Raw genomic sequence first — 230,686 nt, forward strand, 5'->3', positions numbered from 1 at the left:
GGACGCCCTGATGGAACACCGCAGGGCCGAAGGGCTGCCCGGCGTGTCACTCGCCTGGGGCCCCTGGGAGCAGACAGGAGGCATGACCGGAAGCGTCACCGAGGCCGACATGGAACGGCTGGCGCGCTCGGGCATGCCGCCACTCTCCGCCGGCCAGGGCGTGGCGCTGTTCGACGCCGCGGTCACCGGCGCGCGGGCGCTGGCGGTACCAGTACGGCTGGATCTGGCGGCCCTGCGCGCGCAGGGCGCCGTCCCGGCCCTGCTCCGGGGTCTTGTCCGTACCCCGTCCCGGCGGGCCGCGACAGCCGCTCCGCAGACGGCCGCGGGGCTCACCCGGCGGCTGACCGGACTGCCTGACGAGGAGCGCCGCGAAATTCTGCTCAAGCTGGTACGGGACCAGGCCGCCGTGGTGCTCGGTCACGCGGACGGTACGGCGATCGGCGCCACGCGCCAGTTCCAGGACCTGGGCTTCGACTCGCTGACGGCGGTGGACTTCCGGAACCGGCTGAACACCGCGACCGGACTGCGGCTGCCGGCCACCCTGCTGTTCGACTACCCCACGGCGGCCGATGTCGTCGGCCATCTCCACTCGCAGCTCGTCACGGAGGAGGTCACCGGCGCGGGCTCCGTACTCGCCACGCTCGACCAGTTGGAGAAGGCGATCGCCGAAATGACCGTCGACGCACAGGAGTTCAAGCATGTGGCCGGACGGATCGAGGTACTGAGGACCAAGTGGGCGGCGCTGCGGCAGGATTCGGCCAACGGCACCGGTGAGTTCGATCTGGACACCGCCTCCGACGACGATGTGTTCGCTCTCCTCGACGACGAACTGGGCCTGTCCTGAAAGTGATACGGGTACCTGGCCGGATCGCGGTCCGGCCGGTACCCGTGTCCGGCACGGGACGGTGTCTGGCACTGTGGAGCGCGAAGAGACTAGGGAATCACCCACTGTCCGCCCTAGTGGAATGGGGTGGCCGTGCACGGGAGCGTGGTGGCCGTCGGCCGGAGTGCGCATGCCCGGCCACCGCTGCCGTACGAGTCCGCATGTCGATGGCAGGCACCGCCGGCCGGTCCGGATCGCCTGCCCAGGTCTAGGAGGATGCGACACGATGACGACGTCCACGGAGGAGAGCCTGTGGTCACGGTGCTTTCATCCGGCACCCGAGAGCCCCAGACAGCTCTTCTGCTTCCCCCACGCGGGTGGTTCGGCGTCTTTCTACTTCCCGGTCTCCGCTCAACTGTCGTCCGTGGCCGAGGTGTTCTCGGTGCAGTACCCGGGACGGCAGGACCGGCGCAAGGAGACCAGCCCCGACGACATCGGCACCATGGCCGACCAGGTCTACGCGGCGCTGCGCGAGCAGTTCCACGCGCGGCCGACCACCTTCTTCGGGCACAGCATGGGCGCCACGATCGCCTTCGAGGTCGCGCGGCGGTTCGAGGCCGACGGCGGTGAGCTGTCGCATCTCTTCGCCTCGGGGCGGCGCGCGCCGTCGCGCTTCCGCGACGAGAACGTGCACCGGCGCAGCGACGACGGGATCGTCCAGGAGCTGAAGCTCCTCTCCGGTACGAACACGGCGCTCCTCGGCGACGAGGAGATCCTGCGCATGATCCTGCCGGCGATCCGCAGCGACTACCGGGCCATCGAGACCTACCGGTGCGAGCCCGGTACGGCCGTCCGCGCCCCCATCTCCGCGCTCACCGGCGACAGCGACCCGAAGACCACGCTGGACGAGGCCGGGGACTGGCGCGGGCACACCACGGGGGCGTTCGACCTGAAGGTCTTCCCCGGCGGGCATTTCTTCCTGGGCAGCCAGGCGCCCGCTGTGATCGCGCTGCTGCGGGGGCACCTCTCGTCCTCCGGCTGACCGGGCCCCGGGAACCACAACTCCTCCTCCCCCACCAACCGACATCCACCGCCCACCGGGACTCGGGACACCCCGGCACCGGAGACCAGAGGACACGACAGACAGACACCGGACCACAGCGCCGGACGCGCCGGACTGCCGTACACCGGAAGGGAGTTGCTCTTCCGGCGCGGTGTCCTGCCCCGAAAGCGGCGGTGTTCACCGAAAGGTGTGCTGTCGTCTCCTGAACGACTTCTGGCGTCTGGGAGACGGTGGTGAGTGATCCAGTCCGCGCGGGGTAGTCCCCAGGCATCGATCGGTCGATGACCTGCTCAGCGCGCCCGGAGCCACCGGCGCCGGGGCTCCGGAGGCTCAAGGGGCAAGCGGGATCCTGAGATCACGTACCCTCGCGTCCGGTCGATTGTTGTTCCTGTTGTGCGGGATGTCATCGACGAGTCATCGCGTCTGTTGTGTCCCCCGAGCTGCGAGGAGACCGTGATGCTGGACCGGGCCGATCTCAGGGGTTTGTCCAGCGCTCTGCTCGGCCGCGCCGAGGAGCTGCGGGTGCTGGCCCGCCACGCCGAGGCGGCGCGCGCCCGGCGGGCGGGACTGGTGCACCTGTCGGGGCCGGCCGGCATCGGCAAGACCAGCCTGCTCCGGGCCTTCCTGAAGAGCGACGCCTGCCGGAACATGGCGGTGCTGTACGGATCGTGCCGCCAGGTCGTCGGAGGCGCCGGATACGGCGGGGTGCGCGAGCTGTTCGGCTCCCTCGGCCTCAGTGGCGAGGACGCCAGGAACTCCCCCCTGCTGCGCGGACTCGCCCGGCGCGCGCTGCCCGCGCTCACCTCGGGACCGGCCGACGAGGGGACACCCGGCGGGCCCGGCGTCTACCCCGTCCTGCACGGGCTCTACTGGCTCGTGGCGAACCTGATGGCGGACCGCCCGCTCGTTCTCGTCCTCGACGACGTCCAGTGGTGCGACGAACGTTCGCTCTGCTGGGTCGACTTCCTGCTCCGCCGCGCCGAGGGCCTGCCCCTGCTGGTCGTCCTCGCGCAGCGTGGCGAGGCCAAGCCCGTCGCACCCGTCGCCCTCGCCGACATTGTTGCCCAGCGCGGCCCCACCCTGCTCCGGCTGGCGCCGCTGGCCACGCGGGACGTGGCCGAGATGGCCCGCCGGGTATTTCCCGGGCCCGTCGAACCGTGCTTCGTCGAGCGGGCCGCCACCGTCTCCGGCGGCAACCCCTTCACTCTCAGCCGGCTGCTGACCGAGCTGCGCGCCGAAGGCGTCCAGCCGGACGAGAGGGGCGCGCGCAGACTCGCCGAGGTGGGCGGCCAGGTGGTCAGCCTGACCGTCGGCGCGCTGCTGGACCGGCAGCCGCCGTGGGTCCGCTGTGTCGCCAGAGCCATCGCCGTCCTCGGCGAGGAGTCCCCGGAGCTGATCGCCACCCTGGCGGACGTGCCCCCCTCGCTCGTGGCCGACGCCGTGCTCGTCCTGCGGCGCGCCGAGCTGATGGCGCCCGACCGGCCCGATCTGGTGCACGACATGGTCCGCTCCGCCGTCCTCGGACCCGCGGGTGCCACGGCGTCGGCCGAGCTGCGGACCAGAGCGGCCCTGCTGCTGAGCGACGCGGGCCGGCCCGCCGAGGATGTCGCGGGACAGCTCATGCTGCTGCCCGCGGTGAGCCAGCCCTGGATGCCGGGCGTGCTCCGCGAGGCCGCCGCCCAGGCCGAGGGCCGGGGCGCGCCCGAAGCCGCGGTGCGCTATCTGTACCGGGTGCTCGAAGTCGAGCCGCACAGTGTGCCCGTCCGCGTCCGGATGGCCACCCTGCTCGCGGAGATCAACCCGGCCGAGGCCCTCCGGCTGCTGGAGGAGGCGCTCGACAGGGTCGGCGACATCCGTACCAGGGCGACGGTCGCCGTCCGGTACGGGATGACCTGCATCGCCGTACAGCAGTCGCCGGCCGGGGCCCGGGTTCTGGAGGAGGTCCTGGCGGCGCTGGAGGCCGGTCTCGGCCCCGAGCCCGACCCCGCCGACCGCGAGCTGCGCACCCTGGTCGAATCGGTCCTGCTGACCATCGGCGCCGACGAGAAGTCCACCATCTCCGCGGCCAGGGACCGGGCCGCGCGGCTCCCCGTACCGCCCGGCGACACCCCCGCCCAGCGGCAGATGCTCGCGACGATGGCCGTACTGAACGCGATGGAGGGCCGCTCCGCCGGCCGGACGGCCGAACAGGCCCGGCGCGCGCTGCGCTTCCCCGGCACCGAGTTGGAGAGCTGGGCGGTGATCTCCTCCTCGTTCGCGCTGAGTCTCGCCGACGAGGTGGGCGATGCGCTGGACGCGCTGGACGGACTGCTCCAGCACAGCCAGGCGACCGCCGCGGTCTGGACCTACGTGCTCGGGCTCTCCGCCCGTGCGTTGATCCTGCACGGCGCGGGCGCCGTCCCCGACGCACTGGCCGACGCGCAGACGGCCATCGAGATCATCGGCGAGGAGCGCTGGGGCGACGGTGCCGTGATGCCGCAGGCCGCGCTCGCCACCGTCCTCGTCGACCGCGGCGAACCCCAGCGCGCCGAGGACCTGCTGCTCGGGATCAAACGGCCGGACCTGGACCGGTTCGTGCTCCAGTACCACTGGTATCTGATGGCCCGCGCCCGGGCCCGCCGGGCGCTCGGCGACCGCGAGGCGGCGCTCGCGCTGTTCCTCGAATGCGGTGACTCGCTGGAGAAGTCCCGGTTCACCAACCCGTTGTTCCTCCCCTGGTGGGCGGAGGCGGTCCGGCTGCTCGTGAAGATGAACCGCGCCGACGAGGCGCGGGAGATCGTCGAGTACGGAAGCGAACTGGCCGGCCGCTGGGGCACCCCCCGCGCGCTCGGCCTCGCCGCGCTCTCCCGGGGACTGGTCACCCCCGGCGGGGCGGGTGTCGAGCTGCTCACCGAATCGGTACGCCTCCTGGCGGAGTCGCCCGCCCGGGCCATGCACGCCGACGCCGAATACCTGCTCGGCCGGGCGCTGCTGAAGACCGGCGACCAGCGCGGCGCCCGTGAGCGGCTGCGCGCCGCCACCGACCTCGCCCAGCGCTGCGGCGCGCTCGCCCTCGCCGGGGCCTCTCGCAAACTGCTGGTCACGGCAGGCGGCAGGATGCGGAAGATGAGCGCCTCGCCACTGGACATGCTGACCGGAATGGAGCGCAGAGTGGCCGGCCTCGCCGCCGCGGGGGAGAGCAACCGATCCATCGCGGAATCGCTCTTCGTGACCGTGAGAACCATCGAGACCCATCTCACGAGCGTCTACCGGAAACTGGGCGTCAGCCGCCGGACCGAACTGGGCGCGGTACTGCACACTCCGGACATCCCCGATGGACAACCGCCCGGCTGGGTACTCGAATCACGCTGGCGACGCTGAAGCGATCGGAGCGAGGCGGTGCGCGGGACTGGCCGGAACGACGAATGTCTGAGCACGCGGTCCACCGAGTGGACGCGCGCTCCGGGCGACCACAGCGAAGAACTCCCCCTGCTCGAAAGGGCGTCCGAGCAGAAGACGCTCCAGTCGATGCTCGCCGAGCTGTGCGGCGGGCGCGGGGCGGTCGTGACCCTCGGGGGCAAACCGGGCCATGGGCAGAACGCCCTGCTGGGCTGGGCCGCCCGGCTCGCCCACGAGACCGGGCTGCGGGTGCTGCGCGCACAAGCCACCCCGGCGGAGCGGGAGTTGCCGTACGGAGCGATCCTCCAGCTCATGACGGCGCTGTACGGATCGGCGCCCGCGGGCGGCCTCGCGGCGCTGGACGGGCCGGCTCCGGGGGACGAAGCGGCTCCCCCCGACGCGGACGCCCCACCGGGCGGACGGACTCCGGAGAACGGCTGTGCTCCGCCGGGCGCGGAGTCCCCGCCCGGCGGACCGACTCCACAGGGCCCGGAGACACCGCCGGGCGGGCACCCTTCGGCAGGCCCACGGCCGGCCCCAGGGCTCGACGGCCTCCTGCGCGCCGCGCGCACCGTACCGACACTGGTGGTCGTCGAGGACACACAGTGGCTCGACCGCGCGTCCCTCAACTGGCTTGAGACACTTGTCCGGCGGCTCACCCCGGACACCCCTCTCGCACTGATGGCGAGCGGCAGCGGCCTCGCCGTCCGGGGCCACGACTGGCTGCACAACCTCCCCCCGGCCCGTGTGCCCGCCAAGAACCTCGTCGTCCACGGCCTCAGCGAGGGCGGTGTCGCCGCGGCGGTCAAGCTGGTCTGCGGCACCTCCGGCGATCCGCGCTTCACCCGCGCCGCCCGCATCGGCACCGCGGGCAATCCGGTTGTGCTGTACGAAGTGCTGCGGCGGTTCAGCAGCCACGGCCACGAACCGGTCGCGACACGGCTGGCCGAGCTGAGGAGCATCACCGGCGCGGTCGCGGGCGACCTCATCGCCCGTACCCTGAGCGGACTGCCCGCCGAACTGACCACGTTCCTGGGCGTCCTCGCCGTCTGCGGCGATCTGCTGCCCTTCTCGCTCGTCCCCACCCTGGCCGGGCTGGAGCCCGACTCCGGCCGCGACCTGCGCGCGACGCTGGAGTCCACCGGCCTTGTCAGCTCCGTGGGCATGAAGGTCCTGCTCTGCCCGATGGTGAAGGCCCGGCTGCTGGAGGACCTGCCTCCCGGCGAACGTGCCTCTCTGCGCTCCCGCGCCGCCGAACTGGCCCACCGGGCGTCCGTCGAGGACGACGACCTCACCCGCCTCCTGCTCATGGCCCCGCCGCTGGGACTCCCCTGGGTCGTCCCCGCACTGCGCCGGGGCTTCGCCGCCGCGCTGCGCGCGGACCACCCCGAGCACGCCGCAGCCTGTCTGACCCGGGCACTGCGCGAACCGCTGGAGGCGGACGAGCGCGCCCGGCTGACCCTGGAACTCGCCGCCGTCGAAGCCGTCTCCCGGCCCGAGGCCGCGGACCGCAGACTCGGCGAACTCGTCAGAGCAGGCGGACTCCCCGCCGGACTGACCGCCCGCGCCGCCGACCTGGCCCTCGCCCGCGGCAACAGCGACGGAGTGCGCCGAGAGGCGGCGGCGGCCCTGCACGGTGTCGGCGACGACGAACGCGAGGACCTGATCGCGCTGTTCTGGCTGGCCGACGAAGCCAGGGACGAGTCCGAGCCGATGGTGCCCGAGGTGCCCCCGCTGCGAGACCGTCCCGTACAGCCCGCGCAGGCGGCGGTGCGGGCCTGGTGGCTCGCCGCGAGGGGCGAAGACCCGGAAACGGTACGGGAGTTGGCCCGCGCGGCCGTCGCCCGCAGCGGACCCGGGGCCGCCCAGGTCCTGCCCCGGCTGGCCGCCTGCAAGGCGCTGATCCTCACCGACGAGTGGGCGGAGGCGGGTATCGAACTGGACGCCCTGCTCACCGCCGCCCGGCGCGATCACCTCCGGGCCGCGACCGCGCGGGTGCTCACCGTACGGGCAGGACTGCATCTGAACGCCGGCCGGCTCGACGCGGCCGCCCGGGACGCCGAGGCCGCTGAACGCGCGCTGCCGACATCGAGCCTTCACCCGCTGGTCGCACCCGAGCTGGTGTCCCTGCGGATCGTCATCGCCCTGGAGTCCGGGCACCGTCAACGGGCGAGGTCGCTGGCCGAACTGCCCCTGCCCGCCGGGGCCGAGGACGGTGTGGCGTGGTCCGGGCTGCTGCTCGCCAGGGCGCGGCTGGCCGCTGCGGACGAGCGCTGGACCGAAGTCCTGGAACTCTCCAGGGAGAGCGGTCGGCTGCTGCTGCGCCGGGGGTGGCACAACCCCGCGCTGCTGCCCTGGCGCGCGTCGGCCGCCGAGGCCTGCCAGTTCCTCGGTGATCACGAGGAGGCGACCAGGCTGAGCTTCTCGGAACTGGCGGCGGCCCGCCGATGGGGTACGGCGAGCGCGCTCGGCCTGGCCGAGCTGTGGGCCGGGCCGCTGACGGACACGGGCGCCGGCCCGATGGCCGGAGCCCGCTCGGCGGTCCTCCTGCTGCGGGACTCACCGGCCCGGCTGGCCCATCTCTGGGCGCTCGCCCGGCTCGCCGGCGCCGAACTGGACGAAGGCGACCGGCAGGCAGCCGCCCGTACCGCCGCCGAACTGTCGGCCTTCACAGCAGCCCACCCGTCGAGCCGGCTCGCCATGTCCCTGAGCCGGTTCGTCGAGCGGCTGGAGAAGCCGGTACGGCCGTCGCAGCCCGCACCGCCCCGGGGCTGGACGACACTCACGACCGCCGAGCAGCGCACGGCGACCCTCGCCGGGCGCGGGCACGGCAACCGCGAGATCGCCGAACTGCTGTCGGTGAGTAGGCGCACGGTGGAGCTGCGGCTGAGCAACACGTACCGCAAGCTGCGTATCACCGGCCGTGAGGAACTGTGCGAGTTGGTGACGACCATGGAAGGACGGCCGGCGGATGCTTCTTGAGCGGGAGACCGAACTCGCGCGCGTGAGCGCCGCCCTGAGAGCCGCCCGCGACGGCACGTCGGCGTCGATACTGCTGTCGGGACCGCTCGGTATCGGACGGTCCGCGCTGCTGCGGCGGCTGCCCGCCCTGTGCGAGGGCGAGGACGTACGGGTCCTGCGCGCCCACGCGGCGCCGATGGAGGAGGACTTCGCGTTCGGGGTGGTACGGCAGCTCTTCGACAGCGCGGCGGCGGGTGCCCCGGACGGGGACGGTACGTACTGGGCGCGGGAAGCCGCCTGCCTCAGCGGGATGTTCACCGCCGACGGCTCCGTCGACGATCCCGGCACGGGCACCGGTGAGGGAGATACCGACGGCGCCGCGCGTGGTGACGGCGGGCCCGCCGCGTCCGAGGCGATCCTGCACGGCCCCCGGTCACTGACGGCCGGGCTCGGCGAGAACGCCCGGCTGCTCATCCTCGTCGACGATCTGCAATGGGTCGACACGCCCTCGCTGCGCTGGCTCGCCCACCTCGTCAAACGGCTGCACGGCCTGCGCGCCGTCCTCGTCTGCGCGCTCCGCGACGGAGAGCCGAGGACCCGCCACCCCCTGGTCCGCGAGATCGCCCTCGCCGCCACCCGCGTACTGCGCCCCGAACCGCTGTCCCTCGACGCCACCAGAACCCTCGTCCGCGCACGCCACGGCCGCCCGGCCCACGAGGAGTACGCGCGCGCCTGCCACGAAGCCTCCGGTGGCAACCCGCTGTTCCTGATGTCGGTGTTACGCGGCACGGTGGCCCGGGGGCTCACGCCGACCGCGGACCACTCCGGCCAGGTGCGCGCCCTGCGGCCCGCGGAGCTGCGGGAGCGGCTGGCCAGCCATCTGCGTACCCAGGCACCGGCCGTACGGAAGCTCGCGGCGGCGATCGCGGCCTTCGGCGACCACGCCGATCCCGCGCTCGTCGCCCAGCTCGCCGGACTCGACGAGACCGGCTTCGGCGCCGCGCGCCGCGCGCTCCACGAGACCGGACTGCTCACCGGCGCCCGCGGGCCGCGCTTCACCCACCGCGTCGTACGGGACGCCGTCGAATCCTCCATGACCCCGGCCGAGCGTGAGCGCACGCACGCCGCCGCGGCCGATCTCCTCTACCGCAGCGGCCGTCCGGCCGAACAGGTCGCAGCCCATCTGCTGGCCGCCACCGGCCCGGGACGCCCCTGGACGGTGCCGATGCTGCGGTCCGCGGCCGACACCGCGCTGCGCCGGGGCGCGCCCGAGACCGCGGCCCGCTATCTGCGCCGCGCGCTGCTCGCCCACCGCACCCAGGACGCGGGCCGGGCCCGGCTGCTGATCGATCTGGCCACCGTGGAGCGGGGGTTCGACCCCGGAGCGTGCGAACGCCACATCGTCCAGGCGGCGCCGCTGCTGACCACCCCCAGGGACCGGGCCGCCGCCGCACTGCGGATCCCGCCGACCCTGCTGGGCGCCGTGCCCCCCGCGACCGACGCGCTGCTGCGCGCTGCCGCCGCCGAACTCGGCGCGCCCGCCGCCCTGGACGAACCGACCCGCGAGCTGGCCCTGCTGCTGGAGGCCCGGCTGCGCCACCACGGCCACGAGAACCCCGGCGAACTGGCCTCCGCCGCCGAACGCCTGAGGGAACTGGGCGACGAGCCGCCCCTCGGCTCGGCCGCCGAACGCGAACTCGTCGGCACGCTGCTCTGCGCGGGCACCCTCACCGGCCGCCTCACCGCCGACTGGGCGGCCCGTACGGCCAACCGCGTCCTGGAGCGCGAACCCGCCACCTCCGCCGGCGCGTACACCGGAGTGCCACTGGTCGTGATCACCCTCTTCGCCGCTGAATCGATTCGGGGCGTCACCTCCTGGCTGTCCAGCGAACAGCAGACCCGCCGCCAGAACACCACCGGCGCCGACGGTGTACTCCTCTTCGCCGAACGGGCGATGGCCGTGGCCATACAGGGCAGGCCCGCCCAGGCGCGCGAATACGCCGAGCGCGCCCTGGGGCTGGACGGCGCCCAATGGCGTGAGCCCGCCATCCTCGTCCTCAGCGCGGTCGCCCTCGAACTGCGCGACCCGGCGTTCAGCGAACGGATCCTGGACCGGGCCCACGACCGCAGGCCCGCGGGCCTCGCCCTGACCGCGGCGCTCCAGATCCTCCAGGCGTCCGTGGACGCCCAGCGCGGCCACCGGGCCAAGGCCCTGGAGAGCGTGCTGGCCTGCGGCCGGCGACTGGAAGCCTCGGGGTGGCGGAACTCGGCGCTCTTCCCGTGGCGCCCCCAGGCGATCGGCCTCCACCACCGGCTCGGCGACTCGGCCTCCGCGCTGCGACTGGCCGAGGAGGAGCACACCTGGGCCGCGGCCTGGGGAGCGCCGACCGGATTAGGCCGCGCCCTGCGGCTCAAGGGCTGGCTCCACGGCAGCGAGGGTGTCCCGCTGCTGCGCGAGGCCGTCGGCGTACTGCGCGGCTCCACGCACAGCCTCGAACTCGCAAGAACCCTGGTGCTGTTGGGCCGCAGGCTCGGCAGCGGCCCGGAGGCGGAGTCCGCGCTGCGCGAGGCGGGCGCCCTCGCCGCGGCCTCCGGCGCCCCCTGGCTGGTGGAGCAGGCCGAGCACGGCCTCGGCACGCCCCCTCCGCCGCCCAGGACCGCCGTGCTCACCCGCAGTGAGCGGCGGGTCGTCTCCCTCGTCGGCCGAGGCCTCACCAATCAGGAAATTGCGGGTGAACTGGGTGTGAGTTCACGGGCAGTCGAGAAACATCTTACGAATTCCTATCGGAAACTTGGCATCTCGGGACGGCATGAGCTGGCGGACGCGCTCCCGGCGTAGCGTGCGAACACATTTGTGTTAACGGCGTGCTACGGACGGTGTGACCTCTGCGACGACTGCGCCCGCTGGTTCGGCCCGCCCGCGCCGGACAAACCTCAGGAGAACCTCAAAGGAGGCTCAATTGAGGGATCCACGCCCTGTCTGCCCCGCCCGGCATGCCGGGATTTTCCCGTCCCGCGTCGCCGTCATTGCGGACCGAACCTCCCCGGCGTTCGACCACAGCTTTAGCCCGATGAGCAGGGGAGCTTGTTGACGGGCGAGCGCGAAGTTATCTAGTCTCAATTCGGTAAATCGATAACCGGTCAATCAGTACGCGTAGGGCCGGATGTCGCTTTATTCGACGCATAGCGTCACTGTCAATTTCCAGAGAACCGGGGGACCCGAAAGGATGGCGGTCTCGTGGCGATTGCTGCACTTGCAGACTCGGCGCAGCTCCACTCCAGCGAACTACCCGACCAGGACGGGCACGGAGGTGCCCAGCAGTTCGACCAGCCGGGGCTCTGTATGGCCTCGCTCGACCCGGCTCTGACCATCCAGCAGGCGAACCAGGAGTTTTTCCGCCGGTTCGGCGACTCCTCGTCCGACCTGTGCGGACGCAGCTTCCGTGAGCTGGTCCACCCCAGTGTGCAGCAGCCGCTGATGAGACAGTTCTCCCGGCTGGTCGAAGGCAAACGGCAGCGGTTCGCCTCACATGTGGTGGCCCTGGGTCCGGAGGACTCCGCGTTCGCAGGCACCCTCACGGCCGCGGCCGTGAGCGGGGAGAGCCCCGACGTGGCAGCGATCCTGGTGCTGATGCGCTCCTCGCAGGATTCGGCCGACGCGGGTGTGCTGACCAGCCAGAAGAAGATCCTCACCGAGATCGACGCCCGGATCCTCGAAGGCATAGCGGCGGGTCTGTCGACCATTCCGCTGGCCTCACGGCTCTATCTCAGCCGGCAGGGTGTCGAATACCACGTCACCGGTCTGCTCCGGAAGCTTCGGGTTCCGAACCGGGCCGCCCTGGTCTCCCGCGCGTACTCGATGGGCGTTCTCAACGTGGGCACCTGGCCGCCCAAGGTTGTCGAGGACTTCATCAAGTGATACGGCCGGTCCGCCGGCACGTAGGGACTGGCCCGGCGCGAAAGGCTCCGCCCGCACAGAACTGTGGACCCCCACCGGGGCGCCGCTGCTCTGTGCGGGCTTCCGCGTTTTCGGCGGGACCCGGCGGGCGGGACCGCGGGCTTATTGGCGCAGACCTGTCCGTACGCCTGCCCGTTTTTGACCACTCGTTGCCTGTTCGCGTGATCATGGAGCCCACCGCAATTGTGCTCCGAACGCCGGGTTTCCGGTTATGAATTCGAACAAATTGACCGCCGTGTGGTTTTACTCACCTGGCCGTGTGGTTTTAATGCCCGATTCGACCGGCGATTTCTGATAGGGCGCCGACGGGCCGGTTCCGCGGGCCGGGAACCATGATCCGGTGTGCGACGCACGCGGATATGTTTCCTTGACACGGCGCACGACCGGCCTTTCCCGTACATTGCCCGGTATTCCGGCCGGTGACAGCAGAATCCGGACGGACGGTAACCGCCGCCTCCGGGGCCGGGCGGCCCCGGACGGCTCCACGGTCAGTCCTGGACGGCCTGGTAGAGACCGCGGCCGGCGCGATGGGCCCGCGACGAGCCGACAAGGCGGTCGAGGGTGCTCCGTACGGCGTTGATACTGCCCGGACTGTCGTCCCGGCCCAGCACCTGCGCCACATCGCGGGCCCGTACCGGGGTGCTGCCCGCGTCGGCCAGCACCGTGAGGATCTGCTCGGTCAGACCCCCGGCGGGCTGGTCCGCCTCACCGGCGTCCGCGACCGCCTTCTTCGCCGTGCGCCGCTTCCGCTCCTTCGGCGCGTCCTCGGGCGCGGCGTCCTCCGCCGCCTTCCGCCCCGCGCGGGCCCGTGGAATTCTGGGCCGCACGGGCGCTTCCTCGGCGTCCGCGCCGGCCGTGTCCGTACCGGCTTCCGAGTCCGCCTCCCCGGCGGGCGCCTCGGCCGACGGCTCCGCGGACTCCGTGTCCGGGGTGTCGCTCTCCGCCGGTGCCACGGCCTCGGCCGCCTCGGACACGGCACCTTCCGCCACCTGCGGAGCGAGTGACAACGCCTGCAAGGCGCTCAGCGCGGCACGCACCGAGTCCAGGCGTTCGGTGACGGTCGCGAGTTCCGTCTGAAGTGTCTGCTGTTGTGCTTCCAGCTTGGGGAGTTCGCTCAGGAGGAGAGCTGTGGTCGCCTCGATGCTGCCCGGCGCGCCGGATACGGATGTCATGGTGTCGCCCTTTCGTTCCGGGTCACCACTTGACCCGTCGGTGACCGCTGTACAGCAGCCTAGGGCGTGTCGTGTTGGGTCGGTCAACACGCGGCCCACTGTCGTTGTCGCCGGGTCAAGGCGAAATGCGGACATCCCCGGTGGCTCAGCGGCACCACGGACGGAAAACGCTGCTGATAGGGCATGACACCGGACCCTGGTCCGATGACACCGAAGATCCGAACCCGGTGTTTTCGCTAGTGTTTTCGCACTGTCCCAAGTCGCCGTCAGGCGCGCTCAGTTCGGCCTTGAGCCGGGCCGTGTTCAGCAGTTCGTGGGACCGTCCGGCGGCCGGGTGCCGCCTGCCCCCCGGCCGCCGCCACCGTACCGAGGTGCTCAGGAGGTCACTCCTCCTCCGAGCCCTCGTCCTCCTCCTCGCCCTCGACGGCATCACCGATCTCGTCGACGATCTCGGCGGCGACCATGCCGCCCACCACACCGGCCGCCACACCCACGGCGGCACCGGCGACCACCGCGCCCGTGCCGGGGCCCGAACGGTGGTGGGAGTCGTGGTGCGTGTCGTGATGCCCGTACGATCCGTGGCCGGAGTGGTGTGCGGAGTGCGCGCCACGGCTCTCGACGAGCTGCCTGATCCAGCGGTCGACTTCGGCGTTCCAGTCCATGTGCGGGACGTTGTGGTGCGAGACGGTGAACCGGTTGAGCGCGTCGTGCCCGTCGGAGAAGAGCCCGCCGCGCTTGTCGGCCTCGATGACGACCTCCATCCCCTCCGGCGTGGCCAGGAACGTCACCTCGATCTCGTTCAGCGCGTGCGCGTACCCGGACGGCGGGGTCAGCTCCAATTCCTGGTAGAAGGGGAGCCGCTGACCGGTGCCGCCGATGTGTCCGAGCTCCAGATCGGCGGCCCTGAACCCCCAGCCGAGCTGCCCGAACGCCTCCAGGACGGCTTCCTGGACCGGCAGCGGGGAGACGGACAGCGGATCGAGATCGCCCTTGTCCCGCGCGCCCGCCACGGCGAGTTCGGTCCGTACCCCCAGCACCACACCGAGGGGCTGGCCGTACAGCTCGGTCAGCGGTGTCTCCCACGGGACCGTCAGCGCGAACGGGACGGTGAACTCCGCGCCCTCCGTCAGCCGGAAACCGCCCCCGATCGTGACACGGTCGAAGACGACCGTGCCCTCGGTCTCCTCGTCGTGCCCCTCCGCCTCGACTCTCGCCACCAGATCCAGGGTGATCTGCTCGATATCGGCGTCCGCCTGGCCGCCGAGCAGATTGACCCGGCCGGTGAGCATGCCGCCCGGTACGACGGGCCCGGCGTCCAGCACGGTGTCGACCGAGGGGCCGCCGACCCCCAGTGATCCGAGCAGCTTTTTGAACACCATCGTGGCGTTCACTCCTTCATATGATGCGTACAGAGTGCGTTGGTCGTGCCCTGTGGGGGAGTGCCCGAGGGCGTGGGCCGCCATCAGAACTACCGTGCAGGGCGCGGCAGTTCCCCATTCTCGGCCATGCCCGGCGGGAAGTGGCGGTTATCCGGCGCCGGAAGGTGGGGTCTGTGCCGGGACGGCCAGGGCGAGGTCTCTCCTCTGCGCGCCGCTGGTGTGCAGTTCGGGCGGCGGGTTATGGCGACGCTCTGCCGTGTCGCGTAGTTGTTCGAAAAGTTCGTCCACGCGAAGCACTTCCACGCCATCGGCGGTCGTGCTCAGTGAGTTGATGAGAGTCTCGGTGAAGGCTGTGTGCGACTGCCCCGAGCGGGCGGCCAGCGCCGAGGCCGTGCTTCCCGACGCGGTCAGGAACCAGTTCGTCTGCAGGCTTGAGCCCGACCGCCTCTCCGCAACCATGTCCTGGAGCGCCAGTCCCGCGTAGGAGCAGTCGAGAATGAAGACACACCGACGGGCCCGGCTTTGCTGGGCGGCGCGGTGGATCTGTTCGAAGGAGATGGCTGTCGACCGCCATAGCATCGGATCGGTGGACGAGACACAGAGCCCAAGGCCCTCGTTGTCCCGTGTGGAGTGGCCGGAGTAGTAGACCAGCAGCACATCCTCCGCCTCTGCGGCGGCGCGCTCGATGGCCTCCAGGACATCGCCGGGGGTGCGGGGATCCCGTACGTGCGTCACATGGCGGGGGTCGAAACTCCCCTGTCCCTCGCCGGGAGCCAGGACATGCGTGAGGCCGGCGAGGTTGGCGCGCACCTCCGGCAGATCGCTCAGCCCCGGGTCCTCGTACGAGGCGACGCCGATGAGCACGGCCCGGGAGCGCGCCGGATCGGGGAGGAGCGGGTGACGGGTGTCGGCGGCGCCATCGGGGTTGGTCTGGTCGAACCCTACGACCGGAGTGGCCCAGAGCTGTCCGGGTCCGCCGCGCGAGGTCACCAGTCCCGCAATCGCTCCGGAGGCGTCGAGGACCACCGATCCCGACATTCTGATGGGCAGGGAGGACCGGGGCGGCGACGACGAGCCCAGCACCTCCAGCATCATGTCGGAGGGAGCATGGGGCGACATGCCCGAGAACCGTCCGACGAACTGCTTCGGATCGCTCTGGTCCGGGTCGGCGGAGAGCGTCAACGGAAACCCGATGATCTGGACACGGTCCCCTGGTTCGGGGAGCTGCTCGGCGAGGACGGGCGGTTCCTCACTCCTCGACAGACTGGTGGGACTCGTCACATGCAGCAGCGCGAGGTCCCGCGCCTCGTTGAACCAGGCGACGGCGGCCCGGGACTGGAAGCCGGTCGGCCAGGGGGTGACCATGACCGACTCCCGCATCGAGCCCGAAGGGTCGAGCAGTTGATGGGCGGTGGTGAGAATGCGCCGGCCGCCCACCACCACTCCGGTACTGGTGCTCTCTTCGGTGCTGATCCTCACCAGATGCGGTTCGGTGGTCGGCCATGGGTCGGGTTGTGAACCGTCGCGATAGGGGCGCAGTGCGTCGAAAGCGAGAGCAGGCATCACGTAATGCGGTCGATCGTGCGTACCCTCGACGCGTATGAGCCCCGGCGTCCCGGGTCCGGGCGCAGTGGTGTACACGAGTGCTCGCTCGAACCAGTCGGCCGGCTCCTCCTTCGACACGTCGAACAGCAGCGTGGCCCGCTCGCGCAGTCTGTCCGCCGAAATGGTGACGGGCCGGGACGAACCCCGTTCGCTCATGATCGCCTTGATCACGGCGCGGGCTCCGGCCGGAGCGTTCAGATAACGCTGGACCAGCCATGTCACCCCGCTCAGGGCCCGAGGGACAAAGCCCGACGGTTCTTCCGCGAGCGCGAGCGCGAGGCGCGGATCTGCCTTCTCCTTCGTCCGCAGTACCGCGATTTCGTGGGCCGCGAAGCGGTCGGGGATGTCGATCTGGCGCACTGCCGAGCGTCGTTTGTTCGCGGCCCACTGCCAGTTGGCGCCGAGCACCACGACGGGCCCTCGCGTCCGATCCCGTACCAGTGCCCGCAGCTCGTCCGCCAGCCCGTCGTACGGCCAGTGGTGGTCCAGCCACATCACTGTCCGCGGACGCACCCGAGCCAGTCCTGCTCTCACCTCGGTCGGGTTTCGGGGTTGCCACAGCCGCCAGCGCGGCGGCAGCCTCCGTACCGCCTCCCAGACCGAACGAGAGGTGCCCGACGCACTATTGCCCACCAGCAGGAGAAACAGGCTCTCGCCCGCAGCCGCGCGAGCCATCAGCCCGGCCAACTCCCGGTCGTGCTCCCGCTCCACGAACGCCGGCAGCACCGGCAGCCCCTCGACCCCCTCCACCTCGATCGCCGGATGCACCCCGAACTCCAGCGGATCCGTCACCTCCTCCAGCGGGCGGCCGATGCCCTCGTCCTCTCGCACCGCGGCAGGCCGAACCGCGAACGGGATCTCGCCCTCTTCCACGAGCTGGCCGCCGGACCCCGAGCCTCCGTCCGCACCCGGCGAGCCGCTCTCCGCCACCACCCGCGTCGCCGGGAACTCGCCCCCGCCCGTCGGTGGCCGGTCCACGTACGCCGCGATCTCGCGCCGTACCACTTCCTGAACCGTCGTGATCTCGTGCCGCAGTTGGGACCCGAGCAGCGCCTCCCGTACCCCCGGCCGGAACTCGAAGCGGAACCGGTCCGTGTCGATCTCCCGGTGACCGCCCCGCCAGGGTTCGAAGAGGCCCCCGAGGGCGACCTCCGCGAGATGGCCGTGCTCCGACTCCCTGAGCATGACCCGGCGTACGAGCGTCATGATCGGCAGGGTCAGCGGTACGGCGGACAGATAGCCCGCCAACTCCTGTGCCACCGGCGACGCGTCGGCCTGGAAGCGGCGCACGGCCTGATCCGGGCCCGGCTCATCGAACCCGGGAGCGGGCCCGGCCACCGGCTCCGGTACGCCCTCCCGCGCCGCCCGGTCGATCAGCAGGCACGACATCCTGTTCCACCGCCCGCCCCCCGCCACCAGATCGGCCAGCGCCGCGAACCCCGCCGGGCTCACCTCCACCACCGGCACCGCGATCCGGCCCGTCAGTGATCCGCGCGTCCGCGCTCTGCTGCGGCTCAGCCGCCATGTGGCGTTGGGCGCCGCCGGTCTCGCCGCTCGTACCAGCAGCCCGGACGGATGGCCCGCGCCCCGGCTCCAGAGCCGCCGGGGCAGCACATTCAGCACCGCCGTCGGCCCGTGTGCCGCCCACTGGCGCAGCATCGCCTCGACACCGGGCCCGCTCCATCCGTCCGCGACCGTGTCCGTCAGCACCAGCACCAGGCGGCGGCCCGAGGGATCGGAGATCTCCCGGGGGCGGCGCGGATCCCCGCCCGTCGGGCTGGTCACCGTGGGTGTGCCGTCGGCCTCCGTATCGCTCAGGTACCAGATCCGTACATCGCGGAAGATGCCGGTCTGGGTGATCGTGCGGCACAGCTCGGTCACCAGGTCGTGCCAGAGCAGCATCGAGTGGTGTGTGTCCACCACCACGGCCAGCTCCAGCCACCGCCCCCGCACGGGCTTGAGCACCGGTAGCACCATGCGCTGTTCGATACTGCTCCGGACGCTCAGTTCCTCGTCCAGCTCCGTCCTGCCGCCCTCCGCCGTCCGGCGGCCGAACGGACGCAGCGCCCGCATCAGCCCCAGCGGGTCGTCGAGCGCCGTCGCCCGCCGTACCAGCACGGGTTCGCCGCGCCGCGCGGGCCCGTCGCCCGGCGCGGCCCCCTCGGCCGAGGCCGGGCCGTACAGCTCGTCGCCCGGCCCGGGGGCGTCCGCGTCCTGGAACACCGGCTCCCCGCCGGGCGGCGGTACGGGCACCCCGCCCTCCGCGGGCCCGTCGTCGCCGGGCACGGACGGGCCACGGCCCGTACCGCCGACACGTTCGGCGAGCCACAGGATGTCGGCCAGCTCCTCCGGCCCGGCGTCCGCGCCCGACTCCTCCAGGAGGCGCAGCAGGTGCTCCATCATCCCGCGCGGCCCTACGCGGACGGCGTGCCGGTGAGCTGCCGCAGGACCGTCCCCAGGAACCGTTCGCGCTCCTCCGGGTCCGGCCACGCCCCTCTCAGCCGGAGCTGTACGGCGTTGAGCAACTGGTCCGTGGCGAGGTCACCGTCCATCCTGCGCTTGAGGAACGCCTCGACCAGATCGCCGTACCGGTCGTCGGCGGCCGGGTCCAGGCCGAGCCGCTGCCGTACGATCCGGATCAGCTTCTCCCTGCCCGGCGGCGCCATGTGCAGCCGGATGCAGCGCCGCAGGAACGGCGGGGGAAAGTCGCGTTCGCCGTTGCTGGTGAGCACGACCACCGGGAACGCCAGGCACTTGACCTGCCCTTCCTTCACCCACACCCGCGGGTTCGGATCGTCGTGCGTCCCGATCCGCACCCTCGGCTCCTGACCGGCGACCCGCGCCAGTTCGGGGATCTCGAAGGAGCCCTCCTCGAAGACGGTGAGCAGATCACCGGGCAGATCGATGTCGCTCTTGTCGATCTCGTCGACCAGCAGCACCCGGGGCTTCCCCTGCGGGAGCAGCGCGGTGCCCAGCGGGCCGAGGCGCAGATACGGGGCGATCGACTGGTCGGGGACCGGGGCGTCGGTCGCCCTGGAAGCGTGCAGATGGCCGAGGTTGGCGTCGTGCAGCCGGCCGATCGCGTCGTACTGGTACAGACCGTCGCGCAGAGTGCTCCGGCTGGTGACCGGCCAGTGCAGTACGGGGCCCAGCTCCAGATCGGCCGCGATGCTGTACGCGAGCGTCGACTTGCCGACACCGGGCTTGCCCGTCACGAGCAGCGGACGGCGGAGATACAGCGCGGTGTTGACCGCGTCCTTCTCCTCCGTGTCCGGTACGTACCCCGAACCGCGCCGGTCCGTCTCCGGCCACGCCGGGTCCGTGCTGTCCGGCGGTACGTACTCCGGGTCCTGCTCACCCGTGAACTTCCGCCAGGGCGGGAGCTGTTCGGCGAGGCGCTCGCACTTGCGCTCGGGATCTCCGGGGCCCTGGTAGATCCACCAGTCCTTCGTACCGGCGGGTTCCGCGTCCGGGCCGGTCGCCGCCGCACTCACACTCGTACTCCCGTTCATGCCCTCACCACTCATGACAACGACCGCCTTTCGGGTACGCGCTCGGGGTCGTCCCACATCAGCGCGAGGGGACGCGGGGACGGACGCGCCCGCTGCGGGCCGGGGATCCGTAGGGTCCGCAGGACGTCGGGCAGCCGGCGTACGTCGATGCCGGTACCGGCCGCGACCGCCAGCTCCGTGGACAGCTCGATGTCCTCCGTCCGGCCGCCGCGCCGCCAGACCGCGATGGGCACCCCGGCGTCCAGCACCGCGTCCAGTGCGTCCATCAGCCGGTGCTCCGACACCTCGGCGAGGACGCACACCGGTGGCTCGGCCGCCTGGAGCACGACACCGAGGTTCGGGGAGACATCGTCGTCACGCACCTGGTGCACGGCCTTCAGGTCCTCCCCGCCGTGTGTCTTGAACCAGTCCCACTTCCGTCTCCAGTGGGAGTGCGCGATCCCGGTCCGCTCGTCGGGGCAGCGCACCACCACCTCGTAGTGGGAGCCCAGTTCGATCGTCTTGCAGGCTCTGCCGATCGGCAGACCCCAGCACTCGAACTCCTCCCCGAGCAGTTCGTACGGCACATGGAACTCGATCCGGGTGAGCCGGTCGGCGGAGCGGGCCAGGAGCTGTGCGCCCAGCTCGTCCCGGACAGCAGCCATGGACAGCGGGCGCTCGGACTCCCACACCGTCTCGAACACGGAGTTGCGGTACAGCCACATCCGCACCCAGTGCACCCCGTCCGCCTCGGCCTCCTCCGCCGTCAGCCGCACATGGAGCGCGGTGCCCTCGCGCGCGGGTTCCGGGGGCGCGGGTACGGGCGCGGCGCCCAGCCGTTCACGGGTGGAGTCCACCCAGGTGTCGGCGCCGCGCGCCCAGGCCGGATCGTCGGAGCGGTCCGCGAGATGCCGTACGAAGGGCAGTGCCAGCGGCATGTCGCGCTGCCTGCCCTGCCGGTTGTCGAGATCGCGGGTGATCTCGGTGAGCCCGCCCGGGGGCAGACCGCGGCGGGCCGGGGGAGCGCAGCCGGTCACCTCGAAGGCCCAGAGATAGGCGTCACAGGCGAAGGGCGGGACATCGCGGTCGCGCAGCAGCGTGCCCAGCTCCGTCCAGGCGGTCTGGTCGAGACGGGGCGCGCCGGGGCCGCCACCGCCGGGGCCCGGATCCGTCCAGGCATCGCCCAGGACCGCCGAGCCGCTCCAGTCGCGCTCGATGACGAACTGCGGTTCCTGCCAGGCGAGTCCACGGCTGCGCAGCACATGGAAGTCGGCTTGTACGGAACGGGCGATGTCCACCAGACCGTGCACGGTCTCGTCCAGGGTCCTGCCGTCGAGCCGGCGCAGCAGTGTGTCCGTGAACTGGCCCGCGCCCTTGTCGGTGAGATTCTGTGCGACCTCGCCCTGGTGGGAGGCGTAGAGCGTGAACTGGCGCCTTTCGGGGGCCGTGCCGCCGACGCCGTACGCCGAGGAACCGAAGGCGAGTTTGGCCGCGCGGCCGGTGTCGACCCGGCAGGCGTCCCCGATCGCTATCTGCCGGTGGAAGCGTCCGGGCGGCAGCCGGCTGCTCTTCCACCAGCGCAGCGCCTCCTCCAGATTGAGATGGGAGGTGAAATCCCTGGTGGCGTCCGCGTAGGGGAGCAGCATCCGGTGGGACTGGTCGAGATAGCCGTGACCGGCCCAGTAGAGCCAGAGCAGATCGCCGTCGCAGGCGGGCAGTTCCTTGAACAGGATCCGCTCGATGTTCTCCTTGGTAGGGAGCTGACGGTTCGTCAAGTCCTGCTCGGGGCCGGTCCGTTCGAGGGGCGACACGAGGAGCCGCACATTGCCGGCGGGCACCCCGGCCTGGCCGGTGAGCCAGTCGGCGAACCGCTCCGCGTCGCGGGCCGCACCCGCCAGATTCCAGCGGTGGCTCACCTCGTACGACTCGATGCCCACGACAAGGGCGAAGACCCGGGCGGGATCGATCGGGGCCGTGACGCCCGTACCCGCCGACGCTCCCAAGGCGGCCCCGGCGGTGACTTCGGAGGCGTCCACCACGGTCATCGCGACGCCTCGATCTCCTCCGCGATCCGGTCGTACACCGCGTCGAGCTTCCAGTACGCGTTGTGGCTGACCGGGAACGGCTGGCGACTGGACACCTCGTGATCGACGACCCGTGGATCGTCGGCGAAGACCGGCTCCGCCCGGAACGCCAGGAGGTCCTTGCGGTCGTAGATGTTGAGCCAGCGCGGGAAACCGGGCGGCAGGGCGGTCGCCGTCGGCGGAAGGCCGGTGAGCGCGCCGAGTTCATGCAGGAACGGAGCCTGCGAGCCGACCGTCACCAGCAGCTCCGGCTTCGGCAGCGGGGACTGCTCCATCGCCGCCAGGGCATAGAGGTCGACCAGGGCGATCCCGCCCAGACTGTGCCCGATCACAACGGTCGGTTCGGCGGGACCGGCGGGACCCGCTGGATCCGTGCCCGCGGTGATCAGTTCGGCGAGATGGTCCCGCAGGGGGCCGCCGCGTGCCTGGTAGCGCAGGATGTCGCCGAGCTTGGGCACGTTCTTCCGGGTGATCGGGCCGCGCCACAGGTCGAGTACGGGCTGGGTGGTCATCCGCAGGGCGAGGGCGCCCAGTACGGCCGCGGCCCGGCCGCCCGGCACCCGGCCCGTACCGCCCAGCCGGCCGGCGATCAGATCGACCAGCCGGTCCCGTTCATCGCCCGTGCACAGCGCGTCCTCGCCCGCGGCGGCCAGCGCGGCGGCGACCACCGCGCGGCTCGCGGCCGTCGCGACCTCCCGGCTCGCCGGAATGTCCAGCGCGGCGGCGCACGCCTCGCCGAACTCGGCGGAACCGGCGACTTCCGCAAGCGCGGGACCGAAGTGTGTGTCGAGCCCGGTGGCGCGCAGCAGTACGAACAGCTCGTCGGAGGGCGGGAGTTCGGCCGTGAGTGGTTCGGCAGCGGGCGGTCCGGCGGAGGGGAGCTCGGCCGAGAGCGCCGTCAGCAGTCCGGCGACCATCTCCCCGGCGCTCCGCACACCGGGCATCCCCAGACCGTCGTCCTCGTCCTCCGGAAGCTCGGCGAGCACCCGCAGCTCGCACAGCGGATCGGTCAGCAGGAGCAGCCACTCGGCCGCCTCCTGGTCCGGTGGCCCGGCCACCGGACCACCGTCGGCCGCGCGTGTTCCGTCGACTCCGGGGATGGACCTGCCTCCGGCGCCGAGAGTGGCGCCATGCGTGCCGCCCCAGTAGCAGGGGACGAAGGAGGCGTCCGGGAAGCGTTTGGCGAGTGCCGTCGTGATCAGCGCGGACAACTGGTCGTAGCGCTTGCGGCGCACACCGGTCCCGTGGACGAAAATGAAACGCACGCCGACAAGCCCCCCGATCTTTACTGCCAGTCAGAAAATGAGGATAGTCCGTGAACGCCCCACGGGCAGACGCTTGCGCTTTTGCCCGTACGGTACGAGTCCCGTACCCCGGGGCCCAGTTGCGTCAACAGGTGCCGGGTCGCGCGTACACCGTGATCCGGGCCTGTGTCACCGTACGGTCCGCGCACTCCTCGAAGTGGTCGCGCAATGTCTCGCGCTTGACGGCCTCCCGCTCGGCCTCCTCCAGCGGCTGCCCCGGCAGATCGTGCACGGCGACGATCCGGCGGGCGGCCAGGATGCGGGACCTGATCCGGCCGGGGGTGAACTCCGTGCCGTGCAGGGTGTCCGAGGCGACCGGGGAACGCTTCAGCGCGAGATCCGACAGTCCCCGGAACTCCTCGGGCCGCGCCAGCGTCCACACCCGCCGCCGGGCCGGCATGAAGAGCAGACCGTCCCCGGGCCGCCCTGTCTCCCGTACCGCCCGTGCCACCGCGACGGCATCGTTCAGGCGGCTCTGCGGAGTCCGCAGATACGCGCCCACCGGGAACAGCGCGGCCAGCGCCGCCCCCGCCGCCGCCACGGTCGCCGCCGCGCGCAGCGCCCGGGGGCGGTCGGCCTCGCGCCAGATCCGGTCGAGCGCCGCGCCGACGAGCAGAGCGAGGCCGATGGTGTACGAGAGGACATAGCGGTCCACATACAGCGGCCGCACCGGGATCAGCAGGATGAGCAGCGCGGTCGGCAGGACCAGCAGGGAGAGCGCGAGCGTCCGCAGCGCGACCGTCGGCCGCCCCGCGTCGGACAGCACCCCATAGGACGCCACCTCGCCGGACCGCGCCTCGCCGGCCCGCACGGCGCCGGAGGACCGCCCCGCGCCCGAGGATCCCGCGGGCCCCAGAACCCGCGCGCACAGCAGTCCCAGCAGCGCCGCGATCACCCACTGCACTGTCTGCCAGAGGTCGGGAAATCCGATCCAGTCGACCTGCCCGGACTGTGTGGCACTGAAGGCCGCGAGCGGAAGCACCCCGGCGATCACACACCCCGCGGCGATGCCCCAGCCGCGGATCACCGCGCGCGGCAGCCCGGACCGGAACACCGCCGCCCCGTGCGCCGGCAAGGTCAGGACCGCCAGCTCATGGAGCAGACAGGCGGTCAGCAGAAGGGCGGCGTACGCGGTCCAGCGGAGCTTTCCCGGCCGGGCCGACGCGGCGGGCAGCAGACAGGTCGCCCAGGCGATCAGTATGCAGACCAGTGCGTACGAACGCCCCTCCTGCGCATACCGCTGCACCGCAGGGATCAGCGGAAAGACCAGACCGGCCAGCACCCCGGCGCGCGGTCCGGCGAGATTCCGCCCGAGCAGGGTGACCGCGACCGCCGCCACGGCCACCGCGACGACGGACGGCAGCCGCAGGACCGCCTCCCCGCCGTCCCGGAGCGCGAACACCCCGTGCATCAGCAGGTAGTAGAGACCGTGCACGGCGTCGGCGTTCCCCAGCGTGCGCAGGATCTGCGGAATGTCGCGGTGCGCCATCTCGTAGGTGACCGCCTCGTCCGCCCAGAGCGTCCCCCGGCGCCGGATCCCCCACAGCCCGAGGACCAGCGCCAGGGTGAACGGCGCGACGGCGAGGGCGAGCGCGGCCCGCGACGGCTCGCTGCGCGGCAGCGCGCCGGGCACCGCCTCCCGGCCCGGTTCCACTGGTAGGGACACAGGTCGACCATGCGTGCCGCGCCCGGTGTCCGCGAGCAGGGGACGGCCAAAGGGTGGCGCGGCTCCCGCCCGGAGAACCACCGGAGCTCCGAACTGCCCCTGCCGGAAACCCTGTTCGGCGGACCTCGGCCGGACCTCGGTCGGCCGCCGGTCGTCGCCCCGCCGAACGGGTCCGTCCGTACGTGAAGAACCCCGGCATCTCTTGTCGTGGACATGGCGGAATCGCTACCGTGTGCCGGGCCGTGCCACCCCGGCGCGGCCCGTTCACCAGACCCTGCGCCGGCCGCCCCCACGCGTGCGCCACGGGAACCCCCTGCGTGCGTCACCGGGAAGGCGTTCGCCCGGCCCGGAACGCGAGAGGTACCCGATGCGCCGGAGACATCAGCTCCACCGGTCACTGACCGGAGCCCTGTCCGCACTCGTCTGCCTGGGACTGGCGGTGACCGCGCCACCGGCCGGGGCCGCCGACACCCAAAAATCCACGCGCGTAGCGTCCGACGCCACGCCGGCCCCCGTCACCTGGAACGCGGGTCTCTCCCGCGTCGACGCCGACGACGTCAACGTTCGCTACACGCAGGGCGCGCTCCGCGTGGAGCAGCGCGGCTTCCGCCCCGCCGCCGAGGGCGGCGACGCGGGATACGGCTCGCAGGTGCTCGCGCCCAGGACGCTCGACCGCCCCGTCAACCGGGTCGAGGCACGGCTCTCCGCCGACGTCCCCTCCGGAGCGCGCGTGGCCGTCGACGTCCGGGGGCGTGCCGAGGACGGCTCCTGGACCGAGTGGCGCGAAACCGCCGCCGACGGGGCCGCGGTGACCCTGCCCCGTACCGTCACCGCCGTCCAGGCCCGGATCACCCTCTGGGACACCGATGGACAGATACGCGTCCGTGGCCTGCGGCTGACCGCCGACCGGGGCCCCGCGCCGCGCGCGCCCCGCGCCGCCGCCGCGTTCAGCGCCCGGGTCTTCGCCACCCGCGAGGGGCTGGTCGGCAGGACCACCGCCAACGGCCATGTCATCCAGCCGAACGACCACTTCGTGGCGCTGCCCTCGCGCCGCGGCCTCTCGCCCAACGGCAGCGGCCAGTACTCCGTCCAGGTCTGCGGCCCCGCCCGCTGCGAGACCGCGCCCGTCTGGGACGTCGGCCCGTGGAACACCCGGGACGACTACTGGAACCCCTCCTCGGTCCGGGAGAGCTTCAAGGACCTGCCGCAGGGCAAGCCCGAGGCGCAGGCCGCGTACGAGAACGGCTACAACGGCGGACTCGACGGCTCGGGACGGCGGGTGCTCAACCCGGCCGGCATCGACCTCGCCGACGGCACCTTCGCCAATGTCGGCCTGCGGGACAACGGATGGGTGACCGTCACCTACCTCTGGACCGGCCCGCAGACCGGCAAGTCCTTCCCCACCTGGGGCACCGACGTACGCATCAGGCAGCAGGCCACGACGGCGTCCCCCGAGGTGGCACGGCTCGCCGGGCCCACCCAGGTCAACGTCAGGTGCCAGGTCCACGGCCAGCGGATCACGGTCGACGGCATCACCAATGACGCCTGGTCCTATCTGCCGGACTACGGCGGCTACATCACCAACATCTACATCGATGTCCCCGAGCAGTGGCTGCCGGGCGTCCCCCAGTGCTGACCCGGCCGACAGCGCTGACCCGGCCGAGCAGCCCGTACAACGCCGCGCACCGGCGCGCCCCCGCACACCGCCACGGCAAAGGAGCACTCCCCATGCGTACGCGTTCCCGACGGCTGCTGACCGTTCTCGCCGCCGTGCTCCTGGCGCTCGTCGGCCTCACCGCCGCCCCCGCCCAGGCGCGCCCCGGGTCCGGCGCGGACACCGCGCTCGCCGCCCCGAACTTCAAGGCGCCCTATCCGTGCGGGCAGCGGTGGACCCTCAGCCACCACTCCGCCGAGGTGCGCCGGGCCCTGGACTTCGTACGCGCCGACGGCGGCGCGACCGCCGGAACCCCGGTCCTGGCCTCCGCGGCCGGCACCGCGACCCGGATGTCCCAGCCCAGCGGCGCCGGAAACTACATCGTCATCGACCACGGCGGCGGCTGGACCACCTACTACTTCCACCTGGCGTCCTACTCGGTGCCCAGCGGCGCCGTCGTCGCCCAGGGCCAGCAGATCGGTGTCACCGGCTCCACCGGCAACTCCACCGGGGCACACATCCACTACGAGCAGCTCCTCAACGGCGTGGGCCAGAACATCGTCGTCAACGGGACGGGCCTGCCGTACCCCTCGCAGTACAACCAGTCGTACCTGACCAGCGACAACGGCTGCGGCGGGGGCGGCGGAAGCAACTTCCGCACCTGGGGTACGGACATCAGGGTCAGGGCCGACGCCTATCTGACCTCGCCGGTCGTCACCGTCCTCGCGGGACCGACCAATGTCGTGGTGCTCTGCCAGAAGCAGGGCAGCACCGTCACCGCCGAGGGCTACACCAACAACTGGTGGAGCAAGCTCCGTGACCAGGGCGGCTTCATCTCCAACATCTACATCGACCACCCGGCCGCCCAGTTGCCGGGCGTGCCCGTCTGCTGACGGCTTCCGGGCGGTACCCGTACGACAGGGCCCCCGCCCCGAGGGGACACTCCGGGGCGGGGGCAGTCGTACGCCGACTGCGCGGCGCGGGACTTCTACGCGGGGAACCCGGCGCTCCGCCAGGTCTCGCCGTCCGCCGTGACGGCCAGCAGCTCGTACCCGTCCTGGGACGCGATCCACGACCGCGCCAGATCACCCATCGCGAAGGCGGCCGTGGCGAAAGCGTCCGCCTGGGCGAGACCGGCGCCCGCCACCGTGGCCGACAGCAGCTCGGACGCCGGCAGGCCCGTACGGGGATCGATGATGTGGCCGCTCCGCTCTGCGGAACCCGAGGTCGCCACCGCCAGATCCTGGCCATGGACCACCGCGATGAGCTGGTCCCGGTACACCGGGTGGGCGATACCGACCCGCCAGGCCACGCCCGGCGCTGTCTCGCCCCGGAGCTGGAGATCTCCTCCGGCGTCGATGTACGTGTTGCGCGCCCCGGCCTCGTACAGCATCCGCGAGGCGTGTTCCACCGCCCACCCCCTGACCACACCCGACGGATCGAGCCGGCCGGACGCGGTGGCGGTGAAGAACCCGTCCGTGTCCCGCGTCGCCACATCGCAGAGCGCGAGGACCTCCGCCACCATGTCCGGACACTCCTCCAGCGTCGTCTCACCGTGCGCGAGCCGGTTGATGGTGCTGTCGGCGCGGTGAGTGGAGAACACCGCGTCCACTTCGTGCAGCCAGAGCACCGCGTCCGTGAGCGCCCGGCCCACCTGCTGGGTGACCGGGTCATGGATGTCGAAGGAGAACACCGTCCCCATGGCGTGCTCGAAGTGGCGCAGACCCGGATGAGGACTCTGCTTGCTCTGCGGGTCCTGTTGGGTGATCACCGCGTTTCCCTCTTTCGGAGAGGCATGGCGCCGTTTAGTGGCGTAAGTCACACAGTCGCAAGCCGACCTCTGAGGAACCTCTGAAGAACGCCGGGAGCGGGACCCGGGCCCGGTCCGCGCGCCGCCACGCCGGTGACGCGGGGGCCTGCCTGCCGGTGTCGGTGATCAGGGCGAGGGAAGCTGGAACCACCATGCACAGTGACGCCTCTGACGCGAGCCCCGCCGCCTCTCCCGCCCTGAGCAGGCCCGACGGCACCCCGGTGCGGGTCCTGGTCGTCGACGACGAGCCCGACCTGACCGAGGTCCTCGGCGCGGCGCTGCGCTACGAACAGTGGGAGGTACGGAGCGCGGGCGACGGCGCCTCGGCGGTCCGTATCGCCGGTACGTTCCGCCCCGACGCGGTCGTGCTCGACTGGATGCTGCCCGACATGAACGGCCTGCGGGTCCTGCGTGAGCTGCGGTCCGTCCTGCCGGACGTCTGTGTGCTCTTCCTGACCGCCCGCGACACCGTGGAGGAGCGGATCAGGGGCATCACCGCGGGCGGCGACGACTATGTGACCAAGCCCTTCAGCCTGGAGGAGGTGCTGGCCCGGCTGCGCGGACTGCTGCGCAGGGCGGGTATGGCCCGGGAGCCGGGCGGCGACCGGCTGGAGGTGGCGGATCTGGTGATGGACGAGGACGCGCGGGAGGTCAGCAGGGCCGGCGTTCCGGTGGAACTGTCCCGTACCGAGTTCGAACTGCTGCGCTTCCTGATGCGCAACCCGCGCCGGGTGCTGTCCAAGGACCAGATCCTGGACCGGGTCTGGTCGTACGACTTCGGCGGCCAGGCGCATGTCGTCGAGCTGTACATCAGCTACCTGCGCAAGAAGATCGACGCGGGCCGCACCCCGCTGATCCACACGGTGCGCGGCGTCGGTTACGTACTGAAGCCGGACGCGTGAGCGGCGTGGACCCCGTCGGACCCACGAGCCCTCCGGGCAGCGTGAGCCGCGCGGCCCGGGCAGGCCGCGCGACGCGTGCCCTGCTGGACCGGCTGCCGCTGCCGCGCACCCTCAAGGCCCGGCTGACCATCGGGCTGCTGGCGCTGCTCGCCCTCGCCTGCCTCGCCGTGGGGCTGATCACCGTCACGGCGCTCGAAAGGTTCCTGCTCAACAAACTGGACCGCCAACTGGTCGCGGCCGACGGCCGGTTCGCGGAGAGCCTGGAGCACGAGGCGCACCCGGACACGCAGTACGTCGCCGACACCCGGGGCCAGGCGGAGGGCACCTTCGGCGCCCGGCTGCTGTTCGGCGTCGTGACCCAGGCGTCCATGGTGCACGGCGAGACGCATGTGCCCGTACCGATCACCTCCGCCGACCGGGCCGCGCTCGCCGCCGTACCCCACGACGGCAGGGGCCACACCGTCCGTCTCTCCGCCCTCGGCGACTACCGCATGGTCTCCGAGGAGGGTGACGAGGGCGACACACTCCTCACCGGGCTGCCGTACGCCCGCGTCATGGACACCGTGCACCGGCTGGAAGCCGTGGAGACGGCGGTCTTCGCCGCCGCGCTGCTGATCACCGGGGTGCTGGGGGCACTGCTGGTACGGCTGTCCCTGCGGCCCCTCAGCCGGGTCGCCGCGACCGCCACCGAGGTGACCCGGCTGCCCCTGGCCAGCGGCGAGGTCGCCATGCCGCCCCCGGTGCCGGACACCGACACCCGTACCGAGGTCGGCAGGGTCGGTGCCGCGCTCAACCGGATGCTCGGCCATGTCGGCGACGCCCTCTCCCGCCGCCACGCCAGCGAGGAGCGGCTGCGCCACTTCGCCGCCGACGCCAGCCACGAACTGCGCACGCCCGTCGCCACCGTGCGCGCCCACGCGGAACTCGCCCTGCGCCATCCCGGGGCCGTGCCCGAGGACGTCCTGCACGCCCTGGAGCGCATCCACTACGAGAGCGAACGGATGAGCGGCCTGGTCGACGACCTCCTGCTGCTGGCCCGCCTCGACGCGGGACGCCCGCTGGAGCGCGGCACCGTCGACCTCACCCGGCTCGCCCTCGACGCCGTCGGCGACGCGCGCGCCGCCTCGCCGGACCACCGCTGGCTGCTGGAACTGCCCCGGGAACCGGTGACCGTCCCGGGCGACGAGCACCGCCTCTACCAGGTCGTGGCGAACCTCCTGGGCAACGCGGGGACGCACACCCCGCCGGACACCACCGTGACCCTGGGCATCGCCGCCACCGGGGGCTTCGCCGAACTCACCGTGACGGACAACGGACCCGGCATCCCGGAGGAGTTCCAGTCCGAGGTCTTCCAGCGGTTCAGCCGCGCCGACCAGGCGAGGCAGCGGACCGCCGGAGGCACCGGCCTCGGCCTGGCGATCGTCGCCGCGGTGGTCGACGCCCACGGCGGCACGGTGGAGGTGACCAGCCGCCCCGGACGCACCGCATTCGTGGTACGGCTGCCGCTCCCCGGGCCGGATGCGGAGACCGGGGCCGCCGGCCCGTAATGTTGCACGCTGTGCCGGACGAGTGACGGCACAGTGGACGACCATGCCTCCGCGGGGGAGGCCGAAGCGAAGGTGGTACGGGGCATGATGCCGGTCAAGAAGGCGGTCGCGGCGTGCGGTTGACGATTCTCGGCGGCGGCGGCTTCCGGGTCCCGCTGGTGTACGGAGCGCTCCTCACCGACCGTGGAGAGGGCCGCGTCACCCGGGTCACCCTCCACGACCTCGACCCCGCCCGGCTCTCGGCCGTCGCCCGGGTCCTGGCCGAACAGGCCGCGGGCATCCCCGACGCCCCCGAGGTCACCGCCACCACCGATCTCGACGAGGCGCTGCGCGGCGCCGACTTCGTCTTCTCGGCGATCCGCGTCGGAGGGCTCGAAGGGCGCGCGGCCGACGAGCGGGTCGCCCTGGAACTGGGCGTCCTGGGCCAGGAGACGGTCGGCGCGGGCGGCATCGCGTACGGACTGCGGACCGTGCCCGTCGCCGTGGACATCGCGCGGCGCGTGGCCCGGCTCGCCCCCGACGCCTGGGTCATCAATTTCACCAACCCGGCCGGTCTGGTCACCGAGGCCATGTCCCAGCACCTCGGCGACCGTGTCATCGGCATCTGCGACTCGCCCGTGGGACTCGCCCGCCGTGTCGCCCGGATCCTCGGAGCCGACCCGGACCGGGCTTCGGCGGACTATGTGGGCCTCAACCACCTGGGCTGGCTCCGCGGACTGCGGGTCGACGGGCGCGACGAACTCCCGCGTCTGCTCGCGGACACCGAGGCTCTCGGCTCCTTCGAGGAGGGCAGGCTCTTGGGCCCGGAGTGGCTCATGTCCCTCGGCGCGATCCCCAACGAGTATCTGCACTACTACTACTTCAACCGGGAGACGGTCCGCGCCTACCAGGAGGCCGAGCAGACCCGCGGCGCGTTCCTCCGCGACCAGCAGGCCCGCTTCTACGACGAGATGGCTCTGCCGGACACCCCCGCCCTGGCGGCCTGGGACCGTACCCGTGCCGAACGGGAAGCGACCTACATGGCCGAGAACCGGGACGCGGCGGGCGTCGGCGAGCGGGACGCCGACGACCTGGAGTCCGGCGGCTACGAGAAGGTCGCCCTCGCCCTGATGCGGGCCATCGCCCGCGACGAACGCACCACGCTGATCCTCAATGTCCGCAACCGCACCACCCTGCGGGTGCTCGACGAGGAAGCGGTCATCGAGGTGCCCTGCCTGGTGGACGCCAACGGCGCCCACCCGCTCTCCGTCGCGCCCCTGCCCGGCCATGCCACCGGACTGGTGTGTGCCGTCAAGGCCGTCGAACGCGAGGTCCTCGCGGCCGCCGGGAGCGGCTCCCGCGCCACCGCCGCGAAGGCGTTCGCGCTGCACCCGCTGGTGGACTCGGTGACCGTGGCACACCGCCTGGTCGAGGGCTATACGAGCGTCCACCCCGGCCTCGCGTATTTGAACCGGCCATAGGCGCCCGCAGGACCAGGACGGCGCCCGCAGGGCCGGAAGGCGGAGATGCGGGCGGTGGCGGCCCGCGGGGAGAATGGGAGAGCGGCGGACCCGGGGGAGTCCGGCGAGCGCATGGGAGGAGTACGCCATGAACCGCGCCAGCGAAATCCCCGGCCACGCATCGCATCTTCCGCCCGGGGAACACAGGGACCACCTCGATCACCGGGAACATCTCTCGCCCCGCGAGCGCGCCGACCGCGGCAGGGCCGCCCGTAAACAGGTGCCCCGGTCCGGCCACGCCGGATTCGCCCCGGACATGGGCCGCCCCGACCCCCTCAAGGTCATCGAGGAGCAGTCCGCCACCCGTGTCCCCGAACTCGTCCCCATCCGCTACGGCCGGATGGCGGAGTCACCGTTCCGGTTCTACCGGGGAGCCGCCGCGATCATGGCCGGCGACCTGGCCACCACCCCCTCCTCCGGCCTCACCGCACAGCTCTGCGGAGACGCGCACCTGCTGAACTTCCGGCTGCTCGCCTCCCCGGAGCGGCGCCTCGTCTTCGACATCAACGACTTCGACGAAACACTTCCGGGCCCCTGGGAGTGGGACGTCAAACGCCTCGCCACCAGCCTGGTGATCGCCGGGCGGGAGAACGGCTTCCCGGAACGGGACCGGGCGGACATCGTCTGCGCCGCCGTACGGTCGTACCGCACGCACATGCGGACCTACGCCGGCATGGGCAACCTCGACGTCTGGTACGCCCGCGGCGATGTCGAGGAACTGCGGGCGGTGACGGACACCCAGCTCGGCAAGCGGGGCCGCGGCCAGTTCACCAGGGCCGTGACCAAGGCCCGCGGCAGGGACAACCTCAAGGCCTTCGCGAAGCTCACCTGCCTGGTCGACGGCGAGCGCAGGTTCGCCCCCGATCCGCCGCTGGTCGTACGGCTCGACGACATGCTCCCGGGCTCCGGACGGGACATCGTCGCCGGCGAGCTGCGCGACCTCGTCAACCGGTACGGGCGGAGCCTGTCCTCGGACCGCAGACATCTGCTGCACGGGTACCGCGTGGCCGACATGGCCCGCAAGGTCGTCGGCGTGGGCAGCGTCGGAACGCGCTGCTGGATCCTGCTGCTCCTCGGCAAGGACGACGAGGACCCGCTGATCCTCCAGGCCAAGGAGGCCGACCGGTCGGTGCTCGCCGAGCACGTCGCCCCGAGCGCGTACGACAACCAGGGACACCGCGTGGTCGCGGGACAGCGCCTGATGCAGGCCGTCGGCGACATCTTCCTGGGCTGGGACCGGGTGTCCGGGCTCGACGACCGGCGCAGGGACTTCTATGTGCGCCAGTTGCACGACTGGAAGGGCATCGCCGAGCCGCAGGGCATGATGCCCCGGGGGATGCGCGTGTTCGGCGGACTCTGCGGTGCCACCCTCGCCCGCGCCCATGCCCGCTCCGGGGACCGCATCGCCATCGCCGCCTATCTCGGCGCCGGTGACGCCTTCGACCGCGCGCTCGCGGCGTTCGCGGAGAGCTACGCCGATCTGAACGAGGCCGACCACCGCGTGCTGACGGACGCGGTGAAGTCCGGCCGGCTGCCCGCACAGGCCGCGTGAGCGCCTCGGCCGCCCGGGTGTGAGGCCCGGCAGTGGCGGTGACCGTTTGCCTCGTACACCTACCCGCCGCACGCTGGACATATGGCTTCTCCCGCGTCCACCGCCCGCACCGCTCCGGTCCCGGACACCCTCGGTGCCTGGGCCGTCGAGACGCCGGGGCCGATCGCCACAGGCCCGCTGGTCCATCTCCGCCGCAGAACACCCGTTCCCGGCCCGGGCGACCTGCTCGTACGGATCGAGGCCTGCGGTGTGTGCCGTACGGACCTGCATCTCGCCGAGGGCGATCTGACCCCGCACCACCCCTCCACCGTCCCCGGCCACGAGATCGTCGGCCGGGTGATCGCCGCCGGCGACGCCGTCACCTCGTACCGCACCGGCGACCGGGTCGGCGGGGCCTGGCTGCGCGGCACCTGCGGGACCTGCCGCTACTGCCGTACGGGCCGCGAGAACCTCTGTCCCTGGTCCGTCTACACCGGCTGGGACGCCGACGGCGGCTTCGCCGATCTGACCCTGATCCCCGAGGCCTTCGCCTACCGGCTGCCGGAGTCCCGGGACCCCGTCCTTCTCGCGCCCCTCCTCTGCGCCGGGATCATCGGCTACCGGTCGCTGCGCCGCAGCGCGCTGCCCGAGGGAGGCCGTCTCGGACTGTACGGATTCGGCGCCTCCGCCCATCTCGCCGCCCAGGTGGCCATCGCCGAGGGCGCCACCGTCCATGTGCTGACCCGGTCGCCCCAGGCCCGTGAACTCGCTCTGGAACTGGGCGCCGCCTCGGCCGGCGACGCCTACGACCGGCCTCCCGAGCCGCTGGACTCGGCGATCCTGTTCGCCCCGGTCGGCGATCTCGTACCGGTGGCGATGGAGGCCCTGGACCGCTCCGGCACCCTCGCCATCGCCGGAATCCATCTCACCGACATCCCCGGGCTGAACTACGAGCGCCATCTCTTCCAGGAGCGGAACCTGCGCAGCGTCACCTCCAACACCCGCCAGGACGGCCACGACTTCCTGGCGCTGGCCGATCGCATCGGCATCCGGGTCACCACGACCCCGTACCCGCTGAGCCGTGCCGACCGGGCACTCGCGGACCTGGCGGCCGACCGTGTCCGGGGCGCCGCCGTCCTCGTACCCGGCTGACCCACGGGGGCTGACCGACGGGACGGAGCGCCCGCCTCATCCCCCTGGCAGGTCCAGCCAGCGGGTCGTGCCCGGCGCGACCGTCGACACCCGGCCGCCCAGCACCACCCGTACCGGCTCCCCGTCCGGCGCCGGCACCCCGACCCGTACCCGCTCCGTGCGGATCCGCAGGTCCACGTCCCAGTGGTTCCGGTACCGGATGCCCACCCGGAACTTGGAGAGCTGCGGCAGCGGCGCCGGGTCCAGCCACAGCGCGTTCTCCCGGGTCTCCAGACCGGTCAGCCCGCGCTGCACGAAATCCAGGGTCCCCGCCATCGCGCCCAGATGGATGCCCTCAGCCGTGGTGCCGCCCTGCACGTCCGCGACATCCCCGGTCAGCGCCTCCCTGGCGTACGTCCACGCCTCGTCCCGGTGGATCCGGGCCAGCACCCACGCGTGCACCAGCGCGCTCAGCGTGGAGCCATGGCTCGTACGGCGCTCGTAGTACTCGACGGTGGTGCGCCAGAAGTCGTCGTCGAGCCGGTGGCCCAGCCGCCGGAAGAGACCGGACAGCTCGCCCGGCGAGAACAGATAGCCCAGCATCAGCACATCGGCCTGCTTGGACACCTGGTAGCGGTTGACCGTGTCGCCCTCGGCCTCCAGGATCCGGTCCAGCCGCCGGATGTCGCCGTACCGCCTCCGGTACGCCGCCCAGTCCAGCTCGGCCAGCCGCCCGTACCCCGCGAACTGGCTGATGACACCGCCGTGGAACGGCACATGGAGCCTGCGTGAGATGTCCTCCCAGCGGTCCGTCTCGTGCCGGTCGAGCCGGAGCCGTTCGAAGAGCCGGCGGCGGCGCGAGGCGGGCAGCGCCCGGCACAGCTCACGGGCCCGCGCCAGCACCCAGGCCGCGGTGACATTCGTGTAGGCGTTGTCGTCGAGACCCGGCGCGGTCGCCTCCGGATAGGCGTCGTGGTACTCGTCGGGGCCCATGACACCGCGGATCCGGTACCGCTCCAGCGCCGGGTCCCACTCGGCGACCGCCGCCCAGAACCGGGCGATCTGGAGCAGTGTCTCCGCGCCCTTCGTGTGCAGGAACTCCAGATCGCCACTGGCCTGGCAGTACTGCCACACGTTGTACGCCACCGCCGAGCCGACATGGTGCTGGAGCCGTGAATGGTCGGCCACCCAGCGGCCGGAGCGCGGGTTGAGATGCAGCTCCTGGGACTCCTCGCGCCCGTCGCTGCCGCTCTGCCACGGGAACATCGCCCCCACCCGGCCCGCGTCCCGAGCCGCGCGGCAGGCCGCGGGCAGCCGCCGGTACCGGTAGCCCAGCAGCGCCCGGGAGACCTCCGGGAAGTGCAGATTCAGATACGGCAGGACGAACAGCTCGTCCCAGAAGACATGCCCGCGGTACGCCTCGCCGTGCAGTCCCCGCGCGGGCACCCCCACATCCAGATCGGCCGTGTGCGGGGAGAGCGTCTGGAGGACATGGAAGAGATGCAGCCGCAGGATCCGGCCCGCCTCGCCCGGCACGTCCAGCGTCGACCTGCGCCAGATGTCCTCCCAGGCGCGCTCGTGCGAGGCGAGCAGCCGTGAGAAGCCGGGCGCCCACAGCGCCCCCTCGACGGCGGCGGTCAGCGGATCGCTGATCGCCGGGTCGCGCGAGGTGTACAGCGCGACCGTCTTGTCGACGGTCACCGTCTCGCCCGGTGCCACCGGGACCGTCAGCCTCTGGAAGGCCCGCCGGGCCGTCAGCCGGGTACGGGCCGGGCCCGCCGCGACGCTCCCGTGCGAGGCCCGGGTGCGCGCGGCGAGCGCCACCCCGACGTCGGAGTTGATGGTCCGGCAGTGCAGCCAGAGGGTGTCACCGTGCTCGGAGCCGGTGCGCCAGCGGGTGAGATGGCGGTTCGCGAGATCGCCGTAGCGCTCCACCCCCGCGTTGCGCACATCGCCGTCGAGCCCCGACTCCACCTCCACGCTCCCCGCCCACCCTCCGGCGGTGAACGCGGTGCGCTGCGCGGCGAGATGCGGCTCCCCCATGTGCACCAGCCGGCACTGCTCCACCGCCAGCCGCCGCCCGGAGCCGTCCTCGTACACCGAACCGCGGACGAGGGTGCCCTGCCGCAGATCCAGGGTCCGCCGGTGCTCGACCAGCCCGGCGCCGTCGGGCGACAGCCACGGTCCCGGCTCCTCGCCCTCGGGGATCACCCGATACCGCAGCGGCAGCCAGTCGGGCAGATTGACCAGGTCCTCGCTCTCGATCCGACGTCCGGCCACCGTGGACACCAGCCGGTTGTAGCAGCCCGCCACATAGGTGCCCGGGTAGTGCGCGGGCCCCGAGGAGGTCTCGGAGGCCGCGCCCCGGGTGGCGAAATAGCCGTTGCCCAGCGTGCACAGCGCCTCGCGCAGCCGCTCCGACTCCGGGTCGTACCCCTCGTACGTCCAGGTCCAGGCACGCATGGTCAGTCCCCGCCGGCGGTCAGCAGCTCGCCGGGATCCCCGACCACCGCGTCGGCGCCGTGCCGCCGCAGATCGGCCGCGCTCGTCGGACCCGCCGTACGGTCCACTCCGATCACCAGGCCGAAGCCGCCGCGCCTGCCCGCCTCCACCCCGGCCAGCGCGTCCTCCACGACCGCGGTGTCCCGCGCCGCCACCCCGAGACGGAGCGCGGCTTCCAGGAAGAGCGCCGGATCCGGCTTGCCGGGCAGGCGGAGCCGCGCGGCCTCCCGGCCGTCCACCACCACCCGCAGCAGACCGAGTACACCGGCCGTGTCGAGCAGCTCGGTCGCGTGCCGGGACGCCGACACGGCCGCGCAGGGCACGGCAGCGTCACGCAGCGCCTCCAGCAGACGTACGGTCCCGGGCCAGACAGCCACCCCCTCGGTCCGCAGCCGCGCGGTGAACAGCTCCTCCTTGCGGGCCGCGACCGCCCGTACCGTACCCGTGCCCGGCGGGTCGTCCGGTGCGCCCAGAGGCAAGGACAGCCCGCGCGCGGCCAGGAACGCCGCCGCCCCGTCCTCGCGCGAGCGGCCGTCGACATGGCGCCGGTACTCCTCCACCGCGTCGAACGGCGGGCCCGCCCCCGCGGCGGCCAGAGCGGCGTCGAACGCGCCCTTCCAGGCCGCCGCGTGGAGCCGGGCGGTATCGGTGATCACCCCGTCGGTGTCGAGGACCACGGCCCGCACGGAGCGCAGCAGCGGTGCCGGGAACGGCGCACCGGCCATGGTCCGTCCCTTCGTGAAAGTGCCAGGCGTCGCGAGCCGGACACCCCCTGGTCTGGTCCCATGGCACCACGACTTCCCGTCACAGGCGCGTCGTGGGATAGATCTCGCTGTCCACCGGCAGCGGCTGCCAGGTCCAGTCGGTCACCTCGGGCAGATCCGTACCGTGCTCCCGGATCCAGGCCTGGTGCCGGAACCGGGCGTCCTCCATCGCCTGCCGCGCGTGGGTGGCACGCACCGCCAGCCCCGGGACCCGGTCGATGACATCCATGACCAGCCGGTAGCGGTCCAGGTTGTTGCGGACCACCATGTCGAACGGTGTTGTGGTGGTGCCCGACTCCTCGTAGCCGCGCACATGCAGATTCCCGTGGCCGGTGTGGCGGTAGGCGAGACGGTGGATCAGCCAGGGATAGCCGTGGTACGCGAAGATCACCGGCTTGTCGCGGGTGAACAGCGCGTCGTACTGGCTGTCGGACAGACCGTGCGGATGCCGGGTCTCCGGCAGCAGCCGGGCCAGATCCACCACATTGACCACCCGGACCGCGAGCCGCGGCAGATGGCGCCGGATCAGCAGCGCGGCGGCCAGCACCTCCTGGGTCGGCACATCGCCCGCGCAGGCCAGCACCACGTCCGGCTCCTCGCCCTCGCGCTCGGTGCCCGCCCAGGACCAGACCCCCGCGCCCCGAGCGCAGTGGGCGCGCGCCTCGTCCAGGGTGAGCCAGTCGTAGCAGGGCTGCTTCCCCGCGACGACGACATTGACGTAGTCGCGGCTGCGCAGTACGTGGTCGGCCACGCAGAGCAGGGAGTTGGTGTCCGGCGGCAGATAGACCCGCACGACCTCGGGCGCCTTGTTCAGCACATGGTCGATGAAACCGGGGTCCTGGTGGGAGAAACCGTTGTGGTCCTGGCGCCACACGTGCGAGGTGAGCAGATAGTTGAGCGAGGCGATCGGGCGCCGCCAGGGCAGCCCGCGGGACACTTTCAGCCACTTGATGTGCTGGTTGACCATCGAGTCGACGATATGGACGAAGGCCTCGTAGCAGGAGAACAGCCCGTGCCTGCCGGTGAGGAGATAGCCCTCCAGCCAGCCCTGGCAGGTGTGTTCGGAGAGGATCTCCATGACCCGGCCGTGCCGGTCGAGATGCTCGTCGACACTCAGCGTTCCCGCCTGCCACGCCTTGCCCGACGCCTTGTAGAGGCCCTGGAGCCGGTTGGACGCCGTCTCGTCCGGGCCGACCACCCGGAAGTCGCGGCGCCCGCTGGTCGCCTCCATGACAGCTTCCAGCACATCGCCCAGCACCCGCGTCGGTTCGTGCAGGGTGACACCGGGCCGGTCGACCTTCACCGCGTACGGTTCCAGCTCCGGCACGGGCAGATCGCGCAGCAGCAGACCGCCGTTGGCGTACGGAGTGGCACCGAGCCGCAGTGTGCCCTCGGGGACACAGGCGAGGACCCGGGGGCGGGGCCGTCCATGGCCGTCGAAGAGTTCCTCCGGCCGGTACGAGCGCAGCCACGCCTCCAGTTGCCGCAGATGCTCCGGGTTCTCGCGGACACCCGCGAGCGGCACCTGGTGGGCGCGCCAGGTCCCCTCGACCGGCAGTCCGTCCACGGTGGCGGGCCCGGTCCATCCCTTCGGCGTCCGCAGGACGATCACCGGCCAGCGGGCCCGCCCGGTGGCGCCCTCCTCCCTGGCCGTGCGCTGGATCAGCGCGATCCGGTCCAGCGCGGTGTCCATCGCGCGGGCCATGGCCCGGTGGACCGTGTCCGGATCGTCGCCGCCGACATGCAGCACCTCGTGGCCGTAGCCGCGCAGCAGTTCGTCCAGCTCCGCCTCGGGGACACGGGCGAGCACGGCCGGATTGGCGATCTTGTAGCCGTTGAGATGGAGAATCGGCAGCACCGCGCCGTCGTGCACCGGGTCGAGGAACTTGTTCGAGTGCCAGGACGCGGCCAGCGGTCCGGTCTCCGCCTCGCCGTCGCCGATCACACACGCCACCAGCAGATCCGGATGGTCGAACGCGGCGCCGTAGGCATGGGAGAGGGAGTAGCCCAGCTCGCCGCCCTCATGGATCGAGCCGGGCGTCTCGGGCGCGACATGGCTGGGCACCCCGCCGGGGAAGGAGAACTGGCGGAAGAGCCGGGCCATGCCCTCCCCGTCCCTGCTGACGTCCGGGTAGACCTCCGAGTAGCTGCCCTCCAGCCAGGAGTTGGCCAGCACCGCCGGGCCGCCGTGGCCCGGCCCCCAGACACAGACGGTGTCCCCGCGCCGGGCCTTGATGACCCGGTTGAGATGGGTGTGGACGAGATTCAGCCCGGGGGCGGTGCCCCAGTGGCCGAGCAGCCGGGGTTTGATGTGTTCGGGGCGCAGCGGCTCGGTCAGCAGCGGATTGCCCATGAGATAGATCTGGCCGGCCGCCAGATAGTTGGCGGCACGCCAGTGGGCCACCAGGGCGGCCAGTTCCTCGTCGGTGACGGCGGCCGCCGCGCCGTCCGTGGGCATGGTCGTTGGGGTGGCCGTGGTCCGTTCCGACGTGCTCGCCTCGCGCATGGCTCTCCTCCGCGGCTGGTCGATGTCCCGGCCAGCCTTGTTGCGGGCGAGCGGCGCCCGCTAGGGCCGTTCGGGCAACGGGCCAGGACCGAACGGGTGATGCCGGGCGGGGTCAGGGACAGCGGTAGGTGATGTGGGTGACCGCCGTGTGCCGGGAGGGTTCGGTGATCCGCAGCTCGGCCGTGGCGCGGTACTCGCCCCGGCCCCGGAAGGTCCACAGCAGATGCAGCCGCGTTTCACTTTGCCCCTGTGTCAGCTTCTCGCGCAGCGTGCCGGAGGAGGTGCCGTCGCTGCGAATCCAGCGGTAAGTGAGGGTACCGGGGCGGCCATTGGTCCGTACGGTGGCGACGATGTCCGACGTGCCGTCGCACTCCGCTCCGTGTGCGGCAGCCCGTACGGTCACGTCCCGCACGGCGAGGGCGGGCCCGTACCGCTGCCAGGTGAGATACAGCAGTACGGCGAGAAGGACCGCGGCGGCGAGCGCGTACCGGCGCGGGCCTCCGGCGCGGCGTTCGGGAGCGCGCCGCGGTTCTTCGGGCTGTCCGGGCAGGGGGCCGTGCCAGAGGGCCGCGGTGGAGTTCTCGTAGTGACGGTTCCGTACGGCGGCGGTCACCCCCGGCCCGAAGCGGAGGACCTCCCCCTCGATCCGGTCGGGCGCGGGTGCGGTCGGCGGCGCCGGCACTGGATCCGGGGCCGGTTCGGGGGCGGCGTCGGAGTCGGAGTCCGGGCCTTGGAACCAGTGGCTGCCGAGCACGGTCGCGCTGTACGTATCGGCTGCGGAGCCCGATCCGGCCCCGGTCCCGGCTGTCGGCTCGGGGCGGGCGTCCTCCGGCGGTCCGTCCGGGTGCCCGGGCTTCCCGCCGTCGTGGCCGTAGGGGATGCGTGGATCGCTCATGAGATCGTGCACCGCCGGGTCAGGATCTGCTGCGAGGCGGCGCCGTTCGCGGCGGCCGGGTCCGTGGTCGCCTGCATGCCCCAGTAGCAGCCCTGCTGCTGGAAGGTGTGGTCGAGCGGGATCGAGTACTGCGTGGCGCCCTCGCGCCGGACGGTCTGCGAGCCGTCCTGGGTACCGAGTTGACCGTATGCGTCACCGATGAACCAGGTGACGACGACGGTGATGGGACCGGTCCCGTCCGTGACGATCTCGACCGTGCCCGTGGCGCTCGCCGTACCCGTCTGCCGCAGACCCGTGACAGAAATGGCCTTCACCTGTACGGGCTGTGCTGTCGGAGCGGTGGTGCCGGGCTTGACCGAGGGGGTCGGCGTGGACGGGGCGGCTGTCGAGGGCGGGGGCGGTGGTGCCACGGGAGGTGTGCTGGCTCCGGCGGTCGCGCTGTCCGACGCGGAGGGGGAACCGCTGGTGGGTGCGCCGGCGGTCGGCGAGGGACTCGCGGAGCCCGACGGGCCGGCGGATGCGGCGCCGGGAGTGGCTCCGGGGGTGGCCGCGGGGGCTTCGACCGGGCCCGCCGTGGTGACCGCCCGGGCCGTCGCCTGTCCTCCCGGACCGTCCCCGACCGCCCCTGCCGCGACGGCGGCCACCGCGGCGATGATCAGTGCGACGGCGGTGGCCAGCGCTCCTCTCGGCCCGGGGTTCCAGCTCCGGGCATGCCTCCTGCCCCGCCCGCTGTCCGGTCCGCCGTTGCCCAAAGTGGTCGTGGCGAGCGCGGTGGTGCCCGCCGCCCGAGCCCCGCCGGAAGGGAACAGCAGCGGCAGAAGCGCGGCGAGGGCCGCGAGCCTGCGCTGACCGCGCTCCTCCCAGTCCGGCCCGTACGCCGCCCCGGCGATCTCCTCCAGCTCCGCGACGAACACGTCCGCGTCACGGGGTCGTTCCCGAGGCTCCTTGGCCAGACCTCGCCGGATCAGTGGCCGTACCGGCTCCGGGGCCTGCTCCTCGGGAACGGGCGCGCCGATGTGCTGGAGCGCCAGCTCCGCGAAGTTCTCGCCGGAGAAGGGCTTGCGGCCGGTGAGGCATTCGTAGAACGTCGCGGTCGCCGCGTAGACATCGGCCGCGGGCGAGGCGGGCTCGCCGTTCCACTGCTCCGGCGCCATGTACGCGGGGGTTCCCGCCACGCCGGGAGTGCTGCCCCGGCCCGTGGCGATACCGAAGTCGACCAGCTTGGACGAGCCGTCCAGGGCGACCAGCACGTTCTCCGGCTTGTAGTCGCGGTGGACGACACCCGCCCGGTGCGCGGCGGCCAGCCCCAGGAGCGAGCCCTTGAGCACCACGAGCGCCGCTTCAGGACCGGTGGGACCCTCCTGCCGCAGCAGCGCGCGCAGGGCGATCCCGTCGACCAGTTCCATCACGATGGCCGCGCCCCCGGGGGCCTCGACATATTCGTACAGCCCGACCACATACGGTGAATCGAGGTCACTGAGCAGGCGTGCCTCGGCCCGGAACCCCTGGAGGAAGCCGGAGTCGGCCCGCAGCCTCTCGCTGAGGTACTTGACGGCGACGGGTACGCCGGTGGCGTCATGGACGGCGAGGACGACGCGCCCGCTGCCCCCCGAGCCCAGCTCACGGGACTCGGTGTATCCGGGGACGGACCAGGCGTTCATCTCGTTCCCCCGGCACCGGTCCGGTCCGAGACGGACGGCCCCGCCGCGGCGGCCGGGCGCACCGCCGTCCCGCGGATATCCGTGCTGATCATCGCGTTCCCCCCACGCGGTAGCCCCACACCCTGTCCCCAGGGCAGACACATTTCCGCCACGTCCGGTTCCCGCCCCGAGGCGGACGGCCCTTTGCCCGCCGGGGCCCTTGAGGGCTCTGAGAGCACAGATGAAGAGGGGTAAAATCGCATATATGGGACCACTGTCCGGGTCCCGGACGAGGGGCCCGGAGCGAACCCACGACCACTAAGGGGTTCCCATGGCCGACACCGACTTCTACTCACGAGACCGGCCGCCACACCCTCGGCTTCCCGAGGACCGGCCACGCGGAGGGGGACCGAAGGTGTACGAGCACCACAAGATGCGGCGGACGACGATGTTCCTCATCGCCTTCGTCATCCTGGTGCTCGTGGGGATCCTGCTGTTCCCCTGACAACGCCCGAGAACGGACCGTACACACTCGGCCAACCGGACCCCCGCCGACCGGGGGTCCGGTGCTGCTCGGTCAATAGTCCTTCGGAATCGCCGAGTTGAGCGCGGCACGCCGTTCCGAGAGGTTCTCGACGGTGAGGTCCGCGGTCAGCTCCGGGGCGTAATGGGCGGCGATCTCACGGAAGCCGTCCAGCGTACGCTCGTCCATCACCGGAGCGCCAGGCGAGGAGACGGGGACCGTCAAGTAGCTGCGGACGCGCCCGAGATCGTGGGCGTGCCGGCTCATGTCGACGGCGTAGTGGTTCACGAGGAGCCGCATCTCCGGGTCCTCGTGGGAGATCTCGTTGGCGAGCGTCTCGAAGCCGAGGTTCAGGAACTGGTCGGGCTCGTCGAGCAGCCGCTGATGGGCCGGGGAGCCCTTCCAGCCCGTACGGTTCCAGTTGGCGTTGCCGGGGATCTCGTTCTTCGCGGGGAAGCCGCGGTACTCGGAGGACGGGAAGGTCTCCAGCAGCAGCCCGCACAGCGCACGCGTCTCCGCCAAGGTCTCCGGGGTCTCCTCGGGGATGCCGAACACATAGAGGATCTCCGGTGTCAGACCGTTCTCCTCCATGTGCTGGAACGCGGTGACCAGATCGGAGCGCAGGGTGTCGGCATGCTTGCGCATCGCCCGGAGCACCTCGACGGAGGCCGCGCCGTCGGCACCGAATCCGAAGCGGTTGAAGCCCGCGTTCAGCACCAGATCGCGCACATGGTCCGAACTCATCGCGGCGTTGTACGAGTCGGCGCGGGTCAGCGCGTGCAGATCGATGTGCAGCCCGGGGTACCGCTCCTTCAGCTCGACGATGGACTCCAGTTGCCCGGTGAGCAGGTCCAGATCGCCGCCCGGAAGGGCCTGTTGGAAGAAGTCCAGTGAGCTGCAGTACAGATTCAGGGACGAGAGCCCGAAGCGCTCCGCGAGCTGACAGGCCGTGTCGAGATGGGCCCGTACGTTGAAGAACGTCTCGCGCTTCCGCGTCTGCGCCCCGCAGAAGCTGCACCCGAACATGCATCCCTGGCTGAACGGCAGTGTCATCTCGTGGGTGAGATAGACACGCAGATCGGACTCGGGGATCCGGTCGAGCTGGCGCCGCAGATCGATGTCCATGGCCCCGGGCAGCGCGGACAGCGCCTGCCGGTCGGTCTTCTGCGAGCCGGGGAAGATCCGGCCGAACTCCTCTTGGGAGAGTTTCTCTATCCCCTGACCGCCGATGTGCAGACGCTCGGCGGGTATCGCGCGGTCGACGGTGAGATAGCGGTGCACATGGGCGGCCGGGGCGATGTTCTGGGCGCCCATGACCGCGATCCCGTACGAGTCGTACCCCTCCAGGTCCGCGGCCTCGCGCAGATCGTGGAGCTGGCAGTCGAACAGCGTCGGTTCTGCGATCCCGTGACGCTCCATCAACTCGGCCGCGTACAGGGGCGCGACGGGCAGGAACGGCAGCCGGTCGGGTGCGAAGGGGATGTCCCGGGCGAGGTAGTTGTCGTGCACGTAGGGCGGATGGATCATCAGAGTCCGTCCGCTCGGCAGTCCCGCACCGCCGCGCCGGACCGGGGTGGGTAAGAGGATGTTGAGGGGCGAAGAGGCCATGTCCGCCTTCCAGGGGGTGGGCCGGTGCTTCGGGATGAGGTCTCGCAGCAGCGGCATCGAGCCCTGACCGGCCTCAGTGCCGTGGTGCCCGTTTAACGATGGTCCGTGCGGACGGCGGGGCCGTACAGGACCCTTTCGGCCATCGGGAGGCCGGGCCCGGCGGCCGGCCCGGCAACGGGGCCAGGTTCCGTGTCCGCCCGTACTGACCGATGATGACGTGCAGGGGTGCCGTCACCGGCGCCGCATCGGCTGTCCCATGCCCCATGTCAGGAAAGGCCCCTGTGAGCGAAGCAAAAAGCGAAACAGAAGAAACAAGGGAAACAGTGCCGGACAGCCGTACCCCGGGGGAAGAAGCCGATGTGATCGTGGTCGGCGCCGGGCCCGCCGGCTCGTCCGCCGCCTTCCACCTGGCCAGGGCCGGCGTCGACGTCCTGCTGCTGGAGAAGTCCCACTTCCCCCGGGAGAAGGTGTGCGGAGACGGCCTGACCCCACGGGCCGTGCACCAGCTCATCCGGATGGGCATCGACATCAACGCCCCGGGCTGGACGCGCTCCCGCGGTATGCGGTGGGTGAAGGGAGAGCGTCAGGTCCACATCGACTGGCCGGGCCTGGGCCGGTATCCGGATTTCGGGCTCTCGCGCAGCCGGCACGACTTCGACGACATCCTGGCCCGCCACGCGGTCGCCGCCGGAGCACGGTTGCGCACCGGAGTGAAGGTGACCCATCCGGTACTGGACCGCGCGGGCCGGGTCACCGGCGTCGGCGCGCGGTCCGCGGCACAGGAGCCGGCGGAGTACCGCGCTCCGATCGTGATCGCCGCCGACGGCGCCTCCGCTCGGCTCGCCCTCGCGATGGGCCTCCAGCGCGACAGGAACAGGCAGATCGCGACGGCCGCCCGCCGCTACTACCGCAGCCCCGAGCGTTCCCAGGACGAGTATCTGGAACTGTGGGCCGACCTCCGCTTCCCGGGGACCGACCGCTATCTGCCCGGGTACGGCTGGATCTTCCCGATGGGCGACGGCCGGGTCAACGTGGGCCTCGGCGCACTGCCCCACCGGCGGTACGGAAACGCCGGCCTGCGCACTGCGCTGGACGAGTGGCTGGCCCGTACACCGTACGCATGGGGACTGCGCGAGGAGAACGCCGAGGGCCCGGTCCGCAGCGCGGCCCTGCCCCTTGGCTTCAACCGCCATCCGCTCTACACCCGGGGGCTTCTGCTGGTCGGCGACTCGGGAGGCATGATCAGCCCCTGGAACGGTGAGGGCATCGGCCAGGCCATGGAAGCCGGCGAGGTCGCGGCCGAGAGCGTGACACTCGCGCTGGCCCTCCCGCGAGGACCGAGGCGCGAACGGGCGCTTCACCACTACCCCGTCGAGATGAACCGCCGCTGGGGGCGCTACTACCGACTCGGCAACGCGGCCGCCGACCTCGTCTTCAGCCGTTCGGGCTTCCAGCCGGTCCTGAACCGCTCCGTGATGGGCTCGCCGTTCCTGCTCAACACGCTGGCCCGGCTGCTCGCCAACCTCACCGACAATCCCTCGCGCGACACGATCGACCACCTGCTCAACACGGTCGTACGCCTCGTCCCGGCACCCGCGGTACGCCGCCGCTGAACCTCCGGCGACCCCTCGGCCGGCACGCGGTTCCGGGACCGGCGGGGGGCCGACTCGATTGGGTCAGCCGGGCGTGCCACGCGACCGCCCCAGCCCCAAGCTGATCGCCAAGGCCCACTCCTTCAGGAAAGGACGTGCCATGGCTTCATCCATACCCAAGGGTTCCCGACACAGGGCCCGCTACGGCCTGGTCGCGACGGTCACCGCCGCGGCCGCCACGCTCAGCGCCTGCGCCGGACCCGCGGCCGGCCCGGCGGGAACCGTCGTCGGCCGTCCCGGTGCCGCCGCCGACCGGGCCGCGTTTCCGTACGCCCCCTGCGGCAACCCGCCGGTGAAGCTGGAGCCCCAGGCCCAGGAGTTCCTGAACGAACTCGCCGCCGCCGACGGGACACCGCTGTACGACCTGTCGTACACGGCGGCACGCGAGGTGCTCAACAAGCTCCAGGCGGGCCCCGTCGACAAGCTGCCCGCCGAGATCACCGAACGGACCGTCCCCGGCGGCCCGACAGGACCCGTGTCCATCCGGATCGTCCGCCCGCCCGGAGTGAAGGGCCCGCTGCCCGGCATCATCTACATCCACGGCGGCGGCTGGGTCCTCGGCAACGCGCAGACCCACGACCGGCTGGTACGCCAGATCGCCAACGGCGCCCGCGCGGCGGTGATCTTCGTCAACTACACGCCGTCCCCCGAGGCGCAGTTCCCCGTACCGGTTCAGCAGTCCTACACCGTCGCCGACTGGGTCTCGCGCCACGGCGCCGAGATCAATGTCGACTCCTCACGGCTCGCCATCGCCGGTGACTCGGTCGGCGGCAACATGACCGCGGCCGTCACCCTGATGGCCAAGGAGCGCGGCGGGCCCGAGTTCCGCCAGCAGGTGCTGCTCTACCCCGTCGTCGACGCGCGCTTCGACACGGCGTCGTACGACCGGTTCGCCGAGGGCTGCTGGCTCACCCGGCCCGCGATGGAGTGGTTCTGGAACGCGTACGCCCCGGACATCGGATCCCGCAGCCAGCCGCTGGCCTCGCCGCTCAACGCCACCGTCGAGCAGCTCCGGGGCCTGCCGAAGGCACTGGTGATCACCGACTCCGACGTGCTGCTCGACGGCGCCAACGCCTATGCGGCGAAGCTGCGTTCCGCCGGGGTTGCCGTCACCAACACCCACTACGGGGCGATCACCCACGACTTCATGATGCTCAACGCGCTGGCGGACACCAAGTCCGCCAAGGCCGCCGTCGCGGAGACCGCCAAGACACTGCGGGCCGCTCTGTACGGCAAGCGCGCCGCGTCCGAGGTGAAGTAGCGCCGCGCGCCAGCGCCGCCGCGCGCCCCGGCCCCTCGCCGTCCTTCCGTGACGTGCGAGGGGCCGGGAGACGCCGTCAGGGGCGGCCGTCAGCAGTGGATCTCGATGCTCCGCCAGCCGAACGACGCGTTCCGCTCCGAGTCGCCCCGGAACTTGTAGTGCCCGTGCCCTCTCGGGCAGTCGCGGTCGTTGTACATCGTGGCGTCCTGGCCGCGGTGGTCGAAGTAGTAGGAGGCACGGTTGCCCTCGGCCAGATTGCTGCAGCCGCAGGCCCGGATGTGCTGGGGCTTCCCCTTCTGATTGGACAACGGATAGCCGTACCAGTCGCTCGCCAGCGCGGCTCCGGAGCCCAGGGCCAGTACGGCGGACGTCACGGCAGAGATGACAGTGGTGCGCAGGGTGTGACGGTTACGCATGACAACTCCTCTGGTTGACCGGAAGCGATCGGCTGCTGTGCGCTCCCATGTGAACACGAGGTGTCATCGGTGTGCGAACGGAACAGGGCTCAGGGGAATCCGCCTGCCATGGTGACGCGCTGGGCGACCAGGGCCGCGAGATCGTCCATGTGGGTGCCCGAGACATACGTGAGGATGTCCTGGTGGAGGTCGTCCAGGAGCTGGCGGGGCGGGGCGAAGGCCCACTGCCGGACGCGCTGCGTGAGCGGGTAGAAGCTCCCGGCGCGGTTGCGGGTCTCGCTCACCCCGTCGGTGTACAGCAGCAGGCGGTCGCCGACGGCGAACGGGATGATGTCGACCTGGTAGTGATCGCCGAGCAGCGCGGCCATGTTCATCGGTGCCGACGGCCGGCTCGGCTCCACCTCGCGCACCTCACCGCGGTGCAGCAGCAGCGGCGGGGGATGCCCGCAGTTCACCACACGTGCGATGGGCGCGCCGGCCGGAATCTCGACCAGCACGATGGTCACGAACCGCTCCAGCACATCATCGCTGGGCACATGGTCGCAGTACCGGTTGATGCTGGTCTCCAGCCGCCGGGCCAGCGCCGGCAGGTCCGGCGCGTCCTGCACGAACACCCGGAACGAGCTGAGGATGACCGACGCGGCCTCGACCGCGGGAAGCCCCTTGCCGCGTACGTCGCCGACGATCAGCCGCACCCCGTACGGGGTCTTGCGCGCCTCGTAGAAATCGCCGCCGATCCGGGCGTGCGCGGCGGCGGCCTGGTAGAGCACCTCGATGCCGATCTGGCCGAGGCGCGCGGGGACCGGGCGCAGCAGCACCTGCTGCGCGGTCTCGGCCACGGCGCGGACCTCGGCGAGGGTGCGCTCGCGGTTCTGCCGTACGCGACTGGCGTACGCGGCGGCCAGGGTGATGGCCGCGATCGCGAGCAGGGTGAAGTAGCCCGGAGTCTGGTTCAGGTTGTGCTCGGTGGCCAGGCCGAGGGCGGTGTCGGCCACTATGGCCAGCAGCCCGACGGCCAGCGTGCCGCCCACCGGGAACATGGCCGCGGCCAGCGCCGGCGCCACCCCCAGCAGGCGGTTGAACTGCAGATGGGGGGTGAGGACGGCCGCCACCGTGATCACCAGGATCGCCAGCAGCGGCGTGAGGAGCGCCGGCTCGAACGGCCGGCCCTCTGCTCGCATCCGTCGCGAAAGCCGCTTCGGAGCGATCAGGAGCCTGAACGAGCGGGCTGCATGAATGGGAGATTCCTCTCTTTCCGATGTATTTCAGATAACTGATACTTTTCGGTGCGCGAGTCCAATAGTCAAGGCCTGGCCTCAGAGGCCCAGGTCGCTCAGTCCCGGGTGGTCGTCCGGGCGCCGCCCCAGCGGCCAGTGGTATTTCCGCTCGGATTCCTTGATCGGAAGATCATTGATGCACGCGTAACGGTGATGCATCAGACCGTTCTCGTCGAAGTGCCAGTTCTCGTTGCCGTACGAGCGGTACCAGTTCCCGGAATCGTCATGGCACTCATAGGCGAAGCGCACGGCGATACGGTCACCGTCGAAGGCCCAGAGTTCCTTGATCAGCCGGTAGTCCAGCTCGCGCCTCCATTTGCGGGTGAGGAACGCGATGATCTCGTCGCGGCCGTTCGGGAACTCGGACCGGTTGCGCCAGTACGAATCGACGGTGTAGCCGAGCGCGACTGTCTCGGCGTCGCGCGTGTTCCAGGCGTCTTCCGCCCCGCGGACCTTCTGGATGGCGGTTTCCCGGGTGAAGGGGGGCAGGGGAGGGCGCTGTTCGGAGTTCATTCTGTCTCCAGGTGTCGGAGTCGCGAGTCTGCGTCGCGCTGACGGGTTGGCCCGGTGGGCCGGCCCCGGAGGGGGCCGCATGCCCCGGCCGCGGGCCGGGCGGCACGGTGTCTTCATTGGCCCATATGCCACGAACCGGCTCTCCGCGCCGCGCGCGACGGGTAACCCGTACGGCATGCGGGCGAGGGGAGCCGGGGTGCGTTGTCAGACCCTCGCGCTACGTTTCGACCATGGCTGAATACGTATTGGTGGCAGGCGCGTGGCTCGGATCCTGGGCGTGGGACGAGGTGGTGCCCGGGCTGCGCGCGGCCGGGCACGGCACCCACCCCGTGACACTGTCCGGCCTCGGCGACAGACAGGGTGTGCCCGCCGTGCAGCGGACCCATGTCCAGGACATCGTCGAGGAGGTGGAGCGGCACGATCTGCGCGAGGTCGTGCTCGTGGGGCACAGCTACTCGGGCATCCCGGTCGGCCAGGCCGCGGAACGGATCGGCGACCGGCTGGCCCGTATAGTCCTCGTCGACTCCGTGGTTCCGGTCGACGGCGAGTCGTTCGCCTCGGGCTGGTGGCAGGGCCGGGCGGCATTCGAGGCCGCCCTCGCGGAGAACGGCGGCTTCTGGGCACCCCTGACCGCCGCCGAATACGCGGGCCAGGGCCTGACCGACGAGCAGATCGCCCGGATCGTCGGCGGCTCGACACCGCACCCCGGCGCCACCCTGACCGAACCGGCCGTCCTGGCACGCCCCCTCGGTGAGCTTCCGGCGACCTACATCAAATGCCTGCTCGACGGCCCCGAGCCGGACGAGGAAGTGGCCCGGCTGCTGACCAGCGACCGGTGGCGGCTGGTGCGGATGAACACCGGGCACTGGCCGATGTTCTCCCAGCCGCACGAGCTGGCACGGATCCTGCTCCGGGAGGCCACCGAATCCTGAGGGGGCGTTCTCCGTTCCTCGCGCTCGTCCTCCCGGGCTTCCCCCCTCGTAACCCTGGTAGTGGCAGGGACAGGGACATCGCCCGGGTCGCGCCTACGGTGAGTGCCAGGCAAACCGCCGATGAGCTGGGCCTTAGGCCCAGGGCAGCGGTTTGCCCACCGGCGACACCGAACGGACAAGACCCCGAGGACGACATGAACGACGAGACGATACTGGTGACCGGCGGATCCGGCTTCCTGGCCACCCGCTGCATCGCGCAGGCACTGGAGGCCGGATACCGCGTCCGTACTTCCGTGCGCACGCTGGAGCGGGAGGCCGCGGTACGACAAGACCTCAAGGCCGCGGGCATCGAGGCCGGAGACGCGCTGGGCTTCGCCGCCGCGGATCTGACCTCGGACGACGGCTGGCCCGCGGCGGTCGCCGGCTGCGACTACGTCCTGCATGTCGCTTCGCCCTTCTACCCGGTCCTGCCGGAGAACGAGGACGAACTGATCGTGCCCGCGCGGGAGGGAACGCTACGGGTGCTGCGCGCGGCGCGGGACGCGGGGGTGCGCCGTACGGTCGTCACCTCGTCCTTCGCGGCCGTCGGGTACGGCCACCCGGACACGGACCGGCCGTTCACCGAGGAGGACTGGACGGACGTCGAGGGCGGCATCGCCCCGTACATCAAGTCCAAGGCGCTGGCCGAACGGGCGGCCTGGGACTTCATGGCCCGCGAAGGCGGAGCGATGGAACTGTCGGTCGTCAATCCGGTGGGTGTCTTCGGGCCGGTGCTGGGTCCTGACTTCTCCGGATCCATCGGCCTGATCAAGGCGCTGATGGACGGCGACATGCCCGGCACCCCGCGCATGTACTTCGCGGTCGTCGATGTACGCGACACCGCCGATCTCCATCTGCGGGCGATGACCAGCCCGGACGCGGCCGGCCAGCGCTTTCTGGCCGCCGCGGGCGAGCCCGTTTCCCTGCACGACATCGCTCTCGTCCTGCGGGAGCGGCTGGGCGAGCGGGCCCACCGGGTGCCGACCGGGATCCTTCCCGACGAGATGGTCCGCCGGGCCGCCGAGCACAACCCCGCGATGCGCGAGGCCGCCGGCAATCTGGGCAGGATCCGTCGTGTGAGCAGCGAGAAGGCCCGCCGGGTCCTCGGATGGAACCCGCGCTCCAGCGAGGACACGGTGACGGCCACCGCGGAGAGCCTGATCGCTCTGGGCCTGCTCAAGGACGGCCGGCAGCACTGAGCCGGTGCGCGGTGCCGGTGGTCGGTGGTTGCCTGTCAAAGCATCGGGCGTCGGGGGCCGAGGCCGCCGTCCGGCCATTCCGCTCGATGGCGGGTCGGCCCGCGCAGGGGATCTCACCGTCGGGTAGCTTCGCCCGCGTAGCGCCCGATGTCCCCTCCTCGCGCGAAAGGCCACGACATGAAGATCCTCATCGCGGGGGCGGGTGCCGTCGGAGGCATGGTCGGTGCCTGTCTCACCGAGAACGGCCGCGACGTCACCTTCCTTGTCCGGCCCGCCCGCGCGGAGCAGCTCCGGGAGCACGGTCTCCGTATCACCGACGGCCGGAGCACCCGGACGGTACGGCCGGACGTGGCCACCGCCGACCAGCTCACCACGCCGTACGACCTGGTCCTGCTCGCGGTGAAGGCCGACGCCCTGCCCCAGGTGATGGACGACATCGCACCGGCCGTCGGAGCCGACACGGTCGTCATGCCGTTCCTCAACGGCATGCGGCATGTCGACGCACTCACCGAACGGTTCGGGACCGCGGTGATCGGCGGTGTCATCAAGGTCGCCGTCCAGCTCGACGACCACGGCACGATCGTGCGACTGGCCCCGGCCATCGAGATCGAGACGGGCGAACTGGACGGTTCGGGCAGCGCCCGGCTCGACCGGGTCGTCGAGGCGTTCGCCGTCCCCGGCATCGAGGTGCGCGGACGGAACGACATCGTCGACGCGATGTGGACCAAGTGGGTCTTCATCGCCGCCATCGGCGCGGTGACCTCGCTGATGCGCGCCCCGGTGGGGGACATCGTCGCGGTGCCGGGCGGGACGGCCTTCGCGGAGGGGGGTCCTGACCGAAGCGGCCGCTGTCGCCAGGGCGGCGGGCCACCCGGTGGGGGAGAAGGACCTGGCGGCCACCCGGGCCACCCTGACGGCCACCGGATCGCCGATGACGTCTTCCATGTCGCGGGACCTCGCCGAAGGCAGGCACACGGAGGTGGACAGTGTGCTCGGCGACCTGTGCGACCGTGCGCGGGGACTCGGCGTCACCACGCCCCTCACCGATCTCGCCGTACTCGCGCTGCGCATCCACAACCGCCGCGTCGCGCACGCGGTTCCCGGAGAAGGTGCCGGACACACCGACGGCTCGTAACGTGATGAAGGGCGCTCTCGAAGAGATCGGCCGACATCATGACCATCACCGCACCACACGCCACACAACACACCATGACCCGCCTCGACATCCCGACCGGGATGGGCTTCGAGGAGTTCCGGCGAAGCTTCGAACAGGCGGCCCCGGTCTTCGACGCCGCCGCGACGCTCCGTATCACCGAGACCGGCGGCACGTGGGACGACGTGCGGGCGGCCATGGACGCCCGGGCACCGTACGGCCTGCTGGTCTTCGCCTCCGTCGACGGCACCTCGCTGATGGCACCCGCGGGGCACCACACCAAGGCCGTCGAGTATCTGCTCGGCAACCATGTGATCGCGGAGAGGATGTTCCGCCACAGCCCCATGGTCCTGCTGTACGCGCCACTGCGGATCCTGGTCCACGGCGACGCCTCCGACATGGCGGTCTTCACTCTCGACCAGCCCAGCACGGTCTTCGGGGGCATCGGCATTCCGCAGGTCAGCGAGGTGGGCGTGGAGCTGGACCGCAAGGTGGCGGGTCTGCTCCGGGGAATCGGAGTCGAGCCGCCCCGGGCACTCACCGACTCCACGGCGACCTAGGCCCTGTCCGGCGGATCTTCGCGGGCCCGGAACGCCTGGCACGGCACCTCGCTGCGTTGTCGGAGTCGTCCAAGTACGTCCAGTACGAGGACGATCCTCCGCCTTGCGATGCACCGCACCAGCCGCCCTGGGCCGGGACCCACCGGGGCCACCCCCGCTGAGTGGCGGCGCCCGGCCGACTGGCGTCGAATGGACGTGGAGCGTCCGGCCCTCGCCCCAGGGCCGGACGGCCATTGGGGTGAGCCATCGGGGTGAGCCCGAGCCCGGGAGTCCGACGTGTCCGTCGTACCGCTGACCGACATCCTGTCCGACGCCTTCAAAGAGCGTTACGGCGTGCCGGCCATCAATATCGTCAACGACCTCACCCTGGAGGCGGTCCTCGCGGCCGCGGTGGAGAAGTCGTCACCCCTGATCGTGCAGACATCCGTCAAGACGGTCAGATCGATCGGCAGCGATGTCCTGTACGCCATGTGGACGTCCATGACGGCGGGTATCGAGGTGCCGGTCACCCTGCATCTCGACCACTGTCCGGAGCGCGAGGTCATCACCGAGTGCCTGCGACGGGGCTGGAATTCCGTACTCTTCGACGCCTCCCGTCTGCCGGTGAAGGAGAACATGCGGCAGACGGTCGAGGTCGTCGCCGAGGCCCGCTCGTACGGCGCCCATGTCGAGGGCGAGATCGAATCCATCACGGGTGTCGAGGACGACATCGGCAGCGACAAGGCGGCCGCTCAGCAGGATCTGGACGTGGCGCTGGAATTCCTCGCGACCACCCATGTGGATGTCTTCGCACCCGCCATCGGAAACGCCCACGGCACCTACAAGCGCGCGCCGGTCCTGGACTTCCAGCGGGTCTCCGACATCGTCGCGGCACACCCGCTGCCGATCGCGCTCCATGGCGGCAGCGGACTGTCCGACGAGCAGTTCCACGACCTCATCGCCCGTGGCTGCGCGAAGGTCAATATCTCCACCGCCCTCAAAGAGACATTCATGAAGTCGAGTCTGGCTTTCCTCGAATCGGCCGCGGAGAAGCAGAAATGGGATCCGCCCTCCCTGTTCCGTTCCGTCCGCCAGGATGTGATCGGAATGGCGGGCTCGCTCATGACGCTGTTCGGCAGCGCCGGACGGGCCGGGTGACACCATGCCGGCCCTTGTCTTCGACTGCGACGGCGTACTCGCCGACACCGAGCGCTACGGGCATCTGCCCGCGTTCAACCAGACCTTCCGGGAATTCGGCCTGCCCGTGCGCTGGAGCGACGGCGAATACGCCGAGAAAGTGAAGGTCGGTGGGGGAAAGGAGCGGATGAAGACGCTCCTCACCCCTCGGTTCATCGCCGCGGCCGGACTGCCCAGTGACACTGACGCGCTCGACCAGCAGATCGCGCGATGGCACCGGCGCAAGACCGAGGTGTACACGGGGATCATCGAGAGCGGCACCATTCCGCCCCGGCCCGGGGTACGGCGGATCGCCGCCGAGGCCGATGCCGCCGGATGGACCCTGGCCGTCGCCTCCACCTCGGCGGAGCCCGCTGTGCGGAGTGTGCTGGAACTCGCCATGGGGCCCGAACTCGCCGCGCGCTTCGCCGTGTTCGCCGGGGACATCGTCCCGCGCAAGAAGCCGGCCCCGGACATCTATCTGTACGCGCTGGACCAACTCGGCCTCGGTCCCCCGGGCGTGGTCGTGATCGAGGACAGCCGGAACGGAATGCTGTCGGCGCTGGATGCCGGTCTCGGGTGCGTTGTCACGCCCAGCGCCTACACCGGTGACGAGGACTTCACCGGCGCGCTGCTGGTCGTATCGTCCCTCGGCGACCCCGCGCCCGAGGAGACCACGACGGACGTGCTGAGCGACCCGCTCGGCGCGGACCCGCGTCCCTTCGTCCGGCTCGCCGATCTCGAATTCCTGCTCTCCGCCGCCCCCGGCGCGAAGTGACACGGGGCCGGACAGGCCAGTCGGAACAGGCCGCACAGGCCGGACAGGAGCGACATGTCAGCGACATCACCGACAGCGGGCAGTGAATCGACGGCGAACAGCGATCTGGAGTTCGTCGTCAGGACCATCGCGCAGACGGCGGTGGACAACGAACGCGAATTCGGCGAACTCGACGCGGTCGTGGGCGACGGTGACTTCGGATACTCGCTCGCGCGCGGCTTCGAGATCGTACTCGCCGACTGGGACACCTTCGACCGCAGCTCCCCGTCGGCCTTTCTGAAGAAAGTGGCCCTGGTGATCTCCAAACGCGTCGGCGGGACGTCGGGGCCGTTGTGGGGCACCGCGTTCCTCCGGGCGGCCGGAGCCATCGGTGACCGGGCCGGACTGGGCGGTACGGACGCGGTCGCCATGCTGCGCGCCGCCGCCGAGGGCATCAAGGTACGGGGCAGATCCGATCTCGGCGACAAGACACTGCTGGACGCGCTGATCCCGATGACCGACGCACTGGAGGAGGAGATCCGGGCCGTACGGACCGGCGGGGGCGCGGTGGCGGACTCCGCTCGTCTCGCGCGGGTCGCGGCCTCGGCCGCGCGTACCGCCGCCGACGCGACCACCCCGATGCTGGCGAGACGCGGCCGGCCCAGCTACACGGGCGAGCGCAGCATCGGCTCGCCCGACGCGGGGGCCGTGGCCATCGCGGTCATCGCGGAGCGCATCGCCGACGAATGGGCGCGGCGTACCTGACCCGTTCCGCGATCCACCCCGCACCTCTTCCGTGCCGTACCACCTCCCCAGCGCCTCAACACCCCTCCCGTGCCTCAGCGTCGAGACCTTGGAGCGACTCCGATGAAGAAGTTCGTCAACGACCCGAAGAACTATGTGCCCGAGATGCTGCAAGGGCTGGCCCTGGCCAATCCCGACAGTCTGCGATACGTCCCCGAGTACAACCTGATCATGCGTGCCGACGCGCCGCGCGCCGACAAGGTCTCCGTCGTCCAGGGCTCCGGATCGGGACACGAACCGGCCCATGTCATGAGCGTGGGCAGGGGAATGCTCGACGCCGCGTGCCCCGGGGACGTCTTCGCCGCGCCGCCCACCGACTACGTGTACGAGACGGTCAAGCTGGTCGCGTCCCCGAAGGGCGTGCTGCTGCTGGTCAACAACTACACAGGTGACCGTATGGCGTTCGAGATGGCCGAGGAGCTCGCCGAGGCCGACGGAATCACCGTCCGTACGCTGGCCATCGACGACGACGTGTCCGTGCAGGACTCGACGTACACGGTCGGCCGGCGGGGAGTGGCCGGCAACTTCTTTGTGATGAAGGCCGTCGGGGCGGCGGCCGAGCGCGGAGCCGACCTCGGCGAGGTGTACCGGATCGGTGCGAAGGTCAACTCCGTCACCCGCACCATGGGGATGGCGCTCACGGCCTGCACCCCGCCGGCCAAGGGGTCCCCGCTGTTCGAACTGCCCGATGACGAGATCGAGATGGGCGTGGGGATCCATGGCGAGCCGGGGCGGCGGCGTGAGAAGCTGCGGCCCGCGGACGAGATGGTGCGGGAACTGGTCACGGCGGTCGTCGACGACCTCCCGTACACCTCGGGCGACGGTGTGGCCCTGATGGTCAACGGCCTGGGCGGCACTCCCATCGGCGAGTTGTATCTCGTGTACGGGCTGGCGCACCGGCAACTCGCCGAGCGCGGTATCGAGATCCGCCGGAGCTATGTCGGCGAGTACTGCACCTCACTGGACATGGCGGGCGCCTCGATCACCCTGGTCCGTCTGGACGACGAGATCGAGGATCTGCTGGCGGCTCCGGCGGAGATCCCGGTCCGGGTGTTCTGAAGCGCTCCCACTGCTCGCACCGTTCCCAACCGCTCCCGTTGGTTCTCCTGGCAGAAATCTGCCGTACCTCTTGACAGGCCGTTCAGGGCGCAGCACGATCTGACATCGTTGTCATTCGGTTGCTGGTTCACCATTCTGTGGCAGCGTGCCTGATCGGAGCTTCTGTTGATGTCTGTCCCGCCCTCACCGCCGTCCCGTCGCACCGTTCTTGGCGCAGGCTCCACTCTGCTGGCCGGATTTGGTCTGGGAATGGTGCTTCCCGCCCAGAGCCATGCCGCGACCGAGGGCCTCCCGGCCGCCGCCCGGACCAAGGGCGAGCTGGCCGCGTACCGCCCCGTGACCGTCTCCTCCACCGACTACGCGCCGACGCCCGGGCGGTTCGTGGTGGACCGTCTCGACTCCGCCGGGGTGCGCGGGTCCGGATGGCGGGCGGCGGACGGGGATCCGCAGTGGATCTCCGTCGACCTCCAGGGCGTGTGCGACGTCGAGTCGGTGCGGCTCGTCTTCGAGGCGACCGCCGACGACCCGCCGTACACCGACGCCCCCGGCGGCAATCCGCGCGACCGCACCACGGGCCAGGAGATCCTGTCCAGTTGCGCCGTCGTGTTCGAGATCGAGGTCTCGCGGGACAACCGGTCCTGGACGCAGGTGCACCGCACGGACTCCGGGCGGGGCGGGGTCGTGGAGATCGCGCTGCCGAAGCCGGTCACCGCCCGCTGGGTGCGGATGACCGTACACAAGCGGTCCAACGCCAACCCGCTGGGCCTCAACGGCTTCCAGGTGTACGGCGTGAGCCGCGGAGCCCGCCCGGAGAGCACCGGATGGACGGACTGGGGGACCCGCCGGCGCGAGGTCGAGCCCCTGAAGGTCGCCGCGGACGGGACCGTACCGCTGGAGTCCGGCTGGGATCTGACCATGGACGACTGGGCGGGCGGCGACGGCGCCGCGCTGTCGAGAACCGCGGTGGATACGAGTGCCTGGCTGCCCGCGACCGTACCGGGCACCGTGGTCACCTCGCTCGTCGACCAGGGCCACCTGCCCGATCCCGTCGCCGGGCTGAACAACCTCCAGATCCCCGAGGCGCTCTCCCGCCACGCCTGGTGGTACCGGCGCCGCTTCCGGCTCCCGCGCGGCTTCGACAGCGGCCGTGGCCGACGGGTCTGGCTGGAGTTCGACGGCATCAACCACGAGGCCGAGATCTGGCTGAACGGCACCAGGGCGGCCACTCAGACCTTCCCGTTCGCCCGCGGTTCGTACGATGTGACCGAGCTGCTGGCCGGAGCCGACGAGCACGCCCTCGCGGTACGGATCAGCCCGATGCCGTTCCCGGGCAGCCCGGCCGACAAGGGGCCCGAGGGCCTGGCCTGGGTGGACGCGGGCGCGACCACGATGAACCGCAATTCGCCCACGTATCTGGCCTCTTCCGGCTGGGACTGGATGCCGGCCGTACGCGACAGGGCCGCCGGGATCTGGAATCACGTACGGCTGCGCTCCACCGGCGACGCCGTGATCGGTGATCCGCGTGTGGACACCACGCTGCCGGATCTGCCGGACACCCGTACCGCTGAGCTGACCGTCGTGGTTCCGGTCCGTAACGCCGCGACCGCCGACCGGCGTGTCACGGTCGCGGCGTCCTTCGGCCGGGTCAAGGTCTCGCAGTCCGTCACGGTGCCCGCCGGCGGCTCGGCCGATGTCACGTTCACTCCCGTGACCCATCCGGAGCTGCGGCTTCGTGATCCGGAGCTGTGGTGGCCCAATGGGTACGGCGAGGCGAGTCTCCATGATCTGACGCTGGTGGCGTCGGTCGACGGACGCGAGAGTGACCGGCGTGCGACCCGTTTCGGCATACGGCAGTTCGGTTACGAGTACGACATTCCGCTGACGTTCCAGTCCGCGTCCGACTCGTATGCGGAGACCGTGGATTTCGCCCCGCAGACCGCCCGTTACCTGCGGGTGCTGTGCCGGACGCGTGCCACCGACTGGGGTTCGTCGATGTGGAGCCTCGCGGTGATGGACAGCTCCCGGGCGGACGCCGATCTGGCGCTCGGCAAGCAGGCCCTCGCGTCCACCGTGGACGATCCCGGTAACGCCGCGGGCAATGTGACGGACGGGAATCCGCGGACGCGCTGGTCGTCGTCGTTCGAGGACGATCAGTGGGTACGGGTGGACCTCGGCTCCGCCGTGCGGTTCGACCGCGCGGTGATCACATGGGAGCGGGCGTACGCGAAGACCTTCGCGATCGAGGTGTCCGCCGACGGCGACTCGTGGACCGAGGTGAAGGCGGTCGACCACTCCGCCGTACCACTGCCGTTCACGGGGGGCAGCGCGAGCCTCCAGACCACCGAGTTCGCGGCTCAGACGGCCAGCCATGTGCGGGTGCTGTGCACCAAGAGGGCCACGAGCTGGGGCTGTTCGATGTGGAGCCTGTCCGTGGTGGACAGCGGCCGTCCGGGTACGGACCTGGCGCTGCGCAAGAACGCGACCGCCTCGTCCTCGGAGAGCGGCAGCGGGGCGGGCAACGCGGTGGACGGGAACGGCTCGACGCGTTGGTCCTCGGAGTACCGGGACGGCGAGTGGATCCAGGTCGATCTCGGTGAGCGGGTTTCCTTCGACCGGGTCGCGATCGTCTGGGAGTCCGCTTACGCCGCCGCGTACACCATCCAGGTCTCCGACGACGGCGAGTCGTGGCGCGATGTGACCTCCGCCGACAACGCGACCGTGCCGTTGAAGATCAGTGTCAACGGGGTGCGGGTGTTCTGCCGGGGCGGCAACTGGGGCTGGGACGAACTGGCGCGGCGCATGCCCGCGGCGCGCATGGACGCGGCGGTCCGGATGCACCGGGACATGAACTTCACGATGATCCGCAACTGGGTGGCGAGCAGCAACCGCGAGGAGTTCTACGCCAGTTGCGACGAGCACGGGCTCCTCGTCTGGAACGACTTCCCCAACGCCTGGGCCATGGACCCGCCGGACCACGACGCGTTCAACGGCCTCGCCCGGGACACCGTACGGCGCTACCGGATCCACCCCAGCGTTGTGGTGTGGTGCGGTGCCAACGAGGGCAATCCGCCGGAGGCGATCGACACCGGGATGCGGGAGGCGGTCACGGCGGAGGCGCCCGGACTGCTGTACCAGAACAACTCGGCGGGCGGGATCGTGTCGGGCGGCGGCCCGTACGGCTGGGTGGAGCCGAAGGCGTACTTCTCGTCCTCGACGTACGGCGGCGGGGTGTACGGCTTCCACACCGAGATCGGCATGCCCACGGTGTCCACGGCGGAGACCATGCGCAATCTCGTGGGCGACGGACCGGAGTGGCCGATCGGCGGTGCGTGGTTCTACCACGACTGGAGCACCCGCGGGAATCAGGCGCCGCAGAACTACCAGGCGGCGATCGAGGCGCGGCTCGGCACGGCGGAGGGTCTCGACGACTTCTGCCGGAAGGCGCAGTTCGTCAACTACGAGAACACCCGGGCCATGTTCGAGGCGTGGAACGCGCGGCTGTGGGACGACGCGAGCGGTCTGATGCTGTGGATGTCGCATCCTGCCTGGTACAGCACGGTGTGGCAGACGTACGATTACGACTTCGACGTCAACGGCACGTACTACGGCGCCCGGACGGCGTGCGAGACCCTGCATGTGCAGGCGGACCCGAACGACTGGCGTGTGATGGCGGTCAATCACACTCCGCGTGACATCCCGGGTGCCGTGGTGACGGCGCGGTGTTACGGGCTCGACGGCCGCCGGATCGGTGCGGAGAAGCGGCAGAAGACGGACTTGAGGGCATCGGCGACCACCCGGGTGTTCACGGCCGACGTGACCGGGGACCTGCCGGCGTTCCATCTGCTGCGGCTGACCCTCACGGACGCGCGCGGGCGTGTGCTGTCGGAGAACACCTACTGGCGTTACCGCGAGCCGGGGGACATGCGGGCCCTCAACTCGGTCCGTACGGCGAAGGTGTCCGTGGATCCGGGCCGGGTCAGTAGGTCGGGCGAGCGCCGGGAGCTGACCGCACGGGTGCACAACCGGGGGTCGTCCGTCGCCGCGATGGTCAGGCTGTCGCTGCGGGACGCGCGGACCGGTGACCGGGTGCTGCCGGCCCTGTACGGCGACAACTACCTGTGGCTGCTGCCCGACGAGACCCGGACGATCACGGTGTCCTGGCCGGCCGAAGCGCTTGCCTCGGGGCAGCCGCGGCTGTCGCTCGACGGATACAACGTGCCGGCGGTCTCCGTGAACGCCTGATCCGCGGCTGCCGCATCACCGGTTGCCGTGATCACCGACTGCCGTGTTCCTCAGATCCCGCACCTGTTCTGAGCAGTAATTTCGCTGAACTTGTCGGATCCTGACGTCGGTCGGTCGATAAATTTCGGTTCTTCGTCTTGCTCATGGCCTTCCGTGTCCCTACGTTGAGTGGCGTTCGCACCACGCGCGCCGGGACGTAGGGACACGGACCGGACCGAGCCGATTGCGAGGAATCCCATGGCCGTTTCCCGACGGACCGTCATCGCGTCCGCACTGGCAGGTGCCGGTGCGGCTGTGGGCCTGGGGGCCCAGGCCCAGAGCGCACAGGCGGCGGCCTCCCCGCCGGGAGATGTCGTCGGCAAGATCACCGTCGGCTACCAGGGCTGGTTCGCCTGCTCCGGTGACGGCGCGCCGATCAACGGCTGGTGGCACTGGTCGCAGAACTGGGGCCAGTCGCCCTCCCCGACCAACACCGCGATCGTGAGCTGGCCCGACGTCCGCGACTACACCAACACCTACCGGACGGCCTATCCGGCGCTCGGCAGCGGTCAGCCGGCCACGCTGTTCTCCTCGTACGACCAGCAGACCGTCGACACCCACTTCTCGTGGATGCAGCAGTACGGCATGGACACCGCCGCCCTCCAGCGCTTCAACCCGAACGGTGGTGAGGGCGCGACCCGGGACGCGATGGCGGCGAAGGTGCGCAGCGCCGCCGAGAAGTACGGGCGGAAGTTCTACATCATGTACGACGCCACCGGCTGGACGAACATGCAGCCGGAGATGAAGGCGGACTGGCTCGCCAAAATGCAGGCGTACACCGCCTCGCCCGCCTACGCACGGCAGAACGGCAAGCCGGTGGTGGGCATCTGGGGATTCGGTTTCAACGAGCCCAACAAGACCTGGTCGGCGCCGGTGTGCCTGGACGTCGTCAACTGGTTCAAGGCGCAGGGCTGTTATGTGATGGGCGGGGTGCCCACCCACTGGCGGAGCGGCAACGAGGACTCACGGCCCGGGTACCTGGACGTGTACCACGCCTTCGACATGCTCTCGCCGTGGATGGTCGGCCGGATCGGGAACGTCGCGGGCGCGGACAACTTCTACGCCAACGTCAACTCGCCCGACCAGGCGCACTGCGACGCCTACGGCATCGACTACCAGCCCTGCGTCCTTCCCGGCGATCTCCAGTCGGGGCACCGTTCGCACGGCGACTTCATGTGGCGGCAGTTCTACAACATGTGCCGGCTCGGAGTCGCGGGGATCTACATCTCGATGTTCGACGAGTTCAACGAGGGCAACCAGATCGCGAAGACCGCCGAGAACTCCTCCCAGATTCCGGTGGGTTCGGGAATCCGGGCGCTGGACGAGGACGGTACGGCCTGCTCGTCGGACTACTATCTGCGGCTCACCGGGGACGGCGGGCGGATGCTGAAGGGCGAACTGGCCCTGACCCCGGTCCGCCCCACCCAGCCGGGCGGCACCACCCCGCCGCCGACCGGGGACCTCGCGCTGCGCCGCCCGGTGAGCGCGAGCAGCCAGACGCAGAACTACGCCCCGGGCAACGCCGTCGACGGTGACAGCAACAGCTACTGGGAGAGCGCCAACAACGCGTTCCCGCAGTGGATCCAGGTCGACCTGGGCACGGCCCGCCCGGTGAAGCGCGTCGTCCTGTCCCTGCCCCCGAACCCCGCCTGGTCGACCCGTACCCAGACCCTCTCGGTCCTCGGCTCGACGGCCCCCGACGGCGGCGCCATGTCCCCGCTGAGCGCCTCGGCCGGGTACGTCTTCAACCCCTCGACCGGCAACACGGTGACCATCCCGCTCGCGGCGGGCTCGTCGGCCCGGTACGTACGGGTGCAGTTCACCGCCAACACCGGCTGGCCGGCGGGGCAGCTCTCGGGGCTGAGCGTGTACGCGGACTGAGGCAGGGCCGGACACGGCCTGGGGTGTGTTTCGGAAGGTGTCGTCCGCCGGCGAGGCGGACGGGACTTCCGAAACACGCCTCAGCGGCGTCAACACGCCGGCACTTGTGAACGTCGTAGCGGACCCGTGTGCGAGGGGAAACCCCGCGCCCCGGGGCGACACCGGCCGCACGGCCCCGGGCTCAGCGGCGCAGGGTGGTCTCCTGCCGCATGCGTGACAGCTTCTCGGGGTTGCGTACGGCGTAGAGCCCGGTGATCAGGCCGTTGTCGATACGTACGGCCACGACGGTGTCGATCGTGCCGTTGAGCCGGAGAACCAGCGCAGGGTGGGCGTTGACGTGTGCCGGCCGCAGGGACGCCGCGCTGATTCTGCCCAGCCCGGCGGCCAGCAGGCGGGCCACCTTGCCGGCTCCCACAACGGGCTGCTGGACGGCCTGTGCGACCCCGCCGCCGTCCCCGAGGAGGACGACCTCCGGCGAGAGGATGTCGAGCAGGCCCTGCAAGTCGCCCGTTTCTGCCGCCCGTTGGAACGCGTCGAGCGCGTCCCGGGTCTCGTTCGCGGACACGGTCCCGCGGGGCCGGCGTGCCGCGACGTGCGCCCGTGCCCGGTGGGCGATCTGGCGGACCGCGGCCGGGTTCTTGCCGACGGCTTCGGCGATCTCGTCGTACCCGAGGCCGAACACGTCGCGCAGCACGAACACCGCCCGCTCGGTCGGTGTGAGTGTCTCCATCACCAGCAGCATCGCCATGGAGAGACTGTCGGCCAGTTCGATGTCCTCCGCCACGTCGGGCGCGGTGAGCAGTGGCTCGGGCAGCCAGGGGCCGATGTAGGACTCCTTGCGGCGGCCGAGCGTACGCAGTCGGCTCAGCGCCTGGCGTGTGGTGATCCGGACCAGGTACGCACGCCGGTCCCGCACCGCGCCGAGATCGACTCCCGCCCACCGCAGCCAGGTCTCCTGCACGACGTCCTCCGCGTCGGCGGCCGAGCCGAGCATCTCGTAGGCGACGGTGAACAGCAGGCTCCGATGGGCGACGAACACCTCGGTGGCGGGGTCCGCGCGTCCGTCGTCGGCCAGGTGCCCGGACATGGCCTGTGCGCGTTCGCCGTGCTCGCTTCTCACCGGCTGCTCCTGCCTGTTCGCTCTCGACGGTGCCGTACCGCCGTACGCACAAGACGTCGGCGCCCTGCGGCTTTGTGACACCGATGAGCGGTGGCGCACGTCACATGGCCGTCCCGTCACAGGGAGCGGGCCGCCGGCATCTGGTGTTCGTCAGCGCAACAACCGTGAGTGAGGACGAAGTCATGGACGCCCGATTCGACATGTTCGGCAACGAGACCGCCGCCAAGTTCGGCAAGCGGTTCGCCAACGCCGGCCTGGTGATCCACCAGTCGCCGCTGCCGAGGTCCACGCAGGAACTGGTGTCGCTGCGCGCCAGCCAGATCAACGGCTGCGGCTGGTGCATCGACTTGCACACCAAGGAGGCCGCGGCCGCCGGTGAGACCGCGGTCCGGCTCAACCTGGTCGCCGCCTGGCGCGAGTCCACCGTGTACACCGAGGCCGAGCGGGCCGCGCTGGCGCTCGCCGAGGAGGGCACCCGGCTCGCCGACGCCCATCAGGGCGTGTCCGACGAGACCTGGGCCCAGGTGCGCGAGCACTACGACGACGACCAGATCGCCGCGCTCGTCGCCTTGGTCGCCCTGATCAACGCGGCCAACCGGCTCGCCGTGATCGTGCACCAGCGGGGCGGTTCCTACGAGCCCGGCATGTTCGCCGCCGCGTTCAACTGACCGGCGGACGAATCCGGACCGGGCCGGGATCACCCGGCCCGGTCCGGGCCGGACCGGGCCCGCGTATGCGTCGGTGTCAGCTCGTGTGACGCCCGTTCGCCTCGACGAACTGCGCGAGGTTGGCCAGTGCCATGCGTGTGCCGGTCTCGTTGTCGGCGGCGGGCACGGCGTCGGGGATCCCGTCGTGCACGATGAGGACCTCGGTGCCGCCGTCCGTATCGGTGAGCGTGGTCGTCATCGTCATCGTGCCGTGAAGCCCCGGATCCGCGCTCTCGAACTCGAACACTTCGACCACCTGCTCGTCCGGCACGAGCTTCACGAAGTGGCCGTGGTACGTGTCGGTGTGCGAGGCCGACTTGCCCGTGCCCGTCGGCGCGTCGTAGGTGAGGGAGACGCGGAACCGTCCACCCTCGCGGGCATCGAATTCGTGCACGTGGCTGCTCATGCCGGCCGGCACCCGCCATGCCGCGATCGCGTCCGCGTCCAGAAGCGCCCGGTAGACGGCCGGACGCGGGGCACGCACATGCCGGGAGACCTGCGTCGAGTACATGGGAGCCAACATAGCGCTCGGTCACTCCCGCCGTCCGACGTCCCTGGGGACCCCCGCTCCATCGCCCGGCCGTGCCCGTGGTCACTTCCGGTGGTGCGAACCGGCGCGGTCCACGGTGCACACCGAAACTGAACCGGCAAGTCCAGAAAATGGCGGTCGCCGAAACAGAAAATGGCGGTCACGGAACGAGGGGCGGACCCGGTGGCACCCCCGCCCGCCGCCGGGTCCTCCCTGGGCGGCGACTCGCCTCGTGGAGACGCTGTACCCTCCTGGTTATGCCGCCTGCCCCGTCCTCGCAGTCGCGCCGGGCCGCTACCAGTGCCCGGAGCGGGCTTCTCACCGAGCGCATCGCGCGCCAACTGGAGCACGACATCCGGTCCGGAGTGATCGCCGTCGGCGCCAAGCTGCCGTCGGAGCGCGAACTCGCCGTGACATTCGGCTCCAGCCGGAATGTGGTGCGGGAGGCTCTTCAGCGGCTGGAGGCGCAGCGGCTGATCGAGGTGGCGCCGGGCCGGGGCTCCTTCGTACGGGACCAGTCGTCCGGGCATGTCCGCGGGTACGACGCCCTCTACAGGACGGGCCGGCCCACCGTGCGCCAGCTCATCGAGGCGCGGCTGCCGCTGGAGGTGGAGACGATCCGGCTGGCGACGCAGCGGGCGAGCGAGGACGACATCGAGGCGATGCGTGTGGCGCAGGCCACACTGGAGTCGGCGACCGATGTGGTCACCAAGGCGCGCGCGGATGTCGCCTTTCATGACGCGATCGCTGTCGCCAGCGGCAACCCGGTCCTGCGGATCATGCTGTCGTCGATCAGCGGCATGATGTTCGAGATGATGCTCCGCTCCAACTCGGACCCCTCCATCGAGGAGCCGGGGGTGCCGCACCATCCGGAGATCTTCGAGGCGATCGTCGCGCGCGACGAGAAGCTGGCGTGCGCGCACATGCGGGAGCACCTCCTGCTCGGTACGCGCACCTACGGCGCCGATCTCGACGTCCAGGTGGATGTCATGGCGCGGCGGCACATCGAGCTGCTGCTGGCCGAATCCGATCACCAGGCCGGATAAGGACCCGGAAAACCGGCGGCTGAACGGCCCCCTTTTGCCCGCACGCCCGCGACCATGTGGGCGTTATGCCGTTTATGCCCGCATTTGATGTGTGGCAAGTCGCTCCGTCGCCGGTCGGTCCAAGGTCTGGTCAGCACTCGCATGGCCTGTTAACGTCCCTCCACGAACCAACTGGTCCTACCAGTTGGACCAGTGGTCGGATGCACGGGACGCATCACCAGCAGAGAGACGAGGACGAGGATGTCCACGAGCAGCCAGTTCCTCAGCCGCCGCGGCTTCGGCAGACTGGCCGCCGGCGCAGCGGCGGCCGTCGGTGCCGGAGCGCTCGGCGCCTGTTCGCGCGGGGGCGGCAAACCGTCGGCGGACACGCCGCTGCGGATCATGGCGATCAATCACGTCTGGTCGCAGGCCGTCCGCCCCCGGTTGAAGGAGTTCGAGGAGCGCATCGGTCGGCGGGTCTCCATGACCCTGCTCACCGCCGATCAGCTCGCCAGCAGCTACAACGTGAAGCTCAACGCCTCCGGCACCGATGTGGACGTGATGATGGTCCGCGCCCTCCAGGAGCAGCCGGTCTTCGCGCACAACGGCTGGCTCGCCGATCTCACCGACCGGGTCCACGGCGAGGCGGAGTTCGACTGGCAGGACTTCCAGAAGGCCCCCCGAGGTGCCTCGGAGACCAAGGGACGGGTGCTCAGTGTCCCGGTGGTCACCGAACGCCCGGCGCTGTACTACCGCAAGGATCTGGCCGATCCTCCCGGCACGCTCGACGAGTTGATGGACGCCTCCGTGCGGCTCACCGACCCGGGCAAGGGCTTCTTCGGGTACGTGGGCCGCGGGCAGCGCAGCGGCGCCGTCTCCCAGTGGTCGAGCTATCTCTACTCGTACGGCGGCGACTTCGTCGTGAACGGCAGGTCCGGCATCGGCAGCCGCGCCGCGACCGCCGCGTACGAGTACTACGGCAAACTGCTCCACGAGGCGGGTCCGCCCGGTGCCACCAATATGAGCCTGGAACAGGCCATGCCGATCTTCGCCCAGGGCAAGGCCGCGTTCTACATCGACGCCGACGCGATCTACAGCAGCTTCCTGGATCCCGGCATTTCCTCGGTGGGCAAGGCCGTCGGCTTCGCGCCGTTCCCCGCGGGGCCCGCGGGCGCCCGCCCGCACAACATCCCGTCCTGGAGCCTCGGTATCAACACCTTCTCCCGACTGCGGGACGAGGCATGGGAGTTCATCCGCTGGGCCGCCGGCCCGGACATGGCCGGCGAGCTCCAGTCCGCGGGAATACCGTGCGCCCGGCAGTCCGTGTGGTCCGATCCCAGCACGCTCGCGTCCTTCCCGCCCGACCTCGCCGAGGCGATGCGGATCAACGCCGAGCGCGGCATCGGGCACGACCGCCCCCAGGTGCTCCAGGTCGGCCGGGCCCGGGACATCGTCGGGCGCCCGCTGGTGGCCGGGATCCTCGGCAAGCCGGTGAAGCCGGTGATCCGCGACGCCGACGCCGAGTTCGCCGATTTCCTCGTCCGCGACAACCGCCACAAGGAGTCCTGATGTCCACCACCGAGGTCCGTGTGAGCGCGACGGCGCGGGACTCCGCCCGTCCGCCCCGCGGCCGGGCTCCGCGCACCGTAGAACAGGCCAACCGGCGGCTGAAGTGGTTGATGCTCACCCCGGCACTGGCCTTCGTCGGACTGATGATCGTCTTCCCGCTGGCCTTCACCATCGACCTGAGCCTCACCGACGCCTTCGGCGCGGTGAACGCCCAGAAGCAGCATGTGGGACTGCGGAACTTCGTGGACGCGCTCAGCGACGCCCGCCGGTTCTGGCCCGCCGTGCAGCGGACCGTGATCTTCACCATCGGAGCCGTGGCGCTGGAAACGGTGCTGGGCCTGGCGCTCGCCATGCTCATGCGCAAACCGTTCCGTGGAATGCGCTGGGTACGGACGGTCCTGATCATCCCGCTCCTGACGACGCCCGTCGCGATCGGCATCCTCTGGCTGCTCATCCTCGACCCCACCAACGGCATCGCCAACCATCTGCTCGCCTCGATGGGACTTCCCCGGATGGAATTCCTCGGCTCGGTGAGCCAGTCGCTTCCGACACTGATGCTCATCGACGTGTGGCAGTGGACACCGATGATGACGCTGCTCCTGCTGGCCGGGCTCACCACCCTGCCCGAGGAGCCCGAAGAGGCCGCGCTCGTCGACGGGGCCAACGCCTGGCAGCGCTTCCGCCATGTCGTCCTGCCCATGCTCGGCCCGGCGATCGGCACGGCCCTCGTACTGCGCGCCGTCGACGCGCTCAAGACGTTCGACATCCTCTACGCCACCAAAGGCCCGGGCGGCGGCTCGGACTTCGAGGCGGAGACCCTCAACGTGTACGCCTACGGGCTCACCTTCGACTACCAGGAGTACGGTCTCGCCGCGGCCGTGCTGGTGCTGTTCACGCTCTTCATCGTCGGCGTGGTCGTGGTGCTGCGCCGCCGTTCCGGAAGGAAGGACGCCGCATGACCGCCTCCCACGCCATCACCGCGCCTGGTGGGCGCACACGCCGCCGCCGTGGTCTGGGCTGGCTGCGCGGCGTCGCCATCACCGTGGTGACACTGATCTTCGTGCTGCCCGTCGTGTGGATGTTCGCGGCGGCCTTCAAGACGAACGTTCAGGTGACCGACCCCCGGGTCGGACTGTGGTTCTCGCCCACGCTGGAGAACTTCCGCAACATCGTGGAGGCCGGCCAGATCCTGCGCTCGATGGGGAACTCCCTGCTGGTCGGGGTGGTCTCCACCGTGCTCTCCGCCGTCATCGCCGTACCGGCGGCCTGGGCGGTGGGCCGGTTCCGGATGCACCGCACCGGCTCCCTCATCCTGGTCGCCCGTATCGTGCCCGCGATTTCGCTGCTCGTTCCCTGGTACTACCTCTTCGCGCAGATCGGGCTTGTCGGCTCGTACACCGTCCTGATCCTCAGCCAGATGTTCGTGTCGGTGCCGCTGATCATGTGGATCGTGATCAGTTTCTTCGCGGGACTGCCGGTGGAACTGGAGGAGGCCGGCCGTACCGACGGGCTCACCGCGTTCGGCGCCTTCTGGCGGATCACCCTGCCCCTGGCGGCCCCCGGAACGGCGACCGCCTCGCTCCTGGCGTTCGTGTTCAGTTGGAACAACTTCATGTTCGCGCTCGTCTTCGCCGACGACCGTACGCAGACCGTGCCGGTGGCGCTGTTCAACTTCATCTCGTACGCGAGTACCGACTGGGGCGGCCTGATGGCGGCCGCCACCCTCATCACGGTGCCGGTCGTGGTGGCCGCGGTCGTCGGCCAGAAGTACCTCGTGGCCGGTCTGACCTCGGGAGCCTCCAAGAGCTGACCGGTCGTTCCTCCTCTCACCTCCCTGACGCAGCCGGGACAGCACCGGCTCGGAAAGAGCAGACACATGAAGATCGTCGACGCGAAAGTCGTCGTCACCAGTCCCGGACGCAACTTCGTCACCCTGAAGGTGACGACCGACGAGGGCCTCACGGGCCTGGGGGACGCCACGCTCAACGGCCGTGAACTCGCCGTGGTGAGCTACCTGGAGGACCATGTCGTACCGCTGCTCATAGGGCTGGACGCCCACCGGATCGAGGACACCTGGCAGTCGCTGTACCGGGGCGCGTACTGGCGGCGAGGCCCGGTTACGATGGCAGCGATCGCCGCCGTGGACGTGGCCCTGTGGGACATCAAGGCGAAGGCGGCCGGACTGCCGCTGTACCAGCTTCTCGGCGGGGCGAGCCGTGACCGTATCCGTACGTATGGCCATGCGGAGGGCCGGGATCTTCCGGAACTCCTTGACTCGGTGCGCGCCCGGCTGAGCGAGGGCTACCCGGCGATCCGGATCCAGACCGGCATCCCCGGCCTCAAGTCGGTGTACGGGGTGCACACCACGGACACCGACGACAAGCCCGTACCGCATCAGGGCGCGAAGCCTCTTGTGGAGGACTGGGACACGGAGGCGTATCTGCGCCACATTCCACGGGTCTTCGAGGCGGTACGCGCCGAGTTCGGGCCGGATCTGGCGCTGCTCCATGACGCGCACCACCGGCTGACGCCCATTCAGGCAGCGCGGCTCGGGCAGGAGTTGGAGCCGTACCGTCCGTTCTGGCTGGAGGACTGCACGCCCGCCGAGAACCAGGAGGCACTGCGGCTGGTGCGGCGGCACACCACTGTTCCGCTTGCCATCGGCGAGGTCTTCAACACCGTCCACGACTATCAGACGCTCATCACCGAGCAGTTGATCGACTATGTGCGCTCCGCCGTCACCCACTTCGGCGGTGTCACACCACTGCGCAAGCTCTTCGACTTCGCGGCCCAGTACCAGATCAAGAGCGGTATCCACGGGCCGGAGGACATATCGCCCGTCGGTATGGCGGCAGCCGTCCATCTCAACCTTGCGGTCCACAACTTCGGCATCCAGGAGTACTCGGGGCACAACACACTGACGCAGGAGGTCTTCCGCCACGCCTACACCTTCACCGACGGCTACATGCATCCGGGTGAGGCGGCCGGTATCGGGGTGGAACTGGACGAGGACCTGGCCGCGGCTCACCCGTACCGGCAGGCGTATCTGCCGGTGAACCGCCTCCAGGACGGTACGGTCCACGACTGGTGACCTGCCGCGGATGACGGGGGCGCCGACGGGTCCGCGCGGCGTGTGGCGGTGTGTGCGTCGGCGGACGGCTGCGAGCCGTCCGGGCCTGGGTGATCGGCGGCTCGTCATGGATCGCGGGGGCCTGAGTACTCGTACTCGGGCCCCCGTTCCTGCTTCCGTGGAACGGACGGCATCGGCGCCGGCCGGCGGACGGTACGTGGGACCGGATCCCGCGCGCCGGTCAACGAACCGCCTCAGTACCCAGTTCGGCCCGCAAGCGATCGGGCCAGTTCTCGTGAGCCAACTCGGCCGCGACCAGGAGGTCGCGCCAGTCCACCAAGGCGAGCCGGACGGCCTCATGAAACCGGTGGATGCTGCCCTCGGCGAGCAGCACGATCGCTGCTTGCAGGCGCTCACCCGCGAAGTGTTCCGCGTCATGGCTCGCCGTGCTCGGGAGTTCATCAAGCATCCGCGTGATCTCTGCCGCCGCGCCGGGTTCGGGGAAGTCACGCCGGATCCGCCGTTCAAGTCTCACGCTGATCGGCACCGCACAACTCCTCTCGATGGGTGTGGACATCATGCGCTGTCCCGGCCGATCGTCCCCGACCTGCTGTCGATGGGGGCGGTGTTCTCAGATCGTGCGCAGGCCCTGGTCGGTGAAGGTGATCAGCCACTCGAAGCTTTCGTCGATGTCGGTGCTCCACTGGAAGCCGTTGGCCGCCTGGAGTGTGGCGAAGCCGTGGCAGAGGCTGCGGAGCATGCGCAGGGCGTGGTCCACGTCGGGTTCTTTGATGTCGTAGCCGCGCAGGACCGTGGTGAACGCGTCGAGCAGTCGCCGGCCCGCGGTGGCGAGTGGGTCGTGCGGGCCGGATGGTTCCATGCCGAGCGTCGCCGCGTACCGGCCGGGGTGTTCCAGGACGAAGGCGCGGAAGGCACGTGCTGCGGCTGCCAGGGCGTCGCGGCCCGCGTATCCCTGGACCGCGCCGCCGACGGCGTCGGCGGCCTCGCCCAGTGCCAGGGCCGCGATGCGCCGGTTGAGGTCTTCCTGGCCGCCTACGTGTTTGTAGAGGGACGGGGTACGCACGCCCAACCGCGTGGCCAGCAGGCCCATGGTCAGGTTGGCGAGACCCACTTCGTCGGCGAGGGCGGCGCCGGCCGCGACCACGGCCGCCGGGTCCAGTCCGGCCCTAGGCACAGGCGGCGTCCGCTCGGAGGAAGGAGAGGACGAGCGAGACCACCTGGTCGGGGAACTGGTGGTGCGGGTAGTGCCCGGCGCCTTCGATCATCGTGAGGCGGCCGAGGCTGGAGGGCAGGGCATCGACGATCGCCGAGCCTTCGGCGTGCGGGTCGGCCCAGTCGGGGTCGAGTGTGCCCATCACGACCAGGACCGGGCAGCGGACGTTGCCGAGCTGCGCGCCGGCGTCGGTGGGGGCGCTGCGGCCCATGCTCTGCATGGCCTTCATCCGGCCCGGCTCGCGCAGCAGGGAGTCGATGCGGCCGAGCCGCTCGGTCCAGTCGGCCGGTTTCGCGCCGGGGTAGGCCACGTCGAGGTACGAGCGCCAGAGCGGCACACTTCCGAACGCGCCCGTGCCGAGCAGCCGCAGCATGCTCTGCCGGAAGCGCTTCACCCGCAGGTCGCCGAGGCGGATCGACTGCTTGCGGGTGAACGGTGCCAGTTCGACGGCCGCGGTGATCAGCGAGGGTTCCTGCGCGGCGGCGATGGTGGCGGCACCGCCGGAGATCGAATGGCCGACGAGCACGGCCGGTCCGCCCAGGTGGCGGACAAGGGCGAGCAGGTCGCCGGCGATGGCGGTGCGGCTCCAGGCCGGCCAGTCGACGCTGGACTCGCCGCAGCCGCGCAGATCGACCGCGGCGACCCGGTAGCCCGCTGCCGCCAGTTGCGGGATGACGGCACGGTAGGCGGCGCGGCTGTCGCCCATGCCGTGTGCGAGCACGATCAGCGGGCCGGACCCCGCCACCTCGTAAGCGATCCTGCCGCCGTCGACGGCCAGGTACTCGGTCATGACTTCCTCCATGTCTGGCTAACTGCGTTAGCTGAAAGCTAATGTGATTAACCGAGCCTGTCAACGACGAAATCCCCGGCACCGGCACGGCCGGGAGGGGCGACGAAGCGCTGTGGAGGGGATCAGACCTGGCGTTCAGGGTCGGGGCCCGCGCGGAGGTCGGTGTTGCTGCGACATGGAGGGCGATGTTCCGGGTCCGGTCGGAGGCGTCGTGCGGCGGTGCGGAGTGCTTCGGTGACGTCGCTCGGCGGGGTGAGTGTGCCCGCGTACCAAAGCCGCCCCGGAGCGCGGTCTGCGCTCCGGGGCGGTCATTTCCGCTCGGGGTTCCGTGCCGTGTGTCAGTCCACGATCATGACGTTGAGCGGTACCGCTGCGGGCGTCCGCGCGAGTGCGCCGCCGAAGTTGCCTTCGACCTCGGACTTCTCGGCGGCGTTCGGGTAGGCGTTCGTGCACGAGGTTCCGGCGCTGGAACCGGACATCAGGCTTGAGCACGGCCCGGGCTTGCGGTCCGGCAGGCCCAGGATGTGGCCCAGTTCGTGAGAGGAGATACGGATGGTGTTGTGCCCCTCGGTCACCGCCTGCCGTCCGATGTAGACGGTCCCGTTGCCCAGGGAGGTGGTGATGGCGCGGGGCCAGCCGTTGTCCGCCAGGACCCGTATGTTGGCGCGCTGCCCGGAGGCGACCGGCCGCAGCTCGACGGCGTCGACGCTCTCGTTCCAGATCGCCGCGCCCCGGTCGACCGCGGACCTGAACTCCGCGGAGCCGCTGGCGTCATAGGTGACTATACGCGCGGCTGCCGCTCTGTCCGTGTCCACCGAGGGGGCGGCGACGGCCTGGCCACCCATCAGGGAAAGGGTCACGGCCAGGGCGGCGGTGAGTCCGCTGGTCAACGTACGGACGTGCATGGTCGGCCTCCATACGGAACGGTAGTCGTGCACATGACATGACTTCTGCTCACTGCCCAGCGGGGACCGACACCAATCCGTCAATCTGAGGCACGCGGCCACAGGCTGTTCACGTTCACAGCGGGCGCGGCACTCCGGGGCCGTCGTCACCGCCGCCACGGTCGGTCGCGGGCTCGATCCGGAGGACGTGCTCGCACATAGACTGCTGCACGCCGATGAGCTGGTCCCACCCGAGCCTCACCGACATCGCCCACCGCCCGAGGTCCTCGCCTTGGTGTACGACGTCGCTCGCAGTGGTGGGCGGTATCCCGCCGCAGCCTAGATGCGTCCGTACCAGGGCCTGTTGCGAAAGTGGTGGTCCCCGTTCGGCGGCGCAATGAACCGACCGGGGCAGGCGCCTGGGCCGATGAGCCAGATCGAGAATTCGACAGCCGACCTGCCGCTGCGACGATGGACGAGGCCTCGCCACCGGCGAGTCTTACACCCGACTCACACGCCACAACGGGGGCACCAAAATCCGGAGTATCAACTGAACGGCCAGGTCCGGACCCTATGGGCGAACGGCAACGGTGTCGATGCCCGACGCCCGCAGCTTGCGGGCCAGGAGCTCCATCTCAGGCATCGTGCCCGAGTGTGCTCCCGCCAAGAGCTCCCCCAGCAAGGACTTGACTTCCGCCAGGCCGATGCCGAGTTCTGACCGCAGAACTCGCATGATCGCCGCGCTCCTCGCTGATGGGCTCACCTGAATACGGGCTGATCCACGCCCTTCGAGCAGTCTGTTCCGTAGTTCGGCAGGCAGTTCGCCACCGCATATGGCCACGGTGAACCCGCAGGCTGGGCAACTGGCTTCAGTATCCCAGCGCAAGGAGTCGTTCACCAAAGCTTGGACGCCACAGCACTCCAGCTCCGCACCGCAATCCTGGCACTTCGCCGAGTACCTGATGGACTCGAAGACCATCTGATCCATTCCCGCCCCTTCAAGGAGACCAGGTTAAACGACAAGCTGTGGGCGGGCTTTGGCTCGAGGCGCTGTGGCGCCGGACTCTTCACCAGTTGTGTTGATCAACGGTGCGGAGGTCCGGGGCTGCGGGTCGAGTTTTGACAGATGAGCAGGTGGCGCGGGAACCCGTGTCAGTTCCCCTCGTTGCTCTGGATGATGAAGAAAGCGGTTGACCGCGGGTCTGCGGGCAGCGCTATCGCCCGTTCGAACAGGGCAGAGCCGGCCCAGTCGTCGGGCAGGGGTTGTGGCTGCCTGCTCGCCGTCAGGGTGCGCCACAGCAGCCGGTCGCTGAAGCCGAGCAGGGTGGCGGCGGAGCCCCAGGTGAGGATGCGGGGGTCCTTCTGCCGGTCGATCAGCGGGGCCATCTCGCGGACGACGCTCAGCAGGTCCGGCGCGGTCGGGCCGTCCCAGTGCTTCCAGTCGAGCGCCGGGCGCCAGTGCACGCAGTGGGCGACGAAGACCACGGTCGGTACGTCCCACCCGTTCACGACCTGCTCGGGCACGGCTGCCGCGCCGCCGCCCTGGTTCAGGGCCTGCCATTCCGCTGCCATCCAGTCCCGGCGCATCTTCGGGTCGCCGGCCGTCTCAAGGAACGCGTCGATAAGGCCCTTGTCCCGTGACAAGACGTCCAGCGCGGCCTTGCCGGACTTCACGGCCTGCTCGTCGGGGTCGACGACGTACCAGTTGTTGTCCCGGAAGACCACCCCGGCGTTACGCAGCGGTTCCAGGACACCGGATCCCGCCTTGGCGAGATTCCTCATCACCGCGTCGAGCCCGCCGCGGGCCGCGAACCCGGGGCCGAAGGTGAACTTGGCGGAGTCGTAGGTGTTGACCGACGCCTGCGTGCCCTCGCCGACGCCGAGTTCGCGCCAGATGGCGGCGTTGACTGCCTTGCGTTTCTCCCCGCCCTGGTCGAGGCCCTCGGGCTTGTCGCCCTTGTGCGAGGGGCCGACGTACACGTAACCGCTGCCCCTGTTCCGCAGCGCGAACTCGCGCGCCATCGCCCTGTTGCGCCGGATGGCGTTGTAGAGCTCCGGGAGGTAGCGCGGGTCGCGGCGGACGATGTCCGGTGAGGAGTCGGAATTGGGCAGCGACATCGGCGGGTCCGCCTGCCAGGGGTGCGCCGCCTGCGAACCGATGATGTCCGGCCAGCTCGGTGCGTCCTGCATGGCCGCCAGCACCACGGCCTGGTCCTGGAAGAGACCGGTCGTACGCAGCGGACGGTCCAGGACGACGTCGAGCGCCCCCGACAGCCGCGGGTCCGCGGCGAATTGGGGCGCGCCGGTGACTGTGCCGAAGGCGGCGGGGTCGACCCTCAGCATCCGCAGCGTGTCCACGATGCTGCCGATCCACAGCATGCGCAGCGATGCCAGGACGGGCTCGACGCCCTGCTCGCCGACGAGGTTCCGCAGGGTGTTTGCCATGGTCAGGGGGTCACCGGTCCACGGGACGAAGCCGGTGGACATCTCCTGCCGCTGCACCACGACCCCGCTGGACGGTCCCGTTCCGGCCGGGCGGGCGCCCTCCCGGGTGGGGATGACGCCGCGGGTGACGGCCTGGTTCCCTACGGCCCGCTGAAGCCGCAGCACATCCGCGAGGGGCATCCGCCACACCGGGAGCCGCACGTCAGGGTTCGCACCGTCCCGCACGGCGCGCGTGGCGGCGCGCGTGCGCTGCGCATCCGCTGGGACGGTGTCACCGGCACGCTGGCGGGCTGAGAGCATATGCCACTGTATGACGGTGATACAAACCGGGACAAGCACGGACGACGGTCCTCCGTATCGTGCCCCGGACCGCCCGGACCGCCCGGACCGCCCGGACCGCCCGGACCGCCCGGACCGCCCGGACCGCCCGGAGGCCGAGCCGGGTCCCACGGTCAGGACCACGCAGGGTCAGCGGCCGCCGGGCCGGCCTGACCGCTGTCCTTAAAGCTGCCCCAGCCGTGCTGTGGCTCCTGGCATGTCCAGGAGCAGGCCGTGGAAGGGAGGAGCGGGCGACAGCCACCGTTCCGCGTACAGCGACAGTTACCGCTCCCCGGTAGGCAGGAAGCGGGCTTTGAGGTTTGCGGGGGCCAGGCGGTCGACGAACTGCGGTGTCACCGACTCGGCGTTCGGTGATTCGATGGTGAAGCGGTGCGCCAGCCGGGACGTGGTCAGCGTCAACTGCCGCATGGTCAGCGCCGCGCCCAGGCACACCCGTGGTCCGGCACCGAACGGGAGGTAGGCCGGGCCGGGGGACGATCGGCCGTCCAGCCACCGGGTGGGGTCGAACTCGTCCGGGCGGGGCCACCACCGGGGGTCCCGGTGGATCAGGTAGGGATTGAGCAGTACGTCGTCACCGGGGCTGAGCGACCAGTCGCCCAGGGTGGTCTCCGTACTGGCGGTACGGGTCATCAGCCACGCGGGCGGATACAGCCGCAGTGTCTCCCGGACCACGGCCTCGGCCAGCGGAGTGCCGCCGCCGTCCGCAGGGCCGTTCGCCTCGTCGCGGAGGTCGTCCACGAGCCGGGGGCGGCGGGCGAGTTCCCACACGACGGAGGTGAGGGCGGCGGCGGGGACGCCGTGGCCGCCCATGAGGACGCTGTGCAGCGTCGACACCACGGTGTCGACGGGCGGAGTCGGCTCGGCGGCGAGGAGAAAGCCGAGCAGGTCGTGCCGGGGCGCGTCGGACTTCGACGCGTACGCGCGCCGCTCCCTGACCAGGCCGGTCAGCGTTTCGGTCAGGCGCTGGTAGGTGCGGAAGAAACGGCGGTGGCGGGGGAGCGGAAGCCACGCAGGGAACTCACGGGACGACTCCGCGAAGGGCTGGGTGGCGCGTACGGTCTCGTGCAGCAGATCGGGGACGTCGGCGGAGTCCGCGCCGAAGCAGTATTCGGCGATCGTCCGGGCGGTGAGCGTCCGCATCATGGTGAGTACGTCGACATCACGGCCGGCCGCGTCGGCGATGACCGTGTCGAGGATCGCGACCGTCAGGTCGTCGGTCGTGGCAGCCGCCGTCCGGTTGAGCCCCGGCCACGCGGCCCGGCGTTCGGACATCCAGGACGTGCCGTGTGCGGTGGCCTGGTCGAGATCCCGCCGCATGTCGAAAGGCGCCAGCTCGGTCACAAAGGCGTCGCCGGTGCGGGCGAGCGCCTCGTGGGTGAGTTCCGGGTCGATCACGAACAGCGTGTGCTCGTCGTAGGAGAAGACGTCACCGTACTCCCGGTGGCAGCGGCGCAGGAAGCCGATCCGGTCGGCCTCGTACTCGCGGGTGTTGCCCCTCAGCCAGTGCCCGCGCGGGCCCGGCGGCCATCTGAGCTTCTCGCTGTGCGCCACGCGCCCTCCCTGGTGAATCGCAGGATCCCTCGTGAGGGATCCTGCGATCGGCGTTCTCCGCTGAACGGTCGGGCTACCGAGTGAACGGGTCGGGCTATCGAGCGTGGTAGGGCCAGTAGATGTAGCGTCCGCTGACCCGCTTCCGGCCCACCAGGTGAGCCACCAGGCGTCGTGTCCGTTTCATGAACACCTCACTGCCATCAGGGCGAATAGTTTTTCGATCGTGCCACGGTCTTTTGCCCCGGGCAATATCGCGTCCTGAGCTTTCGCCGGATGCTGTGACATCAGGTGATGTTGCGTCAGGTGGTGACGCTGTGCAGTTAGATGATGTTGGGTCAGGTGGGAAATCGGGAGTGCGGTGCGCGTGCAGCGGAGTCGGTGATCCCGTGCCCGCGTGCGGCCCGGACATCGTGGACGGCTCCGGCCACGACCGGTGCGGCCCAGCGCTCAGCGTGCCGCGCCCGCGTCGTACACCACGAGGGCGATCTGTACGCGGTTGTTGAGGTTCAGCTTGGCCAGGATGCGCGAGACATGCGTCTTGGCGGTCGGTACCGACATGTAGAGCTCTGCCGCAATTTCCGCGTTGGTCCTGCCCTGCCCCACCGCGACCGCCACTTCCCGCTCCCGGTCGCCGAGCAGCGCCAGTTGTGCCCGGGCCTGCTCGGCCCGGGTCTCGCGCCCGCCCGTACCCCTTCCCTCCGATACCTGTACCTGTGCGATCAGTTGCTGCGTCACCGCAGGCGAGAGCACCGGCTCGCCCGCCACCACCCTTCGTACCGCCGCCACGATCTCCTGGGGCGGGGTGTCCTTCAACACGAAGCCGGCCGCGCCCGCGCGCAAGGCTCGCAGCACGTGCTCGTCGGTGTTGAACGTGGTCAGCACCAGCACCTCGGGGGGATGGCGCATCTCCGGTACGGGGCTTCCCGGAGAGGCCGGGGAAGGGCGGGCGCGCAACGCCTCGGTGGCGGCGAGGCCGTCCATGCCAGGCATCCGGATGTCCATGAGCACGATGTCGGGGGAGTGTTCGGCCACCAGCGCCGCCACTTCAGCCCCGTCCGTGGCTTCGGCGACCACCTTCATGTCCGGCGCGCCTCCGAGCATCAGCCGCAACCCGGAACGCACCAGCGGGTCGTCGTCGACCAGGAGTACTCGGATCATGACGGTCACGTTAGCGGCCCACCGCCTTGGTGCCGCCCCAGGGCAGCCAGGCGCGCAGCACGAACGAGTCGCCCCGAGGGCCGTGCTCCAGCCGCCCGCCGGCCAGTTGGGCGCGTTCGCCGAGCCCGATCAGGCCCTGCCCCGCACCCGGGATCGTTGTTCCCGGGCTGCCCGGCAGCGGGTTCGTCACGGCCACCGTCAGCCCTTCCCCGGGCCGGCCCGACAGGGCGACCGTTATCCCGCTGCCGGGCGCGTGCTTACGGGCGTTTGTCAGGCCCTCCTGGACGATGCGGTATGCGGTTCGGCCGGTGGCGGCGGGGAGTGTGTCCGCGTCCTCGGCCTCCTGTTGGTACGTGACGCCCATCCCGGCCTCGCGGGACTCCGCCACCAGCCGCCCCACGTCCGCCAGCGTCGGCTGCGGCCACTCTTCGGCCCCGTCCGGGCCGGGCGTCGGCGCCCGTAGAACACCGATCACCTCGCGCAGGTCCTGGAGCGCCTGGTGCGCGCTGTCGCGGATCACCTCGGCCGCGTGCCGGATGTCCGCCGCGGAGGCGCTCGGGTTGAACTCCAGCGCTCCCGCATGCACGCTCAGCAGCGACAGCCGGTGGGCGAGGACGTCGTGCATCTCCCGGGCGATCTCCTCTCGTGCCTGCCGTCGGGCCTCGTCGGCGGCCCGGGCCGCGCGTTCCTCCAGCGACGCGACCAGCGCCCGCCGGGAGCGTACGTACAGCCCCCACCCGATGGCGCCCGCCACCAGCGCGAAATAGGTGAAGGCCGAACTGGCCGCCTCGGACGCCGTATCCGGCCCCCGCGCCATAAACACGACGAACTGCACCAGCGCGACCGCCGCCACCCAGGAGGTGACCCGCCGTCGCCGATGCACCGCAACTGTGAACAGCGCCACCAGCGTTGCTCCGGTCAGATGGTGGAAATATGTCCCGGCCAGCATCAGCACCACGGCGAGCTGCACCGGACACTGCCGCCGGAGGAACACCAACGCGCAGGCCAGCCCGCCGGCCACCTGGTCGGCGATCTGCTCGCCGCCGGACATGCTCTCGTCCAGGTGCACCGAGTCCGCCGTGACCACGGAGAAGACCACGGCGAAGAGGAAGAAGGTGATGTCGACGAACCAGTCGCGGCGATTGCGCATAGCGCCGAATCTACGTCCGCGGCGCAGCCGCCGGGTCCCGCGTACAGCCGGGGCGATACTTTCGGACTACAAGCCCGCCACCCCCGTATACCAATGACCGATACCGGCCCTGAACAGGGGTTTCTACTGTTCATGGCATGAAGGGCATACTCGGTTTCATCAGCTTCACGTTCATCGTCGGCGGCCTGCAGGGCATCGTTCACGAGGCCTTCGGCACGTGGATCCCGCTCATGGGCTTCATGAGGCACCTGTACGTCGACGGCTACGAGATCTACATCAGCATCGCGCTCATCGTCCTGGGCGTCGCCGTGGGTACCGCCGTGCAGAGGGCCCCGAAGGAGTAACAGTCGGCCAGGTGGGGCGAACTCCCTTCTAATACTCCAGCAGCGGTTCGTGTCCTGAGCTGGTGATTGTCGTTGTCCTGGTATGAAGGGGATGGCTGAAGTCGCTTGGTGGGCCGATGAGTTGGAGTCGGTGTTCGGGCGGGTTGCGGGCGGGTTCGGGCGGGCGGATCTGCGGTGGCGGATGCGGGACTATGTCCGGGGCCTGCTGGGACAGGCGGCACGCAAGAACGGCTGGCAGCTCGCGGAGTGGGCAGGTCACCGCACTCCCGACGGCTTCCAGCGGCTTTTGAACAGCAGTGTCTGGGACGCGGACGCCCTGCGCGACGACGTCCGTGCATACGTCGCTGAACGACTCGGACCGGACGGCGTACTGATCATCGACGACACCGGGTTCATCAAGAAGGGCACCACGTCGGCGGGGGTCGGTCGGCAGTACACCGGCACCTCGGGAAAGATCGACAACTGCCAGATCGGAGTGTTCGCCGCCTACGCCACCCGCTCGGGCCGGGCCCTGGTCGACCGCGAACTCTACCTGCCCAAGGCATGGACATCCGACCGGGACCGCTGCCGGGGCGCGAAGATCCCTGACGAGCGAGGGTTTGCCACCAAGGGTGAACTGGCCCGGGACATTGTCCGCCGCTGCATCGCCGCCGGCCTGCCCGCCGCCTGGGTCACCGCGGATGAGGCTTACGGACAGGACTGGCACTTCCGTCGCCTGCTCGAACAACTCGACGTCGGATACGTGGTGGCGGTGCCCAAATCCCAGCAGATCAAGTCCCTGGCCGGCATCTGGCGCATCGACCAGCTCATCAAAGAAGCGCCTGTTGATGCCTGGCAACGGCTGCCCTGCGGCCACGGGGCGAAGGGCCCGCGCGTCTACGACTGGGCCGCGGCCAGGCTGCCCGCCAACCTCGTCTTCGATGCCGATCCGCCCACCCGTCACCGCTGGGTGATGGCCCGCCGCAGCCTGTCCGACCCCGGCCGGATCGCCTACTACCTCGCCTACTCACCCGTCGGGATCGAGATCGCCGAGCTGGTCAGGATTGCCGGCTCCCGCTGGGCTGTCGAGGAGTGCTTCCAGGCTGCGAAGAACGAGTGCGGCCTCGACCAGTACGAAGTCCGCCGTTACATCGGCTGGTACCGGCACATCACCCTGGCCATGCTCGCCCACGCCGTCCTGGCCGCACTCGCAGCCCAGGCCACCACCGACGCCGCAAAGGGGGCTGCAGAAACGGATCGGCCCTCGTCCCGCTCACCGTGGCAGAGATCCGGCGGCTCCTGGACGCTCTCCTGCCCCACCCACGAGCCGACCGTGATCCCGTCACCCACACACTGAAATGGTCGGCCTGGAGAAGACACCGCCAGGCCGTCGCCCGCCACTGCCACTACCGAAAACGCAGCTCAGGACACGAACCGCTGCTGGAGTACTAAGCCCTTGTAGTTACCGGGCGGCAGTGAAGGAGAACGGTGCCATCCGCAAGAGACCGAAGCGCCGCACCGACCGGGCGGTCCGTGGCGGAACCGTTTCACCGGGCGCCGTGTCCTCCTTCACGGAAGGTGGTCCCACGCTGCGGAACCACCTGTGAAGGGGGATGACCATGGGGCACGTACGCGAGGGGGCACGGTTAGGGGCTTGGGCTGTCTACGGGGTCGTCGGCCTGGCGGTGTTGTACGTGATCGGGGTGTTCGCCTTCGGCAGCGCGGGGTGGATCAGCGCCCCGTTCCGCGGTGAGGCGGACGAGCGCGAGAACACCGTCGGTTCGGGCGAGTTCCGGCAGACCACGTACGAGGAGTTCTTCGATCTGTGCGCGGCCGTGCAGAACGCCGAAGGGACGATCCAAGCGCTCCAGGAGGAGCGGAAGGCCGCTTCGGAGACGCGCACGACGCAGATCGACCAGTCGATCACCGCGCTGAAGGCCACCCGGATCGAGTCCGTCAACGCCTACAACTCGAAGGCCGCCCAGGAGCACCGCGCGCCCTTCCGTGACAAGGATCTGCCGTACCGGCTGGACACCACCGCCGAGCACACGACGTGCACCAACTGATCCCATCTCACCCCGGGAAGAGGGCGGCACCGCATGAAGAAGTTCGTACGCATGGCCCTGGCCACCGTCGTCGCGCTCGTTGTGGGCCTGGCCCTGACGTCCTGCACCGACTCCAGCCAGGACAAGGAGAACAAGGCAAAGCAGGAGAACTACGACCGCCTCGTGGCCGAGCAGCCGGCGGGCCGCATGGAGTACTCGCCGACCCGCGAAGCGATCAACCAGTGGCTCAAGACGTGGGGGAAGCGGGGCAAACTCTCGTACGTCTACATCCAGAACGCCAACGGCGAGTACGGGTACTTCATCATGAAGGGCCTGCCGGTGCCGCGCTGCAAGATGCTCACTCCGACGGAGCGGGTGGAGTCCTCCTCCAACGGCATCGCGGTCCTCGCGCAGCCCGGCATGGACGGTACGTACTCCTCGGGTTCAACCTGCAACGCCTACTACGGTTTCGACGCCACGACGGGCGCGTACATGGAGTTCACGGTCGGCACGAACCAGTCGTTCTTCCTGTTCGACAAGCCCATGACGATGCCGGAGTACGCCAGCGCCAAGCAATTGGGGCCGACATCGGTGAAGGACGTCGAGAAGCAACCTTGAGCGGCCGGGGGCCGGTTGGAGGAGTTCCGGACCGGCTATCGCGGCGGCGGTGGGCAAGGGCCGGCGTCGGCTGTCGTACGCGGTCTGCGCAAGTACGGGTTGGAGCGGGGCGAATCCGACGACACTGATGACAGGAGAAGCTGCGGGGCCGGAGGGTCGGGGGGGATCATTACCGATGGGGACCATATTCCAGCGGCGGGCCACGGCGGACACGCCGACACTGGACCGGTACGACATCGCCCATCTCGCGGGCGGGGCAAGGCGTGTGGCGGAGACGGCGCTTGTGGGACTGCGCGGGCGGGGCGTCATCACGGTCGTCGGGCCTCGGGTGCGCGCGGCGGAGAGCCCGGACGGGCCGGCCGGGGGAGGGGCGGAACATCCCGTGGAGCAGGCCCTCCTCGCGCTCTGCCCGGAGAGCAGGAGCGTCGCCTGGGTGCTCGCCGAGGTGGCGCGCGGCGCCGAGACGGCAGCGATCGAGCGCTGGCTCGTCGCGTACGGTCTACGTACGCGCTACCGGCGCCGCCTCACCCAGGCGGGCCGGCGGAGCCTGGAGGCCGCCGTACGGGAGGCGGTCCTTCCCGCGTACGTCTTCGAGGGCCCCGCGGCCGTCCCGGACCGGCGGCTGAGCCGCGTGATCAGCGGAGCCGAACTTCCCTCCGGGCTGGGCAAGTCCCTGATCCGGCTGGGCAAAGCGCTCGATTCCGACCGCGACTCCCACCACGATTCCCACCACGGCTCCGACACGGACAGCGGCTCCGGTCACTCCGGTGGCGGTGGCGGTGGCGGTGGCGGCGGGGACTGAACCCGTACGGATCCATCCAGCTCAAACGCGCCCTGACCGGGCCCACGGCGAACAGCCGCTTCACGCCGGCCTCGCCAAGCCGGCCTCGTAAAGCTGACCCCGTCAAGCCGTACGAAATCGACAGCGCGTCCCGGCCCACCGGGCGCGGTCGGACCAGTACCCGCACCTGGGTCCCGCGGTCGATGAACGTACGGGGCTGCCGGCGGGGGAGGCCGGTGACGATGTCCGTGTCCGGCAACAGGGGGACGACGGGCCCTCGACGCTCACGGGCAGACCCTCGCCGGGGACACCGAGGCCTGCGCAGACTCGGGTTGACGTCACCGTCACCCGCCGGGGGGCTCGGCGGGATCATCCGATGTGGGGGTATCCATGTACACACGTACGCGTTCCACCCTGGCCGTCGCCACCGCCGTCACCGGCGCCCTGGCCCTGTCCGTACTCACCGTGCCCGCCGCCCAGGCCGACATCGTCTACGGCGACACCCGGATCTCCAGCGTGGTGGTCAACGGGGGCAAGCCCATCGTGCTCGGCGTCTCCGGGAGAACGCCGGTGACGGTCAAGATGACCGTCTCCGACCCGAAGGGCATCAGCGACGCCGGCGGAATCCTCTACCACGGCACGAATATCAGCCGTAACGACTGGGGTGTGATCCTTCCCATCTGCGGCAAGCACGCCGTCCCGGTCTATACGTGCACCCTGAACGACACCTTCGACGCCATCAAGAACGCGCACGCCGGAACCTGGAAGATGTGGGCCTACGCCAACGGCATGGACGGCCACTACATACAGAAGGACCCCGCCCTCACCTTCAAGGTGCTGCGCGCCACCAAGCTGACGGTCAACGCAGCGCCGGAGCCGGTGAAGAAGGGCAAGCCCATCACCGTCACCGGCTCACTGACCGTGGCCAACTGGGAGACGCACAAGGCCGTCGGATACGGAAGCCAGAAGGTGGTGCTCCAGTTCCGTAAGGCCGGAACGACCAAGTACGTCAATGTCAAGACCATCACGTCCAGCAGCAAGGGCGCGCTGAAGACCACGGTCGGCGCCTCCGCCGACGGGTACTGGCGCCTTGCCTACGCCGGTACGACGTCCACCGCCGCGGCTACGGCCGCCGCCGACTACGTCGACGTCCGGTAGCCCGAAGAAGCACGCACGCCGCAGGAACTGAGCGGTACCACCGGATCTCGCGGTGGTACCGCTTTCCGCGGACCTGGGCCGTGTACAAGGTCCACGCCGGGGCGTGGACAAGGCCCACGCCAGGCTGTTGACAAGGTCACACGCGTCCCTTCGGTCACTGGACGTCCGGCCGCATGGCGGGTGCGTTGCGCTGGGGGGCGGTCCAACTGCTGAGGAGCTGAAGGGCCTCGGCGGTGGGCGATCCGGGTTCGACGTTGTAGACGCACATGGTCTGGTCGGTGTCACCGGGTGCCTGGAAAGACTCGTAGGCGAAGTGCAGGTCGCCGACGAGGGGGTGGTGGTAGTGCTTGGTGCCGTGGGTGCGGCGCAGCACGCGGTGGTCGTTCCACCAGGTGCTGAACTCCGCCGAGTGCAGGGTGAGTTCGCCGACGAGATCGGCGAGTTGCCGGTCGTGGGGGTAACGGCCGGCTTCGAGGCGCAGCATGGCGACGGTCTCGGCGGCGATCCGTTCCCAGTCGCCGACCCGCTCGCGGGCCGCGGGGTCCAGCAGGAAGTAGCGAGCGAGGTTGCGGCGGGTTGCGGGGAGAGCGTCGAAGTCGGTCAGGATCGCGCGGGCGAGGCGGTTGGAGGCCAGGACGTCGGTGCGTCGCCCGAGGATGAAGGCGGGCACGTGGTCGAGGGTGTGGAGCATGAGGTGCAGGCCGGGGCGGACCCGCTGCGGGCTGCTGGGGGCGCGCCGTGCCGGGGTGGGGCGTGCCAGGAGGTTGACGAGGTGTTCGCGTTCCGCCGTATCGAGCCTGAGCGCTTGAGCGAGGGCTTCGAGAACCTGGGGGGACGGGTTTCCTCCACGGCCCTGTTCGAGGCGGGTGTAGTACTCGGTGCTGACTCCGGCCAGCCGGGCGACCTCGTCACGGCGCAGCCCCGGCACCCGGCGCGCACGCCCGTCGGCGGGCAGTCCTGCCATGTCCGGTGTGATTCCGGCACGGCGTGTGCGCAGGAAGTCGGCCAGTTCGCTGCTGCGGTCCATACCCCCAGTCTGAGCGTGCCGCCGGTGCCGTGCCCAGCGCTGGGTGGCCCTGTCGGTACCTGTTTCCCGAGTACCTGCCCGTGCCGGGCCCGTTTCCGGAGTACCTGCCCGTGCAGGGCCCGCTGGGAGCGGAAAAACGGGGGTGTGGCGGTGGTGTGCTGGATGCGGGGCCGGTGACAACCGGTTCCGCACTCGCTCCGTTCTCCCTCTGGAAGAGGTACACCATGCTGACGGAATCTTCTGCCACGTCTCTGACCGGCCGGGTCGCTGTGGTCACCGGCGCATCGAGCGGTATCGGTGAGGCGTCCGCCGAGCACCTGGCGGAGCTGGGCGCCACCGTGGTGGTGCTGGCACGGCGCGCGGACCGGCTGGATGATCTGGTCGCCCGGATCGAGAAGGCCGGTGGCATCGCGGTGGCCATCGCAGTGGACGTGACGGACGCTGCCGCGGTGCAGGCGGCGGCCGACCGTGTGATGGCCGACCTGGGTGGCGCGGACCTGCTGTTCAACAACGCGGGTGTCATGCTGCCCGCCCCGGTTGAGGAATGGCCGGCGGACCAGTGGCAGCACCAGATCGACCTCAATGTCACCGGGCTGATGAACGCCATCGGCGCGTTCACACCCCAGCTCGTGAAGGCCGCTGCCGAGCGCGGGGTGGCCGACCTGATCAACACCTCGTCGATCGCGGCCCAGAACATCTTCCCCAACTTCGCCGTCTACTCCGGCACCAAGGCCTACGTCACCCATCTCTCCCGCCACCTGCGCGTCGAGTTGGGTGCGAAGAACGTACGTGTGTCCGCGATCGAGCCGGGCATCGTCGGCACCGAGCTCCAGAAGCATGTCACCGACGACGGCGCGCTTCAGTGGCTGGAAGGCTCAAAGGAAACGATGGAGTGGCTCACGCCTCAGGACATCGCGCGGACCATCGGGTTCATCGCCGGCCTGCCGCCGCGGGTGAACTTTCAGCAGGTCACGATCATGCCCACCCGTCAGCTTAGCTGACCGCTGCCGTCGGGCCCCGGCCTGCCTTCCGGGCGGGCCGGCCGGGGTGTGTCTCGTACCGCGTGACGAAAACGCACGGCGTGGCGGCGGGGCCGACATGTGACGGGGCTCCCGCGCGGTGAGCCGCGGGTGCATCCGCCGCCGGGGTAGGTACCGTCGCCGGCCGGGTCTTTCCCAGCTCGCCGAAGCGGCGTCCGCAGCCGACGGCGGACGCGGGAGCTGAAGGGGGAGTCCATTCCCTTCCGCCGTTGCCCGCCGTCCGCGCCGCGTCCGGGTCGCGCAGCGGACGGCGGGCCCCTCTCCGGCCGAGTCCCCTGGGGTCGTCATAGGGTGCGGTGGTGTGGGTGTCCGGGCGACGGTGCTGAGGCACCGTGTCCGCGTGTCCGCTAACGGGAGGCTTCCTGACGATGGCTACGTACGTGTTGATTCCCGGTGCCGCGTCCAGCCCGTGGTACTGGCATCTCCTGGAGGCCGAGCTGCATGGGCTGGGCCATGATGTGGTGGCGGTGGACCTGCCGTGTGACGACGACTCGGCCGGGCTGGCCGAGTACGCCGACACCGTGGTCGACGCCATCGGTGATCGTACCGACCTGATCCTGGTGGCCCACTCCTTCGGCGGGTTCACGGCCCCACTGGTGTGCGACCGTGTGCCGGTGGACCTGCTGGTGATGCTGCAGGCGCAGATCCCGGCACCGGGTGAGACCCCGGGCCAGTGGTGGGCCAACACCGGCTACGAACAGGCCAGGCGCGAACAGGACGAACGCGATGGCAGGGACCCCGACGACGACATCGCCCTGTTCCACCATGACACCCCGCCGGAACTGGTAGCCGAGGCCGGCAAGCACACGCGTACGCAGTCGGCCACCCCGTTCATGAAGCCATGGCCGCTGGCCGCATGGCCGGACGTGCCGACAAAGTTCCTGCTGGCCCGGGACGACCGCTTCTTCCCTGCGGGGTACATGCGGCGGATCGTGCGGGAACGCCTGGGCATCACACCCGACGAAATGCCCGGCGACCACTGCCCCATGCTCGGCCACCCCACGGAACTGGCCGCCCGCCTGGAGGCCTACCGGACCGGGGCGTAACGAGTTGGCGCGTGGCAGCGACTGACCACCGGGGATGTCGTCGCTGACGGGCGGCACGATCAGGCTGCGACGATCACGGTCAGCAGATCAACGACGGACGCGCTGAACCGGCGAGTGCGCTGCACCGGATGACATGGCCTTCGCGGAGTCCCCGCCGTACGTCCGTTCCGTTGTCCGACGGCGAGAGAGCTGGGCCGGTGCTTGATGAGCCGCCGGGGTCGGTTCGGTGTCAGGTGGTCGCGGGCAGCGCGGCGTCGACGGCGGCCTGGACGGCCTTGGTCATGGCTGCCCGGTGCCGGACGAGCCGTGCGGTCTCGTCGGCACCAGTCGGGTTGCGGATCTCCGGCGCCGTGGTGGCCCAGGCCTGGGCGGCTACGACGACGAGCATCAGGATGTCCATTCCGGCCTCGGCGTTGACGCCGTGGGCTTCGGCGATCTCGGCGGCCTTGGTGACGTGCGCTTCCCGCTCCAGGTGTGAGGCGCCGGGGCGTTCCAGTGCCTTCCACTGGGTGAGGCGCAGCAGCCCGGGGTCGGCGGTCAGCGCGTCGAGCAGGGCCCCGGTGTAGCCGGGCAGGTCGGCGGGGGTGAAGGGCACCATGTCCGCGAGGACCGTCAACCGGTCGGCGAGTACGGCGTCGAACAGCGCGTCCTTGGAGCCGTAGTAGGCGTAAATGGCCTGCTTGTTCGCGGACGCGGCGGCGGCGATGCGGTCCACGCGCGCTCCGGCGAGCCCGACGCGTACGAACTCGTCGAAGGCGGCGTCGAGCAGCCGGGCGCGGGTGGCGGCGGAGTCGTATCCCATCCCGCAAGAGTAAACCAACCAGGCAGTTGCATTCTTAAGCGGGAGCCACGATAAATCCAACTGGATGGTTTGACGATGGCGAGGCGGCGGCGTACGGTCGCATCGCAACCAACTAGTTGGATTAAGGAGTGGTCGTGGCAGCACAGACGTGGTTTGTCACCGGCGCGTCGGCCGGCATCGGGCGGACGGTCGTCGAGCAACTGCTGGAGGCGGGGCACCGTGTCGCCGCCACAGCGCGCAAGCCCGAGGTCCTGGACGACCTGCGGAAGCAGTACCCGGAGCTGCTGTGGACGGCAGCTCTGGACGTCACCGACACCGCCGCGCTCCGTGAGGTCGTCGGGCGCGCGTTCACGGAGCTGGGCCGGGTGAACGTGGTGTTTTCCAACGCCGGACGCGGCGCGGTCGGCGCGGCCGAGGAACTGTCGGACGAGGCGATCGACGAGCAGATCGCGCTGAACATGACCGCGCCGATCCAGCTCTTCCGTGCGGTCGTCCTGCATCTGCGCGCCCAGGGCGGCGGACGGTTCATCCAGACCTCCACCATGGGCGCCCATATCTCCGGCCCGGGCGCCAGCATGTACCACGCCTCGAAGTGGGGTGTGGAGGGCTTCCTGGAGTCCGTCGTCGACGAGGTGGCCCCGTTCGGCATCGGCGTCACCATGATCGAGCCGGGCGTGATCCGCACCGGATTCGGCGCTTCCTTGAGCGTCGCCGAGCCGCTGCCGGTCTACGCGGACACCCCGGTCGGACAGGTGCACCAGGCCGTCCGGGCCGTCGGCAACCTTACCGCTCAGGCTCCCGGCGACCCGGTCAAGGTGGCGGCTGCCATCATCGACTCCGCCACCACCGAGCCCGCGCCGCGCCGCGTCGCCCTGGGCAGCGACGCCCACGCGGCCATCCGGGCGGCGCTCACCGGGCGTCTCGAAGAGGTCGACGCCGGCGAGGCGCTTGCCCGGTCCATCGACTTTCCCGCGTAGTCCCTGTTCGGCGGATCTGCCCGGGCCCGCGACGCCGCAGTGACACCAGCCGCCGCCGCGGCAGGCGGCACCTCGCCGCGCTGTCGGGGTGGTCCGCGTACGACCGAGCCATGCACAACGCCGGTCCTCCGCCTTACGACTCGCCCCCGTGGCCTGAACGGCACAGGAGGGGCTCCCTCCGTCGGACGCCGCTGTCTGATCCACGAAGATCCGCCGGATAGGACCTGAACGAGCCACGGGCCCGCCGAACCTGATCGGCGTGGTACGGGCATGCCCCGCCGATCCGTCCCCCGCCGATCCGTCACCGGCCGGGAGGCTCGCGCCGTACCGGGAGGCTCGCGACAGATCGGCCCCTCTCCGTCGGCCACCGGTCGACGACTTCCGTGGCTGACGACTCCCGTAGCACGGTCCCCAAACACAGTGAGGAAACACCCATGTCCCAGGTTGTCGCCATCTTCGGCGCCGGCAGCGGTCTCGGTACCGCACTCGGCCGCCGCTTCGGCAAGGAAGGCTTTCGTGTCGCGCTGATCGCCCGCCGAGCCGAGCGGCTCCAGGCCATCGTCGAAGCGCTCGCCGCGGAAGGCGTCGAGGCAGCTGCCTTCCCGGCCGACCTGTCCGACCCGGCCAACGCCCGCCCGGTCGTCGATGCCATCCGCGAGCGTTTCGGCCGCATCGACGTCGTCTCGTACCAGCCACTGCCCGGCGGTACCGCCTTCATCCCCGCCGCCGAGCTGGACGCCGCCCGCTTGGCGCCGCTGGTCAACCTGTTCCTGCTCACCCCCGTAGAGATCGCCCACGCCGTTCTGCCGGAGATGACCGAACGCGGCAACGGCGGCTTCATCGTCACCGGCGGATTCACCGCCGCCGACCCGCGGCCGCACATCAGCGGCATCGGCCCGGCCATGTCGGCCATCCGCAACTTCGTCCACTCCCTGCACGGCGAGGTCGCCGACGTCGGCGTCTACGCGGGCGTCTCCACCCTGGCCGCACTGATCAAGAACAGCGAGTCCTACGCGGCGATGTCACCCGAGGACCTGGCCGCAGTCACGGGTGGCGTCACCGGCCTGCACGTCCTCGACGCCGACGAGCTCGCCGAGACGTACTGGCAGCTTTACACCAAGCGCGACCGGACCGAGTACCGCTTCCCCGAGATCAACGCCTGACCGCCCCGCCCGTCCGCAGCAACCATCACACTTCCGTGGGAGCAATCATGACGAACACCCGTAACGACCTGGTGGCGGTGGTGACCGGCGCCGGCCGCGGCATCGGCCAGGACCTCGCCCTGCGCCTCGCCGTCGACGGCGCTTCCGTCGCCGTCAACGACCGCACTGACGTCGGCGAGACCGTCGACCTGATCGAGAAGGCCGGAGGCAGGGCCATCGGCGTCGTGGCCGACGTGTCCACCGAGGACGGCGTGGAACTGCTGCGCGCCAAGTCGACCGAGGCATTCGGTACGGTCAACGTCGTCGTCAACAACGCCGGCCTCATGCCGGGCGCAGGCATCCTGGACGTCACCGTCGAGGAGTGGGACCGCGTCCAGGCGACCAATGTCCGCGGCAGCTTCCTGGTCAGCCGCGCCTTCGTGCCCGGCATGAAGGAACAGGGCTGGGGCCGCATCGTGGAGATCAGCTCCACCTCCTTCTTCATGCCCATGGCCGGCATGCTCGCGTACATCACCTCCAAGGGCGCCATGATCGCCTTCGGCCGCGCACTGTCCGCCGAGGCCGGTGACTGGGGCATCACCGTCAACACGATCGCCTCCGGTGCCGTGGTCACGCCCGGCACGCAGGAAGAGGGCTGGGCCGACCGCTTCCCCGGCATAGCCGCCAGCGCCCAGGCCCTCAAGCGCGTAGGCCGCGGCAGCGACGTCGCCGGCGCCCTGGCCTTCCTCGTCTCCGACGACGCGTCCCACATGACCGGCCAGACCCTCGTCGTCGACGGCGGCATGGCCCACGTGTGACCACCCTGCTCATGCCCGGCCCTGAGGCCGCATGGCCAGCGGCCCCGGGCCGGGCATGAGCATGAGAGGGACCAACTTTCACGAGGGCACGGCGGCCGCCTGAACCCGCTGCGGGCAGTTGAGGCAGCCCGTCCCGTGTACACCTCTTTGACCACTGGCTGGAGCACGACCTGGAAAGAGATCGCCGTTGGCCCACGCCAATGCTCATGTCGGTCCTGTTGCCGACGACAGGGTGGCCCTTCCGGTCCGTGACGCTCTGGGGGCCTTGCCGAACCAGGATGAGAGCCCGCGACGGCTACGGAGATTTTGGATGCGCCGAGCGAAGGCCACTGTGTACAGGCCGATGGCGAAGACGGCCGGTCACAGGAGCCGGGGCTGCTGCGGTGCCGTGCTCAGGTGGTGTGCTGGCCGCCTGGGGCGAAGCCGTACAGGTACAGGCCTCGGTCTCCCGCCACCGCCAAGCCTCGCCCGTCAGGCATCCATGCGAGCAGTCGCATACGCCCCTCGGCCCGCATGACGGTCACCTGGTCTCCTGACAGAGGGTCCCAGATCCGTACCGTACGGTCGTCGCTGGTGGTGGCGAGCCGGGTGCCGTCCGGGGAATGGACCGCTGACGTCACGCTTTCGGTGTGGCCGGTGAGGGCGGAAGCGCGCCGCCCGGTGACCGGATCCCAGACCCCCACGGTGCCGTTATGGCTGCCGACGGCGATCCAGGCGCCGTCCGGGGAGACCGCTACGGCCGTCACCGTGCCGGAAACGTCGGTGAGAGTGGAGACCTGTTGCCCGGTGGCCGTATCCCAGATCCGCACGGTGCCGTGGGTATCGGTGGCGACCCAGGCTCCGTCCGGGGAGACCGCCAAGGCGTTCGCCCAACTGGTGTGGCCGGTGAGCGTGGAGATTCGCTGCCAGGTCGCCGCATCCCAGATCCGCACGGTTCTGTCGTCGTTGCGGGCGGCGATCCAGGCGCCGTCCGGCGAAACAGCCACCCCGGTCACTGTGCCGGAATGGCCGGCGGGAGTGGAGGTCTGCTGCCAGGTGACCGTGTCCCAGATCTCCACCAAGCCGTCGTAGCTGCCGGCGGCGATCCAGGTGCCGTCCGGCGTGACAGCCACAGCGTTCACGTGATTGGTGCGGCTGGTGAAGGTGGAGATCTGCTGTCGTGTGGCCGTATCCCAGATCCGTACGGTGCCGTCGTTGCCGCAAGCGGCGATCCAGGTGCCGTCCGGCGAGACACCTACGGCAACCACCCCCGTGGTGTGGCCGGTGGCCTCGTCCGCATGACTGTCCCCAGCCGGGTTCCAGATCCGCACGGTGCCGTCGTGGCTGCCGGCGGCGAGCCAGGCGCCGTCCGGGGAGACCGCTACGGCAGTCACTGAGCTGGAATGGCCGATGAGGGTGGTGGTCTGCTGCCAGGTGGCCGTGTCCCAGATCTCCACCGAGCCGTCGTAGCTGCCGGTGGCGATCCAGACTCCGTCCGGGGAGACGCCCACCGCTTGTACCGTACCGGTGTGCCCGGTGAGGGTGGCGGTCTGACGTCCCGTTGCCCGGTCCCAGATTTGCACGGTGTCTTCGGGGAAGCAGTTTGTGGCGAGCCAGGTGCCGTCCGGTGCGACCGCCAAAACGTTCACCCAACTGGTGTGGCCGGTGAGGGCGGAGGTCTGCTGCCCGGTTGCCCGGTCCCAGATTCCCACGGTCCCGTCGTAGCTGCCGGTGGCGATCCAGGTCCCGTCAGGTGAGACCGCCGCCCGCACTACTCTGGAACGGCCTGTGGAGAAAGAGGCCTTCCTCCTGGTGGCCGGGCTCCAGATCTGCATGGCCCCATCGCCGCTGACGGTGGCGAGCCAGGCCCCGTCCGGCGCGACGGCCAGTGCGCTCACCCCGCGGGTGTGGCCGGTGAGGGTGGTGGTCTGCCGCCAGGTGGCCGTATCCCAGATCCGCACCGACCCGTCACGGCTGCCGCCGGTGGCGATCCAGGCGCCGTCGGGCGCGATGGCCAGTGCGGCCACCGCGTGGGTGTGGCCGGTGAGGGTGGTGGTCTGGCGCCAGGTGGCCGTATCCCAGATTCCCACCGAGCCGTCGTCGTAGCCCGTGGCGAGCCAGGTGCCATCGGGGGAGACCGCCACCGCCTTTACGTCGCCGGCGGGGCCGGTCAGGGCGCGGATCTGTGCAGGGTGCGGCAGATCGGGCAGTGGCCACCAGTTGTAAAGCACGGGGTGGGCGGAGCGCCAGGCGGCCACCTGACCACGCCAGGCATCGGATCCGGCCAGGCGGCTGCGGAGGATCGCCCTGAGGGCGTGGGCAGGGGTGGTCGGTTCGAGCAGGTGCGACGCCCGCGCGAGGTCGATGGCCGCCTGACGGGCCGCCGGGGTGGGGACGCGTGCGAGATCGGCCAGGGGGAGCGCTCGCTCCGCTGTGGTCCAGGCGCTGTTCGATCCAGCGCAGGTCGAGCGCCAGCGCTTCGGCCTCCCGCGCGTGCCCGGCGTCCAGCAGGTGGGTGATGAAGTGGTCCGCGACGTAGCGGTCGGGGTGTTGCCACCAGGCGCGCGCTGGTCCGCCACCGCCGCCCGGCTGCGGTCCGGCCGGCGGCACATCGGAGGCGGCGGCATCGACCAGCGCGCGGTTCACCTCGCGCAGGCGCTCCTCGTCCAGTCCGGAGCGCAGAAAACCGCGGATGACGTCGTGCAGTCGTACGCGTCCCCCGGCTGCCGGATCCAGCGCGAGCAGGGACAAGCCGCCCAGCGCCGCGCACAGTTCCCTGGACTGTTCCTGGTCCAGAGAACTGGTGGCCTGCCACAACGCGGCGATGAGGCCGACCGGGATGGATTCGTCCTCGACGAAGACACCGAGTTCGGTGAAGCGGTCGAACGCGTCCATCGGCAGCAGCTCGGCGCCCGCCTCGACCGCGGCGCGCACCGCGGTCTGCCGGGCCTGGGGATCCTTCAGGTCGACGGGCGTTCCGGGATCCAGGCCGGCCGGCCCCCGGGTCCGTAACCGCTCCAGAATCGCTGCCCCCGCGTCGGCGGCCGTGACGCCGGTCATCATGCGCCGGTGAATGTGACGGTTGGCGATGCGCAGCAGCAGCGGCCAACGTCCGGTCGCTCTCAGCAGACCGCGCACGGTTGCTTCTGGCAGCTTGCCGGGCAGATCGAAGGTGAGGACCTGCCGGGCCTGGGCCGTGGACATCTGGTCCACCCTGACCTGGTGCGTGCTGGCCGGCAGCAGTTCCGGCAGGCGTGTGGTGATCAGCGTGCGGCAGTTGGCGCCGCCGGTCAGGAACGGTGCGAGCTGCTCGGGCGTCCACACGTCGTCCAGAATCAGCAGGGTCTCGGCGCGTGCGTCCAGAAGCCGACCCAGGTGTGCGCCCGCGAGGTCCGGATCGTCGAAAACAGTGGTGTCCCCGGTGATGAACCGTGTGGCCTCGGCCACCTTTGTGGCGATCTCCGCCCGTCTTCGTACGTCGAGACCGAGGGTGACCCGGTAGATCCGTCCGTTGAATCGCCGCTGGACCCGGCGGTCGGCCCACACCATGTCCGCCAGCGTGGTCTTCCCGAAGCCTCCCGCCCCGTGCAGCGCGGCTGTGGAGGTGATACCCACCGAACGCCGCCCCCTGCGGCGGCACAACTCACCAGCCACCTGCGCCGCTTGCGCCCGGTCCACCACCCACCGCGGTATCCGCGGCGGCACCGGCGGTGGCGGATCGCCGGCGATCTCCGGCGGATCGCCGCCACCGCGCAGCGCATACAGGGCCAGCAGCAGTGCGACCGCCAATCCGGCTCCCAGGACGATCCACGCGTGCTGCCTGATCGCATCGAGCGGGCCCGGCCACCGGTCCTGGCCCGTCGCCGCGTTCTCCGCCAGCGACGTCACCGCGCTCACCACCGCGGTGACCACAACCGACGCGGCCAACCCCGGCCACGGACTCCTCGCCACAAGCGCCCCCACACCTGACTCCCCGTCACGCGAGGCTACCTCTTCCGGTGGCGTGGTTGATTTCGGTCTCGCTCTCGGCTCAGCGCCGGCGGTGCCGCCCGCTGACGGTGCTCGGCGGCGCAACGTTCAATGCGCGAGGAGTCGGATGACGGTGAAGGTGACGCTGACGGTGACGGTGACGGCAAGGATTCCGGCTGAGATGACGATGTAACGGACGATCGCGCGGGGACGGCCGTGTCCCTCGCCCCCCTCGCGGCCGGAGTAAGCCGCTCCGTGGCCACCAACTGGTTCAGACTGGCTCAGATGTCCGCCTGGTCCGCTTCTTCTTGCGGGCTGTTGTGCTCCAGGCCCGCGAGCCACCGGGTGACGACGGTTTCGATGAACGCCTCGGTGATTTCGCGTCGGTCGAAGTAGAGCCGCGCCACGACGGGCGCGTAGAGCAGGGTGTACTCGTCTTCCGTGAGCTGCCGGCCGGAGGGTTCCAGGAGCTGGTTGAGGGCCGCGCGGCGGTCGGTGCCGATGTCGGCGAGGGCCTGGTCGCTGTCCGGGTCGTTGTCCGCCTCCGCGACCACGGCCGGTACCGCGATGCGGGCCGCGGGGACGTTCAGGCCCGCGGCCAGGCTGGTGAGCCATGCGGTCGCGACGGTGCGCAGGTCGGCGCCCGGCTCGGGGTAGCCGACGTCGGGGCCTTCGAGGATGAGGTCGAAGAGCAGGGCCGCGCGGGTGGGCCAGTGCCGGTAAAGGGTCTGGCGGGTGATGTCGGCGCGTTCGGCCAGCAGGGAGTACGTCAGTCCGGTGGGGCCGACCTCGGGCAGGAGGCCGCGGGCGACGGCCAGCGCGTGGGCGCGGGTGCGCTGGACGCGGGGGTTGCCGGCTTCCGGGCGGCGGCGGTGGACAGACGTCATCCCCCGCATCGTACACCACGACTCATACGAGGTGTGTGATTGGCTTCGCGCCAACAATCACACAACATGTGTGATATACCTGTGAGTAGATCATACGGCCTGTGTGATTCATGGCTGTGCCTGTCCCTACCCCGTCCCGGAGCTCTCATGTCCACACGCGTTCTGCCCGAGCCGACGTTCGCCCGCACGCGGCTCGGCTCCGGCCCCGCACTGGTTGTCGCCCACGGCGCCAGCAGCAGCTTCGAAGGCACCTGGGGCCCGATCCTCAAGGGCCTCACCGCTCACCACACCGTCGTCGGCATCGACTACCCCGGCAGCGGCGACACTCCTCGCTCCCCGACCCCGCTGTCCCTGGACGACCTCGCCGACCAGATGGTCGCCGCGGCAGTCGCCGAGGGTCTGGACACCTTCGCCCTCGCCGGCTTCTCCCTCGGCGGTCCCGTCGCGATACGCGCCGCCACCCGCCACCCCGAGCGCGTCAGCGCTCTCGTCCTGACCGCGGCCTTCGCCCGCCCGGACAACAACCTGACCCTGATCGGCTCCGTCTGGGAGCAGTTGGCCGCATCGGGCGACCGCGAACTGCTGGCCGAGTTCCTGCTCCCCGTCGCGCTCAGCCCGCGGGCGCTGGAGGCGCTTTCGGCCGATCAACTACGGGCGACCCTCGGTTACACGGCCGCTTCGAGTGCGGACGGCACCCCGGAGCAAGCCGCCCTGGTGACACGCGTCGACGTCCGGGACGACCTCGCCGGGCTCAACGTCCCCACCCTGGTGATCTCCGCCACGGCCGACCGTACGGTTGCCCCCGCGCTGCACCGCGAACTCGCCGAGCAGATCACCGGTGCGCAGTTCGCCGAGATCGACACCGGCCACGTTGTCGCTCTCGAACGCCCCGAGGAGTGGCTGCGGCTCATCACTGACTTCCTTGCCGGCCAGCACCACGGCGCCTGATCACCCGCCACCTGTGCAGCCCGGGGCCGGGACCGTCCCCGGTGTGCCGTGGGTGCTGCCGCCCTCCGTCCCCCCCGTACGTCGGCCGCCCCGCAGCGGACCACACACCAGAGAAAGCGTCAGGAACCATGACTATCGCCCATCCCTTCCTCGTCAGAGCTGACGAAGGACAGTACGTCTGGCGCCTGGGCGCCATGATGCGGCTCCTCGCCGGCGGAGAGCAGACCGGGGGCCAGTTCTGGCTCTCGGAGCTGACTGCTCCGCAGGGCAGTGGCGCCGGCACGCACCTGCACACCCGCGAGGACGAGACGTTCATGGTGGCCGAAGGGGAACTCACCGTGCGGGTGGGCGACCAGACTCTGGAACTGGGGCCGGGGGACGTCGCGTACGGGCCACGGAACCTCTCCCACAGCTACCGCGTGGAGTCGCCGACGGCCCGCTTCCACGTTCTCGGCACCCCGGCCGGCTTCGAGAACTGGTTCTTCGAGACGGGCACCAGGGTGGACGACCCCTCGTCCTTTCCCCCTCCCGGCTTCGTGGAGGAGTTCCCGGACCCCGCCACGCTGGTGGCCTCACTCGTCAAGTACGGCGCCAAGGTGCTGTAGCCGCCGGACGGCCGCGGCGCGGAGCCCCCGGCAGCCGCAGTCCCCGGCGGCCGGGCCGGCGCACGGTGGGCAGCCCCGGCGCACGGTGTGCGGCCCGGCGGTCGTGGACACCTCGCCGGCATCAGAGCAGGCACGACCTCACGGCCGGAGTCCGACGACATGCCCTGGCCATCGACCATCCAGACCATCCGACCACTTTCGTGAAGGAACAGCATGAGGAAGATCACCGCCAGCCTCTTCATCTCGCTCGACGGCGTCGTGGAAGCACCCGACCAGTGGCACTTCCCCTACTTCAACGAGGAGATGGGCCAGGCCGTGGCCGGAGTCCTCGGCGCTGCCGACACCCTCCTGTTCGGCCGGACGACCTACGAGGCGTTCGCCGAAGCCTGGCCCGCACGGGAAGCGACGGGCGGCCCAGAGGCGGACTTCGCCAGGAAGCTCGGTGACGTCCGCAAGATCGTCGCCTCCCGGAGCGAGCCGACGTTCACCTGGCGGAACTCCGAACGGCTCAAAGGCGACCTGATTGATGCCGTGACCGCCCTGAAGGGCAAGCCCGGCGGGGAGATCACCGTCGGCGGCTCGGTCTCGGTCGTCCGCCAACTGCTCGCGCACGGGCTGCTGGACGAACTGCACCTGCTGGTCCACCCGATCGCGGTACGCGCCGGCATGAGGCTGTTCGACGAGGGCGACCAGCCGATCCCGCTGCGACTGGCGGCGTCCACGACGTTCCGCACCGGCGTCCTCCACTTGGTCTACGCACCGGCCAAGGCGGTCGGCGACCCCACCGAGGACGGCGTTCGGAGCTGAGGCGGGGGGAGGCGGCGGTCCGGGAGGTCGCCGTCCGGCGGGCCCGACCCGGGCCCGCCGTCAGCCCGATCGGGCTTGCACGGCAGCGGCCGGACGGACCACGAGCGGACCACGAGGCAGATCGCGACGGCGCCTTGTCCCTGTGTGCTCGTCCACCTCTTGGCTCGTGTCCGCTGCCAGGGCACGCCGTTTGGTGCCCGTGACGTTATGACCGCCGCAACGGCTGGGCCCGTCGCTCGCCGGTGCCCTATCGGGCATTTCCGCGTGTACGGCGGTCCGCCCTGCCGGGATGCGGCCCCGGGGAAGCGGTCCGGACACTGGGAGACCGGGAGCCGCCGAGGCAGCGAGGTGAGGACGCGTGGGGCGAGGGGCGTACGAGCGTACGGAGCGGCGGCCCGCCGCCCCGTCCGCCGCCGCGCCTGCCCGGCCCGCTGTCCCGCCGGGTCACCGGCCCGAAGGGCTGCTGCGGTTGCAGCAGACAGCGGGCAACGCGTCAGTGCAGCGGCTCCTGAACCGTGGCGGGGAGCCGACGGCAGCCGCGGGGCCGGGGAACGGGCACGCGGCCGGTGCGTTCTTGGTGCAGGATGCGTTCTCGGTGCAGCGAGAGCCGCCGAAGGGCGGCGCCGGGGATACGTCCACGGAGACGCTCGGCGCGCGGGTGGCGGCCGGGAAGTTCAAGGAGGTTCTGGAATACCTCAACGGCCGTTCGATGGACGGCATGGTGGACGAGATCGAGAAGCTCGGTTTCGCACACGCCAGTTATCTGCTGGGGAACCTCGGCGCGGCGGCCTGGCTCGGGCCGTACGCCCTGGCCCGGCTGGAAGCGGGCCTGCGGACGGTGGGGTTGCGGCAGACCGGGACGACGGGGGAGTTGCTGACGCCGCTGCTGGACGCGCTGATCCGTTCGGGGGTGCGGCAGCGTCCGGACCAGTTCGAGGTGGTCCGCCGCAAGGTGCCGCCGCCGGCCGGCGGATGGGACGGGCTGGTCCGCGGGCATCTGGCGGTGGCCGACTTCGGTGAGTTCTTCACGCTCACGGCGGCCGACAACGCCTTCCGGGTACTGGATTTTGCTCCTGACGCGGACCTCGGGGGAGCGTTGGACGGCCTGACGGAACGGCAGTTGCGGTTGCTGATCGTCAGCAACCGGATGGCGGACCGGTACGACGGCGAGCGGATCCGGCGGGCGCTGGACGCCGCGTGGCGGGCGCGGTTCCCGCAGGCCGAGCCGCCGTGGCCGGTGGCAGGGACGGCTTCCGGGATGAACGTGGCTGCCATGTCCGTGATGGACAAACTGGCCGAGGCGATACGGCGGGCGGAGAAGTACGGCGGCGAGGAGGTCAGGGGAAAGATCGCGGAGCTGCTGACGCCGCAGGCGCTGGCGCTGATGGCCGGCACGACGATCCTGTTCGCCGTTCTGGAGGGCAGTACGGCGGGTGCGGCCGGAGTCGCCCTGATCGCGTTGTCGGCCGCGCTGGTCGGCCCCGAGGTGTACCAGATCGCCGGGGACATCAACGGCTTCATCAGCACGGCGGTCGGGGCGCAGGACGAGGCCGCGCTCGACCTGGCCGGACAGTACTTCGCCAAGGCGGCGGTCGCGATCAGCATCGACATTCTCGTCGCGGTGCTGCTCCACAAACCGACCAGGGCGGCCACACCGAAGATCCAGGCGGCGGCACGCGCCACGGGCGAGTTCCTGAAGAGCCGGATGCCCGCGCCCGGGCGGCCCGCGGGTGAGCTGATTCCGGCGCTCGCCATGGCCGGCGACGGCCCGCGCTTCGTACAGGCGCCTGCGGAACGGCTGGCTCCTCTGGAGACCCGGGGCGGCGGCCCGGCGTCCGGTGGTGAGCCCGGCCCGTCGTACGACGCGATGCCCCGGGACCGACTGCGCAAGCTGGCCAAGGCGGACACGGACGCTGCCAACGCCCTGGTCGACCGCTACCGCGTGATGTCGGACGCCGAACTGCGGAAACTGGCCTCCGCCAAGGACAAGACCGCCAGAGCCGTCCTCGACCAGCGCACGTCCCCCAACGACGCCGAACTCGCCCGCGTCCTGGGCAGTGACTACCGGCCGCCGCACTCGGCCACCGTCACCGTCAAGCGCGCCGGCGCCCAGATCTACCGCGCCGAACTGACCAGCGGCAACATGTCGGCGTCCGAAGCCGCCCTCGGCTACCCCCGCAACTCGCTGGCCACCCACACCGAGGCCCGCGCCGTCCGCAACCCCGACCTCCGGCCGGGCGACGTCATGACGATCACGGGCCAGTACGAGCCCTGCGCCGCATGCACCCGCGCCATGTTCACGGCCTCCCGCTGGCTGGGTATCAGGATCAACTACGTCTGGCTGGGCGGCTCCGTCTCCTTCCCCTGACGGCGGCCCCCTGCCCAACACACACCTCCGGACGACCGGGGCCGCACACCTCACTCCAGGACTTGTGACGGTGCACCCGCCTGGCTGACCGCCGGTCATGTCGTTGGATCGAGGTAAGACGCACCTTCGAACTCGGCGTGGTCGACAAGGAAACGGAGGATCGCAGTCGAGCGCTGAACCGGTACTGCCTACCTACCCCTACCGTCGGCCCGGGGCCGACTGGCCAGCCAATGATCGACCATGGCGGGCTGTTGCTCACCAGGCGAGCAGGCGCCGCGCCGCCTTTCAGCCGCGGCCGGGCCGTAGGCAGACCGGCTGTCCGGGTTCGTTGCCCAGCACGTCAGAGCTTCGTCGCGGCAGGCCATGCACCTGGCACGCACAACCTGGCTCAGACGGGTGCCATCTGGAGCTCACCGATGACCTGCAGACCGACTTGCGCTGCCAGCCAGGTGGACCGTTGAGCTTCGATCTGCTTCACGTGGACATATACCGTATGGTCCGTCGCGAGATCCTCAAGGTAAACGTCGCGGGCATTCACACATACCGTCACATAGGCGCCTCTGGTGCCCCCGCAACCGAGGCCGATCTCTGGAGCCGCCGGCCAGCCGCTGAAGTCCCAGCGCACCATGGCCGGGACGTTTCTCGCGGCAGCCAAGAACGCCTCCACAGAGTCCGGGCCCAGGCACCATCTGCTCATGAAGATCGGCAGGCACTCAGACGGAGAGTCGCCGCTGCGCGAGGAGCCGCGCCGGGCGGTACCATAGGACCACCAGTCGGCATCCGGCAAAACTTCGCTCAACCGCTCCAGGTCGTGGGGCGTGGAGACCCCCGCTTCGAAGTCGACTTCGAGTTCCCTGGTGTCAGCGAGATTGAGTAGCAGCCCAGCGACTCGCACTGCCTCCGCAACATCCGTGGTCCTCAGTATTGCCTGCGCGTACGAGTTGCTCATGACGAGCAGCCTGCCAAGTCATCCGCCGGTCTGCGACTTGATATATGAGCAACCTCCTGGTCGTTGTGAGCCCCCGTTCTCGCAGGTAGGTCCGCTTGCGGCTCTCCCCGCTCATGCGTCGTTACATCCTCGGCCCTGGTGGCCTCTGGCGCACCGACCGGGCCTGCAATAGTGGGGTAGGTGCTGGTCGGCCTGCCCATGCCGCAGCCGCCGACGGCCGCTTGGTCCTCGCGGTTGACGTCAGCGACTGGGTTCACTTCGACGCTTCCACCAACGTTGGTCGCCTGTTCAACCCTGAAGTCCTGTCAGGAGGTAGGCGACGTCCAGGCCCGTGGTCAGGTAGTCCTGGAAGATCTGGTTGTTCAGGGCCCATGGAGACCGCTTGAGCTGGATGAGCTGGATCGCTGCTGTGGTTTCGTGGCCGAGTTGGACGAGAGCCTGCGCCACGACGAGGCCTGAGCGGTTGTAGCCGGAGTGGCAGCGGACGAGGGTGGTGCGGCCGGTTTCGACGGCCTCTGCGGTGGCGTGTGCTACCCGCTGCACGGCCTCGATCTGGTTGGCAGTGAGGGGGCCGTCGGGGATCTCGGCGACGAGGTGCTCGATGCCCGGCTGCGGCCCGTGACCGGAGCGGGTGAACAGGCTGACGACCATGTCGAATTCGCTGGCGACGACGACCGGTTGAAGTTCGCCGGCGGGATCGGTCCAGTAGTGGCCGCCCATCCACAGTCCCGGCACGATCTCGTCCCAGGGCGTCTGCGGTCCCGGCGCGTCACGGTCGCGCTGACGCGTGTTCTTCACACACTCACCTCCCCTGGACGACCAACGCGGCGCCTGCGGGAGCCGAGCCGCGCCACCCGCATGGGTGGTACCTCCAGAATCGCACGCAGGGAAGCGCGCCAGCCCCCGGTCCCCCCCCCGTGAGCGGATGTGCTTTTCCTCTGACACAAACCCGCGTTGGCCAACGCCGCAGTCATGCTCTCCCCGGAGGATCACCAACGGACACTGGTCCTGCATTTCCGGCCATTCATCCGGCACCGGCTCCACTGGCGGGCGATGCAGGACCACAAGGTCGTCTTTGACCACATCGACCGACACAGATGATCCTGAAAACGGCCACGCCCTCCTCGAAGGCGCCCCACACCCGCTCGTTGGATCTCCATGCATCCGGCACCGGACCAGCGTTCGAACGCCACAAGGCAGGGCTGGGCCAACCGATGGCCAACCAGATCCAGGGACGGGCCACAGCGTCCAGGGTGGCCGAAGGCCGGCAAACCGAAGGCCGCCCGGCGCTGCGCGGTGTCGGCGCCGGGCGGTGGTGTTCTGCGGTTCAGCGCCGGCCGGTGATGGCCTGGGTCTCCCGCTCGATCATCTCTATCAGCGGGAAGTCGTCGTAGTTGCTGAGAATGACGCCGACCCAGCCCGTGTACGGGTAGATGTTCCAGTTGGCGCCGCTACCGGGGCCACCGCCCGCCCGCGAGTGCACCCACTGGCCATTGACGATGCTCACGGGCATTTGGTAAGCGCCGAAGCTCGTCGGCCCATGAGGGACCTTGGCCGCGGTGAACACATCGGCCCAGGGCCGGTCCAGTACCGTTCCGTCGCTCAGCCCGTGCGCGAAGCGGACCAGATCCGGCGCGGTGGCGAAGCCGGCGTCCCCGGGGGCGGCGATGAAGAGGCGGCCCGGGTTCTTGCCCAGTTCGTACGGGTGTGCGCTGCCCTTGTCCAGGTTGCGGACGGCGTCCACCCGGCTGCCGTCCTCCACCGTCATGTACGGGTGCGCGATGTGCTCGTCGGTGAGCCACTGCTGCCGGGTGTAGAACGCCGTGCCGATCATGCCGCAGCGCCCGAAGATGTGCTCCTGAACGTAGTCCCAGTACGTCATGCCGGTCACGGCCTCCACGATCATCGCGGGGATGCCGATCTCGGCGCCGGCGTGGTCGGTGGGAGTGCCGACGGGGGCCACCAGCTTCGACTGCCGGGCCCACCGCTCGTAGTACTCGTGGACCTCCTCCCGGCTCTGGAAGACGCGTTGCAGATCCTCGTCCGGAGTGTCCAGCCCGGAGATACCGGCGAGCATGTGATGGATGGTCACCTGCTCGGCGATTTCTTTGGCGAAGCCCGTCAGATAGGTGCCCACCGTGTCCGCCAGCTTCAACTTGCCCTGCTGTGCGAGCTGCAAGATGGCCACCGCGCCGAACGGCTTGCCCGCCGAGGTGAGGTTGAACGCGACGCCCTCGTGGTTGGGGACCCCCTTCTCCTTGTCGGCCATGCCGTAACTGCGCGACAGCACGGTCCGGCCGCGGTATGACAGCAGCACCACACCAGAGAACTTGTCCTCGGCCGCCAGCTCCGCCACGTACCGGTCGTAGGCACCGCCGGGCAGGCAGTCCGGCGGGATATCGGGGTCGGCCGGGGTCGGTTCGGCGTGGGCGGGTCGGGCGCCGGCCGGCTGCGCGCCGGCCCCCACCATGCCGGCAGCGGCTAATCCGCCCCACCCGAGCAGGCTCCGCCTGTCGACACCACGTACGGAATTCGGGTCCATGACCACGGCCTTTCCTCATCGGCGAACCGACCCATGCGGCGCCCACATCTCGACGCGCTGCGGTCCAAGCCCCCATCGAATACGCAAGACGGTTACGGCGGTGTATGCGGTTTTCGATACGCCCGCGATACACCCCGGCCCTCCGCGGCGACAGCACCGCTGACGTACCGGGCCCGGCGGTCCACATACTTGAGCCGGTCGGTGGTGGTGGCAGAGCTGACGCCGAGGACAGCCACCCGACGACAGCTCCGACGGGACTTCTTCGGCATGATGTCCGTCTCCGCCACCCTGCACCACGAGTTCGTGCTTGCCGCCACCAACGACGGCTTGGCCGCTGCCCGCGCCTGCGGCAAGACCGGCGGACGGCCCCCACGACTTGCCATCGAGCAGATTGAACAAGCACAACGGCTCTGCGAATTCGGCATCCCCGTCCGGAAGATCGCTCGCACCTTCAAAGCCGCACCCGCCGCGATCTACCGCTACATCGCGCTCAAAACCGTGAAATGAAGCTCTCGTCGAATGCTTCCTCTGCTTCCTCTGCTTCCTCGCGCCTGGCTCACCCTCAGACGGCCCATCGAGCGGGCAGCGGGGCCACGCCAAGCCGCGATGAATCTTTGCAGAGTCTTCTCTGCAGAGACTGCTGTGCAGAGAAGACTCTGCAACCTACGCTGTTGGCATGTCCGACAAACCCGAACGCACACCACAGCCGGCCAAGCCCGCCCGGCGCCTCGATGCGCGCAGTCTGCGGGGGCTGGCCCATCCGCTGCGGATGAACATCTTTGAACTGCTCAGTCTGGACGGCCCTGCCACCGCCACCAGGCTCGCCGAACGCCTCGGGGAGAACACCGGCACCATCAGTTGGCACTTGCGCCACCTCGCCGAGCACGGCTTCATCGAGGAGGAAACCGGACGGGGCACGAAACGCGAGCGCTGGTGGAGAAGCGTCGACGTCACGAATGAGCTGAACACTGCCGATTTCCGGGACGATCCCGACACCCGGGGCGCGCTCTCGGTCTACCTGCACGAACTTGTGCAGCAGTACTTCAGCCGGGTCGTGAACTACATCAGCGAGGACTGGGACGACACGTGGCGGAGCGCCGGCACCGTCTCGGACTGGAGCGACCTGCGGTTGACCCCGACTCAGCTGGAGGCGCTCAACACCGAGCTGATGGCTGTCATCGCCCGCCATACCCCTGTCCCGGACGCCGAGCCCGCCCCGGACGCGCTCCCTGTCGTCGTGCAACTCCAGTCCTTTCCCCGCAAGGAGCGCGGCACCGCATGAGCCACGGCATACGCGGTGGCCTCCTGCGACGCCACCACGATTTTCGGCTGCTGTGGTGCGGCGAGACCGCAGGAAAGTTCGGGGCGTCCGTCACCGGGGTGGCGATGCCGCTGGTTGCCGTCTCCACCTTGCACGCCAGCACGTTCGAAGTCGGCCTGCTGAGCGCCGCCACCTGGGCCCCTTGGTTGATCATCGGTCTCCCGGTCGGTGTCTGGGTGGACCGGCTGCGGCGCAGACCGATCATGCTGGCCGCCGCCGCAGTCTCCCTTTTACTCTTCGCCGGCATCCCGGTCGCCGCATGGTCCGGCTGGTTGAGTATCGGACTCCTGCTAGGCATCGCCCTGCTGACGGGCACGGCAGCCGTGTTCTTCCAGACCGCCTACAGCGCCTACCTCCCCAGCATTCTGGAGCCCGACGACCAGCCCGAGGGCAATGCCAAACTGCACGGCAGTGCGTCCGCCGCGCAGATTGCCGGGCTCGGCTCCGGCGGCCTGATCGCACAGCTGGCAGGTGCGGTGAACGGGATGTTCGCCAACGCGGCGACATTCCTCCTTTCTCTCTTGTGCCTCGCAGGCATCCGGCACCGCGAGGCACCTGTCACCAGGACCGAACATCGCCCCACTTCACTGGTCAGTGAAGTGCGCGAAGGGCTGCGGCTGATCGCCGTCGACCCTTGGTTCCGCACGCTCACGCTCTTCGGAGCCGCCTCCAACCTGGCCCTTATGGGATACCAGTCGATCCAGGTGGTCTTCCTGGTCCAGAGCGTCGGCCTGAACCCGGGGACGGTCGGCGCACTCATCGCAACTACCAGTGCGGGAGGCGTGGTCGGGGCATTCGCCGCACGCCGGGTCGCCCAGCGGATCGGCACGGCCCGCGCGACACTGCTGTTCGAACTGGGGCTTCCCATGCTCGCTCCGCTCATCCCGCTGACCGTCGGCGGAGCCGGGATCCTGCTCTTTGTGGCAGGGGGCTTCAGCGTCTCCGCAGGCGTCGTGGCCGGCAACATCATCAAGGCGAGCTTCCAGCAACGCTACTGCCCGCCGGATCTCCTCGGTCGCCTCACCGCAAGCACAGCATTCCTCAACTACGGAACGATCCCCATCGGAGCACTGCTCGGCGGAGTGCTCGGAACCGCACTCGACCTCCGCATGGCCATGACCATCATGACAGCGGGGGTCCCGCTCGCCGCACTGATCCTGCTCTTCTCCCCGATCCGGCGATCCCGAGACCTGCCGACGTCCCGCCAGCCAACGACTCAGTCCAAACTCACGCAGGATTCTGATGGCGAGCCGGTCCTACCTCGTCATTGACCGCGAGGGCAATCGCCGTCGGAGCCAGAGCACCAGAACCTCCCGTCGGATCCCACGGGGAGACTCCATCCCCGTGGTCACGATGAACTGAGACACAGTCGTCCACTCCCAGTTGGCGAACATGAAGAGATGAGGCGCCGGCCTCGGACCGCCTCACCACGCGCTGCACCGCGCCTGCCAAGAGCACCGGCCGAGAGCTGGATCCAATGAGACGGGACATTTGACGCCGCTTTTAGTTAACCGCTATCTATTGAGCATCACAGAGGAGGGGGAGGGCAGTCCGTGCAGGACGTGGTGCTGGCGCTTCTGGTCAAGGGGCCGTCGCACGGGTACGACCTGCGCGGACGGTTGCTCGCCGCGCTCGGGCCGCTCGGCGAGACGCTCAACGCCGGGCAGGTGTACGTCACGCTCACCCGGCTTGAGAAGGCGGGTCTGGTCGTACGGGAACGCGAGGACGCGTCCGCGCGCGGTCCGCGGCGCAAGGTGCACGCGCTGACCGGAGCCGGAAGGGAGCGGGTGGCCGGGTGGCTGGCCGAGCCCGCCGGGCCCCGGGCGGACGTGACGGAGTTCCATCTGAAGCTGGTGGCCGCCGCGGAGACGGGCATGGCAGAGCCGCTCGCGCTCGTCGAGGCGCGCCGACGTGAACTGAGGCGCAGCCTCGCCGAGGCCCAGCACGCCGTCCTCACTCACGGAACGGACTCGGAGGCCGGGCTCCTCCTGGAGGGCATAGCACTCCGGTTGCAGGCCGATCTGCGCTGGTTGGAGGTGTGCGAGCGGACCTGGTCCGCCCGCGCCCCGTACGGGAAAGGCGGAGGGAACGGATGACGACACGAGGCGGCCGACGGGGCAGGGCGGTGTCCCGGCGCGGCGACTCCGGGGACGTGACGGCAGGTCCGGTACTGCGGGCCGTCGGCCTGTCGCGGGTCTACGGGCAGGGCGAGAGCACAGTTGTGGCCGTCGACGGGATCGACCTCGATGTACCCGCCGGGCAGACGGTGGCCGTGGCCGGTCCCAGTGGCTGCGGCAAGTCGACGCTGCTGCATCTGCTGAGCGGCCTCGACCGGCCCGACGAGGGGGAGGTGTGGCTCGGTGGGCGGCGCATCGACCTGCTCGGCGAACGCGCGCTCGCTCGGCTGCGGCGCCGCGCCGTCGGCTTCGTGCACCAGGACTTCCACCTGATGGACGAACTGACCGCGGCCGAGAACGTCGAGCTGCCCGCGCTGCTCGCCGGTGACTCGCCACGCACCGCCCGCCGTCGCGCCGCTGCCCTTCTCAACCGTGTCGGGCTCGCGGACCGGGACCGGCACCTGCCGTCCGAGCTGTCCGGCGGGCAGCGGCAGCGGGTCGCCATCGCCCGCGCCCTGGTCAACGAGCCGCTCGTGGTCTTCGCCGACGAGCCCACCGGAAACCTCGACACCGCCGCGACCCACGACGTTCTCCGCCTCTTCGCCGACCTGCGGGCCACCGGACAGACCCTCGTACTCGTCACCCATGACGAACGCGTCGCCGCCACCGCGGACCGGGTCGTCTCCCTCCGCGACGGTGCGTCGGCCGAGGACACACCTCTGGCCGTGGGCAGCTCGCAGCTCGGCACGCTCCTCGGCTGGGAGGACTGACCATGGGCCGTCTGCTGCTGATCTGGCGGCTCATCGCACGGGACCTGCGGCGCCGGCCCGGCGAGGCCGTCATGTTCCTTCTCGCGGTCACCGCCGCCACCGCGTCGCTGGCCCTGGGAATGGCCACCGACAACGCCGTGTTCAGCGGGTACATGAAGACCCGTGAGGCCACCGCGGGACCCGACATCACGGCCATCACCACCGCCAGGGACCCCTCCGCCCTGGCCGGGCGCATCGCGGACGCCCCCGGCGTGGACACGCTCGCCGACCCGGTGCCCGGGTTCTCCACCACGGTCCGCGCCCACGGGCGGACGGAGAACACCGCGGTCGAGGGGCGCGAGCACACGGCGTCCGCCGTCGACCGCCCGCTGGTGACCTCCGGCACGTGGGTACGCAGGGGCGGCGCGGTCATCGAACGCGGCTTCGCCCAGGCACTCGGCGTGCATGTCGGAGACCGTGTCACCATCGGCGGGCGCCCGTACCCGGTTGTCGGTACGGCCATCAGCGCGGCCACCGCCGTCTATCCGTGGGGCAATTGGGCCGGGGGCCCGGGGCCGTCCGACGGTGGCGGCCGGATCTGGCTCACCACCGACGACGCCCGCGCGGCAGCCGGCGACGAGCCCCTCCTGTATCTGCTGAGCATCAAGCTGTCCGACCCCGACGCGACGCGCGACTGGGCGGACACCGTCCTCACCGACGACCTCCGGGGTCAGGACTGGGTCAACACCCATACCTGGCAGACCTTCGTCGACGGGGACACACGGCTGCTGAGTTTCGCCCGCCCCACCCTGGTCGTCGGCGGCGGTCTCCTCGCCGCGGCCTCGCTGGTCACCCTCGCGTCGCTCGCCGCCGTGCGCGCCCCGCGGGACCACCGGCGCGCGGGCCTGTTCAAGGCGGCCGGCGCCACGCCCCGTACCGTGGCCGCGATGCTGCTCGCGCAGTACCTGCTCCTCACGGTGGTGGCCGCCGCCGTCGGGGTCACTGTGGGATGTCTGACCGCGCCCGCGCTGGCCGACCCCAGTGCCGGGCTGCTCAACACAGCCGGCCCGCCGACGACCGGAATCGTCGCGGCCGCGACCGTGCTCGCCCTGCTGGTGACCCTGATCGGCACGCTCGGCCCCGTCCTGCGCACCGTGCGCTCCAGCACCGTCGACACCCTCGCCGACCCCGCGCACCTGGCGGCGTACCGTCCTCGCCTCACGGCCATGACGGCCCATCTGCCCACACCGCTCCTGATCGGCGTACGGCTGATCGCACGCCGTCCCAGTCGTGCGGCTTTGAGCGCCGTCGGCACCGCCGCGACCACCGTCATGGTGACCGCAGTACTCACCTTCCAGGTGTCGCTCGAAGCGGACACCGCCCAGGGAACGTCCACCGTCCAGGAGATCCGCAACGCCGTGACACGCCAGGTCATGCTCGGTGTCACGGTCGCCCTCGTGGCGCTGTCCGTGCTCAACACCGTATTCGTGAGCTGGAGCGCCGCAGTGCAGGCCCGGCGTGCCCTGGCCGTGACCCGCACCCTCGGCGCCACCCCCGGCCAGGTCATCGCGGCGCTCTGCATCGCGCAACTGCTGCCCGCCGTGGGCGCGATCGCGGTGGGGATCCCGATCGGGATCGGCCTGTTCGCGCTGTTCAGCGCGGTCGTGGTGATACCCCCGGGAAGCTGGCTCGCGACCGCGGCCCCGGCCGTACTCCTTGCCGTAGCGGCACTGACCGCCCTGCCCGCCTGGCTCCACACCCGCAGCCCCGCCGGACGCGTCCTCAACGCCGGACCCGCCTGACGTGCCTTCCCTGTCAGGGGCGTCGATCAAGCGGCTGTTTGCCGACAGTCGGCGAGGGGCGCTCTCAAGCACGCTTCAGGCGGGGAAGCTCGCGCCGTGCCACGCCCGCCGACCGTCCCCCGTCCCACCGCGGTGACCGGCCGCGCCATGGCCGTGGACACTCGCTCGGCGGCAGTGGGTCCGTCCGCCCGGCTCCGGCAGGGAGTTCAGGTGCACCTCGGGGCGAACCGGGGAAAGGATTGTCGTGAACATGTAATGCCACGGTGTGATCGTGTGAACTGAGGAGGCGCATATGAGGAACAGGTGTGCCACCCGCGTCAGATCGGCAGCGGTCGCGGGGGCACTCACAGCACTGGCCGCCGGCATACTGGCGCCCGGCCCGGCGAACGGCCAGACCGCGGCCCGTACGTTCAGCGTCGCGGAGCTGAACACCGTACGGGGCGCCGTGCTGGAGGCGGACGTCGCGGGCACGGCGTGGAGCGCGGACCCGGCGACCGGCAAGGTGCTGGTGTCGGTGGACGAGACGGTCTCCGACCAGGAGATCGGACACATCCGGCGCACCGCGGGCGAGCTGGCCGGCGCGCTGAAGTTCGAGCGGATCCCCGGAGAGCTGGCCACAGCCGCCGAACTGCGGAAGCCCGCCGGTGAGATGACGCCGTTCGTGAAGGGCGGCGAGTACATCTACGGGTTCGACACGAGGGCCTCGCTCGGCTTCAACACGGTCTACAACGGCCGGGACTACTTCGTCACCGCCGGACACTGCACCAAGGACGTGAGCCACTGGTACCTGGACTCGTCGCTCACCACCTCCATCGGCCCCACGGTCGGCTCCAGCTACCCGGGCAACGACTACGGGGTCGTCCGGTACGACAACTCCACGATCCCCCGGCCCGGCACCGTCCGGTGCGGGCAGACCGAGGTCGACATCACCGGGTCCACCGAGCCCCGGGTCGGGATGCCGTTCAATATCGCCGGTTACAACTGCCGGCCCGCCACCGTGCAGGCTCTCAACGTGTCCGTCAACTACGCCGACGGCGCCGTCCACGGGCTGTTCCGCGCGAACGGCTGCGCCGCCCCGGGCGACAGCGGAGCGGCCTCCTTCTCCGGAAGCCTGGCGCTCGGCCTGCTGTCCGGTGGCACCACGTCCTGCACCACGTCGGGCATCACCTACTGGCAGCCGGTCAACGAGGTACTGACCGCATACGGCCTGACGCTCACCTGACCCGGTCGGCACGGGAGCGGCGTCCGCGCCCGGCAGACGCCGCGCCTGCTCGCCTCACCCCGGGCACCGCGGGGCCTGGCGGGCGCGCGCGAAGGCGGATCGCCGGGTGGACGGGCGGGCCCACACCGGCTCCGGATCGTAGCTCCCAGCGCTCCCGCTCCACATCTGCGCTCATCCACCCACTCCCACGTCTGATCGGCCCGGATCTGTGTCCGTTGTTTCGGTCGCATACACAAGACCAGGGGCCAAGGTGCCAACTCAGCTGTACAAGTGCCAACTGGAGCACTCAGCCACACTCATTCTGAAATGATCAGTTACCCGTCACACGGCCCGTCGCCGATCGAGCCCTGCGGCTGGCGGTAACCCGTAAACGGAAACGGGCAGTCCGGCAGCACCGCGTTCGAGCGTTCGCTGCCACGCCGTTCGAAAAGCGGTGCTGCGGTTTTGCGGGGGTGGAGCCGGGCTCCTGGGAGTTCGAGGCTGGGCCTGGGGTTTGCGCGGAATGCGGAACTGGCCTCCGGCTGGTGCCGGGAGGCCAGTTCGCTGTAGTTCGTCGGCGGAGGTGCCGGGTACGGGGCAGCTCAGCCGATGGCGTTCAGCATCGCTTCTTCAACGTGGTCCGCGGCGTTGCGGTGACCGAGCGCGTTGGGGTGTACGAAGGACAGTTGGTCAGGGGCGGTGATGAAGCCTTCCATCCACTTGCCGGCGTCGCAGACGCTGTGGTTCCGGGAGGAGTCGTACAAGTCGACGAAGCTGGCGGCTTCCTGTGTGCCGGTCGACTTCTCGATGGTCTTGTTGAGGGGTTCCAGGATGTCCTGGCGCAGCCAGTCCAGGTCGCCCTGGGTGACCGAGCCGAACTGCGTCAGGTCGCTGTAGCGGCACTTGGACGCGTCCTGGGGGACGATGGTGGGGTAGCCGACGGCCAGGATCTTCGCGTGCGGGGCGCGCTCGTGGAGCACGGTGAGCATCCGGTCGTATTCCTGGCTCACCTTGTTCAGCCGGGCTGGGATACCGGCGGCCAGCGCGTCCTTGCACGGCGTGCCCACGCCGCCGCTTTCCTGGCCCAGCTCCAGGCACTTGCGGAGGACGTCGGCGAAGCCGAGGGTGTTTCCGCCCACGCCGACGCTGATCACATCGGTGCCGGGGCCCACCGCCGCGGACTGAGGCGGCACCGCGGGGAAGGGGTAGTCCGGGTCCTCGGAGATGGGCGGCAGGTGACGGCCGATCGGCTCCTGGGCTTCGTCGGTGACGTTCTCGATGGTGGCGGCGCCGCAGCTCACGTTGGTCAGGTCGAAGAGCGAGCCGAGATCGCGGTCGATGACCTGGGGGTAGGACCGGTCGGTGCGCTCGCAGCCGTCGCGCGGGACTTCGAAGGTGTCGCCCGCGGCCGGGATGACCCCGGCGGTGTACGAATCACCCAGCGCAACCCACTGGCGGTCCGCGGCGGCGGCGGGTTGGGCCCCGGCGAACTGCGCGGGAACGGCGGCGCCGGCGGTGAGAGCTGCGGCCGAGCCGAGCAGGGCCAGACGAGTGTGGAAGCGTGCCACGAATCCTCCATGGATGCGGTGTTGGTGTTGCTTTGACCATAAGAGGAATGTCGCTAAGCGCACTAGATCCAATACAGACAGTCATGATCGACTGCAGGCTGCGTCTCTGCAGGTGACGGGGGTTCAGCGTGTCGACCGCTTGCCTCCTGCGAGCGACCGTTCTGGTGCTGTACTTGCGCAGCGTGGGGTAGGTTCTTGATCGACTGCGGGATCCCGGCCGGGCACATGTCCTCTCTGCGACTGTCTTGTTCTTGATCATCGACAAGCTCGAGTTCGACCTCCGGCCGCCAACGGCCTTGGGAAACATGGTCCCTGGGACTGGTAGGCCCGCATGCGGTGGCGTATCCGCTCCATGTTCCTCCGGCTTCGGTGACCAGGCGGGTGGCTGGTGTCTGTCTTGTCGGGGCAGCCGAGCGCCTTCGCGATGACGGGAGCCGGGGCCCGGAGAACGAGTTGGTGAATGGCGGAGGTCCTGCCGCGCTGCGGCGGGACTCCGATCTTCCGCAGGTGGACGTGGACTTGGAAGCTGACCGGATTCATTGGCTGTCCGGGCTGACGGCCAGGAAAAAGCCACTCTGAGCTTCTGCTAATGGCATAGGGCAGGTGCTGGGGGACCGGATACGGACCCGCATCAGGTCGGCGACAGGCTTTGGCAGCGGGAACGGCAGGGTTTTCCGGCGCGGTCGACGTTACCGTTCAGTTCGGGAGCGGGGGAGGGGCGGATGAACCGGATCAAGACGCTGAAGCGGCCGATATTCGGCCGGGCCGACGCGGACCTCCTGCACAAGCGCAGCCTCCCCGCCCGCTGACCCGTCGTGCCGGATACGTCCCCGGCGGTGACCACCCGTCAGTCCCGCGCTAGGAGTGATCCAGAACCACGATTCACCCGTCGCCGACAGGCCGGGGCCGCGAGAGTGCACAACCTTCCGGGCGCCCCCCTTGTCTGACGCGGGTGAAGTGATCATTCGGTTCCATCGAGCGTGAGGAAACAACAGCATGCGCAGACGCGCCATCGCCTTCGGTGCCGTCCTGGCCGTGACCGCTCTCACCGCACCGGCCGCCGGGGCCGCCCAAGACGACTCGGGCACGCAGTTCTGGAACATCGATGTCAACCACAACCGCGACTACACCGTCGGCGTCGAGGCCGCGGTGAAGAGGACGTTCACGGTCGGCGCGACGGTCACCGACCCGTCCGGCGTCCGGAGCGTGTCGTACGAGCTGCGGAACGGGGACGACGGAGCGAAGGTCCGCGGGCTCATGGTCGGGTCCAGCCACTGTGTGCGGCTCAACGAGACCACCTCCTTCTGCGAGGCCCTCGTGACCGCCGACCCGAGCGTCAACCTCCGCAGCAACGCTCTCGCCGGTGTCTGGGTCATCACCCCCGTGGCCGTCGACGGCGACGGCAACGTCACCCGTGGGAACGGGGCGTACCTGGCCCGCATCAAGCGCAACACGTACATGTCCCAGACCATTGCCACACCGCAGCAGGTGCAGAAGGGCAAGAACCTCACGGTCAAGGCCCAGATGACTGTCGCAAGCTGGGAGAACCGCAAGAACGTGCCCCTCATCGGGCACCAGGTCGTGCTCCAGTACCGCAAAGGCACGAGCGGCCCCTTCGTCACGCTGAAGAAGATCAACACCGACCGCAACGGCTGGGTCTCGGCCACCGTGAAGGCGACGGCGGACGGCACGTACCGCTACAACTTCGCGGGCACGAGCCTCACCGTGGCCACGGTCGGCTCGGCCGACTTCGTCGATGTCAAGTGAGCCCGGACCGGTGAAGTGACCGTCCGCCGCGACCGGTACCGCGGCGGACGGTCATAGGGCCGGCAGACCACCCCCGGCCGAGCCGCCCCAAGGGCGAAGACCTGCCCGTCTGGAAGGAAGCCCACAACACGTCCCACAGGCAGGTCCGTGCCCGCGTCGAGCACCACGTCTTCGCCCGCATGAGTACCTGGAAGATCCTCCGCGACTGCCGCCTTGAAGGCGACGGAGTCCGGCATCGCCCCACTCCATACTCCCGCCCTCACCGGATGAACGAGCGTGCCGGACCTCGACTGACCACGTTCACACCGACTCGAAGATCGATTACGGGCCAACGCTCAGTGTCCTGATCCCGGACCTTCTCGCCGTGCGGACCGGTCCGGGGAACGTGTCCGCCCGGGTCGGTCCGTACCTGTGCTGTACGCCTTGCTGTACAGTCGGTGGTATGTCGAAGCCAGTGACGATCCGGGTCGATGACGAGCTGTACGCGCTGCTCAAGGAGCGTGCCGAGGCCGAGGGCACTACGGTGACCGCGCTGATCACGCAAGCCGCGCACGACGCGGTTCGGGACCCCCGCCTCGAAGGCGCCGCCGCAGTCTTCCGCGACTTCGTAGACGGCGCTGCGGACGCGTTCGACGCCGCCTTCCCCGAGGACACACCAGCCCGTCTCGACGCGCCGGGACGGGCCGCCTGACCATGGACCTTTACATCGACATCCGCTGGCTCCTCGAACGCCAGGCGGAAGTCCTCCCGAAGCACCCCACGGTCCATGACTTCTCCAACCTCGTCGCCGCCGTCGGCCGCCACCGCGTCAACACCCCCAGGATAGGCGCCACCGTCGACAACGCCTGGCGCGCCGCAGCCCTCATGCACGCCATCATCCGGCTCCGCCCCCTCCCCGCCCGCAACGCGCTCTTCGGTGCGGGCATCGCCGTCGCGTACATGAACGCCGCGGGCGAAGGCATCGACGCCCCCTACGGCGCACTCATCGACCTCGCCCGCGACATCGACACAGGGCGCACCGACGCCTACGACGCGGCCGACCGTATCCGCACCTGGCGCATCTGAACAGCCGCGCCACGTGGTGCAGAGAGAACCGAGCGGCGAAGGCAACGGCTCTCGCTGCACGGTTCCCGCGCCGCTTCTCTGCCGATCACGGCGCTGGGCCAGCCGGGCGAGAATTACCTCATGCCCCACACACGACGTCCCCTCGGGCCGGGTCCCGTCATCGCCGTCCCGGAGCGCGACCCGCGCACCTTCCCAGCCGCCGAACGCCCCGCCGCGGGCGAATGGGCGGAGACCCCAGAACGTCCCGCGGCAGCACCACGAACTGGGCGCCGACCTCTCGGCAGCCGAGGCGTGTAACGCTTCGTGCGGGAGGGGCCCGCGCCGAACTCGCGGGGATGGAAGCGCGCGTGGGACCTGCGGGCCGTCGGCTGCGGGCCCCGCGCGAGCAGCGCGGCGCCACGTCACCGGCGTCAGCCGTGCGACTGGCATCTCGCCGAGCACGCTGTCGAGGATCGAGACCGGCCGGCGGAAGCCGAACCTGGAGGCGCGCCCGTTCAGCCAGACCAACTACTGCTTCTGACCACGTCGACGACATTCCTCGGGAAGGGCATGATGAAGCTTCTCCTCACCGACTCCGGTGTCAAGAACGCGAGCATCCAGAAGGCGCTGGTCGACCTCCTGGGCAGGCCGATCGCTGAGTCCAGCGCCCTCTGCATCCCCACCGCGGGGTACGGAGCCCCCGACGCCGATCCGGGCGGGCCATGGCGGTTCATCAGCGGACGATCCCCCAGCCCCATGACCGAGCTGGGGTGGAAGTCGGTGGGCGTGCTGGAACTCACCGCGCTGCCCAGCATCGACGAAGCGCGCTGGGTCTCCTGGGTCCGGGAGGCCGACGTCCTGCTGGTCAATGGTGGTGACGCGCTGTACCTGGGCCACTGGATGCGGGAATCCGGGCTGGCTGAACTCCTGCCGTCGCTGTCCGACACGGTCTACGTGGGACTCAGCGCCGGGAGCTTGGTGATGACCCCCCGCATCGGGGAGAACTTCGTGGGATGGAAGCCGCCCACCGGCGGCGACAGCACGCTGGGCGTGGTTGATTTTTCGATCTTCCCGCACCTGGATCATCCGGCGTGTCCGGAAAACACCATGGCCGAGGCAGAACGATGGGCGGCCGGGATCGCGGGGCCGGCGTATGCGATTGACGAGCAGACCGCCATCAAGGTGGCCGACGGCGCCGTCGAAGTGGTCTCCGAGGGCCACTGGAAGCTGTTCAACCCGACCTCGTGAGGCGTTCTTGCGGAACTCGCCCGCCGTGGAGGAACCACAGCAGTCCATCAGTGACGGTCCAGCCGATCAGCCAACCAAGCGGCATGCTGACGGATTCGGGACAGATCGTCGGGAAAACAGCTCTCCCAGCCCTCGTCCAACCTCTTCCAAGCCACCGGCTGCCCGGCCTCCGAGACAAACGAGACCGCTGCATCAACGACAGCGGTATACGACAACCCGAGAGTGACCGGCCAGTCCGGGTGATAGGAGCGAACCGCAACCGCTGCCGGCTGGGGCAGCAGTTCCACCCGAAGGCCCGTCTCCTCGAAAAGCTCTCGGGTCGCACCATCGCGCGGTGTCTCCCCAGACTCGACCTTCCCGCCCGGAGGAACCCAACCCCGCCAACGGTGCTTCACCAACACCACCTGGGTAAGACCCTTGTCGAACACCCAGACCTCTGCCGCGAGGGGCTCCATCAATCCCTGCCGGGCAGTGGCCAGCCACCGGCAAGCCCCATCGAACTCGGCTATCGCCTGTTCGGCATCGTCGACCGCCTCCTCGACGGCCCGCTCGTCGACCGCTTTCTGAATCATCGGGCCAACGTACGTGGCTGCACTGACATCGCAGCCACGTCACACCCATCCCATAGGCATCCCACCCAGCGACGACATGACGGAGTCCGCCCCGGCCTCAGCACCTGGCCCCTCAGACAACGATGCGCTACGCCGAGCGCGCTGGAGCGGGGTGCCTCGCCCGGGATCGACGACAAGAGCCGTCCCGGTTCCCGGCTCCCATGCCTTTACCGGCACCATGCGGCCGCTCTCGGTTTCGCCGTAGCTCGCGGCACGGGCCGACGACCAGAAGGAGACACCACGACCGGCGATCGCCGGTGAATCGCACGGGATTCGTGCCGCAGCAAGGCAATCGATAGGGTGACGGGTCACGACCGCACCCGGTTCGAATGACGGGCAGGTCAGGGCTCTGCCGCAGTTCGTGGCACCTCCACCGCTGCCGAGCAGGCATCTGCCTGCACGGGTCTTGGGACACGGCGCGGTCTTCACGGCCGGACAGTCGGGCTCCGGCCGACGGGTCAGGAGGAACGAGTGGCACAGATCATCGCCGAGGTCTCAAGGACGTTCAACGAGTTTCTGCTTTTGCCGAACCGGACCCAGACCAACTGCTCGCCCGCGACAGTCGACTTGCGTACGCCCCTGGTGCGGCACGTCGTGGGCGAGCAGTCGGCGATCGAACTCGGCTCCCCGTTCACATCGGCGATCATGCAGGCTGTCAGCACACCGGAGCTCGCGATCGCGCTCGCGCGCAACGGCGGTCTGAGCTTCCTGCACCACAACCAGTCGATCCAGGACCAGGCCGCAGCCGTGCGTCAGGTGAAGAACTTCAAGGCCGGATTCGTCACCAGCGACACCAACGTCTGCCCCGAGGACAGCCTGAGCCACCTGGTCGCCGTCATGCGACGTACCGGTCACAGCACCGCCGCGGTCACCCACGACGGCAGCGCGACCGGCCGCCTGCTCGGCCTGGTGACCTCCCGCGACTTCCATCCCCAGCGCCATGACCTCGACGGACCAGTGGGCAGTCGGATGACTGCCATCGCCGACCTGCCCCACGCCGGAGCCGACATCACGCTCTCCGAGGCCAACACGCTGCTGTGGGATCAGAGGCTGGACTGCCTCCCGGTGCTCGATACCGAGGGCCACCTGCAGTATCTGGTCTTCCGGTCCGACTACGCGGACACCAAGCGCTTCCCGAACCAGACCGTGGACACCGCCAAGCGTCTGCGCGTGGGCGCGGGCGTCAACACCCACGACTACCAAGAGCGCGTCCCCGCCCTGCTGGAGGCGGGTGCGGATGCACTGTGCTTCGACTCCTCCGACGGCTACAGCGACTGGCAGGCGCAAGCCCTGACCTGGGTGAAGAAGCACTACCCGGAGATCCCGATCGGCGGCGGCAACGTAGTCGACGGTGAGGCTTTCACCTTCCTCGCCGAGGCCGGTGCGGACTTCGTCAAGGTCGGCGTGGGCGGCGGCTCCATCTGCATCACCCGCGATCAGAAGGGCATCGGCCGTGGCCAGGCCAGCGCGGTACTGGACGTCGCCGCGGCCCGGGACGCCTTCCGTAAGCGCACGGGCGAGTACGTTCCGATCTGCTCCGACGGCGGGCTGGTGCACGACTACCACGTGGCCCTGGCGCTGGCGATGGGAGCGGACTTCGTCATGATGGGGCGCTACTTCGCACGCTTCGACCAGGCGGCCGGCGCGAAGCTGCCCACCCGTGACGGCTTCGTGAAGGAGTACTGGGGCGAGGGCTCGAACCGTGCCCGCAACTGGCAGCGCTACGGCCAGGGCGGCGAGGGCCTGGTCTTCGAGGAAGGCGTCGACGGCTACGTCCCCTACGCCGGCGACCTCAACGAGGGGCTCGCCGTGACCATTGCCAAGCTCAAGAACACGATGGTGTCTTGCGGCTCCGCCACTCTTCCGGAGTTCCAGTCCACAGCCCGGCTGACCCTGGTCTCCGACCAGAGCTTCCAGGAGAGCCATGCCAACGTCACCCTGCGTGACGCCTCTGCGACCGTCGCTTGAGAGGCTGACAGGGGCCACGGACTGCGGACGGGAGGGGGAATAGTGCGTGGCCGGAATACCCCCTCCTCTGGACGAGCCGGGTGTTCTTCCGATCGCCGTACGTCTTCAGCGCCGATGCGTTCGCGATGCCGAGCTGCTCGGTGGGATAGTCGGCCACCTTCGCCGACACAGATCCCGGAGCCCGGTCCGTACGTGTCTCCGACCCGGCCGACACCTCCCGGCCCGTGCCCACCGGGCCGGTTCGTATCCGGAAGACCGCCCCGCGCGGCTATTGCCGCGCCTGAGCGACAGACCCGCGCGATGCGTGTGGGCGCGGCAAATGCTGTCGCGGAGTCCTTGATCATTCTGATACGACACGGGGATGGCTACTGAAGCACTGGATCCCACAGACCGTCTGTTTGCTGAGCGAGCTTGTGAACGTCTCATCGTCGAGTTTGTCCACAAGCTCGACCTCGGTGACCCGGGTGACGTGGCCGATCTGTTAACGGATGTCGGGTTCTGGGAGTGGGCGGAAGGTGACCGCCGGATTCAGGGGCGTGACGCACTTCGATCGTATTTCGCTGGTCGGCCCGCCGACCGGCTCTCGCGACGGATATGCGCGAACATCCTGGTCACCGTCACATCCGAGGCAACAGCCATCGCGACCACCTACTTCACGACCTACCGTGTCGACGGACATACCGGCAGTTTCGCGCCCCCGCGGCCACCTACGCAGGTCGGCCACTACGAGGACACGTTCCTCAAGGCCGAAGGTCGTTGGCTTCTCAGTTCCCGTTCCCTGTATCTGGCCTTTGCTGGACCGACCGAGCGCCTCGAAGCAGCAGCAGCGGAGCAAGCCAGCTCCGACATACGGCACGGATGAGTGAAACAGGCGGGGAGACGCATGCCGTTGCCACCGGGCGGATCAGGATCAGCTCATGCTTGGCAGGAAGCCGCCGCGGGCGGCGCCCGAGCCCAACAGGCGGTCCCAGTCGAGCACTTCGGGAAACTGGTCGAGGGACAGGACGATCGCGCCCCTGGCATGTTCGGCGTCCGCGCACCAGTCGGCCATGTTGCCCGGCTCGCTGCTGCCGTCTGCGCTGTCTATCACTGGCGCGGCGAGGGCGGGGACGACGAGCCCGGCTTCGCCGGGTCCGTCCACAACACACAGCGTGAGCTTGGGGACGATGCTCCATCCCTCGCACCGGGGCACCGCCCCGTCGGGCGCGGTCAGGACCGGAAGGGCGCCATGCACGGGCGCGTCGGCCAGCAGGAGTACGGGTATGGCGCCCCGGATGAACAGGGATTTCTCAGGATTCAGAAGCACTGGACCATTCTCGCTGGCTGGAGCACCTCGACCGGCTTGGCGAACACGGTCGCCATCGGATGGAAGCCGCAGCCGAGGTCGGGCTGGTAGGAACGAGCTACCGGTGTGAGGACCTGTCGAAAACAGCAAGCGTCGAGGGTAGGGCGCGTACACGGGGGATCGGCCTGCGATGGTGCACGGTCCGTCGGCCGATCTCCCAATGGTGCGGGTGCTTGTCAGCAGACGGCCGTGCCGGCGTATGCGCCCTCGTAGAAGAACGGCGATGCGGTGTGGCGCCGCCCGGCTTCGCCAGCGCCGGAGTGGCCTTCGCCTTGGCCGGCCTTGCCCGTACCGTCGCTCAGGAACGCCGAGCGCGCCTTTCCGCTGCTTCCCGGCCGCGTACTTGCTGTCGATCGAGCGCGACCCCAACCCGCAGGGCCTTCTTCAACGCCTACGAGTGTGACACCTCGGACCGGTACGAGCCGGTGCGCCTCGGAACGGCGATCGGCGCGCTGGTCGCCGAGTGCACGGCGGTCGCGCCCGCCGGTCCGGTGCGCACCCGGGAGATCGCCGCGGACGGCAACCGCCGGGCGCTCGCCGCGTACCAGGAGGTCGCCCCGCCCCGCCGGATGGACCCGGCCGTACGCGGAGCAGCCGCGATGCGGGAGGGGGTCCCCGGCGCTACCGCAGCCCCGGCCAGGGCCTGCGTCCATTCCTGGACCCGGACGCCGTCGAGGACGCCGAGGACGAAGAGGCTGATACGGCTGGTCCTCGCTCTTGTTGGTCTGATCGGGGTGCGCCGACGCATCCATCAGAAAATAGTAGCCATGGACATAGTGTCCATGTACTCTATTCGGCATGGGCAAGGTTTCATCGGGCCCCACGCCCGGCTTCCTGGTATGGCGGCTCGCCAACAAGTGGCGCGTCGCGGTCGATCGCGCGGTGGCTCCGCTGGGTCTCACCCACGCGCAGTACGTACTGGTCGCGTCGCTGTACGGCATACAGCGCACCGGCGAGCGGCCCAGTCAGCGCCGACTCGCGGACCACACCGGCCTGGAGGCGCTGTACGTCTCGAAGCTGGCGCGCGCCCTGGAGTCGGCCGGTCAGATCGAGCGCACCCGGGACCCCCGCGATCCGCGCGCCGTACAACTCGCCCTCACCGAGCAGGGCCAGGCCGTCGCCCGGCAGGCCATCGCAGTGGTCCAGCAACTGCTTCAGCAGTTGCTGGAGCCGCTCGGCGGCCTCGACGCCCCGCGGACGCGCGCGTTCGCCGACGAGCTGACGACCCTGCTCGACGTACCTCTCACTCCATCCGTGCCGAACGACGAGAACACTCAGGGGACAACACCATGACCACCACCGCATCCACCACCAACGAACCCGTCGCCGACGCCCGCGCACTCGCGCTGGCCCACTACGCCGCCCGGGGCATCCTGGAACACGTCCTGGCCCGGCACGGCATCACGTTCCAGCAGCAGATCGCCCTGCGGGCCGCCCTTAACGCCGACACCCCGCCAACGCCCGACGAACTCGTCACCCAGGTCCGCGGCTACCTCAAGGCCGATCCGGACGACATCCGCACCACTGTCGACGAGCTGCTGGCCAAGCAGCTACTCGTCGCGGACGGCGCGTACCTTCGCCCCACCGACGCAGGGCGCGAGCTGACGGCCGCCGTCGGTGCCGAGACCGCCCCCCTCAGCGCCCGCGTCTGGGGCGGGATACCCGCCGAGGACCTGGCCGCCGCCGGCCGCGTCCTCGCCCTGGTCACCGAGCGCGCCAACGCGGAGCTTGCGGCACTGACCACCTGACCACCTGACCACCTGACCACCTGACCGCCGACCGAGCCGAGCAGTACAAAGGCGCCCGGCTGCCCACGCCTTAATGCGGGAACGCGGGAACGTGGGCTGACGGTCACCGAGGTGATCACCGACGCGTACGGCTAGCCCGATCCGGACCGCTGCCAAGGGTGGCAGCGGATCCGGGAGCGGGCCGAGTCCGGCGCCGTCGCCGCGGTACTCGTACGCCGGCCCGCCGCCATCGCCCCGAGCCGCTCGGCACGCCGCGGCGATTGGCTTCGTCGCGGACTCGGGCCGGCTCGCGTGTGCCCGGAGTCATCGGCCTGGGCATCGCGTCCGCGACCACACGGGCGGCCCACGCGGGCCGGACGTCGGTCGCGGACGCCTTCGACATACGGGAGCAGCGGATGCAGGATTCACCGCACTCCCCGAGGACGGTTGGAGTTTTGAGCGACCGCCCGGCGGCCACGCGAAATCCGGCTACGCCGGGGAGTCGAGGGCCTGGCGGCGGTAGTCCCGGGGCGGGAGGTCGTAGGCGGCGCGGAAGGCACGGGTGAAGGTGGTGTGGTCCGGGAAGCCCCAGCGGGCCGCGATCCGGTGGACGGCTACGGTCCGGAGCGTACGGTCGGTGAGGTCACGGCGAGCGCGTTCGAGGCGCTGGCCGCGGATCCAGGCCGCGACGGTGTCGTCGCGCGCGCGGAAGAGACGGTGCAGGTAGCTGACGGAGATGTGGTGGGCGGCGGCGATGGAGCCCGGTGACAGCTCGGGGTCGTGCAAATGCTGCTGTACGAACGCCTCGATGCGCAGGAGCAGGGCGCGCTGCCGGGAGCCGTCCGGCACGCGCGCGTCGGCGTCGAGGTGGTGGGCGAGTACCGCGGTCAGCAGGTCGAGGGCGACCGTACCCAGCCGGGGGGCGTCGGCCGGCAGGTAGGCGGCGGAGTCGGTGGTCAGGCTGGTGAGGAACTGAGTGAGGAGCGACCCCACGCCCTCGCGACCCGGGAGCGGCACCGCGATCAGCCCCGCGCTCCGGTCCGCGGGCAGGGGCAGCAGCGCGCGCGGTACGAGGGCGTGTACGAGCGTGGCCGTCCCGCGGTCGGCGGCGATCCTCATGTCGAAGGGGCGCGAACTGTCGTGCAGCGCGAAGTCGAACGGTCCCAACTCCACCTCTTGGCCGTCCCGGACGACACCGAGCCCGCCACGCAGGGCGAAGATGACCGAGTACAGCTCGGGGTCGCACCGCCGGATCAGCCGCGGTGTGCGCTGTACGTCCGAGGGCGAGCAGGTCAGCTCTATGACGTTCACGGTCGCGAGGTCCAGCGCACGCGCCGTGGCGCTGAACCGTGCCCGGTCGCTGCTCTCCATCCGTATCGGGTACAGACTGTCGCCCTGAAACGCGTCGAAGCGGGCCAGCCGCTCGGCCGGCGGAAGGTCTTCGCTGTGAAAGACCGTCTCCATCATGCTGCTCCCTCCCCAGGCGTCACCGTATCGGCTCCGGACGGTGCGCGGGCGCGACGAAGGATCACTCCCGGCCCGCCGAGCCTCATGCCTCGGGTCCCACAAGCTTCCGGCTGGTGGGTCGCCCCTTGACCTGAGCAGCCGCCGGGCCTGGTCGGGGCGGTCGCCATGGCGGTCCGGTCCAGGCGCAGTTGACGAATCGTTCCGCGACGGAAGGTCCCGCGCGCCGGGCGGGCCGGTACGAGCGGGGCCAAGGCCGACAGCCTCGCCCCCAGAACGCGGTCCGTACCGCCCGTACCGCGACCGCTCCGAACGCGACCTCGACGCCGTCGTTGTCGGCCCCTCACTTCCGTGGAACTCCGGTGTCGTGGAGTGGAGGGGGCCACGCCAATCGGATCAAGATGCTCAAGCGGCAGATGTTCGGCCGCGCTGGATTCGAACTCTGCCGCAAGCGGGTTCTCCTCGCTCCGTAATTCGATTGCCGGACCTGGCCCGGACCCTACGATCGAGGAGTGACGATCGAGTACAAGTGGCGCGACGACTTCGACAACGCCGCCCTTAACGCGCTGCATGCTGACGGCTTCGGCCACCCGGTCGCCCAGACCGACTGGAGACAACGACTTGAGCGCCATAGCCTTGGCTGGGTCTGCGCCCGGGATGGCGGCTCCCTGGTCGGCTTCGTCAACGTGGTCTGGGACGGCGGCGTTCACGCCTTCATCCTGGACACGGTGGTCGCACAGCATCACCAGGGGCAAGGTGTTGGTGGCGCGCTGATCGCAGCAGCGGCTCGCGAAGCTCGCGCCGCGAAGTGCGAATGGCTCCACGTTGACTTCGAGGAGCATCTGCGTGCGTTCTATTTCAATGCCTGCGGCTTCAAGGAGTCGACAGCCGGTCTGATCGCCCTATAACACCGTGGGATGACGGCATGTGGATCAGAAACGGCGATGCCGCGTAGGCGCCCGAAGGCCGTCCGTGCTGAGCGGTGGCGGCCTCGCAAACATGTTGTGGTTCGGCGGATCCGGGGCGTTTCAGCGAGGACTCGTGCGGCTGCCCGCCGCGTCGAGGATGAGCGGATGTGGTCTGGCGCAGTTGCCGACGCGCTCGCCCGTTGCGAGTGGGTGTTCAGGCAACCTCGCCAGTTCTTGAGGCCGGCCGAAGACGCGCTCGACAGCCGTGCTCGACCCGTGCGCATCCGATGGTGAGGACGTGACCAGCTTTCTTGATGCGGAGCCGTTCCGGGCGTGGCTGAAGTGTGGTCTCTCCGTCAAGGACAGTGGACGCTGTGTCAAGGTCTCCGCGGCGGCTCCCTAGAAGGATTTGGTTCGCGCCGGGGCGATGGATCCCCGGCCGCTACCACAAGGGGAGTAACACCATGCTGAAACCGCACATCTCACGCGTCCGCTTCACCGCCGCAGTAGTCGCTGCCCTGGTCGCGGTCTCTGCCCCGGTCATCGCCGCCGGGCCGGTCTCGGCCGCGCCCGCGCCCGCGTCTGCCGTCGGCGCGGCAGCGGAGCCCGAGCGGTTCTGGATCTATGACGGGGCCAACTTCACGGGATTGGAGAAGTCGTTCACCGGATCGGACCCCGACTTCTCGAACAACACCTGGAACGGCAGCTCTGCGAGCGTCGACAACGACACCAGCTCCGCCTACAACGACACCAGCTACACCGTCTACCTCTACGCCACCCCGCACCCGAGCGACCCTGCGAAGTGCACCAACCTGATATCCGTCTTGTCGCCCCAGGAGAAGAAGCCTTCGCTCGGCACCGGCGACAACGCGGCGAGTTGCGTTCTCTGGGTCAAGTAACGGCTGACACTCGACTGAGCTGTCCTCGCGGCCATGCCGCACCGGGTGCTGCCACCCGGAGCCTCCGGCCGTGAGGGCGGCTCCCGCGGGCGTCCACGGCCGCACATGGCCCGGGGGCGGGCGATGCTCAGCCTCATTTCGATGCATGTGGCGTTGGGGGCGCTGGCCGATGAGGGCTGCGGGTGCCGACAACGCGAGTCCTGCTGTGCGAGGCAGGGGGCTCAGGCGATGGGCGGGCCGCAGGGAGTGCTTCCTCCAGGCCGACCTGGACGGTGCGGCTTCCGCACGTCGCGTACGGTGCGAGCCCGGAGCCGAACTACCCACACTTGCCCGGTCCCGTCCCCTACGCTGAGGGCAGGGACAGGCGGCCCGCGGGGGCGCTGCCGGGGGAGGACGACATGCTGGAATGGGTGGCCGCGCTGGCACTTGCGGGGGCTACGACCTTCACGGAGTCGATGGCCGAGCAGGCGTGGCAAAGCACGAGGGACACACTGGCCCGGATCCTCGGGCGCGGCAGCGCAGAGCGCGAGCAGCGTGCGCTGGCGCGGCTGGACGAGTCCGCTGCCGAGGTCGTACGGGTCTCCGAGGCAGACGAGGCCGACGAGGCGGCCGTGCTCGCGCGGGTGGCCGGGCGGTGGGAGACGCGTCTTCAGGACTTCCTGGACGAACACCCGGAAGCCCGCGGTGAGTTGGAGGCGCTGGTCTCGCAGGCTCGGGCCGCGCTGCCGGAGGAGCGGGCGACCCGGGTGACTCAGACCCTCTCCCACAACAAGATCACGGGCGACGCGATCGTGATCGGTTCGGCCGGCCGTGACATCACCATCGGCCGCAAGTCCTGAGGCGGAGGGCGCAGGCCCGGGTACAGAGGAGGTCATGCCTGAGCCTGCGCTCACCCACGCTCTCCGCGACATCTACCAGGACACCTCCCACAATCTGGTCTCGGGCGACCTCATCACCGTCGGCAACGTCGGCCGTGACTTCGTCCTGCAGGTCCCGGAGCGAATCACCCCCGCCCTGGAAGGACTCCCGGCCCCCACACGGTTGTTCAGCGGCCGGAGCACATATCTCGACGACCTCGCACAGGCGTTGGACCCGGACCAGGCGGACGACTGCGTCGCCCACGTCGTCACCGGCATGCCCGGCGTCGGCAAGACCGAACTCGTCCTTCAGGTCGCCGCCCGCGCGCTGCGCCGCGAGGGCTGGTTTCCCGGCGGCGTCCTCTTCGTGGACCTCTTCGGCTACGACCCCGAGCGCCGCCTGCCGCCCGAGCAGGCACTGGCCGGCTTCCTGCGCGCACTCGGCGTGCCGGCCGAGCATGTACCCGCCGAGGCGCAGGAACGCGCCAGGCTGTACGCAACGATCCTGCGCACGTACGCCGATGCCGGTCGCCGACTGCTGGTGGTCCTCGACAACGCGGCCGCCGCCGAGGACGTACGGCTCTTGCTGCCGTCCGACGGTGCCACCGCCGTGCTGATCACCTCCCGGCACGCCCTCGGCGTTCCCGGCACGCGGACGCATCGGTTGACGGAACTGCAACCAGCCGAGGCCGTCGCACTGTTGGAGGACGGCCTGACCGCTGCCAACGGCGCGTCCGACACCCGCGTGGCGGACGCGCCCACGGTGGCCGCCGAGATCGCCCGGTTGTGCGGACGGCTGCCGCTCGCCTTGCAGATCGTCACGGCGCTGCTCGCCGATCAGCCCGACAGGCCGCTGGCGGCGATGGCCCGCGATCTCGCGGAGGCGCGTGACGAGCGGCTGGACGAGCTGGAGCGGGAAGAGGCTGCGGTACGGACGGCCTTCCACCTCTCCTACCGGCGGCTGGACGCCCGCCAGGCTCTGCTCTTTCGCCTGTTGCCGCTCAACCCGGGTCCGGACGTCGAGGTGCGGACCGCGGCGGCGCTGCTGGACGTCCGCGAGCCGGTGGCTCGCCGCACCCTGGAGGCCCTGCACCGGGCGCACCTGGTGGAACGCGGCGCGGCGTACGGCAGATGGCGGACGCACGATCTCCTGCGGCTCTACGCGAACGAGCACGGATGGGAGAACAGGGAGAGGGACGGGCGCGGGCGCGCGGCCGGACGGCTGATCAAGTTCTACGCCTTCAATGTGCGGGATGCCGAAGCGCACATCGCCGGACCGGAGTCGGGGGACGGGCCCTTGCCCGAACGCGGGCAGGCGATCGACTGGCTGGAGGCTGAGCTGCCGAATCTGGTGGCCCTGAGGGTCTGGGCCACCGGCAGTGAGGAGTGGGAGCTCGTGCTGGTGCTTGCCCTGCGGCTGCCGAGCTTCTTCGAGCTGCGCCGCCACCTCGACGAGTGGATTCTCACCGCACGGGCCGGCTTGCGAGCGGCGAAGGCGCTCGGTGAGGAGGGTGTACCGGACGCGACGCTCAATCTGGGGAGGGCGTTCACCGCCGCTGGCCGCAACGGTGAGGCACTGCCGGTGCTGGAGACGGCCGCCGAACTGCTCCGGGCGGCGGACAGGCCCGTCGGTGAGGCAAACGCCGCCAATGCCATTGGCCTGGTTCTGATGGAGGAGGGCCGGCTGGGCGAGGCGTACGAGCAGTTCTCGGCGGTCGCAGCGCTCTTCGCCCGCCGGGACGACAGCAGCTCCGTGGCGGAGGTTGACGTCAACCGGGCGTCCTGTCTGGCCCGGATGGGGCGGGAGGCCGAGGGCCGGGAGATGCTGCGCCGGGCGATCGCGGTCTTCCGGAGGGAAGGGTACGTGCGGGGTGAGGCGGCGGCGCTGGTCAATCTGGCCGCCATGTCATTCGGTCAGGAGGACCGGGACAGTCAGGACGGTCGCACCGAGGCGAGTGGCCAAGACGGCGAGATCGGGACCTGCCGGCGCGCCATCGCGGTGTTCGAAGGGGCTGGAGACGCGTACGGTGTCGCGATCGCGACCGCGCAGTTGGGGAAGTCACTCAGGCAGGCCGGCGAGCACAAGGCCGCGGTCGACGCGTTGGAGAAGGCGGCTGCGGCCTTCCACCGTAGCGGCGAGCGCTCGCTGGAGGCGGAGTCCTTGGGGGAGCTGGGGCTGTGCTTCGACACCGGGAAGAAGTACCGCCGGGCGGTGGAGTTGTACCGGCGGGCCGAGACGGTCTTCGCCGAGCTGGACGACCAGGGCGGTCGAGGGCGGATGCTGTCCCGGATTGCCGTTGTGTACGGCGAGATGTACCGGCCCGAGGACGCCCTGAACGCCCTCCGCGAGGCGGCGGACGCGCACGCGGCGGCCGGGGATTCGCGGCGGGAGGCCGGCGTACGTCTCGGGCTGGCAGAGCAATTGAGCACGGTGGGACGGCTGCGCGAGTCGGTACGGGCCGCCCACCGGGCCGCACTGCTCCTCGCCGGAGACGAGAACGACCTCGCGCAGGCCGCAGTGAGCAACTACGCCACGACGTTGAAGAAGGCCCGTGCCGCCCCCGACGCACCTTCGATCCACGCCGAGGCACTGACGCTGTTCACGGCACCGGAGGCCACTGAGCCACCGGATCCGCCGGCGCCCCCGCGCCCCGGCGGACAGCCGGACCTTGCCGCGTACCGAGCCCGTACGCTGCTCAGCTACGGCATGGTGCGGCACATGCGGGGCGAGTCGGCGCAGGCCGAGGCGTACTACGAGGAGGCGGGGCGGCTCTTCGAGACTTTGGGCAACGACCACTTCGTCGCGGTGGCCGCGAACAATCTGGGCGGCTGCCTGGCCAGTCAGGGCAAGCACGAACAGGCCCTCGCGGCCTGCGAGTCGGCGCTGCGCCGCTACCGGGAACTCGCCGAACGCGACGGCGAGGCACAGGCGCTCATGCAGCTCGCCAACCCCCTCGGCGGGACAGGCCGCTACGAGGAGGCCGAGGCCGCGCTACGGGAGGCGATCGAGATCTTCGACAGCCTCGGCGACGAGCAGGGCCTCTTCGCCATGAACAACCTGGGCACCCTGTACGAGGAGCAGGGGCGGATGGAGGAGGCCGTGCTCTGGTACGGCCGCTCGGCGCGGGGCAAGTGTCTTCCGGCGGCGGAGAATCTGCGCCGGATCACGGAGGCGGGACAGCACGGCAGGTCGTCGACAACAGCGTGATCTTCGGCTCCTCCGGCCAGGACCTCACCACCACCGACACCTACACCGATTCGGTGCGCGCCCGCGCGCCGAAGAAGGCTGTGGTCGGCAGTGTCAGCGCACGGGTGAGGGCTGCGTGGTACTTGGGGACGTCGGAGCGTGTCTGTGCCGTCGGGGACGCCGGGCTGCGGGTCAGGGATCGTTCGCTGGCGTTTCCCTTGCGCCGTTCGTCGACGAACTCGACCAGCCCGTGCCGTTCGAGCTCCTTGAGGTGGTAGCTGGCTTTCTGTCGGGTCAGGCTCAGGAGGACGGCTGGCATGGCGGTGAGGTTCCGGGACCGTATCGGGTCCAGGGACGCCTTGGCCGCGGCGGGTTCTTCGATCACAGCAACGTCCAGCATCGCTCCACCATCCAGCCGGAATGGAAACATGCCACGACGGGAGACGCTGTCCCGCTGCCCGCTCCCACCGATACAGCAGACCGGGCCGCGGCCCGTGCGACCACAGCGGCGTCTTTCGGTACGTGCGCGGCAGCCGTCACAGGCGGGAGCGGAGCCCCGGAATGACGACGGCAGCGACCGCGAAGTGGCTGACGATCAGCGTCACCCGCGTGACGGCATCGACATCGGGGATCAGAAGGTCGGGCACAAGAGACACCGCGACCAGCACAACGGTCGTACGGACGAACATCCGGGCGGGCCGCCCGGACCACCGCCGGAAGGCGGCCGCGAGCGCGACGCCCACGACCGAGAACACGAACGCAAGCTGCGTGAAGCCCAGCAGCGGTATTCGCTCATCGGCGATCTCAAGCGACACGCCGACGGCGTCTGCCACTGCGGCCACCACTGTCGCGGCGACAGCGCCTCCCGCGGCGAAGGCCAGCCCCGGCAGCCACAGCGCGCGATGGCTGGCACTGGTCGGCTCAACATCAGGGGCGAACGAGGCGGGTCCGGACACGTCAGTCTCCTTATCAAGGGGCGGGGGGTTACGCAGGCCACGGTCGTCTCTCCGGCCGTGGTGTGTCGGCAACGTCTCCAGTGTTCGACCGGAAATGAAAATTGTCAAGAAAAGAAAAGTTGTCGGTGCCTGCGGGCTGCTCGACCTCTCCCGCGTGGTCCTCGACTCCGCTCGCGTCCGGGGCAAAAGACGGGGGCGAACTCACACGTCTGAGCCCCGTGGACCGGGGCAAAGCGGGTTCGAAGATGCACGTCCTGTCGGACGCGAACGATTAGGGCGCCACAGATGGGTGATCGAGCGGACAATGTCGTGGCTGACCGACTACCGCAGGCTTAACCACCGCTACGAACACCAGCCCCGCAACTACCTGGCCTTCCTCGGCCTCGCCGCCGCCTTCTGCTGCTACAGCGGAGTCAGCGTCGCACGCGGTATCGCAGGTGTGTTGCGCCCTTGCCTTGGATCACGACCGGGTCGTCGAAGCGGTGCGGTGCGCTCGTCAGGTTGGCGAAGTACGGGATTCCCCTGCCGAGAAGCACCGGTACGAGACTGACGTGGACCTCGTCCACCAGTCCCAGGTCAAGCGCCTGTCTGGCGATGTCGGCGCTGGCGATGGTGACGTGTTTGTCACCGGCGATCTCCTTGGCACGTGCGATACCTTCTGCGACGCCGTCGACGAAGGTTGTACGCGGCCACTTCGCGGCTTCTTCCGGCGCGTTATGGGTCACGACGACCACTGGCGCGCCGATCGGGTGGCTGTCGTTCCAGCCGTTGGTCAGGTCGAACAGCCGACGGCCGCAGACGAGCGCACCAGCGTCGGCGAGAAACCCGCGCAACATCTCCGCGCTGTTCGCGTCGACCTGGAAGGACCAGCGCTCGTCGGCACTCGGCACGGTGACATCGCCGACGTCGTACCAGCCGAGCAGCTCACCGGTTCCGTCGTTGGGGTCGGCGATGTAGCCGTCAAGCGACATCGTCATGTGCGTATAGACCTTGGGCATCGGACCTCCTGTGGACTCTTGTCCTGCATAGACCTGCCGGGAGGCTCGAATTCATCGGTCTGTCAGTGATCACGCGGTGGCCTGCCTGCGCCACGCCGTTCTGCCGAGGGCCGGCTCGGGAAAGGGGACGGCCGCCGCTGATTATCGGTGTCTGAAGGCTGAAGATCTTGCGGTGGCCGCAGGTCACAGCGTAGAGCCTGCCCGCTGGCAGGAGGCATACGAAGGCCTGATGGGCCGGAAAGCGGGCCGGTTCGCGCGGGTGGGGGCCCGCGGCGCTGGGTGGGGGATTTGGTACTGGTGCCTGCTGTCGGACCTGCCGCACAAGAACTGCTGGAGCATCGCCGAGTGGGCCGGGGAGGCCAGTCCGGACGGCATGCAGCACCTGCTCGGCCGGGCCGGATGCGATGCCGACCGCGTGCGTGATGACGCGCGGGAGTACGTGCTGGAACATCTGCACGACGAGGATGCGGTGCTGGTGGTCGACGAGACCGGGGACGTGAACGAGACCGGGGACGTGAAGAAGGGCACGCACACCGTGGGTGTCCAGCGCCAGTACACCGGCACCGCCGGCAGGATCGAGAACGCGCAGGTCGCGGTCTGCCTCGTCTACGCGGGACTGCGCGGGCAGGCGGCGGTGGACCGCGAGCTGTACATCCCGCGCTCGTGGACGTGCGATCGAGACCGCTGCTGGGCCGTGGGCCTGGGACAGGACACCGTCCTCGTGGCCAAGCAGGAGATGGCCGCCCGCATGATCGGCTGGTTCCTGGACGCCGGGCGCTAGGTGTGCTGGGCCGGTGGCGACGAGGTCTACGGCGGCAACCCGAAGCTGCGGTCCGCACTGGAAGAGCACAATATCGGCTACGTGCTTGCTGCCGCCTGCTCGACTGAAGTCACCACCGGTGCCGGGAAGTTCCGCGCAGAAGCCCGGGCACGAAGGTGCCCAGGCAGGCTTGGCAGATGCTGTCGGCCGGGGCCGCGCCAGGTGACACCGCTTCTACGACGGGCCGTCGTCGACGCGGCCGAAGTGCGGCTGGGCAGCCACCGGCTGCTGATCCGCCGCAACCGCACTGCCGCCTGGGCCTGTTGGGTCCCTCCGAACCGAACGTGGAAGCGACCATCTGGGACCGTCAGGCACCCCGACGCGGTTCCGTGTCACCGGGACTCCTTTCGGGTCTGCTCCCGCGATTGCCGTCTGCTGGGCGGGATGCTTGGCTTCGCTCGGCTGTCAAGACGATGCCCGAAGCCGAGCCACGCCCAAGCGAACGGTTGCGGGTTGGTTTTCGTCCGGCCGGCGGCCGGGATCTGGGCGGAGGCAACCGTACGCGTGGAGCGTGCTCCACGCGGCACGCGAGGCCGCCAGGGCCTGCGGTGAAACCTGCGCCCCGACTCACCCGCCTACGCCACCCAGCTTCGCCTGACCGCCGTGCGGTCGTCGGTCGCCGGGGGCAATCTCACCCCCGGTGACCCGACTACTCAGACGTTCGAGGAAATGCCGAGGTCGACACCGTTGAGCGCCCCTACCGAGTTCACCTGGCTGCTCTGGCTGAGAGTTCGTCCGAAGCACACCGACCAGGAGTTCGCCCCGACCCCCGATGACGAGCACGCCCAATCATCCAGGTAAGTGCCGGCGGACGTATACAGGTCCATTGCTGCTGCCGCACTGTAGAGACTGGATCGGTTGTTGCGCACGATCACTGCCGCCTGTACGGCGCCCCCGCCTGGCGACCTGATCGCACAGACCTGCGCGAGGACATCTGTGGTGACCGTCTTGGTGCTGCCGCAATGCCACGTGCTGGAGCTGGAGGTGATCGGATTTGTGTTGCCGTAAGCACGCCAGGTGCCGGTCTCCGTAGCTGAGGCGGGGCCGGCCATTGCCAGACTCAGCCCGAGAACGGCAGTGACGGCGACTGTCGACCCTGCGCCCATTCGTGTAACTCGCATGTTGACCCCTCCCTCACCACGACCCCCCTTGGTCATGGATAAGTAATGAACATGACAGGAGGTGAGCGTGGCGGGAAGGCCAAGTTTCGGTCGACCACGTTCCCTGGACCAGGGCGGCGGTGGGTGGTGGACACCGGCTTGCGGGTGCGGCCGCGCAGTCATAGTCTCGTCGCTCAGCGTTGCAAGTACGGGTGCTCCGACATCGGTACGGACAGCTCCAGCAGCCGCGTTCTCGGCCGCTCCTCGTCCCGTTTCCGCTGGTCGGTGTGGCCGGGGCTGTCCGGGACGTCCCTGCGGTTTCCGCCGTACTGCACCCGGGTTCAGCCAGGTGCGGGTTCCACCAACCAGGGCTGGCCGCACCAGGGCGCCTCGTACGCGGCGCGGGTCTGCTGGAGCTCTGTCTGCGCGTTGTGAGGTCTTGGGGGATGCCAGCGGGCGTGGTCATACTCGAATGGTGCGTCCGTTCGATGGTGAGACGGGTGAGACGGGTGAGACGGGTGAGACGGGTGAGACGGCAAGGAAGCGCGAGGCTGCTGCTTCAGTTCCGGCGGCGTCCGTGCCGAGTGTTCTGTGCGCCGCCACTGTTGGGGAACGGCTTGACTGGGCAGAGGGCTTACGAGTGCTGCATGTCGCTCACGGCATTGCAGCGGAACGCTTCGAACGCTGGGATCGTGTGACCGCCATTTCGACCGCGGCACTGTCCACTGTCGTCAGCACGGCGATCTTCGCGACGTTGGTGGGTTCCTCGCAGACGGCGGTGCGCATTATCACCCGCACGCTGAGTCTTGCCGTGGCAGCTTTCAGCACCGCGCAACTGATCTGGAATTACCCGCAGCTTGCAGCGCAGCACCGGGCAGTCGCTGTGCGATACGCCACCGTGCGGCGCCAGGTCGACATGATGATCGCCGACGGCAGGCATCTCACCGACGAAATCGTCGACACTGTCTCCACGACATGGGAGGACATCGATAAAGCTGCCCGGGCATTGTCCGTCGGCCCGAGGGGCTGCAGCGGTGTTCTGTCCGCCCGACGGCCGCCGCTGGGCGGGCAGGCCGCTGCGCGCCGCCCAGGACGAAACTGGAGTGCCGGCCGGGGTCGGGACGGCCCGGGGCCGTGCGGCGGTCGGCCCGGTCGTCCGGAACGCGATGACCGAGCGGTAAGCCGAACTCCTCTTGGAGGAGGGCCGACGCCTGGACGCCGATCGGATCGGGCGTGAGCGCCCGGAGGCGGGTGGCGGTCCGGCGACGGCGCGACTGGTGATTGTGCCGGGTCAGGTTGTCTGGTCGGGTGCCTTCAGAGAGTCGAGCCAGTCGAGGAGGCGGGCGCCCTGTCGGGTCATGATGTCCGGGTCGCGCAGGGCGTTGGCCAGGAGTGACATGCCCTGGTAGGCGGAGACGAGAGTGAGGGCGAGGTCGTCCGGGTCGGGCTGGTCCAGGGCGCGGAACTGGTGTCCGGTCCACTCCAGCAGGCGCCGGATCACCGTGCCGGCCTCCGCGTCGAGGGTTCCGTCGGCGCGTTTGTCGAGTTCGACGGCCAGGGTGCCGGTGGGGCAGCCGTAGCGGGCGGCGATCTCGCGCTGGTCGATCCATGCCCCGATCAGGGCCTTGAGGCGGTCGCGCGGGTCGGGCAACTGGTCCAGACGGCCGGTGAGTTCGTCCAGGTGTGCGCTGTGCTCGGAGAGCGCGGCCAGGACCAGCTCGTCCTTGGTCTTGAAGTAGTAATACACGTTCCCGACCGGAACATCGGCCGCGCGCGCGATGTCGGCGAGGGTGGTGCGCTCGACGCCCTGCTCGTGCAGGATGCGAGCCGCCTCGGCCGTGAGCCGTCGGCGCTTGTCGGCCGCCCGCGCCCGGGGCTTCACTGAGTCAGTCATCCAACTAACTATAGACAATCCCCGGTGCGGCCATGCTACGGTCCAACTAAGTCAGTCAACTAACTCATTTGGGAGTCGTAGTGATCGTAGTGACCGGCGCGACCGGCAACATCGGACGGACCCTGGTACCCCTGCTGGCCGAGGCAGGCGAGGACGTCGTAGCCGTCTCACGGCGTCCGCAGCCCGAAGGGCTCCCGGCCGGGGTCAGGCACGTCCGGGCCGACGTGGGGAATATCGCGGGCATGCGGCCCGTCCTCGACGGCGCCGACGCCTTCTTCCTCCTGCTGGGCGGCGAGCTCAACAGCCGCGGCGAAAGCCCGGACGCCCTGCTCGACGCGGCCCTGGACGCCGGGATCAAGCGGATCGTCCTGCTCTCCTCCCAGATCAACTCCACCCGCCCCGAGGCCCTCTCCCACACCCGCCTGCGCGACTTCGAAACCGCCGTACGCGCATCCGGAGCCGACTTCACGATCCTGCGCCCGAGCGGATTCGCCTCCAATGCCCTCGCCTGGGCCGAGCCGGTCCGCACCCGGCGCACAGTCTTCGCCCCGTTCGCCGATGTGGCCCTGCCCGTCATCGACCCGGCCGACATCGCCGCGGTCGCCGCCGCCGCACTGCACGAAGAGGGGCATGCGGGCCGTACGTACGAACTGACCGGACCCGAGGCCATCAGCCCGCGCCAGCAGGCCGCGGTACTCTCCCGGACCCTGGGCGAGGAGGTCGCCTTTGTGGAGCTGTCCCGCGAACAGGCCCACGCCGGCATGGCCCAGTTCATGCCCGAAGAGATCATCGACGGCACCCTGGACATCCTCGGGCTCCCGCTGCCCGCCGAGCAGACGACCAGCCCAGACGTGGAGAAGGTCCTCCACCGGCCGGCCAGGCCCTTCGACGAGTGGGTCGCGCGCAACCTGCCGGCCTTCCAATAGGCCCTCCCTCGGGCGCGCGGAAGGCAACGCGCGCCGGTAGGTCTGTCGTGCGGCGTGCCAGTAGTTCAGAGGCGGCAGCGTCGCCATCGGTGTGGGCAGCGTTGTTTTGTGCGTTTCTGTTCTCCGCTGCGACAGCACGGTAGAGCGTGCGCCCGGCCGCAGGCGGGCAACGGGAAAGTCAATTCGTCAGTGGCCCCGAGGCGATGTCGGCCCACTTCGTCATGCCCGGTCTTCGGTCTGCTGCTGGTCGGCGCGTCCCTGGCGGCGAGTCGAGGAACGCAGGGCTGGTCTTCACCGCCTGCTTGGTGGTGTTGTCAGTCGGCATTGGACTTCGCATCCGCCGCAGACCGCTGCCGGAGAATTGACAGAGAACCGGCAAGGAGCGACGCGTTCCCCGGTTGGAGTCACCGGGGGCCGCGGTCTGCGCACGGGCCCTCAGCTCGCGGTCGCCGACGACATGACGTGCGCTCTCGGAGATCCTCCGCTTGAGCCGGGTTCCGGCCGGGCGGTCGGGGTTTGCTGGTACCGGTCAGCCACAGGACCGCACCGAGATGGCTCACGGCGGTCGAGAGCACGGCCAACCGGCGCCGTAACACGAGTGATGGGGCCGTCCGTCTTTGCGCCGGCGTACGCAACACTGCCCTCAGCGACAAAGTTGTGGACCCGGGATCACGCACTGTCCCTAGTGGCAGGCCGGAAGGGATCAGGTGGCGCTCTGTATGGGCCGCAGGGCAGGGTCAGTTGGCTGGCTGGTGTCACGTGTGACGTGCTCTGGGTGACTGACACTGGTATCGCTTGCGAGGGGCCCGTCGGGTTGCCGCTGCCGTACCCGCCCATCGGAGCGGACTCGTCCCGCCACCACCACTGGGGGAACGCGCGCTGGTTGAAGCTCCGGTAACCGTCCCCGGTCGCGATCCCGAGATGCTCGGTCAGGTAGCGCTCGGTGGCGGCGACATAGGCCGGGACGATTCTCGCGTGTGTCGGGTCGATGTCCCGCTCGCTTGTGGCCCGGTCCTCCGCGACGGCGAGGTAGCGGGCGTCCATGGTGCCGATGACCTGGTTCCGGTCCCGCAGTACGAGGCGGCGGAAGTCCCCCTTGGTGTTCTGCAGTCTGTTCCGCCCCCAGGTCTCCGCCGGGATCCTGGTGATCCCCTGGAGCCGCGTAGCCGCGTCGTCGGCCTCGCTCGCGGTGGCGAGACTGCCGCGGAACAGGACCGAGGCGTAGTCGCCGTACGTGTAGTCGAGAGCTGCCCGGGTCGCGCGCTCGGCGGTGTCGTGGCCGGCGGACGCGACCCCGTGGTACCACGCAACGGTCGCAATGAAGGGCAGCGCGGCAACCCGTGAGGTGATGTTCCCGGACCGCTGGGCTGTTTCCTGGAGATTGACGGCCTGCGACAGGAGGATGATGCCGTTGAGCGCGATGGGACTGGGGCCGTGGAGCAGCTCCCGGGCCAGGCAACCCGCCCGTACCGTTCCGTAGCTTTCACCGAGTACGTACTTCGCTGAATCGATGTGGCCTTCTCGCGCACACCATGTGTGAATGACGCGGGCGAACTGCTTGGCGTCCGCGGTGATCGAGTAGGCGTGCGCCTGCGTGTCGGCGTTCGCGGCCCGGCTCAAGCCGGTGCTCAGGGGATCGATGAACACCAGATCTGTGGTGGCCAGCAGTGTCGCCGGGCTTTCCTCCGTTTCGTAGGGCGGCAGGGAGCCCGACCGGAGGTCGGTCGCCGGCCTGACGCGCCGCGGTCCCAGTCCGCCCAGGTGGAGCCATTGCGAACTCGACCCCGGCCCGCCGTTGAACAGGAACACGACCGGACGAGCCGAGATCGCGCGACGTCTCAGGGAAGTGGGCCTCGACCCGGATCAGATCGCCGACCGCTACCCGTTCCAGCGCGCTCACCGCCTGGCACCATGGCCGGGCCTCGGTCGGCGTGCCGGATTCGATCGCGGTGTACGTGGCAGCGAGCGACTTCGCACACTTCCCGATCATCTCGGATGACAACGCGCGGCGTCTGGCCCTGCGGGCGGGAAGCATCGACGCCGGCAGCGTGACGGACCTGAAGACGCTGGGGAGTTGGCGCAAGGTTCCCGGTGCGACCGCCTACACGGCTCCTTCGTCACGGTCCGACTTCCTCGGCTTCGACGTCACCAAGGCACCCTTCGATGATGTGCACGTCCGGCGCGCCATCGCGTATGCGACGAACAAGGCGGGCATGGCGAAGGCCGGATTCGACAACAATGTGTCGACACTCGACGGCATGGTGCCGGACTACGAACTCAGCGATATCGCGGGTAAGGAGAACGTGAAGAAGTTCCTTGCTGGCCAGCCGCGCTATTCGTTCGACGTGGAGCGGGCGAAGGCCGAAATGGCGCAGTCGGCACACCCGAAGGGTTTCTCGACGACAGTGCTGTACATCGAGACCACACCGTGGATGCGGCTGGCCGGCCAGGTGCTTCAGCAAGACCTCAAGCCGCTGGGAATCACGGTCTACCTCAAGGCGGTGACGCTCAACCAGTGGTTCACCCAGTTCTTCCGAGGCAAGCTCCAGGGAATGAGCATCGCGACCCATCTCAATGCCCAAGTCAACGACCCTGCTGGGCTGCTGACCTATCTGGTGGGCACCGACGGGCGGTACAACTTCTCCCACTGGAGCACGGACGAGGTGAACCGGGCGCGGTCGGTCATCCTGTCGGCGGCGCCGCCGTCCGAGCGCTGGGCGGCCGCCCGGACGATTCTCTCGGCAGGGGCGCGTCAGCGCTTGTAGCGAACCGCGGGTTCGGACCGGGAGAGGCTGTGGGCGAGGGCCCGGCGGGCGTTCTCCATGGCCTCCCAGTCGGACAGGTCGGGCAGAGAGGGAAGCGTCACGTTCTCCCCGGCGTCGAGGCCGGCGAAGGCCGCGTCCACCGCGTCGTCGACCGACATGACCAACTCCTCCGGGATGGCACCCAGTTCGACGCCCGAGCCGTCCCAGAACCCGGTACGCACCGCGCCCGGTAGGAATGCCTGCACCCTGATACCGGTGTCGGCAAGCTCCTGCTGGAGGGCCTGGGTGAACGTCAGCACATAGCTCTTGGTCGCGCTGTAGACCGTGCCGGCCGGCAGGAAGCTCAACGCCAGGGCCGATGAGACGTTGACGAGCAGGCCGTCGCCGCGTGCGGTGAACCCGGCGACGGCGGCCGTCGCCAAGCGCGTGAAGGCTGTCACATTGAGCTTGATCAGCTCGTCCACGGCGCCCGGATCGGCCGCGGCGAGCGGGCCGAACAGCCCACCGCCGGCGTTGTTGACCAGCGCGCGGACGGTGGCGTCGGTACGCAGACGCTCCTCGACCCGGGCGAGTTCAGCGTCCTGGGTCAGATCGGCGAGCAGTGTTTCCGCGCGTACACCGGTGCGCGTGGTGATGTCGCCGGCGAGGGACTCCAGACGGCCCCGGTTCCGGGCGACCAGAAGCAGATCGTATCCGCGGTTGGCCAGCCGCTGGGCGAACGCGGCGCCGATGCCGCCGGACGCGCCGGTGACGACGGCGATCCTGGTGTCGTCCGTGGTCATGCGCTCACGCCTCCGTTCCGGAGGCGTTCTGACTGTCCGCGTAGTCCAGCAGGTCCTGGTACGTCTGCCCCTCCGGCCGGTAGAAGCGGTTGGCGTCCCACTCGGCGCCGATCGGTGACTCGGCGATGAGGCGCGAGAACGTGAGTGCCGCGGACAGCGGCCGATGGTTGACGACGACCCTGTCGATCTTGCCCTCCGCGTTGCGGCGCATCGTCGCGGTGGCCTTGATCGGCCGCCCCGCGACGACCGCCGAGTACTCCTCCACGTGATGGTCGCCGTGGTCAAAGCTGAACTCGTCCACCCGGTCGTCGTAGAACCCGCTGACGACCGCGAGCTGTGCCAGCACGGCATCGCGGCCCCGGAGCACGCCGTTCATGGCCGCCCCCTCCAGGGTGACGTCCTCGGCCAGGTTGTCCTTGAACGATGCCATCGCGAATCCTCTCTCCGCACCGCCTGGCAGACATAACCAAATGCGCTACGCTTATGTCGCTCAATACGGCGACATAAGCATGGGGGTGCAGCGATGTCAACTCTGGCTCCGCGGTCGACAGCAAGCCATTCCGGAAAGGAACAGTTCTGATGACCAGCGAGCGCATCCTCGTGGTCGGCGCCGGCGCCACCGGCGGGTACTTCGGAGCCCGCCTGGCCCAGGCGGGCCGCGACGTCACCTTCCTGCTCCGTTCCGCGCGGGCCGAACACGTACGCGCACACGGCCTGCGTCTGGTGACGCCGGGCAAGGACCTCACACTGCGGCCCGCCGTGGTCACCGCGGACGAGCTCGACGGCCCGTTCGGTCTTGTGCTGCTGGCCACGCGCGCGGACGCCGTCACCGATGTGGCCGGGCAGATCGCGCCCGCCGTCGGCCCGGACACCAGGATCCTGCCGGTCCTCAACGGCGTCGCGCACCTGGACGTGCTGACCGGGCGCTTCGGGACCCACGCGGTGCTCGGCGGAGTGGCCATGATCGCTGCGGCCCTCCGGCCCGACGGCACCGTCACCCAGTTGAACCCGGCCGCGTCCGTCACGCTCGGCAGCCTCGACGGCGCAGACGCCACCGCCGTCGCCGGCCTCCTCGGCGTGAACGGCATCGACGTCTTCGTGAGTGACGGCATCCTCGCCGAGATGTGGCGCAAGTGGGTCTTCATCGTCTCCATCACCGCCCTCACAACGCTGATGAACGCGCCCGTGGGCGACATCGTGGCGGTGCCCGGTGGGTACGACGTCGCTCGTGCCATCGTCGCGGAGGCCGTGTCCGTCAGCGCCGCCGCGGGCCGACCCCTCGGCGACGACGCGATCGCCTTCGTCGAGGGTGCCGCCACCCAACCGGGTTCCCCGCTCACCACCTCCGTGTTCCGGGACCTGGCCGCCGGACGAGCGGCGGAAGTCGAGCCGATGCTCGGCGACTTCATCGACCGGGCCCGTCGCTCGGACACCCCCACGCCCTACCTGAACGCCGCCACGACCCGTATGCGCGTCTACGAACACCTCCGCACCGCCCGTGCGGGATCGGGTTCCGCTTCCGCCGACGCATGACCTGGTCGGTCAGCCGGCCTCGGCGGGCTGGATCCGGCCGGTGACCTCACCGAACGCGATCCCGGTGCCGTTCGGTCCTGGTGCTGTGGCCGAGATGGTGACCTCGTCGCCGTCCCGCAGGAAGGTGCGTTCCTCCCCACGTACCGTGAGGGGGTCACGGCCGCCCCAGGTGAGTTCGATGAACGCCCCCGCTGATGCTTCTCGGGACCGGAGATGGTGCCGGAGGCGAACAGGTCCCCGGTCCGGGCCGCGGCGCCGTTGACGGTCAGATGGGCGAGCATCTGCGCGGGTGACCAGTACATGTCGCGGTAGCGCGGTGCGGTGACCTCCTGCCCGTTCCACGCCACCACCAGGTCCACGTCGAGAAGGGGCATCATGGCCGTATCGGCTCAGGACAGGCGGATCCGCCTGCCGTGAACCGATACGTATTCCGTGGTACGGGGGTCTGCCCGGCCTCACTCGGTCGCGAGTTTGTTGTGGAGCATCGGCCAGGCGGTCAGGACGACGGCGGCGAGCCCGGTGACACCGATCGCGCCGAGGATCGCCGCGCACAGGGCCGGGGGCGCCGAGAGCATCGACAGGCCGGTGACCGAGGAGGCGAAGGCGCACAGCGCGAACGCGGCGATGAGCGTACCGACGACGGTGCCGGTGGCGAGCACGAGCCCTGTCTCGAGACACAGCATCCGCATGATCTGCCGCCTGGTGGCCCCGACCATCCGCAGCAGGCCCAGTTCCCGGCGCCGTCCGGCGGTGGTGACCGCGAACATCGTGGCCAGACCGATGAGGATGAGTCCGGCGATCGCCGCCACGATGATCAGGCTGACGAACACCCCTTGCTTGGCCTGGGCGGCCTGAGCGGCGCTGAACTCGGCTTTCGTGGCGTTGTGCACTCCGAAGTAGTGCCCGGTGACCGTGTCCGGGCCGGACGTGCCCGCGACCAGTACGTAGTCGGCGAGTGGTGTCGACGCGTGGTCCGCGACGGTCCGGTAGGGCAACAGGACGTCTCCGGCTCCCATGTCCCGGCTGTAGACGGCGGCCACCGTGGGATGGATCTCGGTGCCGTCGCCGAGCCACAGAGTGGTGGTGTCCCCGACGCGCAGGTGGTCGGCCGTACGGCTGCTGAGTGCGACGGTGTTGCCACGCAGGTTGTCCAGGGACCCTGATTCGACACCTGGGTCGAGGGTTCGGGAGGCGCCGGGATTGGTGATCCCCTCGGCACTCACCGACTTGATCCGCGGGCTGCTCAGCGAGTTGAGGGACATGACCACGGTGGTCTTCTTCACCGCCGTGGCGGCCGTGCCGGCGGGGCCGGCTGCCTGCAGCTCGTCCAGCATCCGGACGGGCACACCCGCGCCGCTCGACGTGAGGATCTGCTCGGCGTGGATCACGCTGGCGGCCTGGGTGGTGGTGGCGTTGACGAGCGTGGTCTGCATGAACAACTGGGTGGCGCCGAAGCCGACGGCGAGGGCGACGGGCGTGGTGACCGCGGCGAGGCGTATCGCCTGTGCCTTGGCCCCGGTCGCGGCCAGCCGGCCGGCGCGGGGGGCCGCCAGGCGCAGCGGCAGACCGAGCAGCCCGGCCCCGGCGCGCGCGATCCACGGTCCCAGCAGGGTGGCGGAGCAGATCAGGAAGGTGGTCAGGATGCCGACCGCCGCGGCGGCGATCGTGCCGCCGACCAGGGCGGTGAGCACGGTGAGGCCGGCCGCCGGCAGCAGGAGCAGGACGCCCGCGATGCCGCGTTTACGCGGGAAGCGGCCGGGTTCGGCCTGGGCCTCGCCCAGCGCTTGGACCGGGGCGATCCGGGAGATGCGCCGGGTGGTGAGCAGGGCCGCCACGACGGCCGTGAACAGGGTCACCGCGATCGCGACGATCGGCGGCACCGGTCCGAGCGCGGTGCTCAGACTCGCGGGCACCACCCCTTGGTCGCGGAGCGCGCTCAGGAGTGCCGCTCCCGCGGCGAGGGACAGCACGGCGCCGGTGGCCGCGGCGGGCAGCGCGACCTTCAGCGTCTCGCGCAGGATCATGGCGCGGACCTGGCGGGGCGTGGCGCCGACCGCGCGCATGACCGCGAGCTCTCGGGTCCGGTCCCGTACCGAGCGCCCGAGCACTCCGGTGACCACCAGGATCGTGGTGACCAGCACCAGCCCGGCCATCGATCCGGCGATCACCTTCAGGTCGGTGGCGCCCTGTCCCACGGCGGGGTCCGCCACGGCGCCGCGCGCCGCGCCGGTGGACACGACCCGTCCGGGTGCGGCCTGCTCAAGCCCGGTGACGGAGGTGCCCGGGGCGGCGAGGACCACGAGCGCGTCGGCGCTGCCGGGGTGGCCGCTGAGCTGCCCGGCCTCGTGCGCGGTGAAGTACGCGGCGGCCGGGCCGTCGGCGATCCCGGTGACGGTGAAGGGTTCGGGCCGGGCCGTGGTCTGCAGATCGATGCGCGATCCCACATGTGCCCGGGCACGCGCGGCGGTGTCCGCGTCGAGGACCACCTCGGTGGGCGCCTGTGGAGCGCGGCCCGTGGTCAGTGTGCTGTCGGTGAGCGCGGCCGAGTCCCAGCCGTGGCCGGGCAGGGTCGTGATCGCGGTGGTGACGGGGAAGGTGAGGTTCGCGACGACCTGTCGTACGCCGGGGACCGCGGCCAGCGGGCCGGCGAGCGCGTCGGGCACCCTGGCGGGCTCGGTCAGTGGTTGTGTCGTGGTCTCCGCCTCGTCACCGGCACCCGTGGTACGGCTGATCGTCTGCGCTCCGCTGACCACGGCGAAGGCCGAGGCGTAGCGGCCGGCGGGGGCCTTCGCATGACTGCCGGACTGGAGCAGCACACCAAAGGCGCCGATGAGCATCGCCGAGAAGGCGAGGGCGATGAAGACCCCGAGGGCGATTCCGCGCTTCACAGCAGCTCCCAGCGGGCCAGGACCTTCGCCGTACTCGGCTCGGTCAGCTCGTCCTCGATGTCTCCCCGGTCAAGGAACAGCACACTGTCCGCCCACGCCGCCACAGCCGGATCGTGGGTGACGAGCACCACGGTCTGCCCGGTTGTGTCGACCGCCTCGCGCAGCAGCGCCATCACCTGGCTTGAGGCGTGCGGGTCGAGCGCGGCCGTCGGCTCGTCGGCGAAGACGACCTCGGGCCGGGTGATCAGGGCACGGGCGACCGCGACACGCTGCTGCTGTCCGCCGGAGAGCTCAGCCGGCATGTGGTGCAGCCGGCCGCTCATGCCGACCCGGCTCGACACTTCCCTGAGCCAGCTCCGCTCGGGCCGTCGCCCGGCGAGCGTGAGCGGCAGTGTGATGTTCTGGGCCACGGTCAGCGAGGGGACCAGGTTGTAGCTCTGGAACACGAAGCCGATGCGCTCGCGCCGCACCTCGGTGAGCCGGGCCTCGGGCATCGTGCCCAGCTCGATCTCGCCGAGCCGCACACTCCCGCTGGTCGGACGGCCCAGTCCCGAGGCGCAGTGCAGCAGAGTGGACTTGCCGGAGCCGGACCGGCCCATGATCGCCGTGAAACTGCCCCGCGGGAACGCCCAGGTGGCCTCCCGCAGCGCCGTCATCGATCCGTATCTCTTCGTCACCTTCTCCAGCGCCACCGCGTGGCGGGTCAGTGTGTCCGTCGTCGTACCCATCGTCGTCATCGTGCCCATCGCTCCTTTTCGATCCGCGTTGTCGACTTCGTCCGACGCTAGATCCGGGCGCGGAGCGCTCCCAGCGGGCACAGTCCCGAACCGATGGTGTAGTGCACTACACCACGCCTGTGGGGCGGACCTGCCCGCCGGGTGGTCTGCCTAGCATGGGATCCGATGAGGAACGCCGGAACACTACGCCGGAGCTGGGGCGCGACGACCTACGTGGTCGGCGGGCTCCGCACCGCGCTGCCCGCGCTGCTCGGCTTCGCCCTCATCCCGTTCATGCTGCTGTTCTCGCCCCTGCTGTTCGCCCTCATCCGCCCGGTGCGTGCCCTGGCCGGGGTCGAGCGGCGCCGCGCGGCACGCGCGCTCGGGCGCCCGATCCCGCCTCCGTACGCCGCGACGCACACCACGGGCCCGGAGCGCTCCTTCAGCCTCCTGAGCTCCGCCGCGACCTGGCGGGAGATCGCCTGGCTCCTTCTGCACGGCCTGACCGGGGTGGCCATGGGGGCCATCACCGCCGTGCTGTGGCCCACGCTGCTGGCCACCGTCACCGTGCCGATCTGGTGGCAGCACACGCCCGCCCGGTCGGTCCGTGTCATCGGCACCGTCCACAACTGGCCCACCGCGGTGATCCTGCCGCTACTGCAGTGCCTCGCCATCCTCGCCGTGCTCGCGTTCGTCGTCCCCGGCTTCGCGTACCTCCAGCGTCAGCTTGCCGCGTCGCTGCTCGGCCCGTCCCCTCGCGCCGGCCTGGCCGAGCGGGTCGAGCAACTGACCCAGACCCGGGCCGAGGCCCTCAAGGCGCACGGAGCCGAACTGCGCCGCATCGAACGCGACCTGCACGACGGCACCCAAGCCCAGCTCGTCGCCCTGGCGATGCGCCTCAGTGTCGCCGAGCGCCGCTTCGAGAAGGACCCGGAAGGCGCGCACAAGCTCCTGGCCGAAGCCAGGGACGGAGCGCAGGAGGCACTCGCCCATCTGCGGACCGCCATCCGCGGCATCTACCCGCCGATCCTCTCCGACCGCGGCCTCTCGGGCGCGATCACGTCCCTGGCCGCGGGCCAGCCCATACCGGTCGCCCTCGAACTGCCACCCGAGAGCCTGCGCGTACCCGCCGCCGTCGAAGCCGCCGCCTACTTCACCGTCGCCGAGGCCCTCACCAACCTCGCCCGGCACAGCGACGCCGCCCACGCCCAGGTGACCGTGCACCACAGCGGAGCCGATCTGCGCATACTCGTACGCGACGACGGCCGCGGCGGAGCCGACCCCGCCGCGGGCAGCGGACTGGCCGGAATCCGCCAGCGGGTCGCCGCCCTCGACGGCACCACACGGCTCGACTCCCGCCCCGGAGCCGGAACCACCATCGAGGTGAACCTGCCATGCGGCTCGTGATCGCCGAGGACAACGTCCTGCTCCGAGAGGGTCTGATCCTGCTGCTCAACGAAGTCGGACACGAGGTGGTGGCCACCGCGTCCACGGGCCCGGACATCCTCCCGCTCCTCCTGGAACACCGTCCCGACGCGGCGGTCCTCGACGTACGGCTCCCACCCGGCTTCCGCGACGAGGGCCTGCGCGCCGCGATCGAGGCCCGCAGACGACTGCCCGGTCTGCTCGTGCTGATGCTCTCCCAGTACGTCGAGGAGACCTACGCCGCCGAGCTGCTGGCAGAGGGCGCGGCAGGCATCGGCTACCTGCTCAAGGACCGGGTGGCACGCATGGAGGAATTCCAGGAGGCACTCGCCCGCGTCGCCGCCGGCGGTACGGCCCTGGACCCCGAGGTCGTCTCGCAGCTCTTCAACCGCCACGACCCCCTCGACATGCTCACCCCACGGGAACGAGAAGTCCTCGAACTCATGGCACAGGGCCACGACAACCCCACCATCGCGAAAACCCTGCACATCACCGAACGGTCCGTCAGCAAGCACATCGGCAACATCTTCGCCAAACTCGACCTCCCGCCCAGCGACAGCGGACACCGACGAGTCCTGGCCGTGCTCACCTACCTCGAATCCTGACCCGAACGTCCGGCCCGCGCCTGGGAGTAGGCCGACCTCGTCAGCGCGCAAGGGTTGTGCCGAGGCGGGCGAGCAGCGCCTCCATGCTTGCCGTTTGCTGCGGGTCGAGTGATCCGAAGAGCTGGCGAAGAGCGTGTGTTCCTGCTTGTTCGGCCATTGCCAGCGTTGTGCGGCCTTTGTCCGTCAGGGACACGGTCTTGCGGCGACGGTCTTCGGTGTCGCCCGTCCGGGTGACCAGACCGGCGCGTTGGAGTCCTTCCACGATCTGCGTGACCGAGCGCTGTGCCTGCCCGAGAGCATCCGCGAGCTGTGCCTGGTGCAGCGCGCCGCGAGCGGCCAGCGCCTGGAGGACCTTGGCGCGGGACAGTGACAGTCCGGCTGTCGACTGCATCTGCCGGTCGACTTCTTCGCGTACGCCGTGGGCGGTCGCGAGGAAGGCCAGTCCTGTCAGTTGTGCGCCTTACTGTGGCGTACATGGGCTATGACGTGCACGTCACCCGGCGTACGCCGTGGTGGGAGGAAGAGGGTGAGCTGATCACCACGCAGGAGTGGGCGGCGGTGGTGGCTGCCGACGCCGACCTGGAGATGGTTCGGGTGGCTCAGGCTTCTCCGCACGGCCAGGACGGGATGGAGTACCGGCACGAGTGGCTGGCTCAGATGGTCACCCATCCAGAACGGGACACTCAAGGCGCCTGGTTGGACTGGCGAGAGGGGCGGATCGTGGTGAAGAACCCGGACGAGATTCTGCTCAAGAAGATGCGGGAGATCGGTGGGGTGCTGGGGGCACGCGTCCAGGGCGACGACTGCGAGTACTACGACGAGTAACGCTGCCGACCCGCAGCAGGAACGGCCACCGCGTGATCATCGGGAGTTGTGTGGACTCCTGAAGATCGTGCGGTGGCCGCGGGCCACAACGTGGACCCTGCCCGCTGGCGGGCGACGTTCGACAACGCCATGACCCGGATCGCGGGCCGGTTCCGGCGGGTGGAGCCCCGGGCCACCGCCCGCGCCTATCTGCTTGGGCTGCTGTCCGGCGTGGAACGCAAGGATTGCTGGCGGCTGGCTGAACAGGACGGCCATGCCCGGCCCAGGCCGATGCAGCGCCTGCTGCGCAGTGCACGCTGGGACGCTGATGCAGTCCGTGACGACGTCCGCGCCCGCGCCATGGACCACCTCGGCGCCGAGGGTGGAGGGCTGATCGTGCACGAGACCGGCTTTACGAAGAAGGGGTGTGCCTCGGCGGGCGTGCAACGTGATGGCCGTCGCCTACTCCACGCGGGTGCCCGGGGCCACACCCTGGTTCGCGTTGACTCCGTCACCAGCCGCCTGCCCCTTTCTGATTGGCACCGGCAGAGCGCGGGAGCGGGCGCGAAGGGCCCGCGCCTCGGTGGAGGCTGTCGGCGGGCAAGTCATGCCTGGGCCGACGAACGGGACATCCGATGAATCTGGCTCTGTGGGCAGTTCGGGTGGCGCTGTAAGCGTGCGGTCAGCGACCGGATGCTCAACACCCCCGCCGGAACAGAGGCGTTGACACGGCATGCTTGCGCAGACCCTTGACAGGGAGGGGCGGCCAGTTCGACTATTCCCCAAACATCGGATGTAAGTGTGTGGTCCTGGCCCTCAGCCCGCCGGAGGCACCTCTCTCAGACGCACGCGAGTCTTCCAACGGACGCAATACCCGCTCGTCCTCTACCACCCGGGCCCGAGCTCCCGACGCTGGAACGCCCTTGACGAATATTCATGCTGCCCGGCCCTCCACGCCAATGCTCCAGTCACCCGGAACCATCTCATCTCCGTACATGGGAAGGACCCACCCGTGTCACCACAAGGTTCGATCACGCGGAGGCTGCTGCGCCGCGTCGGCCCGATCGCAGCAGCCCTCGGTCTGATTCTGACGGCACCCGTGGTTCAATCCGCCGCTGCCGCGCCCTCCGTAACGCTCTACGCGTCGCCGACCGGGGCGGGTTCGACCTGTTCCTCCTCGGCCCCGTGTTCCCTGTCCGGTGCCCAGGAGGCAGTTCGAACCCATCTCGCCGCAGAGCGTTCCGCGGACGTCAGCGTACTGCTGGCCGACGGTGTGTACCGCTTGTCGAGGACCTGGTCCCTCGGCCCGGCGGACTCGGGCACGCCGGGCCACCCCGTGGTGTGGAGGTCCGCGCCAGGGGCGCATCCGGTGATCTCGGGGGCCTCACAGGTCACCGGATGGACCCAGCGCGGATCGAGCGGGGTGTGGTCCGCTCCCGTACCCAGCACCAGCAACAGCCGCCAGTTGTACATCGACGGCCACAAGGCCCCGATAGCACAGGCGACCCCGGCGAGCCTGGGATTCCAGGGCTCGTGGACCGGAACGTCGACGGGCTACACGATCTCCGGCGACCAGGCGGCCATGGCGTGGTTCGGCTCTCTGACCGCGGGCCAGGTGGCGGGAGTCGAGTTCGCCTACCCCGGTGGCAACGGGCCGTGGACCGAGTCGAGGTGCCGCGTGGCAAGCTTCTCCGCGGCGGCCGGAACGCTGAGGATGAGCCAGCCGTGCTGGACCAATGTGACCGCCCGGGCGTCCTACGCCCAAGCCAGCGGCGGCCTGCCGTCCATGTCGCCCCACACGATGCCCGCGCGCATCGAGAACGCGCAGGCCCTGCTCGGTTCCGGGCAGTGGTTCCTGGACGGCGCCGGCGGCACGCTGCACTACAAGCCTTCCGCAGGCCAGCAGATGTCCGCCCTCGACGTGGAACTGCCGCGCCTCGAAACCCTGGTCCAGGGCGCCGGCACGCTCGCCGCGCCCATCCACGACATCACCTTCAGCGGTCTTCAGTTCTCCTTCGCGACCTGGAACGCTCCCTCCGCCGGCTCCGGGTTCGCCGACGTGCAGAGCAATCTGCGGATGACCGGCGCGAACAACCAGGGCATGTGCAGGTTCTCCAATCCCGCGGGAAGCTGCCCCTGGGGATCGCTGACCCAGCCCCTGGCGAACGTCTCGTTCACCGCTTCCAAGAACATCACGCTCACCGGCAACCGGTTCACCGGACTCGGCGGAGCCGGACTGGGCGTGATGTACGGAGCGGCCAACACCCTGATTCAGGGCAACGAGTTCACGGACATCGCCTCCACCGCGATCCTTCTCGGTTGCACCTACGACCCGCTGCCGACCGATCCGGCCGACGCTGCGGGGATCAAGCAGAACTGCACGCCCAACGGAGCGAATGAAACCGCTGCGATCGGCACCAACGAAATCCTGACCGGTACCACCGTGGCGGACAACGTCATCCATCACATCGGTACCGACTACTCGTCGGCCAGCGGCATCACCCTGCTGTTCTCGCGGAACACGACCATTACCCGGAACAACCTGTACGACCTGCCCTACACCGGCATCACAGCCGGAGTCATCCAGGGGCACGTCAACCAGGCGAGCACCCCGCAGAACACCACGAACATCAACAGCTCGAACACCATCAGCAACAACATCCTCCATGACTACCTGTCCGTCCGCAGCGACGGCGGCGCCGTCTACGTCGAGGGACACCAGGCGCAGTACGTGTACCAGGCGGACGGGACGACGATCGACCCGGTGCAGACTCTGGCCAAGGGCCTTCAGGTCACCGGCAACATCGCCTACAACGGCCCCACGACCAACTTCACCTATTACAACGACGCCGGCTCGGAATGGATCAACTGGCAGGGGAACGTCGCCTTCCGCGCCGGAGACAAAGCACACGGCGGGTGCAGCCCGACGGGCCACTTCTGGATCACCGGCAACTACTTCTCCGCCGGCATCCAGTCGTATCCCTGCGCCCAGCCCGTCGACACCCACGCGAGTGGGAACACGACCATCCCGGCAAACCCCAGGCCGGGCGACCTGCCCAACGCCCTGCTGCGCGCCGCGGGCACGGGCTCCGGCTCCTTCACGCCGGTCCTTTCCGTCCCCGCGAAAATCTTCTACGTGTCGCCCACGGCCAACGCGACGGAAGTCCTCGTCGCCGGTGAGGGCTTCGGCCCGGCGACGCCGGTCTACATCGGCACCACCCCGGTCGCCAATGTGACCCGTCTGTCCAGCGGATTCATGATCGTCCCGATTCCGGCCGGCACCTCGGCCGGGCAGATCTCCCTCACTCCGCAGGTCCCCGGATCCATCCGGCTCAACGACGACGACAGCACAATCACCTACAGCGGCTTCGCGTACGCGGGCGGCCGCTCGTACGGCGACTACCAGAACGACGTCCACTACGCCACGTCGAACGGGTCGACCGCGTCGCTCACCTTCACCGGCACCAGAGTCACGGTGTACGGCGAGCAGAACACCGACCAGGGAAACATCGGCATCAGCATCGACGGCGGACCGCAGCAGGTCGTCAGCACACTGCCGAGCGACGGCGTACGACATGCGAACGTCGCGGTGTACACGTCCGGTCTGCTCTCCTCGGGCAGACACACCATCGTGGTGACCAAGCTGTCCGGTCAGTACAGCACTCTCGACGGATTCACCGTGTGAGGCCGAGCGAACCGGTTTCGGCACAACACTGACCGGAGGAACCGCTGCCCCCTCCCGCACGGCGAATTCGAGGGGGCGGCGGGCGGTCATCCGGCTTCGGCGAAGAGTGCCACAAGAAACGTAACACCGTTGAGCGGGCCGTCAATCGGTTCAAGCAGGCACGAGCCGTCGTCACTCGCTACGACGAGCGCGGCTACGTCTCCCTCGGCATCGTCACCGCCGAAACGTGGCACCAACCGAAGTACAGCGTCGGCTGCCTTACCGTCCTGCCGACGGGCCCGGGTCCGCGACCTGCTTGAACCGCGCAATGACTGTGCCGACCACAACAAGGCCCAGCAGTTCCGCCTGGACCTCTTCGGCCCTCCATATGGCGGGCGCTTCCGTCTTCGCCCTGTCAGCAGCGGCCAGTGTCTGAGCCCGTACGACGAAGGCACGGAAGCCAGCGGCATGGAAGTCGGCACGGAAATCGACCAAGGCCGCTGTTCCGGCGCCCCCGATCAGGAATTACTGATCAAACTGATCCCGCCCGCGTGAGGCGTCCCACAATGCGCGCCCACCATTCCGCGCACGTTTCCCTCAACTGCCGCATCGGCTGAAAACCCCCTCCTGAAGCAGTCAGTCCACCACCAGACTCGTGCGCCACGAACGCGATTCAGGAATCACAGCCGTTTACACGGCGGCCCCTGCGTCATGACGGCCCGCGCCGGCCGGAGACCTGGCGGGGCCACCGCATCAGAGCACCACACCCAGGTCGTACAACGGACGACGAGAGGAAACGAAGTGAAAACGGAACTCGGAATTCTGCTGGCGGTTATGACTGCCGTGACCGCCGGAGCAGCCGCTTCCGTCGTTGCGGTCCCGGAGGCATCGGCGGCTCCACGGACGGTCACGGCATTGTCAGAGCTGACCATGACCAAGTCCGGCAGCATGAACCAGCGAGTGACACTCGAGTGTGATCCCACAGGAGGTACCCACCCCACGCCCGAGGACGCCTGCACCAAACTCGCCGCCGTCAAAGGCCAATTCGACCTCCTGCCGAGAACACCGGGCGTCGCGTGTCCCGGCAACTACGCGCCGGTCACAGTCACCGTCACCGGCCACTGGGAACTACAGCCGGTGAACTTCACCAAGACTTACACGAACAATTGCCATGCTGGGGTCGGCAGCGACTACGTCTTCAGATTCTGAAAAACCAACGGCTTCTAGCTTTCGCTGCCATGGCGCCGCCATAACCTGCCTGAACGCTTCCGCGACGCCGGGCCCGGCCGGGCTGAAGGGCTGCTGCGTAAAGAGTGAACGCTACCCGGCAAAGAGCCTCGCTCACTGTACTACCGCACGAACCTGACGATGCGGCAGCTCGCGCCGCTATTCGGCGTCTCGACCGCGACAGTGTGCCGGGTCATCCTGCGGCTGCGGTCCCTGCTGGCCGTCGAGCCGCCCGCCCGGCTGACGCGGTGCTTGGTTCCGAGTTGGGTGCGGCAGTCAGCTGGGGGAGGGGGCCGTGGGCGAATGGACACCGAACGGACTACTGATCGCCCGCCACCAGCGTTGACCAGGAAGACCGTTCGCTGTGAATCCGTGATCGTACGGCTTCCGCCGTGGCTCAGGACGGGCTGGAGAGTCTGGGACAACTGAGCACGGGTCACGATGATGCCGGTCAATGTGGCGACGATCGCCGCGCACGTGGGCGCGTCAGGCAAGGTGAAGCGCCAGGGCCATGTGCTGCGGTCTATCCCTCAGCCTTGGATCAGCTTCGGGTTCTGCGAGGAGGACGGGCGGGAAGGCGAGGAACCACGTCCTGCTGCCCGCTCTGCCGGAGAGTCCGCGGCCACGGTCACGGACTAGGCACTGTCCGGCGGATCATGTGGCCGTGATGGCGCCAAGTTAGTTCTCGCGGGCCGGACTGCGCCCGGGTGCGGGGCGTTTCTGCCCCTCGGGCATGGGCAGGACCGCCAGTGCGGTGTCTGCAATGTTCCGCAGCGTCTCCGGGTCCAGGCCGGCCTTGCCTACCGCCTCGATACCTCGGACCACCGTCAGCAGCAGTGCCGCCAACCGCTCCGGATCGGCAGCGCCATCGATGTCACCGTGACGCTGGGCGGCGCTGATCTCCGTCCGCAGCAGGGTCAGCAGTGCCGTCATGGTCTCGGCCGACCGTCCGGCGACTGTCGGATCGTGCTGGGCCAGTTCCGCCGCGCCCTTGGCCAACAGGCACCCGCGGCGTTTGGTGTCGGAGGCGGTGTTCTCCGCCATGAGGTGCACGTATTCCGACAGCCGGGCCAGGGCCTCTGCGTCCGGGCCGCCTGCCAGCCGGGCTTCGGCCACCTCGACGACTGCGGTGCACCAGTCGCCGAACACACGGTGGAACAGCTTGCCCTTGTCGCCGAATGCGCCGTACAGGCTGCCCTTGCCCAGGCCGGTCGCCCGGGCGATGTCGTCCATCCGGGTTCCCGCATAGCCCGTCGCCCAGAACTGTTCCCGGGCCCGCTCCAGGACTTGGCGTTCGTCGAATGCGCGTGGTCTCGGCATGGCCTCAGCCTATCCATTCTTGACTCGATCGTCCATTACTGCCTACGTTGTGGACGATCCATTCCACAACTGAAGGGGTTCGACATGCCAGGCGTGCTGCACGAGAAGGTCGCCGTGATCACCGGAGGGACCAGCGGGATCGGGCTGGCCATCGCCCACCGCTTCGTCCGGGAGGGCGCACGGGTCTTCGTGACCGGCCGGGACATCGACCGCCTCGAAGCGGCAGTCAAGGAGATGGGCCCTGCGGCCACCGGCGTACGATCCGACGTCTCGGTCCTGGCCGACCTGGACGCGCTCTACGCGCGAGTCCGCGAGGAGGCCGGACGCATCGACGTGCTGGTGGCCAACGCGGGAATCGTCGCGGACGCCGCGCTCGGCGCCCACACCGAGGCGAACGTCGACCTGACGCTCGCCGTCAACGTCAAGGGCCCACTGTTCACCGTCCAGAAGGCGCTTCCGCTGCTGGCGGAGAACGCCTCCATCCTGGTCGTCGGCTCGAGCAACAGCGTGCGGCCCAATGAGCAACTCGAGGTCTACAGCGCCTCGAAGGCAGCGGTGAGCAACCTCGTGCACAACTGGGCCCGGCAGTCACGGGAGCGCGGATTCCGGGTCAACGTGCTCAGCCCGGGACCCACGCGGACCCCTGGCCTGCTGGGCGCCGCAGGGCCGGACGTCGACCGGTTCGCCGAGGCCGTTGTGCCGCTGGGGCGGCTGGCCGACGCCGAGGAAATCGCCGAGGCCGCCCTCTTCCTGGCTTCGGACGCCTCGTCGTTCGTCACCGGCGCCGAACTCTTCGCCGACGGCGGCTACACCCGGGCCTGAACCACGGCCGGTGGTGCGCATCCGCTTCCCTCGAAGCGATGGGGCGCACTCCCGGCCGCGAGTGTGCGTCGCACGAGGCCCAGTGCGCCGGGAGCAACGAGATCGTGGCCGCGGCCTCTTTGGATGACGTCGGCCGCCACCCCGGCTGCCGCTCCGGCAACGCCAACCTCCGCTGGATGCTCATCCATCTCGTCGAGGAGACCAGACGGCACGCGGGACATGCGGACATCGTGAGGGGACTGCTTGACGGGGCGAAGGGGTATTACCAGGTCTCTTCTGTGGGTCGCGACCGGAGCCAAAGTCGGATCGAGGCAATGGTGACGGTGCCGTAGAAGGCGTAGGCGCGTTTGTCGAATCTCGTCGCCACAGCCCGGAAGCTCTTGAGGGCATTGATCGTCCGCTCTACCTCGTTCCGGCGTTTGCAGATCGTCCTGTCGAAGCCAGCGGGCCGACCGCCCCTGCCGCCTTTGTGCCGTCGGTTGGCTCGCTGGATCTTCGGTTCGCGGATCGTGTGCTTGATCTGGCGTTGCCGCAGGTAGCGGCGGTTGCGACGGGATGAGTAAGCCTTGTCTCCGCCGAGGTGGCCAGGCCGAGTCCGCGGTCGCCCGCCATCCCGGCGGGCGACACGGACACGCTCCATGACCGGGATGAGCTGCGGAGCGTCGCCCCACTGCCCCCGGGATGATCAGCAAGGCGAGTGGGCGGCGTCCGCCCTCACCGGCAAGGTGGATCTTGCAGGTCAGGCTGCCCCGTGAGCGTCCCAGGCCCTCATCGGGGCGGTGCTGCAGGGGCGTGTGTCTTCTCCCGGAAGCCACGGGGTTTCTTATCTGCTCCCGCGGCGTGTTGGTGGGCCCGGCCCACGCTCACCATGGACCAGTCGATGCGGCCTTCCGCGTCAGCATCGGCGAGGACAGCCGCGAAGAGCTTGTCCCATGTGCCATCCGCTGACCAGCGCCGATGCCGCTCGTACATGGTCTTCCACCGACCGAAACGCGCAGGCAGATCCCGCCACGGTACCCCGGCGCCCTGCCGGAACAGAATCCCATTGATCACCTGCGATGACTCTCCCAACGGCCCCAGCGCTGACCGGACTTCGGTAGATGCGGCTTCAGCCATTCTTCATTTGTGAGAATCTCCCCGCCCCATGGGCATGCCAATGAACTGAGGCTGGGGCAGTCACAAGATCCGCCGGACACCCCCTAGGGCCGCCTTCACCGCTGCTGGCGGCACCGTCCCACTCGAAGCCATCGCCCGCGACGCCGACGTCGGCATCGGCACGCTGTACCGCCACTTCCCGACCCGAGAGGCCCTGGTGGAGGCCGTGTACGCGGCCGAACTCGATGATGCCACCGGCAGCGTTCCAGCACTGCTCCGGCAACTCCCGCCGGACGCGGCACTGTACGCATGGATGGAGCGCTACGCGGCCTTCGTCGCCACGAAACGGGCGATGGCCGAGACGCTCCGAGCCGGCTGGGCCTCAGGGCGGATCGCCACACCGGCCACCCGGGAACGCATCACCGCTGCCATCGCCACGATCCTGGCCAGCGGGGCCGAAGCCGGCACACTGCGCACCGACGTCGACCCGCAGGACATCACTGTGATGCTGATGGGAACCCTCCTCGCCACCACGGGCGGTGACTCCCCTGGGCAAACCGGACGGCTCCTCGACCTGGTCATGGACGCTCTACGGCCGAAGACGGCCCACTGACCCGCGCCCCGCCCCAAACGGTTGGCCAGTGTTGGCGGCGGCTTGCGCCGACTTCGGGAGTCCCGGGCCTGCGGGGGCTTGTTGGTGCCGCTTCTGGCCCTGTGCACGGCCCAAAGCTTGGCCCACCGGACGTCCGCAGAGTGGTAGCAGCGGGGTGGGCCCTCCCTTTCGCAGGGCGGGCCCACCCCGTTCGCGGACGACGGTCCCTGCGGGCCTACGAAGCGAGCACGGACAGTGAGACCACCCGCGCGTCGTGCGTACCCCGCTCACCGACCGTGAGTGCCACATAGCGCGCGCTGCCCTCGGCCGTCAGCGTGCCGGTGCGGCTCTTGACCCGCAGGGCTCCCACCGTTGTGTACGTCAGCCCGTCCGCGCTGAACTCGACCTTGGAGGTCGGGATCCGGCCGCTCGTCCAGGCCACCCGTATCTCACCGACCGGAACCACCGCCCCCAGGTCCACCACCATCCGGCCCTTCGCGCCCGGATTCCAGGAGGTGTGCGGATCACCGTCGACCGCACCCGCCGGATCGGACATTCCGGACGGCAGGGGCGTCGTCGGGAACGTGACACGCCCGAGCGCGAGATCCGGCAGCGGGTAGCCGGTGACGCCCGGTACGGACACCCTCTCCGTACGCCCACGGCGGATGTCGACACGCACGCTCCGGCCTCCGGGCGCCGTGAGGACGAGCCGGCACGGCGGCCCCGAGAACGTGACCGTCGCCGCGTCGACGACCTCCGCGCGCACCCCGACAGGGATGCGCGAACGCGTCTCCGACCGCAGAGTGAAACGGGCCGGCGCGATCGAGGCGGACGCGGCGGCCAGCTCCGCCACATGGTCGGTGCCGGTCGCCGTGACGGTCTGGTCTCCGGCGTACAACTGGAGCGTGCGGGTGTCCTGCGCCACGGACACGGTGGTCTTCACCGCGGCGGCCGACAGGTTGAAGAGGCTGAGGTGTCCTCCGGCGACGCTGGCCTTCACCGCCACGGCCGCGGCCACCGGAGCCGGGCGGGCCGCGGCAGCCTTTACGTCCGACGCCGACCCTCCCACGTACCCCTCGACCACGATCGGCTCGGCCGGTCCGTCCGAGAGGACGAGGATGTCGCCGGAGACGGTGAGGGGGTTCTTCGCGCCCCGAACGACAAATCCGGCCCGGCCGTCGACGCTGACCCAGCCGCCGCTACTGGTGATGTCGGGGCGCGGATACCTGATGAGATCGGTCCACGCCTTCCCGTCCGCGGAGCCCTGGATCACGTAACCCCGTCCCGCGGCCGCCTCCCAGCGCAGTGTGACGCGGTCGAAGCTCCGCGCCTCGCCCAGGTCGACGGCGAGCCAGCTGTCCGCCTTCGGACGGTCGGCGACGGAGACGGCCCAGCGGGTCGTGAGATCGCCGTCGACGGCGAGGGGCGCGCCCTTGCCGGTGTCCGCGGAGGAGGCCGTCGCGGTGGCGCCCCGTGCCAGGTCGGCGCCGTCGGCGCCGTCGCGCACCTCGACCGCGTACAGCGAGTACCCGTAGCGGGGATCGGGGCTGATGCCCTGGACCCGTAGGTGACGGTACGACACCGGGGTGAGGACGAGGTCGTCGGTGCGCCCGGTCGTCGGAGGCGGCGCGGTGCCCGCGTCCTTGGCCGCGACGCTGGCGCTGCCCTCGGCGGTGGTGTACGTACGGCTGCCGTCCAGCCCGGCGATGCCCGGCATCGTCAGGTTCCGCACCTCGATGTGGCCCTCGCCCGCCGCCGTACCGCTCGTCGCGTAGACGACGTCACCCGACGGCAGGGTGGTGAACCCGGCATGGCCCGTGCTGAGTGTGAACACCGTGGCACTGCCGTCGAAGCCGTCACGGACCCGGCTGTAGGTGGCGATGTTGCGTGTTGTCACGCTGCCCGCGACCGAGGGCAGGAACATCGGAGTGTTACCGCTCAACGCGAACAGCCAGTCGTCATGGGCCGGTTGCCAGCAGAACTTGACGAAGCCCGGCTTGCTGACGGACGCGGCCCAGGCTGCGGGGGACTGGTGTGCCACCAGCCCCGGGCCCGTGCCGAAGTCCTTCACACCGCTCGCCCGCGCGAACAACTCCTCGTCGGTGAGAGGACGGACCGCCGCACCCTGCCCGGCCCGCCATTCGTGGAGCAGATAACTGATGGCGACCTCGGCGCGGGCCTCCGGCTCGTACTTGGGCTCACCGGAGAACTTGGTGAGCCGGTACGCCGGCGCGTACGCCTGGTAGGCCGCCAGGCGCTCGGCGAGCGCGGCCTCGGAGCGGGCCGCGGCCCGGTCCCCCAGCACCTGGGCGAGGAAGGCGATCGGAATGACATCACGTCCGTACAGGTACTCACGGTCGTTGACCATCGGCATCAGCGGTTCGCCGGCGTCGCTCATGACGGTGAGCAGGGTGTCCCAGAGCGGACCGGCGTTGGGCTGCGCGGTCAGCACCTGGGGCAGCGGACGTCCCGCGGCGATGAAGTGGGCCGCGTTGCGTCCCGACGTACGCCACAACTCCGCCTGGTAGTGCGGACCGAAGGAGTTGTGGTTCTCGACGATGAACGTGTCGTACAGGTTCTGCGCCGTGTTGTCGCTGATCGCGACGCCGTCCACGAGGGCGGGATTGGCGCGGTCCGCGACCGGAAGGCCGGCCTCGTTGCGGCTCCACCGGCCGAAGGAGGCGCTCCAGGCGTCATGGCGGGGGTCGTCGGCGGCCCAGGCGAGGCCCGGCGCGAGCGACTGGGCGTAGACGCCCATCTCCTCCAGCTTCGTGTCGCCCACGTGACCGCCTGTGAGGCCGTTGGGCGTCCAGGCCGCCGGAGGCGGGGTCGTTGGCCGTGCCGAGCGCCGTCGTGTACGCGGCCTGGGCGCGGACGATGGTGTCGACGTTGGTACGGGTCGTGTCGTCCAACTGGTCCCACAACAGCCGGGCGGCGAGCACGAAGTAGAGCTGGAAAGTGGTGTCGAAGAACAGGGTGCGGCCCCATTCGGAGCCGCCGGTGAGGCGGTTCGACGCGGCGAAGTGCGTGAGGGTGGCGAGGGTGCGCGAGCGCAGGGTCTCCTTGTCGATCCCGGCCCGCTCGGCGTCGTAGGTGCCCCGGGTGAGCAGGAGGGCGTGGCCGAGGACCACCGCGAAGCCGAAGTCCTTGGCGGTGTAGTGGCCCTTGGCCGCGTCCCACTGCGTCTCCGACCAGCGGGTGTGCGTGAGCAGCGCCTGATGGTAGGCGGCGGCGACGTCGTCCGGGGGCACGGTGTGGGGCACCTGCTTGTGGCGGTCGGCTGCCGAGGCGGGTCCGGCCTCGGCGAGGGAAAGCGGCACTGCGGTCAATGCGGCGGTCAGGCCGGCGAGTTGGGCGAAACGGCGCCTGTTCAGTTCGGCCGGTTGATGGGTCACGCGCATGTACCTCCTGGGGCACGAGGCTTCGACAACGTTGTCAAGCGCGCTCATTCTTAGACCAGGCAGCCGGAACGTCAAGGAGTCCGACTGGTCTCCGCCCAAGGCGGCTTCGTCGGCCCATAGGTGTTTTGCCCGCTCCGCCTTGAGCCGTCTCACGCACGTCGATGACATCCATCACGAGAAATCGCCGGGCTGTGATGACCACCCGGTGTGACCGTTGAGAGCGGCCGAACCGGGATGAACGTTTTTCGAATTCCGGACAGTACACCCCTTGACTTCATGGCCGGATCTGGATGACTGTTGCCTCCGTACGCAAACCGGTTTGCAGCGAAGGAGCACAGATGGCGGAGACGGGTGGCGCGCCCAAGGGGGTTCCTGGGCAAACCGGTTTGGAGGGCGACCGGCTCAAGGGGCCCGCGACGATTTCCGATGTCGCCGCACGGGCCGGGGTGAGCAAGACGACGGTCTCCCACGTCCTGTCCGGACGGCGGCCCGTCTCCGAGGCCACCCGCCGCAAGGTGACGCGGGCGGTCGAGGAGTTGGGGTTCCAGCAGAACTTCTTCGCACTCGGCCTGTCCGGCCGCCGCAGCCAGACCGTCGCCCTGGTCGTCCAGGACCTGACCAACCCGTTCTACCCCGCGCTCGCACGGGGTCTCCAGCAAGCTGTCGGCGGGCGGGACTACGTCGTCCTGCTGGCGGACGTCGGAGCGGGCACCCCGCCGATCGAGGCCTTCCTCAACGAGGCCGTACAGCGCCGCGTCGACGGGGTGGTCGTGGCCGCCGTCGACGTACCGGACCGGCTGCTGGAACCTCTGCTCGCTTCAGGGGCCCGTGTGGTGACCGTCGGCTCGCCCCGGCACGGGACGTCGACCGACGTGGTGTCCTCCGACGACGAGAGGATCGCCGCCGACGCGGTCGCCTACCTGCATGCCCGGGGTCACCGGAACCTGGGCATCATTTCCGGTCCCGTCCGGGTCGCCCCCGGTTCCGCCCGCCTCGACGGTTACCGGCAGGCTCTGCGTGACCATGGCCTGCGGCCGTTGCGGGCGGCCGAGGCGGTGGGGGACTGGACGAGGGACTCCGGGGCCAAGGCGATGCAACGGCTGATGGACCTGGAGCGCCGGCCCACGGCGGTGTTCTGCGCCAACGACCTCATGGCGATCGGCGCCCTCGACACGGCCCGTTCGCTCCGCCTGTCGGTTCCCTCCGACGTCGCCGTCGTGGGCGTGGACGACATCGACGCGTCCAGTCTTGTCAGCCCTTCCCTGACCACCGTCCGCGTTCCGGCCCAGGAGATCGGGCGGGTGGCGGGAGAACTGCTGCTCGCCCGTATGGACGCCCCTTCCGCGACGCCCCGCCGCGTGCTGGTCCAGCACCACCTTGTTCACCGTGAATCTGCCTGAGGAGCTCACCGCTCGTGCACGACGTACTTGACCCGCGCGATCTCGTCCCCGACGAAGCCGAACAGCTTCTGTCATCGGGGTACGCGGCGGAGGAGTTGCTGGAAGCGGCCCGTCGTGCCGCCGCGGCCGACGACCTCGCGGAACTGGCCTCCATCGCGGCGGCGCTCGCCGGACTGCGGCGCCCCGCCGGCTGGGACTTCGACGAACCGTCCGACGCCGAGGCGATCTGGGCGGCCCTCGCCCCGCCGCAGCCCGCCAGGCCCGTCGCCGAGGAGGAACTCCCCGGCCGCCTGGCAGGTGCCTGGCTGGGACGGTGTGTGGCGAACACGATGGGCAAGCCCGTCGAGGGACTGACACGGGACGAGGTCGGCGTCTACCTGCGGGCTGTGGGCCAGTGGCCGCAGACCGGCTTCATCCCGCTGCTGGACGAGCTGCCCGCCGGGGTCAGCCACCTCCACGAATCGGCACCCTTCGCCGCGGCCGGCCGCTTCGACGCCGTCCCGCGCGACGACGACCTGGACTGGACCATCCTCGGCCTGCACCTGCTGGAGACGTACGGGCGCGGCCTGACGACCGAGGACATCGGCCACGAGTGGCTCGACCGCATGCCCTTCACCCAGACGTTCACGGCCGAGCGGGCGGCGTACCGCAACCTCATCCGTGGCCTGCGTGCGCCGGAGACGGCCACCCACGACAACCCGTACCGTGAGTGGATCGGTGCGCTGATCCGCACCGACATCTATGGCTACGTCCAGCCGGGCGACCCGCGTGCCGCGGCCGGGATGGCGCTGACCGACGCGGTCCTGTCACACACCGCCAACGGGATCTACGGTGCGATGTGGTCGGCCGCACTGGTCGCCGAGGCCCTGGTCTCCACCGAGCCGGTGGGCGCCCTGCGTGCCGCGCTGACCGTCGTCCCACCGCGTTCCCGGCTCCATGTGAGCCAGGCCGGTGTGCTGCGTCTGTTCGAAGAGGGTGCCACCGCCGAGGCGGCGCAGCAGTGGATCGACGAGGAGCTGGGCGACTACAACTGGGTGCACACCGTCAACAACGCCGCCATCATCGCGGCGGCCCTCCTGTGGGGTGAGGGCGACTTCGTCCGTACGGTGGCTCTCGCCGTCGGCGCCGGCCGTGACACCGACTCGACCGCGGCCACGGTCGGCAGTGTTTTCGGTGCCCTGCACGGGTCCGACGCCATACCCGCCAGGCTGGTGGAACCGACCGGCGGAGTGGTCCGCAGTGCCGTACGGGGCTTCGACCGCATCAACGTCACCGAACTCGCCGCACGGACGAACGCCGTCCGTGTCGCCTTCGAACAGGAAGTGCACGCATGACCGCCACCCGCAGGATCGTGATCGACACCGACCCCGGCCTGGGCGAACCCGGGTCCGACATCGACGACGGCCTCGCCATCGCGCTGGCCCTGCGTTCGCCCGAGCTGACCGTCGAGGCGCTGACCGTCGTCAACGGCAACGTCGACGTCGACACGGGCGTCGACGTCGCGAGGCGGCTCAGCGAGCGCCTGGGCCACCCGGACCTGCCGGTTCTGCGCGGCGCCGACCGTCCGCTGCTGCGCGACATGGCTCCCGTCCGCGCGCTGTTCGACGACGTCGTCGGAGACCACCCCGCCCGGACAGCGGCGGAGGACCGGCTCGGGCCGACGGCCGACCTCACGGCCGCCGAGTACCTCGTGGCACTGGCGGCCGCGTTCCCGGGCGAGATCACGGTGGTCGCCATCGGCCCGATGACCAACCTGGCGCTCGCGCTGCGCCTCGATCCGGCGTTCGCCCGGAACGTGGCGGAAATCATCATGATGGCGGGCTCCGCCACCGGATACGCCCAGAACATCACCGTCGTCGGCGACTTCAACGCCTACGTCGATCCGGAGGCCCTCGCGATCGTCCTGGCCAGTGGCGCCAGGCTGCGCATGGTGGGCATCGACCAGACGTCCCGGGTGCGGCTCACCCGCGACGACGCCGCGGTGCTGTCCCGCGGCGACTCCTTCGGCCGCTGGGCCGGAGAGTGCGCGCTGGCCTGGATCGAGTTCCTGTCCAGGGCCTTCCCGTTGCGCGAGGAGCACCGGGACGCGTGCTTCCTGCACGACCCCCTCGTCGTGGCGGCCTTCATCGACCCGTCGCTGTGCACGTGGGCCGACGCCCACGTGGTCACAGACACCACCAGTGAACTGGCCCGGGGCCTGGTCGTCGCCGACCGTGGCCTCGCCCTCGCCCCGCCACCCGGACCCCCCAACGCCTCGGTCGCCGTCGACACCGACGTGCCTGGCTTCGGCCACCTCTTCCTCGATCGCCTCACCGGTACTTCCGCCCGCGATTGACCGCAATTCCATGACCGTCAGAGAGGACCGTCATGAAGCTTCCCGCTTTTCCACGCCCTGCCCGGGCGGCAACACAACTCGCAGTCGGGGCGATCGCCGTGGCCCTGCTGGTCACGGGCTGCGGTTCCGGGACCGGTTCGTCCGGCGGCGGACAGCAGCCGGTCGGCCTCACTTCCGCCGGCGCGCTCAAGGATCCGGCCGAGCCGGTCACGATCAACTACGCGGGCGCCGCGTACTCGGCCGACGACATCAAGCCGGTGCTCGCGGCCTTCCACAAGGAACACCCGAACATCACCGTCAACTACCAGGCGGTCCCGTTCGACCAGTTCAACAGCGTCCTCAGCACCCGCCTGAGCCGCAAGGACCCGACTCTCGACGTCTACGACGTCGACATGCCCCGTACCGACGCGTACCAGGCACGGGGCTGGCTCACCGACCTGTCCAAGGCGTTCCCGGACATGGCCGGCAAGGTCGACAAGACGTCACTGGACGCCGCGACCAGCGACGGAAAGCTTGTCGCGATACCCTTCCAGACGTCGAGCCAGCTCCTGTACTACAACAAGGCGCTGCTCAAGAAGGCTGACGTTCCCTTCCCCTCGGCGAAGCCCGCCGACCGGCTCACCTGGGAGACGGTCACCGCCGACGCCAAGAAGACCCAGCAGGCCGGCGCCAAGTACGGACTGGTGTTTGATCAGGTCAACCGGTACTACCAGTTGCAACCCCTCGCGGAGAGCCTCGGCGGCGGCTCGGGCGCCGGCGGCGACAAGAACCTGACTCCCGAACTGCAGACCGCGGGCTGGGAGAAGTCGATGGACTGGTACAGCTCGCTGTTCAAGGACGGGATCTCTCCTCGCGGCGTGCCGGTGGCACAGACTCCTGACCTCTTCGCCTCGGGCCAGGTCGCGTTCTTCCCCGGCGGCCCCTGGTGGGGCCCCAAGTTCGCCGCGAACTCCAAACTGGACTTCGGTGTCACGGCCTACCCCTACTTCGAGGGCGGCAAGGCGGTCACCCCCACCGGCGGCTGGTCTCTCGGGCTGAACCCCGCGAGCGAGAAGGCGGTCGCCTCCGAGATCTTCATGAAGTTCATGGGGCTCGACAACGGTGGGTTCGCCCAGTACATGCCCAGCCTCGCGGTACCGCCCTCCAACACGGCGGGCGCGGCGAGCTTCTACGACGAGAAAATCTTCAAGGACCCCCGCATGGCGGGCGCCGTGGACCTGACCACGTACGAACTGGCCAACACGGCCACACTGCGTGCCAGGACCACCGGCTACGTCGAGTTCGAGGACACACTGTCCAAGACCTACGAAGACATCAGTAACGGCGCCTCCGTGAAGAGCGCGCTGTCGTCGGCCACCAGCACCATCGACCAGGCGTGGGCGAAGTACCGCTGACCATGCGAGCCGACCGGCCGGGGCGAGCCGATGGAGCCTCGGCCGGCGAGAGGGACAACCCGCAATGACACTGACAACACGCCTCCCGGAGAGCAGCGAGGCGAAACCGTCCCCACTCCCCCGGGGAACACTTCAGCGGCGCAGGTTTCTGGGCAATCTCAGCGCGGCGGCGATTTTTCTGACACCCGTGCTCGCGCTTATCGTCGTGCTGCGGCTCATGCCTGTCATCCAGGCCGTGAACGACGCCACTCACACGAGCCTGCCCGGCAGTACGCTGCCGCCTCGCTTTGTCGGGCTGGACAACTTCACCGCCCTGTTCTCGTCCCACGCCTTCTGGTCCTCAGTCCAGCAGACTCTGGTCTTCAACGTCATCGTCAACCCGTTGCAGATCGTGCTGGCACTGGCCCTCGCGTTGCTCCTCACCCAGAATCTGCCGGCCACCGGTATCTGGCGCACCCTGATCTTCCTGCCCGCAGCGGTCCCGATGACCGGCTCCGCGGTGGTGTGGGGGATCGCGCTGCGCCCGGACGGCCCTGCCAACGCGGCGCTTGCGTCGGTCGGCATCCACCAGCAGCCCTTCCTCACCGGACAGGGACAGGTCCTCGGGAGCATCATCCTCATCGCGAGCTGGATCGGCGTCGGATACTGGATGATCTTCCTCATCGCCGGACTCAACGACATCCCGACCGTGTACTACGAAGCGGCCTCCATCGACGGAGCAGGTCCCATGCGCCGGTTCTGGTCGGTGACGCTTCCCCTGCTCCGCCGGCCACTGCTGTTCGTCCTGGTCGCCGACACCGTGTCGAACTTCGTCCTGTTCGCGCCCATGCAGATCCTGACCGACGGGGGACCGCAGGGAAAGTCCAACTTCCTCATGTACGACATCTTCCACAACAGCTTCGAGCTCTCCGACCCGCATACCGCCGCGGCGGAACTCCTCGTGCTGCTCGCCCTGATGATCGTCATTGTCGCGGTCCAGTTCCGGCTGCTGCGCAGCGCCGAGGAGAGCTGATCATGACCCGCACCCGCACCCGCACCCCGGTTCCGAACCCTGGCGTCCACACGACCCCGAAACGCAGCCGCACGGGCCGTGTTGTGCTGACCGTCATCGCCCTCGTCGTGGCCGTGGCGTTCCTGCTGCCGGTCCTCTGGCTCATCGCCAGCACGTTCCGCAGCTCCGCCGAGACCTTCGCCACCAGTTCCTCCATGAACTGGCACATGCTGTGGCCCGCTCACTGGACGCTCGACAACCTTCATTCGGCCATCGACAACGGCTTCCTGCGCAACCTCTCCAACAGTGTGATCGTCGCGGCGGTGACCGTCCTCCTCGGCATCGTGATCTCGGCGATGGCCGCGTTCGCGCTGGCGGTCGTCGACTTCCCCGGTCGCAAGATCGTCTTCGGTCTGGTCGTGCTGAGCTTCCTCGTCCCCTTCGAAGCCATCGCCATCCCCTTGGCACACTCGTTCAGCGACTGGGGCCTCACGAACAACTTTCCCGCCCTGGTCCTGCCCGGACTCGGGAACGGGCTGGCGGTCTTCACACTCCGTCAGTTCTTCCTGGGCATCCCGCCGGAGCTGGCCGAGGCCGCCCGCATGGACGGCGCGGGGTGGCCCCGCATCTTTCTCAGGATCTATCTGCCACTGACCCGCCCGGCGCTCATCGGTACCGGTCTCATCCTGTTCCTCTTCCAGTGGCAGGCCTACCTGTGGCCCATCCTTGTCACCACCAGCGACAGCAAGGACGTGGCGCCCGTCGCCATCGCCAAGACGTTCGCCGCGTTCAGCAGCGACTACGGGCGCGTCTTCGCCGAGACAGCCGTACTGGCTGTCATCCCCGCGGTGATCCTGCTCGGCCTGCAGCGCTACTTCGTCGCATCGGTCGCCACCACCGGGAGCAAGAATTGACCCACGTAGCCGTTGTCGGATCCGCCAATCTCGACCTCGTCGCCCACACCCCCCGCCGCCCGGCCCCGGGCGAAACCGTCCTGGGCGGCGCCTACCGGCAGCACCCGGGCGGCAAGGGCCTCAACCAGGCGGTCGCCGCGGCGACCCTCACCACGACGTCGTTCGTCGGCCGCCGCGGCTCCGACGAGGCCGGCCGGGTGCTGGCTACCGAGCTCGTACGGCGCGGAGTCGACACGTCCCACTTCCTCGCCCTGGAGGGGGCCAGCGGGCACGCCCTGATCACCGTGACGCCCGACGGCGAGAACAGCATCGTCGTGCTCCCCGAGGCGAACCACCGGCTGCTCCCGGACGATGTCACCCGTGCCCTGGACACCCTCGCCCCGCAGGTGGTTCTCACCCAGCAGGAAATCCCGCTCGCAACCACCGAAGCCACTGCACACTGGGCGCAGACACACGGCGCACGGCTGATGCTCAATGCCAGCCCCAGTACCACTCTTCCCGGCGAAGTCCTCGCCCCGGCGGATCCCCTCGTGGTGAATCTCACCGAAGCACACTTCCTGACCTCCGCCGACACACCGTCGGATGCCGCGAAGGTCTTTTCACAGCGGTGTGTTTCGGTCATCATCACCCTCGGTTCCGAGGGATCCCTTGTCGTGGAGAACGGACGGACGACCCACCTTCCCGCACCCCGGCTCACAGCGGTCGACACCACTGGAGCGGGCGACATGTTCGCCGGAGTCACGGCGGCTCACCTCGCCCTCGGAACCGGCCTCGTCGAAGCGGCACGACAGGCAACACAGGCAGCAGCCAAGGCCATTCAGACACCGAGGTCCAGCCGATAGGAGCATCGCGTACGTCGGCACCGCCGCCCCATCACTGTCACCGCGTTCGGCAGCGGGGTGGCACCGACACGATGGGCCGCTGTGAATCTCCCGGGTAGATCACGAAACCGTACCGAAGTACTAGCTCCCCGCGTCCTCGCATCTGCAGGTCGGCCGGGACACCGACAGACGGGCTTCGACGGCGTCCAGGGCTTGGCGGGCAGCGACGATCTGGGCACGGAGGGCTTGCTCCGATTCATCTGCGTGGGCAGATGGTCCGACGACGGGCTGTTGGGCTTCTGCGGCCTCCAACTCCTTAGCTTCTTCAAGGGAGTTGACGACTACACCGATGAGGAGGTTGACCAGGAGGAACGAACCGAGAAGGACGAAGGAGCCGAAGTAGAGGATGGTCCACCGGGAGATCTCCAGGCCCGCCCGGACCGCGTCGCCGAGGCCGTCGAGTGTCATCAGGAGAAAGAGGGTGAGGGCCGCACGACCGAGCGAACCGTAGTGCTCGGGAGCGTCGTCGGCGAAGAACACCCACCCGACCATGGCGTACACGTACAGCAGGAGCGTGCCGACGAGCAGGAAACTGACGGTTCCCGGGAGGCTCTTGCCCACAGCCACGATCACGATGCGCAATTGAGGCAGGAAACGGGCGGCCCGCAGCACTCGGGCAAGGCGCAGGAGCCGGAGCACGGTGGCGTTCTCACGGGCGAACGGCATGAAGGCCAGGCCGACGACCAGCAGGTCGAAGACGTTCCAGGGATCGCGGAAGAAGTCCCTCGGGCGGTCGGCGTGGGCGGCGACGCGTACCAGTATCTCGGCGGTGAAGGCGACGAGAAAGAGATGCTCGATGGCCTTCAGGGCGTTGTGCCATTGATGCACGACACCGCTGTACGTCTCGATCCCCAGCAGGGCGGCGTTGGCCGCGATGAGGCAGAAGACAGCCGTGGTGAACGCTGTGGAGTCCACGATACGGCGACTGCGTTCCGCGAGGGCGCGCCGTAACGCTTCGGTGGTCTGTCCGGGCATGGGTGATTCGTTTCCTCGCAGACCTGTTCCCGCTCACCAACAGATATGGATCTTAAGGGGTGCTGGTGTCGGCCGTGCGAGGCAGCGAGGCCCGGCCCCTGGCTGTGCCGCTCAGCGGCCAGGGGCGGCGCCCTCCCTCGGTGACTGGATTGTCCATTTCGCCGCGAAAGCACGTGAATGGAGCATGAAGTAGGAGTTAATTCTGAGAATTGAATGAACAAACGCATTCCCGAGTGCTTCCTGGGCACGGGCTCGGGATGGACAGCACTCCGACTGCACGAGGACCCGGTTCGGACAGACCCGTCGGAAACGTCGCAGGGCCACCAGGCCGCGCCGGTTCCGGCGTCCGGACCGGTGGCACCGTGACCCTGGCCCCGCCGCGGCCGGACGACCGGCGCGTCCGGGGTGGGCACGGATTCCCGTCGGCACTGGGGAAGGGCCGGGTACGGGGCGTCGACGGACTGCGGACCCTGGCCGTCGTCCTGGTCCTGGCCTACCACTTCGTACCGGGCCCACTGCCGGGCGGCGCCTTGGGCGTGGACGTCTTCTTCACCATCAGTGGATTCGTCATCACCCGGCTGCTGCTCGCCGAGTTCGCCCGCACCGGTGCCGTCGGTATGCGCTCGTTCTACTGGCGGCGCTGGAAGCGGCTCGTCCCCGCCCTTCTGGTGGTCTGCGCAGTGTGCGCCGTCCTCGCGGGCACCACGCAACTCCGGGGCTTCGAGGACGCGTGGACGTCCATAGCTCTGTCCGCCACGTTCCTGGTCAACATCGTCCGGGCCGCCCAGCCCGGCCTCTACACCGACGAAACCGCACTCCTCGGGCACACCTGGTCGTTGGGCGTGGAGGAGCAGTTCTACCTGCTCTGGCCACCGTTTCTCCTGCTCCTCCTGCTCCGCTTCAGGCCCCGCACCGTACTGCTGTGCGCTGTGGCGCTCTGCCTGCTGCCGGTGCTCTGGCGCTGTGTGCTGTGGAGTCCGACCGCGGCGCACCGCATCTACAACGGCACCGACACCCGGGCCGACCAGTTGCTGGTCGGAGCGCTGCTCGCTCTGGTGGTCGCCCGGCTCGACCCGGAGGACCCTCGGCTGGCCGCGTTGCGGCGATGGGCGGGCCGACTGGCTTGGCCGGCGATGGGCATGCTGGCTTTGATCGTCTGGCAGGTACCGATGACCGGCACCAGCACCTGGACGGTGCCGTGGTACACCGTGGGCTTCCTGGTGACAGCCGTCCTCTCTGCCACGGTGGTCGCGGCGCTGGAACTCCGGCCGCTCAGCCTGCTCTCCCGTGTTCTGTCCCTGGCCCCGCTCGCCTGGACCGGGCGCAACCTCAGCTACGGCCTCTATCTGTGGCACTACCCCCTCGGCCGCCTGATGGCCGGCCTGGGCCTGGACACTTGGCATGTACCGGCTGCCGTCGCCGCCACGTTCGCGGCGGCGCTGGCCTCCCACTATCTCGTCGAGAAACCACTCACCCGCCGCAAGCGCCCGCAGACGGCGACCACTTGACGACAGGCACCGCGGAGCGCCCGGACCCGAGAATTGCCACGGCAGCTTTGACCGGGGCATGGGCATCGAGGAGTTCGTACAGGGAGACCAGGTGGGCGTGGAGGAAGTCCAGCTCGGCTCCCGACCAGGGTCGTCCGGTGAGTTCGGCGACCTCCTTCTTGCCCGTCGCTGAGCGCCGGCCGGGCCGGGACAGCAGGTGGATGGCGTCGGCGCAGATGAGTCCGAGTGTCGTGCGTGAGATCCAGAGAAGTGCGTGCATCCCGGCGCGGGCGGCGGCGTCGGGGGCGGCACCGGTGAGGAGGTTCCCCGCCGTGACATCGATGCCGAAGATGGTGTTGTACGGGGCGTAGTGGGTGGCGACGAGTTGGTTCTGGGCGAGGGGGACGATGGTGTCCGTCTCGAAGGGGTAGACGATCACCGTGGCCACGGCCAGCAGCAGTCCGCACACCACTGCGGGAGCGACAGTGCCGATGGTCCGGCCGATCCCGGTCGTTGGTACGGGCGCCGGGAGCGGCAGGATGGCGGCACCCATGAGTGCCGGCCCGACCGTGACCGCTCGGCTGGAGGACCAGTGCTGTTTGCACCAGGCGGTGATGTGGGTCTGGCCGGGGACCGGGGCCAGACCCGAGACGGCGAACAATGCACTGGTGCCGATCGTCGCGGGGTGGTGACGAGGTTGACGCGGGCGCCTTGGGCGCACAGCAGCCGGTGCATGTTCGGTTCGAGTCCGGGGTCGGTCACTACGGTGACGGGGTGACCGTGGACCTTTCCTGCGAGAGCGAGGCCGAGGCCGAAGGTGCCGCCGCTGGACTCGACGATCTCAGCCCCGGGCAGCAGCTCGCCTCAGGCGCGGGCTGCGGCGACCATGTGGAGGGCGGGCGATTTTTCATACCACCGGGGTTGAAGCCTTCGAGCTTGACCCAGAAGCCGCGCCCGGCCGCGGTGAGAGGGGCGGAGATCTACACAGCAGGTGTGTTGCCGACGGCGGATGCGAGGGAGCGGCCGACGCCGCTGGAGAGCACGTCGGTGGCGGGATAGTGCATGGTGACTGGCTTTCTGGTTTGGTCGAGAAGAACGTCGTGCAGCGCTCGACGGTGTTGCGCCGTTTGCAGGTCTCGCGATCGAAGGCCGGTGGACGTCCGCCGCGCCTGCCGAGCCGTTTGCGGTTCGCGGCTTGGTCGGCGGGCTGGGGGATCAACGCGCGGATCCCGCGCTGGCGCAGACGGGTTCGGATCGCCCGGGACGAGTACGCCTTGTCCGCGGGCGTGGACCTGCGGCTTGTCCGCGTGGAAGACCCACATCACCGCGTGTTCCCACACGTCGTGAGCGGGTAGCAAGAGCACGCAGGCCACGGTGGCGAGGAAGGTGAAGGCGCATGGGTGCCACACGTACAGAGCGGCCCGGGGCGAGCGGACCACCCATGCCGCGCGAGCGAGTCGGCAATCTCCTGCGACGCCCAGGAGGGCGGCGTACGGACCGTTTCCTGGCTATCCGGCTGCCGACGCCTCCACCGCCGCTACGAGCGCAGGGCCGAACGCATCCTCGCCTTCGTCGGCATAGCCGCAGTCCTCATCGGCTATCGCCGATTGGAGAGGGAGAACGACTGACGCCCTGGGGTGTCACACCCATCCGCCATGATCTCACCATGAACGAAGACGTCTTCTGGCAGCTTGTTGAAGAATGCCGGTCCCCAACTCCCGATCCCGAGGGCGAACAGCTCGCTGCCGCCCTGACAGCACGCTTGGTGAACGGGCCCATGTCTGACGTGATCGGCTTCGCCGAGCAGCTCTCCTGGGCTCTGTACAGGTTGGACCGCAAGGAGTACGGCGAAGGACTGGCGGGCGATGCGTTCCTCTATACCCGGGCTGCCGTCGTCGCGGCTGGCCGTGACGAATACGAGACCGTACTTCGATACCCAGACAGGTTCGTGCCGTACGCCAGCCATCTCGTCTGGGCCGAGGCCCTGCTCTACGTACCCGACAAGGCGTACGAGCACATCACTGGAGAGGAATGGGACCGCAGCACCCGGTACAGCTACGAGTCGTACTCCAACACGGCCGGGTGGGCTGGCGCATAGCCCCTAGATGAGTGAGTCCGATGTTCTCAGTGGTCGTAGGCGATGAGTGATCGTTTGGTCTTGGCGCCTGTGGTCCAGTTGTGCCAGATGGCTGTGGCGAGGGCGAGGAGTCGTTGGCCGGTGCGGGCGAAGACTCCGGCCGGGGTTCTGCCGCCGTGCTGTTCCAGGCTGAGCTGGCCTTTGAGGGTGTCGAAGACGGCCTCGATCCACTGGCGGGCCCGGGCGAGGCGGCCGTGGCGGACGGGCTCGTCCTTCCGGTCGGGCCGTACCAGATGGACGCCGAGGCGTTCGGTGAGGAACGTCTCGAACTCCCGCCCGGCGAAGCCCTTGTCCGCGAGGATCACCTGACCGCTGCGGACGAGGTGGTGGTCGCGTTGCAGCAGCGCGGTCATCACCTGCCGTTCCCCGGGTTTCGGGTTGGCCAGGCACCAGGACACCGGCATGCCTTCGGCGGTGGTCAGCAGGTAGAGCCGGAATCCCCAGAAGAAGCGGGAATGGGAGCGGCAGTAGCCGTAGCCGGCCTGCCCGGCCAGCGCAGAGCGTCTGACGGTCTCGCGGGAAGCCGCGCAGGCAACGGGCGTGGAGTCGATCAGCCGCAGGTCGTCGTGCCAGGTCGGCACCTGCCGGGCCAGAGCCTCGATCACGTGGCTGATCAGCGGTCCGGCGGCGTTGAGGCGCTTGTTGTAGGCCGACTGCTGGGGCAGATAGCGGAACAAGTGCCCCAGCCGGGCGTGCGCGAAGCGGATCCAGTGCCGGGCCGAGGGGAAACCCAGCAGGACCTGGACGACCGCCAGGCACAGCAGTTCGGCGTCCGTCAGTTTCGGTGGTCGCCCGATCCGGCGACGAGGGGCCACATGGTCGTCGATGAACACGTACAGTGCCGCCAGAAGGGCGTCCAGGCTGGTCTTCACACCCAAGCCAACGGGCGCCCTTCGCCATAGTCGCGGCCAGCACAAACATCGGACTCATTCATCTAGCAGGCACTCCTACCGCACCATTGGAAACGATGTCTTACGAGTTGCCGCGTGATAGCGGGTGAGCCGTGTTTCGCCTGGTCGTGACCTGTCTTCAGGCGTTGATGGTGCGGTCGGAGACGAGGCCGACGATGGCACGGTAGGTGTCGGGCAGGCGGTCGCGGCGGTAGGTCCAGCGCATCAGTTGCTTCCAGCGTTTGTGATCAGCGAGGGCATGCCCGACGGTGATGCGGTCGGAGGAGTGCCAGTGGCGGTCACGCTCCCACTGTTCGACTCTGCCGGGCAGTGCTCCCGGACGCGGTTTTCTGGGCGGTGTGATCGCTTGCCCGCGGTGGTCGCGGCTCAGGCCGAGGTAGCCGTCGTCCAGGAGTACCCCGACGTCGGGGAAGTGCTGGAAGCACACGGCGATGCCCTGCGGGCGGCCGTGGCATCGTGCATATGTCCGGGCCGCAGGGCATCGGTCCATAACGTGCGGCCACGCCAGTCGGCGACGACCGTGGCCTTCATAGTGTTCTGCTTCTTCTTCCCCGGGACGAACGCCGCCCGTCCACCACGTCCGGCCGACGGTCGGCAGACCTGGAACTCGGTGGCGTCCAGGCGCAGCTCGATGCCCTCGGCCAGGGCGTAGGCGAACACGTCGGCCGGCGTCCGTAATCGCAGGCCGGGGCGGTCGGGGACCGCGCATCCCCGCTCGGCCAGGAGCGCACGTATCTCTGCGATCGCGCGGTGACGGTGGAGCGGTCGACGCCGAACAGCAGGCTCAGCACCGAATGTGGCAGGTCGTGCCGCAGATGGATCAGCGTGGCCATCACCCGGTTGCGAACACCAGCTGGTGGCGGGCGCCAGCTCCTGCGGCCCGCTTCCTGGCCCAACCTCGTGCAGCATGGCGGCGGCCCTTGACGCCGGCTTGCCACGGCACTGCCAACTCCTCGGCCAGGCAGGCGAGATGACACCGAGAGACCCCTGTGGACAGCCGATGTGCCAGCACCGCCCGACTGACCATGATCGCCACACCTGGATCATGCCACCCACTATGAGGGTAGTGCCGAAGGAGGGTGCTCTGAGGCGGCGCGTACGGTGCCGCGGCTCGCGAGTGCGAGTGGTACCGTCCGCTGATCCATTTGACCGTTCGTCCGTGAGGCCCTTTCCGTGTCTGCGCTGCCGTCCGGGACTGGCCGGGCACGCCGGCGCCGTGGCGTACGACGTGGACTCCGGCCAGCTGACCGTGTGCCCCGGGTCGGCGGCCTGGGCGACGAATACGTGCCTGGAGCAGGCCGTGTCATCGAGGCTGCCTACACGTTGGCGGGCCGCACGGTCGTCCGGGCACTGCGGATCCTTCCGTCCGGGGCGCGGCCCGCCACCGAACCGGCCGATGCTGGCATGGCCACTGCGGCCGCGTCCTGCGGGCGCATGCGCACTGGGGGGACCGTTTTGGAGGGCTGCGCCATGCGCTCGCTGCCCACTATGCAGCCGAGCCCGGCAGGCTGGTGGACCCGCGCTCGCCGCCGCCTATCAGGGCACGTACGTGCGCTTTGTCGACATGGCACGCTACTGACCCCTCGCGGACTGCGCGCACGCGGAGCATCATGCAGGCAATGGACTGCTGGAGGTCCGGTCAGGATGTCTGGGCTCCTGTGGGTGTGGGGTGCAGGGAGTCGAGGAGCTGACCGAAGGTGATTTTCTCTTTGTGGTGGTCGAAGGTCATGGCAGCGGCGCGTGCTTCCCAACGTCCTGTGCTGTGCCCGCAGTGGTCCAGCAGAATCTTCAGGGCGGCTTCGGGTTCGTGGCGGGCGCGGATCTCGTCGGCGGGAGTCTGGGGCAGGTGTTCCAGGGTGCGGTAGCGGGATTTCGTAGCTGGTGCGGTGGACCTCGGAGCGGGAGGGGATCTCTCCGGTGGTGGGGGAGTCGAGTCAGGATTGCAGAGCGGCCGCGGGATCGGGGCGTTTGCCGAGTTCGTCGTCCAGCAGCCGCACCACACCGTCGTCCTCGTCCTCGTCTTCGTCACCGGGACGGCGGCCGCTGCGGCCAGGAACCCGTCGGGCCCGCCGGCCTTCTCGCTTCTCGGCGATCCAGACCGGTTCCGCCGCGTGCAGCCCGTTCAGGATGTCCGCGACGGTGGTGCGTGGGGTGTGCGGGTTGGCGGCAGGGGTGGACAGTGGTCGGTGTTACGAAGCGGGTGAGGTTCCGGCTATCAGGTCCGCGGCTTTCTCGGCTATCACAAGGACGGTCGCGTTGGTGTTGGCTTCGGGCAGCGTCGGCATGATCGAGGCATCGACCACCCGTAGGCCCTCGATCCCCTTCACTCGCAGGTGCTCGTCGGTCACTGCGGCGACGTCGGTTCCCATCCGGCACGTGCCTCCGGTGTGACCGTACGAGATGATCCCCTCGCGCAGGTAGGCGTGCAGGTCGTCGTCGCTCTGGAGCGCCGGGCCGGGGAGCACCTCGTGGTCGCGCCAGGGCTGGAGGGCGTTCGCACTGCCTGCCTGGCGTGCCAGGCGCAGACCGGCGATCATGCGGTCGGCGTCCCGTTGGTCGGTGAGGAAGCCGGGATCGATGGCGGGCGCGACGTCCGGGGCTCCCGAGACCAGCGTGAGGGAACCACGGCTGTACGGCGACAGCAGGCCGACGATCATGGTGTAGCCACTGGCCAGGTCGGGCGGTGCCAGCGGCACGTCCATGAACAGGATGTGCAGGTCGGGCCGGGGCATGTCCTTGCTGCTGCGTAGGGCGGCGAAGACATCGATGTGGTTGCTGTCACCGGGGGTCATGTCCGCCGCGTAGGTGACCACTGCCACAGGGTGGTCGGACAGATTGGCGCCGACTCCGGGCAGATCCTGGACGACCTTGATGCCGTGCTCGCGGAGCATGTCCGCGGGTCCCACCCCGGACAGTTGCAGGAGGTGCGGCGAGCCGACGGCTCCGGCGCTCAGCACCACCTCGCGCGTGGCCCTCGCCTCGGACTCGGCCCCGCCCCTGACGTAGCGGACCCCTGTGCACCGGTCGCCGGAGAAGGCCAGCCCCACCACCAGGGCGTCGGTGGCCACGGTGAGGTTGGGGCGGCCGGCGGCGGGTGTCAGGTAGGCGTCGGCGGCGGACTGCCGGACCCCGTCGTCCACGGTGAGCTCCGTCCAGGTGATGCCCTCGGGGTCCGCACCGTTGATGTCGTTCGACACGGGGATGCCGAGGTCCCGGAACGCCTCGAAGGCCGCCTGGGACGCGGGGTGCGGGACGTCCACGGCCCTGGGGCGCACCGGCCCTCCGGTTCCCCGGTAGGCGGGGTCGAGTCCCTGGGTGTGCTCACAGCGCCGGTAGTACGGCAGCAGATCGGCGGATCCCCAGCCGCGGACGTCCCACGCGTCGAGGGCCGCGGGATGGCCGCGTACGTGCATCATCGCGTTGATGGCGCTGGAGCCTCCCAGCACCTTGCCGCGCGGGTAGACGATTTCCCTGTTGTTCAGCCCCGTCTGTGCGACGGTGTGGAACCCCCAGTCCGCCTCACTGCCCCACAGGCTGACCCAGGCGCCCGGGACAGCCATCGCCGGGGGCCCTTCGGCCTGTCCTGCCTCGATCAGCAGCACCTGGATGGACGGGACCTGCGACAAACGCGATGCCAGTACGGAACCCGCCGTGCCGGCCCCCACCACCACGAAGTCGAAATCCTGCGCAGCTTCAGTCATGAGCACGTTCCCTCAATCTTTTACGACTGGCTGGCTGTCCCTCTGAGGCTCCAGCCACTCGCCTGCGGATCGGACAACGAACCCGCGCTAACCCCACGGCCCCTTAAATTGTCCCACTATGCCTTACTCTGTTGGTAAAATGGCCGAATGTAGAAGATCTGGGCCGCGCCGGGGTCGGCGGGAGCGGTGTGGATGGTGCGGTGCTCGGTCGGGCCGCAGTCCTCGTCTCCCTGGTGAAGGGCGTCGAACTCGGCAGGCCAAACGGATGAGCGAGTCATCGCAGACATCACAGGCGCGGGGCCCGAGCGGATCGCGGTCCTCTCCCGCCCCACCTCGCCGACGAGATCGTCCGCCGGCAGCCCGCCGCCAGCGTTGTCGCCTGCGCGGACCCCGAGGTCGCCCTCCGGCTCCGAGCCGCCTGCCACACTCCGTACTTCCGCCCCTGCACCAGCACCGCCGTCACCGGCTGCGAACTCGGCGGAGCAGCCGAGAACGTCATCGCCCCGGCCGTGGGTACCGCTGACAGGCACGGCCTCGGCGACAACACCAAGGCCGCTCACATCACCCGGGGTCTGACCGAGACCAAAGGATGCCGACAGCCTCCGTGTAGGCGGCGAGCGGCGGGAGCAACGGCCTCAACCGATCCGCCTGTCAGGTCCGTGGGACAAAGACGCGTACGGCTCGATCCCCCTGCTCTGCTTCCTCGCCATCGCTGTCAGCGCGGTCGTCCTGGTCATCACCGAGGCCCCACCCGCAGTACGCCGTGCGATGGGTTATATGCCTACACACCTGAACAGTGCGTAATACTGCTGTAGGGGAAGGCAGTTGAGTCGCACAGTGATCATCAAGGAGGGTCCGCGATGGCACGGTGGGAGATCAGGGTCGACCGGCTGTTCTGGACGGGCACAGCGGCGCAGCAGTCGGGCCAGATCGGGGAGGCGCTTGCCGTACACCGGCGCGCCGAGGGCATGCTGCGACGCCGGCTGAGACGGCATCCGGATGATCCCGCGGTGCACGGGAAGCTCGCCGCCGTGCTGTACTCCCTGGGCTCCTCACTTGTCTCCGGCAGACAGCCGGACGAGGCCGCGAAGGTGCTTGAGGACAGTGAGTACCACTACGGCAGGTCTGCGCAACCGGAAGTGGACCTGCTGATCGCCGACGTCGAGGCGCGCAGGGCCGGTGCGCACAGCCTTGCAGGGCACCCCGTGTCGGCGCTGACGGACATCGACCGGGCTTTGACGACGTACGCCCGGCGGGGTGTTCACCACGAGGGACCGCCGCGCTCCCTCGACCTGGCGCGCGTCCTGAGCCAGGCCGCGGTCGTCCACCGGGTCCACGGCGACACCGACCAGGCTCTGGCCTGTGCCGGACAGGCCCTGGCCCGATACAAGGAGGGCGTCGCCGCTGTGAACGCCGATCCATCCGCCCACCTTGGCTACATGATTGACATGGCCGCGGACACCGCCTCCATGTTGGAGGCGGCCAAGGGGAATTGGCCCGCGGCTTTGGCCGTCGACGAGTTCGTACTGAACACCGTTGGGCAGGGCTGGGGGGACCTCGCGGCGGCGCTGGCCCGCATGGGCGTGCATCTGCGTGCGGCTGGGCGCGCAGCAGAGGCCCGGCCCTTCCTGGCCCGCGCCGCCGAGCTGTCATCCACGGCCGTGGAGCAGGAGCAGCGCATCCTCACACGGCCGCACCCGCGCTCCCTGGACGAGGCGCTGCGTACGGCCGGCGCCGCGACCGGACTGGTCGGGGTCGCCGTACTGCGCCGGGCGCTGACCGGAGAAGAGTCCTACTCCGTCTCCGCCCGTGTACGTGACCAGGCAGCCGCTCCCGCGCACGCCCGGTCCCTCGCCGACCTCGCCGCCGCTGTCGACCACCACACCGACGCCGCCTGGCGACTGGCCCTGGAGAGCCACCTGCTGAGCCAGGCCATCTTACGTAACCGCCCTGACTCGTCCCACGCCTTGCTGAGCGCTCATGGACACGCTTGGGCGACCGCACTCCTCGTCATGGTCCGGGTGAGCCGCCTGACCGGCAGTGAGGCCATGCAAAACGACGTGCGGGCCGCCGTGGATCGCTTCAACGAGACCGCCGTCGCAGTGGAGGAGCCACGCCTGCGCTCTGCTGTGGACCGCCTGCGAGACCGTGTCGACTGAGACGGGACAATGACCTCCGGATGGCAGCGACAGGCCCCGGGGCCGATACAGTTTTCACAAACGACCGTTCCTGACAGTCGCGCGACGTGCGTCTCCGGCCTTTGCCCGGCCCGGTGGGAAGTCGTGATCGGCTTCCGGCCTTTCGTCTGAATCCGGCGGTCTCGACTGTCAATTCATCCCTTGGCTATGGGGTTTGCGGCATGGCGCTGCAACTTGGTGAGGTGAATTTCAAAGCCTGGGATGACACGGCGCCGGGCCGGTTCTGGGCGGGAGCGTTCGACTGAGGCGTTTCCAGCGAGGGACCCGGTGCGACCAGCGTCAGGCCCGCGGGTTCCGCTTGGTCCGCCCCCGTCGCCGACTGCGTCGATGTCATCGCTGTTCCCGGACCCCGAAACAGTGAAAGACCGCGCGCGCATCGAACTCGCCGCCGGCTCCGCGGCCCATCACGCGGAGTTGGTCGCGTGCCTGAAAGAGCTCGGCGTGACGCCCGCCAGTGTGTGGGCCAAGGCGACCTACCGCAGACAGTTCTGGCCGCCCCGGAGGGCAACGAGTTCTGCGTGCTGGAGCTGCGGGAGATCTAACTGACGTGCGATGCGTTTTGCAGGGTTGCGGATCTGGAACAGCTCACCGACGTCGGTCATCCTGGCGCGTGAGTGGGCCCGTGCTTGCGACTCCACCTCCGAGCACGAACGGCGCGCCGCGCTCAGCGACTTCCTGAACTGCCTGTTCGACGAAGCGTGGTCGTTGGAACGACTGAGAAACGCTCCGGGCACGACGAGTTCCCATGACGGGTGGGAAAGACAGGCTCATAGAGTTGTTGCGGCGCGCGGGGCTGGAAGTCGTGGGGGGGACTGGCGGATAGAGGAGGTACTGCCGCCCCGGGCCTCTTGGCGACTGGTCGTCCCGGGTGGCGCCAAGCCGACTGTGGCCGCGCGAGAGGACCTGCCCACCTGGTCGCCGGGCTCAACGCACGCTCCGGCCGCGCCGACCAGCGCGAAGACACCGACTCCGATCTCCGAGTAGTGGAAACGGGGACCGGTCAGGACGAAGGAGACAGTCGTCCAGAAGGCGCTGAAGGCGCCGAACATCGCCGCCTGGTAGAGGCCGCGGCGCAGCAGCGCCGGGTGTGTGCGGACCAGCCGGACGGTCGAGCGCAGCACATGGTGGTACGGGATGGAGGTGGTCGGCGCCTGCCGCGGCAGGGCCACGCGCAGGGCCACGGCGAGCAGGGCCATGAGCACGGCGGAGCCGAGGAAGACGACGCGCCAGTCGGTGAGGTCGGAGACCAGGCTGCTCAGGGTGCGGGAGAGCAGGATGCCGGTGAGCAGGCCGCTCATCACCCGGCCGACGATACGGCCCCGGGCATGGTCGGGCGCCAGACCGGCGGCGAAGGGCACCAGTATCTGGGCGACGACCGAGGTGGCGCCGCTGACCAGCGAGGCGGTCAGCAGCATGGGGAAGCTGGTGGCTAGTCCCGCCGCCACGAGAGCGAGGGTCGTGATCGCCAGCAGGACGGTGATCAGATTGCGCTTCTCCAGCCGGTCGCCGAGCGGGACCAGGAAGAGCATGCCGATCACGTAGCCGACCTGGGTGAGTGTGATCAGTGCGCCGGCGGTGGCCGTGCTGGTGTGGAAGACACCGCTCAGCGAGGACAACAGGGGCTGGGCGTAGTACAGGTTGGCGACCGTCATTCCGGTGGCGACGGCCAGGAGCGCGACCAGCCAGCCCGGAACACCGTGCGGGGCCTCGGCGGTCGCGGGCTCGCGCGGGCTCCGGATGTCGGACGACGCGGACGTGTGCACCTTCTTGGACATGTGCACCTTCCTGGCGGGGGGAGCCGGCGATTGGCTCGGACGGAAGCGCTGTGCGGTGATCGGCAGCGTCTTCGATGCCGTCACGCAGGTGTAAGCGTCCGTCCGCCCCTCGATGCTTCCTCGCCGCTCGCGATGGTTCGGGATTTCAGTCATCTCGATCGGAGATGAGCGTGCCCGCGCACCGTTCCGAAGGCGTTGGAAACGGCGGTGGCGCGGGCGGTCACCGCGGCAGCGCGGTCTTCAGCCACTGCAGGAGTTCGGGGGTCACAGGGTCGGTGATGTCGGCGAACTCGTCGTGTTTCTTGAGGAACTTGGCCACGTAGGGGCAGACCGGCACGATGCGCTTCCCGGAGGCGCGTACGTCGGTCAGGGCCTGCTGGACGAGGAGCGACGCCAGGCCCTGGCCGGCGAAGGCGTCCTCGATCTCGGTGTGGTAGAAAACGCGCTGGTCATCGCGGTCGCGGTACGCGGTGAGGCCGGCGGTCATGCCGTCGACCAGGATTTCGTACCGGTGCCTGGCGTCCACACGCTGGACGGCGGGAGCGGCGGCGGGCTGTGTCATCGTGTGCCTTTCAGCGGCTTCGGGTTCTTGCGCGGCGTGATGGTGGCATTCGGAAGGGCGGGCGCGGGAAGACGGTCGCCGTCGTAACCGCTGACACTGCCGAAGCGGTCGGACGCGTTCTCCCAGGCTTCTCTGGCCGCGACGATGTCCTGGTGGTCGCGGCCGATGAAGTTCCACCACATGACGATTTCTTCCTCGAAGGGTGTCCCGCCGAGCAGCACCGCCCGAGCGGGCGCGGACGTATCGTTCGCCAGCGTCAGTGTGTCGTTTCCCGGACCGAGGTAGCCCAGTTCCGCCGGGCGCAGCAGGGTTCCGGCCAGGCGGATGTCCCCGTGATCGACGAGGAGGCCGTACTCGAAGGCGGAATCCACCGGGATCGTTGTCGTCGAGCGCGGATCGAGGACGAGTTCGGCGCCGAGCAGGGGTGTGAAGGTCGGTACGGGAGAGGTGTCACCGGCGAGGGATCCCAGGAACACCCTGATGTCCGCTCCGCCGAGCCGGACCGGGCTCGGGACATGGTGCCGGAAATCACGGGCGGTGTGCCGGTGCTCTTCGGGCAGAGCCACCCACAACTGGACGCCGTGCAGGACCGTGGCGCGGGCGGTGGAGACTTCCGAATGGCTGATGCCGTACCCGCCGGTCATGAGGTTCAGCTCACCGGGCCGTACGAGCGCGTGGCTGCCCAGGCTGTCGCGGTGCTCGATCTCCCCGCTGAACAGCCAGCTCACGGTCTGCAGGCCGGTGTGCGGATGAGGAGCGACGTCCATCCCGCCCGTGTCGGCGACGTTGTCCGGACCGTAGTGGTCGGCGAAACACCAGGCTCCGATCAGCGTACGAGCGCGCTGCGGCAAGGTGCGCCGTACCGTCATCGCTCTCGGCCCGCCCAAGGGGACGTCCCGCGCGGTCAGCACCTCGACCTGCGACGCGGCCTCACCGCGGTCCGCGGCGTCGCGGCGCGGTGCGGCGGGATCCGCTTCGACGTTGCTCATCGCACGCCCTTTCACATCCGAAGGTGATTTCATATTCAATAATCAGGCTAGATAGTAAGGCGCCTGCCCCCACCGCACGCAGGCACCACATGCACGGCAGAGCGAGGGCCGGGAACGGCCCCGAAGGAGTCCACGTTGGGTGACACGGCAGCAGACCCCGCGAGCCGGCGGGTCTACATCGACAAGCAGAGCCCCAAGGCCTACCACGCCCTGGTCGAGACGGCCGACGCGGTCCGCGCGACCGCCGCGGAGGCAGGGCTGGACCGCAGGCTCGTAGAGCTGATCAACCTCCGTGTGTCACAGATCAACGGCTGCGCCTACTGCCTCAACGTGCACACCAGGGCCGCACTGCGTGCCGGCGAGACCCCCCAGCGACTGGGCGTGCTCGCCGCCTGGCGCGACACCGAACTCTTCACGGCACGGGAACGCGCGGCACTCGCCCTCGCGGAGGCCACCACCGACCCCGCCGACGCCGTGGCGCAGGAGAACGCCTACGAAACCGCTCGCCAGGCCCTCGACGACGACGAGATCTCCGCCACGATCTGGGTGGCGATCACCATCAACGCGTTCAACCGGGTTTCCATCCTGAGCAAGCACCGCGTCCCCTGACGCCCGATTCCCCGGCGGGGGTCGCCACCCCGGTCCGCTCACCGGCCAGCGCGCGGGACCAGATCGGTGAACGGAGGTGGGTCGCTCACGGCGACCGCGTGGGAAGCGCGGACCGGGCCCAGGTCAGTGGACGGTGGCCTGGACAGCTTCCTCGATCAGCTCGACGACGCGCTCCGGATGGGCGCACATCACCAGGTGCGAGGAGTCGATCTCGACGCTGGTCATGCCGGCCCGCTGGTAGCCGTAACGTTCCACATCGGGGTTGATGGTGTGGTCGGCCGTGGCGACCAGACCCCAGGAGGGCTTGGTCTTCCACCCGGCCGCCGGTGCCTTCTCGGTGAAGGCCTGCGCGGCGAGCGGACGCTGGGAGACGGCGAGGACGGCTGTGAGGCCGGGGTCGACGTCGGCAGCGAAGATGGAGGGGAACCTGTCGATCCGGACGGACACGTCGGTGCCGGGAGTGGTGGAGCCCTCGACCGGGAAGGGGGTGCAGACCAGCGCGGTGGCAAGGTCGGAGTCGGGGAAGCGGCCCTGCAGCTCGCCCAGGCTCTCGCCCTCCTCCAAGGCGTAGCCGGCCAGGTAGACCAGAGCTCTGACGTTGTCCTCCACGCCGGCGACGGTGATGACGGCACCGCCGTAGGAGTGTCCGACCAGAATGACCGGACCGGGTATCTCACGGACGATTGAGGCGATGTAGGCGGAGTCGCCGACCGGACTGCGGTTGGGCACCGCCGGTGCCACCACGTCCAGGCCGCGGGCGATCAGCTCGGCTTCGGTTCGGGGAAGACGTGCTGGAGGCGCCTGGCCCAGTGGACCGAGGCCGGTGTGTGGCCCTGGCTGCACGAGGTCGCCAAGCTTCGCAGCGCGGACCCCCTGAACTTGTCCCGGGCCGTCGTCGACGGCTCCCATATCCGCGCGCCAAAGGGGGCTCCAAGACGGGACGAAGCCCTGTTGACCGGGGTAGAAGCGGCAGCAAGCACCATCTGGTTACCGACTCCACCGGCATCCCGCTCGCGGTCACCCTGATCGGCGGCAACCGCAACGACATCACCCAGCTCATCCCGCTGCTTCAAGCGGTACCACCCGTGCGCGGCAAGCGCGGTCGACCACGCCGCCGCCCGGACGTCGTATTCGGAGACCGCGGTTACGACCACGATAAGTACCGCTGGCTCGTCTGGGGCCTCGGCGTGAAGCCGGTCATCGCCCGCCGTGGCACCGAGCACGGCTCTGGTCTCGGAACCCAACGCTGGGTTGTGGAGCTCGCGTTCGCCCACCCGCACTGGTTTCGCCGCCTGCGGATTCGCTGGGAGATACGGGACGACCTTCACGAGGCTTTCCTCACCCTCGGCTGCGCAGTCATCTGCTGGCGGCGCCTCAAGAAAGCAGTGCTGATCTGAGCCCTCAGCCCGTACCGGCGACCAGTGCCTCGCCGAGCGGGGTGCGGCGGTAGAGCACGGACCGTCCGGACCGGGCGCGGACGAGCAGTCCCGCGCCTCGCAGGATGGCGAGGTGGTCTCCCACTGCACCGGGTGCCATGGCGAGGCTTCGGGCGAGGTGGCTGGTACTGGCCGGGGCGTCCAGCGCCAACAGCAGCCGGGCTCGGGACCGGCCGACCAGAGCGGTCAGCGTGTCCGGTTGAGGGACGGTTTCCTCTTCGCCCCACAGGGCGGCGGTGCCGCGGGCACGATAGACCAAGGTCCTGGGCCAGGGGTCTTCCAGGTGGGCGGCGATATGCCCGACAAAGACCGAAGGGATCAGCAGGAGCCCGTCGCCGGTGAGGCGGACTGTTCCGCCTCGGAAGAAGTCGATCTCGATACCGCCTGCATGCCAGGCGATGCCCGGGTGCAGGCTCTCGATGGTCGTGGCCCATCCGTGTTCGCCGATCACACCCACCCGGTGCACGACATCGCGCTCACAGATCGCGCGCAGTTGCGGCCAGTCCGCGGCGAGCAGCTCGTGCCATGCCTGGTCCATCGCCTCGGCGATCCTGGAGACGGCGTCCGGCGAGTCCAGGACCGCGCGTACGCGGGGATCGCGGGCGGACGGGCCGGTCGCGGTGGTGGCGAATTCGCGGCGGGCCGCTTCCAGCGGCGTGGCCCTGATCGTGGCCAGGTCTTCCGCCCAGGTCTGGTTGAGACCACGCGGGGGCGGGGCGACGAAGTTCGGTCCGCCGCGCGGGGCCTGCAGAGCGAGGGCGGCGTCCAGTTCGGTCTCGCGGCGCAGCCGTTCAAAGGTCGGCAGGAGCCGGGCGGCCCAAGCTCGCGGCAGCGGCTGGCCCTGGCCGATGAGCGAGCGCAGCAGCAGGCAGAGGTCCAGCGCGGGCGACAGGGCGAACCGGCTGCGCAGCAGGTCCTCGACGGAGACTTCGAAGCGCAGCACTTTGCCATGCTATCGCCGGACGTTGTTCCGATTCGTCCAGCGACGAATCATTGGTGAGCGGCGTGGGCGCACGGCGAGGCTGGGCGTCATGGCCCCAACCGCCGAACCCGCACAGGGCAACCACCGTGCCACCTATCGGGAGGTGCTGGCCGAGCCGCGATTCCGGCTGCTCTTCTCAACCCGCACCGTCGCGATCACTGCGGACGCGCTGCGGATCACCACGTTCACGGTTCTGGTCTTCTCGGCCACTGGCTCCGCGCTGCTGAGCGCAGTGGCCTTCGGCATCGGCTTCATCCCGCAGCTGTTCGGCTCGCTGCTGCTGGGCTCACTGGCCGACCGACTGCCGCCCCGCGCGCTGATCACGGGCGGCTACGCCTTGACGTGTGCCGCCGCCCTGCTGCTCGCCGTGGTGCGGATGCCGGTCGCGGCAAGCCTTGGTGTCGTGGCGCTGGTCGCCCTCGCCACACCGGTGTTTCACGGCGCGTCGAGTCGGCTGGTCGCGCAGTCGCTGGAGGGCGACGCCTATGTACTGGGCCGTTCACTGAACAACATCGCTGCCTCCGGCGCGCAATTGTTCGGTCTGGCGCTGGGTGGTGCGGTCGTCGCGGTACTCGGCCCGCACCGTGCGCTCGCGGTAAGCGCCGCCCTCTACCTCGGCTGCGCGCTCGCTGTCCGCATCCGGCTGCCCCGGCTGCAGCCGGGAGAGTTCGGCGGCACACCCGGCAGCGCTGGGGGCGATAGCGGGGCCGTCCGTGCAAGCCTGCATGGTGCAGGCCTGCTGCTGCGCGGACGCACGGTGCGACGACTGATGCTGGCTCAGTGGCTACCGCCCGCGTTCGTAGCGGGCGCGGAAGGCCTGATCGTCGCCTACGCGGGAGAACGCCACTTCGCGCCCGGCTGGTACGCGGTGCTGATGGGCTGTCTGCCGGTTGGCATGCTTGTCGGTGACCTGCTGGTGGGCCGACTGCTACGGCCACGCGCCCGGGAGCGACTGGTAGTCCCGTTGATTGCGCTGGCGGGGCTGCCGCTGATCGGCTTTGCTGCCGAGCCCGGAGTGGGCTTCTCGTCCTGTCTGCTGCTGATTAGCGGCCTCGGATACGCCTACGGTCTCGGCCTGCAACGGCCGTTCCTGGACGCCCTGCCGCGGGATGGCCAGGGCCAGGCCTTCGGCTTGCTCGGCTCCGGCAGCATGACGCTACAGGGCGTCGGGCCGGTTTGCTTGGGCTCGGTGGCGGCAGCCATTGGAACAGGCGGCGCAATCGCCCTGGCAGGCGGTGCGGTGGCGCTTACCGCCGGCTGGATTCTCACCTGGCACTCGCCCACCTCCCTGGTCCCCGTCCCGAACTGCTCAACGGGATCAGAGAACGGCACCGAACAGCATGCGTGTAGTTCTCCTGCGCAGTAACCGTCGCAGGTCGGGTCGGCCGTGAACTGGCACGCACCCCCCGCCCCCCACCCCCACGCCTGCTCGTCCGACGCCGCATCACCCTCGACAGAGACCATGGGGCTCATGCCGCGCCCCTCTTGATAATCGTGGAACTGGTTCGTCAGCTCGGAGGCATCTGCCCAACCAACTGCATCCCGTCCATTGAGACCAGTGGTCCACACAGTGCGTCGACAACTACGCAGGCCAGCCCGCCGGATTCCCTGTAGTAGACAGTGACAGCCCTTGCGTATGCCGGGCGGTCATCTCATGAAAGCCGGCCTGGAGCACAAGGTCGCCGTGTCGCTGGTGCACGGAGGAGACGGTTCCAGTGAACCCCTGCAGCTCCATCGCAGCGTCGGCTTCCTCGTGACTCATGCCGAATCGGAGCGGGCCCACGCTCTCGAAGGGGGTGTAGTGCCACTGCACTCGATCGGAGTCATTCACGACTGACCACATAGTCCGGCCATCTCACCACGCGCCACCGACATCACACTCAGTCAGCCCTCCATGGAAAAGGAGCCAGAGCCATTTGTCGTGGGCATTCCGGCCACCGTCGACTGCCCACCGACGCCCGAACCGATGGACAGACACTGCCGCTTGAAGTGAACGAAGCCAGGTCCGCTCGCGTCGTTGCGCCAGCGCCGGGATCAATACGCGGACGAGAACGTCCGGCCGCGTAACGGTCATCCCGGCCGGCTCCAGGCCACGAAGAGAGCTGATGTCAGGGCCGTCCAGAAGCTCAGCGCCGCGGTGGGCGGGGACACCGGCCGGGAGCGCCGCCGTCGTACTCCGCCCGCCCGCTGTTTTCGGGAACACTATTGCCTCGGGTATTCGTGCCGCAGTCATATGCGAAACGGGTCGGCCTTCGACGTGGACGAATACTGACACCTTGCCGGGGTGCGGCCTCTACCATGGGGGCCGAAGCCGCGCGGCCGGTCAGCACATGGCCGGGAGGGGAGGGGCCGTGGCAGCGGAACGCAGTCTCAGCAGGTTTTCCGGGTGGTCGGAGCTCCAGCCGTTGTGCACCAGCGGAATGCTGGAGGACCGGCGCCCGTTCTTTTCCGGGACGAATGTGCAGAGCCGGATGTCCGAGGTACGGCGGGCGATCAACGACATCCGCATCCACTGGGATCGCTATCCCGATTTCATGGCGGAACTGCGTGCCTATATGGAGCGGGTGAATCCGGATTCCGGGGCAGCGACTGATCCCGAGCTGGACGGCCAGTTGGCGGAACTTTTCGCCAGTACCAAGGACTGGGCCGACCGCCGGGCGGACAGCGGTCCGCAGCCGGAGGACTACAGTGCGGTCCGTCTCTACACTTCGGATGCCGGATACCAGCGTATCTTCAGCACCATCAACACCGCTTTCCGCACCGTGTCGCTGACCGGCGATCCTGTCGCCCTGCGCAGTGCCGCGTTCCTCGTGGAGCTTTTGAGCATCGACCTGTTCAACTACCGTCACAGGCACCGCACGGCCGACAATTTTCAGGGCACCGTCTACCGGGGCATGGCGGTCACCGCCGAGGAGTTGGCGGCCTTCACCCGAGCCGCCGCAGGTCCGGTTGAGCAGCGCTATCTCTCGGTGCCTCTGGCCATGATGTCGGCCAGCCGCAGCCAGGAGAAGGCGACGGCCTTCGCCTGGGAGACCGCCAGGCGCTTTCCCGACCGCCGCCCGCTGCTCTGGAGCATCGACGTCGCCGGGCTGCCGCCGGAACTCCTGGGCGCCTACCGCTCCGCCTTCCCGGCGAGCACGGTCACGTCGATGTGTGCCGTGCCCGTGGACGGGCTGTCGGCGTACGCGTACGAGAAGGAGGTGCTGCTGCGCGGCCCCTTCTTCCAGATCCTCGGCATGACGGAGGACAGCGGCGCGGGCCCGGGCCGCGGGCCGATGCACACCATTGAGGCTGTCATGCTCAACAGCAATCGCGACCACGTCACCACGATCGCCTCGGACGAGGGGGAGGACCGCCGGGCCAGGGACCTCTTCCGCACGGTCGTGACCATGCATCGCGCGGGGCTCTGCCTGGAGTACGCGCGCACCCGCGGATTCGACGTGGACGCCGGCGTCTACCGTGCACAGCTCGACAGGAACAGGGCCGAATTCGACCGGCTCGCGGCGGCCGTGTAGTACCGGCCCCCGCGGTTCGCAGACCAGAGGACGAAGGTTGACCGTCACCGTGCCAGGCCCCGCATCCGGCCTCGGCCTCTATTACCCGTATTTCCACGTCCGCGACGAGCGTTGGCTGAAGATATCCGCGCTGTACTGGCCCGCCATCGTGCGCATCGTCCCGGAGGACTACGCGGTCCGTGACTCGCGGACCGTGCGCGTCCTAGCCGACCAGGCCGGCTTCATCGAGAACGTCGACCCCGCGGTCGCGGTGGACGCCATCGCACCGCGCTTCTTCGAACTGCTCGCGGGTCACGAGGGTGCCCTGCGGGCCGGGCTGCGCGTACAGCAGCGTGACATGGCTGCCTTCGACCACTCCGCGTCAGGCACCTCAGCCACGGCACCCCACCGTCCTCGCTTGGCCGCGCTCCACGAGAGCCAGGTTCGTCCCGATCTGACGCGGGCCCTGGTGGAGGCGGGGTTGGCGGTCCGGGGGCGGCTGACGCTGTCCCAGGAGGTGGACGCGCGCTGGCTGGTCCTGCGCGAGCGCTTCGTGTCCCTGTACATGAGCTGCCTCGCGGAGGAGTTCGGCTCGGCGAACCACCTGGAGCTGACCACCGATCAGCCACATGCGTTCGCCCTTGCCAACGGCTGGTCGGCCGATCTGCTGGCCGGGTATCTGCTGCGGACGCCCATGCAGGCGGCTACGAAGGCGGCGGCGCAGGCCGGGCCGTCGCTGGCCGAGCGCATCGGTATCCTCGCCCTGGGGCTCGTGGTGCCCGCGGACATCGACCGAGTGTCCGCCGAGCAGATCGTACGGCTGCGTCGGCGCCACGGCCGGGAATTTCTCGCCTTCCGCCAGGCGGTGGGCCAGGCCGCCGCCGAGCTGGCGTCCCTGGCGGACATCCCGGACGGCCGCACCCTGGACGCCTATCTGCGGAACGAGGTCAACGACCGTTTTGCCCTACCCCTGGACGAGTTACGCCAGTGCCTGGCCGGGATGAATCTCGGCGCCGCGACGGCCGCCGTCAACGTCAAGACGCAGCTTCCGTCCAGCGTGACGCTGGCCGGCGGCGCCTGGCTCGCCGGCCAGCCGCTCGTGGCCGGTGCCGTCGCCGCCGGGTTCGGGCTGCTCGCCATCGGCCACACCTCCCGCCAGGCGCGCGGCACGGCCCTGGCCGCCGCGGGCCCGGCCGCGTATCTGCTGCACACCGGGAATGCCCTCAGCCAGCGCCGCATGCTGTCCCGCACCCTGGACCGGATGACCGGTATCGCGGGCCCGGCGGCGCGCGGCTGACGCCCGGCGCGCCGCGGGTCCCGGGTGGGTGAGTCCCTCAGTATCGCCTGCCGTGAGTTCGGCAAGGGCGGTCCATGTCGATGTGGAGGCTCTCCGTCCCCGGAGGCACGATTGAGACCGTTTCTCGCAGAAACACGGCGACTGCTGACGCCGTGATGTCGACCAGCGCCACCGGTGGTGGACCTCAGGACGACGGCCTCGGGGAACATCGGTACAGAAGTTGGCACGGAGAGCGATCATGGTCGGTTGGCACACCCGCTGAGGGATTCGCCGGGGTTCACGGAAAGATCGCCGGGCGGGTCCCGGGGCTCGCTACGGTCCGGCCCGTGCCGGTGGAGTTTTTGACTGATGAGCAGGCCGAGGCGTACGGGAAGTTCGCCGAGGAGCCGACCCGCCCCGAGCTTGAGCGGTTCTTCTTCCTGGACGACGTCGACCGCGATCTGATCGGGCGGCGACGCTCCACGCACCACCAGCTGGGTTTCGCGCTCCAGATGTGCACGGTGGCCTGCTCGCCTCCGTGGACGGCCTGCGGTACGTCGTCCCCGTCCGCACTGTCAGCGCGGCGCCGTCGCCGAAGTACTTCGGGTTCAAGCGGGGCATCACCTGGCTCAACGCCGTCAACGACCAAGTCGCGGGCATCGGACAGATGGTCGTCCCCGGCACTCCGCGCGACTCCCTGCACATCCTGGACGCGCTGCTGAACCTGGACGGCGGCGTGAAGCCGGAGATGGTGGCCCCCGACAACGCCTCGTATTCCGGCATGGCGTTCGGCCTGTTCAAGATCCTCGGCTACAACTTCAGCCCCAGGTTCCGCAACCTGGACGACCAGCGGTTCTGGCGGGCCACGATGGCCGGCGTCGACACGGGCACGTACGGCGCGCAGGAGGACCTGGCCCGCAACCGCGTGAACCTGAACAAGGTGATCACGCACTGGCCGGACATGCTGAAGGTCGCCGGTTCCCTGGTCAGCAACCAGGTCCGCGCCTACGACCTGCTGCGCATGTTCGGACGCGACGGGCGCCGCTGGGATAGGCGTATGCCGAGTACGGGCGGATCACCAAGACCGAGCGCCTGCTGCGCGTGGTCGACCCGGTGGACGACACCTACTGGCGGCAGAGGAACTGGCAGCTCACCGTGCAGGAGTCCCGTCACATGCTGGCCCGGGATGCCACGGCAAGCGCGACACCATCCACCAGGCGTACCGCGACGGAATGGAGGACCAGCTCGGCGCGCTCGGCCTGGTCCTCAACGCCATCGTGCCCTGGACGACGAAGTACATCGACGCCGCCGTCGAACAGTTGCGTGCCGAGGGCCACGAGATCCGCGACGAGGACGTCGCCCGCCTGTCGCCGCTCAAGCACCGCAACCTGAATCTGCTCGGCCGCTACGGCTTCACCGCCAGCCTCCCGGCTGGCGGCGCCCTGCGCCCGCTGCGCGACCCGGACGTGCCGGAGCTGGACGAGGATGACGACGGCGGCCAGGAGTGAGTGTCAGGAGCCGACCAGATCACTGCGTTACGGGTAGGCACTCGGCGAGCAGGGCGACGATGTCGCGCCAAGCTCGCTGTGCGTGCCGCGGGGGGTGGAAGGCTGCAAGGCGCCGCCGTAGACCGTGAGGTGCTAGTCGGCGCCTGCGGCCTGCATCTCGGCGGTGAACGCGTTCCGTTGCGCGGGCGGCATGATCGGGTCTTCCGACCCGACTCCGGCCCACACCGGGCAGCGGATGCGTGCCGTCTCGTCCGGTCGGCCCGTGGTCAGTGCGTTGACTGTCCCGATCGCGCGCAGGCTGACGCCGTCGCGCCCGAGTTCCAACGCAATGGCGCCCCCGGTGCCGTAACCGACAGCCGCAATGCGGTCGAGGTCGGCTGGCGATTCGGCGCGCAACACGTCAAGCGCCGCAGACTATCACGTGGCCGTTCTGGAACTCAGCCGCGCGGGGATCGCTCGTCCGGACCGTGCGATGCACGCGATGCGTGAGATCACCGAGGCCATCGAGCGAGTGGGCTGGCGGTACGTGAACGCCGAGCAGGTCCTCACAGAGATCAAGATCTTTTTCGTCCGTCCTCAGCGAGACCCGAGCCAAGGTTCGGCCGCCCGCCAGAGGAAAGGACGGTGCTCGTCGTACCCGGCACGGCACCGGCTGAGGACCCGGGACCGGGCCGCGCTCCCCATCTCAACGTCCGACCGGCATGAGGGTGGCCGGGCACTCCGTCCAGCAGGGCTCAACCCGTCACCGCCTGCCGATGAAGTCCGGCCTAGCTCTGTGCACGAGAACGGGTTCTGGCTCAGGTTCTGTGGTGCGGCCACGTTGAGTGAGCGGATCACCTCGCGGGTGACCGATCCCGATGGCGAGAGCGAACCCCGGGTTAGTCCCCCGCCTTGGCTGCAGACCTTTTCCTAAGGAACTGCTTCGCTGCCTCAACCGCTTCTCCGTTGAGTTCCTCAACGGAGACTCCCCAGCTTTCCTCCCAGCCGTCTCGGTTGTGCGCGCAGTGCACAAGGGGTTCTAGCTCTTCGGGGTAGCCGAGGTCATAGGCGATGTCTGCCCAGATGAGGTGAGTGCCGACGGCGGGATCCAGGGATCCGTCGGCGATCTGACCGGCGATCCAGTAGGCCATTGCCCACTTTGCGGCCCGGGGGTCCGCAGGCGGGTGGAAGAGCAGTCCAGCTCCTCCAGTACTTGGTTGAAGAGCTCTGGCGCTTCGGGCTCTTCGCTCCGGAGGAGTCCAGTCAGCATGGCCAGGGACGGGCTCTCGACCCCAGCTATCAGCGCGTCCAGACCTGCCTGAATGAGCCTGTCCGACCCGACATGCCTGCCAAATGCCCTCTCACGCGCGATGTGTCTGAGCTGATCGAGGGCGTCGTCGCTGGTCATCAAGGTCTTCTCCGTCGGCATCTGGAAGGGGAAGGCTTGCACATCCGCCGATGCCGCTGCCATTGAGTTCCTCCCGTTGGTGATCAGGACATGAGGACGCGCTTCCGCAGGAGGGCGAAGCCTGCGCGGCCGAACATCTGGCGCTTGAGCATCTTGATCCGGTTGACGTGCCCTTCCACGGCGCCTGAGCTCCAGGGCAGAGTCAGGCCGGCGATGACGGCGTCGCGGTCGCGGTCGATGCCTGCGGCGAGGGCGTGCAGGCTGGGCAGGTCGTCCCGCCTGACGGCGTCGAGCCAGACGTGCAAGCGCTCGCCCTGACGCTCGGTGAGTATGGTCGCGAAGGAGCGGACGTGCTCGGTGAGGGCGTCGAGTTCTGAGCAGTGCGCCCGGACGGCCTTGAGCTGGAGTTGACCGGTCTCGGTGAGGGCCTTCGGACGGCGGAGGATCCATCCGGCGACGGTCCGGGGCGAGGGGGGCGGTCACCGGCTGCGGTGAGGCGCGCTTGTCGTGCAGGTAGGCGCGAACGCGCTGGTAGCTGCCCTTGTAGCCGAGTGGCACGATCTCCTCCCACAGCTTCCAGGCGTTGGTGCAATCCTCGTTCCAGCGGTGATCCAGGTAGGGCTTGTAGTCGTCGAGGACGGAGGGCCGGTTCTGCCATTGACCGGTGAACAGCATTTCTGGCGTTGCGGCGTCGGCGAACTGCTTGACGGTGCGGTAGGTCATCCCGAGCTGCCGCTGCACCGAGCGCCGGCTGCGCCCCGCTTTTAGCAGTGCGTGGACGGCGGCGTGCCGGGCCCGGGTCCGATCGGCGAATCGGTGTCCGCGCGGCCAGGGAGAACCGGACGATTCCGCTGCTGGTACGGCGTCGGGATCGGGTTCGGGGACCATGGGGACCACAGCGCGGAGGCAGCGACGGTGCTGGGCAACGCTCCGCTCGGCAGCCTCGCTCAGGTTGTGCCAGAGATGCCACCAGTCCGCGACCTGGACGGCCTGCGGTGCGCCAGCGCTGGCGCCCTCGGCGAAGAATGGCGCCCGGTCACGACACACGACCTCAACGCCGGGCCGATCGGCGAGCCAGGCCGCCAGGCTCGATGCCTCCCGGTCGGTCAGTAGGTCGACAGGACGGCGGGTTTCGAATCGACGAGAACGGCGCCGTAGTGACGACCCTTGCGGGTGGCGTACTCGTCGACGCCGACCACACGCGGGGCGGGCACCTCCGGCTCGGGAAGAGCGTCGACCAGGCGCAGGACGGTGCTGCGGCTGACAGACACCCCGAACACGGAGCTCAGCCGAGCGCCGGCCCGGCCCGCCAGGGCGAGACAGACCGAGGCCAGCGTCGAGCGCAGCCGCTCGGTCCGTTGACCGTGTCGACGCATCATGCCGGGTATCTGCTCGACGAAGGTCCGTCGTGCGCACTCCGAGTTACCGCAGGTGAACCGGCGGACCCTCAGCCGGAGAACAACGCTTCGTCCGGCGCTCGGCACATCAGCGGGAAACCGCAGGTAGGAACCATGAACCCGGTCCGACCAGACCTTGCACGCCGCGCACGCGGCACCATTCGCAGTGCACTTGCCGTCGACGCGGACCATCGCGATGCTCACGTCCACCGACAGCACCGCGACGTCCGTCATCGACGGGAACAACGGCTCTTGCAACCGGAGCACGATCTCTTCCACAGCCCCGAACTGTCATCCCAACCGCCCTGCCCACGGCTCATTTTCGGGCGGCTTCACATACTGCCCGGGGAGTCTCAGCCGTCACTCAGCGTGGCCGCCTCACAGAAGTTGAGCCAGAACCGAAACCAGTGAACAAGGCCACCGGCCTGAGCGTTCAGCCGCCCGTAGTCGGGGCTCTTGGGCGGCGGCGTTTCGGTGTGTGGTGTGCAGGTATGCGCGGCGTGGTGGCCAGGGCGCGCCACCGGTCGTGGGTTGTCTGTTCGCCGGCACCATTATTGAGACCGGTACCGACTCCTACCGCTTTGCCAGCACCCGAGCACGAGCCGAGGGGTCCGCCAAGGCCGGCTGAGTCTGCCGCTACCTGGCACTCGCGCGTTCGTGGTGTTTCCGTCGGGTACTTCCGGTCCAGCCGTCTCGGTTGCCGCGGTGTGCCGATGGGTCTCAAGAGTCGAGCACGGCGGCGACGGCCTCGATCTCGACGAGCTGGTCCTTGTAGCCGAGCACGGTGACGCCCATCAAGGTGCTGGGGACGTCATGGTCGGCGAACGAGTCCCGGACCACCTCCCAGGCAGCCACCAAATCCTCCCGCCGCGCGGATGCGACGAGAACCCTGGTACTGATGACGTCCTGGAGCGACGCGCCAGCGGCAGTGAGAGCAGCCCGCATGTTCTCGACTGCTTTCAGTGCCTGACCCGCGTAGTTCCCGATCGCTGCCGTCGAGCCGTCGTCGTTGAGGGGACACGCCCCTGCGAGGAAGATCAGACGGGAGTCGGCGGGCGCCGTGGCCGCGTAGGCGTACTCGGCGATGTCGGACAGGGAGGCGGAGCGGATCAGCGTGATGGCATGAGCCACGGTCGTCGGGTCCTTTCCCGTCAGGAGTTGAGCGCGGACATCCTGTCAACGACCCGTTGGCACCCGCCTCCTCTTTTCTCGCGACCCCCTCGGCAATGCCGTCGTTTCTGGTCGACACTCGTGGACCGGGTGATCACCAACTGACCCCGGAACCCGTCGAGAAACGCTGTTGCCAGTGATCAACAAGCCATTCGGCTCGGTGGGGTCTTCCGGCTGCTGTGCCGTCGGCTTTCCACTGGTAGCCGTAGGAGGTTGCGGCGGGGCTCCACGTACCCGTGGCGGCGGTGAGTCTGGCGCCCACTTTGGCGGTGCCGGTGATCCTAGGTGCCGCCGTGGCCTTGGGAGCGTGTCCCAGCGCGCCGCCGATGAGGTCCACCGTACCGGTGACGGTCAGCGCAGAACCCTGCCCGTCCGCCGGTGTGATGGCCAGCGACCAGTCGTACCGTCCGTTCGGGAAGAACACAGTGCCGGGAAGGGCTCGGTCATTGCCGTGCCAGCCGACGCTGAGCGCGCCGCGCGCGGCGCCACCCCGCTCCGTGTCCACGGCCTTGCCCGCCGCGTTCCGTACCGTAAGGGTCCACTGCTCGGACGGCTTCGAGAGCAGCACGCTCGTGAGCGTGCCTGGTGTCACGGTCGGTTTGGTCGCTTGGACGGACGCGGCGTTGGCGGCCGGCGCCAGCAGACGCAAAGGCTGCGCGGGCACCCCGGACGGCACGAGGTGCACCTGCTCCTGGTCGTCCACGTACGCGGCGTTCGTGCCGGACTCGTCCACGGTCCAGCGGACATCGCGCTGGGAGACCCCGGTGTCGGGCAGCTCTCCGATGACACGGCTGACGGCGTCGCTGCCCGTGATCGTGGTGAGCGTCAGCTCTCCCGCCGCCTTGTTGTGCGTGACCACGTAGCCGTCGCCGAGCCGCGCCTCGCCGGACGGCACGGGCACCGATTTCTTCGCCGTACGGTCGTACACACCCGCGCCTCCGCCGGGTCCGCAACTCCAGTACAGCCAGCGGCCGACGGCCTGCAGTTTCCGCGGAACGCACGCCGCGTCCGCGGTGAAGGCCGTGCTCGCCGTCTTCGTCGTCAGATTGAAGCCCGTGACGCTGCCCGGCGTGCTTCCCGCGGTCAGCAGTTCATCGCCCCATACGGCGGCCGCGCCCTTGGCGAGGGTCACGGGGGCGCCCAAGTCGTCGAGCCTGTACACGTATTGCCGGCTGGTGTCCGTGTAGATCACGTACTTGCCGGACACATCGGTGATGTGGCCTCCGGCGGGCACGGAACGCGCAGGGGTATTGGCCGGCCCCGTAGACGCGGAGCAGGTCGGAGCCCAACGTGGCCCGCCGTTCCAGCCAGGCGACGCGACCATCGGCCGTCCCCTGGATCGCGGAGCACCCGGCGTCCTGGGCGAGACAGTCGGCGATCACTGTGTTGGAACCCGTAAACGCGGAGCGTGCACCGAACTCGGGTGTACCGGCGGGGGAGACAGTGCGCAGATAGGCGGCGCGATCGCCGCTGATGGGGTCGGTCACGACAAGCCTGCCCTGTTCCAGGGACAGCCCCTGGATCCTGGCGGCCGGCCGGGGAAGTGGCTTGACCGTGGTGACGACGGGTCTGCCGTCGGTGCCGGGGGTGATGCGCTGGATGCCCCAGTTGTCAGCGGTGGTACGGCCTAGCACAACGGCGGAGTCACCGGACGCCGAGGAGACGCCGAGGTTCGATGCGCGGACCACCGTGACCGTCGCGCCGCCAGCCAGCGGCTTCGCCAGGACCACGGTGCCCGCACTGGGCCGGTGGACCACCCAGTCGCCGACGACGGCCAGGTCCTCCGCCGGATTCACGGAGCCGGCGCCGTCCAGTACCAGCTCGGTCGGGGGCGCCGATAGATCGGAGCGGGGCAGCACCAGCACCTTCGTGTTGTTGACCGCGTACACGACGATGTGATCCTCGGACAGCCTGGCCCGGCTGTACGAAACGGGAACCGGCTGGGTCCAGCTCTGGACCGGGCCGGTTTCGCGGTCCACGGCCACCATGCGGAACGAGCCGTCCAGCTTCGCGAAGAACAACAGGCTGGTACCGTCCGCCGCGCGGGGGAGCCACAGTTCCATGCCGGCGGGCAGGCCGCTGACGGGCACATCACGCGTGGTGCCGTCGGCAGCCGGGGTCAGCAGGTGGAACGCACGGGCGGTTGTCCTGTCGTCGTCGGTGTAATTCTCGCTTGCGACGCCCGTTGTGCCGTAGACACTGCCGAGGTTCTGGCCATCGGGGATGTGGAGAGTGCGCGTGGTGTTGTCGGTCGCGTCCCACAGGCTGATGTTGTTGCCGGTGTGGCGGAAGGACAGCGTGTCGCTGCCCGTTCCGGTTTTCATCAGCGCGGTCTTGTCCACGGGTATGGGGATGGACTTGTTGTCTGAGTAGCGTGTCCAGACCAGGTCGGCGTTGCCCTCCAGGTGGTGGAACACTTCCTGGGCTCCGGCTCCGTCAGTTCCCGACTGTGTGCCGGGAGTGAGGAGCGAGGCTGATGTGTACGTGCTGCGCAGAGTGGCCGGTACGACGGTCTCCTGCGGCGTATCCACTGCTGGGGAGAAGGGCGCAGCCGAGGCCGGCGACGGCAGTGGGCTCAGCCCCGCCGACAAGGCCATCGAGACGACGATTGCGGACCTCGCGCCGTGCGCCTTACGTGACGCGCGACAACACGCCGGGTCATACCAGTCCCTCCCCAGAACCGCACAGGGATAGCGCCGTTGACCTGTTCGACCTTGCCGCCAGGCGGTGCTTCTCTCCCAGAAGTCAGCAATGGTATAAGCGTTCCTCTTGGACGAGGCACGCCCTTTCACCCCCTTCGAGGGGCTGACCCGCCCGCCGCCCCGCGTTCTGCTTTCAGCAATCGCGGACGCGGCAGTCACCGACTTCCCGCCGGTCCGGGAGACTTCGATCTGCCGGCGGCCGGCCGTAGCAGTCACCGGGTCGAGACCGCGCGCTGACGGGCCATGGGCCCGTGTGCTTCACGGACGCGGGCCCGGCCCCTGGGTGACGCCGGGCCGGGTGTTCAGGGACCACATGTGTGTGCATCGCGGGCACTGAAGGTGGACGACCGGCCCGTTGCTGGAGATCAGATAGCGCCAGTGCTCGCCGCAGTTGCGGCGCCCGGCGCAGGTCGCGCAGTGGCGGGCGTCGTCGCAGACGGGGCAGGCCGCCCAGGCGCGGCGGGCACGGTCCGCCTGTGGGTCAATGGGCAGCCGCACGGCCCGGCTCCTCCCCCGGCAGGACACCGGCCGCCACCAGCAGGTCGTAGGTGCGCTGCTGCTCGGCGTCCAGGCCCGAGTAGAGGAGGGCGTACGCCGCGTCCTCGCCCTGGAGGGCGGCCACCGGGTCCCAGTCGGGCCCGAGCGCGGCCACGACCTCGGCCCGTCGCCGGGCTTCCCCGAAGGTCAGGTCGACCGTGAAGGGTATGAGGTCGGTGGTGTTGTCCTGATTCATGGCGAGACTTCCGGTGTGCCTGCGGAACCCCGCCATGTCTACCAGGCATCCCCGGTAGCAGGGAAGGGTGTCCTGAGCTGTCCCGGGACGGCTCCGGGCGGCGCTCTGCCCTGTCCATCGGCACAACGCCCTCGGATCGGCCGGTACGGATGGACCGTTGCCGGCATCGGGCCCCGGACGGCAGACACGCGCCACTGTCGACATTGTGACGCACTGCACTTTCTGCCCCCGGGGAGTTACGGCCCGGCTCCGGCCCCGCCCACCACGGGCGCAGGGCCGCCTGCCTCCGTGAACAACTGCCACCGGGGTGAAGATGGCGATGAGCTGGGCGAGCAAGTAGGCCGTGTGCAGGGAGAAGTAACGCATCCGGTAGACGGACAGAAGCAGACCGAGCGGGCGCGGCCGTGCGCGCCGTCCGGGAAGTCGCGCGCGTGGAGCCGTGAGCTGCGCAAGTGCCGAGAGCGTCGCCGTCCCGGCTCACGGACTGCGGGCGGGCAGCGCGTGCGGTTCGCTGTTGCTGAGTCTCGTTTCGTTGTCCGCCCGATTTCTCATTTCGGCGCCTCGATGCTGTCGATGGCGGTGTGACTGCGTGACATGCAGTGTTGCCATACGCGGGAGTTCTTGTGTGGAGCCACTCGACGAGAAGTTGCCTGGAGCCATGTGAGATACAGCAGGACAGGGAAATGAGACTCGGCAGCGGTACCTCCCTGGGGCCAGTTGTGGATTCGACGCTACGGCCGACCGCTGGCCCGTACCTCTGGTTGCTCGGCCTGGTTGATTTTTGTTGTTCGGGGCGGGTGTGCGGGTGCAGCGTGTCGGATACGGATATGGGTGCGGGGTGGGGCGGGGGGCCAGGTCGGGCGGGTGGGACAGTTCTGTGTCGGCCTCTGGTACGCAACGGCTGCTGACGCGTGCCCTGGTCCGGGAGTCGGGCCGGGCCTGGCAGTTCCTGATGGCCGGGGGGTGGCGCCCTACTGATGCGGATGCCGAGGCGGCGGCCCAAGTCTTGGCCCGTCTCACCGCCCCGCTCCCGGCCCGTGGGGCCAGCAGTGTACGGGTGCGGGCTGTGGACCGGGACAGGCGGCTTCAGCGGGTCTGGCGTACCACAGTGCATCACCTCGATGCGGGTGCGGTCAGTGCGCCGGCCGCGGCTCTTCTGGCTGCTGTGGCTCGCGCTTTCCTGCCGTGGTACGCCGCCCCGAATCCGTCGGCTGCTGCGGCGGCGCCGCGCTACCCGGTTCCCCGGGACACGGCGGACGGCTTGCCGGTCCCGCCGACCGGGGCAGGCGAAGCGCTGCTCCCTGGCCTGGCCGCGCTGTTTGCCGCCCTGGCCGTCCCGGGTCTGTCCGGGACCGCTGCGCTCACGCCTCCGGCCGTGCCGTGGGAGGTCCGGTACGCGGGTCGGTTCCGGCATTACGGGAGGCCCGCCCCCGGCGTATGGACGGCCGACACCGTCCGCTGCCCCGGGTGTGCGGGTGCGGACGGTCCGTGGACAGTGGCCTGCGACTGGCGGCTGATTACGCTGGGCTGCCCGTGCGGGCTGGTGACCGGAGAGCACGGCCTCACTTTCTCCGAGGTCTGGCTCCTCCTGCCGGACCGGTGAGCGAGCCGTCGCCATCAGCCTGTCCGGGCGGACCAGGGCGCTTCACGCAGTTGACCGAACGCTCGTCGGCCGGTTGAAGCGCTCGGTCACAGCCCGGGCGCCGGTGGCTCACCAGGAAACGCGTCACTCCTTCACGGGACTTTTATTCCGCACAGGCCGCGTTTCAGCACGTCAGCGAGTTCCGTCGGTGGGCTCAACGGCCGCTCCGGGGGCCGGTGCAGGGCGATGCTGAGGCCCGGCGGGCAGTAGAGGGCCCCGGCCCCAGGGCCACACCGGACTTCCTGCCGTCCTCCTGCCGTTCTGGACCTGTCTGTTCTGTCCCAAGGAAGATTGAGCGTTCTCACCGGGGATTGAGCGGCTTCACTGCGGCGGGCGCTGCCCAGGATGCTCGGCGCCGAGGGTGTCGAACGCCGGTCCGGCGGCGGACCGTGAAGCGGTCGCCTGCGGAGAGCTCCGGCCTCTCCGGCGGATCGTTCGGGTGTCAGTGGCTGACAGGGCGTCGGGGCAGTGGGGAGGAGTAGACGACGCTGGTCGTGACGGAGCCGAGGCTGCCGATTCGGCCGGAGATCTCTTCGAGGTGGCGCATGGAGCGTGCTGCGACTTTGATGATGAAGCAGTCGTCGCCGGTGACGTGATGGGCTTCCAGGATTTCGGGCATTGCCTCGATGAGGTCGTGGAATGGCTTGTAGTTGCTGTTGGGGTAGCGCAGTCGCACGAACGCCATGATCGTCAGCCCGACTTTCTCCGGGTCCACGACCGCGGCGTAGCCGACGATAATCCCCGCCTCCTCCAGCCGGCGTACGCGCTCGGTGACGGCGCTGGCCGACATGGAGACGGCGCGTGCGAGGTCGGCGAAGCTGGCCCGGCCCTCGCGCTGGAGGACGTCGAGGATGCGCCAGTCGAGGGCGTCAGGGGAAAACGCGGCCATGGCCGAGAAGTAGCACGGAATCCCCGGCCGGAGCAATAAGGTGCAGTGGATGATGCCTTCAGAGTGCCGGATCCGGCCCGTAGATTCGAGGTCGCAGAGAGCAGCCCGATCGTAGTGCCCGGCATCAGGAAAGGCACCCTTCCATGACCACGACCGTCCCGAACCCTGTCCTGCGCGCAGCCCCCGTGGCGCCCGCCGCGGCCGCTGCCCACCTCCGCGCCTCGCTGCGCCTGTATGCCGACGTGTCCGATGTCGCCGCCGCGCTCGCGGCCGGCGTCGGCCCGGGGTTTGTGCTTCTCGACTCCCGTTCCGCCGAGTCCTGGGACCAGGGGCACATCCCCGGTGCGATCCATCTGCCCACCGCGCTGATCCCCGAGCGGGCCGAGGGCCTGCTCGACAAGTCGGTGCCCGTCGTCAGCTACTGCTGGGGGCCGGGCTGCAACGGTGCCGCCCGCGCAGCCCTCGCCCTCGCCGAACTCGGCTTCCAGGTCAAGGAAATGCTCGGAGGGTTCGAGTACTGGGTGCGCGAGGGCTTCACGTACGAGACCTGGCAGGGCCCGGAGCGCCGCGACGCCGACCCTCTGACCGCCCCGGTCGCGGGCACCTGCGGCTGCTGACCCCGGCGCCGCGCGCCCGCCCCGGGGCCGCTACCCGTGAAGCTGTGCTTCCGGCGGGGCACGGGCACCGGATGCCCGCCCATGGCTCAGACCCTGCTCCCGGGGGAAGAGCGCCGGTGGCGGTACAGCGGCCGGGGCAGTATCTCCAGCCGCGAGCCGGTCGGCGCAACCAGTTCCGAGGCATGGCGCCATCCTCACACCCGGCTTGGGCCCCGCCGGAGGGGTTCCTTCGTGCGGGTGTGATCTGCCGGACGAGTGCCGCCGCCTTCTCAGGCGGCTCCGCGTGTCTGTTCGGATAATCGTGCTGATGAGCCATCGGTTCCCGTGCCCGGTCGGGTTACCGTCGAGGCATGGGCTATCTTTCCGAACCGGTGGCGGCCACGGCGAGGGAGAGAGTCCCGAAGCCCGTGCGGACCGACAGCGCACTCACGGTGGCTCATCTGGGTGCTCCCGGCGGCGTACCCGCGATGCAGCGGATGATCGGGAACCGGGCCGTCGGGGCGATGCTCACTCAGGCGCGCCCGGCGGCCGTGGTGCAAAGAGCCGATCCGCCCCACGACAAGCCCGACCCGGCGGCACCCTACGTCGCCCATCCGGCGGTGCTCGCCGACTGCGTCAGCCTCCTCACGCGGCTCTATACGACGCTGAGTCCGGCGACGCTCGCCGTGCTGCGGCAGTGGAAGACGCTCGCGATCGGGGCGGTCTTCGATCCGGATGATCCTGACGTGACGGTATATCACTGGACTTCCAGCGGGAACTGGAACGATCCTGCGGTCGCGGCCGTGCTGGCTGGACTCGGGGTGCGGCGCTGGGACGCGGACTCGGCGAGGCAGCCGCGTGGTGCCCAAGGAGCACCGGGTGATGCCGAGCAACGCCTGATGTCCGGGGACCACATACTCAAGGCCGTCGCGGTGTCACGCCCGCCGTGCCCGGACTGCGCCGCCGCGCTGGCGGACTACGGCCATGAGTACGGGCGGGTGCTGCTCTCCGTCGCGACCCCGCCGGCCGAGCGGGAGCACCAGGCCCGGGCCCAGGCCGCCAGCGCGATCAGGGCCGCGGCCGACCGGGTCAGCAGGCAGCTTGAACTGTACGAGGGCGAGCACAAGGTCCAGGCGGCCCTCATCAATGAGCCGTCTTTCACCGGCTTCGCGGGCTACTGGACGAACCGCCTCTTCAACCGCGACATCCCGCCACCGACCATCTGGATCAATGCCTACGGTTCGCTGCTGGCCGTGGAGTCCGCGCTCGCCCGTGGAGACATCAGGGCGGCGACCGCGAATCTCATCCGGGCGCGCCGGCATCTGCTGGTCGCGCTGAAGACCTACACCACGTGGAAGGACGGCATCGAAGCAGCGGGCACGAAGGCGGAGGCGGCGATCGCTGCGGTCGCGATTGCCTCGGTCGTCGCCTTTGTCGCTGGGCCGCTGGTTATCGAATGGCTTGGCGAGCTGTTGGGCGAGGGTGCCGCCGAGGCGAGCGCGGAAGAACAGGTGGCGGCCCGCATTGCTGAAACCATCGAACGCTCGGACGCCGCCTTCCTGACCGCGGAGGAGCAGATCACCGAGGCCGAGATCCAGGCGGAGGCACTGGAGGAGGCCAACGAGTTCTACGCGACCCTGGGCCATTGATCGGGAGACCGGTCAATGGCGCGAACCTGTGACGCCGAGCCGCTTCACGGAGAGTGGAGCGGCGGCTCGTACCGCTCGATGACGATGAAGCCGGGCTTCCACCTACCGATCGGGCGCTTCGCCCACACGTTTACGTTGCTGCCGTCGGGTTGAATGTCTTGTCCACGGCGAGATCGTGGGGACCGCATAATGGGGCACTGAAGTCGCTTGCAGCCCGCATGGACCGAACAATTCCGGCGCGGGCGTTGTGTTGACGATGACCGGGTCGCTCCCCGCCCACGCGTCCCGAACCCAAGGCGGGGTCAGCTCCGAATAGCCGGGAGCTACGGCTGTGGCGGGTAGGCCGGGTGTTGACCGTGACGTTCGTCGCCGCCGGTCCTGGTCGCGGACGGTGTCATCTTCGGTCTGGTGGTGGTCCTGCTGGACTTTCAGGAGATCGACAGGACCGCGAAGCTCGACGCGAAGACGCTCTTCGACCTGGTAGCTCTCCTTCGGAGTGGTCGCGGGGGGCGGCGCACTCGTCGCCCTGGTCGTCGCCTACCGAGAGGCCACCCGGCTCTATACCGAGCGTTGCTCCCAGGCCGTCGAACAACTCGGTTCGGACACCCCAGATGTCCGGCTCGGCGGCGTCCACGCCCTGGTCGGTCCGGCCGACGACAGCCCGGCAACGATCCCAGCCACCAGGACGGACACCATCGTCTACCTGGTCTTGCGCAAGGTCCGGCACACCATGATGCGTCTCGTCGGCGACCAAGAAGGCGCACTCGGCCATCCTGGTCCGTTCCTTGAACACGCTGCCCCGGTCTAGTGTCCTGAGTCGCTAATTCGTCGGCAGTATGAGGCGAGGGATTCGAGGATCTGGTCGGCGGTCCTGGTCCAGATGAACGGCTTGGGGTCCTCGTTCCATGAGTCGATCCAGGTGCGGATGTCCTTCTCCAGTGCCTGGACCGACTTGTGGACGCCTCGCCGTATCCGCTTGTTCGTCAGCTCGGCGAACCATCGCTCGACGAGGTTCAGCCAGGACGAGCTGGTGGGCGTGAAGTGCATGTGGAACCGGGGATGGGCCAGCAGCCACTTCTTGACTGCCGCGGTCTTGTGGGTCGCGTAGTTGTCGCAGATCAGGTGGACCTGGAGCCCGGCAGGGACCTCTCTGTCGAGTTTGCCCAGGAACTTCTTGAACTCCTCGGCCCGGTGCCTGCGGTGGAGCGAACCGATCACCTTGCCGGTGGCCGCGTCGAACGCGGCGAACAGGGTGGTGGTGCCGGCGCGGACATAGTCGTGGGTCGCCCGCTCCGGCACCCCGGGCATCATCGGCAGCACCGGCTGAGACCGGTCCAGTGCCTGGATCTGCGACTTCTCGTCCACACACAGCACCAGCGCCCGCTCCGGCGGGTCGAGATACAGTCCCACCACGTCGTGGACCTTGTCGACGAAGAACGGGTCCGCGGACAGCTTGAACGTCTCGGAGCGGTGCGGCTGCAGCCCGAACGCCCGCCAGACCCGCGAAACGGTCGACTGGGAGAGTCCCGTCCTCTTCGCCATCGACCGCGTCGACCAGTGCGTGGCATCCTCCGGCCCCGACTCCAGAGTCCGCGCGATCAGATCGGCGACCTGCTCATCCCCCACCGTGCGGGGCCGGCCCGGACGGGGCTCGTCCGACAGCCCGTCCAGACGGTCCGCGAGGAACCGCCGACGCCACTTCGACACGGTGTCACGCGACACCCCGACCCGCTCCATCACCACACGCGTCGACACAGGGAAACCGTCCTCCCCGACCTCGTCACAGGCCAGGACCACACGAGCCCGCATCGCCATGTCCTGCGCGGACTTACGCCGCCGAACCCAACCCTCCAACACCGACCGCTCAGCATCAGTCAGATCCAACGGCACAAGCTTCGGTCCCGGACGCACCATGACCCAACCCTACGGAAATTTAAGACTCAGAACACTAGGTCCTGTCCGGCGGATCATGTGACTTTCCGACCGGTTGCTCGTTGGTTGGGTCATGGGTCGGGGGGATCTGACGAATGGCGAGTGGTCGCTGCTGGAGCCGCATCTGCCTTCGCCGGGTGGCCGGGGCGGCCGGTGGAACGACCACCGCACCGTGCTCAACGGGATTCTGTTCCGGATCCGCACCGGTGTCCCGTGGCGTGACCTGCCGGAACGCTACGGGTCCTGGAAAACCGTCTACGAACGGCATCGCCGCTGGTCGGCGGACGGCACCTGGGACTGGATCCTGCGGTCGGTCCAGGCCGACGCCGACCTCGCGGGCCGGATCGACTGGTCGATGGTCGGCGTCGACTCGACGTCCTGCCGGGCCCACCAGCACGCGGCCGGCGCCCGCAAGGCCAAGCCGCGGGTCCCGAAAAAAGGACGACGCCTCGGCACCACCGCCCCGACGAGGGACTCGGCCGGTCCCGGGGCGGCCTGACCTGCAAGATCGACCTCGCTGGCGAAGGCGGCTGCCGCCCCATGGCCCTCCTGCTCACGCCTGGCCAGTGGGGCGACGCCCCGCAGATGGTCGAGGTCCTGGACCGGATCCGGGTCCCCAGGCCACTGGGCGGACGGCCCCGGACACGGCCCGGCCACGTCAGCGGCGACAAGGCATACAGCTCCCGCCGAAACCGCCGTTACCTGCGAAGACGCCACATCCGGCACACAATTCCTGAACCGAGGGACCAGCAGGCCAACCGGAGACGCAGAGGCAGAGACGGCGGCAGGCCCGCCGGTTTCGACCGTGACCGCTACCGGCGCCGCAACGAAGTCGAGCGGACCATCAACCGGCTCAAGAACTCCCGTGCAGTCGCTACTCGTTACGACAAGCGGGCCTACGTTTTCCACGGCACCGTCACCGCCGCAGCAGTCCGACTCTGGCTCCGGCCATGATCCGCCGGACAGGGCCTAGTGTTCTGAGTCTTAAATTTCCGTAGGGTTGGGTCATGGTGCGTCCGGGACCGAAGCTTGTGCCGTTGGATCTGACTGATGCTGAGCGGTCGGTGTTGGAGGGTTGGGTTCGGCGGCGTAAGTCCGCGCAGGACATGGCGATGCGGGCTCGTGTGGTCCTGGCCTGTGACGAGGTCGGGGAGGACGGTTTCCCTGTGTCGACGCGTGTGGTGATGGAGCGGGTCGGGGTGTCGCGTGACACCGTGTCGAAGTGGCGTCGGCGGTTCCTCGCGGACCGTCTGGACGGGCTGTCGGACGAGCCCCGTCCGGGCCGGCCCCGCACGGTGGGGGATGAGCAGGTCGCCGATCTGATCGCGCGGACTCTGGAGTCGGGGCCGGAGGATGCCACGCACTGGTCGACGCGGTCGATGGCGAAGAGGACGGGACTCTCCCAGTCGACCGTTTCGCGGGTCTGGCGGGCGTTCGGGCTGCAGCCGCACCGCTCCGAGACGTTCAAGCTGTCCGCGGACCCGTTCTTCGTCGACAAGGTCCACGACGTGGTGGGACTGTATCTCGACCCGCCGGAGCGGGCGCTGGTGCTGTGTGTGGACGAGAAGTCGCAGATCCAGGCACTGGACCGGTCTCAGCCGGTGCTGCCGATGATGCCCGGGGTGCCGGAGCGGGCGACCCACGACTATGTCCGCGCCGGCACCACCACCCTGTTCGCCGCGTTCGACGCGGCCACCGGCAAGGTGATCGGTTCGCTCCACCGCAGGCACCGGGCCGAGGAGTTCAAGAAGTTCCTGGGCAAACTCGACAGAGAGGTCCCTGCCGGGCTCCAGGTCCACCTGATCTGCGACAACTACGCGACCCACAAGACCGCGGCAGTCAAGAAGTGGCTGCTGGCCCATCCCCGGTTCCACATGCACTTCACGCCCACCAGCTCGTCCTGGCTGAACCTCGTCGAGCGATGGTTCGCCGAGCTGACGAACAAGCGGATACGGCGAGGCGTCCACAAGTCGGTCCAGGCACTGGAGAAGGACATCCGCACCTGGATCGACTCATGGAACGAGGACCCCAAGCCGTTCATCTGGACCAGGACCGCCGACCAGATCCTCGAATCCCTCGCCTCATACTGCCGACGAATTAGCGACTCAGGACACTAGAGGGGTGCGGCCATGACGTGGTCCGGGGCCCGCCTGGTGGAGGCGGTGCGAGAAGTGAGGGCCTGGGCCGCTCACGCGGCGGGTTCATCACCAAGCCCCACCTGAGCGCGGACGGCCGGTGCCGTCCGCTGTCCCTGGTCGTGACACTGGGCCAGCGGGTGGACTGCGCCTGGTTCAGGCCTGTGCTGGAGACGATCCGGGTCCTGAAGCCAGGGCCGGGTGGGCCTCGTAAGAAGCCGGACAGTATCGCGGCCGACAAGGCCTGCAGCAACGGCCCGTGCCGTGAGTACCTGCGGCGCCGGGGTATCCGGCACACAATCCCGGAGAATACCGAGAGCCAGGCCATCCGCCTGCGAAAAGGCTGACGAGGCGGACGACCACCGGGCTTCGACGAAGAGCGGTGCAAGAAGCGCAGCAACGTCGAACGGGCCATCAACCGCCTCAAGCAGCAGCGGGCGGTGGCCACCCGCTACGACAAGCGCCGTTACGGCTGCCTCGCCACCGCCACCGCCACTGCCTTCGTCATCTGGCTCCGGACATGATCGCCAGGACAAGTCCGGGCGGTGCCCCGCTCGCGCTCGGCGATGACGGCGGCATGCGCGCCAAGTGGCGAGCGGAGTCTTCCATCTCCAGTGCCTAGCGCAGTGGGTTACCCGCAGCCGTATCGGGGTCCGTATGGAAGCCTGCGGTCCGTCCGCTTGCGGCTGGTTACACGGGCGCCTCAACACAACAGCCCGTACCCCGGCCGGCCGGCCTCAGTGGTATCGAGTTTCAGCTCCTGATATCGGCTGGATTGAGTCGGCCGAAGTCACGGGGCGTCTGCGCGGGCAGGGGAGGCTGCCGCCGGCCGGGGGTCTGGGCGCCAGGCCGGCGCGGGAGGCGGTTTGCGCGGAGCTTCCCGCCGTCCCCCACTCCGCCGGGCCGAGGATATCGGTCCTCTGTGGTGGTGCATCCCGACGAAGGACGGTCGGTAGTTCCGGAGCCGGTCCGCGTTTGAGGGTCCCGTGAGCACGGTGGGGCGCCCGGCGGGGGCCGGTATGTGCCCCCGAGCGCTCTCCTCTGCGCCTTCACGCTCCTGCACGGCACCGGTAGCGACGATGAGTTACGTAATAATTGCCGTGAGTGACCAATGCTGGTCAAGTGCTCGTTGTTCTCGGTGATTCCGCGTACGAGGAGGAAGGCAAGGATGAGAGCAAGGAAACTTGTCACTGCCGCAGCAGCAGCCATCGGGACATTCGCCCTGGGCATTTCACCGGCTCCCCGACCGGTGCGCGCAGGCAGGCGACCACAGCCCCACCCGCAACTGTCGTACCGGCATGGCCGCCGCAGGGACGGCACCGGCACCGGCGTGGTCAGCCGCCCGTCCGTCTGCGTCCAGCGCCTGCTGAGCCCCGGCCCGGCCCGCCCGGCCGCCACCACGCCCAGCACGGCGTCGAGACGTCGGCCCGAGCCGTTCGGTCTGTTTCCACGGCTCAGCCGTTGTGATTTTGATACTTCATCGCCCGCGAATAGGCGGCTCATGCAACTGAAGTGCCGCTGAACGGCATACGTCTTCCTATGTCACGTTCACAGCCACGCAAGGGAAACCGGCCATCACGGGGACTGGGGATGCTCGTTACAGAGTTCAGCACGGAGATCGTTGCAGCGCGGGAGCGATTCGAACTCTTTGCCGAAGTTACCGATCAGGCGCACATGCCCAACCGGCTGCGCAGCAACAATCAAGACGATTTCCGCGCCAGGATTCGAATTCTGGATTTTGGGGAGTTGCAGGTCTCCATGATGCACATCCCGCATCTGGAGGTCACGCGGACCGCTAAGCTTATCCGGCAGTTCGACCCCGAGGCGTACCAGATCAACTACTTTCTGCATCAGACAGGACTGCTCTCCCTGGCCGGAGCCGACACGGCGCTAAGCAAAGGCGACTTGGTGATGATGGACTCCAGCCGCCCCTACCGTGGAGAGGTCCGTCCCCTTGGGCCCGGCTGGTCGCATGTGACCGTGCAGCTCCCCCGAAGGCTGATACCGCTGCCGGAGAGGACGGTGCAGCGACTGCTCACCGTCCCGATCGACGGGCGCCGCGGCATGGGCGGGACGTTCGGCCGCTGGCTGACCGACATCAATGCGCGGGCCGACGAGTTCACTGCCGCCGATACTCCCGCCCTTGCCCAGTTGACCACCGACCTCCTGGCGTCCACGCTCAGCCGTGCTCTGGACGTTGAGGATGCCTTGTCCCCGGAGGCCCGCCGACGGGCACTTCGGCTGCGCGTCCACGCTTTCATCCGACAGCACCTGCGCGATCCCGCCCTCACCCCCGACACCATCGCGGCCGCTCACGCGGTATCAACCCGCCATCTGTACAGGCTGTTCGAAGAAGAAGGAATAACTATCGCGGCCTGGATTCGCGAACGCCGACTGGAACAGTGCCGCAACGATCTCGCCGACCCCAATCTGCGAAACATTCCTGCCCGCGCCATCGCAGCCCGTTGGAACTTCGCTGATCCTGCCCACTTCAGCCGGACATTTCGCGCCGCCTACGGAGCAGCCCCCAGCGATTACCGGCAGGCGGTCCTGAATAGATCTTGCGGGAACTGACAAGGTCCTGGCAGGGAAAGTCAACGGATCCCGCCCCGCGCTCTGGCATCTTTCTGTCTGACGGAACCGGACAACCAGATCCGTGGATCCCCCACCCTCAGCAGATACGGGGCAGGTCATGCAAATTCGACCCGCGCGGGGCAACGGAACGATGGCCACCACCAGTGGATCCAAGGTCTGTTCCCAGTCAAAAACCTGCAAGCTGCCCATTGTCATCACATACAGAGAGGAACCCTGTGCGCCTGAATCGCAGAAAGGCAGCTGGAGCAATGGCCGCGGTAGCTGCCGGCGCAGCTCTGGCCCTGACCCCGTCGTACGCGTCGGCCGCCGAGCACCCCATCAGCGGAACCACCTCCAGCAGATGCTGGAAGGTATCCGGCACCTACGGCTACCGAGAGTCACCCGACCTCAACACCCCCGGCTACATCACCTGGGGTTCGTACTCGATGAACCGTGCCAACAGCAACTGCACCCTTCGAGGGGTCTTCCAGTTCAAGGGAAAGGTCCAAGCTGGCATCGGCGCGCCATGGATCACGTACAACTCGTTCAGGACCTGGAACAGCACAAACCTGAACATGGGGTTCCGCTCGCGGAATATCCAGTTCCGAGTCTGCAATCTTACGGCCGCTGGAGAAACCACCGGGTGCGCCCGTGTGGTCTGACCGTCCCGCCCTTGAACCGACTGGCCTGCGTCACAGCTTGTCCGGCTGCAGCCGTGTCCGGTTGGCCTCTCCTCCCGCCTGATCGCGGTTTCCGCGAAGTCCAACCGCTCCAAAACCGACCAAGATCCCGCGACCTGGCAGCCGCCCGCCGCCGGCTACCGCCGCGAGTAGGCCACCGGCTGGGGCGCGGTCAAAACCCGCTGGCATCTGGCGGTCTGGCCCCGCCGAACAGGACGCACTGACCGAGACGCTGTCACAGTGCCCGAACGCTCCGGTCGAAGTGACACCCGCCCGGTAGTGACTGCCATCTGTGCGGCCTCCGGACCATGGTCCGGAGGCCGCACAGATGCACCCCGTCGCCGACGTTGTCATCCCGACTGGCGCGGACGTTGGCGCTGCCTGGCGCGGCTGGGGGAGGAGAGCTTGCCGAGGGCTTCTTCCGTGGCAGGGGCGAAGGTGATGCGGTTGCTCCGCGGTTGTTGCCGTGTCTGCTGCCCAGGCTGCGGTCCGCCCCGTGATGGCCAACGGCGTTACCGGCGTTGTTCCGTTCAGACGCTTCCAGTGACCGTCGTCCGGTGATTGTCGCTGATCGCGGGGTGCGTCGGCCTGATGGTCGGCGGGCCCTCAACATTCAGGCCACTGATCGCAGTTGGTCCAGTTCGCTGCCGATTGCTTCCCGCAGCGCGTCATGCTGTGGACCGGTTCTGGACTGCTGGTTGTTCCATCGTTCACGCGGGTAGAGCCACACAGGCTTGCCTACCAGCTCGGCGGGTTCCCATTCGTACCGTGGCCAGACGTGAGCATGCAGGAACGGGTCGGTGTTCCCCAGGATCTCCAGGTTGACTCGGCGGAAGTCGGGGTCCAAGCGTCGGCAGGCACGCTCAACGGCTTCGCCGAGCTGGTCCATGTCGGACAGGAATGACCGCCGCTTCGCCCTCGGCAGGTCCGTTAGCCGCTGAACACTTGGCTCGTCCACGAGCAGAACCGAGTAGCCGGGCAGGAACTGTACGTCCCCGATCACTGCGAACCCCGCTGTCAGCCGTCGCATTACGGCCGGGTTCTCGCCCCTCAGGGCAGTTCCGATTCGGTCGGTCCGCCAGTCGCCAGTCATGGCAAAACCTTTCATTCTGGTGATCAAGGGCCGGTCTTCGATTCCTATCCTTCTCACGCAGTTCAAAGACCGAGCAAGTGGGGTGAGGAGCGGCCCCGGCCGTTTTCAAAGATCCTCGTCAGGGCTTGGACAGCTGCATGGCGGGCCGGGTTCTGGCCTGTTATGGCCGTCGGTTCACGGTGCCGGGGCGTGGCTGCCGTCCGCTGGTACCGGGCTGGATCATCTGCATCGCCGTCTTCGCCCGTTCCGCTTGCTGGTGGGTCGAGGGCGGCGATGGGAAGTTCCTGAGGGGCGGTCGCGTCTGAGCGGAGCGGGTCCGGGGCGCTGGCCTCGGCGTGCGGAGTGGGATCCATGCTGCTCGTGTTGTGACGCGGCTGGCGGCTGCCACGGCCATGGGTAGCGGTGCCGCGTGTTGTCGCCGCTTCGGCACTGGGTGCCGCGTCTGTGCTGGTGCAGGGGGCTGGCGCTGTCCACGTTCAGCAGCGGGCCGTGATGCCAGTGCGGTTGGGGGCTGTACGGCCGGTCCGGACGACGTGGCTGGGCGGGCCGGAGGATCTTGCTCGGTTCCGCCGGCCTTAAGCGTGGCGCTGATGCCTGCTGCCGTGTCATCGGCGGCCGGCCGCAGCCCGGGTCGCCGGTGGGCCCGGCCGGTTCCGCCGGCCGGCAGCGGCACCGGGACCCCGGGCGGTTCGGAGAAGAGGAGCGGCACAGTGGTGACGGGCGGAGTCGGGAGAGGCCCGGACCGGGCCTGCCCGGCGGGTCATGGCGCGAAGCTGCCGGGTCATCTTCCGGGACAAGGCAGGGGGATTGCTTCTGTTACGTGTTGGGAGGTGTGGTGGCGCCGACTGCTTGCCGGCACAGGAGGGTGAGGGTGGTGAGAAGCGTCTGTTCTTCTTCTTCGGTGTGGTTGCGGCTGTAGAGCATGTAGGCGTTGCGTTCGACCATCCAGCTCAGGGCAAGGGCCATGGCGCGGGCGTCGCCGTGGTGGGGGAGCAGGCCGCGGTCACGGTCGCGTTCGATCGCGGTGGCCAGGATGTCGGCGCACCGGTGGAAGTACTCCTCCCATGCGGCGCGGAGGGCGGGGCGGTGGCTGAGCATGCCGACCGCGGCGGTCAGCAGGGGGCCGCTGCGGCGCCAGATCGCGAAGCACGCCTGGATGCACTGTTCGGCGCTGGTGGCGAAGGGGGCGTCGGGTGAGGCGGTCCAGTCGCTGATCGCCTTGAGGAGTTCGTTGACGCGGCGGGCGATGGCGGCTTCAACGAGGGCGTCTTTGTTGTCGAAGTAGAAGTACACGCCGGCGCGGGAGAGTCCGGCTCCGGAGGCGATGTCCGTGAGCGAGATGTCCGCCAGGGGTCTGGCGGAGAGGAGTTGCTCGGCGCTGTCGAGCAGTGCCATTTCCTGCCGGTCTCCCCGGCTGAGGGTGGGGCGGCGGCGTCCTGTGCGGGGTGTCGGTGCCGGGGAAGGCGTGGGTGAGTCCATACGGGAACCGTATCGGCACGCGAAAACCCCGGCTAACGGGCAGACAAGAAAACTCGACACTCTGTTGACAGTGATTTGCGTCTTGTTGACTATGGAGGTGTGCCGGTGAGGAGCCGGCGCTTCGGGCACGTGCCTGCCGCGCGTTCCTGACAGGCGGAAGCGCGGTGGGAAGCCATGCGACTGACAGGGGAGATACACGTGTATCTGATCAAGAGGCTCACCCGGACCGCCGTCTTAGGGGTGGTCGCCATCGGCACCCTGGGTGTCACAGCCCCCTCCGCCGACGCCGCCCCGGGGGATACCGCGCCGGGCTGTGTCGGGCGGACGGTCTACCCGACGATCGAGGGATTCGACGTTTTTCTGCAGAACAACTGCCAGAAGACCGCCAGCGTCAAGGTGATCGTTTCACTGGGCCCCGACAGCCCGTGCTATGCCATCAAGGTCGGGACGTCCAGGGTTTTCGGCTACGAGGGGATAACCGGCAACTACGACCGCACCGTGCTGTGCTGACGTACCGGAGGACCTGCTCACGGCCGTGAAGGACCTGTTCACGGCAGTGACGCGCGGGCCGGTCGGCCGCCGTGGCGGGTAGCCGGCGCAGCCGGTGACCGCCGTTCCTCGGCCGCGCTGCGGTAGACCCTGACCGTGCGCGTCGACGACTGCCCGGCCGCATCACTGGCGGCGGCCGTGCTGAGCGCCCCGCGCTGGGCACGGCGGGTTCCCGTTCACCGCGCGGCACACCGTGTGGCCGTGGAGGCGTTCTGCCTCCACGGCCAGACCACGGCCGTGGTGGAGACCCTGACGGCGCAGATTGATGGCGTCGCGCCGGGAGGGACACGCACGTCATCGTCAACAAGCGCCGGGCCCCGCCCAGGGTGCTGCGTGTGTCCGGCCCGGGGGTGCGGGAGATCCTGGCGAGGATACGGGCCGGGGCCGCTGATCGGCCTCTGGGCAGGCGGGGAGAAGGTCTGCGCCGGCCTGATGCGCGCAGGACGTCGGCATGCCCCGCGCGCCGGACCACGCCGCCCTGCCAAGTACCGGCACGGCGGCACAGCGGTATGACAACCGCCTCCTGATTCCACCAGGGGGATGGAATGTCGCGCCTGGCCCTGTCGAGAAGTTGGGCTTCGAGGTCGGCGATGCGTTTGTCGGTGAAGCGGAGGTTGGAACGGCCGCCTTCGAGTCGTTCTTGCGGGGTTCGGTGTTCCTGGGCCAGATGTTGGACTCGTTGCTTGAGGGCGGTGTTCTCCGCGGTCAGGGTGCTGGATGGATTCGCCGGGGACCATCTGGTCGAAGTCTCTGGGATGGCCCATGAGCTCGCCGGTCTGCTGTCGCTGAGCGAGGATCTCGTGCTGGGTGCGAGTCAGTTTCTCTTCTGCTCTTCGGCGTTGAGGGCTCGTTCCCGCCATGAGGCTTCGATGCGCTCGTGCTCGTACTGGGTGACGCGGCCGTGGCGGCTCTTGCTGTCGGTGACGGCGGTCTGGGCCGGTCTGTGAGTGTTGGTGTTCTCGTAGAGGAACGGTGGCGACATGCCCTCGGATGGGCACCCGAGGCCAGCGGTTGGAATACGTGCTGTTTGTCGTGGGGTGTCGGTGTGTGGTGCTGGGCGCTGGCCCTGTTGGCAGGGACTGGCCTGGGGGGCTGACACCGTGCCGTCTGGTCAGCCGTCCCGGGTTTTCGGTCGTCTTGGCTGTTACTTGTGTCTTCTGGAGTGGTCTAGGCCGTGTCTGACATTTGATCTCTGCGAAGCTGGGGCGTCCGGAGCTGGCGGAGGGGTCATGGGGATCGAGCTTGAGCTTTACTCGGGGCGGCCCGCGCGAAGGGGATCGTCCCGAGTCACGTTGCTGCGGGGGTCCTACCAGCATGGTGAAGCGTTGGCGCGGGCGCTGAGCAGGCTTGACCGCCAAGGCTCGGGCAAGCTCGGATGGGTAGATCCGTATGGCGACACACTGTTCAACGAGCAAGAGGCTCAAGTCGCCAGCAAGGAGGCTGCCGCTCTGGCGAAGGGCTGCGACGACGAACGGCAGAGGGCGGCTCTCCTCGACCTCACCGAGCTTCTTGGAGCTTGTGCGGCGACGCCGGGCAGCTACCTGCGGTTCATGGGTGACTAGTCATAGTTGATCATTGATCTTGTGGCTGGTCGTGGCGAGTTGACGGATGCGGCATGGGAGCGGATAGCGCCGCTGTTGCCGACGCTGGATGGTCGAGGGCGGCCCTGGCGGAATCACCGGCAGGTGATCGACGGGGTGTTGTGGCGCTTGCGGACCGGCGCCCCGTGGCGGGATCTGCCGGAGCGCTATGGGCCGTGGTAGACGGTCTACGAGCGGTTCACCCGGTGTGAGTCCGGCGGTACGTGGGCCCGATTGCAGGAGCACGTTCAGGTCCGTGACGATGCGGCGGGCCTCCTGGAGTGGACGGTTTCGGTGGACTCCACCACCAACCGGGCCCATCAGCATGCCGCCGGTGCCCGGAAAAAAGGGGGAACCGGACGGGGACAAAGTGGAAGATCCGCAATGCTCGGCGGCGCGGCAGGCCCGCGGCAGGTCCCGTGGCGGACTGACCACGAAGGTCCACCTGGCCGTGGACGGCCGTGGTCTGCCCCTGTCGTTGGTCGTGACGGCCGGAAACGTGAACGACTCCACGATGTTCGCAGCGGTACTGGACGCCATCAAGGTGCCCCGCTCCACGGTCGGCAGGCCGCGACGCCGCCCCGACCGCGTACTGGACGACAAGGCGTACTCTCCCGGGCCATCAGGACCGGCCTGCGGCGACGCGGTATCCGGGCCACCATCCCCGAACGCTCCGACCAGGTGGCCAACCGCAAGCGACGCGGCACACACGGCGGCCGGCCGCCAGCCTTCGACAAGGAGCAGTACAGACAAGGAGCAGTACAAGGGCCGCAACGTGGTTGAGCGCTGCTTCAACCGTCTCAAGCAGTTCCGCGCGATCCCGACCCGCTTCGACAAGCTCGCACTCCGCTACCAGGCGCGACTGCACGTGGCCTCGTTCGTCTTGGCTGTTGCTTGTGTCGTGTGGAGTGGTCTAGTGCGTTGCTGGGCTGGCTTGTGTTTGGTCCATGGGATGCGGTGCGGGGTTGGTTGCCGCACCGCATCCTGTGGGTGTGTGGTCAGTCGAAGAGTTCTTCGACGGCGTCTTCGGCGGCTTCGCCGCCGATCTCTTCGGCTGTCTCTTCCACGATCTCCTCGATGATTTCCCCGAAGATGTCGTCCATGTGGTGAATCCCTTCTGGCTGGTGTGGCTGGCCCGCGGCCTGTGTGGGATGGCTGCGGGGTCGTGGGCATCGGTTCAACGTGCTGTTCCTGGAAGCGAGTTCCCGGAAGCTCTTCTTTCCGCGGCCAGCGGCGATCGTCTGTCTCCCGCTTTGCCGCTGGCTTCCCGCTTGGCACCGGTTTGCGGTCTGTTGTCGGTGTCGGCAGGTGCTGCACTTCCGTGTGCTGGCTGCTGTTTGTGGGTGGACCCGTGCCAGCGGGGCTGTCGGTGGGGAGTGGGTGGGGGATGGTCGGCGACGGCCTGTGGCCATGTGAGGGTGACGTCTCCTGTGTCGGTGAGGTAGGCGACGGCCGTTGGACCGGTCCGCGGCCCGGAAGCGCCCGCGCCGGTCGGTACTGACGCCCACCTGGTCCATACAGGTGGGGCGGTTGCTGCGCCGTCCCCGTATGCGGCCGGATCTGACGGCCCGTCGTGGCAGGTCGGGTCAGGTGTGCGTGGGCGGAGGCGCCAGTACCATGGGCCATTCCTCCCCGGACGTGAGGAGGTCGTCGAGGGAGATGTCGGGACCGGCGGTGTAGACGGCGGTCGGTCCGGCCAGGCGTGCGGACAGGGCGGGGTCGGCCGTGGTCCGGGCGGACAGGACTATCACGGCCTGCGGATCGACGGCCGACCGGCTGGGGAAGCTGGCGGGGTCCACGCTGACCTGCTGCAACGGGACGGGGTAGACGGCGATGGAGACGGTCAGCAGTCCTGCGTCGAGTGACCGTTCGGCCCAGCCGTCCGTACGGACGAGATAAAACACCTCGTCGCCCTCGTAGCAGTATGAGCCGAGTCGGGCGACGGCACGCTCTGCGGGCGTGCCGTTGGGATCGACGACGAGGACGGCGAACACTGTCTCCGGCGCGTCGGGATCGAGGCCGGAACGGACGTACAGGCGGGCGGCCATGGGACAGCGCCTCCGGAGCGGATCGGACACGGGCGGGACACCGCTACAGCATGCCCTGCGGCTCCCGCCCCGACAGCGCGAGGGGGTGCGGAGCAGACCGCTGTGCGAGGCGTGCGTGCGAGGGAAGCCGGGCGAACATGGCACACCGGCTCACAGGTCTTTTCGCGAGGCCCGAATCAATCCGCGGGTCCGCGGTTGCTCCAGGACCTGCAGCCGGCCGAGCGGCAGGTCCTCACCTTGGAACAAGGAGCGTGCTCCGGCGGCCGGCGGCTGGCAGCCCGCTCAGGCCGGTTTGATGCCCGGCTTCCGTGGTGCGCCCAACTGCTGGGCCGTGAGCTTGTCGTGTCTCGGTTTTGTGGTGGGGATCCGTACGCCCGTTTCGCGGCTACCGGCTGGGTCTCGCCGTCGACCGTGCTCAGTTTGCTGTGGCTCCTTGGTACGGGCCGGTCTGAGCTTTCCTGTTCCACCTGCTGGGCGAGGGCCGTAAGGTCGCGCTGGGAGGCCTGTTGTGTCTTGCTGGCCTCCGCCGCATGCCCGGCTGCCGGGGCGGGTGACGGCGTCTCAGCGGGCTGTACCCCGGCGGGGACAGCCGTTGCTCGTGCAGGTACACCTCCAGCGCCTGCGGGTGGATCTCCGTTCATCCAGGCGCACGGTCCGCAGCGCGATGCTCACGACATCCCCGGCCGGTTCCTTGTCCCACTGCTCGGAGTTGGTGCCGGTCACGGTTGCGTAGTGCTGCTCGCGGACAGCGAGGATCCGCTCAGCGATGAGGAGTGCAACTGCCGCACGCGGTCGGACTCGACTTGAACACGGCGTTTGTCGCGGCCGCGGCCCGCCTGGTCGTGGGACTGTCCGCCCCCGGCTGCTTCCACGCCCCGGTGTTCAACCCGAAGGTCCCCGGCTCCTGGCCGGTCGACCTGAGCGGCATCGGGCTGGGCCCGCGCCTGCCCGGCCCGTTCGCCCCGGACGGCACCCGCCCGAGAAGCCCCGGCCTGGTATCAGACGCACACCGTCGCCTGCGCCCAGGAGTTCGGCTGCGACGTCCGCCCGGTCGAGCGGCCGGGGCGTGCCTGCGCCGCGGGACCGGCGCGTACCTGGACCCTGGCACGGTCGTCTGAAGGCCGCGTACGTCGACACCCTTTCCGGCCTCGGCGTCACCAGGGATCTTTCCGGCGCGGGGTTCTTCGCCGCGGTGGAGCAGCCCAAGCGGGCCGGGCCTGGCCCTGGCCGTTGTCCTTGCCGGCATCAAGGCCACGGTCAAGGGCCATGGTCAAGGGCGGGCGTCGGCAAGCTCCGCGAGCGCCCGCAGGGCCGCCACTGCAAGGGAAGGAGGGCGGGCGGTGGCCGGCCCTGGAACGGCTGGCCTGGCGCCCTGACATCCGTGCCGCAGTCATCAGCAAGGCGCGGGTCAACATGCACCGCAAGCTCGTCAATACGGCGAGGATGAGGGGCCTGTTCCCGCTCGCCGCGCCGTCCGACTGCGCCGTCCACCCCCCACCGGACCCGAGCCCGCTGGACTTCCCGCCGTACGCGGTGTCCGGCACGCCGCAGCCGGACGGGTTCCGCCTCGGGCCCGCCCCCGGGCCCGGCGGAGCCGGAGGGCGTCCGGTCGGTGCTGTGGGCGGTCGGCCTGATGGAGAAGGGCTGCAACCCGGCCCGCTGCATCAGGGGCTGCGCGGCTGATGTCGTAACCTCACGGGCCGCGTCGTACCGATGCCGTATACGGCGTCACCGTGAGACTGGCGCGTGGGGTGCTGCTGTTCAGCGCTTCGTCTCGTACCTGGTCAGGACCACGCCGCCGGGCAGCGTCCGTGTCTCCACCAGGTTCAGGTTCACCCAGTTGTCCAGTGCGGTGAAGAACGGCGTGCCGCCTCCCACCAGGACCGGATGGGTGGCGATCGCGTACTCGTCGATCAGTCCGGCGCGCATGGCCGCTCCGGCGAGTGTTGCGCCGCCGATGTTCATCGGGCCGCCGTCCTCGGCTTTGAGCCGGGTGATCTCGGTGATCGCGTCGCCGGTGACCAGGCGGGTGTTCCAGTCGGCCTTGTCGATCGTCGAGGAGAACACCACCTTGGGCGTGTCCCGCCAGTTCCGCGCGAACTCGATCTGCGCCGGGGTGGCGCCCGGCTGCTGGTCGCCGGTGGGCCAGTAGGAGCTCATCGTCTCCCACAGCTTGCGCCCGTACAGTGACAGGCTGCTCGCCTGCTCGTGGTCGAGCCACCACTGGAACAGCTCGTCGCTCGGTGGTCCGCTCCAGCCGATGTCGTCGCCGGCCGCGGCGATGTAGCCGTCCAGGGTCAGGTTCATGCCGTAGATCAGTTTCCGCATGGCTCAGCCTTCCGTCCGTGGGTGTCCGGCGTATGGACCGGCGCGGCGCGGGAAACTCATCGGTGCGCGATCCGGGCTCGCCGGTAGTCCTCGTGCCCGGGGCTCAGCGCGGTGTACACGGCCGACTCGGGCAAGCCTCCTGATCTCGCCTTCGCCCTCGACCTCGCGAGGAATGCCGCGGATTTGGGACCGACCATGGGTGACAAGCCCGTGAGACCGCCAAGAACGCCCAGGTCACGCCAGATTGACGTGTCACGAGCGGCGAGACCCTGCACGACGCCGTCCTGGATGAAGACGAAGGGGAGTGGGCCGTGGCCGGAGAGACCGGCGACGCCATCGAGCGGGCCGGCCGGGAAGCGTTCCCCCGGGAGCCGCCGAAGCCCCTCAAGGGCCGGATCGGCTGCCTGCTCCAGCAGCTGACGTCCGCGAAGGCCGTCGCAGAGGAGCCTGGCATCACCGCCGACTCGGTCAACCGCTGCCGACGCGGCGCGCGGAAGCATCCGCCGAAGGACATCGCCGCGAAGGCTGACGCGGCTGTACGGTCAGCAGCGCGTGGCCGAGCACGGAGTTCTGGAATCCGTAATCCGCCCGGGTTCCCGGCATGCCAAGCAGTGCCTCCTGCTGGCACCCGATGGCCTCGTACCTGGGTTTTCTCCCCTAATCGGAGGGCTGCAAGGTCTGCTGGACGGTGCCTGGATCCAGTCCGGACTCTTCTTCGGAGCACTGGCTGGGCTCATCGTCTGCGGCACGCTTGTGTCTCGCGCCGGCCAGGTGCTGAACGGCGACCGCCCGGCACCCAGGAGGCGGTGATGGAACAGCCGGTGCACGCCGGACGCTTCGAGGGCGTCGACCTGGGACTGGATTTCCTGCGTTCTACTGGAGATGCGGGCATATACGAGGCGGACCTTCATTGGCACGGCCGACGCTGCGAGTTTCTGCACCGGCAGTGCCCGCTAAGCGGAGCCAGGGTGCCGGACATCGGGGGTGGCGACGCGGAGTTCGGAGCGGAGCGCAGGGACGAGCTGGAAGCGGGCGGTGTGGTACTTGAGTGCAACCTTGCCAGAGGTGGCGCGGCCGGGCGAGCCCGCCGGGGCCTGGCAGGTGGACATCAGGCAGACGTGCGACTTGACGAGCTGGTACGGGGCGTTGATCCCGCCGGGATTATGAAGCACCCCGCGCTACCGTCGCGGGCCTCACGGACTTCTCAGACCGGGCCAGCTCGCAAGATACTAAGCTCGCCGCTTTGCGTCCGCCACCCCCTCACCTCACCCGAGAACATCGTTCGGCCGCAGCCTCGGAGCAATCGCCTCACGCCTCATCAAGGTTGCTGCCGTAGGGTCCGCTACTGAAGGAGCCGAGTAACACAGTGGCTGAACCCTCTGGTCCGGGACTCATCCACGCATGCACAGGGCCCTGACGGACGTCTAAAGCGTATTGCAGAAGGTTGTGTTCAGGCAGGTCGGGGCGGGGTTTGTGACCGTTCTGGTCATGTGGCGAGGGCGAGGCTGTGCATGTTCGCGTCCGCGGTGCTGCCCGGCACCGGCCGGGCCGCGGCGATGACCAGCTTGGTATCGGCGTCGATGATGACCTGCACATTCGCCGGGAACCGGTAGTTGCGCGAGGACGCTCCGGCCTTCCGGTCGCGGACCGGGACGAGGGTGCCGTCCGCAATCCACAACCGGTCGACCACCTCGGCCGGGCGGGCGGCAGGCTCGATCGCCAACAGCGGTCGCAGCCGCTGAACGACCTGGCACACCGTCGTCGGCGAGCCCCCGAAGAGCGGAGCGAGCTGCCGCATGGTGAGGTTGGTGCGGTAGTACACGGCCACCAGCAGCACCCGGTCCGCCAGCGGCAGACACCACGGACGGCCACCGCCAGGACCGTTTCCACCGCGCTCTCGCGCGACCTTCAGCAGCCGCTCGAACTGGCACATCCGCAGACCCGTGAAAGTCTCCACCCACAACGCCTCAGCCCTCAACACCCCACGCATGCACGGAAAATGCCCGCCCCGCAGCCTTCTGCAACACGCTTTAGGTCGGCAGCCTGAAGCACACGAGCCCGACCTCTACTTGCTGTGATTACGCCCCTGGCATTCGGGCAGGCATCGTCAGCCGGGGCTGACCATGCCACGCAGCGCTTCGGGGAGCGGTACAGCGCCCAGTTGGCTCCGTTCTGGATGACCACGACGCTGTTCTGGACGCTGGCGTTGGTGACGGGCAGACACTTGCTGCTGCTCACAGCGCTGACGCCTCGTCGTCCAGGTGCCTGGACTGGCGGAAACCCTCGCACGCGCCCCGACTACCTGAGGGGCTTCGGTGTGCTGCTGACATACGTCGATGAGAGTCACACCAAGTGATCTGTACGTCCTCGGTGCCGTGCTATGCCCTGAAGCCGAGACGATATCTCTCACAGAGGCCCTCGAATATCACAGGTCGGCGCGGAAGCCAGTGATCTGCACAGACCAGCCTGTATGCTCGGTGCAAAGCAGTACTTACCCCCCTTGGCGAGTGCTGGGGCAGGAAATCGAGGCGTCAACCGGGCCCGCCTCTTCCATGTCATCGACCGCTATGTTCGTGTTGGCGATCACACTTTACGATGTCCCTGCATTCCGGGAGAAAGCCGAAGCAGAGTTCGTCTGCAGGGGGCTGGGCGACGGACTGCTCTCCGTCTCTCCGCGGCACCCGATCGCGGCCTCCGACAAGGTCGCCGCACAGTGCGGGGACGACCCCGTAGTGGCGCTCCGGGCGTACGATCCGGTGGTTTTCCAGCCTGTGGTCGACGGCGACGTGCTGCCCATGGATCCGCTCTCCGCTCTGGCTTCCGGCGTCTCCCGCGATGTGGACCTGCTGGTGTGCCACACCCTGGAGGAGCACTGGTTCCTGCACGAGACCGGAGGAGTAAGGGAAGTCACTTCGGAGCCGGAACTCGTCGATTTCGCCAAGGCCCTCCGTCTCCCGGCCGGCTTGGTCGCCGGGTACCGTGCGCTGCTGCCCGACGCCCCGGTGTTTGAGCGATACCTCGCGCTGTTCGGCGACGCACAGTTCGGCGAGTACAGCAGCCGGCTTGCCGAGCACCACGCGGGGGCCGGCGGCCGGACGTTTCTTTCCCGCTTCGCCCGCAGGCGCCACAATCCGAACGGCGAGGCCCGGCCCTGGCACACCGCCGACATTCCGTTCGCCTTCGGCAACCTGGCCCCGGACGGTGCCGCCCTCCGCATCGGCGGCACCCCTGACGAACAGGACCGAGTCCTGTCCCGCCGCATGCTCCGCGCATGGGCCGACTTCGCCGCCCACGGCGACACAGGCTGGCCTCCGGTCACCGCCGATGCCACCACCGTGAAGGTCTGGGCAGTTCCGGAGGATCAGGCGGCCGATGACAGCCGCTCCGACGTACGCGTGCTGTGGCGGGGCGTCCCGTTCTTTCTTCTGAGACGGTGAAGGGCCGATGGCGCACCCTTGGCGCCCAAGTCTGCGGTGAAGGGGCCGCCGAAGAGGCGCCTTCGCCCCTTCGTCGGCCCCGCACACGCGCCGGAACGGTGTCGGGACACGGGGACGCGGTCAGCGGGGGAGAGGGCGGAGTACCGCGCCCAGCAGCCGTTCGACCGGGAAGTAGCCCATCTGGCGGGAGTCGTGGCTGGCCGCGCGGTTGTCCCCGAAGAGGACGACGCGGCCGGTGGGGACGTGCGGGACCCGCTCGTCCGCGACGCCCATCTCATACGGCACCGGATCGCCGGGAACCGCAGCCACGCGTTTGATCAGCCACTCCCGCGCGGAGACCGCGGTGGGGTCGGCTCCGGTGGACACGGGCGGCGCGGTCCAGCCGATCCCGGCGGCCGGCCGTTCCATCACCACGACCTGTCCCGGCTCCGGCGGCGCTCCTCGGCGCACCAGCACACGATCGCCGTCGTGGTAGGCCGGTTCCATGCTGTTGCCGTGGACGGTGACCACGACCAGGGTGCGGGCCAGTTTCCCGGTGACGGCCAGGGTGAGGCCGAGCGTCGCGGCGAGCCCCCCGCAGAGGAGAGCTGGGGACGGGCTCCCGGTGGACAGGAGCGCCGCGGCGCCGCCGGAGAGGAGACTCACTCCGTGACGTGCGGCGGAGCGGACGGGCAGACTCACGGTCGTCCTCCGGCGGGGGCGGGGATGGCGGGCCCGGTCCGATAGCCGGAGGCCTGCAGGGTGAACAGCCGCGCGTAGGCGCCGCCGGCGGCCATCAGAGCGTCGTGGTCGCCCTGTTCGACGACACGTCCGTCCGCGAGAACCACGATCAGGTCGGCCTCCCGCACGGCGCCCAGCCGATGGGAGATCAGAAGGCTGGTGTGACCCTCGCGGTGCTTGCGCAGGGACCGGTGGATCTCGTGCTCCGCCTCGGCGTCGAGCCCGGACGACGGCTCGTCGAGGATCATCAGATCGCGCCGGTCGCGCAGGAGGGCACGTGCCAGCGCCAGCCTCTGCCACTGGCCGCCCGAGAGTTCGACCCCGGTCGCGGAATCGGCCGCGTCGGCCTCGGCGAAGAACAGGCGCGTCAGCAGGGTGTCATAGCCGCAGGGCAGTCCGGCCAGCACATCGTGGATGCCCGCGGTCCGGGCCGCGGTCAGGATGCGCCCGCGGTCGTCGAAGGCGCTCAGATCGCCCAAGCCGATGTTGTCGGCGGCGCTCATGTCGTACTGCATGTAGTCCTGGAACACCGCGCCGATCCGCCGGCGCAGAAGTGCCGGATCCACGTCGCGGATGTCGACGCCGTCCCACAGGATCTGTCCGCGCGTGGGGTCGTAGAACCGGCACAGCAGTTTGACCAGTGTGGACTTGCCGGCGCCGTTGAGGCCGACGAGGGCGAGCGAGGTGTTCCGCGGGATACGGACGGTGACACCGCGCAGCACCCACGGATGGTCGTCGGAGTAGCGGAACCACACGTCGCGCAGCTCGATGCCCTCGCGCAGCGCGGGGAGTGGTACGGGCCGGTCGGGCACCGGAAGGTCGGGGGCGGCCGTGGTCACCGCAAGGTGGTGGTCGAAGAGCAGCAGTGACTGGTGCGTCCTCGCCACCTCGCCGGCGAGCGTGGCCAGCGAGCCCTGGATGCCGGCGACGGCGGCGGTGAACATGGCGACGGATCCGACCGAGAGTGATCCGCGTGCGGCGGCGGCCACCGCCCACAGCAGGCCGGCGCCGGCCACGGACGCCGCGAGGAGCCCCAGCAGTGACTGCGTGGTTGCCTCGCGGCGCTCCACGGTGCGTCGTGCGGCGTTCGCGCGGCGGCGCTCCGCCATCATCCGGCCACGCAGAAAGCCGCCGGTGCCGAAGAGCCGTACCTCTTTGGCGGCCTCCACACTGGCGAGGAGATGGCTGTAGAAGAACTCCCTGCGTTCGACGGGCCCGATGTCCCACAGCATCCGGGCGCGGCGCCGCGACAGCGCGATCTCGGCGGCCAGCGTGGGAAGCCCCGCCGTCAGGACCAGTGCGGCCATCAAAGGACCCAGTAGGAAGAGCGATCCGAGGAATCCCAGTACGGTGATCCCCGCCTGGAGACCCCCGATGGCGCCGTCGACGGCACGGCAGGGGGCCGTACCACCGACCTGGTGCGCCAGTCGGAGCCGGTCGAGGAAACGGGGGTCCTCGAACGGGGCGAGGCCGGTGAACCGTTCGACCGCGCGGAACAGACGGTCCTGGGTGAGCAGCCCCACCTCGCGCTCCAGTGCGGCTCGCAGACACTGATTCAGGTGGGGTGCGGTTGCGGCGACCGCGCCCAGCAGTGCCAGCCCGGCGGCGGCCGCCGTATGGCCCGACGGCTCGCCGGCGATGAGCCCGTCCACCAGGGTTTTGGTGAGCCAGGCAGCGCCCACCGGCAGCACACCGGTGACAAGCGCCAGGGTGACGTATCCCAGCAGTGCCATGGGCGCCGCCATCGCGGTGAGGGAGAGGGCCGCCACGGCGTGGCGCGCGGTGACGGCCGAGGCCGTTTCCCCTTCTCCCGCGGCCGGTCCGTCGGAGACGGCGCGCGCGGGCCGGTTCCCCCTCACCGGCCTCACCGAGCCGGAATGGGGGCGGCGACCGCCGCGGACCGCTCCAGCGCCGCGGCGTTGTCCGTCACCACCAGCGTTCCGTCGTCCGCGGGGGCGACCTTGAGCAGTGTCGGATACATGTCGGCCTTGAACGCGGTGCCCATCGCGCCGCCCGGGCGTTCCACGACGACCCGCGCCACCGGGGCGAGACGGGAGGCGAAGTCGTTCGCCTGGGCGGGCTCGCCGACCACGACGGCCACCGGGCTCTGTTCGCCGGCCACCGGTGTCCTGGCGTACCGCAGGAAGTCGGGCAGCTTCTCGTTGCAGGGCTTGCAGGTGGGCGAGAAGAAGGCCACCAGGGTCTCACCGGCGAAGTCCTGTGGGCCGAGCGGCGAACCGCCGACGGTGGTCGCGGCGAATTCTCCGACGCGTTCCCCGACCGTCACGGCAGGTTCCGGCGGAGGAGCGGTCAGCAGTTCGGTGTGCTCACGCAGCCTTTTGATGACGCCGACGGTGAGGACCAGATCAAGGACGCAGAGCGCCCCCACGAGCACCACGAGTGCTACGAGGAGAGGCATGGGGACTCCTTAACGTTCGGAAGGGATGCAGGGGCGGCCGGTTCAGGTCCGACCGGGCGACCGACGGGACGGGCGGGGCGGTGTCACCGGCCGGAAGAGTTCCGCGACGGTGTCCCAGGCCGTCACCAAGCCCGCGAGGGCGAGTCCCATGAGGCACGCGGCGACGGCCCCGAGCGGTTCGACGACGGCGGGACGTACGGTGGCGACGGTCCAGGCCCCCGTCAGCGAGGCCGTCAGGAGCACCCCGTTGCGGACGGCGTGCGGGGTCCCCATCGGCGTGGCGGAGGCCCCGAAGCACCGGCACGGCGTGGCCAGCCCGCGCCGGACGGACATCACGATGCCGACGGTGAAGGCGGTCAGCAGTCCCGAGGCCAGTGCCAGCGCGCCCACGACCGCCGGAGCGGGCGACGGTGTGAGGAGCAGTGCCGCCACGGTGAACTCGGCGAGCAGCACCCCGACGGCCACCGGGCGGGCCGGCAGCGGACCGAGGGGCACAGGCATGGCGCGCACGGCGCCGACAAATTCTCCGAAGGCCCGTCGGCCCGTCGATTTCCCGAGCGACGAGGCCAGGAACACCGTGCCGATGAGGCACCGGACCCCGATTTCCACGTACGTCACCACAACTCCACAGCGGTCGGCCGGAAACGATGCCGCCACGGTGCCGAGCGGGCCACACGGGCATGGCCGGCACCGCAGCGGCCGCACAGCGGGGTCACGCGCACTTCAGCGCGGGTGCCCT

Annotated in this window: 182 protein-coding genes and 31 pseudogenes (1 of these 213 cut by a window edge); 120 read left to right on the forward strand and 93 right to left on the reverse strand. The window is 69.6% G+C overall.

Going from position 1 to position 230,686, the window contains the following annotated elements; translation table 11 throughout:
- The 6 genes from KQY30_RS34635 to KQY30_RS34660 form a co-directional block, all read left to right on the forward strand.
- Positions 1 to 844 carry the 3' end of a type I polyketide synthase gene (locus KQY30_RS34635; RefSeq protein WP_217310445.1) on the forward strand. 32,249 nt of this gene lie to the left of the window's left edge, so the window shows 844 of its 33,093 coding nt (coding positions 32,250-33,093); its start codon lies off the left edge, out of view; its stop codon occupies positions 842 to 844.
- A 265-nt stretch (positions 845 to 1,109) separates the two neighbouring features.
- Positions 1,110 to 1,865: a thioesterase II family protein gene (locus KQY30_RS34640; protein WP_217310446.1), complete on the forward strand. Its 756-nt coding sequence runs from the start codon at positions 1,110 to 1,112 to the stop codon at positions 1,863 to 1,865.
- Between the two features lie 477 nt (positions 1,866 to 2,342).
- Positions 2,343 to 5,246, forward strand: coding sequence for an AAA family ATPase (locus KQY30_RS34645; RefSeq protein ID WP_217310447.1), 2,904 nt, complete (start codon positions 2,343 to 2,345; stop codon positions 5,244 to 5,246).
- An 18-nt stretch (positions 5,247 to 5,264) separates the two neighbouring features.
- Positions 5,265 to 8,246, forward strand: a complete 2,982-nt coding sequence (locus KQY30_RS34650; RefSeq protein WP_217310448.1) for an AAA family ATPase — start codon at positions 5,265 to 5,267, stop codon at positions 8,244 to 8,246.
- On the forward strand, positions 8,236 to 11,064 hold the full coding sequence (locus KQY30_RS34655) for a LuxR family transcriptional regulator (protein WP_217310449.1): 2,829 nt from the start codon (positions 8,236 to 8,238) through the stop codon (positions 11,062 to 11,064). Before KQY30_RS34650 ends, KQY30_RS34655 begins: the two co-directional genes overlap by 11 nt.
- A gap of 399 nt (positions 11,065 to 11,463) precedes the next feature.
- Positions 11,464 to 12,144, forward strand: coding sequence for a PAS domain-containing protein (locus tag KQY30_RS34660; protein WP_367997470.1), 681 nt, complete (start codon positions 11,464 to 11,466; stop codon positions 12,142 to 12,144).
- Between the two features lie 527 nt (positions 12,145 to 12,671).
- On the opposite strand, the gene KQY30_RS34665 is transcribed toward KQY30_RS34660, so the two are convergent.
- The 7 genes from KQY30_RS34665 to KQY30_RS34695 form a co-directional block, all read right to left on the reverse strand.
- Entirely contained in the window at positions 12,672 to 13,355 is a 684-nt protein-coding gene (locus KQY30_RS34665; RefSeq protein WP_217310450.1) for a hypothetical protein, read from the reverse strand.
- A gap of 383 nt (positions 13,356 to 13,738) precedes the next feature.
- The gene (locus KQY30_RS34670; protein WP_217310451.1) at positions 13,739 to 14,734 is read right to left on the reverse strand and encodes a sporulation protein; all 996 of its coding nucleotides are present in this window, start codon (positions 14,732 to 14,734) and stop codon (positions 13,739 to 13,741) included.
- Between the two features lie 147 nt (positions 14,735 to 14,881).
- Entirely contained in the window at positions 14,882 to 18,742 is a 3,861-nt protein-coding gene (locus KQY30_RS34675; protein WP_217310452.1) for an SAV_2336 N-terminal domain-related protein, read from the reverse strand.
- An 11-nt stretch (positions 18,743 to 18,753) separates the two neighbouring features.
- Positions 18,754 to 19,866 carry a MoxR family ATPase gene (locus tag KQY30_RS34680; protein ID WP_254407471.1) on the reverse strand — a complete coding sequence of 371 codons (1,113 nt, stop codon included), beginning with the start codon at positions 19,864 to 19,866 and terminating at the stop codon, positions 18,754 to 18,756.
- Positions 19,863 to 21,875 (reverse strand): caspase family protein, encoded by a 2,013-nt coding sequence (locus KQY30_RS34685; protein ID WP_217310453.1) that lies wholly within the window; start codon positions 21,873 to 21,875, stop codon positions 19,863 to 19,865. Before KQY30_RS34685 ends, KQY30_RS34680 begins: the two co-directional genes overlap by 4 nt.
- Positions 21,872 to 23,179 (reverse strand): hypothetical protein, encoded by a 1,308-nt coding sequence (locus KQY30_RS34690; RefSeq protein ID WP_217310454.1) that lies wholly within the window; start codon positions 23,177 to 23,179, stop codon positions 21,872 to 21,874. Before KQY30_RS34690 ends, KQY30_RS34685 begins: the two co-directional genes overlap by 4 nt.
- Positions 23,180 to 23,303: 124 nt before the next feature.
- The gene (locus KQY30_RS34695; RefSeq protein WP_254407472.1) at positions 23,304 to 24,884 is read right to left on the reverse strand and encodes a glycosyltransferase family 39 protein; all 1,581 of its coding nucleotides are present in this window, start codon (positions 24,882 to 24,884) and stop codon (positions 23,304 to 23,306) included.
- A 367-nt stretch (positions 24,885 to 25,251) separates the two neighbouring features.
- Here KQY30_RS34695 and KQY30_RS34700 point away from each other — a divergent pair, with 367 nt between their 5' ends.
- Together KQY30_RS34700 and KQY30_RS34705 are read left to right on the forward strand one after the other, a co-directional pair.
- Positions 25,252 to 26,520 (forward strand): hypothetical protein, encoded by a 1,269-nt coding sequence (locus tag KQY30_RS34700; protein ID WP_217310455.1) that lies wholly within the window; start codon positions 25,252 to 25,254, stop codon positions 26,518 to 26,520.
- Between the two features lie 92 nt (positions 26,521 to 26,612).
- Positions 26,613 to 27,431 carry a M23 family metallopeptidase gene (locus tag KQY30_RS34705; protein ID WP_217310456.1) on the forward strand — a complete coding sequence of 273 codons (819 nt, stop codon included), beginning with the start codon at positions 26,613 to 26,615 and terminating at the stop codon, positions 27,429 to 27,431.
- 95 nt (positions 27,432 to 27,526) lie between these two features.
- Here the strand turns inward: KQY30_RS34705 and KQY30_RS34710 are convergent, their stop codons facing one another.
- Entirely contained in the window at positions 27,527 to 28,309 is a 783-nt protein-coding gene (locus KQY30_RS34710) for an FAD:protein FMN transferase (RefSeq protein WP_367997471.1), read from the reverse strand.
- 191 nt (positions 28,310 to 28,500) lie between these two features.
- Between KQY30_RS34710 and KQY30_RS34715 the strand changes: the two genes are divergently transcribed.
- The 5 genes from KQY30_RS34715 to KQY30_RS34735 all read left to right on the forward strand — a co-directional run bounded on the left by KQY30_RS34715 (position 28,501) and on the right by KQY30_RS34735 (position 34,979).
- Complete coding sequence (locus tag KQY30_RS34715; RefSeq protein ID WP_302185350.1) at positions 28,501 to 29,250, forward strand: response regulator transcription factor; 750 nt, start codon at positions 28,501 to 28,503, stop codon at positions 29,248 to 29,250.
- 83 nt (positions 29,251 to 29,333) lie between these two features.
- On the forward strand, positions 29,334 to 30,797 hold the full coding sequence (locus tag KQY30_RS34720) for a cell wall metabolism sensor histidine kinase WalK (RefSeq protein WP_217311501.1): 1,464 nt from the start codon (positions 29,334 to 29,336) through the stop codon (positions 30,795 to 30,797).
- Between the two features lie 113 nt (positions 30,798 to 30,910).
- Entirely contained in the window at positions 30,911 to 32,257 is a 1,347-nt protein-coding gene (locus tag KQY30_RS34725) for a 6-phospho-beta-glucosidase (RefSeq protein WP_217310457.1), read from the forward strand.
- Positions 32,258 to 32,384: 127 nt separating this feature from the next.
- Positions 32,385 to 33,848, forward strand: coding sequence for a DUF2252 domain-containing protein (locus KQY30_RS34730; RefSeq protein WP_217310458.1), 1,464 nt, complete (start codon positions 32,385 to 32,387; stop codon positions 33,846 to 33,848).
- Between the two features lie 81 nt (positions 33,849 to 33,929).
- Positions 33,930 to 34,979 carry a zinc-binding alcohol dehydrogenase family protein gene (locus tag KQY30_RS34735; protein ID WP_217310459.1) on the forward strand — a complete coding sequence of 350 codons (1,050 nt, stop codon included), beginning with the start codon at positions 33,930 to 33,932 and terminating at the stop codon, positions 34,977 to 34,979.
- Positions 34,980 to 35,015: 36 nt separating this feature from the next.
- Here KQY30_RS34735 and KQY30_RS34740 read toward each other — a convergent pair whose 3' ends face one another.
- From KQY30_RS34740 to KQY30_RS34760, 5 genes are all read right to left on the reverse strand, one after another.
- Positions 35,016 to 37,421 (reverse strand): glycoside hydrolase family 65 protein, encoded by a 2,406-nt coding sequence (locus tag KQY30_RS34740; RefSeq protein WP_217310460.1) that lies wholly within the window; start codon positions 37,419 to 37,421, stop codon positions 35,016 to 35,018.
- 2 nt (positions 37,422 to 37,423) lie between these two features.
- A complete protein-coding gene (locus tag KQY30_RS34745; protein ID WP_217310461.1) occupies positions 37,424 to 38,185 on the reverse strand; it encodes an HAD family phosphatase in 762 nt (253 codons plus the stop codon).
- Between the two features lie 79 nt (positions 38,186 to 38,264).
- Positions 38,265 to 40,682, reverse strand: a complete 2,418-nt coding sequence (locus tag KQY30_RS34750) for a phosphoketolase (protein WP_217311502.1) — start codon at positions 40,680 to 40,682, stop codon at positions 38,265 to 38,267.
- Positions 40,683 to 40,842: 160 nt separating this feature from the next.
- On the reverse strand, positions 40,843 to 41,625 hold the full coding sequence (locus KQY30_RS34755; protein WP_254407473.1) for a hypothetical protein: 783 nt from the start codon (positions 41,623 to 41,625) through the stop codon (positions 40,843 to 40,845).
- Entirely contained in the window at positions 41,622 to 43,286 is a 1,665-nt protein-coding gene (locus tag KQY30_RS34760; RefSeq protein WP_217310462.1) for a serine/threonine-protein kinase, read from the reverse strand. The genes KQY30_RS34755 and KQY30_RS34760 overlap by 4 nt, the downstream gene beginning before the upstream one ends.
- Before the next feature lie 310 nt (positions 43,287 to 43,596).
- Here KQY30_RS34760 and KQY30_RS34765 point away from each other — a divergent pair, with 310 nt between their 5' ends.
- Complete coding sequence (locus tag KQY30_RS34765) at positions 43,597 to 43,770, forward strand: hypothetical protein (protein ID WP_217311546.1); 174 nt, start codon at positions 43,597 to 43,599, stop codon at positions 43,768 to 43,770.
- A 72-nt stretch (positions 43,771 to 43,842) separates the two neighbouring features.
- Here the strand turns inward: KQY30_RS34765 and KQY30_RS34770 are convergent, their stop codons facing one another.
- On the reverse strand, positions 43,843 to 45,396 hold the full coding sequence (locus KQY30_RS34770) for a radical SAM protein (RefSeq protein ID WP_217310463.1): 1,554 nt from the start codon (positions 45,394 to 45,396) through the stop codon (positions 43,843 to 43,845).
- Positions 45,397 to 45,677: 281 nt separating this feature from the next.
- On the opposite strand from KQY30_RS34770, the gene KQY30_RS34775 reads away from it, so the two are divergent.
- Positions 45,678 to 47,009 carry a geranylgeranyl reductase family protein gene (locus KQY30_RS34775; protein ID WP_254407474.1) on the forward strand — a complete coding sequence of 444 codons (1,332 nt, stop codon included), beginning with the start codon at positions 45,678 to 45,680 and terminating at the stop codon, positions 47,007 to 47,009.
- Between the two features lie 139 nt (positions 47,010 to 47,148).
- Positions 47,149 to 48,309 (forward strand): alpha/beta hydrolase, encoded by a 1,161-nt coding sequence (locus KQY30_RS34780; protein ID WP_217310465.1) that lies wholly within the window; start codon positions 47,149 to 47,151, stop codon positions 48,307 to 48,309.
- An 89-nt stretch (positions 48,310 to 48,398) separates the two neighbouring features.
- Here KQY30_RS34780 and KQY30_RS34785 read toward each other — a convergent pair whose 3' ends face one another.
- The 3 genes from KQY30_RS34785 to KQY30_RS34795 form a co-directional block, all read right to left on the reverse strand.
- On the reverse strand, positions 48,399 to 48,725 hold the full coding sequence (locus tag KQY30_RS34785; protein WP_217310466.1) for a MiAMP1 family antimicrobial peptide: 327 nt from the start codon (positions 48,723 to 48,725) through the stop codon (positions 48,399 to 48,401).
- 89 nt (positions 48,726 to 48,814) lie between these two features.
- The gene (locus KQY30_RS34790; RefSeq protein ID WP_217310467.1) at positions 48,815 to 49,906 is read right to left on the reverse strand and encodes a PP2C family protein-serine/threonine phosphatase; all 1,092 of its coding nucleotides are present in this window, start codon (positions 49,904 to 49,906) and stop codon (positions 48,815 to 48,817) included.
- 135 nt (positions 49,907 to 50,041) lie between these two features.
- Positions 50,042 to 50,515: a nuclear transport factor 2 family protein gene (locus KQY30_RS34795; RefSeq protein WP_217310468.1), complete on the reverse strand. Its 474-nt coding sequence runs from the start codon at positions 50,513 to 50,515 to the stop codon at positions 50,042 to 50,044.
- A gap of 230 nt (positions 50,516 to 50,745) precedes the next feature.
- Here KQY30_RS34795 and KQY30_RS34800 point away from each other — a divergent pair, with 230 nt between their 5' ends.
- The 11 genes and pseudogenes from KQY30_RS34800 to KQY30_RS34845 all read left to right on the forward strand — a co-directional run bounded on the left by KQY30_RS34800 (position 50,746) and on the right by KQY30_RS34845 (position 64,335).
- Positions 50,746 to 51,447, forward strand: coding sequence for an alpha/beta fold hydrolase (locus KQY30_RS34800; RefSeq protein WP_217310469.1), 702 nt, complete (start codon positions 50,746 to 50,748; stop codon positions 51,445 to 51,447).
- Between the two features lie 194 nt (positions 51,448 to 51,641).
- A complete protein-coding gene (locus KQY30_RS34805; protein WP_217310470.1) occupies positions 51,642 to 52,685 on the forward strand; it encodes an aldehyde reductase in 1,044 nt (347 codons plus the stop codon).
- 216 nt (positions 52,686 to 52,901) lie between these two features.
- Positions 52,902 to 53,423: pseudogene (locus KQY30_RS36920) on the forward strand (ketopantoate reductase family protein); the annotation flags it as partial.
- Between the two features lie 94 nt (positions 53,424 to 53,517).
- Entirely contained in the window at positions 53,518 to 53,820 is a 303-nt protein-coding gene (locus tag KQY30_RS34810; protein WP_254407742.1) for a ketopantoate reductase family protein, read from the forward strand.
- Positions 53,821 to 53,894: 74 nt separating this feature from the next.
- Positions 53,895 to 54,398: a hypothetical protein gene (locus KQY30_RS34815; protein ID WP_217310471.1), complete on the forward strand. Its 504-nt coding sequence runs from the start codon at positions 53,895 to 53,897 to the stop codon at positions 54,396 to 54,398.
- 276 nt (positions 54,399 to 54,674) lie between these two features.
- Complete coding sequence (locus KQY30_RS34820) at positions 54,675 to 55,535, forward strand: class II fructose-bisphosphate aldolase (RefSeq protein WP_217310472.1); 861 nt, start codon at positions 54,675 to 54,677, stop codon at positions 55,533 to 55,535.
- 4 nt (positions 55,536 to 55,539) lie between these two features.
- The gene (locus tag KQY30_RS34825) at positions 55,540 to 56,331 is read left to right on the forward strand and encodes an HAD-IA family hydrolase (RefSeq protein ID WP_217310473.1); all 792 of its coding nucleotides are present in this window, start codon (positions 55,540 to 55,542) and stop codon (positions 56,329 to 56,331) included.
- Positions 56,332 to 56,385: 54 nt separating this feature from the next.
- A complete protein-coding gene (gene dhaL, locus KQY30_RS34830) occupies positions 56,386 to 57,075 on the forward strand; it encodes a dihydroxyacetone kinase subunit DhaL (RefSeq protein ID WP_217310474.1) in 690 nt (229 codons plus the stop codon).
- A gap of 102 nt (positions 57,076 to 57,177) precedes the next feature.
- On the forward strand, positions 57,178 to 58,173 hold the full coding sequence (dhaK, locus tag KQY30_RS34835) for a dihydroxyacetone kinase subunit DhaK (RefSeq protein ID WP_217310475.1): 996 nt from the start codon (positions 57,178 to 57,180) through the stop codon (positions 58,171 to 58,173).
- Between the two features lie 168 nt (positions 58,174 to 58,341).
- Entirely contained in the window at positions 58,342 to 62,415 is a 4,074-nt protein-coding gene (locus tag KQY30_RS34840; protein WP_217310476.1) for a discoidin domain-containing protein, read from the forward strand.
- 237 nt (positions 62,416 to 62,652) lie between these two features.
- Complete coding sequence (locus KQY30_RS34845; protein ID WP_217310477.1) at positions 62,653 to 64,335, forward strand: discoidin domain-containing protein; 1,683 nt, start codon at positions 62,653 to 62,655, stop codon at positions 64,333 to 64,335.
- 181 nt (positions 64,336 to 64,516) lie between these two features.
- Here KQY30_RS34845 and KQY30_RS34850 read toward each other — a convergent pair whose 3' ends face one another.
- Entirely contained in the window at positions 64,517 to 65,422 is a 906-nt protein-coding gene (locus tag KQY30_RS34850) for an RNA polymerase sigma-70 factor (protein ID WP_217311505.1), read from the reverse strand.
- 215 nt (positions 65,423 to 65,637) lie between these two features.
- Here KQY30_RS34850 and KQY30_RS34855 point away from each other — a divergent pair, with 215 nt between their 5' ends.
- Positions 65,638 to 66,123, forward strand: coding sequence for a carboxymuconolactone decarboxylase family protein (locus tag KQY30_RS34855; RefSeq protein ID WP_217310478.1), 486 nt, complete (start codon positions 65,638 to 65,640; stop codon positions 66,121 to 66,123).
- A gap of 76 nt (positions 66,124 to 66,199) precedes the next feature.
- Here the strand turns inward: KQY30_RS34855 and KQY30_RS34860 are convergent, their stop codons facing one another.
- Complete coding sequence (locus KQY30_RS34860; RefSeq protein ID WP_217310479.1) at positions 66,200 to 66,673, reverse strand: SRPBCC domain-containing protein; 474 nt, start codon at positions 66,671 to 66,673, stop codon at positions 66,200 to 66,202.
- Between the two features lie 275 nt (positions 66,674 to 66,948).
- On the opposite strand from KQY30_RS34860, the gene KQY30_RS34865 reads away from it, so the two are divergent.
- The 5 genes from KQY30_RS34865 to manD all read left to right on the forward strand — a co-directional run bounded on the left by KQY30_RS34865 (position 66,949) and on the right by manD (position 72,376).
- Positions 66,949 to 67,737 (forward strand): FadR/GntR family transcriptional regulator, encoded by a 789-nt coding sequence (locus tag KQY30_RS34865; protein WP_217310480.1) that lies wholly within the window; start codon positions 66,949 to 66,951, stop codon positions 67,735 to 67,737.
- A 240-nt stretch (positions 67,738 to 67,977) separates the two neighbouring features.
- On the forward strand, positions 67,978 to 69,285 hold the full coding sequence (locus KQY30_RS34870; RefSeq protein WP_217310481.1) for a sugar ABC transporter substrate-binding protein: 1,308 nt from the start codon (positions 67,978 to 67,980) through the stop codon (positions 69,283 to 69,285).
- Entirely contained in the window at positions 69,285 to 70,244 is a 960-nt protein-coding gene (locus tag KQY30_RS34875) for a carbohydrate ABC transporter permease (protein WP_217310482.1), read from the forward strand. The genes KQY30_RS34870 and KQY30_RS34875 overlap by 1 nt, the downstream gene beginning before the upstream one ends.
- On the forward strand, positions 70,241 to 71,095 hold the full coding sequence (locus KQY30_RS34880) for a carbohydrate ABC transporter permease (RefSeq protein WP_217310483.1): 855 nt from the start codon (positions 70,241 to 70,243) through the stop codon (positions 71,093 to 71,095). The genes KQY30_RS34875 and KQY30_RS34880 overlap by 4 nt, the downstream gene beginning before the upstream one ends.
- A 66-nt stretch (positions 71,096 to 71,161) precedes the next feature.
- Complete coding sequence (gene manD / locus KQY30_RS34885) at positions 71,162 to 72,376, forward strand: D-mannonate dehydratase ManD (protein ID WP_217310484.1); 1,215 nt, start codon at positions 71,162 to 71,164, stop codon at positions 72,374 to 72,376.
- A 220-nt stretch (positions 72,377 to 72,596) separates the two neighbouring features.
- On the opposite strand, the gene KQY30_RS34890 is transcribed toward manD, so the two are convergent.
- The 9 genes and pseudogenes from KQY30_RS34890 to KQY30_RS34930 all read right to left on the reverse strand — a co-directional run bounded on the left by KQY30_RS34890 (position 72,597) and on the right by KQY30_RS34930 (position 81,906).
- Complete coding sequence (locus tag KQY30_RS34890) at positions 72,597 to 72,902, reverse strand: hypothetical protein (RefSeq protein ID WP_254407475.1); 306 nt, start codon at positions 72,900 to 72,902, stop codon at positions 72,597 to 72,599.
- An 84-nt stretch (positions 72,903 to 72,986) separates the two neighbouring features.
- Positions 72,987 to 73,520, reverse strand: coding sequence for a TetR/AcrR family transcriptional regulator (locus KQY30_RS34895; RefSeq protein WP_217311507.1), 534 nt, complete (start codon positions 73,518 to 73,520; stop codon positions 72,987 to 72,989).
- Between the two features lie 22 nt (positions 73,521 to 73,542).
- Entirely contained in the window at positions 73,543 to 74,379 is an 837-nt protein-coding gene (locus KQY30_RS34900) for an alpha/beta fold hydrolase (RefSeq protein ID WP_217310485.1), read from the reverse strand.
- A 338-nt stretch (positions 74,380 to 74,717) separates the two neighbouring features.
- Positions 74,718 to 75,284: a snapalysin family zinc-dependent metalloprotease gene (locus KQY30_RS34905; protein WP_217310486.1), complete on the reverse strand. Its 567-nt coding sequence runs from the start codon at positions 75,282 to 75,284 to the stop codon at positions 74,718 to 74,720.
- A gap of 1,131 nt (positions 75,285 to 76,415) precedes the next feature.
- Positions 76,416 to 77,909, reverse strand: coding sequence for a hypothetical protein (locus KQY30_RS34910; protein WP_217310487.1), 1,494 nt, complete (start codon positions 77,907 to 77,909; stop codon positions 76,416 to 76,418).
- Between the two features lie 399 nt (positions 77,910 to 78,308).
- Positions 78,309 to 79,598 carry a cytochrome P450 gene (locus tag KQY30_RS34915; protein WP_217310488.1) on the reverse strand — a complete coding sequence of 430 codons (1,290 nt, stop codon included), beginning with the start codon at positions 79,596 to 79,598 and terminating at the stop codon, positions 78,309 to 78,311.
- A 359-nt stretch (positions 79,599 to 79,957) separates the two neighbouring features.
- Positions 79,958 to 80,041 (reverse strand): annotated as a pseudogene (locus tag KQY30_RS34920) (IS5/IS1182 family transposase); the annotation flags it as partial.
- Between the two features lie 4 nt (positions 80,042 to 80,045).
- Positions 80,046 to 80,756, reverse strand: coding sequence for a response regulator transcription factor (locus KQY30_RS34925; protein ID WP_217310489.1), 711 nt, complete (start codon positions 80,754 to 80,756; stop codon positions 80,046 to 80,048).
- 10 nt (positions 80,757 to 80,766) lie between these two features.
- On the reverse strand, positions 80,767 to 81,906 hold the full coding sequence (locus KQY30_RS34930; RefSeq protein ID WP_217310490.1) for a sensor histidine kinase: 1,140 nt from the start codon (positions 81,904 to 81,906) through the stop codon (positions 80,767 to 80,769).
- Positions 81,907 to 82,043: 137 nt separating this feature from the next.
- On the opposite strand from KQY30_RS34930, the gene KQY30_RS34935 reads away from it, so the two are divergent.
- The 6 genes from KQY30_RS34935 (at position 82,044) to KQY30_RS34960 (ending at position 86,831) form a co-directional block, all read left to right on the forward strand.
- Complete coding sequence (locus tag KQY30_RS34935) at positions 82,044 to 82,250, forward strand: hypothetical protein (protein WP_217310491.1); 207 nt, start codon at positions 82,044 to 82,046, stop codon at positions 82,248 to 82,250.
- An 82-nt stretch (positions 82,251 to 82,332) separates the two neighbouring features.
- Entirely contained in the window at positions 82,333 to 83,586 is a 1,254-nt protein-coding gene (locus tag KQY30_RS34940) for an IS701 family transposase (protein WP_217307746.1), read from the forward strand.
- A 256-nt stretch (positions 83,587 to 83,842) separates the two neighbouring features.
- Positions 83,843 to 84,295, forward strand: coding sequence for a hypothetical protein (locus KQY30_RS34945; protein WP_217310492.1), 453 nt, complete (start codon positions 83,843 to 83,845; stop codon positions 84,293 to 84,295).
- 33 nt (positions 84,296 to 84,328) lie between these two features.
- Entirely contained in the window at positions 84,329 to 84,892 is a 564-nt protein-coding gene (locus KQY30_RS34950; RefSeq protein ID WP_217310493.1) for a hypothetical protein, read from the forward strand.
- A gap of 175 nt (positions 84,893 to 85,067) precedes the next feature.
- Complete coding sequence (locus KQY30_RS34955; RefSeq protein WP_217310494.1) at positions 85,068 to 85,694, forward strand: TIGR04222 domain-containing membrane protein; 627 nt, start codon at positions 85,068 to 85,070, stop codon at positions 85,692 to 85,694.
- Between the two features lie 369 nt (positions 85,695 to 86,063).
- Positions 86,064 to 86,831: a calcium-binding protein gene (locus KQY30_RS34960; RefSeq protein WP_217310495.1), complete on the forward strand. Its 768-nt coding sequence runs from the start codon at positions 86,064 to 86,066 to the stop codon at positions 86,829 to 86,831.
- A gap of 154 nt (positions 86,832 to 86,985) precedes the next feature.
- Here the strand turns inward: KQY30_RS34960 and KQY30_RS34965 are convergent, their stop codons facing one another.
- Complete coding sequence (locus KQY30_RS34965) at positions 86,986 to 87,858, reverse strand: helix-turn-helix transcriptional regulator (RefSeq protein ID WP_217310496.1); 873 nt, start codon at positions 87,856 to 87,858, stop codon at positions 86,986 to 86,988.
- A gap of 224 nt (positions 87,859 to 88,082) precedes the next feature.
- Here KQY30_RS34965 and KQY30_RS34970 point away from each other — a divergent pair, with 224 nt between their 5' ends.
- Both KQY30_RS34970 and KQY30_RS34975 read left to right on the forward strand, forming a co-directional pair.
- Positions 88,083 to 88,859 carry an SDR family oxidoreductase gene (locus tag KQY30_RS34970; protein ID WP_217310497.1) on the forward strand — a complete coding sequence of 259 codons (777 nt, stop codon included), beginning with the start codon at positions 88,083 to 88,085 and terminating at the stop codon, positions 88,857 to 88,859.
- Positions 88,860 to 89,266: 407 nt separating this feature from the next.
- Positions 89,267 to 89,944 (forward strand): alpha/beta hydrolase, encoded by a 678-nt coding sequence (locus KQY30_RS34975; RefSeq protein WP_217310498.1) that lies wholly within the window; start codon positions 89,267 to 89,269, stop codon positions 89,942 to 89,944.
- Between the two features lie 229 nt (positions 89,945 to 90,173).
- On the opposite strand, the gene KQY30_RS34980 is transcribed toward KQY30_RS34975, so the two are convergent.
- Positions 90,174 to 90,746 (reverse strand): TetR family transcriptional regulator, encoded by a 573-nt coding sequence (locus KQY30_RS34980; protein WP_217310499.1) that lies wholly within the window; start codon positions 90,744 to 90,746, stop codon positions 90,174 to 90,176.
- Between the two features lie 134 nt (positions 90,747 to 90,880).
- Between KQY30_RS34980 and KQY30_RS34985 the strand changes: the two genes are divergently transcribed.
- From KQY30_RS34985 to KQY30_RS34995, 3 genes are all read left to right on the forward strand, one after another.
- Positions 90,881 to 91,723: an SDR family oxidoreductase gene (locus tag KQY30_RS34985; protein WP_254407476.1), complete on the forward strand. Its 843-nt coding sequence runs from the start codon at positions 90,881 to 90,883 to the stop codon at positions 91,721 to 91,723.
- A gap of 434 nt (positions 91,724 to 92,157) precedes the next feature.
- The gene (locus tag KQY30_RS34990; protein ID WP_217310501.1) at positions 92,158 to 92,886 is read left to right on the forward strand and encodes an SDR family oxidoreductase; all 729 of its coding nucleotides are present in this window, start codon (positions 92,158 to 92,160) and stop codon (positions 92,884 to 92,886) included.
- A gap of 47 nt (positions 92,887 to 92,933) precedes the next feature.
- Positions 92,934 to 93,683, forward strand: coding sequence for an SDR family NAD(P)-dependent oxidoreductase (locus KQY30_RS34995; RefSeq protein WP_217310502.1), 750 nt, complete (start codon positions 92,934 to 92,936; stop codon positions 93,681 to 93,683).
- Positions 93,684 to 94,075: 392 nt separating this feature from the next.
- On the opposite strand, the gene KQY30_RS35000 is transcribed toward KQY30_RS34995, so the two are convergent.
- The 4 genes and pseudogenes from KQY30_RS35000 to KQY30_RS35005 all read right to left on the reverse strand — a co-directional run bounded on the left by KQY30_RS35000 (position 94,076) and on the right by KQY30_RS35005 (position 98,518).
- The gene (locus tag KQY30_RS35000) at positions 94,076 to 95,752 is read right to left on the reverse strand and encodes a WD40 repeat domain-containing protein (protein ID WP_367997491.1); all 1,677 of its coding nucleotides are present in this window, start codon (positions 95,750 to 95,752) and stop codon (positions 94,076 to 94,078) included.
- Positions 95,753 to 95,788: 36 nt separating this feature from the next.
- Positions 95,789 to 96,289, reverse strand: a pseudogene (locus KQY30_RS37585) (hypothetical protein); the annotation flags it as partial.
- A 625-nt stretch (positions 96,290 to 96,914) separates the two neighbouring features.
- A pseudogene (locus KQY30_RS37590) lies at positions 96,915 to 97,625 on the reverse strand (NB-ARC domain-containing protein); the annotation flags it as partial.
- Between the two features lie 287 nt (positions 97,626 to 97,912).
- The gene (locus tag KQY30_RS35005) at positions 97,913 to 98,518 is read right to left on the reverse strand and encodes a TetR/AcrR family transcriptional regulator (RefSeq protein WP_217310504.1); all 606 of its coding nucleotides are present in this window, start codon (positions 98,516 to 98,518) and stop codon (positions 97,913 to 97,915) included.
- A 147-nt stretch (positions 98,519 to 98,665) separates the two neighbouring features.
- Here KQY30_RS35005 and KQY30_RS35010 point away from each other — a divergent pair, with 147 nt between their 5' ends.
- From KQY30_RS35010 to KQY30_RS35025, 4 genes are all read left to right on the forward strand, one after another.
- Positions 98,666 to 99,466: an alpha/beta fold hydrolase gene (locus tag KQY30_RS35010; RefSeq protein WP_217310505.1), complete on the forward strand. Its 801-nt coding sequence runs from the start codon at positions 98,666 to 98,668 to the stop codon at positions 99,464 to 99,466.
- Positions 99,467 to 99,594: 128 nt separating this feature from the next.
- Positions 99,595 to 100,071 carry a quercetin 2,3-dioxygenase gene (locus tag KQY30_RS35015; protein WP_217310506.1) on the forward strand — a complete coding sequence of 159 codons (477 nt, stop codon included), beginning with the start codon at positions 99,595 to 99,597 and terminating at the stop codon, positions 100,069 to 100,071.
- Positions 100,072 to 100,284: 213 nt separating this feature from the next.
- Positions 100,285 to 100,878: a dihydrofolate reductase family protein gene (locus tag KQY30_RS35020; RefSeq protein ID WP_217310507.1), complete on the forward strand. Its 594-nt coding sequence runs from the start codon at positions 100,285 to 100,287 to the stop codon at positions 100,876 to 100,878.
- A 358-nt stretch (positions 100,879 to 101,236) separates the two neighbouring features.
- Positions 101,237 to 103,246 carry a hypothetical protein gene (locus KQY30_RS35025; RefSeq protein WP_217310508.1) on the forward strand — a complete coding sequence of 670 codons (2,010 nt, stop codon included), beginning with the start codon at positions 101,237 to 101,239 and terminating at the stop codon, positions 103,244 to 103,246.
- Between the two features lie 388 nt (positions 103,247 to 103,634).
- On the opposite strand, the gene KQY30_RS35030 is transcribed toward KQY30_RS35025, so the two are convergent.
- The 3 genes from KQY30_RS35030 to KQY30_RS35040 form a co-directional block, all read right to left on the reverse strand.
- Positions 103,635 to 104,195, reverse strand: a complete 561-nt coding sequence (locus tag KQY30_RS35030; protein ID WP_217310509.1) for a hypothetical protein — start codon at positions 104,193 to 104,195, stop codon at positions 103,635 to 103,637.
- Between the two features lie 288 nt (positions 104,196 to 104,483).
- Complete coding sequence (locus tag KQY30_RS35035; protein WP_217310510.1) at positions 104,484 to 104,993, reverse strand: protein phosphatase; 510 nt, start codon at positions 104,991 to 104,993, stop codon at positions 104,484 to 104,486.
- A 529-nt stretch (positions 104,994 to 105,522) separates the two neighbouring features.
- A complete protein-coding gene (locus KQY30_RS35040; protein WP_217310511.1) occupies positions 105,523 to 106,737 on the reverse strand; it encodes a serine hydrolase in 1,215 nt (404 codons plus the stop codon).
- 267 nt (positions 106,738 to 107,004) lie between these two features.
- Between KQY30_RS35040 and KQY30_RS37255 the strand changes: the two genes are divergently transcribed.
- The 7 genes from KQY30_RS37255 (at position 107,005) to KQY30_RS35075 (ending at position 113,948) form a co-directional block, all read left to right on the forward strand.
- Positions 107,005 to 107,244 (forward strand): helix-turn-helix domain-containing protein, encoded by a 240-nt coding sequence (locus tag KQY30_RS37255; RefSeq protein ID WP_302185351.1) that lies wholly within the window; start codon positions 107,005 to 107,007, stop codon positions 107,242 to 107,244.
- A gap of 169 nt (positions 107,245 to 107,413) precedes the next feature.
- Positions 107,414 to 108,019, forward strand: coding sequence for a transcriptional regulator (locus KQY30_RS35050; RefSeq protein WP_217310513.1), 606 nt, complete (start codon positions 107,414 to 107,416; stop codon positions 108,017 to 108,019).
- The gene (locus KQY30_RS35055; protein ID WP_217310514.1) at positions 108,016 to 109,329 is read left to right on the forward strand and encodes an MFS transporter; all 1,314 of its coding nucleotides are present in this window, start codon (positions 108,016 to 108,018) and stop codon (positions 109,327 to 109,329) included. The genes KQY30_RS35050 and KQY30_RS35055 overlap by 4 nt, the downstream gene beginning before the upstream one ends.
- A gap of 282 nt (positions 109,330 to 109,611) precedes the next feature.
- Positions 109,612 to 110,154 (forward strand): PadR family transcriptional regulator, encoded by a 543-nt coding sequence (locus KQY30_RS35060; protein ID WP_217310515.1) that lies wholly within the window; start codon positions 109,612 to 109,614, stop codon positions 110,152 to 110,154.
- On the forward strand, positions 110,151 to 110,945 hold the full coding sequence (locus KQY30_RS35065; protein WP_217310516.1) for an ABC transporter ATP-binding protein: 795 nt from the start codon (positions 110,151 to 110,153) through the stop codon (positions 110,943 to 110,945). Before KQY30_RS35060 ends, KQY30_RS35065 begins: the two co-directional genes overlap by 4 nt.
- 2 nt (positions 110,946 to 110,947) lie before the next feature.
- Positions 110,948 to 112,726 carry an FtsX-like permease family protein gene (locus tag KQY30_RS35070; RefSeq protein ID WP_217310517.1) on the forward strand — a complete coding sequence of 593 codons (1,779 nt, stop codon included), beginning with the start codon at positions 110,948 to 110,950 and terminating at the stop codon, positions 112,724 to 112,726.
- Between the two features lie 292 nt (positions 112,727 to 113,018).
- Positions 113,019 to 113,948, forward strand: coding sequence for a S1 family peptidase (locus KQY30_RS35075; RefSeq protein ID WP_217310518.1), 930 nt, complete (start codon positions 113,019 to 113,021; stop codon positions 113,946 to 113,948).
- A 581-nt stretch (positions 113,949 to 114,529) separates the two neighbouring features.
- Here the strand turns inward: KQY30_RS35075 and KQY30_RS35080 are convergent.
- A complete protein-coding gene (locus tag KQY30_RS35080) occupies positions 114,530 to 115,495 on the reverse strand; it encodes an SGNH/GDSL hydrolase family protein (RefSeq protein ID WP_217310519.1) in 966 nt (321 codons plus the stop codon).
- Between the two features lie 996 nt (positions 115,496 to 116,491).
- Between KQY30_RS35080 and KQY30_RS35085 the strand changes: the two genes are divergently transcribed.
- From KQY30_RS35085 to KQY30_RS35110, 6 genes and pseudogenes are all read left to right on the forward strand, one after another.
- The gene (locus KQY30_RS35085; RefSeq protein WP_217310520.1) at positions 116,492 to 117,262 is read left to right on the forward strand and encodes a hypothetical protein; all 771 of its coding nucleotides are present in this window, start codon (positions 116,492 to 116,494) and stop codon (positions 117,260 to 117,262) included.
- A gap of 83 nt (positions 117,263 to 117,345) precedes the next feature.
- Positions 117,346 to 117,498: pseudogene (locus KQY30_RS35090) on the forward strand (IS5/IS1182 family transposase); the annotation flags it as partial.
- Positions 117,499 to 117,704: 206 nt separating this feature from the next.
- A complete protein-coding gene (locus tag KQY30_RS35095) occupies positions 117,705 to 117,953 on the forward strand; it encodes a ribbon-helix-helix domain-containing protein (RefSeq protein ID WP_217310521.1) in 249 nt (82 codons plus the stop codon).
- Positions 117,950 to 118,327 (forward strand): toxin Doc, encoded by a 378-nt coding sequence (locus KQY30_RS35100; protein WP_217311508.1) that lies wholly within the window; start codon positions 117,950 to 117,952, stop codon positions 118,325 to 118,327. Before KQY30_RS35095 ends, KQY30_RS35100 begins: the two co-directional genes overlap by 4 nt.
- Before the next feature lie 335 nt (positions 118,328 to 118,662).
- Positions 118,663 to 118,811, forward strand: a pseudogene (locus KQY30_RS36945) (helix-turn-helix domain-containing protein); the annotation flags it as partial.
- A gap of 68 nt (positions 118,812 to 118,879) precedes the next feature.
- Positions 118,880 to 119,554, forward strand: coding sequence for a Type 1 glutamine amidotransferase-like domain-containing protein (locus tag KQY30_RS35110; RefSeq protein ID WP_217311510.1), 675 nt, complete (start codon positions 118,880 to 118,882; stop codon positions 119,552 to 119,554).
- 47 nt (positions 119,555 to 119,601) lie between these two features.
- Here the strand turns inward: KQY30_RS35110 and KQY30_RS35115 are convergent, their stop codons facing one another.
- Positions 119,602 to 120,126, reverse strand: coding sequence for an NUDIX domain-containing protein (locus tag KQY30_RS35115; protein ID WP_254407478.1), 525 nt, complete (start codon positions 120,124 to 120,126; stop codon positions 119,602 to 119,604).
- Between the two features lie 510 nt (positions 120,127 to 120,636).
- On the opposite strand from KQY30_RS35115, the gene KQY30_RS35120 reads away from it, so the two are divergent.
- Together KQY30_RS35120 and KQY30_RS35125 are read left to right on the forward strand one after the other, a co-directional pair.
- Positions 120,637 to 122,133: an IMP dehydrogenase gene (locus tag KQY30_RS35120; protein ID WP_217310522.1), complete on the forward strand. Its 1,497-nt coding sequence runs from the start codon at positions 120,637 to 120,639 to the stop codon at positions 122,131 to 122,133.
- 361 nt (positions 122,134 to 122,494) lie between these two features.
- Positions 122,495 to 122,995: a nuclear transport factor 2 family protein gene (locus KQY30_RS35125; RefSeq protein ID WP_217310523.1), complete on the forward strand. Its 501-nt coding sequence runs from the start codon at positions 122,495 to 122,497 to the stop codon at positions 122,993 to 122,995.
- Positions 122,996 to 123,043: 48 nt separating this feature from the next.
- On the opposite strand, the gene KQY30_RS35130 is transcribed toward KQY30_RS35125, so the two are convergent.
- Positions 123,044 to 123,439, reverse strand: coding sequence for a hypothetical protein (locus KQY30_RS35130; RefSeq protein WP_217310524.1), 396 nt, complete (start codon positions 123,437 to 123,439; stop codon positions 123,044 to 123,046).
- Positions 123,440 to 123,869: 430 nt separating this feature from the next.
- Positions 123,870 to 124,226 carry a hypothetical protein gene (locus KQY30_RS35135; RefSeq protein WP_217310525.1) on the reverse strand — a complete coding sequence of 119 codons (357 nt, stop codon included), beginning with the start codon at positions 124,224 to 124,226 and terminating at the stop codon, positions 123,870 to 123,872.
- A gap of 50 nt (positions 124,227 to 124,276) precedes the next feature.
- Here KQY30_RS35135 and KQY30_RS35140 point away from each other — a divergent pair, with 50 nt between their 5' ends.
- Together KQY30_RS35140 and KQY30_RS35145 are read left to right on the forward strand one after the other, a co-directional pair.
- A complete protein-coding gene (locus KQY30_RS35140) occupies positions 124,277 to 124,771 on the forward strand; it encodes a MarR family winged helix-turn-helix transcriptional regulator (RefSeq protein WP_217310526.1) in 495 nt (164 codons plus the stop codon).
- On the forward strand, positions 124,768 to 125,226 hold the full coding sequence (locus KQY30_RS35145; RefSeq protein WP_217310527.1) for a MarR family transcriptional regulator: 459 nt from the start codon (positions 124,768 to 124,770) through the stop codon (positions 125,224 to 125,226). The genes KQY30_RS35140 and KQY30_RS35145 overlap by 4 nt, the downstream gene beginning before the upstream one ends.
- A 468-nt stretch (positions 125,227 to 125,694) precedes the next feature.
- On the opposite strand, the gene KQY30_RS35150 is transcribed toward KQY30_RS35145, so the two are convergent.
- On the reverse strand, positions 125,695 to 126,672 hold the full coding sequence (locus KQY30_RS35150; protein WP_217310528.1) for a helix-turn-helix domain-containing protein: 978 nt from the start codon (positions 126,670 to 126,672) through the stop codon (positions 125,695 to 125,697).
- A gap of 509 nt (positions 126,673 to 127,181) precedes the next feature.
- On the opposite strand from KQY30_RS35150, the gene KQY30_RS35155 reads away from it, so the two are divergent.
- From KQY30_RS35155 to KQY30_RS35170, 4 genes are all read left to right on the forward strand, one after another.
- Positions 127,182 to 127,577: a GNAT family N-acetyltransferase gene (locus KQY30_RS35155; RefSeq protein WP_217310529.1), complete on the forward strand. Its 396-nt coding sequence runs from the start codon at positions 127,182 to 127,184 to the stop codon at positions 127,575 to 127,577.
- A gap of 464 nt (positions 127,578 to 128,041) precedes the next feature.
- On the forward strand, positions 128,042 to 128,476 hold the full coding sequence (locus tag KQY30_RS35160) for a peptidase inhibitor family I36 protein (protein ID WP_217310530.1): 435 nt from the start codon (positions 128,042 to 128,044) through the stop codon (positions 128,474 to 128,476).
- A 398-nt stretch (positions 128,477 to 128,874) separates the two neighbouring features.
- The gene (locus KQY30_RS35165; protein ID WP_217310531.1) at positions 128,875 to 129,315 is read left to right on the forward strand and encodes a hypothetical protein; all 441 of its coding nucleotides are present in this window, start codon (positions 128,875 to 128,877) and stop codon (positions 129,313 to 129,315) included.
- A gap of 34 nt (positions 129,316 to 129,349) precedes the next feature.
- Positions 129,350 to 132,541 carry a tetratricopeptide repeat protein gene (locus KQY30_RS35170; RefSeq protein ID WP_217310532.1) on the forward strand — a complete coding sequence of 1,064 codons (3,192 nt, stop codon included), beginning with the start codon at positions 129,350 to 129,352 and terminating at the stop codon, positions 132,539 to 132,541.
- 154 nt (positions 132,542 to 132,695) lie between these two features.
- Here the strand turns inward: KQY30_RS35170 and KQY30_RS35175 are convergent.
- Together KQY30_RS35175 and KQY30_RS35180 are read right to left on the reverse strand one after the other, a co-directional pair.
- Positions 132,696 to 132,920 (reverse strand): annotated as a pseudogene (locus tag KQY30_RS35175) (ArsR family transcriptional regulator); the annotation flags it as partial.
- A 136-nt stretch (positions 132,921 to 133,056) separates the two neighbouring features.
- Entirely contained in the window at positions 133,057 to 133,476 is a 420-nt protein-coding gene (locus KQY30_RS35180; protein WP_217310533.1) for a DUF6069 family protein, read from the reverse strand.
- A 121-nt stretch (positions 133,477 to 133,597) separates the two neighbouring features.
- On the opposite strand from KQY30_RS35180, the pseudogene KQY30_RS35185 reads away from it, so the two are divergent.
- Positions 133,598 to 133,867, forward strand: a pseudogene (locus KQY30_RS35185) (transposase); the annotation flags it as partial.
- A 22-nt stretch (positions 133,868 to 133,889) separates the two neighbouring features.
- Here the strand turns inward: KQY30_RS35185 and KQY30_RS35190 are convergent.
- Positions 133,890 to 134,474: a dihydrofolate reductase family protein gene (locus KQY30_RS35190; RefSeq protein WP_217310534.1), complete on the reverse strand. Its 585-nt coding sequence runs from the start codon at positions 134,472 to 134,474 to the stop codon at positions 133,890 to 133,892.
- Positions 134,475 to 134,703: 229 nt separating this feature from the next.
- Here KQY30_RS35190 and KQY30_RS35195 point away from each other — a divergent pair.
- A pseudogene (locus KQY30_RS35195) lies at positions 134,704 to 135,543 on the forward strand (IS701 family transposase); the annotation flags it as partial.
- Positions 135,544 to 136,588: 1,045 nt separating this feature from the next.
- On the opposite strand, the gene KQY30_RS35200 reads toward KQY30_RS35195, so the two are convergent.
- A complete protein-coding gene (locus KQY30_RS35200; protein WP_217310535.1) occupies positions 136,589 to 136,729 on the reverse strand; it encodes a hypothetical protein in 141 nt (46 codons plus the stop codon).
- 137 nt (positions 136,730 to 136,866) lie between these two features.
- Between KQY30_RS35200 and KQY30_RS36950 the strand changes: the two genes are divergently transcribed.
- Positions 136,867 to 137,631 carry an SLATT domain-containing protein gene (locus KQY30_RS36950; RefSeq protein WP_302185352.1) on the forward strand — a complete coding sequence of 255 codons (765 nt, stop codon included), beginning with the start codon at positions 136,867 to 136,869 and terminating at the stop codon, positions 137,629 to 137,631.
- A gap of 54 nt (positions 137,632 to 137,685) precedes the next feature.
- On the opposite strand, the gene KQY30_RS35210 is transcribed toward KQY30_RS36950, so the two are convergent.
- Positions 137,686 to 138,288, reverse strand: coding sequence for a TetR/AcrR family transcriptional regulator (locus tag KQY30_RS35210; RefSeq protein ID WP_217310536.1), 603 nt, complete (start codon positions 138,286 to 138,288; stop codon positions 137,686 to 137,688).
- Between the two features lie 80 nt (positions 138,289 to 138,368).
- Here KQY30_RS35210 and KQY30_RS35215 point away from each other — a divergent pair, with 80 nt between their 5' ends.
- On the forward strand, positions 138,369 to 139,214 hold the full coding sequence (locus KQY30_RS35215) for an SDR family oxidoreductase (RefSeq protein WP_217310537.1): 846 nt from the start codon (positions 138,369 to 138,371) through the stop codon (positions 139,212 to 139,214).
- 669 nt (positions 139,215 to 139,883) lie between these two features.
- Here the strand turns inward: KQY30_RS35215 and KQY30_RS35220 are convergent.
- Positions 139,884 to 141,056, reverse strand: a complete 1,173-nt coding sequence (locus KQY30_RS35220) for a hypothetical protein (RefSeq protein ID WP_367997492.1) — start codon at positions 141,054 to 141,056, stop codon at positions 139,884 to 139,886.
- A gap of 89 nt (positions 141,057 to 141,145) precedes the next feature.
- On the opposite strand from KQY30_RS35220, the gene KQY30_RS35225 reads away from it, so the two are divergent.
- The gene (locus KQY30_RS35225) at positions 141,146 to 141,979 is read left to right on the forward strand and encodes an ABC transporter substrate-binding protein (protein ID WP_217310539.1); all 834 of its coding nucleotides are present in this window, start codon (positions 141,146 to 141,148) and stop codon (positions 141,977 to 141,979) included.
- Here the strand turns inward: KQY30_RS35225 and KQY30_RS35230 are convergent.
- On the reverse strand, positions 141,967 to 142,761 hold the full coding sequence (locus KQY30_RS35230) for an SDR family oxidoreductase (RefSeq protein WP_217310540.1): 795 nt from the start codon (positions 142,759 to 142,761) through the stop codon (positions 141,967 to 141,969). The genes KQY30_RS35225 and KQY30_RS35230 overlap by 13 nt on opposite strands.
- 4 nt (positions 142,762 to 142,765) lie before the next feature.
- Positions 142,766 to 143,191 (reverse strand): hypothetical protein, encoded by a 426-nt coding sequence (locus KQY30_RS35235; protein ID WP_217310541.1) that lies wholly within the window; start codon positions 143,189 to 143,191, stop codon positions 142,766 to 142,768.
- 149 nt (positions 143,192 to 143,340) lie between these two features.
- Here KQY30_RS35235 and KQY30_RS35240 point away from each other — a divergent pair, with 149 nt between their 5' ends.
- A complete protein-coding gene (locus KQY30_RS35240) occupies positions 143,341 to 144,294 on the forward strand; it encodes a 2-dehydropantoate 2-reductase (RefSeq protein WP_217310542.1) in 954 nt (317 codons plus the stop codon).
- Between the two features lie 9 nt (positions 144,295 to 144,303).
- Here KQY30_RS35240 and KQY30_RS35245 read toward each other — a convergent pair.
- The 3 genes and pseudogenes from KQY30_RS35245 to KQY30_RS35255 form a co-directional block, all read right to left on the reverse strand.
- A pseudogene (locus KQY30_RS35245) lies at positions 144,304 to 144,659 on the reverse strand (fumarylacetoacetate hydrolase family protein); the annotation flags it as partial.
- Between the two features lie 90 nt (positions 144,660 to 144,749).
- Positions 144,750 to 147,182, reverse strand: a complete 2,433-nt coding sequence (locus KQY30_RS35250; RefSeq protein ID WP_217310543.1) for an ABC transporter permease — start codon at positions 147,180 to 147,182, stop codon at positions 144,750 to 144,752.
- Positions 147,179 to 147,928 carry an ABC transporter ATP-binding protein gene (locus tag KQY30_RS35255; RefSeq protein WP_254407480.1) on the reverse strand — a complete coding sequence of 250 codons (750 nt, stop codon included), beginning with the start codon at positions 147,926 to 147,928 and terminating at the stop codon, positions 147,179 to 147,181. The genes KQY30_RS35250 and KQY30_RS35255 overlap by 4 nt, the downstream gene beginning before the upstream one ends.
- 156 nt (positions 147,929 to 148,084) lie before the next feature.
- Here KQY30_RS35255 and KQY30_RS35260 point away from each other — a divergent pair, with 156 nt between their 5' ends.
- Together KQY30_RS35260 and KQY30_RS35265 are read left to right on the forward strand one after the other, a co-directional pair.
- Positions 148,085 to 149,305 carry a sensor histidine kinase gene (locus tag KQY30_RS35260; protein ID WP_217310544.1) on the forward strand — a complete coding sequence of 407 codons (1,221 nt, stop codon included), beginning with the start codon at positions 148,085 to 148,087 and terminating at the stop codon, positions 149,303 to 149,305.
- Complete coding sequence (locus KQY30_RS35265; protein ID WP_217310545.1) at positions 149,293 to 149,928, forward strand: response regulator transcription factor; 636 nt, start codon at positions 149,293 to 149,295, stop codon at positions 149,926 to 149,928. The genes KQY30_RS35260 and KQY30_RS35265 overlap by 13 nt, the downstream gene beginning before the upstream one ends.
- 40 nt (positions 149,929 to 149,968) lie before the next feature.
- On the opposite strand, the gene KQY30_RS35270 is transcribed toward KQY30_RS35265, so the two are convergent.
- Positions 149,969 to 150,319, reverse strand: coding sequence for a MarR family winged helix-turn-helix transcriptional regulator (locus tag KQY30_RS35270; protein WP_217310546.1), 351 nt, complete (start codon positions 150,317 to 150,319; stop codon positions 149,969 to 149,971).
- Between the two features lie 83 nt (positions 150,320 to 150,402).
- On the opposite strand from KQY30_RS35270, the gene KQY30_RS35275 reads away from it, so the two are divergent.
- From KQY30_RS35275 to KQY30_RS35295, 5 genes and pseudogenes are all read left to right on the forward strand, one after another.
- Complete coding sequence (locus KQY30_RS35275; protein ID WP_217310547.1) at positions 150,403 to 150,753, forward strand: hypothetical protein; 351 nt, start codon at positions 150,403 to 150,405, stop codon at positions 150,751 to 150,753.
- A 72-nt stretch (positions 150,754 to 150,825) separates the two neighbouring features.
- Positions 150,826 to 151,371, forward strand: coding sequence for a transposase (locus KQY30_RS36955; RefSeq protein WP_254407481.1), 546 nt, complete (start codon positions 150,826 to 150,828; stop codon positions 151,369 to 151,371).
- Between the two features lie 730 nt (positions 151,372 to 152,101).
- A complete protein-coding gene (locus KQY30_RS35285; protein ID WP_217310548.1) occupies positions 152,102 to 154,417 on the forward strand; it encodes a hypothetical protein in 2,316 nt (771 codons plus the stop codon).
- A gap of 780 nt (positions 154,418 to 155,197) precedes the next feature.
- Positions 155,198 to 155,605, forward strand: a complete 408-nt coding sequence (locus KQY30_RS35290; protein WP_217310549.1) for an SSI family serine proteinase inhibitor — start codon at positions 155,198 to 155,200, stop codon at positions 155,603 to 155,605.
- A 138-nt stretch (positions 155,606 to 155,743) separates the two neighbouring features.
- Positions 155,744 to 155,854: pseudogene (locus tag KQY30_RS35295) on the forward strand (transposase family protein); the annotation flags it as partial.
- 447 nt (positions 155,855 to 156,301) lie between these two features.
- Here the strand turns inward: KQY30_RS35295 and KQY30_RS35300 are convergent.
- The gene (locus KQY30_RS35300; protein ID WP_217310550.1) at positions 156,302 to 156,943 is read right to left on the reverse strand and encodes a TetR/AcrR family transcriptional regulator; all 642 of its coding nucleotides are present in this window, start codon (positions 156,941 to 156,943) and stop codon (positions 156,302 to 156,304) included.
- Between the two features lie 84 nt (positions 156,944 to 157,027).
- Here KQY30_RS35300 and KQY30_RS35305 point away from each other — a divergent pair, with 84 nt between their 5' ends.
- Entirely contained in the window at positions 157,028 to 157,765 is a 738-nt protein-coding gene (locus KQY30_RS35305; RefSeq protein ID WP_217310551.1) for an SDR family NAD(P)-dependent oxidoreductase, read from the forward strand.
- A gap of 38 nt (positions 157,766 to 157,803) precedes the next feature.
- Positions 157,804 to 158,031, forward strand: a pseudogene (locus tag KQY30_RS35310) (DUF664 domain-containing protein); the annotation flags it as partial.
- On the opposite strand, the pseudogene KQY30_RS35315 reads toward KQY30_RS35310, so the two are convergent.
- Positions 158,028 to 158,898 (reverse strand): annotated as a pseudogene (locus tag KQY30_RS35315) (IS5 family transposase). The pseudogenes KQY30_RS35310 and KQY30_RS35315 sit on opposite strands and share 4 nt — an antisense overlap.
- Positions 158,899 to 158,948: 50 nt before the next feature.
- Between KQY30_RS35315 and KQY30_RS35320 the strand changes: the two are divergent.
- Positions 158,949 to 159,473 carry a TetR/AcrR family transcriptional regulator gene (locus KQY30_RS35320; RefSeq protein ID WP_217311513.1) on the forward strand — a complete coding sequence of 175 codons (525 nt, stop codon included), beginning with the start codon at positions 158,949 to 158,951 and terminating at the stop codon, positions 159,471 to 159,473.
- A gap of 214 nt (positions 159,474 to 159,687) precedes the next feature.
- Here KQY30_RS35320 and KQY30_RS35325 read toward each other — a convergent pair.
- Positions 159,688 to 162,882: pseudogene (locus KQY30_RS35325) on the reverse strand (discoidin domain-containing protein).
- 309 nt (positions 162,883 to 163,191) lie between these two features.
- On the opposite strand from KQY30_RS35325, the gene KQY30_RS35330 reads away from it, so the two are divergent.
- The 7 genes from KQY30_RS35330 to KQY30_RS35360 all read left to right on the forward strand — a co-directional run bounded on the left by KQY30_RS35330 (position 163,192) and on the right by KQY30_RS35360 (position 170,729).
- The gene (locus KQY30_RS35330) at positions 163,192 to 164,253 is read left to right on the forward strand and encodes a LacI family DNA-binding transcriptional regulator (protein WP_217310552.1); all 1,062 of its coding nucleotides are present in this window, start codon (positions 163,192 to 163,194) and stop codon (positions 164,251 to 164,253) included.
- 14 nt (positions 164,254 to 164,267) lie between these two features.
- The gene (locus tag KQY30_RS35335; protein WP_254407482.1) at positions 164,268 to 165,587 is read left to right on the forward strand and encodes an ADP-ribosylglycohydrolase family protein; all 1,320 of its coding nucleotides are present in this window, start codon (positions 164,268 to 164,270) and stop codon (positions 165,585 to 165,587) included.
- Entirely contained in the window at positions 165,584 to 166,588 is a 1,005-nt protein-coding gene (locus KQY30_RS35340) for a nucleoside hydrolase (RefSeq protein WP_217310553.1), read from the forward strand. Before KQY30_RS35335 ends, KQY30_RS35340 begins: the two co-directional genes overlap by 4 nt.
- A gap of 32 nt (positions 166,589 to 166,620) precedes the next feature.
- Positions 166,621 to 167,982: an ABC transporter substrate-binding protein gene (locus tag KQY30_RS35345; protein ID WP_217310554.1), complete on the forward strand. Its 1,362-nt coding sequence runs from the start codon at positions 166,621 to 166,623 to the stop codon at positions 167,980 to 167,982.
- Positions 167,983 to 168,169: 187 nt separating this feature from the next.
- Complete coding sequence (locus tag KQY30_RS35350; RefSeq protein WP_217310555.1) at positions 168,170 to 168,994, forward strand: carbohydrate ABC transporter permease; 825 nt, start codon at positions 168,170 to 168,172, stop codon at positions 168,992 to 168,994.
- A gap of 2 nt (positions 168,995 to 168,996) precedes the next feature.
- Positions 168,997 to 169,887, forward strand: a complete 891-nt coding sequence (locus tag KQY30_RS35355; protein WP_217310556.1) for a carbohydrate ABC transporter permease — start codon at positions 168,997 to 168,999, stop codon at positions 169,885 to 169,887.
- Positions 169,884 to 170,729 (forward strand): ribokinase, encoded by an 846-nt coding sequence (locus tag KQY30_RS35360; protein WP_217310557.1) that lies wholly within the window; start codon positions 169,884 to 169,886, stop codon positions 170,727 to 170,729. The genes KQY30_RS35355 and KQY30_RS35360 overlap by 4 nt, the downstream gene beginning before the upstream one ends.
- Before the next feature lie 120 nt (positions 170,730 to 170,849).
- Here KQY30_RS35360 and KQY30_RS35365 read toward each other — a convergent pair whose 3' ends face one another.
- Entirely contained in the window at positions 170,850 to 171,743 is an 894-nt protein-coding gene (locus KQY30_RS35365) for an ion transporter (RefSeq protein ID WP_217310558.1), read from the reverse strand.
- Between the two features lie 362 nt (positions 171,744 to 172,105).
- On the opposite strand from KQY30_RS35365, the gene KQY30_RS35370 reads away from it, so the two are divergent.
- Positions 172,106 to 173,251, forward strand: coding sequence for an acyltransferase (locus KQY30_RS35370; protein WP_254407483.1), 1,146 nt, complete (start codon positions 172,106 to 172,108; stop codon positions 173,249 to 173,251).
- Here KQY30_RS35370 and KQY30_RS35375 read toward each other — a convergent pair.
- The 3 genes and pseudogenes from KQY30_RS35375 to KQY30_RS35385 form a co-directional block, all read right to left on the reverse strand.
- The gene (locus tag KQY30_RS35375) at positions 173,214 to 173,783 is read right to left on the reverse strand and encodes a hypothetical protein (RefSeq protein WP_217310560.1); all 570 of its coding nucleotides are present in this window, start codon (positions 173,781 to 173,783) and stop codon (positions 173,214 to 173,216) included. The genes KQY30_RS35370 and KQY30_RS35375 overlap by 38 nt on opposite strands.
- Before the next feature lie 128 nt (positions 173,784 to 173,911).
- Positions 173,912 to 174,210: pseudogene (locus KQY30_RS35380) on the reverse strand (pyridoxal-phosphate dependent enzyme); the annotation flags it as partial.
- A gap of 122 nt (positions 174,211 to 174,332) precedes the next feature.
- Positions 174,333 to 174,512 (reverse strand): annotated as a pseudogene (locus tag KQY30_RS35385) (IS5/IS1182 family transposase); the annotation flags it as partial.
- Positions 174,513 to 174,723: 211 nt separating this feature from the next.
- Between KQY30_RS35385 and KQY30_RS35390 the strand changes: the two are divergent.
- Both KQY30_RS35390 and KQY30_RS35395 read left to right on the forward strand, forming a co-directional pair.
- A pseudogene (locus KQY30_RS35390) lies at positions 174,724 to 174,858 on the forward strand (IS5/IS1182 family transposase); the annotation flags it as partial.
- Positions 174,859 to 174,896: 38 nt separating this feature from the next.
- On the forward strand, positions 174,897 to 175,328 hold the full coding sequence (locus KQY30_RS35395) for a DUF4240 domain-containing protein (protein WP_217310561.1): 432 nt from the start codon (positions 174,897 to 174,899) through the stop codon (positions 175,326 to 175,328).
- Between the two features lie 26 nt (positions 175,329 to 175,354).
- Here KQY30_RS35395 and KQY30_RS35400 read toward each other — a convergent pair whose 3' ends face one another.
- From KQY30_RS35400 to KQY30_RS35410, 3 genes and pseudogenes are all read right to left on the reverse strand, one after another.
- Positions 175,355 to 176,239, reverse strand: coding sequence for an IS982 family transposase (locus KQY30_RS35400; protein ID WP_217311515.1), 885 nt, complete (start codon positions 176,237 to 176,239; stop codon positions 175,355 to 175,357).
- Between the two features lie 157 nt (positions 176,240 to 176,396).
- A pseudogene (locus KQY30_RS35405) lies at positions 176,397 to 177,305 on the reverse strand (transposase family protein).
- Between the two features lie 1,162 nt (positions 177,306 to 178,467).
- Positions 178,468 to 179,979: a GMC family oxidoreductase gene (locus KQY30_RS35410; protein WP_217310562.1), complete on the reverse strand. Its 1,512-nt coding sequence runs from the start codon at positions 179,977 to 179,979 to the stop codon at positions 178,468 to 178,470.
- A 218-nt stretch (positions 179,980 to 180,197) separates the two neighbouring features.
- Between KQY30_RS35410 and KQY30_RS36960 the strand changes: the two are divergent.
- Together KQY30_RS36960 and KQY30_RS35420 are read left to right on the forward strand one after the other, a co-directional pair.
- Positions 180,198 to 180,563: pseudogene (locus KQY30_RS36960) on the forward strand (glycerol-3-phosphate dehydrogenase); the annotation flags it as partial.
- 276 nt (positions 180,564 to 180,839) lie between these two features.
- Positions 180,840 to 182,138, forward strand: coding sequence for a hypothetical protein (locus KQY30_RS35420; RefSeq protein WP_217310563.1), 1,299 nt, complete (start codon positions 180,840 to 180,842; stop codon positions 182,136 to 182,138).
- A gap of 806 nt (positions 182,139 to 182,944) precedes the next feature.
- On the opposite strand, the gene KQY30_RS35425 is transcribed toward KQY30_RS35420, so the two are convergent.
- The 3 genes from KQY30_RS35425 to KQY30_RS35435 all read right to left on the reverse strand — a co-directional run bounded on the left by KQY30_RS35425 (position 182,945) and on the right by KQY30_RS35435 (position 185,503).
- Positions 182,945 to 183,952: an MFS transporter gene (locus KQY30_RS35425; RefSeq protein ID WP_217310564.1), complete on the reverse strand. Its 1,008-nt coding sequence runs from the start codon at positions 183,950 to 183,952 to the stop codon at positions 182,945 to 182,947.
- 220 nt (positions 183,953 to 184,172) lie between these two features.
- Entirely contained in the window at positions 184,173 to 184,514 is a 342-nt protein-coding gene (locus KQY30_RS35430; RefSeq protein WP_217310565.1) for a GNAT family N-acetyltransferase, read from the reverse strand.
- On the reverse strand, positions 184,511 to 185,503 hold the full coding sequence (locus KQY30_RS35435; protein ID WP_217310566.1) for a pirin family protein: 993 nt from the start codon (positions 185,501 to 185,503) through the stop codon (positions 184,511 to 184,513). Before KQY30_RS35435 ends, KQY30_RS35430 begins: the two co-directional genes overlap by 4 nt.
- 135 nt (positions 185,504 to 185,638) lie before the next feature.
- On the opposite strand from KQY30_RS35435, the gene KQY30_RS35440 reads away from it, so the two are divergent.
- The gene (locus KQY30_RS35440) at positions 185,639 to 186,112 is read left to right on the forward strand and encodes a carboxymuconolactone decarboxylase family protein (RefSeq protein WP_217310567.1); all 474 of its coding nucleotides are present in this window, start codon (positions 185,639 to 185,641) and stop codon (positions 186,110 to 186,112) included.
- A 123-nt stretch (positions 186,113 to 186,235) separates the two neighbouring features.
- On the opposite strand, the pseudogene KQY30_RS35445 reads toward KQY30_RS35440, so the two are convergent.
- A pseudogene (locus KQY30_RS35445) lies at positions 186,236 to 186,877 on the reverse strand (alpha/beta hydrolase); the annotation flags it as partial.
- Between KQY30_RS35445 and KQY30_RS35450 the strand changes: the two are divergent.
- Positions 186,878 to 187,509: pseudogene (locus tag KQY30_RS35450) on the forward strand (IS5 family transposase); the annotation flags it as partial.
- Between the two features lie 4 nt (positions 187,510 to 187,513).
- Here KQY30_RS35450 and KQY30_RS35455 read toward each other — a convergent pair.
- A complete protein-coding gene (locus KQY30_RS35455) occupies positions 187,514 to 188,491 on the reverse strand; it encodes a helix-turn-helix transcriptional regulator (protein WP_217310569.1) in 978 nt (325 codons plus the stop codon).
- Between the two features lie 88 nt (positions 188,492 to 188,579).
- Here KQY30_RS35455 and KQY30_RS35460 point away from each other — a divergent pair, with 88 nt between their 5' ends.
- From KQY30_RS35460 to KQY30_RS35475, 5 genes and pseudogenes are all read left to right on the forward strand, one after another.
- Entirely contained in the window at positions 188,580 to 189,896 is a 1,317-nt protein-coding gene (locus tag KQY30_RS35460) for an MFS transporter (protein WP_217310570.1), read from the forward strand.
- 1,105 nt (positions 189,897 to 191,001) lie between these two features.
- The gene (locus tag KQY30_RS35465) at positions 191,002 to 192,045 is read left to right on the forward strand and encodes a hypothetical protein (protein ID WP_217310571.1); all 1,044 of its coding nucleotides are present in this window, start codon (positions 191,002 to 191,004) and stop codon (positions 192,043 to 192,045) included.
- Positions 192,046 to 192,094: 49 nt separating this feature from the next.
- A complete protein-coding gene (locus KQY30_RS35470; protein WP_217310572.1) occupies positions 192,095 to 193,321 on the forward strand; it encodes a DUF6236 family protein in 1,227 nt (408 codons plus the stop codon).
- Between the two features lie 155 nt (positions 193,322 to 193,476).
- Positions 193,477 to 193,764 (forward strand): annotated as a pseudogene (locus KQY30_RS37595) (hypothetical protein); the annotation flags it as partial.
- A 56-nt stretch (positions 193,765 to 193,820) separates the two neighbouring features.
- Positions 193,821 to 194,808 (forward strand): annotated as a pseudogene (locus KQY30_RS35475) (Tn3 family transposase); the annotation flags it as partial.
- Positions 194,809 to 194,827: 19 nt separating this feature from the next.
- Here the strand turns inward: KQY30_RS35475 and KQY30_RS35480 are convergent.
- The 5 genes and pseudogenes from KQY30_RS35480 to KQY30_RS36975 form a co-directional block, all read right to left on the reverse strand.
- A pseudogene (locus KQY30_RS35480) lies at positions 194,828 to 195,219 on the reverse strand (dienelactone hydrolase family protein); the annotation flags it as partial.
- A gap of 467 nt (positions 195,220 to 195,686) precedes the next feature.
- Positions 195,687 to 195,938, reverse strand: coding sequence for a hypothetical protein (locus KQY30_RS36965; RefSeq protein WP_254407751.1), 252 nt, complete (start codon positions 195,936 to 195,938; stop codon positions 195,687 to 195,689).
- Between the two features lie 340 nt (positions 195,939 to 196,278).
- Entirely contained in the window at positions 196,279 to 196,641 is a 363-nt protein-coding gene (locus tag KQY30_RS37600) for a transposase (RefSeq protein WP_254407745.1), read from the reverse strand.
- A 514-nt stretch (positions 196,642 to 197,155) separates the two neighbouring features.
- Positions 197,156 to 197,305: pseudogene (locus KQY30_RS37605) on the reverse strand (hypothetical protein); the annotation flags it as partial.
- Positions 197,302 to 197,871, reverse strand: coding sequence for a transposase family protein (locus KQY30_RS36975; RefSeq protein WP_254407752.1), 570 nt, complete (start codon positions 197,869 to 197,871; stop codon positions 197,302 to 197,304). The pseudogene KQY30_RS37605 and the gene KQY30_RS36975, both read right to left, overlap by 4 nt.
- Before the next feature lie 259 nt (positions 197,872 to 198,130).
- On the opposite strand from KQY30_RS36975, the pseudogene KQY30_RS36980 reads away from it, so the two are divergent.
- A pseudogene (locus KQY30_RS36980) lies at positions 198,131 to 198,220 on the forward strand (ATPase); the annotation flags it as partial.
- Between the two features lie 92 nt (positions 198,221 to 198,312).
- Here KQY30_RS36980 and KQY30_RS35500 read toward each other — a convergent pair.
- From KQY30_RS35500 to KQY30_RS35525, 7 genes and pseudogenes are all read right to left on the reverse strand, one after another.
- Positions 198,313 to 198,723 (reverse strand): RidA family protein, encoded by a 411-nt coding sequence (locus KQY30_RS35500; protein WP_217310573.1) that lies wholly within the window; start codon positions 198,721 to 198,723, stop codon positions 198,313 to 198,315.
- A 133-nt stretch (positions 198,724 to 198,856) separates the two neighbouring features.
- Positions 198,857 to 199,906, reverse strand: coding sequence for a hypothetical protein (locus KQY30_RS35505; protein WP_217310574.1), 1,050 nt, complete (start codon positions 199,904 to 199,906; stop codon positions 198,857 to 198,859).
- Positions 199,854 to 201,293, reverse strand: a complete 1,440-nt coding sequence (locus KQY30_RS35510) for a hypothetical protein (RefSeq protein WP_217310575.1) — start codon at positions 201,291 to 201,293, stop codon at positions 199,854 to 199,856. Before KQY30_RS35510 ends, KQY30_RS35505 begins: the two co-directional genes overlap by 53 nt.
- 429 nt (positions 201,294 to 201,722) lie before the next feature.
- Positions 201,723 to 201,962: a hypothetical protein gene (locus KQY30_RS35515; RefSeq protein WP_217310576.1), complete on the reverse strand. Its 240-nt coding sequence runs from the start codon at positions 201,960 to 201,962 to the stop codon at positions 201,723 to 201,725.
- Positions 201,946 to 202,197, reverse strand: coding sequence for a DUF6400 family protein (locus tag KQY30_RS35520; RefSeq protein ID WP_217310577.1), 252 nt, complete (start codon positions 202,195 to 202,197; stop codon positions 201,946 to 201,948). The genes KQY30_RS35515 and KQY30_RS35520 overlap by 17 nt, the downstream gene beginning before the upstream one ends.
- A 312-nt stretch (positions 202,198 to 202,509) precedes the next feature.
- Positions 202,510 to 202,599: pseudogene (locus KQY30_RS37610) on the reverse strand (DUF6185 family protein); the annotation flags it as partial.
- Between the two features lie 1,682 nt (positions 202,600 to 204,281).
- Positions 204,282 to 204,728 (reverse strand): Lrp/AsnC family transcriptional regulator, encoded by a 447-nt coding sequence (locus tag KQY30_RS35525; RefSeq protein ID WP_217310578.1) that lies wholly within the window; start codon positions 204,726 to 204,728, stop codon positions 204,282 to 204,284.
- Positions 204,729 to 204,871: 143 nt separating this feature from the next.
- Between KQY30_RS35525 and KQY30_RS35530 the strand changes: the two genes are divergently transcribed.
- The 3 genes from KQY30_RS35530 (at position 204,872) to KQY30_RS35540 (ending at position 207,781) form a co-directional block, all read left to right on the forward strand.
- Complete coding sequence (locus KQY30_RS35530) at positions 204,872 to 205,345, forward strand: rhodanese-like domain-containing protein (protein ID WP_217310579.1); 474 nt, start codon at positions 204,872 to 204,874, stop codon at positions 205,343 to 205,345.
- A 467-nt stretch (positions 205,346 to 205,812) separates the two neighbouring features.
- Positions 205,813 to 206,973, forward strand: a complete 1,161-nt coding sequence (locus KQY30_RS35535) for a hypothetical protein (protein ID WP_217310580.1) — start codon at positions 205,813 to 205,815, stop codon at positions 206,971 to 206,973.
- A gap of 496 nt (positions 206,974 to 207,469) precedes the next feature.
- The gene (locus tag KQY30_RS35540) at positions 207,470 to 207,781 is read left to right on the forward strand and encodes a hypothetical protein (protein ID WP_217310581.1); all 312 of its coding nucleotides are present in this window, start codon (positions 207,470 to 207,472) and stop codon (positions 207,779 to 207,781) included.
- Here the strand turns inward: KQY30_RS35540 and KQY30_RS35545 are convergent.
- Positions 207,778 to 208,887, reverse strand: a complete 1,110-nt coding sequence (locus KQY30_RS35545; RefSeq protein ID WP_217308917.1) for an IS630 family transposase — start codon at positions 208,885 to 208,887, stop codon at positions 207,778 to 207,780. The genes KQY30_RS35540 and KQY30_RS35545 overlap by 4 nt on opposite strands.
- Before the next feature lie 91 nt (positions 208,888 to 208,978).
- On the opposite strand from KQY30_RS35545, the gene KQY30_RS35550 reads away from it, so the two are divergent.
- From KQY30_RS35550 to KQY30_RS35575, 5 genes are all read left to right on the forward strand, one after another.
- Positions 208,979 to 209,859, forward strand: a protein-coding gene (locus KQY30_RS35550) for an IS5 family transposase (RefSeq protein ID WP_217310582.1) whose coding sequence is annotated in 2 segments (ribosomal slippage) — positions 208,979 to 209,339 and positions 209,339 to 209,859 — 882 coding nt in all. Because the reading frame shifts where the segments join, the coding sequence is not laid out codon by codon here.
- A 53-nt stretch (positions 209,860 to 209,912) separates the two neighbouring features.
- Complete coding sequence (locus KQY30_RS35555) at positions 209,913 to 211,022, forward strand: IS630 family transposase (RefSeq protein ID WP_217308917.1); 1,110 nt, start codon at positions 209,913 to 209,915, stop codon at positions 211,020 to 211,022.
- Positions 211,023 to 211,039: 17 nt separating this feature from the next.
- Positions 211,040 to 211,387, forward strand: a complete 348-nt coding sequence (locus KQY30_RS37615) for a transposase (protein ID WP_217310583.1) — start codon at positions 211,040 to 211,042, stop codon at positions 211,385 to 211,387.
- Between the two features lie 1,243 nt (positions 211,388 to 212,630).
- Positions 212,631 to 213,614 (forward strand): helix-turn-helix domain-containing protein, encoded by a 984-nt coding sequence (locus tag KQY30_RS35570; RefSeq protein WP_217310584.1) that lies wholly within the window; start codon positions 212,631 to 212,633, stop codon positions 213,612 to 213,614.
- Between the two features lie 269 nt (positions 213,615 to 213,883).
- Positions 213,884 to 214,276: a hypothetical protein gene (locus KQY30_RS35575; RefSeq protein WP_217310585.1), complete on the forward strand. Its 393-nt coding sequence runs from the start codon at positions 213,884 to 213,886 to the stop codon at positions 214,274 to 214,276.
- Positions 214,277 to 214,907: 631 nt separating this feature from the next.
- On the opposite strand, the gene KQY30_RS35580 is transcribed toward KQY30_RS35575, so the two are convergent.
- A complete protein-coding gene (locus KQY30_RS35580; protein ID WP_217310586.1) occupies positions 214,908 to 215,387 on the reverse strand; it encodes an HIT family protein in 480 nt (159 codons plus the stop codon).
- 816 nt (positions 215,388 to 216,203) lie between these two features.
- Entirely contained in the window at positions 216,204 to 216,782 is a 579-nt protein-coding gene (locus KQY30_RS35585; protein ID WP_217310587.1) for a TetR/AcrR family transcriptional regulator, read from the reverse strand.
- A gap of 282 nt (positions 216,783 to 217,064) precedes the next feature.
- On the opposite strand from KQY30_RS35585, the gene KQY30_RS35590 reads away from it, so the two are divergent.
- Positions 217,065 to 217,376: a beta-Ig-H3/fasciclin gene (locus KQY30_RS35590; protein WP_217310588.1), complete on the forward strand. Its 312-nt coding sequence runs from the start codon at positions 217,065 to 217,067 to the stop codon at positions 217,374 to 217,376.
- Between the two features lie 853 nt (positions 217,377 to 218,229).
- On the opposite strand, the gene KQY30_RS35595 is transcribed toward KQY30_RS35590, so the two are convergent.
- Positions 218,230 to 218,397 carry a hypothetical protein gene (locus KQY30_RS35595; protein ID WP_217310589.1) on the reverse strand — a complete coding sequence of 56 codons (168 nt, stop codon included), beginning with the start codon at positions 218,395 to 218,397 and terminating at the stop codon, positions 218,230 to 218,232.
- A gap of 247 nt (positions 218,398 to 218,644) precedes the next feature.
- On the opposite strand from KQY30_RS35595, the gene KQY30_RS35600 reads away from it, so the two are divergent.
- The 3 genes and pseudogenes from KQY30_RS35600 to KQY30_RS37625 all read left to right on the forward strand — a co-directional run.
- The gene (locus KQY30_RS35600; RefSeq protein WP_217310590.1) at positions 218,645 to 218,977 is read left to right on the forward strand and encodes a hypothetical protein; all 333 of its coding nucleotides are present in this window, start codon (positions 218,645 to 218,647) and stop codon (positions 218,975 to 218,977) included.
- A gap of 21 nt (positions 218,978 to 218,998) precedes the next feature.
- Positions 218,999 to 219,178 carry a transposase gene (locus tag KQY30_RS37620; RefSeq protein WP_367997493.1) on the forward strand — a complete coding sequence of 60 codons (180 nt, stop codon included), beginning with the start codon at positions 218,999 to 219,001 and terminating at the stop codon, positions 219,176 to 219,178.
- 142 nt (positions 219,179 to 219,320) lie between these two features.
- Positions 219,321 to 219,779: pseudogene (locus KQY30_RS37625) on the forward strand (transposase); the annotation flags it as partial.
- Between the two features lie 802 nt (positions 219,780 to 220,581).
- On the opposite strand, the gene KQY30_RS35610 reads toward KQY30_RS37625, so the two are convergent.
- The gene (locus KQY30_RS35610) at positions 220,582 to 221,043 is read right to left on the reverse strand and encodes a hypothetical protein (RefSeq protein WP_217310591.1); all 462 of its coding nucleotides are present in this window, start codon (positions 221,041 to 221,043) and stop codon (positions 220,582 to 220,584) included.
- A gap of 759 nt (positions 221,044 to 221,802) precedes the next feature.
- Between KQY30_RS35610 and KQY30_RS36985 the strand changes: the two are divergent.
- A pseudogene (locus KQY30_RS36985) lies at positions 221,803 to 222,715 on the forward strand (transcriptional regulator); the annotation flags it as partial.
- Positions 222,716 to 222,804: 89 nt separating this feature from the next.
- On the opposite strand, the gene KQY30_RS35615 reads toward KQY30_RS36985, so the two are convergent.
- Positions 222,805 to 223,371, reverse strand: coding sequence for a dihydrofolate reductase family protein (locus KQY30_RS35615; protein ID WP_217310592.1), 567 nt, complete (start codon positions 223,369 to 223,371; stop codon positions 222,805 to 222,807).
- 311 nt (positions 223,372 to 223,682) lie between these two features.
- Between KQY30_RS35615 and KQY30_RS36990 the strand changes: the two are divergent.
- Positions 223,683 to 223,916 (forward strand): annotated as a pseudogene (locus KQY30_RS36990) (XRE family transcriptional regulator); the annotation flags it as partial.
- 408 nt (positions 223,917 to 224,324) lie between these two features.
- Here KQY30_RS36990 and KQY30_RS36995 read toward each other — a convergent pair.
- Positions 224,325 to 224,543 (reverse strand): hypothetical protein, encoded by a 219-nt coding sequence (locus KQY30_RS36995; protein ID WP_254407753.1) that lies wholly within the window; start codon positions 224,541 to 224,543, stop codon positions 224,325 to 224,327.
- A gap of 341 nt (positions 224,544 to 224,884) precedes the next feature.
- Positions 224,885 to 225,361 (reverse strand): annotated as a pseudogene (locus KQY30_RS35625) (transposase family protein); the annotation flags it as partial.
- 517 nt (positions 225,362 to 225,878) lie between these two features.
- On the opposite strand from KQY30_RS35625, the gene KQY30_RS35630 reads away from it, so the two are divergent.
- Positions 225,879 to 226,808 (forward strand): carboxylesterase family protein, encoded by a 930-nt coding sequence (locus KQY30_RS35630; RefSeq protein WP_254407485.1) that lies wholly within the window; start codon positions 225,879 to 225,881, stop codon positions 226,806 to 226,808.
- A 120-nt stretch (positions 226,809 to 226,928) separates the two neighbouring features.
- On the opposite strand, the gene KQY30_RS35635 is transcribed toward KQY30_RS35630, so the two are convergent.
- Genes KQY30_RS35635 through KQY30_RS35650 form a run of 4 tightly spaced genes read right to left on the reverse strand, consistent with a single transcriptional unit; the run spans position 226,929 to position 230,565 of the window.
- The gene (locus tag KQY30_RS35635; RefSeq protein WP_254407486.1) at positions 226,929 to 227,489 is read right to left on the reverse strand and encodes a S26 family signal peptidase; all 561 of its coding nucleotides are present in this window, start codon (positions 227,487 to 227,489) and stop codon (positions 226,929 to 226,931) included.
- The gene (locus KQY30_RS35640; protein ID WP_367997472.1) at positions 227,486 to 229,387 is read right to left on the reverse strand and encodes an ABC transporter ATP-binding protein; all 1,902 of its coding nucleotides are present in this window, start codon (positions 229,385 to 229,387) and stop codon (positions 227,486 to 227,488) included. Before KQY30_RS35640 ends, KQY30_RS35635 begins: the two co-directional genes overlap by 4 nt.
- A 5-nt stretch (positions 229,388 to 229,392) precedes the next feature.
- Positions 229,393 to 229,947, reverse strand: a complete 555-nt coding sequence (locus KQY30_RS35645) for a hypothetical protein (RefSeq protein WP_217310594.1) — start codon at positions 229,945 to 229,947, stop codon at positions 229,393 to 229,395.
- Positions 229,948 to 229,989: 42 nt separating this feature from the next.
- Positions 229,990 to 230,565, reverse strand: coding sequence for a MauE/DoxX family redox-associated membrane protein (locus KQY30_RS35650; RefSeq protein ID WP_217310595.1), 576 nt, complete (start codon positions 230,563 to 230,565; stop codon positions 229,990 to 229,992).
- Positions 230,566 to 230,686: the final 121 nt, after the last annotated feature.

The organism is Streptomyces sp. GMY02 (assembly GCF_019056675.1).
Taxonomy (GTDB): domain Bacteria; phylum Actinomycetota; class Actinomycetes; order Streptomycetales; family Streptomycetaceae; genus Streptomyces; species Streptomyces odonnellii.

What these genes read in the sequence shown, in the direction of transcription:
- KQY30_RS35345 (WP_217310554.1), top strand. Translation starts at nt 166,621, where the DNA reads ATGAAGCTTCCCGCTTTTCCACGCCCTGCCCGGGCGGCAACACAACTC.
- KQY30_RS35460 (WP_217310570.1), top strand. Translation starts at nt 188,580, where the DNA reads ATGGCCCCAACCGCCGAACCCGCACAGGGCAACCACCGTGCCACCTAT.
- KQY30_RS35595 (WP_217310589.1), bottom strand. Translation starts at nt 218,397, where the DNA reads ATGTCGCCACCGTTCCTCTACGAGAACACCAACACTCACAGACCGGCC.
- KQY30_RS34945 (WP_217310492.1), top strand. Translation starts at nt 83,843, where the DNA reads ATGACCATGGGGCACGTACGCGAGGGGGCACGGTTAGGGGCTTGGGCT.
- KQY30_RS35530 (WP_217310579.1), top strand. Translation starts at nt 204,872, where the DNA reads ATGACCACGACCGTCCCGAACCCTGTCCTGCGCGCAGCCCCCGTGGCG.
- KQY30_RS35615 (WP_217310592.1), bottom strand. Translation starts at nt 223,371, where the DNA reads ATGCGGAAACTGATCTACGGCATGAACCTGACCCTGGACGGCTACATC.
- KQY30_RS34975 (WP_217310498.1), top strand. Translation starts at nt 89,267, where the DNA reads ATGGCTACGTACGTGTTGATTCCCGGTGCCGCGTCCAGCCCGTGGTAC.
- KQY30_RS36950 (WP_302185352.1), top strand. Translation starts at nt 136,867, where the DNA reads ATGGTGCGTCCGTTCGATGGTGAGACGGGTGAGACGGGTGAGACGGGT.
- KQY30_RS34700 (WP_217310455.1), top strand. Translation starts at nt 25,252, where the DNA reads ATGCGCCGGAGACATCAGCTCCACCGGTCACTGACCGGAGCCCTGTCC.
- KQY30_RS35265 (WP_217310545.1), top strand. Translation starts at nt 149,293, where the DNA reads ATGCGGCTCGTGATCGCCGAGGACAACGTCCTGCTCCGAGAGGGTCTG.
- manD (WP_217310484.1), top strand. Translation starts at nt 71,162, where the DNA reads ATGAAGATCGTCGACGCGAAAGTCGTCGTCACCAGTCCCGGACGCAAC.
- dhaL (WP_217310474.1), top strand. Translation starts at nt 56,386, where the DNA reads ATGTCAGCGACATCACCGACAGCGGGCAGTGAATCGACGGCGAACAGC.
- KQY30_RS34805 (WP_217310470.1), top strand. Translation starts at nt 51,642, where the DNA reads ATGAACGACGAGACGATACTGGTGACCGGCGGATCCGGCTTCCTGGCC.
- KQY30_RS35645 (WP_217310594.1), bottom strand. Translation starts at nt 229,947, where the DNA reads ATGCCTCTCCTCGTAGCACTCGTGGTGCTCGTGGGGGCGCTCTGCGTC.
- KQY30_RS34950 (WP_217310493.1), top strand. Translation starts at nt 84,329, where the DNA reads ATGAAGAAGTTCGTACGCATGGCCCTGGCCACCGTCGTCGCGCTCGTT.
- KQY30_RS34880 (WP_217310483.1), top strand. Translation starts at nt 70,241, where the DNA reads ATGACCGCCTCCCACGCCATCACCGCGCCTGGTGGGCGCACACGCCGC.
- KQY30_RS35240 (WP_217310542.1), top strand. Translation starts at nt 143,341, where the DNA reads ATGACCAGCGAGCGCATCCTCGTGGTCGGCGCCGGCGCCACCGGCGGG.
- KQY30_RS35125 (WP_217310523.1), top strand. Translation starts at nt 122,495, where the DNA reads ATGGCTACTGAAGCACTGGATCCCACAGACCGTCTGTTTGCTGAGCGA.
- KQY30_RS34780 (WP_217310465.1), top strand. Translation starts at nt 47,149, where the DNA reads ATGGCTTCATCCATACCCAAGGGTTCCCGACACAGGGCCCGCTACGGC.
- KQY30_RS34925 (WP_217310489.1), bottom strand. Translation starts at nt 80,756, where the DNA reads ATGATCCGAGTACTCCTGGTCGACGACGACCCGCTGGTGCGTTCCGGG.
- KQY30_RS34670 (WP_217310451.1), bottom strand. Translation starts at nt 14,734, where the DNA reads ATGGTGTTCAAAAAGCTGCTCGGATCACTGGGGGTCGGCGGCCCCTCG.
- KQY30_RS34640 (WP_217310446.1), top strand. Translation starts at nt 1,110, where the DNA reads ATGACGACGTCCACGGAGGAGAGCCTGTGGTCACGGTGCTTTCATCCG.
- KQY30_RS35525 (WP_217310578.1), bottom strand. Translation starts at nt 204,728, where the DNA reads ATGGCCGCGTTTTCCCCTGACGCCCTCGACTGGCGCATCCTCGACGTC.
- KQY30_RS34785 (WP_217310466.1), bottom strand. Translation starts at nt 48,725, where the DNA reads ATGCGTAACCGTCACACCCTGCGCACCACTGTCATCTCTGCCGTGACG.
- KQY30_RS35070 (WP_217310517.1), top strand. Translation starts at nt 110,948, where the DNA reads ATGGGCCGTCTGCTGCTGATCTGGCGGCTCATCGCACGGGACCTGCGG.
- KQY30_RS34765 (WP_217311546.1), top strand. Translation starts at nt 43,597, where the DNA reads ATGGCCGACACCGACTTCTACTCACGAGACCGGCCGCCACACCCTCGG.
- KQY30_RS35075 (WP_217310518.1), top strand. Translation starts at nt 113,019, where the DNA reads ATGAGGAACAGGTGTGCCACCCGCGTCAGATCGGCAGCGGTCGCGGGG.
- KQY30_RS35015 (WP_217310506.1), top strand. Translation starts at nt 99,595, where the DNA reads ATGACTATCGCCCATCCCTTCCTCGTCAGAGCTGACGAAGGACAGTAC.
- KQY30_RS35255 (WP_254407480.1), bottom strand. Translation starts at nt 147,928, where the DNA reads ATGGGCACGATGACGACGATGGGTACGACGACGGACACACTGACCCGC.
- KQY30_RS34995 (WP_217310502.1), top strand. Translation starts at nt 92,934, where the DNA reads ATGACGAACACCCGTAACGACCTGGTGGCGGTGGTGACCGGCGCCGGC.
- KQY30_RS35410 (WP_217310562.1), bottom strand. Translation starts at nt 179,979, where the DNA reads ATGACTGAAGCTGCGCAGGATTTCGACTTCGTGGTGGTGGGGGCCGGC.
- KQY30_RS34905 (WP_217310486.1), bottom strand. Translation starts at nt 75,284, where the DNA reads ATGCACGTCCGTACGTTGACCAGCGGACTCACCGCCGCCCTGGCCGTG.
- KQY30_RS35190 (WP_217310534.1), bottom strand. Translation starts at nt 134,474, where the DNA reads ATGCCCAAGGTCTATACGCACATGACGATGTCGCTTGACGGCTACATC.
- KQY30_RS35275 (WP_217310547.1), top strand. Translation starts at nt 150,403, where the DNA reads ATGGGCTATGACGTGCACGTCACCCGGCGTACGCCGTGGTGGGAGGAA.
- KQY30_RS35230 (WP_217310540.1), bottom strand. Translation starts at nt 142,761, where the DNA reads ATGACCACGGACGACACCAGGATCGCCGTCGTCACCGGCGCGTCCGGC.
- KQY30_RS35580 (WP_217310586.1), bottom strand. Translation starts at nt 215,387, where the DNA reads ATGACTGGCGACTGGCGGACCGACCGAATCGGAACTGCCCTGAGGGGC.
- KQY30_RS35300 (WP_217310550.1), bottom strand. Translation starts at nt 156,943, where the DNA reads ATGCCGAGACCACGCGCATTCGACGAACGCCAAGTCCTGGAGCGGGCC.
- KQY30_RS34990 (WP_217310501.1), top strand. Translation starts at nt 92,158, where the DNA reads ATGTCCCAGGTTGTCGCCATCTTCGGCGCCGGCAGCGGTCTCGGTACC.
- KQY30_RS35010 (WP_217310505.1), top strand. Translation starts at nt 98,666, where the DNA reads ATGTCCACACGCGTTCTGCCCGAGCCGACGTTCGCCCGCACGCGGCTC.
- KQY30_RS34870 (WP_217310481.1), top strand. Translation starts at nt 67,978, where the DNA reads ATGTCCACGAGCAGCCAGTTCCTCAGCCGCCGCGGCTTCGGCAGACTG.
- KQY30_RS34845 (WP_217310477.1), top strand. Translation starts at nt 62,653, where the DNA reads ATGGCCGTTTCCCGACGGACCGTCATCGCGTCCGCACTGGCAGGTGCC.
- KQY30_RS35040 (WP_217310511.1), bottom strand. Translation starts at nt 106,737, where the DNA reads ATGGACCCGAATTCCGTACGTGGTGTCGACAGGCGGAGCCTGCTCGGG.
- KQY30_RS35425 (WP_217310564.1), bottom strand. Translation starts at nt 183,952, where the DNA reads ATGTCCAAGAAGGTGCACACGTCCGCGTCGTCCGACATCCGGAGCCCG.
- KQY30_RS34735 (WP_217310459.1), top strand. Translation starts at nt 33,930, where the DNA reads ATGGCTTCTCCCGCGTCCACCGCCCGCACCGCTCCGGTCCCGGACACC.
- KQY30_RS35585 (WP_217310587.1), bottom strand. Translation starts at nt 216,782, where the DNA reads ATGGCACTGCTCGACAGCGCCGAGCAACTCCTCTCCGCCAGACCCCTG.
- KQY30_RS35395 (WP_217310561.1), top strand. Translation starts at nt 174,897, where the DNA reads ATGAACGAAGACGTCTTCTGGCAGCTTGTTGAAGAATGCCGGTCCCCA.
- KQY30_RS35600 (WP_217310590.1), top strand. Translation starts at nt 218,645, where the DNA reads ATGGGGATCGAGCTTGAGCTTTACTCGGGGCGGCCCGCGCGAAGGGGA.
- KQY30_RS35575 (WP_217310585.1), top strand. Translation starts at nt 213,884, where the DNA reads ATGGCCGCGGTAGCTGCCGGCGCAGCTCTGGCCCTGACCCCGTCGTAC.
- KQY30_RS34965 (WP_217310496.1), bottom strand. Translation starts at nt 87,858, where the DNA reads ATGGACCGCAGCAGCGAACTGGCCGACTTCCTGCGCACACGCCGTGCC.
- KQY30_RS35375 (WP_217310560.1), bottom strand. Translation starts at nt 173,783, where the DNA reads ATGGGTGCCGCCATCCTGCCGCTCCCGGCGCCCGTACCAACGACCGGG.
- KQY30_RS35535 (WP_217310580.1), top strand. Translation starts at nt 205,813, where the DNA reads ATGCAGCGGATGATCGGGAACCGGGCCGTCGGGGCGATGCTCACTCAG.
- KQY30_RS35355 (WP_217310556.1), top strand. Translation starts at nt 168,997, where the DNA reads ATGACCCGCACCCGCACCCGCACCCCGGTTCCGAACCCTGGCGTCCAC.
- KQY30_RS34865 (WP_217310480.1), top strand. Translation starts at nt 66,949, where the DNA reads ATGCCGCCTGCCCCGTCCTCGCAGTCGCGCCGGGCCGCTACCAGTGCC.
- dhaK (WP_217310475.1), top strand. Translation starts at nt 57,178, where the DNA reads ATGAAGAAGTTCGTCAACGACCCGAAGAACTATGTGCCCGAGATGCTG.
- KQY30_RS35520 (WP_217310577.1), bottom strand. Translation starts at nt 202,197, where the DNA reads ATGAATCAGGACAACACCACCGACCTCATACCCTTCACGGTCGACCTG.
- KQY30_RS35340 (WP_217310553.1), top strand. Translation starts at nt 165,584, where the DNA reads ATGACCGCCACCCGCAGGATCGTGATCGACACCGACCCCGGCCTGGGC.
- KQY30_RS35140 (WP_217310526.1), top strand. Translation starts at nt 124,277, where the DNA reads ATGGGCAAGGTTTCATCGGGCCCCACGCCCGGCTTCCTGGTATGGCGG.
- KQY30_RS35170 (WP_217310532.1), top strand. Translation starts at nt 129,350, where the DNA reads ATGCCTGAGCCTGCGCTCACCCACGCTCTCCGCGACATCTACCAGGAC.
- KQY30_RS34860 (WP_217310479.1), bottom strand. Translation starts at nt 66,673, where the DNA reads ATGTACTCGACGCAGGTCTCCCGGCATGTGCGTGCCCCGCGTCCGGCC.
- KQY30_RS34665 (WP_217310450.1), bottom strand. Translation starts at nt 13,355, where the DNA reads ATGACATCCGTATCCGGCGCGCCGGGCAGCATCGAGGCGACCACAGCT.
- KQY30_RS35115 (WP_254407478.1), bottom strand. Translation starts at nt 120,126, where the DNA reads ATGATTCAGAAAGCGGTCGACGAGCGGGCCGTCGAGGAGGCGGTCGAC.
- KQY30_RS34930 (WP_217310490.1), bottom strand. Translation starts at nt 81,906, where the DNA reads ATGCGCAATCGCCGCGACTGGTTCGTCGACATCACCTTCTTCCTCTTC.
- KQY30_RS34730 (WP_217310458.1), top strand. Translation starts at nt 32,385, where the DNA reads ATGAACCGCGCCAGCGAAATCCCCGGCCACGCATCGCATCTTCCGCCC.
- KQY30_RS35165 (WP_217310531.1), top strand. Translation starts at nt 128,875, where the DNA reads ATGCTGGAATGGGTGGCCGCGCTGGCACTTGCGGGGGCTACGACCTTC.
- KQY30_RS34680 (WP_254407471.1), bottom strand. Translation starts at nt 19,866, where the DNA reads ATGAGTGGTGAGGGCATGAACGGGAGTACGAGTGTGAGTGCGGCGGCG.
- KQY30_RS35365 (WP_217310558.1), bottom strand. Translation starts at nt 171,743, where the DNA reads ATGCCCGGACAGACCACCGAAGCGTTACGGCGCGCCCTCGCGGAACGC.
- KQY30_RS35085 (WP_217310520.1), top strand. Translation starts at nt 116,492, where the DNA reads ATGCGCAGACGCGCCATCGCCTTCGGTGCCGTCCTGGCCGTGACCGCT.
- KQY30_RS35610 (WP_217310591.1), bottom strand. Translation starts at nt 221,043, where the DNA reads ATGGCCGCCCGCCTGTACGTCCGTTCCGGCCTCGATCCCGACGCGCCG.
- KQY30_RS35465 (WP_217310571.1), top strand. Translation starts at nt 191,002, where the DNA reads ATGTCCGAGGTACGGCGGGCGATCAACGACATCCGCATCCACTGGGAT.
- KQY30_RS35330 (WP_217310552.1), top strand. Translation starts at nt 163,192, where the DNA reads ATGGCGGAGACGGGTGGCGCGCCCAAGGGGGTTCCTGGGCAAACCGGT.
- KQY30_RS34875 (WP_217310482.1), top strand. Translation starts at nt 69,285, where the DNA reads ATGTCCACCACCGAGGTCCGTGTGAGCGCGACGGCGCGGGACTCCGCC.
- KQY30_RS37255 (WP_302185351.1), top strand. Translation starts at nt 107,005, where the DNA reads ATGATGTCCGTCTCCGCCACCCTGCACCACGAGTTCGTGCTTGCCGCC.
- KQY30_RS34740 (WP_217310460.1), bottom strand. Translation starts at nt 37,421, where the DNA reads ATGCGTGCCTGGACCTGGACGTACGAGGGGTACGACCCGGAGTCGGAG.
- KQY30_RS34705 (WP_217310456.1), top strand. Translation starts at nt 26,613, where the DNA reads ATGCGTACGCGTTCCCGACGGCTGCTGACCGTTCTCGCCGCCGTGCTC.
- KQY30_RS35030 (WP_217310509.1), bottom strand. Translation starts at nt 104,195, where the DNA reads ATGAGCAACTCGTACGCGCAGGCAATACTGAGGACCACGGATGTTGCG.
- KQY30_RS34790 (WP_217310467.1), bottom strand. Translation starts at nt 49,906, where the DNA reads ATGCGAGCAGAGGGCCGGCCGTTCGAGCCGGCGCTCCTCACGCCGCTG.
- KQY30_RS34760 (WP_217310462.1), bottom strand. Translation starts at nt 43,286, where the DNA reads ATGAACGCCTGGTCCGTCCCCGGATACACCGAGTCCCGTGAGCTGGGC.
- KQY30_RS35430 (WP_217310565.1), bottom strand. Translation starts at nt 184,514, where the DNA reads ATGACACAGCCCGCCGCCGCTCCCGCCGTCCAGCGTGTGGACGCCAGG.
- KQY30_RS34855 (WP_217310478.1), top strand. Translation starts at nt 65,638, where the DNA reads ATGGACGCCCGATTCGACATGTTCGGCAACGAGACCGCCGCCAAGTTC.
- KQY30_RS34970 (WP_217310497.1), top strand. Translation starts at nt 88,083, where the DNA reads ATGCTGACGGAATCTTCTGCCACGTCTCTGACCGGCCGGGTCGCTGTG.
- KQY30_RS34750 (WP_217311502.1), bottom strand. Translation starts at nt 40,682, where the DNA reads ATGCCCACGGACGGCGCGGCGGCCGCCGTCACCGACGAGGAACTGGCC.
- KQY30_RS35005 (WP_217310504.1), bottom strand. Translation starts at nt 98,518, where the DNA reads ATGACGTCTGTCCACCGCCGCCGCCCGGAAGCCGGCAACCCCCGCGTC.
- KQY30_RS35020 (WP_217310507.1), top strand. Translation starts at nt 100,285, where the DNA reads ATGAGGAAGATCACCGCCAGCCTCTTCATCTCGCTCGACGGCGTCGTG.
- KQY30_RS35305 (WP_217310551.1), top strand. Translation starts at nt 157,028, where the DNA reads ATGCCAGGCGTGCTGCACGAGAAGGTCGCCGTGATCACCGGAGGGACC.
- KQY30_RS35145 (WP_217310527.1), top strand. Translation starts at nt 124,768, where the DNA reads ATGACCACCACCGCATCCACCACCAACGAACCCGTCGCCGACGCCCGC.
- KQY30_RS35110 (WP_217311510.1), top strand. Translation starts at nt 118,880, where the DNA reads ATGAAGCTTCTCCTCACCGACTCCGGTGTCAAGAACGCGAGCATCCAG.
- KQY30_RS34655 (WP_217310449.1), top strand. Translation starts at nt 8,236, where the DNA reads ATGCTTCTTGAGCGGGAGACCGAACTCGCGCGCGTGAGCGCCGCCCTG.
- KQY30_RS34685 (WP_217310453.1), bottom strand. Translation starts at nt 21,875, where the DNA reads ATGACCGTGGTGGACGCCTCCGAAGTCACCGCCGGGGCCGCCTTGGGA.
- KQY30_RS36965 (WP_254407751.1), bottom strand. Translation starts at nt 195,938, where the DNA reads ATGGCCTACTGGATCGCCGGTCAGATCGCCGACGGATCCCTGGATCCC.
- KQY30_RS34955 (WP_217310494.1), top strand. Translation starts at nt 85,068, where the DNA reads ATGGGGACCATATTCCAGCGGCGGGCCACGGCGGACACGCCGACACTG.
- KQY30_RS34960 (WP_217310495.1), top strand. Translation starts at nt 86,064, where the DNA reads ATGTACACACGTACGCGTTCCACCCTGGCCGTCGCCACCGCCGTCACC.
- KQY30_RS34795 (WP_217310468.1), bottom strand. Translation starts at nt 50,515, where the DNA reads ATGAACTCCGAACAGCGCCCTCCCCTGCCCCCCTTCACCCGGGAAACC.
- KQY30_RS34840 (WP_217310476.1), top strand. Translation starts at nt 58,342, where the DNA reads ATGTCTGTCCCGCCCTCACCGCCGTCCCGTCGCACCGTTCTTGGCGCA.
- KQY30_RS35135 (WP_217310525.1), bottom strand. Translation starts at nt 124,226, where the DNA reads ATGCGTCGGCGCACCCCGATCAGACCAACAAGAGCGAGGACCAGCCGT.
- KQY30_RS35260 (WP_217310544.1), top strand. Translation starts at nt 148,085, where the DNA reads ATGAGGAACGCCGGAACACTACGCCGGAGCTGGGGCGCGACGACCTAC.
- KQY30_RS35235 (WP_217310541.1), bottom strand. Translation starts at nt 143,191, where the DNA reads ATGGCATCGTTCAAGGACAACCTGGCCGAGGACGTCACCCTGGAGGGG.
- KQY30_RS35270 (WP_217310546.1), bottom strand. Translation starts at nt 150,319, where the DNA reads ATGCAGTCGACAGCCGGACTGTCACTGTCCCGCGCCAAGGTCCTCCAG.
- KQY30_RS35570 (WP_217310584.1), top strand. Translation starts at nt 212,631, where the DNA reads ATGCTCGTTACAGAGTTCAGCACGGAGATCGTTGCAGCGCGGGAGCGA.
- KQY30_RS34935 (WP_217310491.1), top strand. Translation starts at nt 82,044, where the DNA reads ATGAAGGGCATACTCGGTTTCATCAGCTTCACGTTCATCGTCGGCGGC.
- KQY30_RS34755 (WP_254407473.1), bottom strand. Translation starts at nt 41,625, where the DNA reads ATGAGCGATCCACGCATCCCCTACGGCCACGACGGCGGGAAGCCCGGG.
- KQY30_RS34850 (WP_217311505.1), bottom strand. Translation starts at nt 65,422, where the DNA reads ATGTCCGGGCACCTGGCCGACGACGGACGCGCGGACCCCGCCACCGAG.
- KQY30_RS34645 (WP_217310447.1), top strand. Translation starts at nt 2,343, where the DNA reads ATGCTGGACCGGGCCGATCTCAGGGGTTTGTCCAGCGCTCTGCTCGGC.
- KQY30_RS35210 (WP_217310536.1), bottom strand. Translation starts at nt 138,288, where the DNA reads ATGACTGACTCAGTGAAGCCCCGGGCGCGGGCGGCCGACAAGCGCCGA.
- KQY30_RS34900 (WP_217310485.1), bottom strand. Translation starts at nt 74,379, where the DNA reads ATGACCGAGTACCTGGCCGTCGACGGCGGCAGGATCGCTTACGAGGTG.
- KQY30_RS35160 (WP_217310530.1), top strand. Translation starts at nt 128,042, where the DNA reads ATGCTGAAACCGCACATCTCACGCGTCCGCTTCACCGCCGCAGTAGTC.
- KQY30_RS35555 (WP_217308917.1), top strand. Translation starts at nt 209,913, where the DNA reads ATGGTGCGTCCGGGACCGAAGCTTGTGCCGTTGGATCTGACTGATGCT.
- KQY30_RS35545 (WP_217308917.1), bottom strand. Translation starts at nt 208,887, where the DNA reads ATGGTGCGTCCGGGACCGAAGCTTGTGCCGTTGGATCTGACTGATGCT.
- KQY30_RS34770 (WP_217310463.1), bottom strand. Translation starts at nt 45,396, where the DNA reads ATGGCCTCTTCGCCCCTCAACATCCTCTTACCCACCCCGGTCCGGCGC.
- KQY30_RS35055 (WP_217310514.1), top strand. Translation starts at nt 108,016, where the DNA reads ATGAGCCACGGCATACGCGGTGGCCTCCTGCGACGCCACCACGATTTT.
- KQY30_RS35065 (WP_217310516.1), top strand. Translation starts at nt 110,151, where the DNA reads ATGACGACACGAGGCGGCCGACGGGGCAGGGCGGTGTCCCGGCGCGGC.
- KQY30_RS34940 (WP_217307746.1), top strand. Translation starts at nt 82,333, where the DNA reads ATGAAGGGGATGGCTGAAGTCGCTTGGTGGGCCGATGAGTTGGAGTCG.
- KQY30_RS35150 (WP_217310528.1), bottom strand. Translation starts at nt 126,672, where the DNA reads ATGATGGAGACGGTCTTTCACAGCGAAGACCTTCCGCCGGCCGAGCGG.
- KQY30_RS34980 (WP_217310499.1), bottom strand. Translation starts at nt 90,746, where the DNA reads ATGGGATACGACTCCGCCGCCACCCGCGCCCGGCTGCTCGACGCCGCC.
- KQY30_RS35050 (WP_217310513.1), top strand. Translation starts at nt 107,414, where the DNA reads ATGTCCGACAAACCCGAACGCACACCACAGCCGGCCAAGCCCGCCCGG.
- KQY30_RS35420 (WP_217310563.1), top strand. Translation starts at nt 180,840, where the DNA reads ATGGCACGGTGGGAGATCAGGGTCGACCGGCTGTTCTGGACGGGCACA.
- KQY30_RS34675 (WP_217310452.1), bottom strand. Translation starts at nt 18,742, where the DNA reads ATGATGGAGCACCTGCTGCGCCTCCTGGAGGAGTCGGGCGCGGACGCC.
- KQY30_RS34800 (WP_217310469.1), top strand. Translation starts at nt 50,746, where the DNA reads ATGGCTGAATACGTATTGGTGGCAGGCGCGTGGCTCGGATCCTGGGCG.
- KQY30_RS35095 (WP_217310521.1), top strand. Translation starts at nt 117,705, where the DNA reads ATGTCGAAGCCAGTGACGATCCGGGTCGATGACGAGCTGTACGCGCTG.
- KQY30_RS34715 (WP_302185350.1), top strand. Translation starts at nt 28,501, where the DNA reads ATGCACAGTGACGCCTCTGACGCGAGCCCCGCCGCCTCTCCCGCCCTG.
- KQY30_RS34745 (WP_217310461.1), bottom strand. Translation starts at nt 38,185, where the DNA reads ATGGCCGGTGCGCCGTTCCCGGCACCGCTGCTGCGCTCCGTGCGGGCC.
- KQY30_RS34815 (WP_217310471.1), top strand. Translation starts at nt 53,895, where the DNA reads ATGACCCGCCTCGACATCCCGACCGGGATGGGCTTCGAGGAGTTCCGG.
- KQY30_RS35435 (WP_217310566.1), bottom strand. Translation starts at nt 185,503, where the DNA reads ATGAGCAACGTCGAAGCGGATCCCGCCGCACCGCGCCGCGACGCCGCG.
- KQY30_RS34825 (WP_217310473.1), top strand. Translation starts at nt 55,540, where the DNA reads ATGCCGGCCCTTGTCTTCGACTGCGACGGCGTACTCGCCGACACCGAG.